Source organism: Cupriavidus sp. USMAHM13 (genome assembly GCF_001854285.1).
Taxonomy (GTDB): domain Bacteria; phylum Pseudomonadota; class Gammaproteobacteria; order Burkholderiales; family Burkholderiaceae; genus Cupriavidus; species Cupriavidus malaysiensis.
The window spans coordinates 3,047,052-3,277,737 of record NZ_CP017752.1 but is presented as its reverse complement, the minus strand read 5'-3'; the positions used below and the strand labels follow the sequence as shown (position 1 = coordinate 3,277,737).

At 70.5% G+C, this 230,686-nt stretch carries 183 protein-coding genes, 3 tRNA genes and 3 pseudogenes; 100 read left to right on the top strand and 89 right to left on the bottom strand.

Annotation, left to right across the window (positions count from 1 at the left end):
* Positions 1-34: 34 nt before the first annotated feature.
* The 5 genes and pseudogenes from BKK81_RS37150 to BKK81_RS36195 all read left to right on the top strand — a co-directional run bounded on the left by BKK81_RS37150 (position 35) and on the right by BKK81_RS36195 (position 1,039).
* Complete coding sequence (locus BKK81_RS37150) at positions 35-202, top strand: hypothetical protein (protein WP_442873409.1); 168 nt, start codon at positions 35-37, stop codon at positions 200-202.
* Entirely contained in the window at positions 199-372 is a 174-nt protein-coding gene (locus BKK81_RS37145) for a hypothetical protein (RefSeq protein WP_442873408.1), read from the top strand. Before BKK81_RS37150 ends, BKK81_RS37145 begins: the two co-directional genes overlap by 4 nt.
* Positions 314-439, top strand: a pseudogene (locus BKK81_RS35830) (Hsp70 family protein); the annotation flags it as partial. The gene BKK81_RS37145 and the pseudogene BKK81_RS35830, both read left to right, overlap by 59 nt.
* Positions 440-483: 44 nt before the next feature.
* Complete coding sequence (locus BKK81_RS34790) at positions 484-717, top strand: BON domain-containing protein (RefSeq protein WP_071071564.1); 234 nt, start codon at positions 484-486, stop codon at positions 715-717.
* 55 nt (positions 718-772) lie between these two features.
* Positions 773-1,039: a hypothetical protein gene (locus BKK81_RS36195; protein ID WP_197524014.1), complete on the top strand. Its 267-nt coding sequence runs from the start codon at positions 773-775 to the stop codon at positions 1,037-1,039.
* Here the strand turns inward: BKK81_RS36195 and fabF are convergent.
* Complete coding sequence (fabF, locus tag BKK81_RS32450; RefSeq protein WP_071021620.1) at positions 1,020-2,309, bottom strand: beta-ketoacyl-ACP synthase II; 1,290 nt, start codon at positions 2,307-2,309, stop codon at positions 1,020-1,022. The two genes, BKK81_RS36195 and fabF, sit on opposite strands and share 20 nt — an antisense overlap.
* 99 nt (positions 2,310-2,408) lie before the next feature.
* Between fabF and BKK81_RS32445 the strand changes: the two genes are divergently transcribed.
* Positions 2,409-3,044 carry a TetR/AcrR family transcriptional regulator gene (locus BKK81_RS32445; protein ID WP_071022849.1) on the top strand — a complete coding sequence of 212 codons (636 nt, stop codon included), beginning with the start codon at positions 2,409-2,411 and terminating at the stop codon, positions 3,042-3,044.
* Between the two features lie 9 nt (positions 3,045-3,053).
* Positions 3,054-3,210 (top strand): annotated as a pseudogene (locus tag BKK81_RS37140) (IS30 family transposase); the annotation flags it as partial.
* A 38-nt stretch (positions 3,211-3,248) separates the two neighbouring features.
* Here BKK81_RS37140 and BKK81_RS34775 read toward each other — a convergent pair.
* Together BKK81_RS34775 and BKK81_RS32440 are read right to left on the bottom strand one after the other, a co-directional pair.
* Positions 3,249-3,845 (bottom strand): lysophospholipid acyltransferase family protein, encoded by a 597-nt coding sequence (locus tag BKK81_RS34775; RefSeq protein ID WP_083384675.1) that lies wholly within the window; start codon positions 3,843-3,845, stop codon positions 3,249-3,251.
* A 384-nt stretch (positions 3,846-4,229) separates the two neighbouring features.
* The gene (locus tag BKK81_RS32440) at positions 4,230-4,856 is read right to left on the bottom strand and encodes an NADPH-dependent F420 reductase (RefSeq protein WP_071021618.1); all 627 of its coding nucleotides are present in this window, start codon (positions 4,854-4,856) and stop codon (positions 4,230-4,232) included.
* Between the two features lie 82 nt (positions 4,857-4,938).
* Between BKK81_RS32440 and BKK81_RS32435 the strand changes: the two genes are divergently transcribed.
* Positions 4,939-5,319, top strand: coding sequence for a winged helix-turn-helix transcriptional regulator (locus tag BKK81_RS32435; RefSeq protein WP_071021615.1), 381 nt, complete (start codon positions 4,939-4,941; stop codon positions 5,317-5,319).
* Positions 5,320-5,662: 343 nt separating this feature from the next.
* On the opposite strand, the gene yddG is transcribed toward BKK81_RS32435, so the two are convergent.
* The gene (yddG, locus tag BKK81_RS32430; RefSeq protein WP_071021613.1) at positions 5,663-6,595 is read right to left on the bottom strand and encodes an aromatic amino acid DMT transporter YddG; all 933 of its coding nucleotides are present in this window, start codon (positions 6,593-6,595) and stop codon (positions 5,663-5,665) included.
* 490 nt (positions 6,596-7,085) lie between these two features.
* Positions 7,086-7,889: an NUDIX hydrolase gene (locus tag BKK81_RS32425; RefSeq protein WP_231908160.1), complete on the bottom strand. Its 804-nt coding sequence runs from the start codon at positions 7,887-7,889 to the stop codon at positions 7,086-7,088.
* 227 nt (positions 7,890-8,116) lie between these two features.
* On the opposite strand from BKK81_RS32425, the gene BKK81_RS32420 reads away from it, so the two are divergent.
* From BKK81_RS32420 to BKK81_RS32360, 13 genes are all read left to right on the top strand, one after another.
* Positions 8,117-8,767, top strand: coding sequence for a TonB family protein (locus tag BKK81_RS32420; RefSeq protein ID WP_162287356.1), 651 nt, complete (start codon positions 8,117-8,119; stop codon positions 8,765-8,767).
* Entirely contained in the window at positions 8,760-9,263 is a 504-nt protein-coding gene (locus BKK81_RS32415; protein ID WP_071021610.1) for an RNA polymerase sigma factor, read from the top strand. Before BKK81_RS32420 ends, BKK81_RS32415 begins: the two co-directional genes overlap by 8 nt.
* Before the next feature lie 130 nt (positions 9,264-9,393).
* A complete protein-coding gene (locus tag BKK81_RS32410) occupies positions 9,394-10,389 on the top strand; it encodes a FecR family protein (protein ID WP_071021608.1) in 996 nt (331 codons plus the stop codon).
* A 221-nt stretch (positions 10,390-10,610) separates the two neighbouring features.
* Entirely contained in the window at positions 10,611-22,763 is a 12,153-nt protein-coding gene (locus tag BKK81_RS32405; protein WP_071021605.1) for a filamentous haemagglutinin family protein, read from the top strand.
* Between the two features lie 377 nt (positions 22,764-23,140).
* Positions 23,141-23,887: an RNA polymerase sigma factor gene (locus BKK81_RS32400; protein ID WP_071021602.1), complete on the top strand. Its 747-nt coding sequence runs from the start codon at positions 23,141-23,143 to the stop codon at positions 23,885-23,887.
* Positions 23,888-24,214: 327 nt separating this feature from the next.
* Positions 24,215-24,877, top strand: a complete 663-nt coding sequence (locus BKK81_RS32395; RefSeq protein ID WP_156811520.1) for an STN domain-containing protein — start codon at positions 24,215-24,217, stop codon at positions 24,875-24,877.
* Positions 24,874-25,386, top strand: coding sequence for an RNA polymerase sigma factor (locus tag BKK81_RS32390; protein ID WP_071021596.1), 513 nt, complete (start codon positions 24,874-24,876; stop codon positions 25,384-25,386). The genes BKK81_RS32395 and BKK81_RS32390 overlap by 4 nt, the downstream gene beginning before the upstream one ends.
* Before the next feature lie 155 nt (positions 25,387-25,541).
* On the top strand, positions 25,542-26,546 hold the full coding sequence (locus BKK81_RS32385) for a FecR family protein (RefSeq protein WP_071021594.1): 1,005 nt from the start codon (positions 25,542-25,544) through the stop codon (positions 26,544-26,546).
* Between the two features lie 154 nt (positions 26,547-26,700).
* Positions 26,701-39,081, top strand: a complete 12,381-nt coding sequence (locus tag BKK81_RS32380) for a filamentous hemagglutinin family protein (protein ID WP_071021591.1) — start codon at positions 26,701-26,703, stop codon at positions 39,079-39,081.
* Positions 39,082-39,237: 156 nt separating this feature from the next.
* Positions 39,238-40,029 (top strand): hypothetical protein, encoded by a 792-nt coding sequence (locus tag BKK81_RS32375; RefSeq protein WP_156811519.1) that lies wholly within the window; start codon positions 39,238-39,240, stop codon positions 40,027-40,029.
* Positions 40,026-40,532 carry an RNA polymerase sigma factor gene (locus BKK81_RS32370; RefSeq protein ID WP_071021589.1) on the top strand — a complete coding sequence of 169 codons (507 nt, stop codon included), beginning with the start codon at positions 40,026-40,028 and terminating at the stop codon, positions 40,530-40,532. Before BKK81_RS32375 ends, BKK81_RS32370 begins: the two co-directional genes overlap by 4 nt.
* A 105-nt stretch (positions 40,533-40,637) precedes the next feature.
* Positions 40,638-41,660 (top strand): FecR family protein, encoded by a 1,023-nt coding sequence (locus BKK81_RS32365; RefSeq protein ID WP_083384666.1) that lies wholly within the window; start codon positions 40,638-40,640, stop codon positions 41,658-41,660.
* Between the two features lie 373 nt (positions 41,661-42,033).
* The gene (locus BKK81_RS32360) at positions 42,034-54,285 is read left to right on the top strand and encodes a filamentous haemagglutinin family protein (RefSeq protein ID WP_197524013.1); all 12,252 of its coding nucleotides are present in this window, start codon (positions 42,034-42,036) and stop codon (positions 54,283-54,285) included.
* Positions 54,286-54,364: 79 nt separating this feature from the next.
* On the opposite strand, the gene BKK81_RS32355 is transcribed toward BKK81_RS32360, so the two are convergent.
* A complete protein-coding gene (locus BKK81_RS32355) occupies positions 54,365-54,814 on the bottom strand; it encodes a hypothetical protein (protein ID WP_231908159.1) in 450 nt (149 codons plus the stop codon).
* A gap of 202 nt (positions 54,815-55,016) precedes the next feature.
* Between BKK81_RS32355 and BKK81_RS32350 the strand changes: the two genes are divergently transcribed.
* From BKK81_RS32350 to BKK81_RS32295, 12 genes are all read left to right on the top strand, one after another.
* Positions 55,017-56,699 (top strand): ShlB/FhaC/HecB family hemolysin secretion/activation protein, encoded by a 1,683-nt coding sequence (locus BKK81_RS32350; protein WP_083384662.1) that lies wholly within the window; start codon positions 55,017-55,019, stop codon positions 56,697-56,699.
* 150 nt (positions 56,700-56,849) lie between these two features.
* Positions 56,850-58,631, top strand: a complete 1,782-nt coding sequence (locus BKK81_RS32345) for a DUF2341 domain-containing protein (protein WP_071021579.1) — start codon at positions 56,850-56,852, stop codon at positions 58,629-58,631.
* A gap of 12 nt (positions 58,632-58,643) precedes the next feature.
* Complete coding sequence (locus BKK81_RS32340; RefSeq protein ID WP_071021575.1) at positions 58,644-59,054, top strand: ExbD/TolR family protein; 411 nt, start codon at positions 58,644-58,646, stop codon at positions 59,052-59,054.
* A gap of 10 nt (positions 59,055-59,064) precedes the next feature.
* Positions 59,065-59,781 (top strand): energy transducer TonB, encoded by a 717-nt coding sequence (locus tag BKK81_RS32335; RefSeq protein WP_071021573.1) that lies wholly within the window; start codon positions 59,065-59,067, stop codon positions 59,779-59,781.
* A 134-nt stretch (positions 59,782-59,915) separates the two neighbouring features.
* Complete coding sequence (locus BKK81_RS32330; protein WP_231908158.1) at positions 59,916-61,670, top strand: putative porin; 1,755 nt, start codon at positions 59,916-59,918, stop codon at positions 61,668-61,670.
* A 10-nt stretch (positions 61,671-61,680) separates the two neighbouring features.
* On the top strand, positions 61,681-62,439 hold the full coding sequence (locus tag BKK81_RS32325) for a hypothetical protein (RefSeq protein ID WP_071021568.1): 759 nt from the start codon (positions 61,681-61,683) through the stop codon (positions 62,437-62,439).
* A 41-nt stretch (positions 62,440-62,480) separates the two neighbouring features.
* Positions 62,481-63,059 carry a YbjN domain-containing protein gene (locus tag BKK81_RS32320; protein WP_071021565.1) on the top strand — a complete coding sequence of 193 codons (579 nt, stop codon included), beginning with the start codon at positions 62,481-62,483 and terminating at the stop codon, positions 63,057-63,059.
* Positions 63,056-63,277, top strand: coding sequence for a hypothetical protein (locus BKK81_RS32315; RefSeq protein WP_071021563.1), 222 nt, complete (start codon positions 63,056-63,058; stop codon positions 63,275-63,277). Before BKK81_RS32320 ends, BKK81_RS32315 begins: the two co-directional genes overlap by 4 nt.
* Before the next feature lie 54 nt (positions 63,278-63,331).
* Positions 63,332-64,246 carry a peptidylprolyl isomerase gene (locus BKK81_RS32310; RefSeq protein WP_071021561.1) on the top strand — a complete coding sequence of 305 codons (915 nt, stop codon included), beginning with the start codon at positions 63,332-63,334 and terminating at the stop codon, positions 64,244-64,246.
* Between the two features lie 38 nt (positions 64,247-64,284).
* Positions 64,285-65,694, top strand: coding sequence for a Do family serine endopeptidase (locus BKK81_RS32305; RefSeq protein ID WP_442873420.1), 1,410 nt, complete (start codon positions 64,285-64,287; stop codon positions 65,692-65,694).
* 100 nt (positions 65,695-65,794) lie between these two features.
* Complete coding sequence (locus BKK81_RS32300) at positions 65,795-66,160, top strand: hypothetical protein (protein WP_071021556.1); 366 nt, start codon at positions 65,795-65,797, stop codon at positions 66,158-66,160.
* Positions 66,161-66,255: 95 nt separating this feature from the next.
* Positions 66,256-66,762, top strand: coding sequence for a hypothetical protein (locus BKK81_RS32295; RefSeq protein WP_071022834.1), 507 nt, complete (start codon positions 66,256-66,258; stop codon positions 66,760-66,762).
* Between the two features lie 101 nt (positions 66,763-66,863).
* Here the strand turns inward: BKK81_RS32295 and BKK81_RS32290 are convergent, their stop codons facing one another.
* Positions 66,864-67,757 (bottom strand): IclR family transcriptional regulator, encoded by an 894-nt coding sequence (locus tag BKK81_RS32290; RefSeq protein ID WP_083384659.1) that lies wholly within the window; start codon positions 67,755-67,757, stop codon positions 66,864-66,866.
* A 134-nt stretch (positions 67,758-67,891) separates the two neighbouring features.
* On the opposite strand from BKK81_RS32290, the gene BKK81_RS32285 reads away from it, so the two are divergent.
* The 4 genes from BKK81_RS32285 (at position 67,892) to BKK81_RS32270 (ending at position 72,234) form a co-directional block, all read left to right on the top strand.
* Complete coding sequence (locus tag BKK81_RS32285) at positions 67,892-68,704, top strand: enoyl-CoA hydratase/isomerase family protein (RefSeq protein WP_197524012.1); 813 nt, start codon at positions 67,892-67,894, stop codon at positions 68,702-68,704.
* Between the two features lie 12 nt (positions 68,705-68,716).
* The gene (locus BKK81_RS32280) at positions 68,717-69,955 is read left to right on the top strand and encodes a CaiB/BaiF CoA transferase family protein (protein ID WP_071021553.1); all 1,239 of its coding nucleotides are present in this window, start codon (positions 68,717-68,719) and stop codon (positions 69,953-69,955) included.
* Positions 69,952-71,118 (top strand): acyl-CoA dehydrogenase family protein, encoded by a 1,167-nt coding sequence (locus BKK81_RS32275; RefSeq protein ID WP_071021551.1) that lies wholly within the window; start codon positions 69,952-69,954, stop codon positions 71,116-71,118. Before BKK81_RS32280 ends, BKK81_RS32275 begins: the two co-directional genes overlap by 4 nt.
* 114 nt (positions 71,119-71,232) lie before the next feature.
* On the top strand, positions 71,233-72,234 hold the full coding sequence (locus BKK81_RS32270) for a tripartite tricarboxylate transporter substrate binding protein (protein WP_071021548.1): 1,002 nt from the start codon (positions 71,233-71,235) through the stop codon (positions 72,232-72,234).
* A gap of 117 nt (positions 72,235-72,351) precedes the next feature.
* Here BKK81_RS32270 and BKK81_RS32265 read toward each other — a convergent pair whose 3' ends face one another.
* Positions 72,352-72,981, bottom strand: coding sequence for a LysE family translocator (locus BKK81_RS32265; protein WP_071021545.1), 630 nt, complete (start codon positions 72,979-72,981; stop codon positions 72,352-72,354).
* A gap of 397 nt (positions 72,982-73,378) precedes the next feature.
* Between BKK81_RS32265 and BKK81_RS32260 the strand changes: the two genes are divergently transcribed.
* The 3 genes from BKK81_RS32260 to BKK81_RS32250 all read left to right on the top strand — a co-directional run bounded on the left by BKK81_RS32260 (position 73,379) and on the right by BKK81_RS32250 (position 76,861).
* Positions 73,379-74,563, top strand: coding sequence for a lipid-transfer protein (locus BKK81_RS32260; protein WP_197524083.1), 1,185 nt, complete (start codon positions 73,379-73,381; stop codon positions 74,561-74,563).
* A gap of 45 nt (positions 74,564-74,608) precedes the next feature.
* Positions 74,609-75,436: an SDR family NAD(P)-dependent oxidoreductase gene (locus tag BKK81_RS32255; protein ID WP_071021539.1), complete on the top strand. Its 828-nt coding sequence runs from the start codon at positions 74,609-74,611 to the stop codon at positions 75,434-75,436.
* A gap of 177 nt (positions 75,437-75,613) precedes the next feature.
* Positions 75,614-76,861 carry a CaiB/BaiF CoA transferase family protein gene (locus tag BKK81_RS32250; RefSeq protein WP_071021536.1) on the top strand — a complete coding sequence of 416 codons (1,248 nt, stop codon included), beginning with the start codon at positions 75,614-75,616 and terminating at the stop codon, positions 76,859-76,861.
* A gap of 74 nt (positions 76,862-76,935) precedes the next feature.
* Here BKK81_RS32250 and BKK81_RS32245 read toward each other — a convergent pair whose 3' ends face one another.
* The 3 genes from BKK81_RS32245 to BKK81_RS32235 are packed head-to-tail and all read right to left on the bottom strand — an operon-like array spanning position 76,936 to position 79,401.
* Positions 76,936-77,577: a flavin reductase family protein gene (locus BKK81_RS32245; protein WP_071021533.1), complete on the bottom strand. Its 642-nt coding sequence runs from the start codon at positions 77,575-77,577 to the stop codon at positions 76,936-76,938.
* A gap of 29 nt (positions 77,578-77,606) precedes the next feature.
* Positions 77,607-78,362, bottom strand: a complete 756-nt coding sequence (locus BKK81_RS32240; protein ID WP_231908157.1) for a GntR family transcriptional regulator — start codon at positions 78,360-78,362, stop codon at positions 77,607-77,609.
* 31 nt (positions 78,363-78,393) lie between these two features.
* Positions 78,394-79,401, bottom strand: coding sequence for a polysaccharide deacetylase family protein (locus BKK81_RS32235; RefSeq protein ID WP_071021531.1), 1,008 nt, complete (start codon positions 79,399-79,401; stop codon positions 78,394-78,396).
* Positions 79,402-79,731: 330 nt separating this feature from the next.
* Between BKK81_RS32235 and BKK81_RS32230 the strand changes: the two genes are divergently transcribed.
* Genes BKK81_RS32230 through BKK81_RS32215 form a run of 4 tightly spaced genes read left to right on the top strand, consistent with a single transcriptional unit; the run spans position 79,732 to position 86,063 of the window.
* Complete coding sequence (locus BKK81_RS32230) at positions 79,732-80,907, top strand: ABC transporter substrate-binding protein (protein WP_071021528.1); 1,176 nt, start codon at positions 79,732-79,734, stop codon at positions 80,905-80,907.
* 38 nt (positions 80,908-80,945) lie between these two features.
* Complete coding sequence (locus BKK81_RS32225; protein WP_071021525.1) at positions 80,946-81,824, top strand: branched-chain amino acid ABC transporter permease; 879 nt, start codon at positions 80,946-80,948, stop codon at positions 81,822-81,824.
* Positions 81,821-84,457: a branched-chain amino acid ABC transporter ATP-binding protein/permease gene (locus BKK81_RS32220; protein WP_231908156.1), complete on the top strand. Its 2,637-nt coding sequence runs from the start codon at positions 81,821-81,823 to the stop codon at positions 84,455-84,457. The genes BKK81_RS32225 and BKK81_RS32220 overlap by 4 nt, the downstream gene beginning before the upstream one ends.
* Positions 84,458-84,461: 4 nt before the next feature.
* Entirely contained in the window at positions 84,462-86,063 is a 1,602-nt protein-coding gene (locus BKK81_RS32215) for a gamma-glutamyltransferase family protein (protein ID WP_071021522.1), read from the top strand.
* Between the two features lie 48 nt (positions 86,064-86,111).
* Here the strand turns inward: BKK81_RS32215 and BKK81_RS32210 are convergent, their stop codons facing one another.
* The 8 genes from BKK81_RS32210 to pgaA all read right to left on the bottom strand — a co-directional run bounded on the left by BKK81_RS32210 (position 86,112) and on the right by pgaA (position 96,738).
* Positions 86,112-87,095: a Bug family tripartite tricarboxylate transporter substrate binding protein gene (locus tag BKK81_RS32210; protein ID WP_071021519.1), complete on the bottom strand. Its 984-nt coding sequence runs from the start codon at positions 87,093-87,095 to the stop codon at positions 86,112-86,114.
* Between the two features lie 171 nt (positions 87,096-87,266).
* Entirely contained in the window at positions 87,267-88,094 is an 828-nt protein-coding gene (locus BKK81_RS32205) for a GntR family transcriptional regulator (protein ID WP_071021517.1), read from the bottom strand.
* Complete coding sequence (locus tag BKK81_RS32200; protein WP_071021514.1) at positions 88,091-89,326, bottom strand: CaiB/BaiF CoA transferase family protein; 1,236 nt, start codon at positions 89,324-89,326, stop codon at positions 88,091-88,093. The genes BKK81_RS32205 and BKK81_RS32200 overlap by 4 nt, the downstream gene beginning before the upstream one ends.
* 212 nt (positions 89,327-89,538) lie before the next feature.
* A complete protein-coding gene (locus BKK81_RS32195) occupies positions 89,539-90,777 on the bottom strand; it encodes a hypothetical protein (protein ID WP_071021511.1) in 1,239 nt (412 codons plus the stop codon).
* Positions 90,778-90,847: 70 nt separating this feature from the next.
* Complete coding sequence (locus tag BKK81_RS32190; RefSeq protein ID WP_071021508.1) at positions 90,848-91,291, bottom strand: hypothetical protein; 444 nt, start codon at positions 91,289-91,291, stop codon at positions 90,848-90,850.
* A 14-nt stretch (positions 91,292-91,305) separates the two neighbouring features.
* Positions 91,306-92,622: a poly-beta-1,6-N-acetyl-D-glucosamine synthase gene (pgaC, locus tag BKK81_RS32185; protein ID WP_071021505.1), complete on the bottom strand. Its 1,317-nt coding sequence runs from the start codon at positions 92,620-92,622 to the stop codon at positions 91,306-91,308.
* Between the two features lie 36 nt (positions 92,623-92,658).
* On the bottom strand, positions 92,659-94,698 hold the full coding sequence (gene pgaB, locus BKK81_RS32180) for a poly-beta-1,6-N-acetyl-D-glucosamine N-deacetylase PgaB (RefSeq protein WP_071021502.1): 2,040 nt from the start codon (positions 94,696-94,698) through the stop codon (positions 92,659-92,661).
* An 18-nt stretch (positions 94,699-94,716) separates the two neighbouring features.
* Positions 94,717-96,738, bottom strand: coding sequence for a poly-beta-1,6 N-acetyl-D-glucosamine export porin PgaA (gene pgaA, locus BKK81_RS32175; RefSeq protein ID WP_231908155.1), 2,022 nt, complete (start codon positions 96,736-96,738; stop codon positions 94,717-94,719).
* Between the two features lie 929 nt (positions 96,739-97,667).
* Between pgaA and BKK81_RS32170 the strand changes: the two genes are divergently transcribed.
* The 8 genes from BKK81_RS32170 (at position 97,668) to BKK81_RS32135 (ending at position 107,108) form a co-directional block, all read left to right on the top strand.
* The gene (locus tag BKK81_RS32170) at positions 97,668-98,639 is read left to right on the top strand and encodes a MurR/RpiR family transcriptional regulator (RefSeq protein WP_071021497.1); all 972 of its coding nucleotides are present in this window, start codon (positions 97,668-97,670) and stop codon (positions 98,637-98,639) included.
* Positions 98,636-99,604, top strand: coding sequence for an isoaspartyl peptidase/L-asparaginase family protein (locus tag BKK81_RS32165; protein WP_071021494.1), 969 nt, complete (start codon positions 98,636-98,638; stop codon positions 99,602-99,604). Before BKK81_RS32170 ends, BKK81_RS32165 begins: the two co-directional genes overlap by 4 nt.
* Before the next feature lie 50 nt (positions 99,605-99,654).
* Complete coding sequence (locus tag BKK81_RS32160) at positions 99,655-101,547, top strand: dipeptide ABC transporter ATP-binding protein (protein WP_071021491.1); 1,893 nt, start codon at positions 99,655-99,657, stop codon at positions 101,545-101,547.
* A 61-nt stretch (positions 101,548-101,608) separates the two neighbouring features.
* Positions 101,609-103,162 (top strand): glutathione ABC transporter substrate-binding protein GsiB, encoded by a 1,554-nt coding sequence (gene gsiB / locus BKK81_RS32155; RefSeq protein ID WP_071021489.1) that lies wholly within the window; start codon positions 101,609-101,611, stop codon positions 103,160-103,162.
* Between the two features lie 187 nt (positions 103,163-103,349).
* Entirely contained in the window at positions 103,350-104,270 is a 921-nt protein-coding gene (gsiC, locus tag BKK81_RS32150) for a glutathione ABC transporter permease GsiC (protein ID WP_071021486.1), read from the top strand.
* A 12-nt stretch (positions 104,271-104,282) separates the two neighbouring features.
* Entirely contained in the window at positions 104,283-105,191 is a 909-nt protein-coding gene (gsiD, locus tag BKK81_RS32145; RefSeq protein ID WP_071021483.1) for a glutathione ABC transporter permease GsiD, read from the top strand.
* A 10-nt stretch (positions 105,192-105,201) separates the two neighbouring features.
* Positions 105,202-106,293 (top strand): DmpA family aminopeptidase, encoded by a 1,092-nt coding sequence (locus BKK81_RS32140; protein WP_071021481.1) that lies wholly within the window; start codon positions 105,202-105,204, stop codon positions 106,291-106,293.
* Positions 106,281-107,108: a M55 family metallopeptidase gene (locus BKK81_RS32135; protein ID WP_071021478.1), complete on the top strand. Its 828-nt coding sequence runs from the start codon at positions 106,281-106,283 to the stop codon at positions 107,106-107,108. Before BKK81_RS32140 ends, BKK81_RS32135 begins: the two co-directional genes overlap by 13 nt.
* 34 nt (positions 107,109-107,142) lie before the next feature.
* On the opposite strand, the gene BKK81_RS32130 is transcribed toward BKK81_RS32135, so the two are convergent.
* From BKK81_RS32130 to BKK81_RS32120, 3 genes are all read right to left on the bottom strand, one after another.
* Positions 107,143-108,069: a cytochrome c gene (locus tag BKK81_RS32130; protein WP_071021475.1), complete on the bottom strand. Its 927-nt coding sequence runs from the start codon at positions 108,067-108,069 to the stop codon at positions 107,143-107,145.
* Between the two features lie 120 nt (positions 108,070-108,189).
* Complete coding sequence (locus tag BKK81_RS32125; protein ID WP_071021474.1) at positions 108,190-108,885, bottom strand: type 1 glutamine amidotransferase domain-containing protein; 696 nt, start codon at positions 108,883-108,885, stop codon at positions 108,190-108,192.
* A 142-nt stretch (positions 108,886-109,027) separates the two neighbouring features.
* Positions 109,028-109,855 (bottom strand): AraC family transcriptional regulator, encoded by an 828-nt coding sequence (locus tag BKK81_RS32120; protein WP_071021472.1) that lies wholly within the window; start codon positions 109,853-109,855, stop codon positions 109,028-109,030.
* A 69-nt stretch (positions 109,856-109,924) separates the two neighbouring features.
* Between BKK81_RS32120 and BKK81_RS32115 the strand changes: the two genes are divergently transcribed.
* The 3 genes from BKK81_RS32115 to BKK81_RS32105 all read left to right on the top strand — a co-directional run bounded on the left by BKK81_RS32115 (position 109,925) and on the right by BKK81_RS32105 (position 113,248).
* Positions 109,925-110,845: a DMT family transporter gene (locus BKK81_RS32115; RefSeq protein ID WP_071021469.1), complete on the top strand. Its 921-nt coding sequence runs from the start codon at positions 109,925-109,927 to the stop codon at positions 110,843-110,845.
* A gap of 151 nt (positions 110,846-110,996) precedes the next feature.
* Positions 110,997-112,199, top strand: a complete 1,203-nt coding sequence (gene ampC / locus BKK81_RS32110) for a class C beta-lactamase (protein WP_071021465.1) — start codon at positions 110,997-110,999, stop codon at positions 112,197-112,199.
* Positions 112,200-112,330: 131 nt separating this feature from the next.
* Positions 112,331-113,248: a DMT family transporter gene (locus tag BKK81_RS32105; protein ID WP_071021462.1), complete on the top strand. Its 918-nt coding sequence runs from the start codon at positions 112,331-112,333 to the stop codon at positions 113,246-113,248.
* A gap of 9 nt (positions 113,249-113,257) precedes the next feature.
* Here the strand turns inward: BKK81_RS32105 and BKK81_RS32100 are convergent, their stop codons facing one another.
* Positions 113,258-114,358, bottom strand: coding sequence for an alpha/beta fold hydrolase (locus BKK81_RS32100; protein ID WP_071021460.1), 1,101 nt, complete (start codon positions 114,356-114,358; stop codon positions 113,258-113,260).
* A gap of 262 nt (positions 114,359-114,620) precedes the next feature.
* Between BKK81_RS32100 and BKK81_RS32095 the strand changes: the two genes are divergently transcribed.
* On the top strand, positions 114,621-114,965 hold the full coding sequence (locus BKK81_RS32095; RefSeq protein WP_071021457.1) for a hypothetical protein: 345 nt from the start codon (positions 114,621-114,623) through the stop codon (positions 114,963-114,965).
* A 117-nt stretch (positions 114,966-115,082) separates the two neighbouring features.
* Here the strand turns inward: BKK81_RS32095 and BKK81_RS32090 are convergent, their stop codons facing one another.
* The 3 genes from BKK81_RS32090 to hppD form a co-directional block, all read right to left on the bottom strand.
* Complete coding sequence (locus BKK81_RS32090; RefSeq protein ID WP_071021454.1) at positions 115,083-116,282, bottom strand: amino acid aminotransferase; 1,200 nt, start codon at positions 116,280-116,282, stop codon at positions 115,083-115,085.
* 188 nt (positions 116,283-116,470) lie between these two features.
* Positions 116,471-117,862, bottom strand: coding sequence for an amino acid permease (locus BKK81_RS32085; RefSeq protein WP_071021452.1), 1,392 nt, complete (start codon positions 117,860-117,862; stop codon positions 116,471-116,473).
* 205 nt (positions 117,863-118,067) lie between these two features.
* Entirely contained in the window at positions 118,068-119,147 is a 1,080-nt protein-coding gene (gene hppD / locus BKK81_RS32080; protein ID WP_071021449.1) for a 4-hydroxyphenylpyruvate dioxygenase, read from the bottom strand.
* 384 nt (positions 119,148-119,531) lie between these two features.
* On the opposite strand from hppD, the gene BKK81_RS32075 reads away from it, so the two are divergent.
* From BKK81_RS32075 to BKK81_RS36190, 3 genes are all read left to right on the top strand, one after another.
* The gene (locus BKK81_RS32075) at positions 119,532-120,005 is read left to right on the top strand and encodes an Lrp/AsnC family transcriptional regulator (protein ID WP_071021446.1); all 474 of its coding nucleotides are present in this window, start codon (positions 119,532-119,534) and stop codon (positions 120,003-120,005) included.
* A gap of 360 nt (positions 120,006-120,365) precedes the next feature.
* Entirely contained in the window at positions 120,366-120,785 is a 420-nt protein-coding gene (locus BKK81_RS32070; protein ID WP_071021441.1) for a hypothetical protein, read from the top strand.
* Positions 120,786-121,315: 530 nt separating this feature from the next.
* Positions 121,316-121,483, top strand: a complete 168-nt coding sequence (locus BKK81_RS36190; RefSeq protein ID WP_167366694.1) for a hypothetical protein — start codon at positions 121,316-121,318, stop codon at positions 121,481-121,483.
* Between the two features lie 238 nt (positions 121,484-121,721).
* On the opposite strand, the gene BKK81_RS32065 is transcribed toward BKK81_RS36190, so the two are convergent.
* The 6 genes from BKK81_RS32065 to BKK81_RS32040 form a co-directional block, all read right to left on the bottom strand.
* Complete coding sequence (locus tag BKK81_RS32065; RefSeq protein WP_071022821.1) at positions 121,722-122,930, bottom strand: globin domain-containing protein; 1,209 nt, start codon at positions 122,928-122,930, stop codon at positions 121,722-121,724.
* Between the two features lie 273 nt (positions 122,931-123,203).
* Positions 123,204-124,667, bottom strand: a complete 1,464-nt coding sequence (locus tag BKK81_RS32060) for a gamma-glutamyltransferase family protein (RefSeq protein ID WP_071021438.1) — start codon at positions 124,665-124,667, stop codon at positions 123,204-123,206.
* 34 nt (positions 124,668-124,701) lie between these two features.
* A complete protein-coding gene (locus tag BKK81_RS32055) occupies positions 124,702-125,004 on the bottom strand; it encodes a 2Fe-2S iron-sulfur cluster-binding protein (protein WP_071021435.1) in 303 nt (100 codons plus the stop codon).
* A gap of 36 nt (positions 125,005-125,040) precedes the next feature.
* A complete protein-coding gene (locus BKK81_RS32050; protein WP_071021431.1) occupies positions 125,041-125,334 on the bottom strand; it encodes a ferredoxin in 294 nt (97 codons plus the stop codon).
* A gap of 88 nt (positions 125,335-125,422) precedes the next feature.
* Positions 125,423-125,755: a 2Fe-2S iron-sulfur cluster-binding protein gene (locus tag BKK81_RS32045; protein WP_071021426.1), complete on the bottom strand. Its 333-nt coding sequence runs from the start codon at positions 125,753-125,755 to the stop codon at positions 125,423-125,425.
* A 73-nt stretch (positions 125,756-125,828) separates the two neighbouring features.
* Positions 125,829-127,364 (bottom strand): hypothetical protein, encoded by a 1,536-nt coding sequence (locus BKK81_RS32040; RefSeq protein ID WP_071021420.1) that lies wholly within the window; start codon positions 127,362-127,364, stop codon positions 125,829-125,831.
* Between the two features lie 278 nt (positions 127,365-127,642).
* On the opposite strand from BKK81_RS32040, the gene BKK81_RS32035 reads away from it, so the two are divergent.
* The 8 genes from BKK81_RS32035 to BKK81_RS32000 all read left to right on the top strand — a co-directional run bounded on the left by BKK81_RS32035 (position 127,643) and on the right by BKK81_RS32000 (position 135,225).
* On the top strand, positions 127,643-128,398 hold the full coding sequence (locus BKK81_RS32035) for a TSUP family transporter (protein ID WP_071021418.1): 756 nt from the start codon (positions 127,643-127,645) through the stop codon (positions 128,396-128,398).
* A gap of 126 nt (positions 128,399-128,524) precedes the next feature.
* The gene (locus BKK81_RS32030; RefSeq protein WP_071021415.1) at positions 128,525-129,448 is read left to right on the top strand and encodes an ornithine cyclodeaminase family protein; all 924 of its coding nucleotides are present in this window, start codon (positions 128,525-128,527) and stop codon (positions 129,446-129,448) included.
* A gap of 194 nt (positions 129,449-129,642) precedes the next feature.
* Positions 129,643-130,374 carry a TenA family transcriptional regulator gene (locus BKK81_RS32025; protein WP_071021413.1) on the top strand — a complete coding sequence of 244 codons (732 nt, stop codon included), beginning with the start codon at positions 129,643-129,645 and terminating at the stop codon, positions 130,372-130,374.
* A gap of 86 nt (positions 130,375-130,460) precedes the next feature.
* A complete protein-coding gene (locus BKK81_RS32020) occupies positions 130,461-131,921 on the top strand; it encodes an aldehyde dehydrogenase family protein (protein ID WP_071021411.1) in 1,461 nt (486 codons plus the stop codon).
* Positions 131,922-131,968: 47 nt separating this feature from the next.
* Positions 131,969-132,448 (top strand): GlcG/HbpS family heme-binding protein, encoded by a 480-nt coding sequence (locus BKK81_RS32015; RefSeq protein WP_071021408.1) that lies wholly within the window; start codon positions 131,969-131,971, stop codon positions 132,446-132,448.
* Positions 132,449-132,565: 117 nt separating this feature from the next.
* Positions 132,566-133,576 (top strand): 2Fe-2S iron-sulfur cluster-binding protein, encoded by a 1,011-nt coding sequence (locus BKK81_RS32010; protein ID WP_071021405.1) that lies wholly within the window; start codon positions 132,566-132,568, stop codon positions 133,574-133,576.
* Between the two features lie 94 nt (positions 133,577-133,670).
* Positions 133,671-134,387: a GntR family transcriptional regulator gene (locus tag BKK81_RS32005; protein ID WP_083384657.1), complete on the top strand. Its 717-nt coding sequence runs from the start codon at positions 133,671-133,673 to the stop codon at positions 134,385-134,387.
* A 118-nt stretch (positions 134,388-134,505) separates the two neighbouring features.
* Positions 134,506-135,225 carry a GntR family transcriptional regulator gene (locus BKK81_RS32000; protein WP_071021403.1) on the top strand — a complete coding sequence of 240 codons (720 nt, stop codon included), beginning with the start codon at positions 134,506-134,508 and terminating at the stop codon, positions 135,223-135,225.
* A gap of 75 nt (positions 135,226-135,300) precedes the next feature.
* Here the strand turns inward: BKK81_RS32000 and BKK81_RS31995 are convergent, their stop codons facing one another.
* Positions 135,301-135,924, bottom strand: coding sequence for a glutathione S-transferase family protein (locus tag BKK81_RS31995; RefSeq protein WP_071021400.1), 624 nt, complete (start codon positions 135,922-135,924; stop codon positions 135,301-135,303).
* Positions 135,925-136,322: 398 nt separating this feature from the next.
* Between BKK81_RS31995 and BKK81_RS31990 the strand changes: the two genes are divergently transcribed.
* The gene (locus BKK81_RS31990) at positions 136,323-136,502 is read left to right on the top strand and encodes a hypothetical protein (protein WP_071021398.1); all 180 of its coding nucleotides are present in this window, start codon (positions 136,323-136,325) and stop codon (positions 136,500-136,502) included.
* A gap of 189 nt (positions 136,503-136,691) precedes the next feature.
* Positions 136,692-138,500 (top strand): SulP family inorganic anion transporter, encoded by a 1,809-nt coding sequence (locus BKK81_RS31985; RefSeq protein WP_071021395.1) that lies wholly within the window; start codon positions 136,692-136,694, stop codon positions 138,498-138,500.
* A 22-nt stretch (positions 138,501-138,522) separates the two neighbouring features.
* Here the strand turns inward: BKK81_RS31985 and BKK81_RS31980 are convergent, their stop codons facing one another.
* The 3 genes from BKK81_RS31980 to BKK81_RS31970 all read right to left on the bottom strand — a co-directional run bounded on the left by BKK81_RS31980 (position 138,523) and on the right by BKK81_RS31970 (position 141,532).
* Positions 138,523-139,482: a tripartite tricarboxylate transporter substrate binding protein gene (locus BKK81_RS31980; protein ID WP_071021392.1), complete on the bottom strand. Its 960-nt coding sequence runs from the start codon at positions 139,480-139,482 to the stop codon at positions 138,523-138,525.
* A gap of 168 nt (positions 139,483-139,650) precedes the next feature.
* Positions 139,651-140,085, bottom strand: a complete 435-nt coding sequence (locus tag BKK81_RS31975; protein WP_197524010.1) for a VOC family protein — start codon at positions 140,083-140,085, stop codon at positions 139,651-139,653.
* A 133-nt stretch (positions 140,086-140,218) separates the two neighbouring features.
* Entirely contained in the window at positions 140,219-141,532 is a 1,314-nt protein-coding gene (locus tag BKK81_RS31970; RefSeq protein WP_071021389.1) for an MFS family transporter, read from the bottom strand.
* A 203-nt stretch (positions 141,533-141,735) separates the two neighbouring features.
* Between BKK81_RS31970 and BKK81_RS31965 the strand changes: the two genes are divergently transcribed.
* Positions 141,736-142,134 (top strand): DUF488 domain-containing protein, encoded by a 399-nt coding sequence (locus tag BKK81_RS31965; protein ID WP_071021387.1) that lies wholly within the window; start codon positions 141,736-141,738, stop codon positions 142,132-142,134.
* A 66-nt stretch (positions 142,135-142,200) separates the two neighbouring features.
* On the opposite strand, the gene BKK81_RS31960 is transcribed toward BKK81_RS31965, so the two are convergent.
* The 11 genes from BKK81_RS31960 to BKK81_RS31910 form a co-directional block, all read right to left on the bottom strand.
* Complete coding sequence (locus BKK81_RS31960; RefSeq protein ID WP_083384656.1) at positions 142,201-143,037, bottom strand: carbon-nitrogen hydrolase family protein; 837 nt, start codon at positions 143,035-143,037, stop codon at positions 142,201-142,203.
* Entirely contained in the window at positions 143,034-144,032 is a 999-nt protein-coding gene (locus BKK81_RS31955; RefSeq protein ID WP_197524009.1) for a serine hydrolase, read from the bottom strand. Before BKK81_RS31955 ends, BKK81_RS31960 begins: the two co-directional genes overlap by 4 nt.
* Before the next feature lie 14 nt (positions 144,033-144,046).
* A complete protein-coding gene (locus BKK81_RS31950; protein ID WP_071021384.1) occupies positions 144,047-145,492 on the bottom strand; it encodes a gluconate:proton symporter in 1,446 nt (481 codons plus the stop codon).
* A gap of 64 nt (positions 145,493-145,556) precedes the next feature.
* Entirely contained in the window at positions 145,557-146,531 is a 975-nt protein-coding gene (locus tag BKK81_RS31945) for a Bug family tripartite tricarboxylate transporter substrate binding protein (RefSeq protein WP_071021381.1), read from the bottom strand.
* A gap of 105 nt (positions 146,532-146,636) precedes the next feature.
* On the bottom strand, positions 146,637-148,070 hold the full coding sequence (locus BKK81_RS31940) for an N-acyl-D-amino-acid deacylase family protein (RefSeq protein ID WP_071021378.1): 1,434 nt from the start codon (positions 148,068-148,070) through the stop codon (positions 146,637-146,639).
* Positions 148,071-148,132: 62 nt separating this feature from the next.
* Positions 148,133-148,507, bottom strand: coding sequence for a RidA family protein (locus BKK81_RS31935; RefSeq protein ID WP_071021375.1), 375 nt, complete (start codon positions 148,505-148,507; stop codon positions 148,133-148,135).
* 73 nt (positions 148,508-148,580) lie between these two features.
* On the bottom strand, positions 148,581-149,834 hold the full coding sequence (locus BKK81_RS31930) for a D-amino acid dehydrogenase (RefSeq protein ID WP_071021373.1): 1,254 nt from the start codon (positions 149,832-149,834) through the stop codon (positions 148,581-148,583).
* A 139-nt stretch (positions 149,835-149,973) separates the two neighbouring features.
* On the bottom strand, positions 149,974-150,906 hold the full coding sequence (locus BKK81_RS31925) for a LysR family transcriptional regulator (protein ID WP_071021370.1): 933 nt from the start codon (positions 150,904-150,906) through the stop codon (positions 149,974-149,976).
* A gap of 100 nt (positions 150,907-151,006) precedes the next feature.
* Positions 151,007-152,326, bottom strand: a complete 1,320-nt coding sequence (gene fahA / locus BKK81_RS31920; RefSeq protein WP_083384813.1) for a fumarylacetoacetase — start codon at positions 152,324-152,326, stop codon at positions 151,007-151,009.
* A gap of 14 nt (positions 152,327-152,340) precedes the next feature.
* On the bottom strand, positions 152,341-153,171 hold the full coding sequence (locus BKK81_RS31915; RefSeq protein WP_071021364.1) for a cyclase family protein: 831 nt from the start codon (positions 153,169-153,171) through the stop codon (positions 152,341-152,343).
* A gap of 43 nt (positions 153,172-153,214) precedes the next feature.
* Positions 153,215-154,489 (bottom strand): MFS transporter, encoded by a 1,275-nt coding sequence (locus tag BKK81_RS31910; protein ID WP_071021362.1) that lies wholly within the window; start codon positions 154,487-154,489, stop codon positions 153,215-153,217.
* A gap of 182 nt (positions 154,490-154,671) precedes the next feature.
* Here BKK81_RS31910 and BKK81_RS31905 point away from each other — a divergent pair, with 182 nt between their 5' ends.
* Complete coding sequence (locus BKK81_RS31905; RefSeq protein ID WP_071021359.1) at positions 154,672-155,346, top strand: TetR/AcrR family transcriptional regulator; 675 nt, start codon at positions 154,672-154,674, stop codon at positions 155,344-155,346.
* A gap of 39 nt (positions 155,347-155,385) precedes the next feature.
* Here the strand turns inward: BKK81_RS31905 and BKK81_RS31900 are convergent, their stop codons facing one another.
* The gene (locus tag BKK81_RS31900) at positions 155,386-156,393 is read right to left on the bottom strand and encodes a PAS domain-containing protein (RefSeq protein ID WP_071021357.1); all 1,008 of its coding nucleotides are present in this window, start codon (positions 156,391-156,393) and stop codon (positions 155,386-155,388) included.
* Positions 156,390-157,307 (bottom strand): LysR substrate-binding domain-containing protein, encoded by a 918-nt coding sequence (locus BKK81_RS31895; RefSeq protein ID WP_071021355.1) that lies wholly within the window; start codon positions 157,305-157,307, stop codon positions 156,390-156,392. Before BKK81_RS31895 ends, BKK81_RS31900 begins: the two co-directional genes overlap by 4 nt.
* A 101-nt stretch (positions 157,308-157,408) precedes the next feature.
* Between BKK81_RS31895 and BKK81_RS31890 the strand changes: the two genes are divergently transcribed.
* The 6 genes from BKK81_RS31890 to BKK81_RS31865 all read left to right on the top strand — a co-directional run bounded on the left by BKK81_RS31890 (position 157,409) and on the right by BKK81_RS31865 (position 165,365).
* Complete coding sequence (locus BKK81_RS31890) at positions 157,409-158,482, top strand: tartrate dehydrogenase (RefSeq protein WP_071021353.1); 1,074 nt, start codon at positions 157,409-157,411, stop codon at positions 158,480-158,482.
* 294 nt (positions 158,483-158,776) lie between these two features.
* Positions 158,777-160,393: a BCCT family transporter gene (locus tag BKK81_RS31885; protein WP_269466463.1), complete on the top strand. Its 1,617-nt coding sequence runs from the start codon at positions 158,777-158,779 to the stop codon at positions 160,391-160,393.
* Between the two features lie 105 nt (positions 160,394-160,498).
* Entirely contained in the window at positions 160,499-161,620 is a 1,122-nt protein-coding gene (locus BKK81_RS31880; protein ID WP_071021347.1) for an aromatic ring-hydroxylating oxygenase subunit alpha, read from the top strand.
* 18 nt (positions 161,621-161,638) lie between these two features.
* Complete coding sequence (locus tag BKK81_RS31875; RefSeq protein ID WP_442873407.1) at positions 161,639-163,090, top strand: NAD-dependent succinate-semialdehyde dehydrogenase; 1,452 nt, start codon at positions 161,639-161,641, stop codon at positions 163,088-163,090.
* A 106-nt stretch (positions 163,091-163,196) separates the two neighbouring features.
* On the top strand, positions 163,197-164,174 hold the full coding sequence (locus tag BKK81_RS31870) for a PDR/VanB family oxidoreductase (protein WP_071021344.1): 978 nt from the start codon (positions 163,197-163,199) through the stop codon (positions 164,172-164,174).
* A gap of 114 nt (positions 164,175-164,288) precedes the next feature.
* On the top strand, positions 164,289-165,365 hold the full coding sequence (locus BKK81_RS31865) for a porin (protein ID WP_071021341.1): 1,077 nt from the start codon (positions 164,289-164,291) through the stop codon (positions 165,363-165,365).
* A 27-nt stretch (positions 165,366-165,392) separates the two neighbouring features.
* Here the strand turns inward: BKK81_RS31865 and BKK81_RS31860 are convergent, their stop codons facing one another.
* Entirely contained in the window at positions 165,393-166,361 is a 969-nt protein-coding gene (locus tag BKK81_RS31860; protein WP_071021338.1) for a LysR family transcriptional regulator, read from the bottom strand.
* A gap of 107 nt (positions 166,362-166,468) precedes the next feature.
* Here BKK81_RS31860 and BKK81_RS31855 point away from each other — a divergent pair, with 107 nt between their 5' ends.
* Entirely contained in the window at positions 166,469-167,986 is a 1,518-nt protein-coding gene (locus BKK81_RS31855) for a CoA-acylating methylmalonate-semialdehyde dehydrogenase (protein WP_071021335.1), read from the top strand.
* A gap of 126 nt (positions 167,987-168,112) precedes the next feature.
* On the opposite strand, the gene BKK81_RS31850 is transcribed toward BKK81_RS31855, so the two are convergent.
* Together BKK81_RS31850 and BKK81_RS31845 are read right to left on the bottom strand one after the other, a co-directional pair.
* Positions 168,113-168,694, bottom strand: a complete 582-nt coding sequence (locus BKK81_RS31850; RefSeq protein WP_071021333.1) for a class I SAM-dependent methyltransferase — start codon at positions 168,692-168,694, stop codon at positions 168,113-168,115.
* Positions 168,695-168,861: 167 nt separating this feature from the next.
* Positions 168,862-170,244 carry an NCS2 family permease gene (locus tag BKK81_RS31845; protein WP_071021330.1) on the bottom strand — a complete coding sequence of 461 codons (1,383 nt, stop codon included), beginning with the start codon at positions 170,242-170,244 and terminating at the stop codon, positions 168,862-168,864.
* Positions 170,245-170,676: 432 nt separating this feature from the next.
* Here BKK81_RS31845 and BKK81_RS35825 point away from each other — a divergent pair, with 432 nt between their 5' ends.
* Positions 170,677-170,847 carry a hypothetical protein gene (locus BKK81_RS35825; protein ID WP_156811516.1) on the top strand — a complete coding sequence of 57 codons (171 nt, stop codon included), beginning with the start codon at positions 170,677-170,679 and terminating at the stop codon, positions 170,845-170,847.
* 104 nt (positions 170,848-170,951) lie between these two features.
* Here BKK81_RS35825 and BKK81_RS31840 read toward each other — a convergent pair whose 3' ends face one another.
* Positions 170,952-171,848 (bottom strand): LysR family transcriptional regulator, encoded by an 897-nt coding sequence (locus BKK81_RS31840; protein WP_231908154.1) that lies wholly within the window; start codon positions 171,846-171,848, stop codon positions 170,952-170,954.
* A 251-nt stretch (positions 171,849-172,099) separates the two neighbouring features.
* Here BKK81_RS31840 and BKK81_RS31835 point away from each other — a divergent pair, with 251 nt between their 5' ends.
* Complete coding sequence (locus BKK81_RS31835) at positions 172,100-173,458, top strand: MFS transporter (RefSeq protein ID WP_197524008.1); 1,359 nt, start codon at positions 172,100-172,102, stop codon at positions 173,456-173,458.
* 34 nt (positions 173,459-173,492) lie between these two features.
* Here the strand turns inward: BKK81_RS31835 and BKK81_RS31830 are convergent, their stop codons facing one another.
* The gene (locus BKK81_RS31830; RefSeq protein ID WP_071021324.1) at positions 173,493-174,377 is read right to left on the bottom strand and encodes a LysR family transcriptional regulator; all 885 of its coding nucleotides are present in this window, start codon (positions 174,375-174,377) and stop codon (positions 173,493-173,495) included.
* Between the two features lie 202 nt (positions 174,378-174,579).
* Here BKK81_RS31830 and BKK81_RS31825 point away from each other — a divergent pair, with 202 nt between their 5' ends.
* Complete coding sequence (locus BKK81_RS31825) at positions 174,580-175,098, top strand: multidrug/biocide efflux PACE transporter (protein ID WP_071021323.1); 519 nt, start codon at positions 174,580-174,582, stop codon at positions 175,096-175,098.
* Positions 175,099-175,234: 136 nt separating this feature from the next.
* On the opposite strand, the gene BKK81_RS31820 is transcribed toward BKK81_RS31825, so the two are convergent.
* The 3 genes from BKK81_RS31820 to BKK81_RS35820 all read right to left on the bottom strand — a co-directional run bounded on the left by BKK81_RS31820 (position 175,235) and on the right by BKK81_RS35820 (position 177,229).
* Positions 175,235-175,828 carry an N-acetyltransferase gene (locus BKK81_RS31820; protein WP_071022797.1) on the bottom strand — a complete coding sequence of 198 codons (594 nt, stop codon included), beginning with the start codon at positions 175,826-175,828 and terminating at the stop codon, positions 175,235-175,237.
* Positions 175,829-175,953: 125 nt separating this feature from the next.
* Positions 175,954-176,817, bottom strand: a complete 864-nt coding sequence (locus BKK81_RS31815; protein ID WP_071021320.1) for a hypothetical protein — start codon at positions 176,815-176,817, stop codon at positions 175,954-175,956.
* 268 nt (positions 176,818-177,085) lie between these two features.
* Complete coding sequence (locus tag BKK81_RS35820; RefSeq protein ID WP_156811515.1) at positions 177,086-177,229, bottom strand: hypothetical protein; 144 nt, start codon at positions 177,227-177,229, stop codon at positions 177,086-177,088.
* 366 nt (positions 177,230-177,595) lie between these two features.
* On the opposite strand from BKK81_RS35820, the gene BKK81_RS31810 reads away from it, so the two are divergent.
* The 4 genes from BKK81_RS31810 to BKK81_RS31795 all read left to right on the top strand — a co-directional run bounded on the left by BKK81_RS31810 (position 177,596) and on the right by BKK81_RS31795 (position 182,439).
* The gene (locus BKK81_RS31810) at positions 177,596-178,759 is read left to right on the top strand and encodes a glycosyl hydrolase (protein WP_071021318.1); all 1,164 of its coding nucleotides are present in this window, start codon (positions 177,596-177,598) and stop codon (positions 178,757-178,759) included.
* A gap of 41 nt (positions 178,760-178,800) precedes the next feature.
* Positions 178,801-179,061 (top strand): MoaD/ThiS family protein, encoded by a 261-nt coding sequence (locus BKK81_RS31805; RefSeq protein ID WP_071021315.1) that lies wholly within the window; start codon positions 178,801-178,803, stop codon positions 179,059-179,061.
* Positions 179,062-179,250: 189 nt separating this feature from the next.
* Positions 179,251-180,219 carry a chemotaxis protein gene (locus BKK81_RS31800; RefSeq protein ID WP_071021312.1) on the top strand — a complete coding sequence of 323 codons (969 nt, stop codon included), beginning with the start codon at positions 179,251-179,253 and terminating at the stop codon, positions 180,217-180,219.
* 570 nt (positions 180,220-180,789) lie between these two features.
* Positions 180,790-182,439 (top strand): SulP family inorganic anion transporter, encoded by a 1,650-nt coding sequence (locus tag BKK81_RS31795; RefSeq protein ID WP_071021310.1) that lies wholly within the window; start codon positions 180,790-180,792, stop codon positions 182,437-182,439.
* A 54-nt stretch (positions 182,440-182,493) separates the two neighbouring features.
* On the opposite strand, the gene BKK81_RS31790 is transcribed toward BKK81_RS31795, so the two are convergent.
* From BKK81_RS31790 to BKK81_RS35815, 10 genes are all read right to left on the bottom strand, one after another.
* Positions 182,494-182,697: a CopG family transcriptional regulator gene (locus BKK81_RS31790; protein WP_071021308.1), complete on the bottom strand. Its 204-nt coding sequence runs from the start codon at positions 182,695-182,697 to the stop codon at positions 182,494-182,496.
* 871 nt (positions 182,698-183,568) lie between these two features.
* Positions 183,569-184,672: a dihydrolipoamide acetyltransferase family protein gene (locus BKK81_RS31785; RefSeq protein WP_071021305.1), complete on the bottom strand. Its 1,104-nt coding sequence runs from the start codon at positions 184,670-184,672 to the stop codon at positions 183,569-183,571.
* Between the two features lie 79 nt (positions 184,673-184,751).
* Positions 184,752-185,729 (bottom strand): alpha-ketoacid dehydrogenase subunit beta, encoded by a 978-nt coding sequence (locus tag BKK81_RS31780; RefSeq protein ID WP_071021303.1) that lies wholly within the window; start codon positions 185,727-185,729, stop codon positions 184,752-184,754.
* Positions 185,730-185,838: 109 nt separating this feature from the next.
* Positions 185,839-186,921, bottom strand: coding sequence for a pyruvate dehydrogenase (acetyl-transferring) E1 component subunit alpha (pdhA, locus tag BKK81_RS31775; RefSeq protein WP_071021300.1), 1,083 nt, complete (start codon positions 186,919-186,921; stop codon positions 185,839-185,841).
* Positions 186,922-187,184: 263 nt separating this feature from the next.
* Positions 187,185-187,259: transfer RNA gene (locus BKK81_RS31770), tRNA-Thr, on the bottom strand.
* A gap of 30 nt (positions 187,260-187,289) precedes the next feature.
* Positions 187,290-187,365: transfer RNA gene (locus BKK81_RS31765), tRNA-Gly, on the bottom strand.
* Between the two features lie 6 nt (positions 187,366-187,371).
* Positions 187,372-187,447, bottom strand: a tRNA-Asn gene (locus BKK81_RS31760).
* 168 nt (positions 187,448-187,615) lie between these two features.
* On the bottom strand, positions 187,616-187,963 hold the full coding sequence (locus BKK81_RS31755) for a hypothetical protein (RefSeq protein WP_156811514.1): 348 nt from the start codon (positions 187,961-187,963) through the stop codon (positions 187,616-187,618).
* Between the two features lie 38 nt (positions 187,964-188,001).
* Positions 188,002-188,523, bottom strand: a complete 522-nt coding sequence (locus BKK81_RS31750; protein ID WP_071021295.1) for a hypothetical protein — start codon at positions 188,521-188,523, stop codon at positions 188,002-188,004.
* Positions 188,524-188,687: 164 nt separating this feature from the next.
* Positions 188,688-188,831 (bottom strand): hypothetical protein, encoded by a 144-nt coding sequence (locus tag BKK81_RS35815; protein ID WP_156811513.1) that lies wholly within the window; start codon positions 188,829-188,831, stop codon positions 188,688-188,690.
* 181 nt (positions 188,832-189,012) lie between these two features.
* On the opposite strand from BKK81_RS35815, the gene BKK81_RS31745 reads away from it, so the two are divergent.
* Entirely contained in the window at positions 189,013-189,396 is a 384-nt protein-coding gene (locus BKK81_RS31745) for an antibiotic biosynthesis monooxygenase family protein (protein WP_071021292.1), read from the top strand.
* A gap of 356 nt (positions 189,397-189,752) precedes the next feature.
* Entirely contained in the window at positions 189,753-191,990 is a 2,238-nt protein-coding gene (locus tag BKK81_RS31740; RefSeq protein ID WP_071021290.1) for an NADP-dependent isocitrate dehydrogenase, read from the top strand.
* 166 nt (positions 191,991-192,156) lie between these two features.
* Here the strand turns inward: BKK81_RS31740 and BKK81_RS31735 are convergent, their stop codons facing one another.
* Both BKK81_RS31735 and BKK81_RS35810 read right to left on the bottom strand, forming a co-directional pair.
* A complete protein-coding gene (locus tag BKK81_RS31735; RefSeq protein WP_071021287.1) occupies positions 192,157-193,419 on the bottom strand; it encodes an MFS transporter in 1,263 nt (420 codons plus the stop codon).
* A pseudogene (locus BKK81_RS35810) lies at positions 193,416-193,586 on the bottom strand (serine hydrolase); the annotation flags it as partial. The gene BKK81_RS31735 and the pseudogene BKK81_RS35810, both read right to left, overlap by 4 nt.
* Positions 193,587-193,881: 295 nt before the next feature.
* Here BKK81_RS35810 and BKK81_RS31725 point away from each other — a divergent pair.
* Positions 193,882-194,886 carry a LysR family transcriptional regulator gene (locus BKK81_RS31725; protein WP_083384652.1) on the top strand — a complete coding sequence of 335 codons (1,005 nt, stop codon included), beginning with the start codon at positions 193,882-193,884 and terminating at the stop codon, positions 194,884-194,886.
* Here the strand turns inward: BKK81_RS31725 and fabV are convergent.
* Positions 194,852-196,042, bottom strand: a complete 1,191-nt coding sequence (fabV, locus tag BKK81_RS31720; RefSeq protein ID WP_071022796.1) for an enoyl-ACP reductase FabV — start codon at positions 196,040-196,042, stop codon at positions 194,852-194,854. The two genes, BKK81_RS31725 and fabV, sit on opposite strands and share 35 nt — an antisense overlap.
* A gap of 382 nt (positions 196,043-196,424) precedes the next feature.
* On the opposite strand from fabV, the gene BKK81_RS31715 reads away from it, so the two are divergent.
* Entirely contained in the window at positions 196,425-196,889 is a 465-nt protein-coding gene (locus BKK81_RS31715) for a NuoB/complex I 20 kDa subunit family protein (protein WP_071021283.1), read from the top strand.
* A 17-nt stretch (positions 196,890-196,906) separates the two neighbouring features.
* A complete protein-coding gene (locus BKK81_RS31710) occupies positions 196,907-197,734 on the top strand; it encodes a helix-turn-helix domain-containing protein (RefSeq protein ID WP_071021279.1) in 828 nt (275 codons plus the stop codon).
* Here the strand turns inward: BKK81_RS31710 and BKK81_RS31705 are convergent.
* Positions 197,698-198,690, bottom strand: coding sequence for a LysR family transcriptional regulator (locus BKK81_RS31705; protein WP_071021277.1), 993 nt, complete (start codon positions 198,688-198,690; stop codon positions 197,698-197,700). The genes BKK81_RS31710 and BKK81_RS31705 overlap by 37 nt on opposite strands.
* 218 nt (positions 198,691-198,908) lie before the next feature.
* Between BKK81_RS31705 and BKK81_RS31700 the strand changes: the two genes are divergently transcribed.
* From BKK81_RS31700 to BKK81_RS31690, 3 genes are all read left to right on the top strand, one after another.
* A complete protein-coding gene (locus tag BKK81_RS31700; protein WP_231908153.1) occupies positions 198,909-199,577 on the top strand; it encodes an HAD family hydrolase in 669 nt (222 codons plus the stop codon).
* Between the two features lie 94 nt (positions 199,578-199,671).
* Positions 199,672-200,817, top strand: a complete 1,146-nt coding sequence (locus BKK81_RS31695; RefSeq protein WP_071022790.1) for a DSD1 family PLP-dependent enzyme — start codon at positions 199,672-199,674, stop codon at positions 200,815-200,817.
* A complete protein-coding gene (locus tag BKK81_RS31690) occupies positions 200,807-201,217 on the top strand; it encodes a RidA family protein (RefSeq protein WP_071021274.1) in 411 nt (136 codons plus the stop codon). The genes BKK81_RS31695 and BKK81_RS31690 overlap by 11 nt, the downstream gene beginning before the upstream one ends.
* Before the next feature lie 86 nt (positions 201,218-201,303).
* Here the strand turns inward: BKK81_RS31690 and BKK81_RS31685 are convergent, their stop codons facing one another.
* Entirely contained in the window at positions 201,304-202,125 is an 822-nt protein-coding gene (locus tag BKK81_RS31685) for a MetQ/NlpA family ABC transporter substrate-binding protein (RefSeq protein ID WP_071021271.1), read from the bottom strand.
* A gap of 354 nt (positions 202,126-202,479) precedes the next feature.
* On the opposite strand from BKK81_RS31685, the gene BKK81_RS31680 reads away from it, so the two are divergent.
* Positions 202,480-203,262, top strand: coding sequence for an HAD-IIB family hydrolase (locus BKK81_RS31680; RefSeq protein WP_071022787.1), 783 nt, complete (start codon positions 202,480-202,482; stop codon positions 203,260-203,262).
* Between the two features lie 29 nt (positions 203,263-203,291).
* Here BKK81_RS31680 and BKK81_RS31675 read toward each other — a convergent pair whose 3' ends face one another.
* Together BKK81_RS31675 and BKK81_RS31670 are read right to left on the bottom strand one after the other, a co-directional pair.
* Entirely contained in the window at positions 203,292-204,566 is a 1,275-nt protein-coding gene (locus tag BKK81_RS31675) for an O-acetylhomoserine aminocarboxypropyltransferase/cysteine synthase family protein (RefSeq protein WP_071022784.1), read from the bottom strand.
* Between the two features lie 115 nt (positions 204,567-204,681).
* On the bottom strand, positions 204,682-205,749 hold the full coding sequence (locus BKK81_RS31670) for a sulfonate ABC transporter substrate-binding protein (protein ID WP_083384648.1): 1,068 nt from the start codon (positions 205,747-205,749) through the stop codon (positions 204,682-204,684).
* A 670-nt stretch (positions 205,750-206,419) separates the two neighbouring features.
* On the opposite strand from BKK81_RS31670, the gene BKK81_RS31665 reads away from it, so the two are divergent.
* A complete protein-coding gene (locus tag BKK81_RS31665; RefSeq protein WP_071021269.1) occupies positions 206,420-206,734 on the top strand; it encodes a hypothetical protein in 315 nt (104 codons plus the stop codon).
* A 140-nt stretch (positions 206,735-206,874) separates the two neighbouring features.
* Here BKK81_RS31665 and BKK81_RS31660 read toward each other — a convergent pair whose 3' ends face one another.
* The 6 genes from BKK81_RS31660 to BKK81_RS31635 form a co-directional block, all read right to left on the bottom strand.
* Positions 206,875-208,233 carry an LLM class flavin-dependent oxidoreductase gene (locus tag BKK81_RS31660; protein WP_071021266.1) on the bottom strand — a complete coding sequence of 453 codons (1,359 nt, stop codon included), beginning with the start codon at positions 208,231-208,233 and terminating at the stop codon, positions 206,875-206,877.
* 14 nt (positions 208,234-208,247) lie between these two features.
* Positions 208,248-209,255, bottom strand: a complete 1,008-nt coding sequence (locus BKK81_RS31655; RefSeq protein WP_071021263.1) for a TauD/TfdA dioxygenase family protein — start codon at positions 209,253-209,255, stop codon at positions 208,248-208,250.
* A gap of 109 nt (positions 209,256-209,364) precedes the next feature.
* Complete coding sequence (locus BKK81_RS31650; RefSeq protein ID WP_071021260.1) at positions 209,365-210,204, bottom strand: ABC transporter ATP-binding protein; 840 nt, start codon at positions 210,202-210,204, stop codon at positions 209,365-209,367.
* A 62-nt stretch (positions 210,205-210,266) separates the two neighbouring features.
* Complete coding sequence (locus tag BKK81_RS31645; RefSeq protein ID WP_083384646.1) at positions 210,267-211,106, bottom strand: ABC transporter permease; 840 nt, start codon at positions 211,104-211,106, stop codon at positions 210,267-210,269.
* Between the two features lie 23 nt (positions 211,107-211,129).
* Positions 211,130-212,032 carry an ABC transporter permease gene (locus BKK81_RS31640; protein WP_083384645.1) on the bottom strand — a complete coding sequence of 301 codons (903 nt, stop codon included), beginning with the start codon at positions 212,030-212,032 and terminating at the stop codon, positions 211,130-211,132.
* Between the two features lie 4 nt (positions 212,033-212,036).
* Positions 212,037-213,158 (bottom strand): ABC transporter substrate-binding protein, encoded by a 1,122-nt coding sequence (locus BKK81_RS31635; protein ID WP_071021257.1) that lies wholly within the window; start codon positions 213,156-213,158, stop codon positions 212,037-212,039.
* Positions 213,159-213,461: 303 nt separating this feature from the next.
* On the opposite strand from BKK81_RS31635, the gene BKK81_RS31630 reads away from it, so the two are divergent.
* Positions 213,462-214,943, top strand: a complete 1,482-nt coding sequence (locus tag BKK81_RS31630; RefSeq protein ID WP_071022774.1) for an amidase — start codon at positions 213,462-213,464, stop codon at positions 214,941-214,943.
* A gap of 4 nt (positions 214,944-214,947) precedes the next feature.
* On the opposite strand, the gene BKK81_RS31625 is transcribed toward BKK81_RS31630, so the two are convergent.
* From BKK81_RS31625 to BKK81_RS31615, 3 genes are all read right to left on the bottom strand, one after another.
* Positions 214,948-216,171, bottom strand: coding sequence for an MFS transporter (locus BKK81_RS31625; protein ID WP_071021255.1), 1,224 nt, complete (start codon positions 216,169-216,171; stop codon positions 214,948-214,950).
* A gap of 527 nt (positions 216,172-216,698) precedes the next feature.
* Entirely contained in the window at positions 216,699-217,571 is an 873-nt protein-coding gene (locus BKK81_RS31620; RefSeq protein WP_071021253.1) for a TauD/TfdA dioxygenase family protein, read from the bottom strand.
* A gap of 127 nt (positions 217,572-217,698) precedes the next feature.
* Positions 217,699-218,727 carry a Bug family tripartite tricarboxylate transporter substrate binding protein gene (locus tag BKK81_RS31615; protein WP_083384643.1) on the bottom strand — a complete coding sequence of 343 codons (1,029 nt, stop codon included), beginning with the start codon at positions 218,725-218,727 and terminating at the stop codon, positions 217,699-217,701.
* A 98-nt stretch (positions 218,728-218,825) separates the two neighbouring features.
* On the opposite strand from BKK81_RS31615, the gene BKK81_RS31610 reads away from it, so the two are divergent.
* Positions 218,826-219,473, top strand: coding sequence for an IclR family transcriptional regulator (locus BKK81_RS31610; protein WP_071021250.1), 648 nt, complete (start codon positions 218,826-218,828; stop codon positions 219,471-219,473).
* 325 nt (positions 219,474-219,798) lie between these two features.
* Entirely contained in the window at positions 219,799-221,142 is a 1,344-nt protein-coding gene (gdhA, locus tag BKK81_RS31605; RefSeq protein WP_071022768.1) for an NADP-specific glutamate dehydrogenase, read from the top strand.
* A 99-nt stretch (positions 221,143-221,241) separates the two neighbouring features.
* Here gdhA and fliD read toward each other — a convergent pair whose 3' ends face one another.
* Positions 221,242-222,708 carry a flagellar filament capping protein FliD gene (gene fliD, locus BKK81_RS31600; RefSeq protein WP_071021247.1) on the bottom strand — a complete coding sequence of 489 codons (1,467 nt, stop codon included), beginning with the start codon at positions 222,706-222,708 and terminating at the stop codon, positions 221,242-221,244.
* A 383-nt stretch (positions 222,709-223,091) separates the two neighbouring features.
* Positions 223,092-223,463, bottom strand: coding sequence for a hypothetical protein (locus tag BKK81_RS35805; protein ID WP_156811511.1), 372 nt, complete (start codon positions 223,461-223,463; stop codon positions 223,092-223,094).
* A gap of 168 nt (positions 223,464-223,631) precedes the next feature.
* Here BKK81_RS35805 and BKK81_RS31590 point away from each other — a divergent pair, with 168 nt between their 5' ends.
* Positions 223,632-224,360: a haloacid dehalogenase type II gene (locus BKK81_RS31590; protein WP_071021244.1), complete on the top strand. Its 729-nt coding sequence runs from the start codon at positions 223,632-223,634 to the stop codon at positions 224,358-224,360.
* 34 nt (positions 224,361-224,394) lie between these two features.
* Here BKK81_RS31590 and BKK81_RS31585 read toward each other — a convergent pair whose 3' ends face one another.
* The 3 genes from BKK81_RS31585 to BKK81_RS31575 are packed head-to-tail and all read right to left on the bottom strand — an operon-like array spanning position 224,395 to position 228,372.
* Positions 224,395-225,777, bottom strand: a complete 1,383-nt coding sequence (locus BKK81_RS31585) for an L-serine ammonia-lyase (protein ID WP_071021241.1) — start codon at positions 225,775-225,777, stop codon at positions 224,395-224,397.
* 20 nt (positions 225,778-225,797) lie between these two features.
* Positions 225,798-226,967, bottom strand: coding sequence for a M20 aminoacylase family protein (locus BKK81_RS31580; protein WP_071021239.1), 1,170 nt, complete (start codon positions 226,965-226,967; stop codon positions 225,798-225,800).
* 55 nt (positions 226,968-227,022) lie between these two features.
* Positions 227,023-228,372 (bottom strand): DUF3100 domain-containing protein, encoded by a 1,350-nt coding sequence (locus BKK81_RS31575; RefSeq protein ID WP_071021236.1) that lies wholly within the window; start codon positions 228,370-228,372, stop codon positions 227,023-227,025.
* A gap of 307 nt (positions 228,373-228,679) precedes the next feature.
* Here BKK81_RS31575 and BKK81_RS31570 point away from each other — a divergent pair, with 307 nt between their 5' ends.
* On the top strand, positions 228,680-229,621 hold the full coding sequence (locus tag BKK81_RS31570) for a LysR family transcriptional regulator (RefSeq protein WP_071022763.1): 942 nt from the start codon (positions 228,680-228,682) through the stop codon (positions 229,619-229,621).
* A 48-nt stretch (positions 229,622-229,669) separates the two neighbouring features.
* Here BKK81_RS31570 and BKK81_RS31565 read toward each other — a convergent pair whose 3' ends face one another.
* Positions 229,670-230,575: a MurR/RpiR family transcriptional regulator gene (locus BKK81_RS31565; RefSeq protein ID WP_071021233.1), complete on the bottom strand. Its 906-nt coding sequence runs from the start codon at positions 230,573-230,575 to the stop codon at positions 229,670-229,672.
* Between the last annotated feature and the right edge of the window lie 111 nt (positions 230,576-230,686).

Sequence of the window (230,686 nt, the reverse complement as noted above, 5' to 3'; positions counted from 1 at the left end):
GCACTGAAAGGGAGCGCGAGGCGTGCGGGCCGTGGTGAACGCAGCCAAGCTCACGGGAATTTCCGAGTTGGGAAGCAATGGTCGCTTGAGCATCATGAGTCAGGTCATCGGAATCGATCCGGGCACCACGAGGCCGTCGATCGTCGCCTGGATGGACGAGGGTGAGATCCTCGCCGGCGCGCCGCCAAGCGGCAGGCCGTGACGAATCCCGAGCACACGCTGTCTGCCGTCAGACGGCTGATCGGCCGCCGCCACGAGGACAAGGCAGTACAGAAGGACATCGGCCCGGCCCCTTCGCGATCTTCAAGGCTGGCAAGGCATGGTCAAAGCGCGCTTTGGGTGCGAGCCGCGCAAGCACGTCAATCCCGATGAGGCGGTGCCAGCGGGCGCTGCGATCCAGGGCGCGGTGCTCACCGGTGACCGCAAGGAACTGATGATTCGTTAGCCTGATGATTCGTTAGCCAAGACGGCGAGGAAACCGTGATGGAAACAGTAAAAAGACTGCTGAGTGACAGTGCGATTACCATAAAGGTAAGAGTTGAGCTGATTGCAGCGAAAGGTCTCGATTCCACTGGCATCAAAGTCAGCACCAACAATGGCGTGGTGCATCTTGGAGGCAAGGTGAAGAATGATAACGATCACCTGGCAGCACTTAAGGCGGCCGTATCGGTGACGGGGGTCGACACCGTGGAAGATGAGATGCAGGTTGGCGGGTAGCTGGCAGAACCGCGTCCGGCATCGATCCCCCCATTGTTGCAATATGCCGAGGCAGGTGGATTTCAGCTCAGTTCGTTTTACCCTTCGAGTTTTGACTGTCGGCGATCAATTGTGGCTTGGCTCAGCGATTGGCCTCCAGCGGCCGAATCCCGGGCAGGCCGTGCCTTGTTTAACGGAACGACTGGACGAACAGAAGCAGACGCCATCCCCGTTGACGTCAACCAGCGAAGACATGAGCAAGGCGGAAGCGGCCCGGGCCGAAGCCGCCGCCGAGGAGGATGTGGCGGCCCGCATCGCTGCCATCAAGCTCTCCAACGCTTGAAGACGACGCTGGCGTTCACGCCGCCGAAGCCGAAACCGTTGGCCATCGCGTGAACGATCGGCAGGTGCCGCGGCGCATCGCGCACGATGTCCAGGCCCTCGGCGAGTGCGTCCGGCTGTTCGAGGTTCAGCGTCATCGGGACGACCTGATCGCGCAAGGCCAGGGCGGTGAAGATCGCCGCTACGCCACCGGCCGCGCCCAGCAAGTGGCCCGTCGCCGACTTGGTGGAGGTGATGGCGAGCGGGACGTCGACGCCGAACAGGTCGCGCACCGCGGCCAATTCGCCCAGGTCGCCGACCGGCGTCGAGGTCGCGTGAGCGTTGAGATGCTGCAGGTCGGACGGAGTCAGGCCGGCCTGCGTCAGCGCCGTCTGCATCGAGCGTCGCGCGCCGCTGCCGTCTTCGGGGCCGGAGGTAATGTGAAACGCATCGGCGCTGGTGCCATATCCAATGAGTTCGACCAGGGGGGCGGCGCCGCGCGCAAGCGCGTGCTCGAGCGATTCGATCACCAGCATGCCGGCGCCTTCGCCCATCACGAAACCGTCGCGGGCCCGGTCGAAGGGTCGCGATGCGCGGGTGGGCGTGTCATTGAAGCCGGTGGACAAGGTCTTCGCTGCGGCGAAGGCGCCCAGGCTGACGCGATCGATTGCGGCCTCGGCGCCACCGCACACCGCGATGTCGGCCTCGCCGCAGCGGATCAGCCGCGCCGCGTCACCGATGGCCTGGATGCTCGCGGCACAAGCCGTCACCGGGGCACCAATCGGCCCCTTCAGGCCGTGCCGGATCGACACGTGGCCCGCGGCAAGGTTGACGAGGAACGAGGGGATCGTGAACGGCGACAGACGCTTCGGTCCGCGCGTCTCGGTCGTCCGCACCGCGCCCGCAATCGCCGGAAATCCACCGATGCCCGACGCGATGACCGTGGCGGTGCGCCGCTGGGACGCTTCGTCGGCCGGAGCCCATTGCGCCTGCGCGAGTGCCTCTTGCGCGGCGGCGAGCGCGAAGGCGATGAAGCGGTCGATCTTGCGCTGGTCCTTGGTCGACACGAAGCGGTCGATGTCGAAGCCGCCGCACCCGTCCTCGTGCACATCGGGCACCACACCGCCCACGCGGGCCGCGATGTCCGCCGTCATCGAATCCGGTAGCCGGCGCAAGCCCGACTGGCCGGCCAGCAGCCGCTGCCACGCCAGCTCGACTCCGCACCCCAGCGGCGAGACCATTCCCATCCCGGTGACGACGATTCGGCGGTTCGCAGTGGGCGTGATGTGCATGGTTTCTGTCCTGGTCGATCTATTGATGATGATCGACATCATACAGTATTGAGTATGATTGTCATCAAAACGCAATGCCATGCGCACGAAAGGATCTTCATGAAAGTCTCGAAAACGCAGGTGGCCGAGAACCGCCTGGCCATCCTGCAGGCCGCGGCCCGGCTGTACCGCGAGCGCGGTTTCACCGGCGTGGGGGTGGCCGACATCACACGCGAGGCCGGGCTCACCCACGGCGGGCTGTACCGGCACTTCGAATCGAAGGACGCACTGGCGGCCGAGGCCGCGGAATACGCGTTCGAGTGGAAACTCTCCGAGCTGGAGACACCGGATGCCGATGCGAACACCGACGTCGACGGGTTCCTTCGAACCGGCGTCGCGAATTACCTGTCGCCGCAGCATCGCGACAGCGTCGGCCAGGGCTGCCCGGTGGCCGCGCTCGCGGCAGACGCGGCACGCGAAACGGGTGCGATCGCAGACGCTTTCGCCCAAGGCATCGGGCGCTACATGACGCTATTCGCGCAGCGGAGGCCCGATGGCACCGAGGCTGCGCAGATCGAACCCGAGGACCGGGTTCGCGCAATTTCGATGCTGTCGACAATGGTGGGCGGATTGATCCTCGCCCGAGCCACCGCGCGGGGATTGCCCGAGCTATCGGACGAGATTCTCGCGACCTTGCGCGATCATCTTGCGGCCACATGGGACCTCGACAAATACAACCGCGATGGGTGCGACTAGCGCTGCGGATCCCGTTCGGCGGTGGGCACGCCGGTCGAGCGCAAGACGCGCTTCGTGGTGTCGTGTCGCATGGACGGCTGCACGGCCCAAGATGCCCTGGAGGGCTTCACACGGCAAATGAAGCAGCTGCGGGCCTCTGCGCGAGAGTCTGACCTGCGATCGCGGTGCCGGCGACCAGGAGATCGCCGGTCTTCTCGCCATCTGCTAGGCCAGGGCGCTCATGGCATTTTCGAGTTTCGCCGTCAGTGTCAACGCTGCCTCTTTATCGGTAGATGCGTCCAGGGGAGTTGAGATGGGAGCCCCGAATGTGACGCGAATCACCGGACGGCGAAATAAATGAATGAGCCGGATATGTTCCGGCCCTTCGTAATGCGCGGGAATAATTGTCGCCTTGGCATGCAAGGCGATAGTCGCAGCGCCGCGCTTTGCTTCGATTTGATCGCGGGTGCGCGTTCCCTTGGGAAATATGAGGACGCGTTTCCCCTGTTGTACGAGCGAGATAACTTGCTTGATGGCCGCAGTGGAAGGGCGGCCACGATCGATGGGAAACCCACCTCCGTTCCGGACAAACCAACCGATGACTGGATTGTCGAAGAGTTCCTTCTTGGCCATCTGATGCAAAGTAAACGGCAGGGCAGAATACCCGATCCATAGCGGATCTGCCCACCCGACGTGATTGCATACCACGATTTTCCCTTCCGGGCCGTACAAGTTTTCAACGCCACTCACCGTGACCCGACCAAAACGCGACAGCACTACTTTCAGCACACGGATAAACAAAGATGGATTAGAAACGGACACGCGGCAAGTCTCCTTATGCGTCTTACACCCGAATTAGGTTCGCGACAGTGATTTTGCACCATCGGAGTCTCGGGCGGAACGGGCTTGTCCGGTGGAGTCGACGCCTTGAGGCGCTGGCGGCGATCCGTGTCGCGCCGCGCCTTGCGTGTGGCCTTCCGGGCCGAGGTCACGATCTCGTGCATCGGCCCGATCATGCGGAGCAGTGCGGATTCGTCCCCTGTTCACGCCCTTGCGGCCGTAATGTCGCCAGTGCCTGCCGCTGCTCCCGCAGGGTGACGGCCGGGGCGGCAAGGTTCGGCAGGGGATTCCCAGGCAATGCTGTCCCTGCTGTTCCAGCACCCGGATACGGCTGAGGTTGCCCGCCGCCCGCCGCCCGCCGCCCGTTCAGCCGCGGACCCGGTGATACACGAAGCCGGCGTTCGTGCCACCGCCCCCGACCACGGCGATCTGGATATTGAGGTGTGCCATGGCCTCGAGATAGCGCGCATTGTGCAGGGCGCCGGTGATCAGCGGTGCGAACCCGGCGCTCGCCGCAAGCTCCGCCACGGTCGCGTTGGCCTGCGCGTCGTCCCCGGCGATGAACGCGGTCACGGCATGCCCGCCCCGATCGATGCGATCCGGCGTCATCACGTCGGCGAACACCGTGTTGAAGCACTTGACCAGACGGCTGTCCGGCAGCAGTCGATGGATTTCCCGTGCGGCGGAGCTGCCGGCGTCCAATGGGAGTGGCGACCAGTCGTCATTCAGCGCATTGGTCGGGTCCACCACGATCTTGCCCGCCAGCCGCCCGGCCAGCGGTGGCAATGCCGCGGCGCAGGCTTGATAGAGCATGGCGATGATGACGAGATCGCCATGCTCCGCAGCGTCTTCGAGCGCTGCCACGCGGTAGCTCGCGCCAGGGCGGGCCCTTGCTGCATCGCGCAGCCCGACCACCACCTCATGCCCGGCAGCCACCAGCAACTCGGCCAGGTTTCCCCCGAAGCTTCCACCACCCAGGAATGCGATTTTCACGGCTATATGCCTCACGGTTGATTAGGTGGCATCATTCTTCCGATTGTGGTTTCAATTTGCAATTAGGTACCTCAAGGTAACCATGTCGAAGAAGATCGAACTGCCCCCGGATGCGTTTCTCAAAGTCTGTCCGTCTCGCGCGGTGCTGTCGCGCATCGGGCAGAAGTGGACTGTATTGGCGATGGTCGCGTTGCAGGACGCACCGATGCGGTTCGGCGACATCCGGCGCCGCCTGGAGGGGGTCTCACAGAAGGTGCTGACCCAGACGCTGCGCGCGATGGAGCGTGATGGCCTGATCGAGCGTAACGTCTATGACGAACTGCCGCTGCGTGTCGAATACATGCTGACTCCACTCGCGCACACGCTTCTTCCGCTTGTCGTCGCGCTCAAGGCCTGGGCGGAGGATGCGCTGGAAACGATCGAAGCGAACAACCGCGCCTTCGATCTGGCGGGCCCTAAATAAGGGGCGTTGACCGTTCGCCCTCGGCCGCGGCGCTGTGGAGATACGCCATGGCAAGCAGCCGGTCGCGCGGCCGGGTGAATGCCTGGCGTCCAGGCGTAACCGTGGATCTGCGTGCCGCTACCGACTGGAGAAGCACGCTCCATGGGCAAGCTGTCAAAACGCTTTGCCTTGAAGGAGTGATACCTGGCAAAGTGGCATGCTAGTGTTCTCGTGTGACGGTCACCCAGGCAGACGCCGAACCCGCGCACAGGGCAGCCGTGCACAGGCAATGTGCAATGTGCGCGCCAGTCTCTCCGGTTTCCTATGAGTCGCTCTTTTGGGCTACGTGGCCCCGGGGAACCTGCTATGCCGTCGGACTGGAATCCGCCGCCGGAGACGCTCGCTCGCCTCGCCCACGCGTGGCCAGCCAGCAGAGGATGGAGCCTGCGCATACCATCGCCGCTCCCTTCCAGAACGCGAAGGAAAGCGGCGTATGCAGCAGCGCGGCGGCCAGGGCGGCCGAGAACACCGGGATGAAGTACGAGGCGCCGGCCAGCACCGTCACGTTGCCATGCAGGATGCCGACGTTCCAGGCGGCATAGCCGAAGCCCATCGCGCAGGCCGCCAGTACCAGGTGGATCATGCCGTTGGCGCTGAAACTCATCGGCGCGCCGTCCGTGAACAGGTACTTCGCCCACAGCGCCGATGCGGTCAGGATGAAGAACAGCGTGACGCCGTTCTTGCCCTGGGCGATGCGCGCCGTCACCGTGCAGTAGCCTGCCCAGATCACGGCGCCGGCAAACGCCAGGCCGTAACTCAGGGGGTTGTCGCGCACATTGCTCGTCATGCTCGCCAGGTCCAGCCCCTGGTCGCCGCCCAGCACCGAGGTGATGCCCAGGATGGCGATCAGGAAACCGGGCACGATCAGCCAGTTGGCCCGTTGCCGGTTGAACAGGATGGCTGCCAGCATCGTGAAGCTGGGCCACAGATAGTTGACCATGCCGACCTCGATGGCTTGCCTGCCGGTGTTGGCGTAGCCGATCGACAGCGACAGGCACAGTTCGTACGAGACGAACAGCAAGCTGCCCCAGAGGCGATAGGAGCGCGGCAGCGTGTCCAGCCGCACCGGACCCACCGAGAGCCAGAGCAGCACGGAAGCGACGGTGTAGATCAGGGCCGCACCGCCCGTGGCGCCGAAGCTCTCGCTGACGCCGCGGATCAGGCCGACGATCGAACTCCAGAGGAGCACCGCGACAAGCCCGATCAGCGTTGCCTGTTTTCTTTGCATGACTGCCATGAGGATGAAGCCGTTGATAGAAGCTGGAAGGCCATACTTTACCTGGCGGCTTTCGGCCGGCGCGCCTTCGCTCAGGATGGGTTTGATCCGTTGGATAAGCAGACCCTGGCCGGCAGCGGGCGGGGCTTGCCGCGTTTCGTTCCTGGCCTCGCACGTCTTCTCGGCAGATTTGGCGATGCAGCGAATCCAGCAATCAGGAAGGATACTAGTCCACTGAATCCCTGAAATCGGCCGGTGCCTGCCATGGCATGCGGGCTCATCGTGTCGTTGCAAAGACTCGCCATCGCCGTGCGATGGCTGCGCTTTGCGCCTGGCGCTGATTCCCGCATACCATGTCCTTCCCCTCCCATTTCCATGGCGGCCGCGGCGAGAGAACGGCGGGGCAGTTCGAGGCCCTCTTCCGCGGATTCAATGGCGAGGTCCGTCATTGGCAGATGGCGAATCGCTCGATCATGGAGGATGGTCCGGGCGGGTGGCGCCGGTCTTGCCGCTAGCCCTGGCCGGGCGGGGCGGCGGCGGAAGCCAGTGCCGCCAGCGACTTCAGGATGACCGCCGTGACCCCCCAGATGTCATACCGCTGATCCGCCCAGTACCAGGAGCCGGCGCGTTCTCCATCGAGGTACTGCCTGGGCAGCGTCGGATCCAGCAGCGTGGCGAACGGAAGCTCGAAAATCTCCTCGACTTCGGCAGGGGCCGCTTCCCAGCCGGCTGTAGCCGGCACGATGCCGATGACGGGAAAGATGGCGTGATGGCGCTTTCTTGTCTTGTGGATCGGCAGGCAGCCGACCAGCCGCACAGCGCCGGGTTCCAGGCGGATCTCCTCGAAGGCTTCGCGCAGGGCCGTGGCGCCGACATCGTCATCGCAGTCCGCCGGGCGTCCGCCGGGGAAACTCACGTGCGAGGAGTATTCGCTCAGATTCGACGAGCGCTTGGTCAGCAGGATCGTCGGCTCGTCCCGCGCCACGATCGCCACCAGGACGGCGGAGAATTTCCACTGCCCATCGTTGTCCGCAAGGTATCGCCGCGCGGCGGCCCAATCCAGCGAGGCAGGAATCCGCAGGCCTTCCACGCCGCGCACGATCGTTTCCAGGGCGGCCTGCCGCGGCCCGGCATCCGGGCGCATGGTGGCGGGTACGCCGTTGGTTTCCAAGACACTTCTGTCGATTCCCACGTCTTCCTCCTGCGAGCCCGTACCTGCAGGCTCAGAGTGACCTTGTGCCGGAACGCTCTCGAACCGGCGAGCATCGATAGCGATGGCGCCGGCTTCAGAGGTCTTCAGGATCCCCTGTAACAACACTGACACACAGCGTCACTACCCTACGCGCTGATTCCAATCCCCGCGCTATCCCCCCATTGCCGCCGTGCCAGGCGGGCATGGCGGGTCGTGCGCCCTTTGCCCCGGGTATGCCTGGAAACGTCGCCTCCGGCGCTCCACGGCCGACACTGCGATTGTGCATCGCCATGTTCAGCGCCTGCGTTTCCTCTTCTGCCATGTCAGCACCGCCGCCCGAGACCGGGCCGGTGGCAATCGGCAGCGCGTCGCCGTCGGACCTGCAGCGCTCGTACGAGATTGCCCCCCAGTCCTTGCTGTCCGCGCTGGAGCAGTATGGCGCGGCCAGCGGTGTGTCGTTGATCTATGACAGTGCCCTGGCGGCGGGACGGACCTCGCCGGGCGTCCATGGCGTGATGACCGCGCGGGCGGCGCTGCAGTCGCTGCTGGAAGGCAGCGGGCTTGCGCCACGCTACACCGGATCCGACACGCTGGTGCTGTTGCCGGTGCGGCCCGAAGCGGTGGCCGAGGCCGGCGCCACGGGGGCGGAGGCGGCATTGTCCCAGCGTCGTTACTACGGGCTTGTGCAGAGCCGGGTGCGCGATGCCTTCTGCGCGCAGCCGACCCTCGCGGAGGGCCGCTACCGCGTCGCCCTGCGCTTGTGGGTCGATGTATCCGGCACGATCGGGCGCGTCAGCCTGCTGGATTCGACCGGCGACAAGGCGCTGGACGGACTGGTGGAGCAGGCGCTGCGCGGCGCGCCGGTGGGCGAGCCGCTGCCTGCCGGGCTGGCACAGCCGTTCACGCTGGTGGTGATGCCGCGGGCGTCCGGCCAGAACTGGGGATGTCCGTTGCCTGCCGCGCCGGCATCCTCGCCCGCGGGCCGCCGGCACCATGGTTGATGGCGCCCGCACCTTGCTGCGCGACTACCTGGTCGAGCGCTACGGTCATTTGAAGCGCCTGCTGTCGCGGCGCCTGGGTTCCTCGGACCTGGCCGGCGACGCGCTGCAGGACACCTGGCTGCGGCTGGAGAACAGCGAGAACATCGAGGCGGTGCGCAATCCGGGCGCCTACCTGTACCGGATGGCTTTCCATTCCGCCATCGACAGGCAGCGTGCCGAGGAGCGCCGCCTCAGCGTCGGCGAGGTCGAGCTGATGCTCGACCTGGCGAGTCCCGAGCCCGGTCCGGCCGAGGTGGCGGAGGCGAACTCGGAGCTCGATGCACTGATCCGGGCGCTGGAGCAGATGCCCCAGCGCCGTCGCGATATCCTGCTGGCCGTGCGCCTGGACGGCATGCCGCAGCGCGAGGTGGCGGAGCGCTTCGGCATTTCCCTGCGGCTGGTGGAACTGGAGTTGAAGCGGGCACAGGAACATTGCGCGGAGCAACTCGGCAGATAGCCCCTGCCTGCGGCGAAAATTTCTTCCGATGGCTTGCGGTTCCGGGCGGCGGGAATCGTCATGGTGATAAGGCCGCCGCAATGGCGACCGGCCAGGCCCGGAGATGGCGGAACAGCGAATACTTGGATCGATGAAGGCAGCACCCGACACCTCGACGAATCAGGCGACACCCCGGCAGCCCACACCCCAGGCGCTGCGGCGTGACGCCCATGCCTGGGTGCGCCGTCTCGCGTCCGGCGAGGCCACCGTGGCGGATGCCCAGGCGCTCAAGCACTGGTGCGAGACCAGCGAGGCACATGCCACGGCGTTTGCCGAGGCGCGCCGGCTGTGGCGGGAACTGGGCCCGGCCGGCGAGGCCGTGCGCCGCCGGCAGGCCGGCGCCGCGCGCCGTGCGCCCAGGATCGGCCGCCGAGCCTTCCTCGGCGGCGCCATTGCCACCGCGGCCGGCGCCGCGGTGGCCGTGGTGGCGCCGGCCGGGCTGCTGAGCGCCTTCCCGTCCCTGGCCGCCGACCTCCATACCGCCACCGGCGAGCAGCGGCAGGTGGCACTGGCTCCCGGCGTGACCGTCGACCTCAACACACGCACCAGCGTGGCGCTGAGGCGGGCTGCCGGTGTCCTGCAGGGCGTGGACCTGCTGGGCGGCGAAATCGCCGTCGACAACACCCGCGGCGCCGCGCAGCCCTTCGTGGTGGCCGCGGGCGAGGGGCGGGCCATCGCCACGCGGGCAAGCTTCGAGGTGCGCGACCTGGGGCAGCACGTCTGCGTGACCTGCGTGTCCGGCAGGGTACGCGTCGAACTCGGCAGCCGCGGCCTGGGGCTGGTGGCGGGACAGCAGGTGACCTACGACAAGCGCGTCCTCGGGGCCCCCGTCCAGGCCGATGCGAACATCGCCTCGGCCTGGCGCAGCGGCGTGCTGGTCTTCCGCGACACGCCGCTGGCGGAGGTGGTGGACGAGATCAACCGCTACCGCGCGGGCCACGTGGTGGTGGTCGACGGCAAGCTGTCGCGCAGCCGCTTGAACGGACGTTTCCGCATCAACCAGCTCGAGGCGGTGTTCGCACAGATCCAGGAAGTCCTGGGTGCGAGCGTGACCCGGTTGCCTGGCGGCATCGTGCTGCTGGGCTGAGGCGGACCTCGGCAGCGCGGGAACCGTCTTCCGTTTTGTTTTCGCGTTGCGGGTTTTGCACATGGGCGGCGTCATAGAGGAAGAGGCCGCCGGCACATGTGCCGACGTTGCGGCCGCCGTCCGATTGCCAAGGCGAACCCCACATGCAACCGAGCCAGATCGTCCCGTCCCATTCCTCCAGGCCCGCGCTTGCGCGCCGACACCAACGCACTGAACGTGCCATGCGTGCCATGCGTGCATGGCAATGCAAGCCCCTGGTGCAGGCCGCCCTGTTGACCTTCGTGGCAAGCACGGCCCATGCGGCGGCTCCGGCCTTCAGCAGCGCGTGGTTCGCCGCCAAGGGCGCGGCGCAGAGCACGGCACAGCAGACCGGGCGCCTGCCCAACGGCATGCCGGTGTCGGCGCTGGCGAGCCCCACGGCGCAGCAGCAACAGGCCAATGCCGAGCTGCAGCGCTCGCTGGCCAACCTGGGCACGGCCGCGCAGGGCATCGCGGCGATGCAGGCCGCGCAGGCCAGCGCGCGCGCGGCGGCTGCGGCGGCCAACGCCACGGTGCCGGACGGGCTGGCCGAGGGCGGCCTGAAGATCGACACCAACAGCCTCACGCAGGGCTGGGTCAACGCCAATGCGCCGGCGCAGACGGTGGCCGACGGCAAGACCACGGTGGCGATCCAGCAGACCGCGGACCGCGCGGTGCTGAACTGGGAGACCTTCAACGTGGGGCGCAGCACCACGGTGGATTTCAAGCAGCAGGCGGACTGGGCGGTGCTGAACCGGGTCAACGACCCGCAGGCGCGGCCGAGCCAGATCCAGGGGCAGATCCGCGGCGACGGCACGGTGATGATCGTCAACCGCAACGGGGTGATCTTCAGCGGCACCAGCCAGGTGGACACGCGCAACCTGGTGGCGGCGGCGGCGCGCATCAGCGACGGGCAGTTCAGCAGCAACGGCATCTACGGGCTGAACGGCACCACGCCGAGCTTCACCGACGCGCTGGGCAAGGTGGAGGTGCAGGCCGGGGCGCGCATCGCCACGCGCGCGCCGGCCACGGTGACGCAGGGCGGGGGCTATGTGCTGCTGCTGGGCGGGGAGGTCGGCAACGCGGGCACGATCGCCACGCCGCGCGGGCAGGCGGCGCTGGCGGCGGGCGACAGCTTCGTGATCCGGCGCGGGGTGGGCACCGACGGCAACACCACGTCGACCACGCGCGGCAACGAGATCTCGCCGCAGTTCGTGGCCAGCGGTGGCACGGGAAGCGCGGGCAAGGTGGCCAACAGCGGGCTGATCCTGGCCCCGGAGGGTGACGTGACGCTGGCCGGGCGCGACGTGCAGCAGCTCGGGGTGGCGGTGGCGACCACCACGGTCAACACGCGCGGCACGGTGCATCTGCTGAACTCGGCGGCGGACACGCAGGGGCGGGTGACGCTGGGGCCGGGGGCGGTGACGGCGGTGCTGATCGACGACGACGGCAAGACCACGGCGCTGGACAGCCAGCGCGACGCGCTGATGCAGGACTCGGCGGCGCAGGACCTGCTGCGCGCGGGGGCGGCGTCGGGGCTGTTCGACAACCTGTCGAAGCTGTCGGACCGGCGCGACCAGTCGCGCGTGGAGATCGTCAGCGGGGGCGACGTGCTGTTCCAGGGCGACTCGCTGACGCTGGCCACGGGCGGGCAGATCGCGGTGAGCGCGACGGGGCGCAGCTTCGTGGCGAACCGGGCGCAGCTGGATGTGTCGGGGGCGGTGGGCGTGGCGCTGGCGATGGACACCAACAACGTCAAGATCAACGTGCAGGGCAACGAGCAGCGCGACGCGCCGGGCAACCGCGACAGCGGGAACCTGCTCAATGCGAACGTGTGGATCGACCGGCGCCGGCTGGTGTACGTGCCGGCGGGCGTGGGGGGCTACGCGACCGAGCGCTGGTACACGGGAGGCGGGCTGCTGGAGGTGGGCGGCTACCTGGGCAACCAGGGGCACCGCATCGGCGAGTGGGCGGCACAGGGCGGCACGGTGACGCTGGGCGGCAAGGAGGTGGTGACGCAGGCGGGCTCGTCGATCAACCTGTCGGGCGGCAGCCTGGACGTGCAGACGGGGTATCTGAAGCAGACCTGGTTCAAGGCGGCGGACGGGACGCTGACCAAGGCCGACAACGCGCCGGCGGGGGTGTTGTACACGGGGGTCTACACGGGCTTCGACGACGAGCACCCGCGCTGGGGCAAGACGGCGATGCAGTCGTACGCGAGCCCGCTGATCGCGCCGCAGCAGGTGCTGCAGAACGGCTACACGGTGGGGCGCGACGCGGGTCGGCTGCAGGTGAGCGCGCCGACGGCGGTGCTGGAAGGCGAGGTGGTGGCGCGGGTGTTCAACGGGGCGCAGCAGACGCAGGCGCGCGCGGCGGGCCTCGCCGACGGCTACAAGCAGGGGCAGTACGCGGTGGCGCAGGCGGGCGGGCTGGCGCTGGGGCAGTACACGGGGCCGGGGCGCACCGGGGTGTTCACCAGCGAGGTGAAGATCGGCACCGAGGTGGGGGTGACGCCGGGCATGGGTGCGGCGGATGCGCTCGACCCGCAGCGGCAGAACACGGTGTGGCTGGACGCGGGGATGCTGAACGGGTTCCAACTGGGCGTGCTGGACCTGGCCAGCGGCGGGCGCATCGTGGTGAGCCAGCCGCTGGTGCTGGCCGACGGCGGCCAGCTGAGCCTGGTGGCGCCCAAGGTCGACATCGATGCCAACCTGACGGCGCACGGCGGCACGGTGAACGTGTCGAACCTCTTCCAGCAGGCCGGATCGAAGTTCCCGGTCGCGCTGACGGCGGCCGACGGCTCCTCCGCGCTGACCTTGGCGCCGGGGGCAACGATCGATGCGCGCGGGGTGTGGGTCAACGCCCGCACCGATCCGGATGCGCTCACGGGCCTCGCCTATCTCAATGGTGGCAACGTCACCTTCGATTCGTCGGGCGACCTCATGCTGGGCGAAGGCAGCGTGATCGACGTGTCGTCCGGTGGCGCGGTCCTGGCCAGTGGCAAGACCGTGGGAGGCAAGGGCGGCAACGTCACCCTGGTCGCCGGGGACTCGATCAACCAGAGCGGCGACGGCACGCTGGCGATCAAGGGCGAGATCCGCGCCTACGGCGTCAACGGCGGCGGCACGCTGACCATCTCATCGCCGGACAGTGTGCTGATCGGCGACAACGCGATGCTGAGCGGCGGTGTGCTGGCCGCCGGCACGCCGGTTTCGACGCCGGTGAGGCTGAGCCAGCCGCTGACGATCCGGGCGGGGCAACCCCTGCCATTCACGCTGACGGAAACGTTCAGCACGCTCAAGCTGGATGTCCCTGCCCCCACCGTCATCTCCCTGGTGAACTGGCCCACTGTGCCGACCGCCGCGGACTGGGTCGTGCCTGACGGTGTGGACCTGTCTTCCAAGGGGAGCAATGGCCTGCTGGTCTACTACAATCCCGGCGACGTGATGCCGGCTGGGACGCTCATCGCCAACGGCCCCGACCACCTCCCGGCCGGGACCGTGATCCCCTCGAGCGTCTTCCCGAATGGCATTGCCATCAACCCCTACCATCTCGTCTATGGCGCGGGTTCGGTGCAGACCCGGGACATGACCTACCAGGCCGGTACCGTGATCCCGGTCGGCGTGGCCCTGGGCCAGACCGTGTCGGTGGTGCCGCTGCCCTCGCTCGGTGGCGCCTTCTTCCGTGCCGGCTTCTCCAGCTACGATATCAACGGCGGCCGCGGCGTGCTGATGACGGATGGCACCGCCATCGCACCGGCCATGCCCGTGTACCGCTTCACGTCCGACAGCGTCAAGGCACGCGCGGGCAGCGATCCGTCCGCGGCGATGTCCTTGTGGCTGCCGCCGCTGTTCGCGGAACAACCGCAGAGCGCGACACTGAGCCAGCGCGCGGGCGCCAGCCTGGTGCTGCGCTCGCTGGCCAAGTCCGCCAGCGGCGACCCCTCGGGCGGCGCCATCGTGATCGGCAGTAATGCCAGCATCGCCGTCGATGCGGGGCAGAGCATCCGGCTCGATGCCTTCGGCCAGGTGACGGTCGATGGCAGCCTGACGGCGCGCGGCGGCAGCATCAGCCTGGTCAATGAAACGGATGGCAGCACGGACCTGGCGCGCAACTTCGATGCGGCCGGGGTCAACCGCGGCGTGTCGGTGTGGATCGGCCCGCAAGGCCGGCTCGATGTCTCGGGCCAGGCCTACACGGCGGTGGATGCCCAGGGCCGCCGCTATGGCACGGTCACCGATGGCGGCACCATCAAGGTGAGCGGCGGCACCGCCTTTGTGGTGATCCGCCCTGGCGCCGAACTGAACGCGGATGGCAGCGCCGCGGCCGTCGATGCGTCGACCGTTGCGGGCCAGGCCGGTGCGGGCGCGATCACGCTGGCGGGCAACGGCGGCAACATCGCGCTGTCCTCGATGAGCGGCCTGGACCTGGGTGGGAACCTGCATGCCGCGGCGGGCGCAAAAGGGGCCGCCGGCGGGGAACTGTCCGTTGCGCTGGTCACGCCCGCCTTCCCTGATCCGCTGGCGCAGATCCCGTTCAGCGTGCTGGTGCCCAGCGTGATGACGGTGACGCAGGCGCGTCCGGCCGCGGCGGCCTTGTCCGGGCCGGGTGCCCCGGTGGCCGCGCTGCCGCTCGGGCAGGCGGCGGTGAGCGCGGACATGGTCAAGCAGGGCGGCTTCAGCGCCCTGTCCCTGTCCTCCGGCGACTACCTCGTCTTCTCCGGCGATGTCTCCCTCTCCCTGGACAAGAGTCTCAAGCTCAATGCCGGAGCGTTCACCTCCGGGCCGCGGGTTCCGGGCACCGATCCGGCGCTGACGCCAGGCAGCGGCGCCGTCCGCCTGGCGGCGCCCTACGTCATGCTCAGCGGTACGCCGGTGGTCGTGCGCGACGGCAGCCGCAGCGGCACCATCTATAACCCGGGGGCTGCTCCGTCGCCGACCACGGCGACCCTGGAGGTGGACGCGAACCAGATCGACGTCCAGGGCCTGGTGGTCTTCTCGGCCCGCAACAGCTACTTCGATCCCGCGCAGGATACCTATCTCAACTCGCCGGCGCCCGGCTTCCGCGTGGCGAAGCTGGTCAGCCAGGGCGACATCCGTTTCCTGCCCACCGCCGTCCAGAATGGCACGATGCTGGCATCGTCATGGGACCTGGACCTGGAAGCGGCGCAGGTCTATCCGGCCACCAATGCGGTCGCCAGCGTGATCGCCGGCCAGAACAACAACGGCTATGCCGGCACGCTGAGGATCGGCCGCACCACGGCCACGGTGCCGGACGCGCCGCTGTCGGTCTTCGGCCATCTCAGCCTGGTTGCCCCCGTCATCGAACAGGGAGGGATCGTCCGGGCTCCGTTCGGGGGTATCACGATCGGAGGGAATGCGTACTCGATCCTCGCGCAGACAGTCGACCTGCTGCCCGGCAGCGTGACGTCGGTATCGATGGCCGGCTTGACGATGCCCTACGGCGGGACGATCGATGGCGTCACATACAACTACAACGGCAGCGCGGTCCAGGCTTTGAACCTGTCCGGGCATAGCGCAATCGGCGTCCAGTCCGGCGTACAGCTGCAAGGCCAGACCGTGAACGTCCGCGACGGCGCGCTCATCGACCTGTCCGGCGGCGGCACGCTGACCGGCGCGGGCTTCGTCTCCGGGCGGGGCGGCTCGGTCGACATCCTCGGCACGCCGCTGGTCAATGCCAACCCGGCCAACCGCTTCAGCAAGGCGGGCGACAAGGTCTATGCCATCCTGCCCGGCTATGCCTCCGGCTACGCGCCGGTGGCGCCGGAGAACGGCGCCGGCGACCCGGCCATCGGCCAGCAGATCACCGTGGGCGCGGGCGTGCCGGGCCTGCCGGCGGGCACCTATACGCTGCTGCCGTCCAACTATGCACTGCTGCCCGGCGCCTACCGCGTCGAACTCGGCGCCACCGGCGCCAAGGTGGCGGGCGGCGCGACGGCCGTCGGCGGCGGCACCTATCTCACTTCCGGCGTCATGGGGATCGCGAACACCGGCATCCGCAGCCAGCTTCCCACCACCGTGCTGGTGACCCCGGGCACGGCAGTGCGCTCGTATTCCCACTACAAGGAACAGGGCTACGCCGACTTCCTGACGGCGCAGGCCGCGCTCTCCGGCGGCCTGCGTCCGCTGCTGCCCATCGATGGCAAGGTGCTGGACGTGCAGTTCAATGCGGCCGGCGACATGACGATGCCGTCGCCCACGCCGGCGCCGTCCGCGCTGAACTTCGGCGGAACGGTGCTGTTTTCCCCAGCGCAAGGCGGCATCAGCGGCCAGGTGTCGCTGCGCAATATCGGCGAGGTGTTCAACGAGGTCCCGACAGCGGGCTTTCCCGGCGTCTCGGTGAGTGCCGGCAGCATCAATGCCATCGGCGCGCCGCGCCTGACCGTCAACGCCTTCGTGGCACAGGCCAACGGCACGCTGCAGTTCGCCGCCAACAATGGCGCGGATCTCTTCGTCCGCGATGGCGTGACCCTCCAGGCGGGCGAGATGTTCCTGGTGGGCGGGAATATCGTGGTGGGCCGTGGCGTCACGCTGTCGACGATCGGCCGGGGCGCGGTGCCGTTCGACTCCGCTTCGACGGGATTGAACTACCTGGCGGACCCGGTGACGGTGCTCGCCCTGTCGAACGGGAACGTGAACCTGCTCAGTTCCGCCAACAGCAACGGCTCGATCACGGTCGGCGCCGGTTCGTCGCTGTACGCGGAGGGCACCCTGGCCTTTGCCACCAACGGGCAGTCGAGCCTCGATCCGAGCGCCCATTTCGGCGCGCGCAACATCTCGCTGGCCGTGGGCACGCTCAATGTGGGCGCCGCCAGCGCCGTCACGGCGGCGGGCGCGAGCGGAGGCCTGCTGATCGACCAGGCGCTGTTCAACACACTGCTGCACGGCGACCCGGACCATGGCGCGCCCGCGCTGCAGCGCTTCACCCTGAGCGCGGCCAATGCCATCAACACCTTCGGCAGCACCGGGCTGGATGCCACCGGTTCCGGCGTCGACCTGCAACTGGCGACGCCCGCGCTCTACGGCTATGGCAACGCCGGCGACCGCGCGACCTTCGCCGCGGACAGGATCGTCTGGAGCGTGGTGCCGGGCACCTCGCCGCCGGCCGTGGGCGCGGCCGGCCCGGGCACCGGCCTGGGCACGCTGGACCTGGTGGCCAGGGAGATCGACCTGGGCCAGTTTATGTCGCTGGACAACACCAAGGTCAGCCGCACGGTCTATGGCTTCGGCAACGTCAACCTGAAGGCCGGCGAGAAGATCGTGTCGGCCGGCAACGGTTCGCTCTTCGTCTACCAGGCGCCGAGCACGGATGCCAGCGCCGTGTTCGGCCAGAGCGGCACCGGCGGCAACCTGACGCTGGCGACGCCGCTGCTGACCGGCATGCAGAAGTCGATCATGGCCTATACGGCGGGCGGGGCGCTGAACGTGGTGGCGCCGCCGGGCCAGGCGCCGAGCCAGGCGGTCTCGACCGTGGCGGGCGCGGAGATCGACCTGGGCGGCGACAGCGTCGCCATCGGCAGCACCATCCTGCTGCCGAGCGGCAAGCTGGTGGTGAACGCTACCCACGATATCGCGCTGGACGCGGGCAGCCGCATCGACCTGAGCGGCCAGCCATCGACCATCCAGCGGGCCACGGTCTATGGCTTCGGCGGCACGGCCAGCTTGCGCAGCGCGCAGGGCGGCGTGGTGCAGGCCGGCGGCTCGGTGATCGACGTCTCGGCCACCCATGCCAACGCCGGCGAGATCACGATCGATGCCGGCAACGGGCAGGTCGCGCTCAACGGGACGCTGAACGGCGGCGCGACCGAGGGCCAGGCCAGCGGCGACTTCAGTGCGCGGGCGGGGACGTTCGCCGACTTTGCCGGCCTCAATGCCGCGCTGACCCGGGGCGGCTTCTTCGATGCGCGCAGCTTCACTGCCCGGCAGGGCGACCTGGTGGTGGGCGACGGCGTGAAGGCGCGCCAGGTGTCGATCGCGACGGACGGCGGGCAGCTGACCGTGAACGGCACCATCGATGCCTCGGGCGCGGCGCCCGGCACGATCCGGCTGTCGGCGGCCAAGGGGCTGACGCTGGCAGCGGGCGCGGTGCTCGATGCGCACGGCACGGTGCTGCAGGTGGACAGCTACGGGCAGCCGATCGAGGCGAAGAACCGCGGCCATGTCGAGCTCACCGCGGCCGGCGGCACCCTGTCGCTGCAGCCGGGCGCCACCATCGACCTGTCGACGCCGGATGGCGCGGCCCACGGCGATATCGTGCTGAATGCCCGGCGCACCGGTGAGACGTCAGGTGATATCGCCATCAACGCGAGCGGCCCGCTCGCCATCAAGGGCGCGAACAGCCTCGCGCTCAATGCCTTCTGGACCTATGACCTGCCCGGCGGCAGCGCCATTTCGCAGGCCACGCTCGACGGTTACGACGCCGCCAGCACGGACTTCATCCACGCCGCGCTCGGCAATGCCGCGCTCGCTTCGCGCATGGCGGGCCTGTCGGCCCTGGGCGCCGCCTTCCACCTGCGGCCGGGCGTCGAGATCGCCTCCAGCGGCGATCTTTCCACCTCGGGCGATATCGACCTGGCCAGGTATCGCTACGGAGCGGGCGCCGATCGCGACCCGGCATCGGCGACCTACGGCGCCGGCGAACCGATGGCCCTGGTGGTCCGCGCCGGCGGCAACCTGACCATCGGCGGCAGCCTCTCGGATGGATTCCAGGCCGGCGCATCCGTCGCGCCCACCTTTGCCGCCATCCTGCCGTCTGCCCTGTCCACCGATAAGGTTCACTTCGGCGCGCAGGGCCAGTTGCTGTGGCGCCTGGTACCCGGCAATATCGTGGCGGTGACCGAGCCTGGGGGATGGACCGTGCCCACGCTGGCCACCGGCGCAGCCCTGCCTATGCCTTTCCGGCCGCAGGCCGTCGACGGCACCACCTATGCTTCGGGAACCGTCATCCCGTATGGCACGCAATTGAAGCGCCTCAATATCGCGGTCGGCCTGGAGAACACGGTCACGGGCCTGTCGCTGCAGACGGATCCGGGCAGCCCCGCCGCAGCCGCGACCTCGGCGCGCGCGAGCATGCTGGCGCCCGGTTCGCTGTCGGCGTCGCTGCGCCTGGTCGCGGGCGCGGATATCGCCGCGGCCGACCAGCGCGCGCTGCAGGCGACGCAGGCGCTCGGCGGCGGCGGCAACCTCACGCTCAACGACCCGGCCTACAACGCCGACTTGGCGGGAACCTTCTTCAGCGTGCTGCGCACGGGCACCGGCAGCCTCGACCTGCTGGCCGGCGGCAGCTTCAGCGAAGCCACGCCTTACGGCGTCTACACCGCCGGCACGCAGTCGGCGCCGCTGAGGACGGCCGACGGCCGCAACCCTTACGATCTTGCCGCGAGCGTCAGCGGCGGCGCGTCCCAGGCGTGGTACCCCGAGCACGGCGGCGACCTGCTGCTGACGGCGCAACAGGACGTGACCGGCAATATCCAGATCGCGGACAACACGCTGCGCTTCGTCGACAGCAACCTGACCAGCAACTGGCTGTGGCGCCAGGGCGGCGGAGGGATCAGCCCTGATCCGGCCGCGTGGTGGATCAACTTCGGCGCCATGGCAAAGACCAATCCCAACGGTTCCGCCTTCGGGCTGATCGGCTTCCAGGGCATCGGGACCCTGGGCGGCGGCAACCTGACGGTGATCGCCGGACGCCATGCCGGGGTGACGGCGAACGGCGCCCCTTACAGTTCGACCGGTCTCGATCTCGCCGTCGCCTCCAGCGGCCGGGTCATGGCGGATGGCACCCTGCTGCAGACCGGCGGCGGCGACCTGACCGTCAAGGTCGGCGGCGTCCTCAATGGCCGCCAGGCCCAGGGTTCCAACGGCTATGCCTCGGACTATTTCGGCTCGGTGACCGCGCTGCGGGGCGACATCGCCATCGATGCCGGGGCGGTGGGCGTGATCGAGCAGAACACGAGCGGGTCGTACTGGACGTCGTACGATCCCCGCGTACTGGATGGCGCGACGCTCAAGCGCTCGATGCAGACCCCCGGTCCGACGGTCGTGCCGGGCGACGGCACCGTGACGGTGTCCACGCGCGGCGACCTGGTGCTGGGCGGCGCCGGCGATGCCGGGATGACGGCGCTCGCGGACAGCGCTGGCATGCTCTACACGGTGCCCGGCGCAAGCGGTGCTCCGGCCAAGATCGTCAAGGGCGCCAACGCGCAGTTCACCTTGTGGCGGCCTGCGACGGCGATCCGCCTGCTTGCCGCGGGCGGCGACGTCGCGCCCTTGAACGGCGCCGTGGCGGGCAGCAGCGGGCAGAACGGCAATGGCTTCTATCCCGGCAGCCTGTCCGTTGCCGCGCCCAATGGTGACATCCGGCTGCGCGAGGTGGACTCCGCGGGTGCCCTGCCAGGCGTCATCGAGCTGATTCCGTCGCCTATCGGCCAGCTGGAACTGCTCGCGGCAGGGTCGATCTATGGCTCGGGTTCTGTCGTGGCCATGTCGGGCGCCGACATGGCCAGCCTGGCGACCCCCGCGCGGCCGCTGTTCCAGACCACCTCGGGCGCGGGCGGCCTCAGCAATGCGGCCGTCGATGGCGCGGTGCGCGTGAACGCCTCCAACCCGATCGCCTTCGGCGAAGACAACCCCACGAGCAACCTGCATGCCCAGGATCCGCGCCCGGCCCTGGTCTATGCGGGCATCGATATCGATGACCTGCAGATCGGACAGGCGCCGGTACGGAGCCGGTCGCCCTCGAGCAATTTCACGCCGACACACCGTACGTGGTATGTCGCGGCCAAGCCGTTCGAGGTGCTCGCGGGCCGGGACATCGTGGGGACGGGCCCGGTGCCGAGCGTGTTCCTCAACGTGGGGGCGAACGACATCACCGTGATGCAGGCCGGCCGCGACATCTTCTATCAGTCGGTCAATGTGGTCGGCCCCGGCCTGCTGCAGGTCCAGGCCGGGCGCAACCTGTACCAGGGCTACTACGGCGCGCTGACCAGCGTGGGCGACGTGGTCAACGTGTCGAACAAGTCGGGCGGGGCCGGCATCACGGTGCTGGCCGGGGTCGGCGCGAACGGCCCCGACTACACGGGCTTCGCCAGGCTCTACTTCGATGCGGCGAACCAGCTGAACGCCGGCACGCCGCTGGCGGGCAGCGGCAAGGTGGCGCATGCCTACGACGGGGAGCTGCTGGCCTGGCTGCGGCAGCGCTTCGGCTACCAGGGCACGGCGGCTGATGCGCTGGCGTATTTCCTGGCGTTGCCCAAGGTGCAGCAGGGCGTCTTCGCGCGGCAGGTCTACTTCCAGGAGCTGCTGCTGGGCGGACGCGAGTACAACGACCCGGCGAGCACGCGCTACGGCAGCTACCTGCGCGGGCGCGAGGCCATCGCGACGCTGTTCCCGGCCATGGATGCGCGCGGCAAGGCGATCGCCTACCGGGGCGACATCACCATGTTCAGCAGCATCACGGGCTCCACCACCGTCAACGGGCAGACGGTGCCAGTCATCACCGACGCCGGCATCCACACCAACTTCGGCGGCGACATCCAACTGCTCAACCCGGGTGGCCAGACGCTGGTCGGCGTGGAGGGCGTGCCGGCGGGAGCCGGCGCCGGCCTGATCACGCAAGGCTCGGGCGACATCGCCCTGTATTCGAAGGGCAGCATCCTGCTGGGCCTGTCGCGTGTCATGACCACCTTCGGCGGCAGCATCCAGGGCTGGTCGTCGGATGGCGACATCAACGCCGGCCGGGGCTCCAAGACCACGGTGGTGTACACCCCGCCCAAGCGGGTCTACGACGCGCTGGGCAATGTCACGGTGTCGCCGAACGTGCCGTCCTCGGGCGCGGGCATCGCCACGCTGAGCCCGATCCCGGAGGTGCCGCCGGGCGACGTGGACCTGGTGGCGCCGCTGGGCACCATCGACGCGGGCGAGGCGGGCATCCGGGTCTCGGGCAACGTCAACTTCGCCGCGCTGCAGGTGGTGAACGCGGCCAATGTGCAGGTGCAGGGCAAGTCGACCGGCCTGCCGGTGGTGGCCAGCGTCAACGTGGGGGCGCTGAGCAATGCCAGCGCGGTGGCCTCGCAGGCGGCGGCCGCGGCGCAGGATGCGATGACGCGCGAGCGCGCCGCGCAGCGTCAGGGCCTGCCATCGATCTTCACTGTGCGCATGCTGGGCGGCGACGCGCAGCCGTCCGGCACCGGCGAGCCGGCGGCAGCGCAGCCCACGCGCCAGGACCGCGCCAGCTATGACCCCGCCAGTGCTTTCCAGATGATCGGCAACGGGGAGCTGAGCGAGCGCCAGAAGATGCAGTTGACGTCGGTGGAGCGGAAGAACCTGTCGCGCTGAGCGGCGCGGCGCGACACCCTTGCGCTTGCCGGAGCGGTCGTGCGTGCGGCCGCTCCGGCTGGCGCGCGCCCTGCCGCCGCGCGCGATCGTCCATCGACCTGTGGTGCGGGGAGGGGCACGGGGCGCGGGGCCGCTGCGCCGCGCGCCATGAAGGTTCCATGACACGGCAATCAGTTTGCGGGTTTCCTCCTCCCCAAACGTCTCTTCAGTGAGGACGGTCGAAACGCCGTGCGCGCCCGGGCCCATCTCGTAGGTGGGGCGTAGACGGGGACGTCGATGGGAGCGCCGATGGAGGCGTCGATGAGAGCTCGCGTATCGGAGCGGGGCAGGCGTTGGCCGGCTTCGCCCCGGCCCTGCTAGACGGAGGAAAACCTGTGATGGATATGAGCATCCCGCACTGCGTCCGGGCGCCCGAGCCACTCGAAGGCGCGCCCGGCGCGGTGGGTGGCGCGGCGACCGGCGCAGTGACCGGTGAAGAGGCCGCCGCCGTCGTGCTGCGCGAGATCCTGGTGACGAACTACGACCGGCTGCACCGGCGCCTGATGCGCCAGTTCGGCTGCCGCGACACGGCCAGCGACAGCCTGCAGGAAGCCTGGCTGCGGCTGGGGAGCGCCACCGTGTCGGATGCGGTGCGCTGCGCCGAGGCCTATGTGTACCGCGTCGCCTGCAACGTGGCCACGGACCAGCTGCGCGACCGCAATCTGTGGCCCTCCCTGGTGGATCCGGACCTGGTGTTCGAGCACCTGGCCGACCGCGGGCCGGGGCCGGACGCGGTGGCCGAGGCGCGTTCCGACCTGGCGGCGCTGGACCGGGCCCTGCAGCAGGTGCCGGGACGCCATCGGCGCGTCCTGGTGGGCCTGCGCCTGGAGGAGCTGACGCGCGAGGAGGTGGCGGCGCGCGATGGCATCTCGCTGCGCAACGTGGATACCGCGCTGCGCCAGGCACTGGACCACTGCGCGGCGCTGACCGGCCGGCGCGCCGTCGGCGGCGTCAGTGCGCCACGGCGTACCCTGGCACGGGCCGGGGGGGCGGGCAGTGTGCCCGCGCCGGCAGAGAAACCGGTGCGCCGGCACGCGCCCAAGGCGCGCTCGGAAGCGGTGCCGGCGCTCTGGAGCGGGCTGTGAAACACGCTCCGACGCGCGGGTCGAGCCGGACCGCCTCGGCCGCGAGGTAGCCCGGCGCCGCCGGGATCCGCGCCGAGCCCAGCGGAATGCCGTAGGGCCTGTCCGGGTGGGGGTACACCCTGTCACAACGCTGACATGTGACCGGGGCAGCATGGGCGCGACTTGTGCTCTCCGTTCCCGATGCGGTCCGATCCCGCATCGCGCGTGACCCGATGCATGGCCACAGCCCTCCTTCCACGACCGCGCCGCGTCCGCTATGGCGGCCGCTGCCTGTGCATCGGCTGGGTACTGGCGCTGCTCTGCCATCTGGCGTTGGCGGCGCAAGGCATGCTTGAGGCCGTGGCGCCGGAGACCGGCGCGACCTTGCGCTTCGACATCGGCCGCCTTCCCATGCGCCAGGCACTGGAGCAGTACCTGCGGACCAGCGGCCACTCGCTGCTCTACGACGATGCCATCACCGCCGGCAAGCAGGCCGGACCGCTGCGAGGCGAGTTCACGCCCGAGGCCGCCTTGCGCACGCTGCTGGCGGGAAGCGGCATCGTCGCCAGCAGCACGGCGCCGGCGGCGTGGGTCCTGCTCGATGGGCGTGCAGCGGCAGCGGCCACCGCAGGCACCGGGGCAGGGATGCCTGCCGCCGCGGAGAGCGGGGCGCAAGCGAGCGGGGCCACTGCCTACTACGCGGTCCTGCAGGTCCGCATCGGGCAGGCATTGTGCGGGGATCCCGTGACGATGCCGGGCAGCTATCGCCTGGCGCTGCGCCTCTGGATCGGCGCGGACCAGGCCATCGAGCGCGTGCTGCTGCATCCGAGCGGCAATGCCGTCCGGGATCAGCGTGTGCAGCGCCGGCTGCAGGGCCTGCAGATGCCCGTGCCGGTCCCGCCCGGGATGGTCCAGCCCATGACCCTGGTCATCCTGCCCAGGGCGCCCGCGCTGAGCGGCGATTGCGCGGCCGCCCGCCTCGCGCCGGCCGGCAGGGTGGAGGCCGCATGAACCAGCCCGCCGACCTGGTCCGCTTCCTGCTGGATCACTACGAACTCATCAAGCGCCGCGTCAGCTTCCGGGTGGGTTCGCGGGAACTGGCCGAGGAGGTGATGCAGGACACCTACCTGCGGCTCCAGGCGCGCGGCACGGCAGCCCCGGTGCGGGATCCTTCCGGCTTCCTGCTGCGCACCGCGCTCAACCTGGCCATCGACCGCATCCGCTCGGACCGCCGCCTGCTGACGGGGGAGGAAGTGGAGTACCTGATCGACCAGGAGGTGGCGGCCGTCGATCCGGCCGAGGAGGCGCTGGGGCGGATCGAGCTGGAAGCGCTGGCGCGCGCGCTGGACCGGCTGCCCGCGCTGCGCCGCGAGCTCTTCGTGGCGTCGCGCGTCGACGGCATACCGCAGAAGGAACTGGCCCGCCGCTACGGCATTTCGCTGCGCAAGGTGGAGCTGGAGATCCACCTCGCGCATGAGACACTGGCGCGGCAGATCGAGCGATACCCGGATCCGGCGTGAGGGCTCCCCAGGAAAACACCGATGCGGCTGCCGCCGCCCCGGGCCGTCTGATGAAGCAGGTGGCCGGCGTTTCCGCCTGTCCTGCCATGGCCGCCGCCATGGCGATGCGCGGGCGCCGCCGCGCAGGAAAGTAATGAAGACCGAATAGGGTGGGCATGCAAGCAGACAAGGCCGAGGACGACGCCGCCGCGCTCGATGCGCAGGCCAGGGCGTGGCTGCGCCGGCTCCGCAGCGGCGCCGCGACGGAGCGGGATGCGCGCGAGTTCAAGGCGTGGTGCGCACGCAGTCCGGCGCACCGGCGGACGCTGGCGCGTGCCGAGCAGGCGTGGCGGGCCATCGGGCAGGCGCAGGCCTGCTACGAGGAGATGTTCCCGGAGCGCCGCGGCCAGGCCGCGGCCCTGCTGCGGCGCCAGGCACCGGTGGAATCCCGGCGGCGCTTCCTGCGGGGCGCCGCCGTGGCCGGCGCCGCCGCCGCGCTGGCGGCCGTGACGCTGCGGCCGCCGCTGCATCTGTGGCCCTCGCTGCAGGACATGGCCGCCGACCACCGCACCGCGACGGGCGAGCAGGCACGCCTGGCCCTGGCCGGCAACCTCGAATTGCTGCTCAACACGCAGACCAGCATCGATATCGCGCGCGGTGCCGGCCCGGCCGGCGGTGACCGCATCCTGCTGATCGATGGGGAGGTCGCGCTGCGCCGCCAGCCGGGCGCCGGCCAGGTGGAGATCGTCGCCGGTGGCGGACGCATCGTGCCCGGCGATGGCGCCGTCGAGGTCCGCCGTGCCGGCACGCGCTACTGCGTGACCTGTACCGCCGGCGAGGCACGGCTGGCGCATGCCAGCGGCACGATGGCGCTGCGCCAGCGCGAGCGTGTCTGGTACGACCGGCAGGGTGTCGGGCCTGCCGGCGCGGTCGACCTCGAAGTCGCCAGCGCCTGGCAGCACGGCCAGCTGCTGTTCCGCGCCGTGCCCCTGCGCGAAGCGGTGGACGAGATCAATCGCTATCGCCGCGGCCGCGTGATGGTGTCGAACCAGGAACTGGCGTCGCGGCGGCTCAGCGGCCAGTTCCGCATCGCCGACCTGGATGAGGCGATCCGCCAGATCCAGCAGATCTATCATGCGCAGGTGACGCGATTGCCCGGAGGGTTCGTGATTCTGGGATGACGGCGCCTGCCGTGATCCGGAGTGCCGGGGTTGCCGGGGTTACAAAAAAGATTGCGGTTGGCCGCCGCTGGTCCGTCTTGTTCACATCGCCTGCTCGACCATCGCCGATGGCCGGCAGCACAAGACCGATCCGGACGTATCCAGGAACCCCGCCATGACGCCTCGCACGCTTCCTTCCCACGCCACGCCGCGCAGCCAAGCAGGCGCCCGGGCCATCGCCGCCGGGCCGTCGCCACGGCGTCCGGCGGTGCGTCCGATCGCACGTTCGATCGCGCTCCCGATCGCGCTCCCGATCGCGGTCCCGATCGCGCTCCCGAACGCGCTCCCGCTCGCACGGGCGGTGGCACTGGCGCTGGTGGCGGGCGGCGCGGCCGGCAGTGTCCACGCCCAGCAAGCGTTCAGCCAGGCATGGTTCGCGGCCAAGGGCGCCGTGCAAGGCAACGTGGCCGCCACGGGCCGGCTGCCCAACGGCATGCTGGCCGGCACGCCGGACGGGCCGCAGCAGCAGTCGCAGGCGGCGCGCCAGCAACTGCAGCGCTCCATCGACAACCTGAACCTGGCGGCGCAGGCCATCGCGGCCCAGCAGGCGATGCAGCAGGCCGCCCGCGATGCCGCGCAGGCCGCCGGCTCCCCGGTGCCGGATGGCCTGGCCGAAGGCGGCCTGAAGGTCGATACCAACAGCCTGACGCGCGGCTGGATCCACGCCAACGCGCCGGCGCAGACGGTGGCCGACGGCAAGACCACGGTCACCATCGAGCAGACCCAGGCCAAGGCCATCCTGAACTGGGAGACCTTCAACGTCGGCAAGAACACCACGGTGGACTTCAAGCAGCAGGCCGACTGGGCGGCGCTGAACCGCGTCAACGATCCGCAGGCGCGGCCGAGCCAGATCCAGGGCAGGATCCGGGGCGACGGCACCGTGCTGATCGTCAACCGCAACGGCATCCTCTTCGGCGGCGGCAGCCAGGTGGACACGCGCAACCTGGTCGCGGCCGCGGCGAAGATCAGCGATGGCCAGTTCACCGGCAATGGCCTGTATGGCGCCAACGGGACGCCGACCTTCACCGACGCGCTGGGCGCGGTGCAGGTGGAGCAGGGGAGCCGGATCACCACGCGCGAGCCGGATGCCGTGACCACCGGCGGCGGCTATGTGCTGCTGCTGGGCAAGACGGTGCACAACGCGGGCGAGATCACGGCGCGGAAGGGACAGGCCCTGCTGGCGGCCGGCGACAGCTTCGTTATCCGCAAGGGCGTCGGCACCGAGGGCAATACCGCTTCCACCACGCGCGGGAACGAGGTGGCGCCGCTGTTCGCGGCGGACAGCGGCGCGGGCGCGGTCGGCAACAGCGGCCTGATCCTGGCGCGCGAGGGGGACATCACGCTGGCCGGACGCGACGTGCGCCAGCAGGGCGTGGCCATCGCCACCACCACGGTCAACACGCGCGGCACCATCCACCTGCTGAACTCGGCCGCCGATGCCGCCGGGCGCGTGACCCTGGGCAACGGCGCCACCACGGCGGTCCTGGTCGAGGACGATGGCAGGACGACGGCACTCGATACCCAGCGCGATGCGCTCATCAAGGAGTCGCTGGCGCAGGACAGGATCCGCGCGCAGGCCGCCCAGGGAACCTTCGACAACTATGCGAGGCTTGCCGACCGGCGCGACCAGTCGCGCGTGGAGATCGTCGCCGGCGGCAGCATCGTGTTCGAGGGCGGCAGCCTGACGCTGGCCACCGGCGGGCAGATCGCGGCCAGCGCGGCCGGGCGCAGCTTCCTGGCCGACAAGGCGCAGCTGGACGTGTCCGGCGCGGTCGGCGTCAGCGTGGCCATGGAGGCCAACAATGTGCTGGTCAACGTGCAGGGCAACGAACTGCGCGACTCGCCGCTCAATCGCGACAGCGGCAAGCTGGCCAACAACAATGTGTGGATCGACCGGCGCAGGCTGGTCTATGTCCCCGCCGGCACGGGCAGCTACCAGAACGAGCGCTGGTACACGGCGGGCGGCCTGCTGGAGGTCGGCGGCTACCTGGGCAAGCAGGGCCACCGTATCGGCGAATGGGCCGCCCAGGGTGGCACGGTGACGCTGGGCGGCGCGGAAGTGGTGACGCAGCCGGGCTCCAGCGTGAACCTGGCCGGCGGGACGCTGGACGTCGCCACCGGCTATCTCCGCAATACCTGGCTCAAGGGCAGCGACGGGCGCCTGTACACGGTCGAGAATGCTCCCGCGGGCATGGTCTTCTCCGGCGTGTACAAGGGCTTCGAGACGGAACACGCGCGCTGGGGCAGCACGGCCAGCGAGGCCTTCTACAATCCGCTGATCGCGCCGCAGCAGCGCCTCGAGAACGGCTACAGCGCGGGGCGCGATGCGGGCAGCCTGATCGTCAGCGCGCCCACCGCCATCGTCGATGGGGATGTGATCGCGCTGGCGTTCGATGGCGCGCAGCAGACGCGGCGCCGCAATGCGTCCGCCGACGGCTACAAGCAGGCGCAGACCGCCGTGGCCCAGCGCGGCGGCCTGGTCTTCGGCAACTTCAACGCGCTGGGCCTGGCGGGCGGCCACGCGACCGACGTGCGGATCGCGGCCGGCCAGCAGGGGCCGGCGCTCGAACCCGGCGGGGCGATCGCCGCGGACCGCCTCAACACCACCTGGCTCGACGGGCAGCGCCTGTCCGGCTACGGGCTGGGGCGCCTGGAGATCAATACCAGCAAGCCGGCCGTGGTCGAGGCCGAGGTGAGGCTGGCCGACGGCGGCCGCTTCAGCCTGACGGCACCGCGCAGCGAGATCGGCGCCGCCATCGTCGCGCACAGCGGCGAGATCGTGCTCACCAACGTCTACCAGACCCAGGGCGGCTCCCTGGCCGGCAGCCAGGGCTCGATCACGCTGCGCAGCGGCGCGGTGCTCGATGCCAGCGGAACCTGGACCAATGCCGTCAAGGACCCGCGCAGGCTCGCCGGCCTGGCCTATATCGATGGCGGCTCGGTGACGCTGCGCAGCACGCAGGACGTCGTGCTGGAGGCGGGCTCCCTGCTCGATGTCTCGTCCGGCGCCGCGCTGCGCAGCGGCGGCTCGCTCGCCGGCGGCCGCGGCGGCAATGTGGCGCTGGTCGCGGACTACGCCATCCCGGGGGCCAGCGACGGCACCGGCACGGTCTCGCTTGGCGGCACCATCCGCGGCTACGGGGTGCTCGGCGGCGGCAAGCTGACCGTCGAGGGCGGGCCGGCGATCGTGCTCGGCGGCAGGCTGCTGGCCAAGGAGGGAGAACTGGGCGCAGGGGAGCGCGTCGGGGTCGACCTCGTGGCCGACGCCGCCTTCACCGTCAGGGCCGGCGAGATCCTGCCCGCCGACTACCACTACACCCGCACCGTCGCGCTCGCCGGCGAGCGCGTGGCCGGCGTGCCGGCCTTCTCCAGCGAGGCACCGGTCGTGCTCGGGGCCGACTGGACGCTGCCGCCGGCGCAGCACGTTGCCTACACGCTGATGGTGGACAGCGTGCCGATCGAGGTCACGCCTTTCACCCAGCTCACGCTGCGCGCGGGCCAACGCATCACCGGCATCGCCAATCCGGGCGAGTTCCCGCCCGGCTACGTCGTGCCGGCCGGTGTCTTCGCCGGCGGCATCCCGATCCAGCCGGCAGCGGCGGTGCTGCGCGCCGGCGACACTGCGGCGGCGGCGGTCACCTTCGATGCCGGCACGCACATCCTCGCCGGCATGAGCCTGGCCCGCCCGGTCAAGGTCAGGCCGCTGCAGCACCTCGATGCGGGCCTCACGGGGCTGGGCTTCTCCAGCTATGTGATCGACGGCCACCAGGGCCTGGCCGTCGCGGACGGCGCGCGCATCGCCGCGACGGTGCCGGTGCTGCGCCCTGGCGCGAACGCGCCCGAGCTGGCCACCGGCGCCGATGCGGCCATGGCCCTGGAGATATGGACACCGCCGCTTCATCGCGAGGATCCGCTCGCGGGCAGGCTGACCCAGCGGGCCGGCGCGGATCTCACGCTCGATGCCAACGCGGCGCGGACACGGCCCGGTGGCGGCGTATCCATCGGCACCGGCGCGGAGATCCTGGTGGACCCGGGCCATGCCATCGCGCTCCATGCGCTCGGCCCGATCCACGTGGACGGCAGGCTGGCCGCGCCGGGCGGCACCATCGACGTCATCCAGGTGAACACTGCCTCCAACGGCGGGGCGAGCGCCGATCCGCAGGGCGGCCGGCGCGTCATCGAGATCGGCGGGCATGCCGTGCTCGACGCGGCGGGGCGCGCCTTCACCGCACTCGACCAGGCGGGCCGGCGCTACGGCATCGCCCAGGACGGCGGCAGCATCACCATCGGCGCGCCGACGCTGCTGGAGAGTGCGGGCGGCGTCGCCCAGGCCGCCGACGCCTTCGTCGTGGTGCGGGCCGGCGCCCTGCTGGAGGCGAGCGGCGCCAGCACCACCATCGACCAGCGCCAGCCGGGCGGAACCGGCGGCGCCAGCGCGCCGCTGGCGCTGGCGGGCAACGGCGGCACCATCGCGCTCCATTCCTTCCAGGGGCTCTATCTCGACGGCACCCTGCGCGCGGCCGCCGGCGGCTCCGGCGCCCTGGGCGGTGCCTTGATCCTCACGCTGCAGACACCCCGCTACGGCGTGATCTCGAGCGACCCGAGCGTGCCGGACGAACTGCGCTATTTCCGCGAGCTGACGATCGGCCAGCGCGCGCAGCCGAGCGGCGCCGCCGACGGGCTGCGCGCCGGCCGCGCCCGCATCAGCGCGGAGCAGATCCAGGCGGGCGGCTTCGACAGCTTCACCGCCTACGCGGACCTCGTGCGCTTCGACGGCAGCGTCGACCTCGCGCTCGGGCGCGCGCTGACGCTCTACCACGGCGGGCTGCTGAGCGATGGCTCCGGCATGCACGTGCACCTCGCCGCGCCCTACGTGAACTTCCGCGCGGCGCCCTTCCTGTCGCTCGAAGGCGACCCGGTCTATCCGAAGGCCTATACGCCGACCATGACCGTGTCGGCGCTGCCGACCCGGGCCAGCTTTTCCGTCGATGCCGACCTGATCGACCTCGGCAAGCTCACCCTGCACGGCGTGGCCGGATCGATCCGCCTGGTTTCCGGCACCCGCGCCTACGATGCGCCCGGCTTCGATACCGCCGTGCTCACCAGCCGGGGCGACATCCGCCTGGGCGGCGGCGTGACCGGCACCCGCCTGCTGGAGCTCGATGCCGCCCAGCTCTACCCCTATGGCAGCGCCATCGGCCGCATCCCCAACTTCGCCGACTGGGCCACCATCAAGGCCACCGAACGCGTGCGCATCGGCCGTACCACCGACACCGTGCCGGAAATGCCCTATTCCCTGTTCGGCGGCGTGCGCATCTGGTCGCCGGCGATCGAGCAGGGCGGCATCCTGCGCGCGCCGATGGGGGCGATCCAGTTCGGCGAAGCCAGCAACGGCATCGGCAACAACTACGACCGCGCGGTGGTGGCCGATACCGTGACCCTGCTGCCAGGCAGCATCACCTCGGTCAGCGCCAGGCACCTGTCCATGCCCTACGGCGGCACGGTCGACGGCCTGGTCTTCAGCAACGACGGCAACCGCGTCACCCAGGCCGTGATCAGTGAAGCGCGGGTGGTGCTGTCGGGCCGCGCCAACGATGTCCAGGCGGGGGCGGTGATCGACCTGTCCGGCGGCGGCGACCTGCCGGGCTCGGCTTTCATCAGCGGGCGCGGCGGCTCGGTCGACGTGCTGGCGACCGCGCTCGCCGATGCGGGGCCGGGCCATGGCTACAGCCGTGCCGGCAGCCCGGTCTACGCGCTGGTCCCCGGGGCGCAGCCGTTCGCCGCGCCGGTGGGCGGCGGCGCGGGGGCACTGCCCGCGACCGGCCAGCAGGTCACGATCCCGGACGGGGTGCCCGGGCTGCCCGGCGGCACCTATACGCTGATGCCGGCGCGCTATGCGCTGATGCCCGGCGCGTACCGCGTCGAAGTGGGCGGCCATGTCGGCCCCGCGGCGCAGCGGACGGTTGACGCCGGCAATGGCAGCTGGATCGTGCAGGGCCGCCTGGGCGTGGCCGGCACCGGCCGCAGCGATGCGCTGGCGACGCAGCTCATCGTCACGCCCGGCAAGACGGTGCGGCGCTATGCCCAGTACGACGAGACCGGCCTGCAGGCCTTCCTGATGGCCGATGCGGCGCGTTCCGGCGCCGCGATCCCCTACCTGCTGCGGGACGCCAAGTCGCTCGAGGTCCGCTTCCCCGAACTGGGCAGCGCGCCCAGCGACAAGCCGGCCCTGACCTTCGCCGGCAGCGCCGATTTCACGCCCGCCGAAGGCGGCCAGGGCGGCACCTTCACCGCGCGCTTCGGCGAGCGCGCCACCAGCAAGATCGAGGTCGTCCATGCCGGCCAGGCCGGCACGGCGGGCTACCTGACCCTGGTCGACAGCACGCTCGACGGCATCGGCGCGGCGCGCCTGCTGATCGGCGGCTACGCCAGGTACGCCGGCGATTCCAGCATGGTGATCACGGCCGGTGCGCGCGAGCTGGTGGTGCGCCCGGGGGCCGTGCTGTCCGCGCCGGAAGTGATGCTGGTGGCGAGCCACGGCGGCATCACGGTCGAGGATGGCGCGGTGCTGAGCAGCATCGGCAAGGGACGTGCAACGCCCTACTCGGCCGGGGCGGGCTATATCACGGCCCTGGAAAACGACGACCTGTTCCAGACCAACCTGGTATCGGTGTCCAACGGGCTGCTGAACGTGTCGGTGACGGCCGGCAACGGCGCCGGGCCCGGCATCCGCATCGGCGCGGCGGAACTCTATGCCGAAGGCGCGCTGACGCTGGCGACCGGCGCGCGGGGCGCGCTGGTGCTGGATCCCGCTGCGCGCTATGGCGCCAGGTACCTGAACCTCGGGCTGGCCAACATCAATATCGGCGAGACCTCGGCGCTCGACGCGGCACGGGCCGCCGGCGTGCTGCCGGGCGGGCTCAGCCTCTCCCAAGCGGTGCTGGACGGCCTGCTCCAGGGCAACCGGGGCGCCGGCATCCCCAAGCTGGAAACGCTGATCCTCTCGGCCGGCCAGTCGATCAACTTCTTCGGCCCGGCGGGCATCGACACCATCGATCCCGTCACCGACAAGTCGAGCCTGGCGGAGCTGGTGTTCAACACGCCGGCGATCTATGGCTCGGGCGCGAGCGGCGATAAGGCTTCCGTCACCACGGGCACCCTGATCTGGAACGGGGTCCGGACCGGCGCGGGCAACGCCGGCGCCAGTGCCGCGGCTCCCGCGGTGGTGCCCGGAGGTGCGGGCACCGGCAGCGGCACGCTGACCATCGCGGCGGACCGCATCGAATTCGGCTATGTGCCGTTCAGCAAGCCCGACACGCAGCTGACCCTGGATCGCACCACGCTGGGCTTCGCCACGGTGAACCTGCTGGCGCAGGACCGCATCACCGCCAACCAGCGCAACACCTTGTCGGTCTACCAGTCGCGCGCGGCGGATGGAAGCTATCACGGTGGCGATCTCAATCTCGTCACCCCGCTGCTCACCGGGGAGGGTGCCTCGATCAACCGCATCCAGGCCGGCGGTGCGCTCGCGCTGGTGGCCCCGCAGGGCGCGGCGGCCCCGCATACCGATGTCACCGGCGCCGAGATCGGGCTGCAGGGCGGCAGTGTGCGGATCGCCGGCACCATCGCCCTGCCCAGCGGCAAGCTGACGCTCACGGCGGACCAGGACCTGATCCTGGCGGATGGCGCACGCATCGACCTGGCCGGGCGCGCGCTCAAGATGATCGACGTCACCAAGTACAGCTGGGGCGGCGACCTCGTCCTGGCCAGCGCGCACGGCGATATCCGGCAGCAGGCCGGGGCGGTCATCGACCTCTCCGCCGTCAACAACAGCGGCGGCAGCCTGTCGGCCAGCGCGCTCGATGCCGGCCAGGGCACCATCGAGCTGGCCGGAGCCATCCTCGGCCAGGTCAGCGGTGAACGCGACATGGGCGGAACGAGGATGCCCTATGCGGGCGCGGCGGTGGACCTGCGCGCCCAGAGCATCGCCGGTTTCGCCGCGCTCAACGAGATGCTGAACCGGGGCGGCGTGTTCGGCGGCCGCGACTTCCAGCTCAAGCGCGGCGACCTCGCGGTGGGCAGCGAGGTGAAGGCGAACCGCGTCGCGCTGTCGGTGGACGGCGGCAGCCTCGCTGTCAACGGACGCATCGATGCCAGCGGCGCGCAGGCGGGGACGATCCGGCTCAGCGCGCGCGACGGCCTGGTGCTCGGGGCCGGTGCGGTGCTGGACGCCCATGGCACCAGGCTGCGCGTCGACAGCCGTGGCCAGCCCATCGATGCGAGCAATCGCGCCACCGTCGAGCTCACCGCCAGCGGCGGGCGGCTGGCGCTCGCCCCGGGTGCCGCCATCGACGTGCGCTCGGCCGACGGGGTGGCGCGCGGCATGGTGACCTTCAATGCGCCGCGCCTGAGCGAGAGCGGCGGCGACATCGCTATCGACGTCGCCGGCCCGGTCGCCATCGACGGCGCCAGGAGCCTCGCGGTCAACGGCTTCTGGCGCTATACCGACGCGCCCGCCGGCACCCCGGGCAGCGACGGCAGGCCGGTGCAACGGATCACCCAGGCCTATCTCGATGCCATCCATGAGCGGAGCACGGTATTCGAGAACGCGGCGCTGGCCAACCCGGCCCTGCAGGCGCGCCTGGCCGGCCTGAAAGCCTACGGCGCGGCCTATCATCTGCGCCCCGGGGTCGAGATCGCCAGTGCCACGCCCGATGGCAACCTGCTGGTGGACGGCGACCTGGACCTGTCGGGCTATCGCTACGGCCCCACGGCGAATCCCGCCGTGCGCGGCTCGGGCGAGCCCGGGATGCTGGTGATCCGTGCGGGCGGCGACCTGGTCGTCAAGGGCAGTATCAACGACGGCTTCGCGCCGCCCCCGGCCACGCCGGACGACTATGGCTGGCGCATCGCGACGACCGTCAAGATCGGCGATCCGCTGCCGCAGGCCATCAACAGCTCCGATCCGTGGCAGTTCGAGAGCAGCTACCAGGTCCCCGCGGACTGCTGGGATTGCCTCGTCTTCACCACCGATGGCGGCGCGTATTTCAACGGCGACACCGTCCCGGCGGGTGCCAGCACGACGCTGCTGATGCTGCCGCAGGGGATTCCCAGCCCCTTTGCCTTCTCGTCGACCACGCCGCGGCCGGAGCCGGGCCGGGTGTGGGCGGTGTCGCCCATGCTGCCCGCCGGGTCGCAGTCCTGGTCGATGCGGCTGGCGGCCGGCGCGGATCTTCTCGCCGCCGACAGCCGCCGCACCGGCGCGGCCCGGAAGGGGGACCTGGTGCTCGACGACGAGCATTTCACCGGCATCGACCAGACCCTGAAGGCCATCAGCGTGGTGCGCACGGGCACCGGCGACCTGGATCTGCTGGCTGGCGGCAGCGTGGCCATGAAGTCGCTGTACGGTGTCTACACCGCCGGCACCCAATCCGCCCCGATCCTGGCCGCCGATGGGTCCAATCCCTACAACCAGCCGCGCGGCGTCCCGCGCGGCGCCTCCGGGGTGCTAGGCAGCGCCGGCGCGGCCTACGAGTCCCTGGTGAGCGGGGCGGGCAGCCCCTACCAGGCCTGGTATCCGGAGGCGGGCGGGAACCTCTACATCGCCGCGCAGGGCGATGTGACCGGCTACGGCGTGGCGGGCGCCAACACCTCCGCCATGCCCGGCAACTGGTTGTGGCGGCAGGGCGGGGCCGCCTATGGCCTGCCCACTGCCTGGTGGGTCAATTTCGGCACCTACGCGCTGCCGATCAACTCCGGCGACGTGGCCAGCAATGCGCCCCAGATGGTCGGCTTCACGGGCTTCGGCGCGCTGGGCGGCGGCAATGTCGCCATCCGCGCCGGCGGCGATGCCGGCATGATCGTCGATCCGGGTTCGTCGGTCGCCTACGCCAGCCAGGGCCTGACCATCGCGGTCGGCGGCAGCGGGCGGGTGGCGCCGGACGGACGCCTGGTGCAGACCGGCGGCGGTGACCTCGCGCTCAGTGTCGGCGGGGCGCTCAACCCGATGAGTTCCTACCGCAAGCCGAGCATCTTCACGGGCCGCGAAGGCGTGATCACCGCTGTGCGGGGCGCGATCGACGTGCAGGCCGGGTCGATCGGCCGGATCGACCTCGGCTATGGCGTGTGGAACTATGCCCTGCCGGGCGATCCCCGCGCCTTCTCCAGCAACGAACCGAACCAGGGGCTGCCCTTCGGCGGCCCCTACCTCACGCTCGGCGACGGCACCGCCACGCTGCGCTCGCGCGGCGACCTGGTGCTCAGCGGCGCCGACGACGCCGGCCGCACCCTGCAGCAGAACACGACCCCATACAGCCTGGTGGCCGATGGCGTGCGCACCGATTTCGCCGGTGGCGGCTATAGCTGGTTCTCCCTGTGGACCGGCCGCACGGCGGTGGACCTGTTCGCCGCAGGCGGCAACCTGACGCCGGTGCTGCTCGGCGAGCGGGCCAGGCGTGAGTATCCCGCCACGCTGCGCGCCACGGCCGCGCAGGGCAGCATCTACTACGGCGCCCCGCGCGACACCATCAACCCGGTCGTCACGTCGCTGATCCTGGCGCCTTCGGCGACCGGCGAGCTGGAACTGCTGGCGCGGGACTCGATCTATGCGCTGCGCTCGGCCGTCGACATGTCGGGCGCCGACCCGGCCGCGATCGCCACGCCGGCCAATCCCGCCTTCCTCGGCATGGGCCTGCAACTGCCGGTAGGCAACCTCAGCGCCGACAGCGAGAGCCGGGCGAGCCCGCTGGGCCTGTTCACCTTCGGCCCCAACACCGTGCAGGGCGACCTCCACGCCGGCGACGGCTCGCCGCAGCGTTTCTACGCGGTGGAGGGCGATATCATCGGCCTGCGCACCGGCGAACTGCTCGACCACACCAGCGGCGGCACCTCGGTGTCCCGCTACCAGCTCGACAAGTGGCATGTTGCCGCCAAGCCGGTGCGGATCATTGCCGGGCGCGACATCATCGGCTCAGGCGAGCCGGCCATGTTTCTCTCGCCGACCGGCCAGCCCGTCTTCCCGACCAGTGCCAGCTACGGTTCGCCGTCCCAGGGCAACCTGATCTACCACGCCAACGCGACCGACGTCTCCGTGGTGCGCGCGGGGCGCGACATCCAGCTGTCCAATTTCCAGGTCGCGGGACCCGGCACGCTCGATATCTCGGCGGGCCGCAATCTCTACCAGGCGGACAAGGCCTCCGTCACCTCGATCGGCCCGCTTGCCGGCGGCGACACACGGCCGGGCGCTTCGATCGCCCTCGCGGCAGGCGCCGGCGCCAACGGGCCGGACTATGGCGCCATCGCCAGGCGCTATCTCGATCCCGCCAACCTGGCCGATCCCGGCGCGCCCCTGGCCGACCAGCCGGGCAAGGTGGCCAAGACCTACCTGGGCGAACTCGGCGCCTGGCTGAAGGCGCGCTACGGCTACGACGCCGGCGGCGAACGGGCGCTGGCCTATTTCAACGGCCTGGCGCCCGAGCAGCAGGCGATCTTCCTGCGGCAGGTCTACTTCGACGAACTGAAGGCGGGCGGACGCGAATACAACGATCCCGCCAGCCGCCGCTACCAGAGCTACCTGCGTGGCCGCAATATGATCGCCACCTTGTTCCCCGACCAGGATGCCCGGGGCCAGGCCATCGAGCGCGCCGGCAGCATCACGCTGTTCGGCGGCTCCGGCGTCCGCACGGACTTCGGCGGCGGCATCGACATGCTGGCGCCGGGCGGACAGATCGTGGTGGGGGTGCAGGGCGAGGTGCCGCCCGCGAGCGCGGGGGTGATGACGCAGGGGAACGGCGACATCCGCCTGTTCAGCCGGGGCTCGATCCTGCTCGGCCTGTCGCGCATCATGACCACCTACGGCGGTGGCATCCTGGCCTGGTCGGCCGCGGGCGATATCAACGCCGGGCGCGGCAGCAAGACCACCGTGGTCTACACGCCGCCCAGGCGCGTCTACGATGACCTCGGCGACGTCAAGCTGTCCCCGCAGGTGCCGAGCACCGGCGCAGGCATCGCCACGCTGGCGCCTATCCCCGAGGTGCCGCCCGGCGATCTCGACCTGCTGGCGCCGCTGGGCACGATCGACGCGGGGGAGGCGGGCATCCGTTTCTCGGGCAGCGCCAACTTCGCCGCGCTGCAGATCGTCAATGCCGCCAACATCGTCGGCAACGGCAAGGCGACGGGCCTGCCGGTGATCGCCGCGGTCAATGTGTCGGCCTTGGCCAATGCCGGCGCGGTCGCCGGCAGCGCGGCCAGCGCCGCGCAGGACGCTGTGCAGCGCGAGCGCGCGGCGGCGCGCCAGGCCATGCCATCGGTCTTCACGGTGCGGATGCTGGGCACCGGCGGAGAAGCCCAGCCCGGCAGCGGGCAGGCAGATCCCCAGGCGGGCAAGCCCATGACCTATCGCCCCGGCAGCGCGGTCCAGGTGCTGGGCGATGCCCGCCTGGGCGAGGCCGCCCGCAGCCAGTTGACGGCGGCGGAGCGGCGCTCGCTCGGACTCTAGTCCGGGTCCGGACCCGGCCGGCGCGCGCCGCTGCCCCGCCTTGCCTCCGGGGAAGCGGCGCCTTGCCCGCCGTCCTGGTGCGCCGGTACCGCTGAAATGCTGCTGTCACAGCCGTGTCATGTCGCGTAAGTAACGTTCCCGGCGTTTCGCGAGGGTTTGTCCTTCCCGCTCTCGCGAGGCGTTGGCGATTTCCTTCTCGACATGACAGGCTGCTTGGCGTCGCTCCGTGTGCTTGCGCTGGCGGGTTGCTTGAGCGGCGTGGGCGGCTTGGGCGTTCCGGCGGCCGCGGCGCAGGAGCATGCGCCGTCCTCCGCGGGCGCCGATATCCCGGCGCCGGATGCGGCAACGCCGCCGCTTGCGTTCGACATCCCGGCACAGCCCCTGGCCGACGCGCTCCGGCAGTACGCCCTGCTGACCCGGCAACCGGCCTTGTTCCGCAGCGAGATCGTGGCGGGGCGGGTGTCGTCGCCGGTGCACGGGCCGTATCCGCCCGGCGAGGCACTGCAGCGGCTGCTGGAAGGGACCGGGCTGATCGCCGAGACGGTGGAAGGCAGTACGGGCAAGGCCTTCGTGCTGAAGGCGGCTGGCGCGGCTCCGGCCGGCGGCGGCGCTGGCCTGGGTAACTTGACCGGGTATCCGGGCTTGGTTCAGACGGGTGTCTGGGAGGCGTTGTGCAGCAATCCGCGTACTGCTCCGGGAACATACCGATCCTTGTTGCGCTTCCGGGTGGACGCGGGGGGTGCCTTGCGCGCCGTGCAACTGCTCGGCCCGAGCGGCGACGCGCGGCGCGACGCGGCGATCGTGGCCGCCTTGCAGCGCGTGCAGCTTGGTGCGCCGCCGCCCGCCGACCTGCCGCAGCCCGTGATCATGCTGATCTTGCCCCGCGCGGCCCGCGGACCCGATGCCGGGCCGCGCTGCGCGCCGGCTAGCGGGGCGCCGCCACCATGACCGAGGAAACCCGTCCGGTTCTCGCCGACTACCTGGCCAGGCACTACGGCAGCCTGAAGCGGCGCGTCACGCGCCTGCTGGGCAGCAGCGACCTGGCCGGCGATGCCCTGCACGATGCCTGGGTGCGCTTGAGCGCCGACCCGGCCGAAGCCTCGCCGGTGCGCAGTCCGGGCAGCTATGTGGTGCGGATGGCCGTCAATATCGCGGTGGACGCCCTGCGCCGGGGCAGCCGTTCCCTGCCGCTCGACGAGGTCGAGGCGCTGATCGAGCTCGCCGATCCGCTGCCGGGGCCGGCGCAGACCACCGAGGGACGCTCCGAACTGGCCGCCATGGCGAGGCTGCTGGAGCGCATGCCGCCACGCCGGCGCGAGGTGTTCCTGCTGGTCCACCTGGAGTGCCTGACGCAGGAAGAGGTGGCCAGGCGCCTCGGCTGCTCCAAGCGCACCGTCGAATACGAACTGAAATACGCCCATGACTATCTGGTGGCCCGCATGGAGCGGTGAGCAAAAAAGTTTGCGGAGTGCGCGGCGGCCAATCGTCTTAGCACTGCAAGGACCCGGCGACCGTGCCCGCTGCCGCGCGGCAGGCGCCCGCCAAAGCACTTCGGCATGGCCGATCCCCGTCACACGATGAAGACATCCGCCGACCACCGCACCGCCCCGACCGACACGCTGCGCCAGCAGGCCTGGGTCTGGCTGCGCCTGCTCAAATCCGGCGACGTCAAGCAGTGGGATGCGCAGCGCTTCCAGCACTGGCTCGACGCCAGCCCGGCGCACAAGGCGGCGTTCGCCGACGCCAGGCAGCGCTGGGAAGCCTTCCAGCCGGCCGCGGCGGAACTGCTGCGCAGCAGCCCCAAGGCGGCGCGCTTCCATGCGCAGGCCGCGCAGCGGACGCGATCGCAAGCCGGGCGGCGCGCCTTCCTCGGTGCCGCCGCGGCCGGGGCGGCGGCGGTCGCCGCGGTTGCCCTGGTGCATCCCCCCGGCGGGCTGTGGCCGCCGCTCGACGGCTGGGGAGCGGACTACCGCACGGCCACCGGCGAGCAGCGCTCCGTCACGCTGGCCGGCCGGGTCAACGTCATGCTGAACACCCAGACCCGGATCCGGCGCGAGGCCACGCGCGAGGGCGTGCCGAGCATCGCGCTGCTCGCGGGCGAGGCCGCCATCGACCTGCCGGCCGGCGGGCAGCGCTTCGGCGTCATCGCCGCCGGCGGCCAGAGCGTGGCCGATGGCGGGCGTTTCGAGGTCCGCCACCTGGACGGCAAGGTCTGCGTGACCTGCCTCGAAGGCAAGGTCCGGGTGGCGCATCCGGCCGGCGTGCGCGAGCTGCAGGCCAGCCAGCAGACCGTCTATGACGGCCGCTCGATTGCCGGCATCGCCAGCATCGATCCGCTCAACGTCTCGGCCTGGCGCAGCGGAGAACTGGTGTTCCGGCAGACCAAGCTGAGCCTGGTGCTGGCGGAGATCAACCGCTACCGGCCAGGGCGCGTCGTGCTGGTGAATGACGCGGTACGCGACATGCCGGTGAGCGGCAGCTTCTACATCGCCTCGCTGGACCGGGCCCTGGCCCAGCTGCAGCACAGCTTCGACCTGGAGGCCCGCGCGCTGCCGGGCGGCCTGCTCATCCTGAGCTGAACCTCCCTGCCGTGCATGAGCGCCGGATGATGCGTGACGCGCGTCGCCGGCTTCCTCGCGTCTTTGCGCCGCGTGGGTGTCACGCCCTCGCGCCGTCATGCCTTCATCCCCCATGCCTGCAGTCTGCCTGCAACACGCGTGCCGAAAAATACTTTGCGGACTGCCGTGGTCGTCAATCGTCTTAGCTCGTCAGAAAACTTGCGCAGCGACGGCGTGCGACGCCGCGATGCGCTGGACACCATGAGCGCGGCGGTCCCCCGGGCGGGGCCGCCGGGCCGGCATCGACGCAAAACCTAGGCGAGACCTCAAGATGAGCACACGCGGGCGCAAGTGCGCAGGAACGAAACCGGATCGGCTGGCACAGGACAGGCGCGTGCTGCGCAGGGCACCGATGGCCAGGGCCGCTGCGCTGATTCTCGCCAGCGGCGGCATCTGGAGCCCGGCGCAGGCGCAGCAGGCCTTCAGCAGCGCGTGGTTCGCCGCCAAGGGCGCGGCGCAGAGCACGGCACAGCAGACCGGGCGCCTGCCCAACGGCATGCCGGTGTCGGCGCTGGCGAGCCCCACGGCGCAGCAGCAGCAGGCCAGCGCCGAGCTGCAGCGCTCGCTGGCCAACCTGGGCACGGCCGCGCAGGGCATCGCGGCGATGCAGGCCGCGCAGGCCAGCGCGCGCGCGGCGGCTGCGGCGGCCAACGCCACGGTGCCGGACGGGCTGGCCGAGGGCGGCCTGAAGATCGACACCAACAGCCTCACGCAGGGCTGGGTCAACGCCAATGCGCCGGCGCAGACGGTGGCCGACGGCAAGACCACGGTGGCGATCCAGCAGACCGCGGACCGCGCGGTGCTGAACTGGGAGACCTTCAACGTGGGGCGCAGCACCACGGTGGATTTCAAGCAGCAGGCGGACTGGGCGGTGCTGAACCGGGTCAACGACCCGCAGGCGCGGCCGAGCCAGATCCAGGGGCAGATCCGCGGCGACGGCACGGTGATGATCGTCAACCGCAACGGGGTGATCTTCAGCGGCACCAGCCAGGTGGACACGCGCAACCTGGTGGCGGCGGCGGCGCGCATCAGCGACGGGCAGTTCAGCAGCAACGGCATCTACGGGCTGAACGGCACCACGCCGAGCTTCACCGACGCGCTGGGCAAGGTGGAGGTGCAGGCCGGGGCGCGCATCGCCACGCGCGCGCCGGCCACGGTGACGCAGGGCGGGGGCTATGTGCTGCTGCTGGGCGGGGAGGTCGGCAACGCGGGCACGATCGCCACGCCGCGCGGGCAGGCGGCGCTGGCGGCGGGCGACAGCTTCGTGATCCGGCGCGGGGTGGGCACCGACGGCAACACCACGTCGACCACGCGCGGCAACGAGATCTCGCCGCAGTTCGTGGCCAGCGGTGGCACGGGAAGCGCGGGCAAGGTGGCCAACAGCGGGCTGATCCTGGCCCCGGAGGGTGACGTGACGCTGGCCGGGCGCGACGTGCAGCAGCTCGGGGTGGCGGTGGCGACCACCACGGTCAACACGCGCGGCACGGTGCATCTGCTGAACTCGGCGGCGGACACGCAGGGGCGGGTGACGCTGGGGCCGGGGGCGGTGACGGCGGTGCTGATCGACGACGACGGCAAGACCACGGCGCTGGACAGCCAGCGCGACGCGCTGATGCAGGACTCGGCGGCGCAGGACCTGCTGCGCGCGGGGGCGGCGTCGGGGCTGTTCGACAACCTGTCGAAGCTGTCGGACCGGCGCGACCAGTCGCGCGTGGAGATCGTCAGCGGGGGCGACGTGCTGTTCCAGGGCGACTCGCTGACGCTGGCCACGGGCGGGCAGATCGCGGTGAGCGCGACGGGGCGCAGCTTCGTGGCGAACCGGGCGCAGCTGGATGTGTCGGGGGCGGTGGGCGTGGCGCTGGCGATGGACACCAACAACGTCAAGATCAACGTGCAGGGCAACGAGCAGCGCGACGCGCCGGGCAACCGCGACAGCGGGAACCTGCTCAATGCGAACGTGTGGATCGACCGGCGCCGGCTGGTGTACGTGCCGGCGGGCGTGGGGGGCTACGCGACCGAGCGCTGGTACACGGGAGGCGGGCTGCTGGAGGTGGGCGGCTACCTGGGCAACCAGGGGCACCGCATCGGCGAGTGGGCGGCACAGGGCGGCACGGTGACGCTGGGCGGCAAGGAGGTGGTGACGCAGGCGGGCTCGTCGATCAACCTGTCGGGCGGCAGCCTGGACGTGCAGACGGGGTATCTGAAGCAGACCTGGTTCAAGGCGGCGGACGGGACGCTGACCAAGGCCGACAACGCGCTGGCGGGGGTGTTGTACACGGGGGTCTACACGGGCTTCGACGACGAGCACCCGCGCTGGGGCAAGACGGCGACGCAGTCGTACGCGAGCCCGCTGATCGCGCCGCAGCAGGTGCTGCAGAACGGCTACACGGTGGGGCGCGACGCGGGTCGGCTGCAGGTGAGCGCGCCGACGGCGGTGCTGGAAGGCGAGGTGGTGGCGCGGGTGTTCAACGGGGCGCAGCAGACGCAGGCGCGCGCGGCGGGCCTCGCCGACGGCTACAAGCAGGGGCAGTACGCGGTGGCGCAGGCGGGCGGGCTGGCGCTGGGGCAGTACACGGGGCCGGGGCGCACCGGGGTGTTCACCAGTGAGGTGAAGATCGGCACCGAGGTGGGGGTGACGCCGGGCATGGGTGCGGCGGATGCGCTCGACCCGCAGCGGCAGAACACGGTGTGGCTGGACGCGGGGATGCTGAACGGGTTCCAACTGGGCGTGCTGGACCTGGCCAGCGGCGGGCGCATCGTGGTGAGCCAGCCGCTGGTGCTGGCCGACGGCGGCCAGCTGAGCCTGGTGGCGCCCAAGGTCGACATCGATGCCAACCTGACGGCGCACGGCGGCAGCGTGACGGTATCCAACGAATTCACGCGCGCCGGTGATCGCTATCCCGGCGCGCTGATGGCGGCCGATGGCACATCGAAACTGACGCTCGCGGCAGGCAGGACGATCGACGTGCGCGGAGTGTGGACCAATGCGCGCATCGATCCGGCCAGACTTGCCGGGCTTGCCTATGTCAATGGCGGCAGCGTTACGATCGACGGCTCGCAGGACGTGACCATCGCCGCCGGCAGCGTGATCGACGTGTCGTCCGGCGCGGCCATCCTGGCCAGCGGCAAGACCGTGGGCGGCAAGGGCGGCAACGTCACGCTGATCGCCGGCGACGTGTCCGGCGGCACCAGCGCCGTGACCGGTAATCTGGTGCTGGACGGTGCGATCCGCGCGGCCGGCGTCAGCGGCGGCGGCACGCTGACCTTGTCTTCGCCGAACAATGTGCTGGTCGGCGAAAACGCCTCGCTGGCCGGCGGCGTGCTGGCCGCCGGCACGCCGGCGCCGCTGCGCATGCAGCTCACGCAGCCGCTGACCATTGCCGCCGGGCAGCCCTTGCCCTTCACGCTGACGGAGGTGCACAACACGCTGCCGCTGGACGTTCCGGTTCCCGTCGACATCGCGGTATCGGGCGTGCCCGCCATCCCGACCGCGGCAGACTGGGTGGTCCCGAGCGGGATGAGCCCGTTGAATGCCAGGGATGGCAATGGCAACATGGTCTATTACTTTCCCGGCCAGCGGATCCCGGCGGGAACGCTCATCACCGGGGTGGCCGGCCTGGGCACGATCGCGGCCGGTACGGTGATTCCCTCCAGCGTCTTCCCGCAGGGCCTGCCGATCACCCCCTACAACCTTGTCTATGCCACCGGCTCGGTGCAGGCGCGGGACATGATCTACCAGGCCGGCACGGTGATTCCACCGGGCACGGCCCTGCCGCAGACGGTGTCGGTGGCGCCGGCCCCGGCGCTCAGCCCCGCGTTCTTCCGCGCGGGCTTCTCCAACTACGACATCAATGCCGGGCTGGGCATGCTGGTGGCGGGCTCCGCCATCGCGCCGGCGATGCCGGTGTACCGCATCACCGCCGACAGCCTCATGGCGCCCTCGGGCAGCGATCCGTCCGCGGCGATGTCCTTGTGGCTCCCGCCGCTCTATGCCGAGCATCCGCAGAGCGCCACGCTCACGCAGCGCGGGGGCGCCAGCCTGACGCTGCGTTCGCAGACCCGCAGCGCGAACGGCGTGCTGATAGGCGGCGGGTCGATCGTCATGCAGAAAGACGCCTCGATCACCGTCGATCCGGGGCAGGGCATCAAGATCGACGCCACCGGGCAGATCGATATCGAGGGCAGGCTGACGGCGCACGGCGGCAGCATCAGCCTGCTCAACGAAGCGGACGGCTCGCTCGACGCCCTGCGCAATTTCGATGCGGCCGGGGTCGGGCGCGGCGTGTCGGTGTGGGTCGGCCCGAGCGCCAGGCTCGATGTCTCGGGCCAGGCCTACGCAGCGGTGGATGCCCAGGGGCGCCGCTATGGCACGGCCATGGATGGCGGCACCATCAAGGTGAGCGGGGGCACCGCCTTCGTGGTGGTGCGCCCGGGCGCCGAGCTGGGCGCCGATGGCACCCGCGTCGTGGTCGATGCGGGCACGGTGGACACGCGCGCCGCGCCGGGCGGTGCCGTCACGCTGGCGAGCAATGGTGGCGCCATCTCGCTCGATTCGCTGAGCGGGATCTACCTGGACGGCACCTTGCACGCCGTCAGCGGCGGAGCCGGGGCGAGCGGCGGCAGCCTGTCGATCGCGCTGCTTACGCCCTATTTCTCCAACCTGGGCGGCGTGCTGCCGGCCAACGTCCTGGTGCCGAGCACCATGAGCGTGGTGCAGGCACAGCCCGCGCCGTCGCTGCCCGCGGATCTCGCCGCGGGCACCAATGCCGCCGCGCTGGCCCTCGGCCGCGCCACCGTCAGCGCGGACGCGGTCAAGGCCGGCGGCTTCGACGCGCTGGCGCTGAGGTCCGGCGACTACATGCAGTTCTCGGGGGATGTCTCGCTGGCGCTCGGCAAGAGCGTGTCGCTGACGGCGGGCGCGTTCACCTCGGGGCCGGTGCTGGCGGCGCCACCCGATGCCTCCACGCCGCCGGCAAGGGGCAGCGTGCGCATTGCCGCGCCCTATGTCCTGCTCAGCGGGGTGCCGGTCATCGTGCCGGACGGCAACAGCAGCGGCACGATCGGCAACCCGCTCGCCGCGGCGGCTCCGACCGTCGCCACCTTCGAAGTCGATGCGAAGCAGATCGATATCCAGGGGCTGCTGGCCTTCTCGGCCGACATCGCCCACTACGATAGTTCGATCTTCGGCTTCGTCCACACGCCGTCGCCCGGCTTCCGCACCACCCGGCTGGCCAGCCAGGGCGACATCCGCTTCCTGCCCACCACCGTCGACCAGGGCACCACGCTGGCCAGCGCCTGGGACATCGACCTGCAGGCCGCCCAGGTGTACCCGGCCACCAATGCGAGGGCCACCGTCATCGCGGGGCAGGGCAATACAAGCAATGCGGGCAATGCGGGCGATGGCGGCTACGTGGCGAAGCTGACGATCGGGCGCACCACGCCGGACGTCCCGGACGCTCCCTTGTCCGTGTTCGGCAGCCTCACTTTGCTGGCGCCGATCATCGAGCAGGGCGGCATCGTGCGCGCTCCCTTCGGCGCCATCACGCTGGGCAACCACTTCCCGGCGACGCAGCGGGTGGACCTGCTGCCCGGCAGCCTGACCTCGGTCTCGATGGCAGGCCTGGCCATCCCCTATGGCGGCACCGTCGACGGCGTGACCTACAGCTACGGCGGCACCAGCGTGCGGCCCCTGGACCTCACCGGTTTCAGCGGCAACACCACCTTGCGCTCCGGGGCCGGGATCACGCTGGACGCGCAGGCCGTCAACGTGCAGGGCGGGGCGACGCTGGACCTCTCCGGCGGCGGCACCCTGGCCGGCGCGGGCTTCGTCTCGGGCCGCGGCGGCTCGGTCAACATCCTTACCACGCCGCTGGTCAATGCCAACCCGGCCACGCCGCTGAGCAAGGCGAGCGACAAGGTCTACGCCATCCTGCCGGGCTATGCTTCCGGCTACGCGCCGGCGGCGCCGGAGAACGGCGCCGGCGACCCGGCCATCGGCCAGCAGATCACCGTGGGCGCGGGCGTGCCCGGCCTGCCGGCGGGCACCTACACGCTGCTGCCCTCCAACTACGCGCTGCTGCCCGGCGCCTACCGGGTGGAGCTCGGCGCGGGCAGCGGCAAGCCGCCCGGCGGCGTTGCCGCGATCGGCAACGGCACCTATGCCACCGCGGTCCAGAGCGGTATCGCCAACACCGGCTTCCGCAGTGCCTTGCCGCTGACGGCGCTGATCACGCCGGGCTCGGCGGTGCGCCGCTACGCGCAGTACAACGAGCAAGGCTACGCCGATTTCTTCACCGCCAGCGCGGCGCAGTTCGGCGGCCTGCGCCCGCTGCTGCCGGGCGACGGCAAAGTCCTGCAGATCAGGTTCGAGCAGCCGATCTCGCAACCGGGCATGGCGGCGCTGAGCTTCGCGGGGACGGCGCGGCTGCAGGGCGACGCAGGCGGGATCGACGGTTCTGTGGCCCTGGCGAACGTGGGCGAGATCGTCGCGGACGCCGCCACGCCGGGCTTCAACGGCGTCTCGGTGCGTGCCGCCGACCTGAATGCGATCGCGTCCCCGCGACTGCTGGTCAACGGTACGGTGGGCGTGGTCAACGGCACGCTGATGTTCCAGGGCGGGCAGGACCTTGCCATCCGCGACGGCGTCACCCTCCAGGGCGGCGAACTGGTGCTGGTCGGCGGCAATATCGGCGTCGGCAACAACGTGACCCTGAGCACCATCGGCCAGGGCCGGGCGCCGTTCGACTCGGCCTCCACCGGCATGGGCTACTCCACCGGCTACGGTACCTCGGTGCTGGCGCTGTCCAACGGCCGGCTGGACTTTCTCGGTTCGCAGGGCACCGGCGCCATCACCATCGGCGCCGGGTCGCAGCTGTACTCGGAGGGCACGCTGGCGTTCGCCACCAACGGCGGGGTCAATATGGACGCGGGCGCCCGCTTCGGTTCGCGCAATATCGCGCTGGCCATGAACACCGTCAACGTCGGCAGCAGCGCCGACATCGCCGCGGCGGGCGCCCCGGCCGGCCTGCAGTTCGACCAGGCGCTGTTCAACCGGCTGGTCAGCGGCGATCTGCCGCGGGGCGTGCCCGCGCTGCAGACGATCACGCTGGGCGCGTCCAGCGCGATCAACGTGTTCGGCAGCGCCGGCCTGGACGCCACCGGCACCGGCATCAACCTGGTGCTGAACACGCCCGCGCTCTACGGCTGGGGCGGGGCCGGCGACCATGCCACCATCGCGGCCGGCAGGATCACGTGGAACAGCATCGCCGGCGCCACGCCGCCGGCGCTCGCGGCCGGTGGCCCGGGCACGGGCCTGGGCACGCTGGACCTGGTGGCCAGGGAGATCGACCTGGGCCAGTTCCTGTCGCTGGACAACGCCAAGGTCAGCCGCACGGTCTATGGCTTCGGCAACGTCAACCTGAAGGCCAGCGAGAAGATCGTGTCGGCCGGCAACGGTTCGCTCTTCGTCTACCAGGCACCGAGCACGGACGCCGGCGCCGTGTTCGGCCAGAGCGGCAGCGGCGGCAACCTGACGCTGGCGACGCCGCTGCTGACCGGCATGCAGAAGTCGATCATGGCCTATACGGCGGGCGGGGCGCTGAACGTGGTGGCGCCGCCGGGCCAGGCGCCGAGCCAGGCGGTCTCGACCGTGGCGGGCGCGGAGATCGACCTGGGCGGCGACAGCGTCGCCATCGGCAGCACCATCCTGCTGCCGAGCGGCAAGCTGGTGGTGAACGCTACCCACGATATCGCGCTGGACGCGGGCAGCCGCATCGACCTGAGCGGCCAGCCATCGACCATCCAGCGGGCCACGGTCTATGGCTTCGGCGGCACGGCCAGTTTCCACAGCGCGCAGGGCGGCGTGGTGCAGGCCGGCGGCTCGCTGATCGACGTCTCGGCCACCCATGCCAACGCCGGCGAGATCACGATCGATGCCGGCAACGGGCAGGTCGCGCTCAACGGGACGCTGAACGGCGGCGCGACCGAGGGCCAGGCCAGCGGCGACTTCAATGCGCGGGCCGGGACGTTCGCCGACTTTGCCGGCCTCAATGCCGCGCTGACCCGGGGCGGCTTCTTCGATGCGCGCAGCTTCACCGCCAGGCAGGGCGACCTGGTGGTCGGCGACGGCGTGAAGGCGCACCAGGTGTCGATCGCGACGGACGGCGGGCAGTTGACCGTGAACGGCACCATCGACGCATCGGGGGCGGCCCCCGGCACGATCCGGCTGTCGGCCGGCAAGGGGCTGACGCTGGCAGCGGGCGCGGTGCTCGACGCGCACGGCACCGTGCTGCAGATGGACAGCTACGGCCAGCCGATCGAGGCGAAGAACCGCGGGCATGTCGAACTCACCGCCGCCGGCGGCACCCTGTTGCTGCAGCCGGGCGCCATCATCGACCTGTCCACCCCGGATGGCGTGGCCTATGGCGATATCGTGCTGAACGCGCAGCGCGTCGGCGCGACCGTGGCCAGCGCGACCGGCGCGGGGGCTCCGGCCAATGCGACCGGCAACGATGTCGCCATCTCGGCCGCCGGACCGCTCACCATCCGCGGTGCGCGCAGCATCCTGCTGAACGGCTTCGCCACCTATGCGAACGCGCCGGCCGATCCGGGCGATGCCAACGGCCAGGTCATCACGCAGGGCTGGCTCGATCTGGTCGATCGGGACAGCCAGCTCTTCATGGCCGGTGCGCTTGCCAATGCCGCCCTGCAGGGCCGCCTGGCGGGGCTGTCCGCCTATGGCAGCGCCCTGCACCTGCGCCCGGGCGTGGAGCTGGTGAGCGCCACCCCGCAGGGCAACCTGACGGTATCCGGCGATATCGACCTGGCCGGCTATCGCTATGGGCCCGGCGCCGACCGCGATGCCACGTCCGCCGCCTATGGCGCGGGTGAGCCGCTGGCCCTGGTGATCCGCGCCGGCGGCAACCTTGCGGTCAAGGGCAGCATTTCCGACGGCTTCCGGGCGGTCACGGGCAAGCCGGCGATCTATGACGGTATCCTGGATATCACCAACAGTGCCGAGTTCTCCCTCCAGGATGGCTACTGGGGCACGCCGGGGGCCAGCTACGTCGCGTCGAAGGACGTCTACCTGATGACGAGCTGGACGGTGCCGAACGACGACTTCTACAACTACCTCGGCGGCCTCATCGGCACGGATGGAACCATCTACTACGTCGGCGACACGATTCCCGCCGGCACCAGGCTGTCCGCCTCGGACGGCCTGCTGTTCGAGGCCGGGATCCCGCTGCCGGGTGTCGCCACCACGCTGGTCAGCAATGGCATGCCGGGCGCGCCGGCCGCGTCGGCCGCGGCGACCATGCTGGCGGCCGGTACGTCATCCGCGTCGCTGCGCCTGGTTGCCGGCGCCGACCTGGCCGGCGCGGACCAGCGCGCCTTGCAGACCGTGCGCGCGCTCAACGGCGGCGGCAATCTGACCCTCAACGATCCGAGCTACAACGCGTCCCTGAACGGCACCTTCTTCAGCGTGCTGCGCACCGGCACCGGCAATCTCGAATTGCTGGCCGGCGGCAGCTTCAGCGAGGCCACGCCCTACGGCGTCTACACCGCCGGCACGCAAGCGGCGCCGATCCTGGCAGCGGATGGCAGCAATCCCTACGACATCATCGCCATGCGGGGCGCCGGCCTGCACGCCTGGTACCCGGAGCATGGCGGCGACCTGCTGCTCATGGCCCAGCAGGACGTCACGGGCCGCGTGCAGATCGCCGACAACAATTCCCGCTATGTCGATTCGGACCTGAGCGGCAATTGGCTGCGGCGCCAGGGCGGCGGCGCGTCCGCCGATCCCACCGCGTGGTGGATCAACTTCGGTTCCCTGACGCAGACCGCCAGCTGGAAGGTGGATAGCTCGATGACCGGCTTCCAGGGGATCGGCACCCTGGGCGGCGGCAACCTGACCGTGATTGCGGGCCGCAATGCCGGCCTGACCGGCGGCGGCTCGACCGCGCTCGATCTCGCGGTGGCCTCGACCGGCCGCGTACTGGCCGACGGCACCGTGGTCGCCACCGGCGGCGGCGATCTCACGCTGAAGATCGGCGGCGGACTCAACGCGGTGTTGCCGAATACCTCCGTCCTGCCGCCCGACTACTATGGCGCGATCACGAACCTGCGCGGCGACATCAATGTGAATGCCGGCTCCATCGGTGCGCTGACGGTCGTGCAAGGCGGCTCCTTGTTCACGTCGTTCGATCCGCGCGCGGTCGAAGCCAACGTCTTCGAGCGCTCGACGAAGACGCCCGGCCCCACCTTGACGCCGGGCGACGGCGTCGTCAATGTCTCCGCGCGCGGAGACCTGGCGATCGCCGGCGCCGCCGATGCCGGCATGGGCAACGCGGTCGACCAGGCCGGCATTCCCTATCTGCTGCGCAATGCGGACGGCAGCACGGCCCTGGTTCCGACTGGCGGCTTCTCCGCCTTCACCCTCTGGACGCCGGCATCGGCGATCCGGCTGTATTCCGCCGGTGGCGATGTGGCACCGTTGCAGGGCGGGGTCTTCGGCAACAGCCTGTCGAACAGCAACGGCTTCTATCCTGGCACGCTGATCGTCGCGGCTGCCAACGGCGACATCCGTTTCGCCGAGCCCTTGGCGGGCCTCACGTATCCGGTGCTCGAACTGGTGCCGTCGCCGCGCGGCCAGCTCGAGCTGCTGGCGGCGGGCTCCATCTACGGGTCCAGCCAGGTGGTGGCCATGTCCGGCGCCGGCATGAGCACGCTGGCGACGCCCTTGCGCCCGATCTTCGAAACGTCGGTCAATGGCGGCGGCACGAACAATGCCAGTCCGACCTCGGCCTATCTCGGCTTTACGCGCAGCAGTCCGATCGCGTTCGGCCCGGACACGCCGCTGGGAAATCTCCATGCGGGGGATGACCTGCCGGCGCTCGTCTATGCCGGCAAGGATATCGTCGACCTGACGCTCGGGCAGGTACAGAACCCGCCGCCGGGGTTCGGCCCCGGTTCCTTCCAGCCGTTCCCCACCACCTGGTACGCCGCCGCCAAGCCGTTCCAGGTCATCGCCGGCCGCGATATCGTCGGCACGGGTACCACGGCGAGTACCTTCTTGAACCTGGATGCGGGCGACATCACGCTGATCCAGGCCGGCCGCGATATCTTCCGCCAGTCGGTGACGATCGCCGGGCCGGGCCTGCTGCAGGTCCAGGCCGGGCGCAACCTGTACCAGGGCTATGACGGCTCGCTGACGAGCGCGGGCGACGTGGTCAACGTGTCGAACAAGTCGGGCGGGGCCGGTATCACGGTGCTGGCCGGCGTCGGCGCGAACGGCCCCGACTACGCCGGCTTCGCCCGGCTGTACTTCGATGCGGCGAACCAGCTGAACGCCGGCACGCCGCTGGCGGGCAGCGGCAAGGTGGCGCACACCTACGACACAGAGCTGCTGGCCTGGCTGCGGCAGCGTTTCGGCTACCAGGGCACGGCCGCCGCCGCGCTGGCCTATTTCCTGGCGCTGCCCGGCGAGCAGCAGGGTGTCTTCGCGCGGCAGGTCTATTTCCAGGAGCTGCTGCTGGGCGGGCGCGAGTACAACGATCCGGCGAGTTCGCGCTACGGCAGCTACCTGCGCGGGCGCGAGGCGATCGCGACGCTGTTCCCGGGCGCCGACGCGCAGGGCAGGGCGATCGCCTACCAGGGCGACATCACCATGTTCAGCAGCATCACGGGCTCCAAGACGGTGAATGGCCAGGCGGTACCCGTGACGACGGACGCCGGCATCCACACCAACTTCGGCGGCGGCATCCAGATGCTCAATCCGGGCGGCAAGACCCTGGTCGGCGTGGAAGGCGTGCCGGCAGGGACCGGCGCCGGCCTGATCACGCAAGGCTCGGGCGACATCGCCCTGTACTCGAAGGGCAGCATCCTGCTGGGCCTGTCGCGTGTCATGACCACCTTCGGCGGCAGCATCCAGGGCTGGTCGTCGGACGGCGACATCAACGCCGGCCGGGGGGCCAAGACGACCGTGCTGTACACCCCGCCCAAGCGCGTCTACGACGCGCTGGGCAATGTCACGGTGTCGCCGAACGTGCCGTCCTCGGGCGCGGGCATCGCCACGCTGAGCCCGATCCCGGAGGTGCCGCCGGGCGACGTGGACCTGGTGGCGCCGCTGGGCACCATCGACGCGGGCGAGGCGGGCATCCGGGTCTCGGGCAACGTCAACTTTGCCGCGCTGCAGGTGGTGAACGCGGCCAATGTGCAGGTGCAGGGCAAGTCGACCGGCCTGCCGGTGGTGGCCAGCGTCAACGTGGGGGCGCTGAGCAATGCCAGCGCGGTGGCTTCCCAGGCGGCGGCCGCGGCGCAGGATGCGATGACGCGCGAGCGTGCCGCGCAGCGCCAGGGCCTGCCGTCGATCTTCACCGTGCGCATGCTGGGCGGCGACGTATCGCCGGCCGCAGACGGCGAGCGCAGGCCGGCAGCGGGGCTGCAGTCCGGCATGCCCTATCGCTACGACCCGTCGAGCCCCGTGCAGATCGTCGGTCTCGGCGGCAAGGTCGACCCCCGGCTGTGGGCGCGCCTCAGCGACGACGAGCGCCGCCGCCTGCAGCAGGCGGCCGAGCCGGCGCACTGAGGCCGCCAGCGTCATGGTCCCGGCGAAAAGCGCCGGGAGGGGCGCCGGGAGGGGCGCCGGGAGGGGCGCAGGGCGGGGCTCAGGATCCGGGCCGGATCAGCGGGGACGGCGGCGGTGAAGCGGCGGGGCGCTGCGGCGTGACCGAGGTGCCGAAGGTATTGCCCATGCGCTGGGATGTGGCCGACCAGTTGAACACGCCGAGCTGATTGCCCGGCCGCTGGGCGATGGCTTCCGACTCCGGTTGCCGCGGCGGCCTGGCGCCCGCCGCCGAGGCGGCGGGCTTGAGCTTGTCGGTCAGGCAGTCGTAGGACGGCGAGCGCATGCCGTTGACCTCCACCTCCACGCAGCCGGCCGCGTGCCCTGCCACCTCTTCCCGTGTTTCCAACTCCCTGGCGGCGGGCGCGGATGCCGCGCCGGCCGCCAGGGCGGATCCCGCCAGCGCCGCGCCGATGGCGCAATGCCGCCAGCCCTTCCCCGTTCGCTTGATCATCGCGTCCTCCATGGTCATGTCGATGCCGGCTTCCAGCATAGGCCAGGCGCCGTGTTCCTGCAGCGAGCATGAAATCTTCGTGACAAACGCTAGGCAGTGCGACGCCAGCCCGTCTAGATGGCTGTGCACGACGTCGGCACGGTTGCGGGCCGGCGTTGCGGGAAGCGGCTTCTCCAGTGGATCCCGGTGGCCCCACGGCGGCAGTGCAACGGCAATCGAACCAACAGATCAGAGTCACACAATGCGTGTCATCAGGACGAATCGGCCCTGGCTCCACTGGGCGGCCATGTGCGCGGCGACGATGGGGGCGGCCGGCCACGGCGTGGCGTCTGCGCAGGACGATGCCGCCGCCGCGGCCCCGCGCGCGGCGGCGGTGGCCGGCGCGGAGGCGGAAGCGGAGGCGGGCAAGGCGGCAGCAGGCGCCGCCGCGGAACGGAAGGTCAATATCAACGAGTACATCGTGCGCGGCAATACCGCCCTCGACGTGCGCACCATCGAGAAGGCCGTCACGCCCTACCTGGGGCCGAACCGCTCGCTCAAGGACATCGAGGCAGCCCGCGACGCCTTGCTGGCCGCCTACCAGGCGAAGGGCTACCAATCGGTCTATGTCGACCTGCCGGAGCAGCAGGTCAGCGGCGGCGTGGTCTACCTGCAGGTCAGCGAGACGCGCGTGGGGCGCGTGCGGGTGGTCGGCGCCGAGTACCACTCGCCGCGCGAGGTGCGCGAGCAGGTGCCGTCGCTGGCGGAGGGCAAGGTGCCGGATTTCAACACGGCGCAGGCCGAACTTTCGGCATTGAACCGCACCGGCGATCAGCAGGTCGTTCCCCTCGTCAAGCAGGGGGCCGTGCCCGGCACCATGGACGTCGACCTGAAGGTGCAGGACAGCAATCCGTGGCGGGCCAGCCTCGGCCTGAACAACGACCGCAGCGCCGATACCAAGCCGCTGCGGATGACGGCCACGCTCGGCTACGACAACCTCTGGCAGCTCGGCCACCGGGCCTCGGTCAGCTTCTTCGGCGCGCCGCAGGACCTGAGCCAGACCAAGGTGTGGTCCGCCTCCTATGTCGCGCCGCTCAAGGGCACCCAGTGGTCGCTGGAAGCGAACGCCTACAAGTCGGACAGCAACGTGGCGACCACCGGCGGCACCACGGTGCTCGGCAAGGGCCATGCCTTCGGCGTCAAGGGCAGTTACACGGTGCCGGACACCGGGGCCTGGTGGCATGCGTTCAGCCTGGGGGGCGACTTCAAGGACAACACCGAAGTGACGCGGCTCGGCAGCGCGGGCGACACCGTGCCGCTCAAGTACGCGCCGATCACGCTGGGCTACAGCGGCTTCTACCAGGGCGAGCGCGGACAGTACGCGCTGAACGCGGCCATCGTCACCGGCACGCAGAGCTTCTTCGGCTATGGCAGCAACGAGCACCAGTTCGATGCCAAGCGTTACAAGGCGACGCCGAGCTTCACGCTGGTCAAGGCGGACACCAACGGCACCTACACCTTCCAGGGCAATTCGCAGCTCGCCTGGCGCGTGGCCGGCCAGCTCACCGACTCCCCGTTGATCTCGAGCGAGCAGATCGCCGGCGGCGGCATGAACTCGGTGCGCGGCTACCTGTCCGCCGAGGCGACCGGCGACTATGGCGTGGTCGGGTCGATCGAGTGGCGCGCGCCGCCGATCCCGCTGCTGACGCCGTACGTGGAGGACTGGCGTGTCTACAGCTTCGTCGACGCCGCCCGCCTGGGGCTGCGCGATCCGCTGCCGGAGCAGAAGGCGCGCTTCTCGCTGGCCTCGTTCGGCATCGGCACCTCGTTCCGGCTGGCCACGCATGTGTACGGACGGTTCGATGCCGCCTATCCGCTCAAGGACGGACCGCGCACGCCGCGCCATCGTCCGCACCTGAACTTCAGCGTGACAGCGACCTACTGAGCGCCGCGGCGACGCGGCCCGAAAAAACGATCACCGCAAACGATCACCGCAAACGATCACCGCAAACGATCACCGAAATCGATCCATCAACGACTTGACCGCCCGGTGGGTTCCGCAAGGCACCGGGAGCACCCACGGAGAAACACTGAAATGCGACGCATCCTTCCGTTCCTGCTCGCGCTGCTGGGCGCGATGATGCCCGCGCTGGCGCACGCCTGGTGGCAGCCAGACTGGGCTTACCGCAAACCGATCACGATCGACGCCGGCCCCCAGGGCGGCAATATCGCTGCCGATCCCGGCCGCATGTCGGTGCTGCTGCGGCTGCACACCGGCAACTTCAGCTTCGAAGGCGTCAACGAGACCGGCGCCGACCTGCGCTTCGTGGCCGCCGACGACAAGACCGTGCTGAACCACCAGGTCGAGCAGTTCGACCCGATGCTGGGCATCGCGCTGGTGTGGGTGGACGTGCCGGCGGTCTCCGCCAGCGGCAAGCAGCAGATCTGGATGTACTACGGCAACCGCAAGGCGCCGGCCGCCGGCAACGGGCAGCGCGTGTTCGATCCGGACTACACCGCCGTCTACCACTTCGGCGAAGCCAATGTGCCGGCGCGCGATACCACCGCCTACGGCAACCACAGCCAGAGTGCGGTCGTCACGCTCGACGGCGCCATCATCGGCAAGGGCGCGCAGGCCGGCGCCGCACCGGTGATCCTGCCGGCCTCGCCGTCCCTGGCCGTCGCCGCCGGCGGCAGCTTCACGTTCTCGGCCTGGGTGCGTCCGGAGAAGCTCGGTCCGCAGGAGGCCATCTACGTGCGCCGCGACGGTGCCGGCGAACTGGTGGTCGGCATCGACCAGGGCGTGCCCTTCGTGCGCGTCAACGGCCAGACCAGCCAGCCGGGACAGCCGGTGCAGGCAGGCCAGTGGTCGCATCTGGCCGTGAGCGCGGACGGCAAGGCCGTGACGCTGTATGTCGGCGGCCGGCCGGCCGCGACGCTGGCCGCCGCGCTGCCGGCGCTGAAGACGCCGGCCTCCATCGGTGCCGATGTCGAGGGCGCGAACGGCGCGGGCGGCGCGCTGGCACGCTTTGCCGGTGCGATCGACGAAGTCCGCGTGTCCAAGGTCGCGCGGCCGGCGGCCCTGCTGCTGGCGGACGCGGTGTCGCAGGGCGCGGAGTCGCGCCTGACGGCGTTCGGCCCCGACGAGCAGCAGGCGGGCAAGAGCCACTTCGGCTTCATCATCGCGGCGATGCCGATCGATGCCTGGGTCGTGGTCTGCCTGCTGGGGGTGATGATGGCGCTGTCGTGGCTGATCATGATCACCAAGAGCCGCAGCTACAGCAGCAACGCACGCGCCAACGCGGCCTTCATGGACCATTTCCGCGAAACCGCCGGCGCGCCGCTGGACCGCCTGGCCGAGAGCGGCCGCGTGCCGGAAGACGTGCGCGCGCAGTCTTCGCTGTGGCGCCTGTACGAGGTGGCGGTCGACGAGATGCATCGGCGCCACCAGCTGGGCTATGACATGAACGCCGTCTCGGATGCCACCATCAGCGCCATCCGCGCGTCGATGGACGGCGCGATGGTGCGCGAGGTCGAGCGCATGGGCGCGCGCATGAACTGGCTGTCGACCACCATCGAGGGCGCTCCCTACGTCGGCCTGTTCGGCACCGTGATCGGCATCATGCTGGTGTTCGTGGTGGCGGCGATGGCCGGCGCCGTCGACATCAACTCCGTGGCGCCGGGCATGGCGGCCGCGCTGCTGTGTACCGCCGCCGGCCTCGGCGTCGCGATCCCGGCGCTGTTCGGCTACAACTGGCTGGCCTCCCGCTCGGAGGGGATCGCCGCCGACATGGCGGTCTTCGTCGACGAGTTCACCACGCGCCTGGCGGAAGAGCAGGGCGAAGGCCGCCGCGTGCCTCATCTGCAGCGGGCCTGACGGGGGCGGACCATGGCATACGCAAGACGATTCGGCACCAAGAAGCGGGCCAGCGGCATCAACATCACGCCCTTCGTCGACGTGCTGCTCGTGGTGCTGGTCATCTTCATCCTGACCAGCAACGCCAGCATTCCCGGCATCAAGGTGGACCTGCCCAAGGCGAGTTCGTCGGTGGCGCTGGAGAAGCCGAAGACCAAGGCGATCACGGTGGACAACTCCGGGCAGGTGTTCCTCGACGCCTATCCGGTGTCGCTGCCGGAACTGGAAGATCGCCTGCGCACCGAAAAGGCGCTGACGCCGGACTTCCCCGTCATCGTGCGCGGCGACGCCGCGGTGCAGTACGCCAAGGTCGTCGAGGTGCTCGACCTGCTGCGCCGCATCGACCTGAACCAGGTCGGCCTGGTGACCGGCAAGCCGGCGTGAGGAGCGCAGCGTGAAACTTCGCGATTCCACAGTCCGGCCCGCCGGCGGCCCGGCCGGCGCGGCGCTCGCGCTGCTGCGCCGGCGCAGCGGCGCGGTGGCCGGCGTGCTCGTGGCCGCCGGTGTCGCCGCGCTGGTCTGGCACCTGCTCACGGATACCGCCAGCGTGCGCCGTGAGGTGGCCGCGACGCCGATGCTGATGCTGCCCCCGCCACCGCCGCCGCCGCCGGAGCCCGAGAAGCTGCCCGAGCCCCAGCCGGAGAAGATCAAGCCGGAAGTCGTCGAGCCGAAGCCGGTGGAGCCCGTGGAAGCGCCGAAGGACGATGCGCCGCCCAGCCCCAGCAAGGATCTCGGCGACGCGGTCACCATCAATGGCGATGCGCAGGCCGGCACGGATGCCTTCGGCATCGGCGCCGGCGGTGGCGGCGGCATGACGGGCGGCGGCGGCGGGCTCGGCAGCCGCTCGTACAGCGCCTGGCTGTCCGGCGCGATGCAGCAGGCCTTCGCGCGCGACGCGCGCACCCGCCAGCTCGCCTTCGACGATGTGCGCATCGACCTCTGGCTCGATGCCGACGGGCGCGCGGTGCGCGTGCAACTGGCGCGCGGCACCGGCAACAAGTCGATCGACGATGCCGTGCTCGCCATGCTGCATGACTTCCGCGCGGAGGAGCGGCCACCGGCATCGCTGCGCTACCCGCTTTCCATGGCCATCCGGGGGCGGCGGCCGTGAACGACAAGACTGGCAAGACCGCAGCCGTCCTTCCTTCTCAAGCAACGCACAGACAAAAAATGAACGCAATCGCAATGCAAGCTCCCCGGGAGGAGCAAGCTCGGAGGGCCGCCGCGGCGGCGTCGCCGAGATCGGTGCCGCGCCGGTCGGTGCTGGCCGCCACGCTGGCAGCCTCACTGTTCGTGACGGCCGGCGCCGCCCACGCCGAGGCACCCAGGGAGAGCGCCATGGTCAAGCTGATCCGCGGCCTGATCAGCAGCGGCGCGCTTGACAAGGCAACCGGCGAAGCGCTGCTGGCGCAGGCCCAGACCGAGGCATTCGCCGCGCAGCAGGCCTCGCAGCAAGCGGCACAGCAGGCAACCCAGCAGGCAACCCAGCAGGCGGCCGCCACGCCGCCGGCCGGCGCGGCGCGCGTCGAGGCGGGCGATGTGCGCGTGCCCTATATTCCGCAGACGGTGCGCGACGAGATCCGCGACGAGGTCAAGGGCGAGGTGATGGCCCAGGCCAAGGCGGAAGGCTGGGCGGCGCCGAACGAGCTGCCGGAGTGGACCAAGCGCATCCATATCGAAGGCGATATGCGCCTGCGCAACGAGTCGCGCTTCTACTCGAGCAACAACAACAACATCCAGATCGACTTCGCCGCGATCAACAAGAGCAGCAACGGCGTCGACGTCAACCCGAACACCAGCGTCGCGCTGCCGCCGCTGCTCAATACGCGCGAGAACCGCACCAACCAGTGGCGTGCGCGGGCCCGCTTCGGCATCTTCGCCGACGTCTCCGACAGCATCAAGGCCGGCGTGCGCGTGGCCGCCAGCAACGACAACAGCCCGGTGTCGACCAACACCACGCTCGGGGGCGGCCTGGCGAAGAAGGACATCTGGCTCGACCAGGCGTGGGTGTCCTACCAGGCGACCGACTGGATGAACGTGATCGGCGGGCGCTTCGCGCCGCCCTTCGTCACCACCGACATGCTGTTCTCGCCGGACCTGAATCTCGACGGAATCGCCGCGCGCTTCGACAAGGACCTGCCGATCAACCGCGACATCAACCTGTTCGGCTCGATCGGCTTCATTCCGCTGGAGTACTCCAACGACAATGCGCCGTCGAACAGCCAGGACAAGATGCACAGCGAGTACAAGTGGCTGCTCGGCGCCCAGGTCGGCGCCAACTGGAAGATCGACAGTGCCAACCGCCTGCGCGGCGCGCTCGCCTACTACGACTTCCACAATATCAACGGCCGCCTGTCGAGCCCGTGCGTGCTCTACGCGGGCGCGACGAGCTGCGATTCCGACTGGTCGAGGCCGGCCTTCATGCAGAAGGGCAATACGCTCATGCTGCTGCGCAATATCTCGCTGAATCCGCTCGATCCGGCCAACACGGCGCAGCCGCAGTTCGTCGGCTATGCCTCGAAGTTCCAGCTGTTCGATGTCAACCTGCGCTGGGACACGCGTGTCGCCGGCGTCTACGGCCTGCGCTTCGACGCCAACTTCATCCGCAACCTGGCCTACAACGAAAACGCGATGTTCACGCGCGCCAACGGCGGCATCGTCAACAACTTCGGCGCCGGCGATGCGACGCGCGCCAGCTTCAAGAGCGGCCCCAACGCCTACATGCTGCAGGCCACCTTCGGCAAGCCGTCGCCGGCCGCGCGCGGCGACTGGAACGTCATGTTCGGCTACAAGCGCATCGAGCCGGATGCCGTGCCGGACGCGTTCAACGATTCGACCTTCCATGGCGGCGGCACCAATGCGCGGGGCTACTACCTCGGCGGCTCGTACGCGCTGGACAAGAACGCATGGGTGACCGGACGCTGGATCTCGACCAAGGAGGTCTTCGGTCCGCCGCTGTCGATCGATACGCTGCAGTTCGAATTCAATGCCCGCTTCTGAGGAGGGCGTCATGACCAATCCGTCCCCGCGTGCATGGGGCATGTCCGCCGCCGTGATGATGGCCGCCGCGCTCTGGGCCGGCAACGGGCTGGCCCAGCCTGCCCAGTCGGCCCAACCGGCCCAGAGCATGGAGGAACGCCTGCGGGCACAGCTGCGCAACACCACCGCGCAGCTGCAGCAGGCGCAGAACGAACTTGCGGCCTTGAAGGCGGGGCAGTCCGGCCCGGCCGGCGCATCGGCCGGCAAGGACTCGCCGGACGCGCTGCGCAAGGCGCTCGAGGCCGCGCAGGCCCAGCTCGCGACCGAGAAGCAGGCGCGTGAGCGCCTGGAGCAGGGTTCGCGCGCGTCGCAGTCGCAGGCCCAGGCCATCGCCGACAAGGCCAATGCCCAGATCGCGCAGTACCGCAATGCCTATGAGGAGCTGCTGAAGCTGGCGCGCAACGCGGAGGCCGAGCGCAAGCGGCTGGGCGAGGAGAGCGGCGCGCAACGCAGCGCGCTGGCGCTGTGCGAGGCGAAGAACGCCAAGCTCTATGCCGTCGGGCAGGAGATCCTCGACGCCTACGAGAACGTCGGCATCGGCACGGTGATCGCCTCGCGGCAGCCGTTCGCCGCCAAGGCGCGCGTGAAGTACGAGCAGATCGCGCAGGAGTACGGCGACAAGCTCTACGAGGGCAAGTTCGACCCGCGCGCCGCCGCCGCGGCGGCGCCGGCGAGCGCCCCCGCTGCGGACCCTGCTGCGGCACCGGCGGAACAGGCCGCCCGGCAGTGATGCGATGACGAACCGCTTACCGAACCACAGGAGTTACCAGCATGAATGACCTGAACCAGGACCTGTCCGCGGAAGGCGCCGCCAGCGGGACCCATGACAAGGCCGCCGAGGCCTCGGGCGCGATCCATCGCTTCGTCACGGCGGAGCAGGTGGCCGATGCCATCCGCGCCGCCGGCTGCGCGGTGACGCTGCTGCAGGAGGACGGCGTCACGCGGCTGCACAGCGCCAGCCACGGCATCGGCTACCAGGTCCATTGGGGCAATACGCTCGGGCCGGACCAGTACCTCGATTTCACGCTCAGCTGCCCGCTGCGCGTGCAGGGCGGCCCGCTGCCGGACGGCCTGGTCGATGAATGGCATCGCACGCGCAGGCTGGCCCGCCTGGCCACGCACGGCGATTTCCTCGTGCTCGAGATGGATGTGGTGGTCACCGGCGGCGTCCACCTGGACTACCTGTCGGTCGCCATCCGGCTGTGGATCCAGATGATGGGCCAGTTCTTCCTGCATCTGCGCAACTTCCGTGCGGACGGCGCGGGCAGCGCAGGCGGCGCGGAGGGCGTGCTGCCGGAGAACGCCGCCCTGGAACCCGCGCCAGCAGGAGCCGAGCCGGTCTTGCAATGAGCGGCTTCGTGCAGGGCGTCCTGACGCTGGCCAGGCAGGCCGAGCACTCGCGCCGTGCGGAGTCCGCGCGCCAGCGGCAGCGGGCTGCGCTGGTGCGCCTGATCGCCGAAGTCTCGATCGAGTTCGGCATCTCGGCCGAGGAGATCGTGCAGGCGCGCCGCGCCGTGCGCATGCGCACGGCGGGCACCGCGCCGCCGGTGCCCGGCCCGATGCCCTGAGGCGCCGCCGGGCCGCCGCCATGCGGGCGGCACAGTCTTGCAGTGGAGTCAGTCATGATGAAGAGAACGAATCGGATCGCGCCGGCACTCGGCGCATGGTTGCTAGGGGCGGCATGCCTGGTAGCGGGCGCCGCGCACGCGCAGGACGAGGTGGTGGCCAGGGGCGCGGGCGCTGCGGTGACGCGGGCCGAGCTGGCCGGGCTGTCGCGCTCGCTGAGCCCGGAAGGCCGCGCGCGCCTGCTCGCGGATGCGGCGGCGCGGGACCAGGTCGTGCGCACGCTGCTGGCGCAGAAGGCGGTGTTGGCCGAGGCGAAGGCCAAGGGCTGGGACAAGCAGCCGCTGGTGCAGGCGGCGATCGAGCAGGCGCAGCGCGAGGTCCTGCTGCAGAGCTACCTGGCGGCGCTCAGCGAGCCGGCTGCGGATTATCCGCCGGAGCCGGAGATCCAGGCCGCCTACGAGCGCAACCGTGCCACCTTCATGGCACCGCGTGCCTTGCACCTGGCCCAGCTCTATGTCGCGCTGCCGCCCGGTGCCGACGCGGCCGCCGTCGATGGCGCGCAGAAGAAGTCCGCCGACCTGGCGCGGCGGGCGCAGGCGCGCGGCGCCGACTTCGAGGCCCTGGCGAAGATGTATTCCGAAGACAAGGCCAGCGCGGCGCGCGGCGGAGACCTGGGATTCGTGCCGGAGACCATGATCCAGCCGGCGGTGCTGGCAGCGGCGAACGCGCTCAAGCGCGGCGAAGTGTCGGCGCCGGTACGCACGCCGACAGGCTTCCACGTGCTGAAGCTGGTCGAGGTCCGCGAGGCGGCCCTGCGGCCGCTCGACGAGGTCAGGGCGCAGATCCGGGCCGCGCTGCGCGAGCAGCGCGCGCAGCAGAATGTGCAGGCCTACCTGGCGAAGCTGGCGGCGGCAGATGCGGTCTCGATCGACGACGAAGCACTGAAGAAGGCGCTGGTGCCGAGCCAATGACGGCAGGCCCGGGTGAACGCGCGGGAGCGGGCACGATGATGCGGCGAAGGAAGAGGGACGGCGGGCCGGCAGGCGGCGCCGCAGCGCTGGCGGCGGCCTGGGCGACGGCGCTGGCCCTGGCCGCGGCGGGCGGCTTCGCGCCCGCGGCCGCCCATGAAGTGGCGCCCGCCTTGCCGAACTTTGCCGCGCTGGCCAGGCGCTACGGCCCCGCCGTGGTGAATATCGGCGTCACGCGTGAAGTGGCGCAGGTGGGCATCCAGCTGCCCCCCGGCATCGAACCCGGCCATCCGCTGGCCCCGTTCCTGGCGCGCCGCGTCATCGGCAACCGCGAGGAGGTCAGCCTGGGCTCGGGCTTCATCGTCAGCGCCGACGGCTACATCCTGACCAACCGCCACGTGGTCGGCGACGCCGATGCGGTGACGGTCAAGCTGACCGACAAGCGCGAGTTCAAGGCCAAGGTCGTCGGCGGCGACGCGCTGTCGGACGTGGCGCTGCTGAAGATCGATGCGGACCACCTGCCGGTGGTGGTGGCGGGCAGCGCCGGCAGCACCGAGGTCGGCGACTGGGTGATGGCGATCGGTTCGCCTTACGGCTTCGCCAACTCGGTCACGAGCGGCATCGTCAGCGCCAAGGCGCGTTCGTTGCCCGGCGAGTCCGGCATCCCCTTCCTGCAGACCGATGTGCCGATCAACCCGGGCAGTTCGGGCGGGCCGCTGTTCGACCTGGACGGCCGCGTGATCGCCATCAATTCGGCGATCTACTCGAGGACGGGAGGCTACCAGGGCCTGTCGTTCGCGATACCGATCGACGTGGCCATGGACGTCAAGGCACAGCTGCTCGGCACCGGCAAGGTCAGCCGCGGCCAACTGGGCGTGACGGTGCAGGAGGTGACGCAGGCCCTGGCGCGCTCCTTCGGGCTGGCGAAGCCGGACGGGGCATTGATCAGCGCGGTGCAGGCGGGTGGCCCGGCCGCGGCGGCCGGCCTGCAGGCCGGCGACGTGGTGCTGGCGGTCGACGGCGCGTCCGTGCGCGATGCCGCCGACCTGCTGGCGACCGTGGCCAGGATCCGGCCCGGCCGCCAGGTCGATCTGCAGGTCTGGCGCGGAGGCGCTGCCAGCCAGGTGAAGGCCGTCGTGGGAGCCCTGGAAAGCCCGGCCGCCAGCGCGCCGGGCGCGCCGACGCCGCAGTGGCTGGGCATGACACTGCGGCCGCTGACGCCGCGCGAGCAGCAGCGCGTCGGCGTCGACCACGGGCTGCTGATCCAGCAGGTCAGCGGGCGCGCCGCGCGCGACGGGATCGCGCCGGGCGACATCGTGCTGTCGCTCAACGCGCGCCCGGTGGCGACGCTGGAGCAGTTCGCCGAACAACTGCGGCAGGCGGGTGGCAACGCCGCCCTGCTGATCCAGCGCGGCCGGACGCGGCTGTACCTGCCGCTCGACCTGGGCTGAGCGGGGATGCCGGCCGCCGGCACGGCGCTTCCGTGCGGTATATTCCGTCCTTCGACAACACGTTCAAGCAAGCGCAAGAGCAAGCGCAAGATCAAGCGGCATGGCCAAGAAATCGATTCGCGTCGCGCATGTGGCGATACCCGGTGACCTGAGCGTCCTGAAGCTGAAGGGGCATCTGAAAACCGCGCTGGCCGAGGCGGCGGAGGGGTCCGGCGACCAGGAAATCCTGCTGGTCAAGGTGCTGGTGCCACGGGCATTGGGCCTGAAGGCCGGGGAAAAGCTGTTCGACAAGGTCCTGCAAGGGATTGTCGACAAGGATGCGCGCGTGTATCGGGTATCGGTCGAGTTCATCGACGGCGAAGTGACGCCGGAGAGGATTTCGGAAAGCCTGGCACGGGCGCAGAAGGAAATCGACGCCTACGGGCACCTGCTGCAGGAATCGGCGGACGACCAGCCACCCGGCTGATGCCCCGGCGGCGAGATCCCGCTGCCCGGTAGCCGCTGCCCGGTGCGGTATCCTAGCGGGTTTCCCGACCGCTACCTGGCAGATTGATGCCCCTGATGCACCATTCCGACGACTCTTCCGCAGCGGAGGAGGTCTCCGCAATCCACCAGCCCCGGCTTTGGCAGGACAAAGGCTGGACCGCCCGCGTCATCAAGAACGAGGATGGCGACGGATGGGCGGTCGAGATGATCCAGGACGGCAGCGCCGAGCCGGCGCTGGTCGGCCCCTGGACCATGGGGCGCAACAAGGTCGACCCGAAGCCGCTGGATGCGGCGGCCTTCCAGACGCTGGTCAAGACCGCCAGCGAGGTCATCCGGCGCCATGAGCAGCAATTGCATGCCCGCCTCAACAAGCAGTGCCAGATCGAGACCGAGGCGGGAAGCGTGAGCGTCAGGCTCGCCGTCACGCCCGATGAGTACGAGCCCTTCGGCACGCTGACCGCCGTCGATTCCTTCGGCGAGGTGATCGCGAGCGTCAAGGTGCCCGCCGATTTCCGCCTGACGCGCGAGAGTGCCGGCCGCTGGGCCGACAGCGGCTTCGGCAAGATCGGCCGGCACGGCTGAAGGCAGGTCGATGCCCTGGGGGCGGATCGGGCCGGCGATGCCGTGATGCCGGGCAGCAGTCCTCGGTCCCCCGACCCTCGATCTACCGGTCCCGCGATTTCTCAAGCGCCCGCCGAGCCGCATGCGGACTGGATCTTCCCGATCAGGCCGAGCAGCAGCGTCGCATACCGAGACACCGCGCGCTTGCCACCGGGCTTGGGCGGAAAGCTGATGTTGAGCCCGTACCACAGCTGGTCAGGGCCGCGGAACGCCGCGCCGACGGCGGTGAGGTGTCCGGGCTGGTAGTCGGCCGTGCAGTATCCGAGCGACTGTGCCTGGGCGATCCCGCGGCCCAGCTCCCGCTCGACCGCCGGCCAGGCGTCGCCGGCCTTCTCGGCGATGCGCTCCAGGATCGCGCCGCGCACCGCCGGCGGCGCGGCGGCCAGCCACGCCATGCCGATCGACGTCTGCTCGATCGGCACCCTCGTGCCGGGCTCGACGCGGCGGGTGCGCGACACGCTGTCGACGCTGTGGCGCACCGCGGCCAGGTACACCATCGCGGTCTGGTCGGGCACGGCCAGGCCCACGTTGACCTTCTCGGCGTCGGCGATCTCGCGCATCAGCGGCAGCGCGATGGCCGGCACCACGGTGGCGTGGTGGAAGGCATCGGCCAGGCTGACGACCACGACCGCCAGGCGGTAGGCGCGCTCCGTGGTGTCGTAGAGCAGGAAGCCGCCGTCCACCAGGGAGCGCGTCAGCCGGCTGACCGTCGGCCGCGGCAGGCCCGTGCGCGCCGCCAGCTCCGCATTGCTCAGGCTCGATGATCCCACCCGGAACGCGCGCAGCAGGCGCAGGCCACGCTCCAGCGACTGGCTGCCGTCGGTCTGCCGCGTAAAGCTGCCGGTGCGCTGTGTCAGCGCGCGGCTGGAGGGCGCGACCGCGGCGGCTTCCGCCGCCGTGGCGGGGCGGGGAGCAGGGGAAGGGGCAGCAAGGGTCCGGCGGCGCGGGGCAGGCATGGGGAGACGGTTCGGCGTGGTGCGATGCGGGATGCGTGGGTCGTGAGTAATTTCGGTATTCGAAATTGCAGTGTAGCGCAGTGACACGTAGCGGCGAATACTGTGCGCGTCCTTGTTCCCCGGAGCGCTACGCCATGGCCTTGGCATCTTCCCCCGATCTCAGCGTGACACGCGACCAGCATGTCGCGCGCATCGAGCTTTCCCGTCCCCCCCACAACTTCGTCGACGCCGATCTCATGCGCCGGCTTGCCGAGGCACTGTTCTGTCTCGACGAAGACGAGAGCTGCCGCGCCATCGTGCTGGCGTCGGGCGTGGGCACCTTCTGCGCCGGCGCGGACTTCAGCGGCACGGCACAGGCCGGCGCTTCGGGCGCTTCGGGCGCTTCGAGTGCTTCGGATGTCTCACGCGATCCGTCGGCGTTCTACGAACAGGCCATGAAGCTCTACCGCAGCCGCAAGCCGATCGTGGCGGCGGTCGAAGGCGCCGCCATCGGCGCGGGCCTCGGCCTGGCGCTGCTGGCCGATTTCCGCGTCACCTGCCGCGCGGCGCGCTTCAGCGCCAACTTCAACCGGCTCGGCTTCCATCCCGGCTTCGGCATGAGCGTGACGCTGCCGCGCCTGGTCGGCGAGCAGCAGGCGGCGCTGTTGTTCTATACGGGCCGCCGCATCGATGGCGCGGAAGCGGTGCGCATCGGCCTCGCCGATGCCTTGGTCGACCAGGGCGAGGTCCTGTCCCGCGCGACCGCGCTGGCACACGAAATCGCGGCGTCCGCCCCGCTCGCCGTCGAGAGCACGCGCGAGACCTTGCGGCTCGGGCTGGCCGAGCGCGTCGTCGCGGCGAACCGGCGCGAGCTGGAGATCCAGCGCGTGCAGTTCGCCACCGCCGATTTCCGCGAGGGCGTGGCGGCCATGGCGGAGCGCCGTGCACCGCTGTTCCAGCGCCGTTGAGGGAGCCACCGCATGCAAACGAAGAATGCGGCCTGCGCCGGACCGCTCGACGGCATCCGCGTGCTGGACCTGACCTCGGTGGTGCTCGGCCCCCTGGCCACGCAGGCCCTGGCCGACCTCGGTGCCGACGTCATCAAGATCGAAGGGCCCGAGGGCGATCTCATGCGCGCCAATGGCGTGTCGCGCAGCGAGGGCATGAGCTCGATCTATCTCGCGCTCAACCGCAACAAGCGCTCGGTGGTGCTCGACCTCAAGCGCGAGGCGGGCGCGGCAGCCCTGCGGCGCCTGATCGAGGGGGCCGACGTGCTGGTCCACAATATGCGCGTCGCCGCCATCGAGCGGCTGGGCTTCGGCTATGCCGCAGTGGCAGCGATCAACCCGCGCATCGTGTACTGCGTCGCCACCGGCTTCGGGCAGGACGGCCCGCACCGCGACAAGCCGGCCTTCGACGACATCATCCAGGCGGCCTGCGGGCTGGTGGCGCTGGGCTCGTCGGGCGGCCGCCCGGAGTACGTGCCGAGCCTGATCGCCGACAAGACCACCGGCATCGTGCTGGCCAATGCCGTGCTGGCCGCGCTGCTGCACCGGGAGCGGCACGGCCAGGGCCAGTCGGTGGAGGTGCCGATGCTCGAAACGATGGCCAGCTTCGTGATGGCCGAGCACCTGGCCGGCCTGACCTTCGATCCGGCTGCCGGGCCCGCCGGATACGCGCGCCTGCTGCAGGGCGGCCGGCGGCCCGTGCAGACCGCCGACGGGTGGCTCTGCGCGCTGCCCTACACCGGGCGCCACTGGAAGGCATTCTTCCATGCGGTGGGGCGCGACGACCTGGCCGAGGCCTACCGCATCGACAGCCGCGCGCAGCGCAATGCCCATATCCGCGACCTGTACCGCCACCTGGGCGAGATCACGCCCACGCGCACCACGTCGGCCTGGATGGCGTTGTTCGAGTCGCTCGACATCCCGGCCACGCCGATCTACGCGCCGGACGACCTGCCCGCGCATCCGCACCTGCAGGCGGTGGGACTGTTCGAGAAGACGACCCATCCCACCGAGGGGCCCTTGCGCGAAATGCGCCCCACGGCGCGCTTCTCGGCCACGCCGCTGGCGCTGCGCCGCCACGCGCCCACGCTGGGCGAGCATACCGAAGAGGTCCTCCGCGAAGCGGGGCTGGAGCCGGGCGAGATCGCCCGGCTCGCCGGCACGCGGGGGACGGTCCGGGACGATACCGACGAGAGAGGAGAACGTTCGTGAATTTCGCACTTGCAGAAGAGCACCAGATGCTGAAGGACCTTGTCGCACGTTTCGTGCGCGAGGAACTGATCCCGCTGGAGGCCGGCGCGCTGGCCCGGGAGGCGGAGAGCGGCCAGCTGACGCTGCTGCAGCACGACCAGGACAGGCTCGACCGGCTGTCGCGCGAGCTGGGTCTGTGGGGCCTCGATGCACCGGCCGAACTGGGCGGCGCGGACCTGCCGGTGGTGGCGATGGTCGGGGTCAACGAGGAGCTTGGCAAGACCATCACGCCGTACGACCTGCCGCCCGATTCGCCCAACCTGCGCATGCTGCTGCGGAGCGCGAACGCCGGGCAGCGCGCGCGCTACCTGGAGCCCTATGCGCGCGGCGAAACGGTGTCGGCCATCGCCATTTCCGAACCGGGCGCGGGCGGCGACCCGGCCATGATGAGCACGCGCGCGGAGCGGGACGGCGACGACTGGGTGCTCAATGGCCGCAAGATCTGGATCAGCCGCGCCGCGCGCGCCGACTGGACCATCGTCATGGCGGTCACCGACAAGGCGCGCGGTGCGCGCGGCGGCATCTCCGCCTTCCTGGTCGATCGCGGCACGCCGGGATTCAAGGTGGAACGCCGTATCGCGATGATCGGTGGTGCCTCCACCTATGAGGTGGTGCTGGAGGATTGCCGCCTGCCGTCCGCGCAGCTGCTCGGCGTGGAAGGACAGGGCTTCGGGCCGATGCAGGCGCGGCTGTCCAGCCGGCGCGTCCAGATGGCGGCCTGGTGCATCGGGCGGGCGCAGCGCGCGCTCGACATGATGTGCGAGTACGCGCTGCAGCGCCGCACCTTCGGCGCGCCCCTGGCGGAACGGCAGGCCATCCAGTGGTGGGTGGCGGACGCCGCCACGCGCATCCACGCCTGCCGCCTGATGACCTACGAGGCCGCGGCGCGCATCGACGGCGGCGACGAAGCGCGCACCCAGGTCTCGATGATCAAGGTGTTCGCCACCGAGATGGCATGGGATGTGATCGACCGCGCGATGCAGACGTTCGGCGCCATGGGCATGACCAAGGAGATGCCGCTGCAGCAGATGGCCAACGAAACGCGCCTGATGCGCATCTATGAAGGCCCGTCCGAAGTGCACCGCTGGGTGATCGCCCGCGACCTGCTCGGGCTCAAGCGCTGACGGCTGCGGCCGGGAGCTGCCTCGCCGGAGGACGGAGCGGCAGGCGGGGCACAGCGCCGCAGGCAAGGCATAGGCAGGACATCAGCAGGACATAAGCAAGACACAGGAGACAAGATGAGCACCATCGACAACGCATCGCGCCGCCGCTTCGTCATCGCGGCCGGCATCACCTGCGCGGCCGGCTTCGCCGGGCTGCCCGCCCCGGCGGCGGCGCAGGCCCCGGCATTCCCCAGCCGTCCCATCCGCTTCATCGTGCCGTTTCCGTCGGGCAGCGGCACCGATATGACGGCACGCGTCTTCGCCAAGAAGATCGGCGAGCTGAGCGGGCAGGGCGTGGTGGTCGAGAACAAGCCCGGCGGCAACGGCTTCATCGGCGTGCAGACGCTGCTCGGCGCTCCCGCCGACGGCTACACGGTATTCATCGGCAGCAACTCGACGCTGTCCACCAATGCCGCCACCTTCCGCAAGCTGCCCTACGATCCGCTCACCGATTTCACGCCGATCACGCTGCTGTCGCGCGGCCCGTGCCTGATCATCGTGCCGGCGAACTCGCCCTACCACTCGCTCAAGGAGCTGGTGGACGACGCGCACAAGCGGCCCGGCGCGCTCAACTACGGCACCGGGTCGGTGTCGTACACCCTGTACAGCGAATGGCTCAACGAGCAGAGCCATATGAAGACCACCGGCGTGCCGTACAAGGGGGCGGGAGATGCCATCAACGGCGTCATGGCAGCGAGCGTCGATTTCGCCGTGGTGGATGCCAGTGGCGCGATCGAGCTGGTCAAGGCGGGCCGGCTGCGCGCGCTGGCCTACACCGCGCCGCAACGCTCGCCGCTGCTGCCCGAGGTGCCGAGCGCCCCCGAAGCGGGGATCCCCGATTTTCTCGCCTACAACTGGGTCGCCGCGGCGGTCTCCGCCAGGACGCCGCCGGCCGTCGCGCAACGGCTGGGAGAGCTGTTCGCGCAAGCGGGCGCCAGCGCGGAGGTCAAGGCCTACTACCAGCGCCAGTCGACCTCGCTGATCCTGTCCACCCCGGCGGAACTGCGGGAGTACCAGAAGACGGAGATCGCGCGCTGGAAGCGCCTGGCATCGATTGCGAAGATCGAACTGCAGTAACGGCGCACCGGCTTGAGCGCGGATGCCCGGGGGCCGCCAGCTGCGGCCCGCCGGGCGCCGGCGCAGGGGAAGGGAGCCGCAGGCGCCATGCGCGTGCGGCTTGCCCTTGGCGCTTCCTCAGTTGCGGCGCTCGAAGGCCAGCTTCAGCCCGAGCCCGATCATCACCACGCCGCTGGTGCGGTGCAGGCCGGTCAGGAAGCGCGGATTGCGCCGGATCCAGTTCGACAGCAGTCCGGCGGACAAGGCCACCGGCCCCTTGACCAGGAAGGTCAGGCACGCGAAGACGAGGCCCAGCACGAAGACGCCGAGGGTCGGATGGGCGGCGTCCGCATGCACGAACTGCGGCAGGAAGGCCAGGTAGAAGATCGCCACCTTGGGGTTGGAAAGATTGGACATCGCGCCTTGCGCGAAGGTGCGCAGCGGCGAGTGCGCGCGACCGGCATCCGCCGTCACTTCCAGGGTGCCGGACGATCGCAGCAGCCCGATGCCGAGATAGAGCAGGTAGGCGGCGCCGACCAGCTTGAGCGCGGTGAACAGCCATTCGGACGCCTGCAGGATGGCGCCCAGGCCCAGCGTGGCGAGAATGGTGTGGCCGATGAGGCCGACGCTGACGCCGGCTGCCGTGACGAGGCCGGCCCGCGTGCCGCGCGCCAGCGTGCGCGACATCACCAGCACCATGTCCTGGCCCGGCGTGGCGATCACCAGCAGAGAGGTGAGGATGAAGACAGACCACGACACTTCCATCATGAAGATCCCTTGTTGAGCGGTCAGCCGGCGAGCGGCTGGCGCCGCCCGTTGCGGGCCGGCGCGGTTGCTTTGGACGACGCATTATGCGCGCTCGGTGCGGATTGCGCTGAGGTGCGCCACGGGGCACCCCGGCGCGGGGGGCAGGCTGCGGCGTCGTTCGGACAGCGGAGGGGGCGTCGATGGCGGGCGACCGCGGCGCGGCGCGGCGGGCAGCACCGGCGGCGCCCCGGCCTGATTGTTTCTGCCAATGTTTTTGTCCCAATCGGCGATTGGCGACGCCGCGCCCCCGGCGCACACTGCATCGCGTGGGCCGGCCGGCCGGCGCGGTGCCGGAGGCGGCCCGACGCGGCACGGTCCCGTCGCCGGCCGCCAGCACAGGAGACCCTCGATGACCCAGATGAAACGCGCCGTCCACGTCGTCGGCGTCGGCATGATTCCCTTCACCAAGCCGGGTGCCTGCGATCCCTACCACGTCATGGGCGCGCGGGCGGCGCGGCTGGCGCTGGAGGACGCGGGCGTCGACTACCAGCATGTGCAGCAGGCCTATGTCGGCTATGTCTACGGCGACTCCACCGCCGGACAAGCCGCCATCTACGGCGTCGGGCTGACCGGCATTCCCGTCTTCAACCTCAACAACAACTGTTCCAGCGGCTCCAGCGCGCTGTTCCTGGCGCGCCAGGCGGTGGAGAGCGGCCTGGTGGAGTGCGCGATCGCGCTCGGCTTCGAGCAGATGGTGCCGGGCGCGCTCAAGGGCGCCTACGACGACCGGCCCTCGCCGATGGCGCGCTTCGTCGACACCATGACCGCGCAGCAGGGCTACCAGCCGGACGCGCCGCGCGCGGCGCAGTTCTTCGGCGGCGCGGGGCAGGACTACATCGAGCAGTACGGCATCCGTGCCGACACCTTCGGCCGCATCTCGGTCAAGGCGCGCCAGCACGCGGCGCGCAATCCGCTGGCGGTGTTCCGCCAGACGCTGACGCTGGAGGAGGTGATGGCCTCGCCCACGGTGTTCGGCCCGCTGACGCGCTACCAGTGCTGCCCGCCGACCTGCGGCGCGGCCGCCGCCATCGTCTGCTCGGAGCCGTTCGCGCGCAAGCACGGCCTGGACCGTCGCGTGGTGATCGCGGCCCAGGCCATGACCACCGATACGCCGAGCACCTTCGACAGCGGCGACATGCGCAAGGTGGTGGGCTACGACATGACGGCCGCGGCCGCGCGCCAGGTCTACGAGGCCGCCGGCGTGGGACCGGAGGATCTCGACGTGGTGGAGCTGCACGACTGCTTCAGCGCCAACGAGCTGATCACCTACGAGGCGCTCGGCCTGACGCCGGAAGGCACGGCGGAGAAGTTCATCGTCGACGGCGACAACACCTACGGCGGCCGCGTGGTGACCAATCCCTCGGGCGGGCTGCTGTCCAAGGGGCATCCGCTCGGCGCCACCGGCCTGGCGCAATGCGCCGAACTGGTGTGGCAGCTGCGCGGCCAGGCCGACCAGCGCCAGGTGGCGGGCGCGCGCAACGCGCTGCAGCACAACCTCGGCCTGGGCGGCGCCTGCGTGGTCACGCTGTACCAGGCAGCGTGAGGGCGGCGTGATGATCGACACAGACGACAAGGACAGGAGGCAACGATGACTCGCAAACTCGAAGGCAAGGTGGCGCTGGTTTCCGGCTCCGGACGCGGCATCGGCCGCGAGATCGCTCTCAAGCTCGCCAGCGAAGGCGCGCGCGTGGTGATCAACGACCTCGACGCGGCGCCCGCGGAACAGACCGTCGCCGACATCCGCGCGGCCGGCGGCGAGGCGGTGGCCTGCGTCGGCAGCGTGACCGAGGCCGGCTTCGCCGACCGCTTCGTCAAGCAGGCGCTGGACAGCTTCGGCGGGCTCGACATCATCGTCAACAATGCCGGCTACACGTGGGACAACGTGGTGCAGAAGATGAGCGACGAGCAGTGGGAAGCCATGCTCTCGGTGCACCTGACCGCGCCGTTCCGCATCCTGCGCGCCGCCTCCGGCTTCATCCGCGAGGCCGCCAAGCGCGAGGCCGAGGCTGGCCGGCCGGTGTTCCGCAAGGTCGTGAACATCTCCTCCACCTCGGGCGTGTACGGCAACGCGGGGCAGGCCAACTACGCCGCCGCCAAGGCCGGCATCAACGGCCTGACCCGGGCCATGGCCAAGGAATGGGGGCGCTACAAGGTCAATGTCAACAGCGTCGCCTTCGGCCTGATCATGACGCGCCTGACCGAGGCCGCGGCCGACGCCGATGCCAGCATCGACATCGCCGGCCAGCAGATCAAGGTGGGCGTCAACCCGCAGGTGCTCAAGAATGCCGAGGCGCTGATCCCGCTGGGGCGCGGGGGCACGCCGGAGGAGGCGGCCGGCGCGGTCTACATGTTCTGCATCCCGGAGTCCAACTACGTCAGCGGCCAGGTGCTGGTCTGCGGCGGCGGCCGCCCGTGAGCACGGCGGCGACCTGCCGCCGGGTCACACCGGCAGCTGGTCGCGCCTGGTGGAATTGCTCTTCTGCCATGCAGAACGAAAAACGGCATCCGGCCTTCCGCGCTGCGCTGTCTCGGCTAGACTACCGCCTGCACAGCGGGGACACACCTGCCTCGCAAAGCACTACGGAGACAAGCAGTGACGAACCAAGAGCAATCCCAGGATCTCGACTTCCCGCTGGAAGGCGTGCGTGTACTCGACCTGTCGCGCGTGTTCGCGGGGCCGCTGTGCGGCCAGGTGCTGGCCGACTTCGGCGCCGAGGTGATCAAGGTCGAGCACCCTGGCCGCGGCGACGATACGCGTGACTGGGGCATGCGCATCGGCAAGACCGAGACCACCTACTACAACAGCATGAACCGCAACAAGCGGTCGATCACGCTGGACCTGCAGAGCCCGGAAGGCGTGCAGATCGTCTATGACCTGCTGCCGCAGTTCGACGTGGTGATCCACAACTTCAAGACCGGCGGCGCCGAGAAGCTGGGCCTGGGCTATGCGCAGCTCAAGGCGATCAAGCCGGAGCTGATCTACTGCGCGGTGTCGGGCTACGACAGCAGCGGCCCGGAGGCCAAGCGGCCGGGCTACGACCTGGTCATCCAGGGCGAGGCCGGCCTGATGGCGCTGAACGGCGAGGCCAGCCAGCCGCCGCTGAAGTTCGGCGTGGCGGTGGTGGACCTGATGACCGGCATGTACGCCGCGCAGGCCGTGCTGGCGGCGCTGTTCCGCCGCGAGCGCACCGGCAAGGGCCGCCTGATCGAGATGGCGCTGTACGACTGCGGCGTCATGGTGACCGGCTATTACGGCCTCGATGCCATGCTGCTGGGCCGCGATCCGGCGCGCTATGGCAATGCCCACCCGTCCATCGTGCCCTACGGCATGTTCGATGCCGCGGACGGTCCGCTGATCATCGCGGTGGGCAACAACAGCCAGTTCGAGAAATTCTGCCGCCAGGTGGTCGAGCGCCCCGACATCGTCGAGGACCCGCGCTATGCCACCAACGTGGAGCGGGCCCGGAACCGTGAGACGCTGACACCGCTGATCACCGGCGTGATCCGCGGCTTCGCCCGCGACGTGCTGCTGGAGCGCATGTCGGCCTGCGGCATCCCCTGCGGCAAGGTGGCGGGGCTGCACGAGGCGCTGACCAGCGAGCGCACCCGCCGCGGCGGCCTGCTGCGCGAGATGCCGCATCCGGTGGCGGGCAGCACGCATGTGTTCGCGCCGCCGTACCGGCTGGACGGCCAGCGCCTGCCGATCCGCAGCGCGCCGCCGACGCTGGGCGAGGGCACGCGCGCGGTGCTGCAGCAACTGCTGTCGCTGAGCGACGCGCAATTGCAGGACCTGCAGGCGCGCGGCGTGCTGACGCTGCCGGAGGGCCAGGCGGGCGCCTGAGGGCCCGCTTGCGGACCGCCTTGGCGTCGGTCCGTGCGTCGGTCCGTGCGTCGGTCCATGCGGCGCCGCGCGCCCTACATCTCATCGATCGCTGTCGACAGGCTGGCCACGCCGGCGTCCGCATCCCGCTCCAGCGAGAAGCGGTCGCGCGTGGTCACGTAGAAGCTGGCGCCGAAGCGACCGACCGGGAAGTAGTCCTGCAGGCGCACGCGCCAGCGCTCGGTGTCGATCAGGCCGTCGCGCGCATGCAGGTGCAGCACGCGCCCGATGAAGATCTGCCGGCTGGCGGTCTCCAGCGTTTCCCACAGCGTGCATTCGAAGGCCACCGGCGCCTCGGCGATGCGCGGCGGCGCCACTTGCGCGCAGGGGGCCGGCGTCAGTCCCGCGCGCGCCAGCTCGCTGACGTGCGGCGGCAGCCGCTCGCCGCACTGGTGCATCTTGTTCGCCATCGCTTCGTCGCTCAGGTGCACGACGAATTCGCCGCTGCGCACGATATTGGCCGCCGTGTCCTTGAGCGAGCCGTCGGCCAGGCGATTGACGCTGATCATGACGATCGGCGGCTCCTCCCCCAGCATGTTGAACATGGAGAAGGGCGCGGCATTGGCCGTGCCGTCGGCGCCGAGCGTGGTGACCAGCGCGATCGGGCGCGGCACGATCAGGCTCGCCATCAGCTTGTAGCGCTGGTACTCGGTCAGGGTGCTGAAATCGATTTCCATGGGGTTTCCCGTGCGTGGCCGGCACGTGCCTACTGCTTGCCCTGCTGCGGCAGGCCCAGCATCTGGGCCAGGCTCTTCTCGCCCTTCATGCGCGAGGTTTCGATCCGCTGCTCGAGTTCGAGCAGGTGGGCCTCCATGCGTGCCACCGCGCCGGCAGCGTCACCAGCTTCGATGGCGGCGACGATGGCGGCATGCTCATCATGTTCGCAGGGGGCGTGCCCGGGCGGCTCGTAGAGGCCGACGATCAGCGAGCAGCGCGAGACCAGTTCGGTCAGATAGCGCTGCAGCACCGGGTTGCGCGCCAGCGCGGCGATGCGCAGGTGGAAGCCGCTGGCCAGCCGCGCCCAGGAAGGCTGGTCGAAGCGGTGCATGGCGTCGTGTTCCTCGTCGAGCTGCCGGCGCAGCTCGCGCAGGTCGTCCGCGTTCACGCGCGACACGGCCAATTCCACCAGCACCCGTTCCATGGCGCGGCGGGCTTCGAAGATCTGGCGGGTTTCCTCGGGCGTCGGCTCGGCGATCACCGCGCCCTTGTTGGGGCGCAGCGCCACGATGCCGTCGTGGGCGAGCTTTTCCAGCACGCGCCGCACCACGGCGCGGCCGACGCCGAACAACTGGCACAGCTCCGGCTCCGGCAGCTTGGTGCCGGGCACCAGGCGGTGATTGAGGACGCCGTCGAAAATGGTCTGGTAGATGCGCGCGTCGGCGTCGCGCGCCTCCGTTTCCGCTTGTTCGGCGGCGGGCGCCTGCTGTGCGGCGCGGGTCTTCTTCACGGGGGAGGAGGGCATGGGAGCGAGCGGGCAATCGATGGCCATGATGTTAGCGTGACGCGGCCAGGGCAGTGAACGGTGCGCCCGCGTCCTGCGCCGGCGGCTGGGCCTCCATGGCGGCGCAGATGGCGCCGGGCGTGGTCATCCAGATGTCGCCGCGGTCGCGGTGCGCGGCGATGTGCGCCAGTGCGCGGCGCAGGTGGCGCAGGCGGTAAGGCTGGCCGACCAGGTAGGGATGCAGCGCGATGCCCATCACCAGCGGCTGCGGATGGCGGGCATGGCCGGCCTGCGCCAGCATCTCGTCGAAGTGGTCGATGATCATGTCGGCGAAGGCCGCGCCGTCGAGTTGGCGCGCCACGATCATGGGGATGTCGTTGAGTTCCTGTGGGTAGGGAATGGCCCACAGCGGACCGCCGCGGGTCTGCATCGGCACCGGCCGGTCGTCGTGGCACCAGTTCAGCGTGTAGCGGTAGCCGCATTCGGCCAACAGGTCCGGTGTGGCCATCGTCTCCGAGATCCAGGGCGACAGCCAGCCTGCCGGGGCCTGCCCGCTGTGCGCGCGGATGCGCTCACGGCAGTGGCGCAGCAGCGCGCGCTCGCCGGCTTCGTCGAGTTCGCTCTGGCGGCAGGCATTGGTATGGCCATGGCCGATCAGTTCATCGCCGCGCGCCAGGCAGGCATCGAGCACCTCGGGGCAGTGATCGTACAGCGCGGTGTTCAGCAGCACGCCGGCCGGCATGGCGAACTGGTCGAACAGCTCCAGGCAGCGCCACACGCCGACCCGGTTGCCGTATTCGCGCCAGCTGTAGTTGAGCACGTCCGGCTGGGGCGACACGGGGCCCAGGCTGGCACCCAGGCCCTCGCCGAAGGCGAAGTGCTCGATATTGAAGCCCAGGTAGACCGCCAGGCGGGCGCCGCCAGGCCAGCGGAAGGCATCGGCGTCTGTGATCGGGCGGTAGGGAAAGCGGCCGTGGCTGCGCAGCGGGCCGAACTGCGGTGCGGGTGCGGGTGCGGCATGTGGTCGTGGTGTCGCCGGCGGACTCGGATGGTGCGTCATGGACGTTTGCCTTTCTTCCTTTCTTCGCTTGCAGGGTGTCGGGGTCCGGCGGGGTGGGCGGAACCATTGCGGGGAACGCCTGCCCCGACTTGCGGCGCCGCGCACCGCGCTCGTGCAAGAGCCTGGCCGCGCATCGCAATCCGGAACGATGTCGGATCGTTCGCAAAAAGCAGGCCAGATCGTCTGCATATAGCCGTAGAGATCGTCATCTGATCAGTTTCCGTTTCGCGTGCAGATTGGCATGGCTCTTGCAATCGATGGGCCTGTACCAGGGCGGCGCCTGCCGTCCTGCCGCATCCACTCATCGTGCAGACGCCTCCGGAGAACCCCATGCCCCGTCCCCAACGCCGTGCCCTCTTGCTTGCCGCCGCCGCGGCCTGTGTGCTGCCTGCCTTGCGGGCGCAGGCGGCCGAGCCGATCAAGATCGGCCTGATCACCGCGCTGTCCGGCCAGTCCGCCCGTGCCGGCGAGGCGCTGACGCGCGGCATGACGGTCGCCATCGACGAGATCAACGCCAAGGGCGGCCTGCTCGGCGGCCGCAGGCTCGAACTGGTGCGGCGCGACGACGAGGGCAATCCCGCCAAGGGCGTGCTGGCTGCGCGCGAGCTGATCTACAAGGAGAAGGTCGCGGTGCTGTTCGGTGGCCTCGACACGCCGGTGTCGATGGCGATCGTGCCGATCGCCAACCAGGAGAAGGTGCCCTTCATGGGCCCGTGGGCCGCCGGTACCGCGATCACCCGCAACGGCGCCAATCCCAACTATGCCTTCCGTGTCTCGGCGGTCGACGAGGTGGTCGACAAGGCCATGCTGCAGTACGCACAGAAGGCTTTCGGCGCGAGCCGGCCAGGCCTGATCCTGGTCAACAACCCGTGGGGCGAGTCGAACGAGAAGGGCATCGTGGCAGCGCTGGCGGCCAAGGGCGCCAAGCCCGCCGGGGTGGAGAAGTTCGAGGCCAGCGATGTCGACGTGGTGCCGCAGCTCGGCCGGCTCAAGGCCGCCGGCGCCGATGTGCTGTTGCTGGTGGGCAACGTGGGCCCGTCGGCGCAGGTGGTGAAATCGCTCGACCGCATGGGCTGGAAGGTGCCGGTGGTCTCGCACTGGGGCCCGGCGGGCGGCCGCTTCACCGAGCTGGCCGGCCCCAATGCCAGGAACGTGCACTTCGTGCAGACCTACAGCTTCTTCGGGCCGCAGACCCCGGTCAGCACGCGCGTGGTGGCCGAGCTGAAGGCCAGGTACGGTGACATCAAGGGCCCGGACGACATCACGCCTGCCGTGGGCGTGGCCAACGCCTATGACGCGACCCGGCTGGCGGCACTGGCCATCGCCCGCGCCGGCAGCACGCAGGGCGATGCGGTGCGCGAGGGCTTCTACAAGATCGACCGCTACGAAGGCCTGATCAAGACCTATGTGAAGCCCTTCACGCCGCAGGCCCACGACGCGCTGTCGGAGAACGACTACGTATGGGCGCAGTTCATCGACAACCGTATCGTGCCGGTGGGCAGGTAAGGCAGGCCGGCCGCTTCCGGCAGCGACGAGGTTTCTCCATGCTTTGGATTTCCGCCCTGATCAGCGGGCTCGGCCTGGGCAGCATGTACGGGCTGATGGCGCTGGGCTTCCATCTCACCCACGCGGTGTCCGCCACCGTCAACTTCGCCCAGGGCAGCTCGATGATGCTGGGGGCGGTGCTGACCTACACCTTCGCGCAGACGCTCGGCTGGCCGATGCCGCTGGCCATGCTGCTGGCCCTGGCGCTGTGCGCGCTGTACGGGCTGGCGGTCGAGTTCCTGGCGGTGCGGCCGTTCGCCAGCCGCGGCTCCGATGCCTGGCTGATGGCCACGGTGGCACTGGGCATCGTGCTCGACAACGTGGTGCTGCTGGCCTTCGGCAGCGAGCCGCGCAGCCTGCCGTCCCCGCTGGCCACGCAATCGCTGCAGCTCGGCGCCACCGGCGTCGGCGTCTATCCGCTGCAGCTGGTGATCCCCGTGGTGGGGCTGGCGCTGGCCGGGCTGCTGCACTGGGCGCTGCGCCGTTCGCGCTGGGGCGTCGCCATGCTGGCGGTGGTGCAGAACCGCGACGCCGCGCGCTTGATGGCCATCCCCATCCGGCGCATCGTGGCCGGCGCCTTCGCGCTGTCGACGCTGCTGGCGGGCGTGGCCGGCGTGCTGATCGCGCCGCTGTTCAACGTGCAGGCCGACATGGGCACGGTGTTCGGCCTCAAGGCTTTCGCCGTGGCCATCCTGGGCGGCCTGTCGAGCGCCTGGGGCGTGATGGCGGCCGGCCTGCTGTTCGGCCTGGCCGAGGCGCTGGTGACCGCCTGGCTCGGCTCCAGCTACACCCAGATCATCACCTTCGCGCTGGTGATCGCGCTGCTGGCGCTGCGGCCGGACGGCCTGTTCGGGCGTGCGGAGGTGCGCAAGGTATGAGCGATCCGATGCTGTCTTCCCCTTCGTCTCCCTCGTCTCCCTCGTCTCCGCCTTCCGCCGCGGTGCCGCCGGTGGCATCGTCTGCCGCCAGGCGCGGCGCGCCGCTGCTCGGCCTGGGGTCTGCGGCGCAGGTGGCGGCCGTGGTGGCCCTGCTGCTGGCCGCCGCGGCGCTGGCGTTGTCGCTGAACGGCTACTTCGTCTTCGTGATCGCCGGGGTGGCCTTGCTGGCGATCTGCGGCGTGGGCCTGAACCTGCTGCTCGGCCTGAGCGGGCAGGTGTCGTTCGGCCACGTCGGCTTCTATGCGATCGGGGCCTACACCGTGGCCATCCTGACCGGCCAGGCGGGCTGGAGCTTCTGGGCGGCATGGCCGGCCGCCGCGCTGCTGGCGGGCGCGCTCGGTGCCTTGCTGGCCTTGCCGGCGCTGCGCGTCAAGGGGCCGGGCCTGGCCATGGTGACCATCGCCTTCGGCTTCATCGTCGAGCACGGCGCGGTCGAGTGGCGCGCGCTGACGGGCGGCCAGAACGGCCTGATGGGCATCGCCCAGCCGGCGCTGCCGGGCCTCGGCGGCGGCGAACGCAGCGTGGCGCTGCTCGCGCTGCTGGTGCTGGGCCTGGCGCTCGCCGCCTATGCCCGCATCGCGCGCGGAAGCTGGGGCGCGGCCATGCGGGCGGTGCGCGACAGCGAGACCGCGGCGGCCTCGATCGGCATCGATGCGCTGGTGGTCAAGACAGTCGCCTTCGCCGTCTCGGCGGCGCTGGCGGGCCTGGCCGGCGGGTTGTACGCGCCGCTGCAGGGCATGGTCACGCCGGGCATGTTCTCCTTCCTGCAATCGATCCTGTTCGTGCTGGTGGTGATGATCGGCGGCGCCGGCACGGTGGCCGGGCCGGTGGTCGGCGCCCTGGTGGTGGGCCTGCTGCCGGAACTGCTGTCCAGCCTGGAGAATCTGCGCCTGCTGTGCTTCGGCCTGCTGCTGCTGGTGGTGCTGTGGGTGGCGCCGGTGGGTGTGGCCGGTCTCGCCGGCGTCCTGCTGGGGCGGCTGCGGCGGCGCCCGAAGGCCTGGCCCGGAGGCGGCCGCGCCGATGCCGCCGCCAGCCGCCTGCCCGTACGGCCACCGACCGAGCGCGCGGGGCTGGCGGCGCGGGGATTGTCGATGGTGTTCGGCGGCGTGCGCGCGGTGGATGCGCTGTCGTTCGAACTGCCGCCCGGCCGGGTGACCAGCCTGATCGGCCCCAACGGCGCCGGCAAGTCGACCGTGCTGAACATGCTCTCCGGCTACTACCGCCCGAGCGCTGGCCAGCGCTGGCTGGGCGAACGCGCGCTGCCGGCGCGCGGTGCCTGCCACAGCGCGCGCCATGGTATCGCGCGGACCTACCAGACCACGCAGCTGTTCGCCGGCATGAGCGCCGCCGACAACGTGGCCATCGCGCTGGCCGGCGGCCGCCTGGGCAGCCTGCTCGGGGTCACTGGCTTCACCTCGGCGGTGGTGCGCGAGCGGGCCCGCGGGCTGCTGCTGGCCTGCGGCTACACCGGCGACCCCGACGTGCGCGCGGCCGACCTGCCCCACGTCGACCGCCGCCTGGTGGAGATCGCGCGGGCGCTGGCCACGCGCCCGGCCGTGCTGCTGCTCGACGAGCCGGCCGCGGGCCTGTCGCGCGAGGACAAGGTGGCGCTCGGCCGCCTGCTGCGCGCGATCGCCGGCAGCGGCGTAGCGGTCGGGCTGGTCGAGCACGATATGTCGCTGGTGATGGACGTATCCGACGGCATCGTGGTGATCGACGCCGGCCAGCGCCTGGCCGTGGGCACGCCGCTGGACGTGCGCGCCGATCCGGTGGTACGCCGCGCCTACCTGGGCGATACCGGCGGCGTGCCGGCGCGCGCGCGGCGTGCCGGCACGGGCGAGGGTGCGCCGCCGCGCGAGGCGCTCGGCGTCAGCGCGCTGCGTACCGGCTATGGCGCCGCGCCGGTGCTGCACGAGGTGGACCTGCAGGTGCGCGAGGGCGAGATGGTGGCGCTGCTCGGCGCCAACGGTGCCGGCAAGTCGACGCTGATGCGCGCGCTGGCCGGCCTGCACCGCCCGGTGGCGGGCGGCATCACGTTCGACGGCACGGACCTGGCGCGGCTGGACGCCGCGCGCGTGGCGGCGCTGGGCGTCGTCCTGGTGCCGGAGGGACGGCAAGTGTTCCCGGAACTGTCCGTGCTCGACAACCTGCGCCTGGGTGCCTTTCCCTCGGGGCGCCTGCCGCGCGCCGAGACGATGCGGCGCGTGGAAGCGATGTTCGCCCGCTTTCCGCGTCTGCGCGAGCGCCAGCACCAGCGCGCCGGGTTGCTGTCGGGCGGCGAGCAGCAGATGCTGGCGGTCGCGCGCGGCCTGATGTCGCGGCCCAAGGTGCTGCTGCTGGACGAGCCCTCGCTGGGCCTGGCGCCGAAGATCATCGAGGAGCTGTTCGCCTCGCTGGATCACCTGCGCGAATCGGCCATCACCATCCTGCTGGTGGACCAGATGGCCGCGCTGGCGCTGTCGCTGGCCGACCGCGCCTATGTGCTGGAGGAGGGGCGGGTGGTGGCCAGCGGCCCGGCCGGGCAGTTGGCGAGCGACCCGTCGCTGGCGCAGGCCTATCTCGGCGGAGCGTGACACCATGGCATGCCTGTCTCCTGCCAACTCCGCGCTGGCCGAGTCCTCGGCCGGCATGGTCACCAGCCCGCACGCGCTGGCCAGCGAGGCCGGGCTCGAGGTGCTGCGCGCCGGCGGCAATGCCATCGAGGCCGCCATCGCCATCGGCGCCACGCTCGCGGTCACCTATCCGCATTTCACCGGACTGGGCGGCGATGCCTTCTGGCTCTTGAGCGACGGAGCCGGCCAGGTGCGCGGCCTGTCGGGCATCGGCCAGGCGGCCGCGGCGCTGCCGGCCTTCGATGGCGCGATTCCCCAGCGCGGCGGTGCCGCCGCCTTGACCAGCGCCGCCACCGTCGACACCTGGGCCCGGGCCTACGCCGTGGCCGGCGAATGGGGCGGCCGCCTGGGCTGGAGCGAGCTGTTCCGGCGCGCCATCGACTATGCGCACGAAGGTTTTGCGCTGACGCCCTCGCAGCACTTCTGGCAGTCCTTCCGCCGCCAGGAACTGGCCGGCTGGGCGGGCTTTGCCGACACCTTCCTGCCGCATGGCAGCCTGCCGGCGGTCGGCAGCCGCCTGCGCCAGCCGGCGCTCGGGCGCAGCCTGGAGCGCATCGCCACCCATGGCGCGCGCGAGTTCTACGAGGGTGAACTGGCCGCGCGCATTGTCGCCGGCCTGCGCGCCGCCGGCTCGCCCCTGACGCGGGCCGACCTCGCCGCCACCGCGGCGCGCGAGGCCGCGCCGCTGCGCGTTTCCTACCGCGGCGGCGAACTGCTCAGCCTGCCGCCGCCGACGCAGGGCGTGACCACGCTGCAGATCCTCGGTGTGCTGGAGCGCTTCGACGTGGCCGCGCTCGCCGAAGGCAGTGCCGACTACTACCACCTGCTGGTGGAGGCGGTGAAGGAGGCCTTCATCGAGCGCAACCGCTATGTCGCCGATCCCGACTTCGCCGAGGTGCCGGTGGCGGACATGCTGAGCCCGGCGCGGCTTGATGCCATGGCACGCCGCATCGACCCGCAGCGCGCGTTGTCTTGGCCGCATGTCTACCAGCATGGAGATACCGTCTACCTGGCGGCGGTCGATCGCCAGGGCCGCTGCGCCAGCGTGCTGCAGACCATCTACTTCGACTGGGGCAGCGGGGTGGTGGCGGGCGATACCGGCATCCTGTGGCACAACCGCGGCGCGGCCTTCCACACCGATCCGGCGCACCACAACGCGATCGGCCCGGGTAAGCGGCCCTTCCATACCTTGAATCCAGGCATGTACCTGCGCGAGGGCCGGCCGCGCCTGCTGTACGGCACGCAGGGCGCCGATGGCCAGCCGCAGACCCTTGCGGCCGTGCTGACGCGCCTGATCGACTACGGCATGGATCCGCTGAGCGCGCTGGCGCGGCCCCGTTTCCTGCTCGGGCGCACCTTTTCCGATGCGCGCGACAGCCTCAAGCTGGAGGCCGACGCTGGCGCGCAGGTGATGGCGGAACTGGCGGCGCGGGGCCACGAGATCAGCGAGATCCCGGCGCAGAGCCCGCTGGCCGGGCACCCGGGCGTGATCGCCATCGATGCCGACGGGCGGCATTGCCGCGGCGCCCACGACCCGCGCAGCGACGGGGTGGCGATGGGCCTGTAGCGCTGGCCCGCCGGACCCGCCGGGGCGGCTTCGTTCAGCGAGCCTGGCTCACTCGGGCTCGATGCCGGCAGCCTGGATCACCCGCGCCCACTTGAGCGTCTCGCTGCGCACGAAGGCTGCCAGTTCGTCCGGCGTGGACGGCACGGCCTCGCCGCCGGTGCGGCCGAAATGCTCGATCGTGGCCGGGGCCGCCAGTGCCTGGCGGATCAGCGCGTTCATGCGCGCCACCAGGGCCGGGGGCGTGGACGCGGGAAAGAAGGCGGCCACCCAGGCGGTCATCTCATAGCCGGGCAGGCCGCTTTCGGCCATGGTCGGCACCTCGGGGAAGAGCGGATGGCGCCGGGCGGTGGTGACGGCGACGGCGCGCAGCTTGCCGCCCTGGATCAGGGGCCGGGCCGGCGAGATGTCGGAGACCATGAAGTCGACCTGGCGCCCCATCAGGTCGGTCAGGGCCTGGGGCACGCCCTTGTAGGGAATGTGCTCGGCCGGCGCACCGCTCATCATCTTGTAGAGTTCGCCGGCGATGCGGGTCGAGGAACTGCCGCTGGCGAAGGTCAGCTTGCCCGCCCGCGCCTTGGCGAGCGCGCTCAGGTCAGCCACCGTGCGCACCGGGCTGTCGGCCGGCACCACCAGCACCAGCCCGCTGCGGGCGATCAGCGAGACCGGCGCGAAGTCCTTGACGGGATCGTAGGGCAGCGTGCGGAACAGCGAGGCATTGGCCGCATGCGTGGTATTGGTGGTGATGAACAGGGTGTAGCCGTCCGCGGGCGAGGCGGCGGCCGCCTTGGCGGCGATGATGCCGCTGGCGCCGGGACGGTTGTCGACCACCACCGGCTGGCCGGTCTGCGCCGTCAGGCTCTGCGCGACATAGCGCGCGCTGTCGTCGGTGCCGCTGCCCGGCGGGAACGGCACCAGCACGCGCAGGGGCCGCTCCGGATAGCCGGCCGCGCGCGCCGGCCGTGGCGCCGCCGCCGCCGCGGCCAGCAGCGGCAGCAGGGCGAGAAAGCGGCGCCGTTCGATTCGCTCGTTCATCTTGTCTCCTCTTCTCTTCTCGTGCCTTCGCGGCATCTTGGCGGGGAGGCGGCACGTGCTGGCTCGCGCCAGGGGGCGTCGTCTCCCGGTCGTGCCGGCGCTTGCCGGCGATCGGCTGGCGGCTGGCCGCCAGCGGCTGATCGATAACGGCCAGCGGCCAGCGGCCAGCGGCTAGCCGCGGCTCGCCGGGATCGCCAGCGCCGGATAGTGCTCGGTCAGCCTGGCCGGCAGCTCCATGTCGAGCACGAAGCGGTCGCCGCGGTACCAGAAGAAGCCGGCCATCAGGATGTCGCCGTCGATGTCGCGCGCGGTGCGCACCATCCTGGCCACGGGGGCGCCGAAGCCATAGCCGAGCTCGCGCACCAGCACGTGGTCGGCGGGCTCGACCGTCAGGGTCTGGTGCATCACGGCCAGGCGCTCGCCGGCGACGCGGCGCAGCAGGTGCACCAGCTTGTGCCGCTTCTCGCTGCCGCGCGGGAAGTGGGCGAACACCGGGGCGGCGATGTACATCTCGATCAGGCAGAACGGCGCGCCATCATGGATATGCAGCTTGCGCACCATCACATAGCGCTCCAGCGGCCTGCCGTGCCGGCCCAGCTCGGGTGGCAGGCTGGCGTCCTTGCGCTTGTCGAGCACGCGGATCTGGAAGCCGGCGCCATCGGCGCCATCGGCGGATTCGTCGTTGATGGCCGAGCGCAGCCGCGCATCCGGCCCCGGCGGTCCTTGCAGGACGTGGGTGCCGAGTCCGCGCCGGCTGCTCACCAGGCCCTCCTCGGCGAGCAGCGCGAAGGCCTGGCGCACCGTCACCTTGGCGATGCCGTAGGCCTGCGCCAGCGCCTCCACGGTGGGCAGGCGCGCGCCGACCGGGTATTCGCCGGCGACGATCTTGTGGCGCAGCACGCTGGCGAGCTGGCGATAGCGCGTGACGCCGCCGCTGCCGCCATCGTCGGCAAAGGCCCGGCCGCGCGCGGCCGGGGCGGCGGTGCGTGCGGACTTCACGCTTGCGCGGCGCCGTCGCGCGAGATGCCTGCCGCCACCAGCGCGTCGATGGCGGCGTCGTCGTAGCCGGCCTCGCGCAGGATCTCGCGGCTATGCTCGCCCAGGGACGGCGCATGGCGGCGCCGCAGCGGCGGCGTGCCATGCCATTCGCTGGGCACCGCCATCTCGCGGATGCGGCCCACGGCGGGGTGTTCGGTCTCGCGGAAGAAGCCGATGTCGTCCAGGTGCGGATCGTCGAGCAGCGACTCGAAGGTGTGCATGGGGAACACCGGGATGTCGGCTTCTTCCAGCAGCGTGCGCCATTCCTCCGTGGTGCGCTTGGCCATCTCGTCGCTGACCAGCGCGTACAGCTCGGTGATGTGGGCGGTGCGCGTGGTGATGCTGGCGAAGCGTGGGTCGCTGTCGTAGAGTTCCGGCCGGCCGATCACCTTGAGGAAGGTGCGCCAGTGGTGGTCGTGGTAGATCAGGCAGCAGACATGGCCGTCCAGCGTGCGGTAGGGGCGGCGTTCCGGCGACAGCAGGCGTGGATAGCCGAAGCCGCCCTGGGGCGGCACGAAGGTTTCGCCGTACAGGTGGTCGCCCATCACGTAGGGCACCATGGTCTCGAACATCGGCACGTCGACGCGCTGGCCTTTGCCGGTGCGGGCCTGCGCGTACAGAGCGGCGCTGATCACGCCGAAGGCATAGAGTCCCACCGAGCGGTCGGCGATGGTGATCGGCAGGTAGCGCGGCAGGCCGCCGGTGCCCGCCGCGACCGCCTGCGGCAGGCCGGTGGCGGCCTGGATCAGGTCGTCGAAGGCGGCCTGGGGCGCGTAGCGGCCGCGCTGCGAGAAGCCGAACATGCCGACATAGACCAGGCGCGGGTTGAGCTGCGCCAGCGTGTCGTAGCCCAGGCCCAGGCGCTCCATGGCCTGGGGGCGCACGTTGTAGGCCAGCACGTCCGCCTCCGTGGCCAGCCGCAGCAGCGCCTCGCGCCCGGCCGGGGCCTTCAGGTCCAGCACGATGCTGCGCTTGTTGCGGTTCAGGCCGAGGAAGAGCGGGCCGAGCTTGCGGTCGCCGCAGGGGCCGATGGCGCGCGTGCTGTCGCCGCCGGGCGGTTCCACCTTGATCACGTCGGCACCCAGGTCGGCCAGCATCTGCGTGGCCGACGGGCCCATGAACACCGAGGTGATGTCCACCACCTTGACGCCGGCCAGCGGGCCGGCGTTCTCCTCCTGTCGTGCTTGCTCCATGGCTTGCGCGCTCCTCGGGGCCGTGCGCCCGAACAGGCTGCCGGCCGGTCTTCGTTCTTTAGTTCTATGTTTGGAACTATAGGAGAAAAGCCGGTGTCGCTCAATGCGTGGATGCGCCGCAGTGCAGCAGTGCAGCAGTGCAGCAGCGCCGCAGCGCCGCAGCGGGTGCGGCGGGTGTCATGGGCGCCGGCGCGGCCGCCGGAGCGCTCCGGTCAGCGGCACAGGTCGGCCGGCGTCGGCGGCGTGGCGCGGGCGAGGTCGAAGTCGGCCTCCTGCAGCCCGCTCGGCGTCAGCGCCACCCAGTGCAGCACCGAGGGCGAGCGCACCAGCCCCAGGCTGCCCTGGTAGGTCCAGGGGATCGGCGAGGGCTGGCTGCCGCGCAGCGTGATGCGGTCGGCGGACAGCGCCAGGTGCAGCAGGCGGCCGTCCTGCGACGGCGTATAGGCGGCTTCGCCGGCCACGGCGATGCCGGCCTCGCGCACGCTGGCCGGCATGCAATCCAGCGTGGCGCGCACCTGGCCGTCGTCGTCGAGCAGGCGCGCGAAGCCGGTGCCGGCATCGCTGGTGCCGACCACCAGGAAGCGCTCGAGCGCGGGCACGTAGGCCACGCCGTAGGTGTAGTACTTCAGGCGGTCGCTCAGCACCTGCGCGGCGGACAGGGTGCCATCGGCCGGGCGGAACAGCGCGGCCTTCAGGCGGGCATGGGTCTCGCCGGGGATGTACTGCTGCCAGACCAGCAGGGCGGCATCGCGCGAGCCTGCCAGCAGCGGCCACCACTCGCGCTGCCGGCGGGCCACGTCGTCGCTGCGCAGCAGTCGCCCCTTGCCGTCGTAGGTCTTGAGGTAGACGCCGTTGCCGGTGCCCAGGTCGTCGACACCGCCGCCGTCCACCCAGTCGTCGGCATAGAACACCACGAAGCGGTTGCCCACCGCCGCCACGTGGCCGGAGTGTCCGCCGGCCCGGACGTCGATCGATCTTGCCTGCTGCGGCCGCAGGTCACGGGTGTAGAGACGGTAGCGCTGGCTGACGGTATTGACGGTGTCCGAGCCGTCCTCGAAGGTCAGCATGATGCGGCCGGCGGCATTCTGCGCCACCGACACAGGTTCCTGCGCTTCCTTCTGCGCCACCAGCAGGCGGGGTTTGCCGAGCACGGGCCGGGCCGGCGACCAGGCCGCGACGTAGATGTCGTGGGTCCAGTTGCGGTTGCGGTCGGGGCCGCGCGGCGGCAGTCCGGCACTGCTGAAGAAGACATAGGTGAGGCCGCCGGGGCCGGCCGCGGCGCCGATGCCGTGCATATAGGCACGCAGGTCGACGCCGGGGCGCGCGCCGGCGGGCAGGGCGGCCTCGGTGGCCGGAATGGCGCCGCCCTGGGCCGCAGTCGCCCACGACAGCGCCGCGGCGAGGGCCAGCGCCGCATGCCATGGCGCCATCGCGCCGATCGTGCCGCGCATGGTGGTTTCCGCAGTCGAGCCCGGCCGGATGGCCCCGGTCCGCCCGCGCGGACCGGGTCGCCTGCGCTGCTCAGGCCAGTTCCTGCTGCAGCGGCGCGACGCGCGAGATCAGCCCGTCCTGGTCGTGGTAGGCGACCAGGCGGCGCCCGGCGCCCACCGCCAGCACGACGTCCTTGGCCAGGTCCAGTGACGGTGTGGCGGCCGCGCGCGGCGTATGGTGGGCGCCCGGCCGGTGTTCGCCGGCCAGGCGCGCGAGCGCCCACAGGCTCAGTGCCAGCGCCATGGCGGCCACGGCCAGCAGTTGCGGCACGAATTCGCGCCACGTCACCGGGCTGCCGCCGCCGGACAGGACGCAGCGGTAGATGTAATACGCGGCCGCCAGCCAGGCGCCGGCGACGATCGCAGGGCGCGCCAGCCGGAACCAGAGGTAGCGCCGCAGCGCCTTGCCGCGCCCAAGGTACTGCAGGTAGGCCTGCAGCCCGGCGCCGGATGTGTCGATGATCGGCTCGTTCATGTCGGGGTTCCTCCTCAAGTGTGCTCTTCAAGCTGCGTGGCATGCGGCGATGCCGGCGCGGGAGACGTTGGCTGCGAGGGCGCGCCCTCGCGGATGCCGCGGTCCGGGCTGACCCACCGCGCCCGCGAGCCGCGCTGGTGCAGCAGCACGCTGGGCAGGGCGATCACCGAAGCGACCATGCCGATGGTCCAGAACGCGACCGGATACCAGATCGTGTTGAGGAAGTAGCGCAGCAGCCGGGTGTCGTAGTGGCGATCGATGAGGCAGCCGACCACGATCTGCGCGCAGCAGGTCAGGAAGAGAGCGATGCCGGCGCCGCGCGGCACGTTGGCGAAGTGCCAGGCCGGCGGCAGGTCGAACAGCGCGTTGGCGAGCGTCATCACCAGCGTGAACAGCATGCAGTAGGCCCACAGCACGCTGGCGGCATATTCGAGGAAGATCGGCCACATCATCGTCGCGCGCTTGCGGAGGATGGGGACGGCGTACTTCTGCAGCACCTGGATGCCGCCCTTGGCCCAGCGCAGGCGCTGCCGGAACAGGCCCTTGAAGGTCTCGGGCATCAGGATCCAGCTCAGCGCATGCGGCTCGAAATGGATGCGCCAGCCACTGACCTGGAGCTTCCAGCTGATGTCGATGTCCTCGGTCAGCATGTCCGGGCTCCAGTAGCCGACGCTGCGCAGCGCGCTCTTGCGGAACATGCAGATCACGCCGGACACGGTCAGCAGGCGCCCGTACATCTCCTGTGTGCGCTTGATCAGGCCGACGATGGAGGAGAACTCGCCGACCTGCATGCGCCCGAGCAGCGAGGTGCGCGTACGGATGCGCGGGTTGCCGGTGACGCCGGCGACGTCGGGGTCGCGCAGGAAGTGGCGCAGCATCCAGCCGATGGTCTCGCGGTCGAGCAGGGAATCGCCGTCGATGCACAGCAGGTACTCGGCATCGGTCAGCATGGCCGCCGTGGTCAGGCCGATCGCCTTGCCTTCGTTGTGGCTCTGGTGGATCACCAGCAGCTGCGGATACTGGTCGGTCAGTTCGTTGAGGATCTCGCCGGTGGCGTCGCTGCTGCCGTCGTTGACGGCGATGATGTTGTAGTTCGGGTAGCGCAGCTGGGCCAGGCTGGCCATCACTTCGCGCACGTTGTCGGCCTCGTTGTAGCAGGGCACGATCACCGAGACCTTGGGGCAGTCGGGCAGCGCGTCGGCGCGGGCCTTGCCGCGCTCCTTGTGCTCGACCAGGAAGTAGTGCAGCAGTCCGCCCATCATCCAGAGGTAGGACATCAGCAATGGATAGTAGAAGACGAAGTTCGAGATCACGCTTGCTACGTTCTTCATGGTTTTCCCCGCCTGTAGCCTTGCCCTGCGCCGCCGCTATACCTTCATGCCGGTACGCGGCCGCACCAGGTTCTGCATCGACATGACATCGCGCAGCACCGCCAGGTCCGGCTGGTCGGCCATGAACTGGTCGGGGCTGTAGCCGAGATGCCTGGCGCCGGCCGCGCGCAGGCGCTGCATCTGTGCGCGCAGCGCGCTGCTGGCGATCGGTGTGCCGGTGCGGCCGTCCAGCGCCTGCAGCGAAAAGATGGTCTTGCGCAGCGCGAGCGGATGGGCCGCCACCGCGCGCGCCAGGCCGTCCAGCCACGCCGTCGACGGGGGCGCGCCGGAGTCCTCGCTGGCCGGCAGCTTGACGAAGTCGTAGGCGGCGGCGAAGGCATCTAGGTCCTGCGCCAGCCGTGCGACGCCGTCCGGCTCCAGCACGGCGTCGGCGCGGAGGGTGCGCACGGTCAGCACGCTGCCGCCCTGGTAGTCGGTGACGATGGCGGCGAGATCCCGGGTGAGGTCGCCCAGGTGGCGCAGCTTGCCTTCCGACCAGCGCCGCCGCAGCTCGGGATCGGCGCGGATCGCCGCCACGCTGGGCGGCAGGCCCCAGTCGGCGTAGGCGGCCAGCGCCGCGTCGCCGGCATCCTCGGACTCGCCGAGACAGGCGTCGGCGCCGAACACGATGCCGTTGAAGCTGGTGTAGCGCGCCAGGTCGTAGTAGATATCGCGGATGGTGGCTCGCGCCCGGGCGTCGAAGGGGCTCAGGCGCGGCATGCCGCGCGCGGTGGCCGGCGTGCCGTCGGCCCCGGGTGCCGCGGTGACCAGGCGCGCGGCGGCCGCATGGCCGGCCGGCAGCCGGAACGCCAGCAGCGGCAGCGCCGCGTAGACCTGCACCCCGGTGCGCGTGATCAGTTGCCAGGCCGTGCGCGAGAACAGGTCGGCGCGCATCGGCAGGTGGCGGTTGGGGAAGTACAGCGCGCGGGCGCTGCCGCTGCCGTCCGGATCGTGGTAGGCCTTGAGGAAGACCGACTTGGGCTCGAGCGCCTTGATACGGTCCAGCAGGTGCGACAGGCGGGCCTCCTGGCGTGCGGGATCGGCATCGTAGACATCGTCCAGCGCCACGTCGACCACCCGCTCGATCGGATGGCTGTCGCCGCGATAGGCCGACTGCCGGCGGAACTGCGCCAGCATGACGCCCGCGTCCCAGTCGTAGGAGACCAGCTGGCGGCGGATCCTGGTGAGCGGCACGTCGGGCGTGTTGGGGCCCTCGTCGAGCGTGAAGTGGACACACATGCCGAGCTGGCGCGAGGCGCCGATCAGGGCGGAGTTGTAGGTGCCGTAGGGCCATACCATCGCGCGCGGCGCGACGCCGGTGTTGGCCTGGATCAGGTCCGAGCAGCGCTGCAGGTCGGCGGTGGTGCGGCGCTGGTACTCGTCGTCGTTCTCGTAGCGCCCGAGCTCGGGGAAGTAGAGATGGGCGCTGGCTGCCGGCAGTTCGTTGCCCTGCGGGTTGGCCACTGCGCCGTGGTGCATGTCGTGCGTATGCGAGGCGATCTCGACCAGCCCGGAGTCGGCCATCTCGCGCAGGTGTTCCCAGCGCATGAAATAGCCCGGCGCCATGAGCGACTTGTAGCCGATGCGCACCGGCTGCCCGCGCGGCGTGTCGGTCCAGCGCGATACCACCGCGATCAGGGCCGGGTAGCCGTACTGCTTGAGCAGCGGGAAGGCCTTGGTGTACTGGCTGGCGTAGGCATCGTCGAAGCTCAGCAGCACGGCGCGGGGCGGCAGCGGCGCGCCGCCGTTGCGCGCGGCGATGATCTGCTCGACGCTGACGGGGCGGAAGTCGTTGGCCCGGATCCAGGCGAAGATGTTGTTGAGCATGGCGGTGCTGATGGCGCAGGTGTCGGCCACCGTCGCCACATCGGCGCGCAGGTCGTCGCGGATGTCGTGGATGGCAAGCACGCGGAAGGTCAGGCCGTCATCGGCATCCTGCTGCGGCAGCAGCGACAGGGCTAAGCCGGCGTGGGCGGCCTGGCTCACCGACAGCGCGCCGGCAAGGCCAAGGAAGGAGCGGCGATCGAGCTTGTGCATGATGGCTTGGCGGCTGGCTCAGAGTGGCACGTTGAGGGTGAGGTAGATCAGCTTGCTGGTCTCGCGCGCGGCGTCGTAGCGGCGGCTGCCGATGCCGATGCCGTAGGTCAGCGAGGCCTTGCGCCCGAGCTGCCAGTAGTGCTCCAGGCGGGCCTCCCACAGCATGCTGTCGCCGAAGCCGTCCTGGTGGTAGCCGCCCGCGCTCACGTAGACGCGCTGGCTGAAGGACCTGTCGGCGTAGCGCCAGGGCGTCCACTGGTACATCGAGCGCACCTGGGCGATGTAGTCGCGGCGCGGGTTGAAGTAGGCGGTGCCGGCGAGCGTGTTGCTGTCGGTGCCGACGTCGAGCCAGAGCGAGACCTGGTGGCGCGGCGTATTGAGCAGGCGCTGGTAGACGGTGCCGAGCCATTGCTGGTTCAGGTTGGTGTCGCTGTAGCGCGAGAGGGCGTAGGACAGGTTGAAGTAGCGCCGGTCGTCCTGCGAATAGCGCGCGCTGGCGGTGCCGGTGCGCCCGGTGACGCCGGCCTGGTAGGCCTTCCAGGGCAGGTCGTTGGCGTCCGAATCGAAGCCCAGGCTGAAGCGCCAATGGTCGTCGGGCTGGTAGGCCAGCGTGCCGGTGCCGCCGGTGCGCCCCTCGCCGCCGGTGGACTGGTGCACTTCGGCGCTGGCTTCCCAGCCGTCGCGCCGGTAGTCGACGCCCGCGCCGTTGCGCACGCGGCTGACGCTGTTGCCGTTGCCGGTGTCGGCGCGCCCCGAGAACTGGTGCGCGAACACGCGCCAGTACAGCGCGAGCGGCGACGAGTACAGGTGCGTATCGATGGCCCAGGCCTGGTCGGCCAGCGCCGCGTTGCCGCGCTCGCCGCCCGCCTCGATGATCAGCTGGGGCCGTTCGTAGATGCGGTAGTCGCGCTCGAACAGCCGCACCGCGTTGTTGTCGGGGAAGCCGGCGCCGAAGGTGGTGGCAACGGTGCGCGCCTGCTCGAACTGGTAGCGCTGCAGTGAGGTTTCGCCGATGCCGGCGAGGCTGGCGATGTCCTCGGGGTGGTCGTTGTGGACCTGCTGGTAGAGCTCCTGCGCGCCGTGCGGCCGCTCCTGCACCAGCGCGCCATCGGCGCGGGCCGTCAGCAGGGTCGGGTCGAACGGCGCATCCCTGCGCAGCGCGTCGAGCGCGCGCACGCCCTCGTCGACGTGGTTGGTGTACAGCAGGTACTGCGCCTGCAGCTTCATGACGGTGCCGTAGTCCGGATTGGTCTTGTCGATATCCACCGACAGCGCGTCCTGCGCAGGGGTGGTGCGCAGCATGCTGGTCACCAGCGCATGCGCGGTCTCGTAGCGGCCCTGGTCGAGGTAGGCGAAGAACAGGCTTTCCTGCACGCTGACGCGGGTCAGGGCGTAGGGCTCGGTGGTTTCGGCGATGGGTTCGCGCGGCGATTGCAGGGCCAGCTCGTAGGCGTGCGCCGCGAGGTCGGGCTTGTCCTGGTAGGCATAGGCGTCGCCGGCGGCGACGTAGGCGGCGGCCGGCAGCGGCTCGCCGGCTGGCGGCGCGATCTGCTCGTACAGCGCGCTGGCCTCGGCCATGCGCCCGCGCACCGCCAGGGCGGTGAGGCGGTCGGCCTGGGCCGTGCGCCGCAAGGCCTGGTAGGACTCGTCGGGCGGGATGCGCTCGAGCAGCGCGTCGGCGCCGGCCAGTGCGTGGTCGGCGGCCGCCAGCCGGTCGGGGGCGTTGGAGGCGCCGGCCTGTTGCCGCGCCCAGCGGATCTCCTGCGCGACGACCAGGTGCTCGAGCTGCAGCAGGTCGGCGCGCGAGAACACCTCGGGCCGCGCCGTGGCCTGCTCCAGTGCCAGTTGCGGCGAGCCGTCCTCGGCCAGGGCGAAGAGGCGCTGGCGCAGGGCCTGCGGCGACTCGGGCGGGCTGGCGGGCGCTGCCTGGGAGGGCCGCGCCGCTGGCGCCGCGCGCTCGGCGCCGGCGGCCTGGGCTCCGCCATGATCACGCGCGAACAGGGCTAGCAGCACCGCCGTCGTCTTGAGCGTGCTCCGCAAGCGCCTGCGATTCGGCTGGGATGATTTCACGGTGACCCCCCCCCGGAGTGGTCGGTAGAAGAGCCGCAGCTCGTCTCCCTGGGGCGTCTTTGCCGGCCATGCACCACATGGTCTTTTCTCGGGCAACGGGACTTCGCCGGCGAGCGCGATCGCCGTCGCATGGCGCCGGAAGAACGGTGCCATGCCGCCGTGCCATTCTCGGTAACCCGAAACGCAAAGAACGCGACCTGACTTGGCGGCCATCCGGCAGAGCGCCGGCCGGCCGCGCACTTTCCCCATCCAAGGACCGGCGTGCCGCCGCGGTACAAGGCGCTGCGGCGGCACGGACGGCCGTCCTGCTTCGATTCAAAGTGCCCTGGGTCGCCGGGGCGCGCTTTTTTGCCGCGTCGTCTCCCGGGTTTCCAAAAGCGGGCTTGTGCCATGGAATCTTGGTCGATCCGGGCGGGTAGCGGCAGTGGCCAGAGGATCTAGGGCGCGCGGGGGAGATTTGGATGAGGACTCATCCTTCTAGCTGGCTTGTGCGGCACAAGGCGCGTGGCAGCTTGCTGCCACGCGGCGGCTCCTGCACCGATGGTTCGCCGCTGGCGGTTCGGCATCTCATCCCACCTTCGGCCACGTTGCGGCCGCGCGGCATCCACGTCCCGCCCGCCTTGCAGGCGCGCGCTCCCGCCTCCCGCCGCCCCGCCGCCGCCCGGAACTGCGCCGGCCGGCGCGAACGGCCCGTTCTTCGTCCTCCCCGTCCGCCAGGCACGCTCTCAGGGATTTCCCTCGGTGGGGTCTTCCTCACTATCGCTGGCCCGGTCTTTGCGTGTAAATTCATTTACATTGAATCAGCTCGCAAGAAATCCCATTTTCATGCACACCTGCCCCATCTTCGCGCAGGGTCGCCGCGGCGGCCGTGGCGCTGCACCAGGCCGAGGCATCCGCCAATGACCCAGGCCAGCCAGACCATCGCCGAGCGCATCGCCCGCAGCCTGCCGGCGTTGACGCCTGCCCACCAGCGCATGGCCCACTACGTGCTGGACAATCCGTTCCGCGCGGCGACCATGCGCATCGACGAACTCGCCGCCGCGGTGCAGGTTTCGGTGGCGACGGCCAACCGCTTCGCCCATGCGCTCGGCTTCGAGGGCTATCCGCAGTTCCGCGCGGAGCTGGTGCGCGGCTTCGAGGCCACGCTGGCGCCGGTGGAGCGCCTGCGCGACGAGCTGGAGCGCCCGGCCACCGCGGCCGAGGCGATGGCGGCATCGCTCGACGATGCCGCCCGCAACCTCGAGGCCACGCGCCGCGGCCTCGATGCGGACGCCTGCGAGCGCGCGGTGGAGGCGATCCTGGCGGCGCACCGCGTCTACATCATCGGCTTCGGCGCCAGCGGCTTCCTGGCGGGGCTGCTGCAGCACGGACTCGAACTGCACTGCCGCACGGTGTCGTCGGTGTCGACCGCCGCCGGTGCCTCGCATGCCGCGCGCCAGTTGTTCAAGCTCGAAGCGGGCGACCTGGTGATCGGCATCGCCTTCCCGCGCTACGTTTCGGATACCGTGCTGCTGGCCGAGCGGATCAAGGCGCGCGGTGTCAGGCTGCTGGCGCTGACCGACGGGCCGCTCTCGCCGCTGGCGCCATTGGCCGATATCGCGCTCTATGCCAGCGCCGGCAGCCGCCTGTCGGCCAATGCCGATGCCGTCGTGACCGCGCTGATCGAAGCACTGTGCGATGCGGTGGCGCACCGCTCGGCGCATTCGGTGCAGCGCGCCGCCGAGATGACCGAATTCCTGCTGCCCTGGCTGCACGGTACGCCGGCCTTGCGCACTCCCGAGGCGCCGCGCGTGGCCGAGGCCCGGCGCGAGGCGCCGGACGTGCCGCCGCGCCGCCCCGTCAACAACGCCAGATCCCGCAAATCGTCATGAAGCAAGCAGTCATCGCCATTCACGGCGGCGCCGGCACCATCACGCGGGCCGCCATGGACGCCGCCCGCGAACGCGAGTACAGCGCCGCGCTGGAGCACGTGCTGCAGGCCGGCCAGCGCATCCTGGCCGGCGGCGGCAGCGCGCTCGATGCCGTCACCGAGGCCGTGCGCCTGCTGGAGGAGTGCCCGCTCTTCAATGCCGGCAAGGGCGCCGTGCTGACCCGTGCCGGCACCTATGAGCTGGATGCCGCCGTGATGGACGGCGCCACGCTGCGCGCCGGCGCGGTGGCCTGCGTGCAGCGCCTGCGCAATCCGGTCCTGGCGGCGCGCGCGGTACTCGAGCACAGCGAGCACGTGCTGTTCGCCGGCGAGGGCGCCGAGGCCTTCGCCGCGGCCCAGGGCCTGGAGTGCGTGCCGCCCGGGTTCTACTACACCGCGGCGCGCACCGAGCAGTGGCAGCGCGCGCGCGCCGCGGCCGGCATGCTGCTGGACCACGATGCCGCCACGCTGGTGGCGCAGGAGCAGGCCGGGGCCGAGCCGATCGACCCGGACAGCAAGTTCGGCACCGTCGGCGCGGTCGCCTGCGACCGGCACGGCAACCTGGCGGCGGCGACTTCCACCGGGGGCGTGACCAACAAGCTGGTGGGACGCGTCGGCGACAGCCCGCTGATCGGCGCCGGCTGCTATGCCGACGACGTCGCCGCGGTGTCCTGCACCGGCACCGGCGAGATGTTCATCCGCGCCGTGGCCGCGCACGACGTGGTGGCGCAGATGCGCTACGCGGGCCTGTCGCTGCAGGAGGCGGCGCGGCGCGTGGTGATGGAGAAGCTGCCCGCCATCCGGGGGCGCGGCGGCCTGATCGCCGTGGACCGCGCGGGCAACGTCGCGCTGCCGTTCAACACCGAAGGGATGTACCGCGGCAGCGCGCGCGTGGACGGGCCCGTCGAGGTATCGATCTATGGCTGAGGCCGTGCCGTTCCGGCCGCCGCGCCAGCCGCATTGCAAGGAGAGCCGCCGTGGCTAGCCATTCCACTCCATCCCAACTGGTGCTGCCGCCGCAGCGGGTCGTCTCGGTGGACGACCTGACGGTGCGCTTCGTCACCTCGGAGCGTACCGTCGAGGCGGTGCGCAACCTGTCCTTCCACGTCGACCGCGGCGAGACGCTGGCGGTGGTCGGCGAGTCCGGCTCCGGCAAATCGGTGACCTCGCTGGCGCTGATGCGCCTGGTCGAGCATGGCGGCGGCACCATCGCCGGCGGCAGCATGGCGCTGCGCCGGCGCGGCGGCGAGGTGATCGACCTGGCGCGGGCCGGCGCCGCGACCTTGCGCGGCGTGCGCGGCGCCGACGTGGCGATGATCTTCCAGGAGCCGATGACTTCGCTGAACCCGGTGTTCCCGGTCGGCGAGCAGGTGGCGGAATCGATCCGGCTGCACCAGGGCAAGAGCCGCGCCGCGGCGCGCGCCGAAGCGCTGCGCATGCTGGAGCTGGTGCGCATCCCGGAAGCGCGCCGCGTGCTCGACCGCTTCCCCCACCAGTTGTCCGGCGGCATGCGCCAGCGCGTGATGATCGCCATGGCGCTGTCGTGCAAGCCGGCGCTGCTGATCGCCGACGAGCCGACCACCGCGCTCGACGTCACCATCCAGGCCGAGATCCTGCAGCTGATCCGCAGCCTGCAGGCCGAGATGCAGATGGGCGTGGTCTTCATCACCCACGATATGGGCGTGGTGGCCGAGGTGGCAGACCGCGTGCTGGTGATGTACCGCGGCGAGAAGGTGGAAGAGGGCAGTGCCGGCGAGGTGTTCCGCGCGCCGGCCCATCCCTACACGCGCGCGCTGCTGTCGGCCGTGCCGAAGTTGGGCGCGATGGCGGGCAAGGACCTGCCGGCGCGCTTTCCGCTGGTGCAGTCCGGCGCCGAGGCGCAGCCGGTGGACGAAGCGCCGCAGGACACGGTGCCGGCCGATGCCGCGCCCATCCTGCGCGTGCGCGACCTGGTGACGCGCTTCGACGTGCCCGGCGGCCTGTTCGGCCGCGTGCAGCGCCGCGTGCACGCGGTGGAGCAGGTCAGCTTCGACCTCTACCCGGGCGAGACGCTGGCGCTGGTGGGCGAGTCGGGCTGCGGCAAGTCCACCACGGGGCGCTCGCTGCTGCGGCTGGTGGCGTCGCAGCGCGGCACCATCGAGTTCGCCGGGCAGAACATCGGCCAGTTGCAGGGCGCGGCGCTGCAGAGCCTGCGCCGCAATATCCAGTTCATCTTCCAGGATCCGTTCGCCTCGCTCGACCCGCGCGTGCCGGTCGGCTACTCGATCATGGAGCCGCTGCTGGTGCACAAGGCGGCCAGCGGCAAGGAGGCCGAGCAGCGCGTGGCCTGGCTGCTGGAGAAGGTGGGCCTGACGCCGGCGCACGCGGCGCGCTATCCGCACGAGTTCTCGGGCGGCCAGCGCCAGCGCATCTGCATCGCGCGCGCGCTGGCGCTCAACCCGAAGGTGGTGATCGCCGACGAGTCGGTGTCGGCGCTCGATGTCTCGATCCAGGCGCAGATCGTCAACCTGATGCTGGACCTGCAGCGCGAGTTCGGCGTGGCCTTCCTCTTCATCTCGCACGACATGGCGGTGGTGGAGCGCGTCAGCCACCGCGTGGCGGTGATGTACCTGGGGCAGATCGTCGAGATCGGCCCGCGCCGGGCCATCTTCGAGAACCCGCAGCACCCGTACACGAAGAAGCTGATGTCGGCGGTGCCGATCGCCGACCCGGCGCGCCGCCACCTCAAGCGCGAGCCGCTGTCGGACGAGATTCCCAGCCCGATCCGCGCCATCGGCGACGAGCCGGAGGTGAGGCCGCTGGTGCATGTCGGCGGCAGCGGCGCGCACGCGCACTTCGTGGCGCGGCACGCCGTCGGCGGCCTGTATTGAAGCGGGTTGAAGCGGATCGTCCCGATCCACCCGCACCCAAGTTTTTCAAGGAGCAATGCTCATGAACCTGCGCAGATTCACTCCCGGCCTCGCTGCCGGCGCCTTCGCCGCCACCGCCCTCGGCCTGCCGGCGACGCCCGCCTTCGCCGCCAAGGACGCGGTGATGGCGGTCTATTCCACCTTCACCACGCTCGACCCCTACGACGCCAATGACACGCTGTCGCAGGCCGCCTGCAAGTCCTTCTACCAGGGCCTGTTCGGCTTCGACAAGGACATGAAGCTGGTCAACGTGCTGGCCGAGAGCTACGACGTCAGCAAGGACGGCCTGGTCTATACCATCAAGCTGCGCAAGGGCGTCAAGTTCCACGACGGCACCGCCTTCGACGCCGCAGCGGTCAAGGCCAACCTGGACCGCGTCACCGACCCGGCCAACAAGCTCAAGCGCTATACGCTGTTCAACCGCGTGGCCAAGACCGAGGTGGTCGACGCCGGCACCGTGCGCGTGACGCTGAAGGAGCCGTTCTCGCCCTTCATCAACGTGCTGGCCCACCCCTCGGCGGTGATGATCTCGCCCGCCGCGCTGAAGAAGTACGGCAAGGAGATCGCCTTCCACCCGGTCGGCACCGGCCCCTTCGAGTTCGTCGAGTGGAAACAGCCCGACTTCCTCAAGGGCCGGAAGTTCGCCGGCTACTGGAAGACCGGCTATCCGAAGATCGATTCCATCACCTGGCGTCCGGTGGTCGACAACAACACGCGCTCGGCCATCATGCAGACCGGCGAGGCGGACTTCGCCTTCAGCATTCCCTTCGAGCAGGCCGCGGTGCTCAAGGCCAGTCCCAAGGTCGACCTGATCGACGCGCCCTCGATCATCCAGCGCTACGTCACCTTCAACACCATGGTCAAGCCGTTCAACGACCCGAAGGTGCGCCAGGCGATCAACTACGCCATCAACAAGGAAGCGCTGGCCAAGGTGGCCTTCAACGGCTACGCGGTGCCGTCGGTGGGCGTGGTGCCGCCGGGCGTGGACTATGCCGAGAAGCTGGGTCCGTGGCCGTATGACCCGGCCAAGGCGCGCGAGCTGCTCAAGGAGGCCGGCTATCCGAACGGCTTCGAGACCACGCTGTGGTCGGCCTACAACCACACCACCGCGCAGAAGGTGATCCAGTTCGTGCAGCAGCAGCTGCAGCAGGTCGGCATCAAGGCCCAGGTGCAGGCGCTGGAAGCCGGCCAGCGCGTGGAGCGGGTCGAGAGCGTGCAGAAGCCGGAAGAGGCGGGCGTGCGCATGTACTACGTCGGCTGGTCGTCGTCGACCGGCGAGTCGGACTGGGCCCTGCGTCCGCTGCTGGCCTCGGAGTCGATGCCGCCCAAGCTGCTGAATACCGCCTACTACAAGAACGACCACGTCGACGCCGACATCGCCGGCGCGCTGCGCACCACCGACCGCGGCGAGAAGGCGCGCCTGTACAAGGACGCGCAGGAGCGCATCTGGAAGGATGCACCGTGGGCCTTCCTGGTGACCGAGAAGGTGCTGTTCGCGCGCGCCAAGCGCCTGAGCGGTGCCTACGTGATGCCCGACGGTTCGTTCAACTTCGACGACATCGACATCAAGCAGTAAGGACGTCGCGCGCGTACCCCGGCCGGGTACGCGCGGTGTCCCGCAGGACACGGCGGGCGCGGCGCATGCCGCCACGCTCCGCCGCGTCGAGCAGTCGGCCGCGAGCGGCCGCCCGTCCGGGTTGCGGGGTCATGGACGGGCGGCCGGCGGTCCCATTCCGTTGTTGTTGGTGCGTTGTTGGTGCGTCATGCTGAACTACTTTCTCAAACGATTCCTGGGCGTCATCCCCACCCTGCTGATCGTGGCGGTGCTGGTGTTCCTGTTCGTCCACCTGCTGCCCGGGGATCCCGCGCGGCTCGCCGCCGGCCCCGAGGCCGATGTGGGCACGGTGGAACTGGTGCGCAAGGACCTGGGGCTGGACCGGCCGCTGCCCGAGCAGTTCGTGCGCTTCTTCTCGAACGCGGTGCGCGGTGAGTTCGGCACCTCGCTGCGCACCAAGCGCCCGGTCAGCGAGGAGATCGGCGACCGCTTCCTGCCGACGCTCTACCTGACCCTGGCCTCGATGGCCTGGGCCGTGGTGTTCGGCATGGTGATCGGCGTCTGCTCCGCGGTCTGGCGCAACCGCTGGCCGGACCGGCTCGGCATGACGCTGGCCGTGTCCGGCATCTCCTTCCCGGCCTTCGCCCTGGGCATGCTGCTGATGGAGGTGTTCTCGGTCCAGCTCGGCTGGCTGCCCTCGATCGGCGCCGACAGCTGGAAGCACTACATCCTGCCCTCGCTGACGCTGGGCGCGGCGGTCGCCGCCGTGATGGCGCGCTTCACGCGGGCCTCCTTCGTCGAGGTGCTGCACGAGGACTTCGTGCGCACCGCGCGCGCCAAGGGCGTGCGCGAGAGCGTGGTGGTGGCCAAGCACGCCCTGCGCAACGCCATGATTCCCGTGGTCACCATGATGGGCCTGCAGTTCGGCTTCCTGCTGGGCGGCTCCATCGTGGTCGAGAAGGTGTTCAACTGGCCCGGCCTCGGCCGCTTGCTGGTGGACGCCGTCGAAATGCGCGACTACCCCGTGATCCAGGCCGAGGTGCTGCTGTTCTCGCTGGAATTCATCCTGATCAACCTGGTGGTGGACATCCTCTACACGGTGATCAATCCCGCCATCCGCTACAAGTAAGAGGAGGCCGGCATGACTGAGCTTTCCACGCCCGCCGCCGGCAACGGTGCCGGCACCGCCACGCCCGAGGGCGTGCGCACGCCCTGGTCGGAGTTCTGGCGCAAGTTCCGCAAGCAGCATCTGGCGCTGGGCGCCGGCGTGTTCGTGCTGCTGCTGGTGCTGGTGGCCATCCTGGCACCGCACATCGTGCCCTACGATCCGGAGAATTTCTTCGACTACGACGCGCTCAATGCCGGCCCCTCGGCCGCGCACTGGATGGGCGTCGACTCGCTCGGCCGCGACATCTTCAGCCGCATCCTGGCCGGCACCCGCATCTCGCTCGCCGCCGGCTTCCTGTCGGTCATCATCGGCGCGGTGATCGGGACCGCCTTCGGCCTGCTGGCGGGTTACTACGAGGGTTGGTGGGACCGCATCGTGATGCGCATCTCCGACGTGCTGTTCGCCTTCCCGGGCATCCTGCTGGCGATCGGCGTGGTGGCCATCCTCGGCAACGGCATGGTCAACGTGATCTTCGCCGTGGCCATCTTCAGCATCCCCGCCTTCGCCCGCCTGGTGCGCGGCAATACGCTGATGCTCAAGCGGCTCACCTACGTGGAGGCGGCGCGCAGCATCGGCGCTTCCGACTGGACCATCCTGGTGCGCCACATCCTGCCGGGCACGGTGTCGTCCATCGTGGTCTACTTCTCGATGCGCATCGGCACCTCGATCATCACGGCGGCCAGCCTGTCCTTCCTCGGCCTCGGCGCGCAGCCGCCCACGCCGGAGTGGGGCGCGATGCTCAACGAGGCGCGCGCCGACATGGTCACGGCGCCGCACGTGGCGATCTTCCCCAGCCTGGCGATCTTCCTGACGGTGCTGGCCTTCAACCTGCTCGGCGACGGCCTGCGCGACGCGCTGGACCCGAAGATCGACCGCCGCTGAGGTGACCCGCATGGTTTTTCCCCGCTGTGCTGTGCCTCATATCGGCGACCTGCCGGCCGGGCCGCGCGACGCCATCACCGACGTGGCAGGCGTGGCGGTGGGCCACGCCACGCTGGCCGAAGGCGCCTGCCAGACCGGCGTGACGGTGGTGCTGCCGCACGGCGGCAATCTCTACACCGACAAGGTGCCGGCCGCCGCGAGCGTGCTCAACGGCTTCGGCAAGAGCGTCGGCCTGGTGCAGGTGGAGGAGCTCGGCGTGCTGGAAACGCCGATCGCGCTGACCAATACCTTCAGCGTCAGCGTGGTGTCGCAGGCGCAGATCCGCGCCGCCATCGCCGCCAGTCCCGAGATCGGGCGCGCGTGGCCCACGCTCAATCCGCTCGTGTTCGAGTGCAACGACGGCTACCTGAACGATATCCAGGCGATGGCGCTGCAGGCCTCGCACTACGATGCCGCGCTGGCCGCGGCAGGGACCGGCTTCGCCCAGGGCGCGGTCGGCGCCGGGCGCGGCATGTCGGCCTTCGGCGTCAAGGGCGGCATCGGCAGCGCCTCGCGGCTGGCGGCAGGCCACGTGGTCGGCGCGCTGGTGCTGGCGAACTTCGGCACGCCGGACGCGCTGACGGTGGCGGGCCGGCGCCTGGGCCGTCAACTGATGGGCGCGCTGGCCTCGGCGCAGGCCCTGGCGGGCGCGGAAGCCGCGGCGGAGCCGGAGCCGGAGAAGGGCTCGATCATCATGCTCATCGCCACCGACGCGCCGCTGGATGCGCGCCAGCTGCGCCGCCTGTCGCTGCGCGCCGGTGCCGGGCTGGCGCGCACCGGTTCCGTGTTCGGCCACGGCTCCGGCGACATCGCGCTGGCCTTTTCCACCGCCTACACCGTGCCGCACCTGGCCGCGGCGCCGATGCCCGCGCTGCCGATGCTGCACGAGACGCGGCTCGATCCCCTGTTCCGCGCCGCCGCCGACTGTGTCGAGCAGGCCATCGTCCACGCACTGTGGCGGGCGCAAGGCGTGAGCGGCCGCGACGGGCATCGCCGCCAGGCGCTGTGCGAACTGCTGCCGGGCCTGGCGAGCGAAGCGTGGGAGTCCGCATGCGCATCCTGATCTCGACCGATATCGAGGGCGTGGCCGGCGTGTTCCACGCCGAGCAGACCCGCGCCGGCAATGGCGAGTACGAGCGCGCCCGCGCCTGGATGACGGGCGAGGCCAATGCCGCGGTGCAGGGCGCCTTCGCCGGCGGCGCCACGGAAGTCCTCGTCAACGACTCGCATGGCGGCTTCCGCAACCTGCTGCCCGACCAGCTCGACCCGCGCGCGCGGCTGGTGCTGGGCAAGCCGCGCTACCTCGGCATGATGGCCGGGGTGGAGCAGGGCTGCGATGGCGTCTTCCTGGTGGGTTACCACGGGCGCGCGCAGGGCCGCGGGGTGCTGGCGCACACCATCAACAGCGGCGCCTTCGCGCGCGTCTGGCTCGATGGGCTGGAACTCGGCGAGGCGGGGCTCTACGGCGCGCTGGCCGGCGAGTTCGGCGTGCCGGTGCTGATGGCCAGCGGCGACGACGTGTTCATCGAGGAGACGCGCAGGCTGATGCCGTGGGTGCGCTATGTCGAGACCAAGCGTGCCGGCGGCTTCGCCAGCGGTACCTCGCTGGCGCCGGGCGCGGCGCGCGCGGCGATCGCCGGCGCCGCCGAGACGGCCGTGCGCGCCGCCATCGAGGCGGCCGGCGCGGGGCGCCTGATCCTGGCCACGCCGCTGCGTTGCCGGCTGCAGACGCAGACACCGGGCCATGCCGACCTGTTCTGCCAGTGGCCGGCGCTGGAGCGCCTCGATGGCGACCTGCTGGAGTTCGCCGCCGGCTCGGTCCAGGATGCGGTGCGCATGCTCAACTGCCTGTCGGCGATGTCTTTCATGCTGCGCTAGCGCCTGGGTTCCCGGGCGGCGCGGCCGCGATGCTTCAGTTGGCCGGGGCCGCCGCCTCGGCCTTGCGGCCCGCCATGTGGTGCAGGTAGGCCAGCAGGTCCTGCAGGTCGGCATCGGGCAGGGTCTTCTCGTCGATCGCGGACATGCGCGAGTTCGGCCACCAGCGCAGCGCCTGCGGATTGCGGATCAGGCGGGCCAGCTTGTCGTCGCCCAGGTACTCGACCGGGTTGTAGGGCACGTTGAGGTCGGGGCCGAGGTTGGCGTCGCCGGCGCGGTTGAGCGAGTGGCAGGAGAAGCAGACGCGCTGGAAGGTGGCGAAGCCACGCATTACCGGGCCGTCGGCAGGCAGCCCGGGCGCCGGGCGGATGGCGGCGAAGCGTTCCGCCGGCGCCGCGGCGAGATCGATGCGCACGATGGCGTAGGTCCACAGGCTCTCGTTGACCTGCGCGGCCGCCTGCGGCGTCGGCGTGGTCCAGACCAGCCGGAACGGGCCGATGTCATGTCCCTTGAGCCTGGGCCAGGGCGCGGCGGGATCTTCCACCGCCAGCCAGGCGCGCGGTTCGCCGGCGCCGTCGGCCAGCAGCAGGCGCATCGGCAGGTGCGAGACGTAGCCGTCGCTGGCGGCGGTGGTCGCGCTGGCATCGGGCGCGACCGGCAGGCCCTCCAGCAGCGCGGCCAGCGGGATGGCGCGCACGGTCATGCGGCGCTTCAGGTTGTCGTCGTCGACCGTGATGCTGGCCAGGCGGCGGTCGCGCAGCAGTTCCCGCCGCGTCCAGCTGCGCCGCTGCGTGTCGGCGACGATGGTCAAGGTTGCGGTGGCGGCACTCTGTGCCTTGTGCGCTTGGTGTGCTTCGTGCGCTTTGCCCGCTTTGCCCGCTTTGCCCGCGGCGCCGGCGGGGCTGCCCAGCAGGGCCAGGGCGCAGCCGAGCAGGCCGAGCGTTCTCGTGATCCAGGCGTTCATGCCTTGTCTTCCTCCGGATGTCATGATGCGCGCCGCGGGCCGCCCCCCAGGTGGAGGCGGAGGCCCAGCGGCGCCGGCGCGTGCAGCATAGTGCCCGGCCGGCCTTCCTGCAAGCAGGGCTCAGGCGGCGAGTCCGAGCGCCTGCAGGACTTCGCGCGCCACCCGTTCCGACGACTGCGGGTTCTGGCCGGTGATCAGGTTCCCGTCGCGCACGGCGAAGGGATGCCAGTTCGGCGCGCATTCGAAGCGCCCGCCCAGTTCGCGCAGGCGGGACTCCAGCAGGAAGGGCACCACCTCCTGCAGCCCGACCTCGATCTCTTCCGCGTTGGTGAACGCGTTCACGGTCCGGTCCGCGACCAGGGGCCGTCCGTCGGCGCGGCGCGCGCTGACCAGGCCGGCGGCGCCGTGGCAGACCGAGGAGATGATCTTGCCGGACGCCTCGGCCTGCTCGACCAGGCGCTTGACCCCGGCATCGCCGGGCAGGTCCCACATGGTGCCGTGGCCGCCGGGGAAGAACACCGCGTCGAAGCCGGCCATGTCCAGGTCGGCGGTCTTGCTGGTGGCGGCGACGCGGGCCCGCAGGTCAGGGTCGGCCAGGAAGCGCGCGACCGCGGCCTCGTTGCGGCCCTCGGGCTGGATGCTGCCCGGGTCGATCGGCGCCGGGCCGCCGGCAGGGGAGGCCAGCTCGATGGCGACGCCGGCATCGACGAGCGCGTACCAGGGCGTGGCCAGTTCTTCGGCCCACAGGCCGGTCGGCTTGTCGTATGCGCCCATGCGGTGGTTCGAGGTGACGATCATCAAGATGCGCTGGCTCATGGCTGGCTCCTGGCGGCAATGTCGGCAATGTCGGAATTGCAGGGAATGGCGGAGGCGGCGCGCGGGCAGGGTGCCGCGGCGCGTGGCTTGCACCCACTATAGTGCGGTACCAGCGGGCCAGGGCCGCGCCGGCGCGGCGGCGTCAGCGGTAGAAGGCGGACGGGGCGACGCCGAAGTGCCGCTTGAACATGGCGGCGAAAGCGCTCTGGCTGGCGTAGCCGTGGTCGAGCGCTACATTGACGATCTTCTCGCCGTGCGCGAGCTGCTCCAGCGCCAGGAACAGCCGCGCCTGCTGGCGCCAGCGGCCGAAGGTCATGCCGGTCTCGCGCTGGAACAGGCGGTGCAGCGTCTTCTCGGCCACGCCCAGGGTGCGCGCGCATTGCGCCACGGTGTGGGGTGCGTCGGGGCTGCGCAGCACCGCCTCGCACACGGCACGCAGGCCGGCATGCCGCGGCCAGGCGAGGTAGAGCGGCAGGCGCGGGATCGCCGCCAGCTCGGCCAGCAGCAGCTTCATCAGCAGTTCGTGCCGGCTGCCCGGCGCATAGTCGAGCGGGATCTCGACAGCGGCGAGGATCAGTTCGCGCAGCAGGGAATGCACTTCCACCACGCAGCTGCGCTCCGGCAGGTGCTCGACCGTGCCGGGCTCGACGAAGACCGTGCGCATCTTGACGTTGCCGCTCATGCGCACCGTATGGTCGACATCCGCATCCAGCCATACCGCGCGCGTGGGCGGCACCACCCAGCGCCCCGCCTGCGCCTCGATCAGCATCACGCCCTCGACCGCGTAGAGGAGCTGCGCGCGGCGATGGCGGTGCAGCGCCACCAGCGCGCCATGCGGGTAGTCGGCAGCCAGCGCGGCCACCGGCATCGGCGTGTCCTCGTGGCGGGCGTGGACGTCTTGCGGGGGCAGCGGAATCATCGAGGAGGGGGCGCGGGACAAGGGTGACCGTTTTGCGATAGCTTGAGTCATTCTAGCGGGAGACGGTCTCTTCCGGGCGTCGGCATCATCGCATCTCACTGCTGCCAGGAGCCCGATTCCATGCCCGACCTTTCCCTTCTCTTTCCCTTCTTCGCCATCCTGCTGTGGGCAGGCAACGTCATGGTGTCGAAGCTGTCCGCCCATGCCATCGACCCGCAGGCCATCACCTTCTGGCGCCTGGTGCTGGCCGTGGCGCTGATGTCGCTGTTCGTGCTGAAGCCGGCCTGGCGCAACCGCGCCGCCATCGCGCCGCAGCTGCCCAGGCTGGCCTTCCTCGGCTTCCTGGCCATGGTGCTGTTCCAGTGCCTGTCGTATGAGGCGGCCAAGACCACCACCGCGACCAATATGGCGATCATGACCTCGCTGGTGCCGCTGCTGACCATGCTGCTGTCGGTGTGGCTGCTGGGCGAGGCGCCGACCCTCGGCATGGCGGGCGGCGGCGTGCTGTCCTTCGGCGGGCTGGTCTACCTGATCAGCGCCGGCGAGCCCGCCACGCTGCTGGCCGGCGGCGCCCACGCCGGCGACCTGCTGATGCTGGCGGCCGCGCTGGCCTATGCCCTCTACGGCGTGCTGCTGCGGCGCTGGCAGAGCGGGCTGCCGGCCTGGCAGTCGACCTATCTGCAGGCGCTTGCCGCGCTGCTGCTGATGGCGCTGCTGGTGCTGCGCCTGCCTGCCCAGGCCGTGCTGCCGACGCGCGCCAGCCTGCCGCTGATCGCCTATGCCGGCACCCTCGCTTCGGTGGTGCTGCCGTTCCTGTGGATGCAGGGCGTGCGCTACCTGGGCCCGAACCGTTGCAGCATGTTCATGAACCTGCTGCCGGTGGCCACCGCGGCGATCGCCGTCGGCTGGTTCGGCGAGCGCCTGCACGGCTACCACCTGCTGGGGGGCGGCGCCGCGCTGGCCGGCGTGGTGCTGGCGCAGACGGTGCGGCGCGGCTGGCCGGCCGCACGTGCCGACCTGCGCGAGACGGCCGGCGGCTGAGGGCGGGGCGCGGCGGTTGCGCCGCTGAGGTTCCTGCGCCGCTTATGCCTGGTTACGCCGGTTACGCCGCGCGCGGCTGCGCCGTCCCCTGCCTTGCGCTAGGCTGTGCGCCATTGCCTGGAACGCGCCGGGTGCTGATGGAGAACAAGCGATGAAGAGATGGACTGCGGCCACGCTGGCCGCCTGCCTGGTGGCGGTGGGTACGGCGGCCGGCACGGCGGCGCAGGCGGAGCCCGCTCCCGGCGCGGTGCCTGCCACCGTGCGCCAGGTGGTGGACGATGCGGTGCTGCCGGTCATGCGCGAGTACGGTATCCCGGGCATGGCCGTCGGTGTGGCGCAGGCGGGCCAATCCCATCTTTTCTACTACGGCGTCGCCTCGCGCGAGAGCGGAGTGCCGGTCTCCTCGCGCACCTTGTTCGAACTGGGTTCGGTCAGCAAGACGCTGACGGCGACGCTGGCCGAGTACGCACAGCAGCAAGGCCGGCTGTCGCTGTCCGACCCGGTCGAGCGCTACCTGCCGGCGCTGCGGGGCAGCGCCTTCGGCAGCCTGCGGCTGGTGCATCTCGGCACGCACACGCCGGGCGGGCTGCCGCTGCAGGTGCCGGACGGCATCGGCAGCGACGCGCAGTGGCTGGACTACCTGAAGCGCTGGCAGCCGGAGCACGCGCCCGGTACCTGGCGCACCTACGGCAACCCGGGCATCGGCACGCTGGGCATGGCCGTGGCCAAGGCGCTGGGCGAGGACTTCTCCAGCGCGATGCAGGCGCGGCTGCTGCCGGCGCTGGGCCTGTCCGATACCTTCCTGGAGGTGCCGCCGGCCAGGATGGCGGACTATGCCCAGGGCTATACCCTGGACGGCCGGCCGATCCGCATGGCCCCGGGCCTGCTTGCCGCGCCAGCCTATGGCGCGCGCGCCACGGCCGGCGACATGCTGCGCTTCGTGCAGGCCAACCTGGGCACGGTGCCGCTGGACGGCCCGCTGCAGCAGGCCGTCACGCTCACGCGCACCGCTTACTACCAGGTGGGCGCGATGACGCAGGACCTGGTCTGGGAGCAGTACCCCTGCCCGGTGGCGGAAGCGACGCTGCAGCAGGGCAACGATCCCGCCAACGCCCTGCGCGGCACGCCGGTGCGCGAGCTGGTGCCGCCGCGCGCGCCGGCGCAGGACGTGCTGGTGAACAAGACCGGCTCCACCAATGGCTTCGGCAACTATGTGGCGTTCGTGCCGGGGCAGCGCCTCGGGGTGGTGGTGCTGGCCAACCGCAATACGCCGAGCGCCGCGCGGGTCGGGCTGGCCTATCGCATCCTGTCGCGGCTGGGCGGCGCGGCGGGATGCCTGCGGCCGTCGCCCTGAGCGCAAGGGCGCGCGCAGGGGCGCGGCGCCGCCAAGGCATGCGATCATAGCGCGGTGCGGCGCCCGCGTGCCGCGTCACCGCGGGGTCGCCATCCGACCTGCCACCTGACCTGCTACCCGACCTGCCCCGCATGACCCATCGCCGCGCGCTCGCCTGTGTCCACCTGGTTGCCTTGTTATTCGGCCTGGTCGGCGTGCTGGGCGAGCTGATCCACGCCAGCGCGGTGGCGATCACCATGGGGCGGGCCGCCTTTGCCGCCGCGGTGCTGGCACTGGCCGCGCGCCTGCGCGGGAAAGCGGTGTCCGGCGCGCTCACGCTGCCGCGCGCCGGCGCGCTGGCGTTCTCCGGCTGCCTGATGGCCGCCCACTGGGTGACCTTCTTCGTCGCGGTGAAGGTCGGCGGCATCGCCATTGCCACGCTCGGCTTCGCCAGCTTCCCGGCCTTCATCACCTTGCTGGAGAGTCTGTTGTTCCGCGAGCGCGTCGGCGCGGCGGAGTGGCTGCTGCTGGGCCTGGTCACGGCCGGGCTGGTGCTGGTGACTCCCTCGCTCGACCTGGCCGACAGCGGCACCGCCGGGCTGGCCTGGGGCGTGGCATCCGGCCTGGCGTTCGCCCTGCTGGCGCTGGCCAACCGGCGCGCGGCCGCCGGTATGGATCCGCTGCAGGTGGCATGCGGGCAGAACCTGGTGGTGGCACTGGTCACGCTGCCCTTCGCCGCGCGGGAGCTGCCCGCGCTGCCGGCTGCCTCATGGTTCTGGCTGGCCGTGCTGGGCGTGTTCTGCACCGGGCTGGCGCACTCCCTGTTCGTGACCGCCCTGGGCTGGCTGAAGGCGCGCACGGTCGGCATGGTGGTCGCGCTCGAGCCGGTCTATGCCATCGCCTTCGCCTGGGCCTGTTTCGGGCAGCAGCCCGATGCGCGCACGCTGCTCGGCGCGGCGGTGATCGTCGCCGCCATCGTGGCGGCGGGCCTGCGCGCGCCGGCGCCGGCACGGCCCCGGCACGCTGCTGCGGAAGGGGTGTCCGGCCACGAGTCAGGGCATTCTCAATGATTCAGTGGACTAGCGGTCCGCCTCGTACCAGGGCATCGATTCGATCGCGCGGACCACTTCGCCTTGGTATTCGTCGAAGAAGTTCGCATGGCTGGCATGCGGGAGCCAAAGGACGCGGCTGCCCGGCAGCGCTGCGGCCAGGCGCCCGGCGTCGATGCGGCGTGCCTGGCGGAAGATGCCCAGCATGGTCTGTGCGTCGGCCAGCGTGGCGGCGTCGGTGGTAGCGGACAGCCAGGGGAACATATCGGGGATCGCGCCCGGCTCGGCAGCGACGATGAGGGCTGGCGAAGCGACCGCGCGGTAGTCGGGAGAGAAGGCGTGGCCTTGGTCGGCCATGGCTGCGGCGACCGGGGCGGGAGTGTTCGGGCGCACGCTGCCGTCGGGCAACAGCGTGAGCGAGTCGCGCAGCTGCGCTTCGGCGGCGGCGGACCACAGCTTCGACACGCGCCTGGCGAAGGCGGTGGCCGCCGCCAGCGAGGCCTGGTCCGCCGGACCAGGCTCGGGCTCCTCCAGCGCCGGATTGTCCGGCGGCGGTTCGCCGTGCCAGGGGACCGGCCGCGTGTAGTCGTAGCTCGTGTCGAGATAGACCAGGCCGCGCACGCGGTGCGGATAGCGGCCGGCGAACAGTGTCAACTCATTGCCTGCGATGGAGTGGCCGCACAGCACGATCTCGTCGACGCGCAGCGTGCGCAGGACCGCGTCGAGATCCGCCACCAAGGTCGCGGGATCATAGCCGCCGCCGGCAGCGGGCAGCGGCTTGTCGGAGCGGCCGTAGCCGCGCCGGCTGATCGCCAGTACCCGTGCCCGCCGCGCCAGCGCGGCGGCCAGGCCGTTGAAGCCCTGCGCATTGCCGCCCAGACCGGCCAGCAGTACGACGGTACGTCCGGGCCGGCTGGGGTTCCAGTCGCGCACATGCAGCGCCACGCCGGGGGCCACGGTGACCTGGCGGTCGCTTACGGCTGCCGCCGCAGGCTGGTCTTCGCCGCCGCCGCCGCCGCCGCCGCCGCCGCCGCAGGCGGAGAGCGATGCGAGGAGCCAGGCGGCGGGCAGGGTGGCCAGGGTCTGCAGCGAGCGCCGGCGCAGCGGGGCCGGCGGCGGGTAAGGCATCATGGTCCGATCTCCAGAGGGGGAAGCCGACGGCAGTCTAGGAGACGGGCGGGACGCGGTCTGTGAGCAGATGAAGGAATTCTGTGCGCAACTGTGCGGCGGAGAGGTGAGGCGAGGTGAGGCGAGGTGAGGCGAACGGCGGCGCGGACAGATTCGCACAATTGCACACAACTTCGTCCTACCGCGCCGGCGGCGGCCTGCCTATCATGCCGCCATCGCAAGACAATGCACCGTATTGGTATTCATATCCAGGAGGACAGAGACCATGCATCCCAGCAACCGGGTTGCCACCATGAGCGCCATGTTGATGATGAAACTGCTGGCGGTCGCGCTGACGTTCGCGCTGGCCACGGCATCGGGCGCAGCGTTCGCGCTGCAGCCGCCGCTGGGCGCCGCCAGCGACCACGATGCCGCGCTGGTGTGCGCGGCGGGCGACGAGGCCATGGCGGCGGAGGCGGCCGCTGGCACCGGCGGCCGCACTCTGCGGGTCGGTGTCTCGGACAGCGAAACCCGGCTGGTGCTGCCGTGGTTCATCGAAGATCTGCTGGGCGCGATCCGGCGCGGCGATGCGCCGCAGGACTATCTGCGCGGCGCCTGGCGCGGCCTGTGAGGCAGGCGGCCAGTCCCTTTGCGGGATAGGGCGGAATCGGGGAGATGGAGACGGCGGGGCCGCGCGGCCCCGCCGGTGCCGGTGCGCATGCCCTGGGCATGGCACCGTGCCGTGGCCTCAGGCCTTGGCGAGCACCTCGCCGATGGCCTTGGCGACCACCGACACATTGCGCTGGTTCAGGCCCGCCACGCACATGCGGCCCGAGCGCAGCACATAGACGCCGTACTCTTCGCGCAGGCGGTCGACCTGCTCGGCGCTCAGGCCGGTGTAGGTGAACATGCCGCGCTGCTTGACGTAGCGCGTCAGCGCTTCGCCGCTCACGTGGCCGACCAGGCTGTCATGGATGGCCTGGCGCATGCGCGCGATGCGCTCGCACATGGCGGCCAGTTCGGCCTGCCACTGGGCGCGCAGCGCCGGCGTGGTCAGCACCTTGTTGACGATGCGCGCGCCGTGCGTGGGCGGGTTGCTGTAGTTGGCGCGCACCGCGCCGGTCAGCTGGCCGAGCACGCGGCCAGCCTCGTCGGCGTTCTGGCACACCACGCTCAGGCCGCCGCAGCGCTCGCCGTACAGCGAGAAGTTCTTCGAGAAGGAGTTGGCCACCAGGAAGGACAGGCCCTCGCGTTCCATCTCGCGGATGGCGAAGGCATCGTCGTCCAGGCCGGCACCGAAGCCCTGGTAGGCCATGTCGACGAAGGCCAGCAGGCCGCGTTCCTTCAGTACCGCGATGACCTGGCGCCATTGTTCCTGGTCGAGGTCCACGCCGGTCGGGTTGTGGCAGCAGGCGTGCAGCAGCACGACGTCGCCCTTGGGCACCTGGCGCAGCGCGGCCAGCATGGCGTCGAACTTCAGGCCGCCGGTGGCGTCGTCGTAGTAGGGATAGCTCTGCACCGTGAAGCCGGCGCGCTCGAACACCACGCGGTGGTTCTCCCAGCTCGGGTCGCTGATCCAGACCTGGGCCTTGGGGAAGTAGCGCTTGAGGAAGTCGGCGCCCACGCGCAGCGCGCCCGAGCCGCCCAGCGTCTGCAGCGTGGCGATGCGGCCCTTGGCGCGCGCCTCGGACTGTTCGCCGAACACCAGGGCCTGCACGGCGTCGCGGTAGCCGGCCAGGCCGGCCATCGGCAGGTAGGGGCGCGGGCCGATCTCGGCCAGCAGCGCGGATTCGGCTTCGCGCACGGCCTGCATCACCGGCAGCTTGCCTTCGTCGTCGAAGTAGATGCCGATGCTCAGGTTGACCTTCTCGGTGCGCGGGTCGTGCTGGAAGCTCTCGTTCAGCGAGAGGATGGGGTCGCCCGGAAAGGCCTCGATGTGTTCGAACATGGGAGTTCCTGCGTGCTTGGGTTTGGGTTGAAGCTTTGAGGTGGTGCGGCTGGCGGTCCGGCGGTTGCGGACGGGCCAAAAGAGAGAGCATGCCACAGATGGCCGGCCGGGTCAGCCCGCGGCCGTGACCGTGGCCGCAGCGGTGGCCGGCCGCAGCCGGGCCGACAGGGGCCCGGCTGCGTCACGGCTTATTGCGCGGTGATGCCGCGGCCCAGCGCGGCGCCGTCGGGCTGGCGCTTCTGGCGGAAGCGGTAGCTGATCGCCAGCACGCCCAGCCAGACCGGGATCAGGTAGACCGAGATGCGCAGGTCGGGAGTCAGGTACATCACCACCAGGATGCCGCCCAGGAAGGCCAGGCACAGGTAGTTGGTGAACGGATAGCCCAGGCTGCGGAACAGGGTCTGCTGGCCGGCGCGGCGCTTATCGTGGCGGAACTTGAGGTGGATGATGCTGATCATCGCCCAGTTGATCAGCAGCGCCGACACCACCAGGCCCATCAGCAGCTCGAAAGCCTTGCCCGGCATGAAGTAGTTGATCACCACGCACAGCGCCGTGGCCAGGGCCGAGACGCCCAGCGCCGCCAGCGGGATGCCGCGCCGATTGACCTTCAGCAGCGCCTGCGGTGCGTTGCCCTGCTTGGCCAGGCCGTACAGCATGCGGCTGTTGCAGTAGACGCCGCTGTTGTAGACCGACAGCGCTGCCGTCAGCACCACCAGGTTCAGCACGTGCGCGACGATGTCGGCGTTGAGCGCGTGGAAGATCAGCACGAAGGGGCTGCCGCCGGTGACCACCTTTTCCCACGGGTAGAGCGAGAGCAGCACGCCCAGCGCGCCCACGTAGAAGATCAGGATGCGGTAGATGACCTGGTTGGTGGCCTTGGGGATGGTGGTCTGCGGCGAGTCGGCCTCGGCCGCGGTGATGCCGACCAGTTCCAGGCCGCCGAACGAGAACATGATCACGGCCATGGCCATCACCAGGCCGGACAGGCCGTTGGGGAAGAAGCCGCCGTGCTGCCACAGGTTGGTGACGCTGGCCTGCGGGCCGGCCGCGCCGGACACCAGCAGGTAGCCGCCGAAGCCGATCATGCCGATGATGGCCGCCACCTTGATGATCGAGAACCAGAACTCCATCTCGCCGAAGGACTTCACGCTCGACAGGTTGATGGCATTGATGACCAGGAAGAAGGCCAGCGCCGAGATCCAGGTCGGCACGTGCGGGAACCAGTACTGCACGTAGATGCCCACGGCCGACAGCTCGGCCATGCTGACCAGGATGTACAGCACCCAGTAGTTCCAGCCGGAGATGAAGCCGGCGAAGTGGCCGCAGTACTTGTCGGCGAAGTAGCTGAAGGAGCCGGCCACCGGTTCGTCCACCACCATCTCGCCGAGCTGGCGCATGATGAAGAAGGCCACGATGCCTGCCAGGGCATAGCCGAGCAGCACGGACGGTCCGGCCATCTTGATGGTCTGGGCGATGCCCAGGAACAGGCCGGTGCCGATGGCGCCGCCCAGCGCGATCAGCTGGATATGGCGGTTTTTCAGGCCGCGCTTGAGCGTGCCGCTCTCATTGTCGGGATTCATGTCTTTCCTCTACCCATTCTTATGGAATGCGGATGGGCGCCTCTTGTTGGTCATCGATCTCTTTGATCGCGGGCGCTTGCTTGGGGGGGGGCGCCGGCGGCGTGCAGCAGGCTGCGCTGCCGCCGGCAGGGGACAGCGGCCCGGCCGGCCTTGTGGGCCGGCGGGCTGCCGGGCCGCCGCGTGCTGCGCCGGCCTGGTCGGTTGCTCAGACCTTCAGGGTGCCGCGCTCGATCTGGTCGCGCTCCAGCGATTCGAACAGGGCCTTGAAGTTGCCTTCGCCGAAGCCGTCGCGGTAGTCGCCCTGGCGCTCGATGAACTCGAAGAACACCGGGCCGAGCAGGGTCTTGGAGAAGATCTGCAGCAGCAGGCGCGGCTTGCCGCCTTCGGTGGTGCCGTCCAGCAGGATGCCGCGCGCCTGCAGCTGGTCGACCGGCTGGCCGTGGCCCGGCAGGCGTTTCTCCAGGCCCTGGTAGTAGAAATCGTTGGGAGCCGTCATCAGCGGCACGCCGGCCAGTTGCAGCTTGTCGATGACGTCGACCAGGTTTTCCGTCAGCAGGGCGATGTGCTGGATGCCCTCGCCGTTGAAGGCCATCAGGAATTCCTCGATCTGGCCGCTGCCCTTGGCCGATTCCTCGTTCAGCGGGATGCGGATCTTGCCGTCGGGCGCGGTCATGGCCTTGGAGGTCAGGCCGGTGTACTCGCCCGAGATGTCGAAGTAGCGGATCTCGCGGAAGTTGAACAGCTTCTCGTAGAAGCCGGCCCAATAGGCCATGCGGCCGCGGTAGACGTTATGCGTCAGGTGGTCGATCAGCTTCAGGCCGTGACCTGCCGGGTGGCGGTCCACGCCTTCGACGAACTCGAAGTCGATGTCATAGATCGACTTGCCTTCCTCGAAGCGGTCGATCAGGTACAGCGGCGCGCCGCCGATGCCCTTGATGGCGGGCAGGCGCAGTTCCATCGGGCCGGTGGCGATCTCGACCGGCTGGGCGCCGAGTTCCAGCGCGCGGGCGTAGGCCTTGTGCGAGTCCTTCACGCGGAAGGCCATGCCGCAGGCGCTGGGACCATGCTCGGCGGCAAAATAGGCGGCCTGGCTCTTGGGCTCGCGGTTGATGATGAAGTTGATGTCGCCCTGGCGGTACAGCAGCACGTCCTTGGAGCGGTGGCGTGCCACCAGGCTGAAGCCCATCTGCTCGAACAGCGGTTCCAGCACATTGGGGGTGGGCGAGGCGAATTCGACAAATTCGAAGCCCATCAATTGCATCGGGTTCTCAAACAGATCGGCCATGGCGGTTGCTCAGCGAAGTGGGAGGGGGAATCCGCGTCCGTCGGCGCGCGCGGGCGCGCCCAGGTGGCGGCAAAACGGGGTCGGAGTCCCGAGGCGCAGGCCGCGCAAGCGGGCAAGACGGGCTGCTGTACTGTCAGGTAGGGACATGCACGATCTCGGGGGCAGAGAAATAATATTGCAGGCGTGCCGCATGCCGTATCGCTTGCGCCACGCCGCGCCCGTCGGTGCCAGCGCAGGGAAATCGAGGCCGATTCCCGTGCCGCGCACTGCAGGCATGACGGGCAGTGTATATTCCGACGTGGAAAATAGGATTTCGTAAGCCACACAGGGAAACCCTAGATTGCGACACGAAATTGCATCGAGACAGACTTCAAGGAGATGAAATTGCAGATTACCGAGCTGGACCGCATCGACCGCCGCTTGCTGGGCGTCCTGCAGGAGCACGGCCGGGCCTCCAACCTCGAGCTGGCCGAGGCCATCCGCCTGTCGCCGGCGCAGACCTTGCGGCGCCACCGGCGCCTCGAGGAGTCCGGCATCATCAAGCGCTATGAAACCCGGCTGGACTCGGCCGCGCTGGGCTTCGGCGTGGTCGCCTTCATCCATGTGACGATGGAGCGGGGCCATATCCGCGACCTCTCCAAGTTCAAGGGGCTGGTGGCCGAGCTGGCGCAGATCCAGGAGTGCTTTTCGGTCACCGGGGACATCGATTACGTGCTGAAAGTGGTGGCGCGCGACCTCAAGTCGCTGTCGGACTTCCTGCTCGATACGCTGATGCGCATTCCCGGCGTCAGCGGCGTCAAGTCAAGCGTATGCCTGGATGAGATCAAGTGCACGAGCGCGATGCCGCTCGAAAGCTGAAGCGGGACCGGTGCTCCGGCGGCCGCTGCCGCTGCGCCGGGGCACCTGGATGATGTGGCGGCAGCAGCTTGCGGGCCGCGGGGTGCGGCAGATGCCTCGGAAGAATGCTGGCGAGCCATAAGAAATTTCTTGACTATCTATCTACCAGTAGATACCATTCGTGCATGGATCGCGACGTATCCCTGGCAACGGAAAGAGCGGGGCGACGCGGCGGGATCCAGCGCGACATCGGGCATGTCCCGTTTTTTTTGGATCGGTCGTCTATCTAGTCATAGATACCTGATCGACCCGGGCCCGCACCCAGGTGCCGCGCCGCAGACAAGCGATCCCGCCGGGATCCCGAATTCGAAGGAGAAGATCATGCGCACCAAGACCCTGAACCTGAATGCCGCCGCCAAGTTCCTGCTGGCCGCCGCCGTGCTGAGCGCGGCCGCCGCCGCCGGCCAGGCACACGCCGCCGGTCCCCGGGACAGCGGTGTGAGCGGTGACCGCTATGGTTATGTGTTCCGCGCCGACGGCAGCCGCAGCGTCTACACCGATGGTGCCAAGCGCGGCCGTTTCGATCCCTACACCGACGGCGCCAAGGTCGGCAAGGCCGATCCCTATACGGATGGTTCGCGCGTCGGCAAGAAGGGGCCCTATGTGGATGGTTTCGGCACCCTGGCCGGCCTCGACCGCAGCGGGGTGTCGTCCCAACCCGCGCACGGCCGCTTCGATCCGTACACGGATGGCGCCAAGGCCGGCAAGTTCGACCCCTACACCGACGGCGCGCTTGCCTGACCCGGTTTTTCGCGCCGGCGGCCCTGCATCGCCGCCAGCGCCGCTTTCCTGCTCCTGATGCACGGGGATGTCCTCCTCTCCCATCCCCGCTGACTGGCCGGCATTCATGCCGGCCTTTTTTCGTTCCCCGCTTTCCCTCTCTTCGCTGCCCCCTCATCACGCCAGGTGCCGTCACAGCCGCACCAGCACGCGGGACGATATTCACGGTGCAGGGCAATAATCATCCTGGCGATTGCCTCGCCAACCCTTCTAATACCTGGCCCGGCGCTTATCTCGCGCCGCAATAAAAATCATGGGGATTCGCTGCGCCGCGGTGGGAGCCCGCCTGCGGTCGCACCGCCGTCGCCCGGCATTCCCGGCAAGGGCTTGATCGAAAAGGAGAATCGTCAAGACGCGGTGCCATGTGACGGGCACCGCGCGATGGAGTTCGCGTGCGCCGGATGTGCATTAGGGAAAACTCCCTGTGACATATTGTCGCGCGAGCGCCTAAATTGAATCATCACTATAAGAAAACCACAGAGGAGGCAGGTATGCAAAGCTACGACGGTCTCGTATTCGTCACCGCCATCCTGCTGGTGTGTCTCTATGTTTTCCTGGGCGCCCAGACACAAAGCCGTATGTTGACGTTCGCGTCGCCAGCCATCGTCGGCATCCTGGTCCTGGTGTACGCGATCCTGCCAGGCCGGGTGGTCGGCTGAGCGCGGTCGGTCGTACGCGGCTGAGCGGCTGAGCCGCTCGGTCGATCGGCCGCAGGAGTGCTTCCGAGGCGGTATGGCGCGCGCCGCGGCGCGCCGTTGATTTGTTTCGCCCGCTGCCCGCCGTCCCGTGGCCGGGCGGCGGCGCGAGGCATTCCTTCTGTTTCCGTTTCCGTTTCGCCCGGATCCGTACCGGCGCGCCCAACCGCGCCGGCGGCGGCGTTCTACCGTTTCCCCTGTCTCAGAGGATATGGTCCAGCAGGTCGGGGCCGAACACCTCGCGGTGGATGCGCGACGGTGTCACGCCGCGTGCCAGCAGGGCGGCGCGCTGGGCCTGCATGAAGGGCAGCGGGCCGCACAGGTAGAAGTCGGCCTCGGCGTCGTGGCGCGCATCGAGGAAGGTGTCCACCGCCATGCGGCCGGCGGCGGCAGGGCGCTCGGCCAGCGTGGCGTCTTCGCCCGACTCGAGGAAGAAGCGCAGTTCGAGCTTGCCGAGCCGTGCGCCGGCCCGCTCGATATCGCCGAGGTGGGCCACCTGCGCGGCGTTGCGCGCGGCGTGGGCGAACACGATGTCGCGCTGCGGCGCGCATGCGGCCAGGTGGTTCAGCGCGGAGATCATCGGCGTGATGCCCACGCCGGCCGACAGCAGCACCACCGGCGCGCTGCCCCGGGCCGGCACGGTGAAGTCGCCGTAGGGCTGGCTGGCCAGCAGCACGTCGCCGACGGCCGCATGGTCATGCAGCCAGTTGGAGACGGTGCCCTGCGGGCGGCCGGCGTCGCCGGTCTCGCGCTTGACCGAGATGCGCCAGCGGCCGCCGTTGGGCGCGTCCGACAGGCTGTACTGGCGCTGCTGGCAGACGCCGGGCGACAGCTCCACCTGCACCGAGATGTACTGGCCCGGCTCGAAGGCGGCGAGCGCGCTGCCGTCGGCGGCGGCCAGGGTGAACGAGACGATGCCTTCGGCCTGCGCTTCGCGGGCGACGATGCGCACCGGCTGGCGGTGGTCGGGGCCGGACTGCGCGCGCTCGTACAGGCGCGCTTCGGCGGCGATCAGTTCGCCCGCCAGCAGCCAGTAGGCCTCGTCCCAGGCCGCCACCAGCTCCGGCGTCGCGGCCGCGCCGAGCACCTCGCCGATCGCGCCCAGCAGGTGGCGGCCGACGATGGGGTAGTGGGCGGGCTTGATGCCGACGGCCGCATGCTTGTGCGCGATGCGGGTAAGGACCGGCGCCAGGGCCGCATGGTTGTCGTAGTTGGCGGCATAGGCGAACACCGCCGATGCCAGGGATTGCTGCTGCGCGCCGCTGGCCTGGTTGCCCAGGTTGAACAGGTTGGTCAGCTCGGGGCGGTCCGCGAACATATTGCGGTAGAAGGTCTGGGTGATGGCGAGGCCATGTTCCTTCAGCACGGGGACGCTGGCATCGATCAGGGGACGGGCTTGGGCGGAGAGCATGATTGAATTGATGTATTCGAAATGCAACAAAAATGGCGAACGACCGGCATGGAGGCCGTGGCGTGTCGCGCGGATGAGGTGATGGCGGTCACGCTGGATCCGATTCTATGAAAGATGCATTTTTGATGCAATAAATAACCCGCCGCAGCGCGGGATCCGCGGTGCGACGGATTGCCGCGCCCGTGGCCCGGGGCGGGTGAGGCGCCGGGCAGGCCACCGCGGCGGACATGCCGGCCGCGCCCCGGCGGCCGCACTGGCCGGCGCGGAGCAGGCTCAGGCGCCCAGCGCGATGCCGTCCTTGCGCTTGTCGGAGGCGCCCAGCAGGCTGCCGTCGGCGGCGCGCAGCACCGCCTGGGCGCCGCCGAAGTCGCTGCGGCCGCCCAGTTCGCCGGCGCCGACCGGATCGGTATAGCCGGCTGCCCGCAGCGCGCGGGTGACGGCCTCGGGCATGCCGTGCTCGATGGCCAGCGCCGTGGCGGACTCCAGGCGCCAGCGCGGCGCGTCGAGGGCGGCCTGCAGCGGCTGCTGCCAGGCCGCCAGCCGCACCAGCAGCTGCAACTGGCCTTGCGGCTGCATCAGCCCGCCGACCACGCCGAAACCGGCATGGAAGCGGCCGTCGCGCCTGGCCGCGCCGGGCACCACCGTGTGGTAAGGGCGCTTGCGCGGGGCGGCACTGTTGATGTGGCCGGGGCCGGCGAAGCCGAAACCGCGGTTCTGCAGCACGAAGCCGCAGTCCGGCACCGCGATGCCGGAGCCGAAGCGCTTGAAGATGCTGCTCATCAGCGTGATGGCGAGGCCGTCGGCGTCGACCACGACGGTGCAGACGGTATTGCCGGCCGGGTCGGCCACGGTCTGGCTGGCATGGCGCATGGCCTCGCCCATGGCGCGCACGGTCTGCAGCACGGCGCCGGGATCGTCGGCGGCGAGCGCCTGCGGTTCCAGCGCATCGAGCGCGTGCAGGATGGCGACGCCATGCGTGTTGGGCGGGCATTCGAACACTTCCAGGCCACGGAAGCGCGTCGACACCGGCGCGCGGAAGTCGCCGCGATGCTCGGCGAAGTCGCCGGCCGCGAGCACCCCGCCGAGCGCCTGGCAGGCCTGCGCCGCCGCGCGTGCCGGCTCGCCGAGGTAGAAGGCGTCGGGCCCGTCGCTGGCGATGGCCTGCAGCGTGCGCGCCAGCCCGGGATTGGCGAAGCGCTCTCCGGCGGCGGGCGGACGGCCCGCGCGGTAGAGCGCGGCGCAAACCGGGTCGGCATGGAGCACGCGGTCGAACAGCGCCCATTCGCGCGCCGCCACCGGGGCCACGGCGAAACCGTCGCGCGCCAGCGCGATGGCCGGGGCCAGCAGCCGCGGCCAGGGCAGCCGCCCATGGCGTTGGTGCAGGTCGTGCCAGCCGCGCACCACGCCGGGCGTGGTGCAGGAGTAAGGGTGGCGCTCCGGGATGCGCTGCCCGGGCAGGGCATCCAGCAGGGCCGGATCGAGGGCCGCCGGCGCGCGTCCGGTGCCGTTGTAGCTGCTGACCTCGCCATCCGGCGCGACCACCATGGCCAGCACGTCGCCGCCGATGCTGGTGGCCATCGGTTCGACCACGCCGAGGATGGCGTCGGCGGCCAGCGCGGCGTCGACCGCGCTGCCGCCCTCGCGCAGGCACTGCAGCGCGGCCTGCGCCGCCAGCGGGTGGCCGCTCGCGACCATGCAGCGTTGGGCGCGCACGCCTTCGGCTTGCGGATTGCTCATGCGATGCTCCCTGGTCTCGGATGGGGCGGCCGCGTCAGCGCGACACTGTCTCGACGACCTTCCACGACACGCCGATGTCGCCGTTGACGAAGGTCTGGCAGGCCATGCGATAGCCGGCGGCCAGTTCTTCGGCGCTGAGGTGCTTGTGTTCCTTCGGCTTGACCGTGTCGGTGTGCTCGAGGCCCTGTTCGATCCTGCACTTGCAGGTGCCGCACAGGCCGCCGCCGCACTTGAAGGGAATGCCGCCTTTCTCGCGCAGCGAGACGCGCAGCAGATTGCTGTTGGGCGGAGCGGTGACGACCTTGTTGTCGTTGCTCAGGAAGGTGATCTGGATCATCGTTCAGTCCGTATCGGATGGGGGCGGCGGCGGGGCTCAGGCCTGCGCCAGTTGCAGGTCCATGCTGCCGAAGCTGGCCAGGCGGCGCAGCGCGTCGCGCGCGGCCTCGAGCGTGTCGAATCGCTCGAGAAACTTGGTCGGCACGTGGTTGACGAGCGCGGGCGGCGTTTCCTCGACCACGCGGATCTTCGTTTCGCGCAGCAGCTCGGCGATGACGAAATGCGTGGTGCGGCGGCCATAGAAGAGGTAGTCGTAGCTTTCCACCGGCACCACGCCGTCGACGGGCTCGGTGCGGAATTGGCCGGGTTTGCTGGTCAGGATCACATACATGGTCGGGTGTGCAGGCTAGGCGGGGAGGGGCGGCGGGGCGCCCCGGCCGGGCTGGTGAAGAATGGTTGGCGCGGCGGCTCGCGCCGCCTCAGGCGGCGGCCGCGGCGGCAGGCGCGGCGGCATTGGCCTCGTCGTCCTGGGCCAGTTCGATGTCGTGCGAGATCCAGAGCTGGCAGGCCAGGCGGTAGCCCTGTTCGAGCCGCTCGCCGAGCTGCTTCTTCTCCTTCCAGTTGGGGGCGGGCAGGTGTTCGCCGCCGGCGATCACGCGGCACGCGCACTTGGAGCACTTGCCCATGCCGCACTCGTAGCGCAGGTTGGGGTAGGGAAACTGCTTGATGCCGGCGCGCACCACCAGGTTGGTGTTGTCCTTGACCTCGTCGGCGAAGACCTGGCCGTGCTTGTGAAAGAGAACCTTGGGCATGACGTCTGCTCTGTTTGCTGCGGGATGGCTGGGGATGTCCGGGGAGGCGGGCGATGCGCCGGATCGGGGCGGTTCAGGACCAGATCAGCATGGCCGCCGCGGTGGAGCAGGCCAGGCCGATCAGCACCGGGATCAGCAGGGCGCGCACGGCCTCCAGCACCGGCACGCGGGCGAAGCCGGCCACGGCGATCAGCGAGGACCAGGCGACCAGCGTGCCGCCGCCGGTCCAGACCGCGCCCATCTGGCCGACCGCCGCCAGCGTGGCGGGATCGAAGCCGACCACCGGGCCCAGCGCGCCGGCCAGGGTGCCGGTCAGCGGCAGGCCGGCGAAGCCGGAGCCGTCGATGCCGGTGATCATGCCGACCAGCAGCACGCCGAAGGCGACCAGCACGTGGTTGTCGGGAATCATGTGCTGGTAGGCCTGGATCAGTTCGAACAGCAGGCTGGGCGCCTTGCCCGGCGGCAGGCCGAGGATCTGCGCGGCGGTCTCGCCGGCGCCGACGAAGAAGAAGCCCGCGATCGGCAGCACCGAACCCATGGCCTTGAAGGCGAACACGAAGCCGTCGGTGATGTGCTCGGGGCAGACGTCCAGCATCCTGCGCGGGCCTTCGGCGGCGAGCGTGGCCAGCATCATCAGCACCGCCGCCACGCCGCCCACCAGCGCGGCTGCCTCGCCGCCCTTGAGATCGGCAATGTCGGAGCCGAGCTTGGGCATCACCATGATGGCGACCACGCAGAGGAAGGCCAGCGGCGTCACCAGCGCGAAGCACTTCGACCACTTGATGCGGCGGCGCTCCACCATCGACAGGCTGGCCGCGATGTTCTGCTCGGTCACCAGCGGTTCCTCGTGGCTGGTGCCGCGCGCCAGCTCGGCCTTGTCGAAAGTGCCGCCGCCGTCCACCGGCTGGGCCCCGCCCGCGCGTGCCTGCCAGCGGTCGAGCAGCAAGCCGCTGGCGGGCACGATGTGCTTGCGCATCGACAGGTAGGCCAGGCTCAGGGCGATGGCGCCGGTGATGATCGACAGCGTCAGCGCGCGGTCGGCCACCACGGCGGCGCTGACCGCCGCGCCGGCGGCCTTGGCGCTGATGCCGGGCGCCACGCCGATCACATAGTCGGACGACAGCGCCATGCCCTGGCCGGCGATGGCGATGGCCATGGCACCCGCCAGCGGCGGCAGCCCGGCGGCGATCGCGGCCGGCAGCAGGATGGCCGACACCAGCGGCACCGCCGGGGTCGGCCAGAAGAACAGCGAGATCACGTAGGTGATGGCGGCCAGGATGAAGAAGGCAGAGTGTCCGTTCTTCATCACCACGCGGAAGGGCTCGACCATGCGGATGTCCGAGCGCAGCGTCTTCAGCGCGTTGAGCAGCGCCGTCATGAAGGCGATCACCAGGAAGATGTTGAACAGCTCCTTGGCGGCCACCAGGCTGGCCGAGAAGATTCCGCCCAGCGCCTGGATCGGGCTGCCGGTCAGGGCGAAGATGACCAGAAAGGTGCCGGTGATGGCGGGTACCACCACGTTGGCGCGCAGGATCATGGTCAGGACGATGACCGCGACTCCTAGTAGGTAGATCCAGTGCGCGGCACCGATCACGACATCTTGTTGCATGGCGATTCCCCTGGGGCTGAGGTATGTGATGTGAGGGCGGCTCGTTTGCCGTTTTCGTATACTATATTCCGATTCGCACTCAAACAAGCGAAATCTGATCCGGATTTCTACGTACCCATTTTTGGTGCGGTTTGACGGGAAGCCGCGCATTTATTGGGAATGCGGGCGCCAATCTGGGGCCGGCCGGGCATCGCCGGCTTCCCTTGGCTTGTGATCTTTCGCTTCTTTTGTGTAGACTGTATACCAAATTAAGCGAGCCGAGCCGGCCACACGCAGCAATGCACAGCACCTTCCCTTACCTGCCTGCGGGCCTGTCCGCCCTGGACTACGCGCTGATGGGCGCCCTGATCTTCGCCGGCGCCTGCCTGCAGGGCATCGGCGGCATCGGCTTCGCCATGCTGTCGGCGCCGCTCGGGGCCTTGTTCTTCCCGCAACTGGTGCCGGGGCCGCTGCTGGCGCTGGGCGGCTGCGTGTCGCTGCTGTCGGCGCTGCGCGAATTCCGTGCCATCGCCTGGCCGCTGGCGGGCGCGGCCCTGTGCGGGCGCGCCGGTGGCGGCCTGCTGGCGGTGGCGGTGATCAGCAGCCTGCGCCCGGAGCCGCTCGCCGTGCTGTTCTCGGTGTCCATCCTGCTGGCCGTGGCGATGAGCCTGCTGGGCTGGCGCGTGGCCGCCTCGACCGCCTCGCTGGCGGTGGCCGGCGCCGCTTCCGGCTTCATGGGCACCATCACTTCGGCCGGGGCGCCGCCTTTTGCCATCGTGATGCAGCACGTGGCGCCCGAGCGCATGCGCGCCACCATCGGCTGCATCCTGTGCGGCGGGGCCGCGCTGTCGCTGGCCATGCTGTCGGTGGCGGGGCGCTTCGGCGCGGCCGAGGTGCAACTCGGCGTGGCGCTGTCGCCCTTCCTGCTGGCCGGTTTCGCCCTGTCCAACCGCCTCAGGGGGCGGTGGTCGGCGCTGGCGGTGCGGCGCCTGCTGCTCGCGCTGTGCGCGGCGGGCGCCCTGGGCGTGCTGGGCAAGCTGGCCTGGCCGGGCTGAGCCCCGCCCGGCGCGGCGCGGCGCCGGCCTGTGCCGCAGCCCCTTCCCCGGCGCAATCTTCCCGTTTCCTTTTCGTGTTCGAACCCCAGCGCCAGGCGCCCCCGCCGGCCAAGTACCGGAGTTGCCATGCAGCATATTTCAGATGAGATGATCGACCGCCACGTCAGCGGAGCCGAAGCGCAGCAGGTGATGCTGGAGGCCTTCCGCAGTTTCGCCGACGGCCGCGCGGCCATGCAGGAACGGATCCGTACGGAAGCCGGCGGCGTCAAGCTGTCGACGCTCGGCGCGGTCATTCCCGAGCGCGGCGTGGCCGGCGCCAAGGTCTATACGACCATCGCCGGCCAGTTTTCCTTCGTCATCCTGATCTTCTCGAGCGAGGACGGCCGCCCGCTGGCCTCCTTCGATGCCGGCGCCATCACGCGCCTGCGCACCGCTGCCTGCTCGGTGGTCGCCGCGCGCCACCTGGCGCGGTCGGACGCCGCCACGCTGGCCTTGTTCGGCGCCGGCACGCAGGGCATTGCCCATGCCCGGCAGCTCAGCGCGGCCCTGCCGCTCGAACGCATCCTCGTCAACGATCCCCACGCCGACGCCGGCCTGCCGGCGCGGCTGTCCGACTGGTGCGGCATTCCGGTCGAACTGGCCGAGGCGGAGGAGGCCGCGGCCCGGGCCGACATCGTGGTGACCGCCTCGCGCTCCACCACGCCGCTGTTCCCGGGCGCTTCGCTCAAGCCGGGCGCCTTCGTGGCCGCGATCGGTTCCAGCCTGCCGCATACGCGCGAGCTGGACGACGAGGCCCTGCGCCGCGCGGCGGCGGTGGTGGTGGAGTGGCGCCCGCAGTCCACGCGCGAGGCCGGCGACATCGTGCTGGCCGGCCCCGGCGTGCTGCCGGCCGACAAGGTGGTCGAACTGGGCGACGTGCTGCTGGGCAAGGTGCGCCCGCGGCGCGGCGACGCCGACATCGTGGTCTACAAGTCCGTCGGCGTGGGCCTGGAAGACATCGCCCTGGCGGGTTTTGCCTGGGAAAAGATCCGCGCGGCGGGCCACGCCTGACCGTGCCTGCCCGTCGCCGCGCCGCGGCGGCGTTCTCCGTGGGCGACAGAAGCCATGCAAGCGATGGAAACGCAGAAAACGCTTGCAGCGCCCTGATGAATGTATATAGTATACCAAAAACAGCGACGCGATCCCGAGCGGAGCTGACCCGTCCCAAAGCCACCTGAAGCCAAGCCAAGACAAGGAGCCCCGACATGGCTGAACTGATGAACCGCGAAGCATTCCGTACCGCCCTGGAAGAAGCGATCAAGGGCAAGAGCGCCAACAAGGCCCCGTTCAGCGTGGCCTGGGCGAGCGGCAAGCTGAGCCGCGCGCACCTGGCGCGCTGGGCCGAGAACCACTATCACTACGTCGGCCCCTTCGCGGACTACCTGGGCTACATCTACGCCCGCACGCCCGACCGCTACACCGAGGCCAAGGACTTCCTGCTGGCCAATATGTATGAAGAGGAGATCGGCGGCGACCGCCACACCGACCTGCTGATCCGCTTCGCCGAGGCCTGCGGCACCACGCGCGAGCGCGTGGTCGATCCTGACAATATGTCGCCCACCACGCGCGGCCTGCAGTCGTGGTGCTACGCCGTGGCCATGCGCGAAGACCCGATCGTGGCCGTGGCCGGCCTGGTGGTCGGGCTGGAGTCGCAGGTGCCGTCGATCTATCGCAAGCAGACGCCGACGCTGCGCGACAAGTACCAGTTCACCGACGAAGAGGTCGAGTTCTTCGACCTGCATATCGTCTCCGACGAGATCCACGGCGAGCGCGGCTACCAGATCGTGCTGGAGCATGCCAACACGCCGGAACTGCAGCAGCGCTGCCTGAAGATCTGCGAGATCGGCGCACAGATGCGCCTGCTGTACACCACGGCGCTCTATCACGACTACGTCGCCAAGGACCTGTCGATGGCCGAGCTGGCGATGGCCGCCTGAGTGTCGCGCGGCGCGGCTCTGCCCGCCATGCACGGCGCCCCGCCCGGTGCGGGGCGCCGATCCCATCGATTTCCAGGGTTTGCATCATGACTGTCGGACAGCAAGACGAGTTCTTCAACCACATCGACGGCGAATGGACCAGGAGCCGTTCCGGCCGGACCTTCGACAACGTCAATCCGGCTGACGTCGCGGACATCGTCGGCCGCTTCCAGGCCTCCTGCGCCGAGGACGCCCAGGCCGCCGTGGCCGCCGCCGCGGCCGCCTTCGATGCCTGGCGCCGCACGCCGGTGAGCAAGCGGGCCGCGATCCTGAACCGCGCCGCCGATCACCTCGAGGCCAATGCCGCCGGCATCGCCGAGGAACTGACGCGCGAGGAAGGCAAGGCGCTCTCGCTGAGCAAGGACGAGGTCCTGCGCTCGGCGCAGACCCTGCGCTTCTATGCGGTGGAAGGGCAGACCTTCACCGGCGAGACCTATCCGAACGACGATCCCGAGATGGTGGTCTACAGCCAGCGCGAGCCGCTCGGCGTGGTCACCGTGATCGCGCCGTGGAACTTCCCGGTGTCGATTCCCGCGCGCAAGATCGCGCCGGCGCTGATCGCCGGCAACACCGTGGTGTTCAAGCCGTCCTCGGATGCGCCGCTGTCCGGCTACCGCCTGGCCGAAGCGCTGGTCCAGGCCGGGCTGCCCAAGGGCGTGCTCAACTTCGTCACCGGCAGCGCCGCCGAGATCGGACCCGGCATCACCGAGCACCCGGCGGTGCGTGCGATCTCCTTCACCGGTTCGACCCGCGCGGGCGAACAGATCCACCGCGCCGTGCCGCTGACCACGCGCACGCAGATGGAACTGGGCGGCAAGAACCCGCTGATCGTGATGGAGGATGCCGACCTCGACAAGGCGGTCGACCTGACCATCAAGGGCGGCTTCTCGCTCAGCGGCCAGGCCTGTACCGGCACCAGCCGCGTGCTGGTGGCGGCGGCCGTCAAGGCGCAGTACACGCAGAAGCTGCTGGCGCGCGTGCAGGCCCTCAAGATCGGCAGCGGCATGACGCCGGGCATGGACCTCGGCCCGCTGGCCACGCGCAGGCAACTCGAGACCGTGCTGTCCTACATCGAGATCGGCAAGGCCGAGGCCACGCTGCTGTGCGGCGGCGAGCGGCTCACCGGCCCCGGCTTCGACCAGGGTTACTACGTGTCGCCAGCGGTCTTCACCGACGTGACGCAGTCGATGCGCATCGCCCGCGAAGAGATCTTCGGGCCGGTGATCGCCATCATCGAGTTCAACGGCTACGCCGATGCCATCGCCAAGGCCAACGACACGGAATACGGGCTGTCCGCGGCGATCGTGACGGCCGATCCGCGCTACATCCACCACTTCGCCACCGACATCGAGGCCGGCACCGTGAAGATCAACCGCACCACCACCGGCAACCTGGTGAACGCGCCCTTCGGCGGCCTCAAGCGCTCCAGTACCTCGACCTTCCGCGAGTCGGGGCGCACCGGGCTCGAGTTCTACACCCAGGTCAAGACGGTCTACCGCGGCTGCTGACCGGCACGCCGCCGGCAGCACGCATCCCAAGCATCAGGAGAATCGCAGTGAAGAAAGCCATCAAGCTGGAACTGAAGGAAGCGCGCCACATGGTGGCCGCGGCCATCGCCAGGTCGGAACAGATCGGCGTGCTCGAATCGATCTGCGTGGTCGACGAGGGCGGCTATCCGCTGGCGCTGGAGCGCATGGACGGCGCCCGCATCACCGGCCCGCAGATCGCCTGGAACAAGGCGTTCACCGCCGCCGGCCACAAGCGCTCCACGCACCTGTTCAACCAGGCGCCCAACGGCCCGGCCCTGCCGGGCAACGAGGCCTTCGGCATCCAGTGGAGCTTCGAAGGCAAGTTCGCCGTCTTCGTCGGCGGCTTCCCCATCGTGGTCAACGATGAAGTGGTCGGCGGCATCGGCCTGAGCGGCGGCAATGGCGAGCAGGACACGCAGGCCGGCCTGGCCGCCCTGCAGGCGCTGCAGGAACTGCTGGCGCCGCAGGATCTCAAGGTGCTGGTGCAGGCCGACATCAAGCGCTAGTCCGCTGGTCCGCTGGTCCGCCAGTCCATCACCCACCTGCCGCGCCGGGCATCGCCGGCGCGGTGCATCGCCCGCATCTGCCTGAACTGAACCGGCAGGAAACCGCCCGAGTCCATCATGTCCTACCGCATCCAGATCCTGGAGACGCACGAGTCGTTTGTCGTCGAACCCGGCGAAACCCTGCTGCAGGGCGCCACGCGCGCCGGCGTCTGTCTGCCCCATGACTGCCAGCTCGGCGGTTGCGGCACCTGCCGCATCAAGCTGGTCGAAGGCACCGTGGCCTACGAGGAGTTGCCGATGGGGCTGGCGCCGGACGAAGAGGCGGCCGGCTACGCGCTGGCCTGCCAGGCCCTGCCGCAGGGCGACGCCGTCATCAGCACCGCGCGCGACGACGAGGCCTGCGCCGCGCCGGTGGCGCATCACGCGCTGGTGCGCGAAGCCCGCCCGCTTTCGCGCGATGTGCACTACCTGAAGCTGGAGGTGCCCGAGGCGGGCCTGCTCGACTACCGGCCCGGCCAGTACCTGAAGATCCTCACCGGCGACGGCCGCACGCGCAGCTTCTCGATGGCCTCGGTGCCCAGCGCCGGCGTGGTCGACCTGCACGTGCGCCGCATTCCCGGCGGGACCTTCACCGACGGCGCCCTCCAGCAGCTGCGCCCGGGCGATGCGCTGCAGGTGGAGCTGCCGCACGGCGCCTTCTTCTACCGGGCCAAGGACTACCGGCCGCTGCTGATGGTGGCGACGGGCACCGGGCTGGCACCGATCAAGAGCATCCTCGAGGCGCTGATGGACGACGGCGACTGTCCGCCGGTCTCGCTCTACTGGGGCGCGCGCGAGCCGTCCGACCTGTACCTGCACGATGAGATCCGCGGCTGGGGCGAGCGCCTCTATGATTTCCGCTACGTACCCGTGCTGTCGCGCGCGCGGGACGACTGGCAGGGCCGGCGCGGCTACGTGCAGTCGGCCGTGCTGGAAGACCTCGGCGAACTGTCGGGCGAGCTCTCCGAGTACGCCATCTACCTGTGCGGCTCGCCCGAGATGATCCGCGATGCGCGCGCGGCCTTCGTCGCCCGCGGCGCCAGTCCGGACCATATCTACGCGGACAGCTTCACCTTCCAGCGCGGCTGAGCCTGCGCCGGCGCCCCGCGCGGGGCGCCGCTTCGCATTCCAGCTACCGGCCGGCGGATTCCTGACCTTCGAATCACCACGACACGAGGCAGCCATGCCATCTCGCGGCGAGGCAAGCATCGCAACCGGCCTGGACGCGCAGCCGGACGACGATGCCGGATTGCGCACCATTCCCCTCTTCGCGCAGGTGGCGGAACTGCTGCGCCGGCGCATCGTCGCCGGCATCTACACCCAGGGCACGCGGCTGGTGGAAGGGCGGCTGTCGGCGGAGCTGGGCGTGTCGCGCGTGCCGGTGCGCGAGGCGCTGCACGCGCTGGCCACCGAGGGGCTGGTCGAGCTGTCGCCGCGCCGCAGTGCTTCGGTGACGCGCGTGCCCGATGCCATCGGCCGCGAACTGGTCGAGGTGCGCGCCACGCTGGAGGGCCTCAATGCGCGCCTGGCGGCCCAGCGCCGCGACCCGGCGCTGGGCGCCCGGCTCGAGGCGGTGCAGCGCGAAGGACGCCTGGCCGCCGCCGACGGCAGTACCGAAGCGCTGCTGCGGCTCAATGCCAGCTTCCACGAACTGCTGGCCTCCACCGCCGCCAACAGCGTGCTGCGCGAGATGGTGCGCTCGCTGCGCGAGCGCACCTTCCTGATGTTCGCGCCGGTCGACGCGGCGCGCGCGCGCCAGAACTGGGAAGAGCACGCGCGCATCCTGCAGGCGGTGATCGACGGCGACGCCGACCTGGCGGCGCTGCTGGCCAGCCGCCATGTCTACAGTGCCCATGCCGCCATGTCGCGGCGCGGCGCCGGCGCGGGCGGGGCGGGGTGATGTCTTGACATCTCTGGTATACAATACCGGCAAATGTCTCCCAACCTGCCGAGCCGCGCCGCCGCGTGGCGGTTGGCGGGTGGCGGCGGAGCATCCTGCCAACCCCGGTCATTCCTTCATGTCAGAAAAGCGCGCCAATGCCCAGTCCGGGCCTGTTTCCGAGCCTGCGGTCGTGAGTCTCGGGGCGAGCCATTCGCCGCTGTTCGCGCTCGTCACCGACAAGCTGCGCGAGCGGATCCTCAACGGGCAGTACGAGCCGGGCGAGCGCTTGGTGGAGAACAAGCTGTCTTCCGAACTCGGCGTGTCGCGCATTCCGGTGCGCGAGGCGCTGCGTTCGCTGGCGACCGAGGGGCTGGTGGTGATCGAGCCGCGCCGCGGCGCTTCGGTGGCCAAGCTGTCGCCGGACGTGGCGCGCGAGATGGTGGAAGTGCGCGCCACGCTGGAAGGCCTCAATGCCAAGCTGGCGGCGCAGCGGCGCGATCCTGCGCTGCTGGCCGAACTGGAGCAGGTGCTGCGCGACGGCGCCGAAGCCGCCGCCCAGGGCCGCGGCGACCAGTTGCTGGCGCTCAACTCGCGCTTCCACGAAGTGCTGGGCACCATCGCCGCCAACAGCGTGCTGCAGGAAATGATGCGCTCGCTGCGCGAGCGCACCGCCGCGCTGTTCGCGCCGGCCAACCTGGTGCGCGCCCGCCAGAACTGGGATGAGCACGCGCAGATCCTGCAGGCCGTGATCGCCGGCGACGCCGACCTGGCGGCCCTGCTGGCCGCGCGGCATGTCTACAGCGCCGCCAAGGCGGCAGAACTGTCCGTCGGCGATACCACTACGCGCGCTGCCTGAGCGGCGCGTGCGCCGCGCAGGTCTTGCGCAACGTGCCTGGACGCCATCAGCGCGCGCCGATGGCGTTGATCGCGCTCAGCGCGCCGGCTGTTCGCGCAGGGCGAAGGCCCGGCGCGCGGCCGGGCGCGCCAGGCAGCGCCGGTGCCAGTCCCAGGCTGCCGCATACCGCTCGCCGCCAAGCTCCGCGAAGCGGTGCAGCACCGCCGCCAGGTTCAGGTCGGCCACACTGAATTCCTTGCCCAGCAGGTAGTCCCGTTGCGCCAGCTGCGCCTCCAGCACCGCGAAGCGCCGGGCGAGCGCCTGCAGGGCCTCGTCCGCCAGCTCGGGCCGGCGCCGCTCGGGCGGCAGCATGCGGCTGTGCTGGGTCCATTGCGTGGTCAGCGGCTCGACCGAGGTCGCCGCCCACAAGGTCCACTGCAGCGCCAGCGATTGCGCATCGGCATCCGCCGGCCACAGGCCGGCCGCGGCGTGCTTGCGCGCCAGGTGCAGCGTGATGGCCAGCGATTCGAACAGCACCAGGCCGTCATCCTCGATGGTCGGCACCAGTCCGTTGGGATTCAGCTTCAGGTAGGGCGCCGCCTTGACCTCCGGCGAGGCGTAGTGCAGCGGGATGTTCTCGTAGGCCAGGCCGAGTTCCTCTGCCGCCCACAGCGGGCGGATCGCGCGGGAGGCCGGGATGCCGTAGATTTTCAGGGTCATGTCGCGTCGGGTAGCGGTTGCGGATAGGCGGCGGCGCCAGTCCAGGGGCCGTTCGCTGCAGAACTGTATACCTTATGCGATCTGATGGGAATCCGCGGGGCAGGAGACAGGAGGGCGGAGATCGAAGGCGGGCCATGCGGCGCAGCACGGCGGCCAGGCACCAAGGCCGGCTCCTGGCCGCAGGGTACGCGCCTAGCGCGCCTTTCTGGCCTTTCCTGGCCTTTATAAGCCGTTAAGGCGCCGTGGTGGGCCTCCTGGCTTCAACTCAATCGATGCGTGCCGCCCCCAGGCCGGTGCTGTCTTGCGCACCCTGGCGGGGCACGGGCATGCCCGGATTTGGCGCAATGCACAAAAATATGTATACTGTGAACAATAAAGAAACGCCATAGGGAAAAACCATGCACCAAGTCGATGCCAAGTACCTGCGTACGCCCGTCGGCCAGCAACTCCTCGAACACTATGCCGGCCGCGATGCGGTGCGCCATGCCACGCCGCTGCTGCCGCTGCGCCTGGCCGACGTGACCGGTTTCGCACGCGCCCTGTTCGGCCGCCGCAACGCAGGCCACCGTCCCTGCTGATTCCGTTCCTGCGGATTCCGGCGCTGCCGGACGGATTGGCTCGGAAAAATCCTGGCCATCAGCGGGCGCCGGCGGGCAGGCGGCGGCGCCCGCGGGGACTACAATGCACGCTTGTGCCGCGCCATGCGCAGCGGGCCTGACGGCCCCGGGCGCGATGGCGGGCTTAACCTGCAAGCGTAGCCCGTGCCCATGAATCCCGCGCTCTACCGGCTGATGCCGGGCCTGGAAGAGCTGGCGAAGTACCCGCGGCAGCATCTGCGTGCCGACCTCTCCGCGGGCCTGTCGGTGGCCGCCGTCTCGCTGCCGGTCAGCGTGGCCTATGCCCAGCTGGCCGGCCTCAGTCCGGCCGCCGGCCTGTACAGCTCGGTGCTGCCGATGGTGGCCTATGCGCTGTTCGGCTCGTCGCGCCAGCTGATCGTCGGTCCCGACGCCGCCACCTCGGCGATGATCGCCGCCACCCTGATGCCGCTGGCCGTGGCCGGCAGCGAGGACTACCAGGCGCTGGCGGTCTCGCTGACCCTGCTCACCGGCATCTTCTGCATGGTGGCCAGCCGCTTCCGCTTCGGCTTCCTCGCCGATTTCCTCTCCGTTCCCATCCTGACCGGCCTGCTCAACGGCGTGGCCGTCAGCATCGTCATCAGCCAGTTCGGCAAGGTGACCGGCCTGGCACTGGCCGGCCGCGATGCCATCAGCCAGATCCTCTCGCTGGCCGCCCAGGCCGGCCAGGTGCACCTGCCGACCTTCTTCGTGGCGGTCGGCACCGCCGCGCTTTACCTGACCGTCAAGGCCTTCTGGCCGCGCGGCCCGGCGGCGCTGAGCGCGCTGGTGGCCGCCGTCGCCGGCAGCCTGATGTTCCGCGCCAAGGCGCTCGGTGTCGCCATGGTCGGGGCCCTGCCGTCAGGGCTGCCCGGCTGGGTCGCGCCGTCGCTGCCGCACGAGATGCTCGGCACATTGGTGCCGGCTGCCGCCGGCCTCGCGCTGATCTCCTTCAGCAGCGGCATGCTGACCAGCCGCAGTTTCGCCGTGCGCAACGGCTACCGCGTCGATGCCAACCGCGAGTTCCTCGCCATCGGCGTGGCCGACGTGGTCAGCGCGCTGAGCCAGGGTTTCGCCATCAGCGGCTCCAGCTCGCGCACGGTCGTCAACGAAGGGGCGGGCGGGCGCACGCGCCTGGTCTCGGTGGTGGCGGCCGCGGCCATGCTGCTGGTGCTGCTGGTGCTCGGCGATGTGCTGGCGCTGGTGCCGGTGGCCGCGCTGGGCGCGATCCTGGTGGCCTCCGCGCTCGGCCTGATCGACCTGGGCGGGCTGATGGCGCTGCGCCGCTTCAGCCGGGCCGAGCACGCCATCGCGCTGGTCACCCTGGCCGGCGTGGTGCTGTTCGGCGTGATGTCCGGCATCCTGGTGGCGGTGACCCTTGCCCTGCTGCGCTTCCTGGTGCAGATGGCGCGGCCGTCGGACCAGCTGTTCGGCATCATTCCCGGGCACGAAGGACTCTATGAACTGGCGCACTACCCGGAAGCGCAGGCCGTGCCCGGCCTGCTGATCTACCGCTTCGAGTCGCCGCTGACCTTCTTCAACGCCGACTATTTCAGCGTGCGCGTGGCGGCGCTGGTGGAGGCCCAGGTGCCGCGCTGGGTGGTGATCGATGCGGTCTCGATCGCTTCGCTGGACCTGACCGGCGCGCTCGCGATCCGCGACCTGCAGGAAGCGCTGGCCAAGCGCGGCATCCAGCTCGTCATCGCCGGCCGCACCGCCCAGCTGCTGGCGTGGCTGGACCGGCGCGGCATCGCGCCGGAAAGCACCGGCATCCTCTACTACCCGAACCGGCTGGCGGCACTGGCCGCCTTCGAGGCGAGCGCGGCGGCCGCGCAGGCCGCCGCTGGTGATGGCGGCGGCTCCAGCACTGTTGTCGCAGCGCCGGGCGACGGCGCCGACGATGCGCATGGCGCTGCGCCGGCGCGGGACCGGGAAGGCCCGACGCCGGGTACGGCCGCCTGAGCAGGGCGCGGCCCGCCCAGGCTCAGTCCGCCGACGCGCCCGAGCGCCGCACCACCGGCCCCCACTTGCGGATCTCGCTGGCGACGAAGCGGCCGGTCTCGTCGGGGCTCATGGGCATCGGCTCGGAGCCGCGCTCGACGATGAATCGCTTCAGTTCGGGACTCTGCAGGGCCTTGACGGTCTCGGCATTGAGCTGGCCGAGGATGGCCGCCGGCACGCCCTTGGGGGCCATCAGCACGGCCCAGCCCACCGCGTCGAATTCCGGCCAGCCCTGCTCGCGCACCGTCGGCACGTTCGGCAGCTGCGGCACGCGCCGCGACGAGGTCACGGCCAGCGGCACGGCCTTCTGCGACTGGATCAGCGGCAGCGCGGCCGTGACCGAATCCACCATCAGCGGGATCTGGTTGCCGAGGAAGTCAGATTGCGCCGGGCCGCTGCCCTTGTAGGGAATGTGGACCATGAAGATGCCGGCCTGCGCCTTCAGCAGCTCGGCCGAGAGGTGCTGGGTGCCGCCGATGCCGGCGCTGGCATAGCTGTACTTGCCCGGCGCCGCCTTGGCCTTGGCCACCATGTCGCGCAGCGAGGTGATGCCCGAGGCCGGCGTGGCCAGGAATACCAGCGGCACCGAGAACACGCCCGAGACCGGGGCGAAATCGTGCTGGGGATCGTAGGCGAGCTTCTTGTACAGCGTCTGGTTGATGGCCATGGCGCTGCCCGCCATCACCAGCGTATAGCCGTCCGGCGCGGCGCGCGCCGCCAGTTCCATGCCGAGGTTGCTGCCCGCGCCGGCGCGGTTGTCGACCACCACCGACTGGCCGAGCTGCTTGCCCAGCCGCTCGGCCAGCGCGCGCGCGAAGATGTCGGTGGCCTGTCCCGGCGGGAACGGCACGATCAGCTTGATGGGGTGGTCGGGATAGGCGGCGTGCGCTTGCGCGGCTGCACTCAGCAGCAGCGCCGCGCACAGGCGGGCGGCAGGTTTCAATGCGGTCTCCTCGGGGGTGGCGTCGCCGCCGGACTGGACTGCCGGCGGCGCGGTCGCTCGATCGATGCGGCGCGCCTTCGCACTCGCGGTGGCGCGTTGGTCGGGGCGGGCGACTCCGCTATTGTACTGAAACTAAGACATGACTGTGCCGGCACCGCAGGGAGCCGTTCAGGGCTCGCCGCTGCCGCCGCTGCCGAATGCAGGGGCATCGCGCAGGGCCGGATCGGCGTCGCTGTCGATCTCCACCAGCAGTCCGCCGGGGAGGCGCACGAACACCTGCGTATCGCCGCGCTCGGGCACGCGGCGTACTTCCGGCGCGTAGCCCAGCGCGCGCAGCCGCGCGATCAGCGCCGCCGGCGCTTCGTCGGTGCGGAAGGCGATATGGCCGAGCGTGGCAATGCCGGCGCGCGGGTCCTCGCTCTCCACCACGTGCACGAAGGCGTCGTCGCCACGGTAGAGCCACTCGCCGGGGAAGGGGAAGGGCGGGCGCCAGCCGGGCGCGAAACCCAGCGCCTCGGAGAAGAAGCGCCGCGTCTGCGCGCTGTCGTGGCTGATCAGGTTGAGATGGTCGAACACGACCTTGGGGCTGGCTTCGGATGGCATGGCGGCTCCGGGGATGCGTAGTGGTACACGGGCATCGTGCGCGCGCCGTGCGCGCGCATCAAGCCGCCGCGGTTTGCAGGAGTTTCAAGCGCCGTTTGACATGGCGCGCGCTGACGGCCCCGCCGGGCGCGCCTCAGAGCTCGTGGTGCAGGTAGGCGGCCTGGCGCGGCAGGCGCAGCGCCACCAGGAAGGCGACCACCATCATCACGGTGACGTACCAGAAGAACGCGGTCTCGTGGCCGATTGTCTTGAGCCCCAGCGCGACATACTCGGCCGAGCCGCCGAAGATGGCGTTGGCGATCGCATAGGCCAGTCCCACGCCCAGCGCGCGCACCTCGGGCGGGAACATCTCCGCCTTCACGATGCCGCTGATCGAGGTATAGAAACTGACGATGGCCAGCGCCACGCTGATCACGATGAAGGCCAGGAAGGGATTGTGCACCTGCTGCAGCCAGGTCAGGATCGGCACGGTGAAGATGGCGCCCAGCGCGCCGAACAGCAGCATGTTGGCGCGCCGGCCGATATGGTCCGACAGCGAGCCGAACAGCGGCTGCATGCACATGTAGAAGAACAGGCAGGCGGTCATCACATAGCTGGCGGACTTGATGGTCATGCCGGCCGAGTTGACCAGGTACTTCTGCATATAGGTGGTGAAGGTGTAGAAGATCAGCGAGCCGCCGGCGGTGAAGCCGAGCACGGTGAGGAAGGCCGCCGTGTGGTTGCGCAGCAGGCTCGCCAGCGATCCCGCCTCGCGGCTCTCGCGCGTGGCCGCGGTGGTGGTCTCGTGCAGCGAGCGGCGCAGGAACAAGGCCACCACCGCCGTGGCCGCGCCGACCGCGAAGGGAATGCGCCAGCCCCAGTCCTTCAGCTCGGCCTCGTCGAGGAACTGCTGCAGGATCACCACCACCAGCACCGCCAGCAGCTGGCCGCCGATCAGCGTGACGTACTGGAAGGAGGAGAAGAAGCCGCGCCGGCCGCGCAGGGCCACCTCGCTCATATAGGTGGCGGTGGTGCCGTACTCGCCGCCGACCGAGAGGCCCTGGATCAGGCGCGCGACCAGCAGCAGCGCGGGCGCCATCACGCCGATGCTGGCGTAGGTGGGCAGGCAGGCGATCAGCAGCGAGCCGCCGCACATCATCGTCACCGAGATCACCATCGCGATCTTGCGGCCGTGGCGGTCGGCGATGCGGCCGAACATCCAGCCGCCGATCGGCCGCATCAGGAAGCCGGCGGCAAACACCCCGGCCGAGTTGAGCAACTGGACGGTGGGATCGTCCTTGGGGAAGAAGGCGTGCGCGAAGTAGATCGCGCAGAAGGCGTAGACGTAGAAGTCGAACCACTCGACGAGATTGCCCGACGAGGCCGCCACGATGGCGAAGACACGTTTGCGCACTTCCTCGGCGCTGTAGTGGCCGGGGGCGCTGGTCTGGCTGTCCGCGATGGTCATGTCGGTCGCGCTGCAATGTCTTGCCGTCGCACGCCACGGCGAGAGGCCGGTTGGCGCTGGTTCCAGTCGATTATAGGAGGCGTTCGGCGCGATGGCGCAGGCATAGCGTGCGCCGCACGGCATAATCTGCGGGCGGTGCGCGCAACGGGTGGAACGGATGTTGCGCCGCGCCATCCGATCGACAGGGACAGGAGGAGCAAGACATGGCAATCCGCATCGTACGGCTGGGCACGCCGCGCGCGCCCGGCGAGGGCCTGCGCATCGGCACGGTCCGGCGCCCGCCGCGCGGCGTGCCCAAGACCGAGTTCGCGGCGCAGGACTGGTACGACGTATGGTTCCCGAACCTGGCGCCCAGCGCGGAGCTGATGAAGCAGGCGCTGGAAGCCCAGCGCAACCACGACGAGAAGGGCTGGGCCGGCTTCGTCAGGCAGTTCCGCGCCGAGATGGCGCAGCCGGGACCCACGCACGACCTCGATCTGCTGGCCGCGCTGTCGCATCGCAGCGATGTCGCCATCGGCTGCTATTGCGAGGACGAGGCCCATTGCCACCGCTCGGTGCTGCGTGTGCTGCTGGCCGGGCGCGGGGCGGCGCTGGTGGACTGAGCCGGCGCGGGCGGTGCCGTCCCTCGCCGCGCGCAGCGGGGCCGGCGTCGCTTGGCTTCGGCGGCTTCAGCCGCGCTCGGGCAGGCCGCCGAAGTACAGGTCGGTGCGGCGGTGATCCCAGGCCGGCAGCGCGCCGCGCAGGCGCGCCACGCGGGCAGGGTCCAGTTCGGCCGTGATGTGGCCGGTGGTGTCGGGCATGCAGGCCAGCACCGTGCCCCAGGGGTCGATGATCATGCTGCGGCCCAGGCAGGGCAGGCCCGGCCCCGGTCCGCCGATCTGCGCGGCGGCGATCACATAGCACTGGTTCTCGATGGCACGGGCGCGCAGCAGCGTCTCCCAGTGGTCGCGGCCGGTGTGCACGTTGAAGGCGGCCGGCACCAGCAGCACATCGGCGCCGCGCGCGCGCAGCGTGCGGTAGAGCTCGCCGAAGCGCAGGTCGTAGCAGATGCTGAGGCCCAGCGTCAGGCCTTCCGCGGCCACCATCTGCAGGCTGTCGCCCGGCGCGAAGTCGGCCGATTCGCGGTAGGGCAGGCCGTCGACCACGGCATCGTAGAGATGGACCTTGCGGTAGCGCGCGGCCAGGCTGCCGTCCGGCGCGAAGGTCAGGCCGCTGTTGCCGAGACGTGCTTCGCCCGGCAGGCGTTCATGCATCGAGCCGAGGTGGATCCAGCAGCCGGTGCGCCGCGCCAGCGCCGCGATGCGCTCGGAGACCGGGCCCGGCACCGTGCTGGCCGCGGCCTGCAGGGCGGCGGAATCGCCACGCACGTCGCTGTATTCGGGGGTCACGATCAACCTGGCGCCATCGGCGGCGGCGGCCAGGATCCCCTGTTCCAGCGCGGCCAGGTTGGCTTGGCGATCCTGCCGGCTGTCGAGCTGGAGCGCGGCTACCTTGATACCCATCATCTTCCCCCCTGGCCTGCGTTGTCTGCGTTGCCCGTGTCGCAGGGATCGCAGGGATCGCCCTCCGGCTCTGCCTCCAGCGCCAGCGCGACCGCGCGCGCCACGCCGGCGAGCAGGGCGGCGCCGTCGCCGCCCTGCAGTTCGCGGGCGGTGCGCGGGTCGGTGAAGCCGTCGGCCAGCACCGCCAGCACGACGCTCTGGTCGCCCACCGTCAGGATGCCGGCATCGTGGCGCAGGCCGGGCAATTGCCCGGTCTTGTTGGCCAGCCGCGCCGCCGCCGGCAGCGCGGCGCCGAAGTGGGCGCGCTCGCGCTGGTCGGCCAGCAGCGCGAGCCCGAAGGCACGCAGCGGCGCCGGCAGCGTGTCGCCGCGCAGCAGCCAGCCCAGCGCCGCGGCCGTGTCGCCGGCGCTGGTGAAGTTGTCGCGGCCGGCCGCGCGCGCGGCGGCATCCATCATGCGGCGCTGCAGCCGCGTCTGCGCCAGTCCGGCCCGTTCGCACCAGCCGTTCACGGCGTCGAAGCCGAGCAGGGTGATCAGCGCATTGGTGGCGACGTTGTCGCTCAGCACGATCATCAGCCGTGCCAGCTCGGCCAGCGTCAGCTGCCGCACGCTCGGCAGCTGCGCCAGGATGCCGGTGCCGCCGACCCGCTCGATGCCCGCCAGGGACATCTCCTGCGCCAGGCACAGGCGGTCCTGGCCGACCTGTTCGAGCATGGCCAGCAGGATGGGCACCTTGACCAGGCTGGCCGAGGGCATGGCGCAGGACGCCGCGCGCTCCAGCACGATCGAACCGTCGCGCAGGCGCAGGCTCAGCGCCACGCGCGCCGGCGTGGCGGCCAGCAGCGGGGCCAGGCCGGCCTCCACGCGCGCGCGCAGCATGGCGCGCCCGGGCAGGCGCGCGCCGAGCGGGAAAGCGTCGCCGTCCACGTTGTCCACGTCGTTCACGTCGTTCACGTCATTCACACCCTTCACCTCGTTCGCATCGATGGCATCGATCATCGCCGCTCCTCCGTTCAGACCAGCAGGAAGAACAGCCCGGAGAACATGGCCAGGTTGACCACGATCACCGCCCAGCCGTTGTAGAGCATGTACTTGAGCTGGGTCGAGCGCGCCAGGCCCATCTGGCCGAACATGTCCGAGGTGGGGAAGGGGCCGAACCAGTCGATCTGCGAGCTGCCCAGGATCACCGCCGTGGTGGCCGCGGGGCCGACACCGGCCGCCGCCAGCAGCGGGCCGAAGATCTTGGCGGTGAAAGTCATCTGCGCCACCGCCGCGCCGGGGATGTGGCCGATCACGTTGAACCACAGGATGATCACGCACAGCATGGCGCCGCCGATGCCGGCCAGGTGCGGGCTGGCGAGGTCGAGCAGCGCATGGTAGGCGTTGAGCTTGTCGACCAGCACCAGCACCGGGTTGAACAGCCAGAACAGGAAGAAGATCCAGATCAGCTTGCCGGCGCCGGCATACATGGCCTGCAGGATGGCGCGCGGGCCCATGCCGCCGGCCAGGCCGGTGGTGGCGGCCAGGGAGACCATGACGATGATGGCGAAGGCGAAGCCGGCCTTGGCGACCACGCCGGCGGCGGCCAGGCCGACGATGGTCAGGCAGAAGGCCCAGGCGGCGCGCACGGCCTGGCGCGGCGGCTCGGCGGACAGGTCGAAGGCGGCGCGGCTGCCGTCGGCGGCTTCCTCGTACTGGTGCTGCGCCTCGGTCATCTTCTGGATGCGGCCGGACATGAACCAGCCGCTGGCCAGCGTGGCGGCGGCCATCGGCAGGCCGGCCACCATCAGGTACTCGGGGTAGCTCAGGCCGGTCAGGCCCAGTACCGTGACCACGTTGGGCGTGAACGGTCCCAGCACCAGGCCGGCCGAGCCCGCGGTCTGGAACAGCGCGGCGACCGCCGGCGGCGACAGGCGCACCGCGGCCGCGATCGGGATCACCACCGCGGCGATGATGGCGTTGCCGCCCGCCAGCGTGCCCAGCGCGCCGCAGATCAGCGTCGACGTCACCATGATGCCCAGGCGCACGCGCACCTGGTTGGACAGGCCGATGCGGCGCACGATGGCGCGCACCAGCTGCTCGGCGGCGCCGGTGCGCGCGGCCACCTCGCCCACGCCGGCCCCCAGCACGATGATCAGGCCCACCACCGCGATGAAGGAGCCCAGCGAATCCGCCAGCAGCTTGCCCATCGCCACCGGCGTGGTGCCGGTCATGATCGCACCCAGCACGATGGCGGCAATGGTGGACAGCACGATGTCCACCCCCAGCAGCGCGATGATGGCGAAGACGAGCACGGGGGCCAGTCCCCACAGGCTGGTCTCGCCGGGCATGGCGAAGTGGGCGTAGAGGGCGATGGCCAGCCCGGCGAGGAACACGGCGATGGCCGCGTTGCGCTTGCCTGGCTGGAGTCCGGGGGAAGCCGCGCTGGCGGGCGCGGCCGGGCTTGCTGCGGATGTCATTGGGGGCTCCTGCTTGCTGTGGTGTTACCTGGGGGGGCCGGATAGGGCTGCGGCGGCCCGCGTCTTATTGCGGCGCGATGCCGGCCTTGCGGATCACGCTGCCCCAGCGCTCGTATTCCTGGCGGATCTGGCGCGCGAAGGCGTCCGGCCCGGAGGCGACCGGGAAGGCGCCGGCATCGACCAGGCGCTGGCGCGTGGCAGGATCGTCGAGCGCGGCCTGGAAGGCGTCCGCCAGCCGCGCGCGCACCTCGGCCGGCAGCCTGGCCGGGGCCACCACGCCGTACCAGGCGCTGACGTCGTAGTCCTTGAAGCCCTGCTCGGCGAAGGTCGGCACCTCGGGCAGCTTGTCGTTGCGCTGGGTGCCGGTGATGGCCAGCGCGCGCAGCTTGCCGGCCTTGATGAAGGGCAGCGAGGAGGGGAAGTTGTCGAAGATCACCTTGACGTTGCCGCCGATGGCGTCGTTCAGCGCCGGCGCCGAGCCCTTGTAGGGCACGCTGATCATGCTGGCTTCGCTGAGCTGCAGGAACCAGGCCATGCCCAGGTCGTTGATGCCGCCCGCGCCGGCGTTGGCGTAGCTTTCCTTGCCGGGGTGCGCCTTCACGTAGGCGACGAACTCCTTCAGATTGTGCGCCGGAAAGCCCGGATGCACGCTGAGGATGTTGGGGCTGCTGACCAGGTTGCGCACCGGCGTGAAGTCCTTGACCGGGTCATAGGGCGGCCGCGCCAGCAGGTGCGGCGCGGTGCCATGGGTGCTGACCGTGGCCAGTCCCAGCATGTAGCCGTCGGGCCTGGCCCGTGCCACCGCGGTCATGCCGATGGTGCCGGCCGCGCCCACGCGGTTGTCGACCACGATCTGCTGGCCGAGGATCTCCGACGCCTTGCTGGCGACGATGCGGCCGACCACGTCGGTGGGGCCGCCGGCGGAGAAGGGGATCACCAGCGTGATGGGCCGCTCGGGATAGGCGGCGTGGGCCAGGGCGGCGGCGCCCAGCGCCAGGGCGCCCAGCGCGGGTGTCAGCAGGAAGTGTCGGCGTTTCAAGGCGGTCTCCTCTCGTATCTCGAATCTCTAATTTCGTGTTTCGTATCGCGCAGGGGGCGTGCAGGGGGCGTGCAGGGTGTCCCGGCGGCCCGCCGTGCGCACTGTTCAGTGGTGCAGGAATTGCCCAGCGGCGGCGCCGCTCGCGCCCTCGGGCCCCCACACCTGCAGGCCGTTGACGTAGACGGCGTCGATGCCGGCCGAGGGCTCGCAGGGCTGGTCGTAGTCGGCCCGGTCGATCACGCGCCCGGGATCGAACAGCACCAGGTCGGCGGCATAGCCGGCCTGCAGCACGCCGCGTCCGGGCAGGCCGAACACCGCCGCCGGCAGCGAGGTCATGCGGCGCACCGCGTCCTCCAGCGTCAGCAGGCCCAGCTCGCGCGCGTAGTGGCCGAGCACGCGCGGGAAGCTGCCCCACAGGCGCGGATGCGGGTAGGGGCCGGGAATGCCGTCCGAACCGATCATGGTGCGCGGGTGCGACAGCACGCGGCGCAGGTCGGCCTCGTCCATCTGGAAGTAGATCGCGGTGGCCGGGCCGAGCCGGGCGGCGGCGTCCTCCAGCGACACGCCCCAGTCGGCGGCGATCGCCGACAGGTCGCGCCGCGCCTGTTCCGGATGGGGCTGCGAACTGGTCACGATGATGCGCTCGGCCTCGCCGACGAACTCGGGCAGCAGCACCGTCGAGCTGGCGGTGTACGGGTAGACGTCGAGCGCCACGTCCTGCGTGGCCAGCGCCTTGTCGATCAGCCCCAGCGTGACCGTGGTCTTGCCGAAGTTGCGGCGGCCGATGCATTTGTGGTGCGAGATCACCACCGGGATGGCCGCCTCGCGGCCGATCTCCAGCGTCTCGCCCACGGCCTCGACGACCTGGTCGCGCTCGCTGCGCATATGGGTGGTGTAGAGCGCGCCCGGGTGGCGCGCCGTCACGCGCGCCAGCGCCACCACCTCGGCGGTGGGCGCGGCGCGGCTGGCCGGGTAGCTGAGCCCGGTGCTGAGCCCCAGGCCGCCATCGCGCAGGGCCTGGTCCAGCGCCGCCGCCATGGCCTCGATCTCGGCGCCGGTGGCCGCGCGCGCGGTGTCGTCCATGGCGCCGGCGCGCAGGGTGCTGTGGCCCACCAGCAGTCCCACGTTGACGCTGGGTGGCGCCGCTTCCAGCGCGCGCCGGTAGTCGGCCACGGTGGGGAAGCGGTAGTCGGCGGCTTCGCCCAGCAGCATCAGCGGCGGCGGCAGGCCGTGGCGCGGCACCAGCGGCGCGATGCTGATGCCGCAGTTGCCGGCGATCACGCTGGTGACGCCCTGGCTGGTCTTGGCCGCCATGGCCGGATCGGCCAGCAGCGCGCTGTCGTCGTGCGTGTGCACGTCGATGAAGCCCGGCGCCAGCACGCGGCCGCCGGCGTCGATGGTGCGCGCGGCCTGCCAGCCGGCGCAGTCGCCGACGGCGGCGATGCGCCCCGCGCTGACGGCGAGCGCGCCGGCGCGGCGCGCGGCGCCGGTGCCGTCGATCAGGGTGGCATGGGTGAACAGCAGGTCGCAGGTTGGCATGGGGGAGGCTCTCCGGGAGGGGGCGGCGTGGGGGCCGGCGGTGGTGCGTGGGCGCTGGTCCTTCAGCCTGGCGCGGCGTAGGCCAGGATCTCGACCAGCATCTCCGGGCGGCCGAAGCCCGCGGTGACGATGGCGGCCCGGTTGGGGTAGGGGGCCGGGATCATTTCCGCATAGACGCGGTTGAAGACGGCGAGGTCGGCCCGGTCGGTGACGTAGACGACGACCTGGGTGAGGTCGGCAAGGGTACCACCGGCCGCTTCCAGGGTCTGCTGCAGGTTGCGCAGCGTCTGGCGCGCCTGCGCCTCGATGCCGCCGGCCACCACGGCGCCGTCGGCGCCGAGCGGGATCTGCGTGGTGAACAGGATGCCGTTGCCCAGCACGGCCCATTCCACGGGGGCGGGCGAGCGGGGCAAGGCGGTGTCGATGATCTGTTTCATGATGGGTTTGCTGGCGGGTTTCTGGTGTGCTTGCCCGGGGCTGGTATGGGACCGCGATGAGGGGCGGAGCGCGTCAGCGCCCGAGCGCGAAGGCGGACAGGTCCAGCGCGGCCGGCCGCCCGGCCATGGCATCGGCCAGCAGGGTGGCGCTGCCGCAGGCCAGCGTGAAACCCAGCGCGCCGTGGCCGGTGTTCAGCCACAGGTTGCCGTAGGGCGTGGCGCCGACCAGGGGTTTGCTGTCCGGCGTGGCCGGACGGCCGCCGCACCAGGTGGCGGCGGCGTCGAAGTCCGCGCCGCCGGGGAAGGTCTCGCGCGCCTGCTGCGTCAGCAGGGCGATGCGGCGCTGGTCGGCACGCGCATGGCGGCCCACCAGGTCGACCATGCCGGCCACGCGCAGTTGCCCGCCCAGGCGGGCATAGACCACCTTGTAATGCAGGTCCGTCACGCTGAGGGCGGGCGGCAGGTGGCGCGCCGGGTCGACCGGCGCGGTGAGGCTGTAGCCGGTGAGCGGATACATCGGCAGGCGCAGGCCCAGCGGCGCCAGCAGCGACACGCTGCGCATGCCGGCGCAGACCACGAAGGCGTCGGCCTCGATGTCGCCCGCGCTGGTCTGCGCGGCCACCACGCGGCGGCCTTCGCGGCGCAGCCCGTCCACGCGCACGCCGCAGCGTATGCGCGCGCCGAAGCGGCGTGCGGCCGCGTCGGCCAGGCCGACGGTGAAGGCATGGCAGTCGCCGGCTTCCTCGCTCGGTGTGTGGATGCCGCCCGCGAGCTTGTCGCGCAGGGCGGCCAGCGCGGGCTCCAGCGCCACGCAGGCGGCGCTGTCGAGCGCTTGCTGATGGCTGCCCAGGGTGGCCTGGTAGGCCAGTTGCCGGCGCGCGGCGGCGAAGGCCTCGGGATCGCGGTAGACCACCAGCTTGCCATTGCGCTGGTAGTCGAAGGCGAGCGCCTCGCGCTCGACCAGCTCGTGCACGCGGGCGCGGCTCAGCTGGCCCAGGCCGAGCAGTTCGGCTGTGACGCGCCTGGCTACGCTGCCGCGGCAGGCGCGCAGGAAGGCCAGGCACCAGCGCCATTGCTGCCAGTCCAGGCGGGGCACGAAGCGCAGCGCGGAATCCGGGTCGAGCAGCCAGCCGGGCAGCTTGGGCAGCACGGACGGATCGGCCAGCGGCGCCACGTAGCTGTAGCTGAGCTGGGCGCCGTTGGCGAGGCTGGTCTCCAGCCCCAGCCCGTCGCGCGCCTCGAGCAAGGTGACGGTATGCCCCTCGCGCGCCAGGAAATAGGCGCTGGCGACGCCGACCACGCCGCCGCCCAGAACGCATACCCGCATGTCTTGCCTCCCGCCTCTAGATACCAGTGCCAATCCCATTCCGATGCAGCGGCCGCCGGGGCGGCCACGCAGGACGACAGTGTTGACGAGGCGGCGCCGCGATTCAAATGACGATTAGCGCATACCCTATAACCTGAGGTTATGCAGTCGGCGCGGACGCCGCGCCGGCACCGTCGCCCGGCGCCTCGCCGAAACGGGTCCGCAGCACGTCCAGCAGGGTTTCCAGCGCGTGCGACGAGGCGGCCCCGTCCGGATAGATGGCCGCCACTCCTACCGACAGCGGCGGCGCCAGCGGCCGGATCAGCAGTTCCTCCTTGCTGGCGCGCAGCGCGAACTGGGCCGTGAACTGGTCGACCAGGGCGTAGCCCACGCCGCACTCGGCCAGGGCCGCGGCCACGTAGTAGGTGCGTGCCTCCACCATCGGCGTGCGCTCCTCCAGCCCCAGGTCGTGGCAGGCCTGCGCGATCAGGCCGCCGAGCGGGTCGCTGTTGCCGATGCCGATCCAGTGCTGGTCGTCGAGCCCGGCCAGCGCCACCGGCCCCTGTGCCGGCGCGCTGGCCGGCGGCCCCAGGTAGACCACCGCCGCCCGGCCCAGCTCGGCGGCGTGCACGCCCGCGCGGGCCGGCGGATCGAATACCACGGCGATGTCCAGTTCGCGCGACAGCACCAGCGCCAGCAGTTCGTCACCGTGGCGGGTCTGCACTTCCAGCGACACGCCGGGGCAGCGCTGGCGGAACTCGCGCACCGCCTGCGGGATCAGGCTCAGCCCCAGGCTGGGCAGGCAGCCGATGCGCAGGTGTCCCTCCGGATGCCGCTTCAGGTTGCGCGCCAGCCGCCGCACGTTCTCCAGGTTGGCGAACAGGTGCGCCGTCTCGGCGTGCAGCAGTTCCGCCTCGCGCGTGGGCAGCAGGCGGCCGTGGGCGCGCGTGAACAGCTTGAAGCCGAGGTCGCGCTCGGCGTGGGCCAGCACCTTGCTGGCGGCGGGCTGGGAGATGAAGAGGAGCTCGGCGGCACGGCTCAGCGAGCCGGTGCGCATCACGGCATGGAAGATCTCGAGGTGGCGGAGGCGCATGGCGCGGCGGGGAGGGCGGTCGGTCTGGCCGCAGTGTAGCGGATGGCGGCCGCGGCGCCGGAGGTTCCCCTCCGGTCGGAGCGGAGGGGGCGCCGTGCTGTCAGGCCGCCGGTGGCGCCACCACGGTGCCGTGGCAGGTGCCGAAGCCGATGCGCGCGAAGCCGGGGCGTTCGCACCAGCCGCGCAAGACGACGGTGTCGCCGTCCTCCAGGAAGCCGCGCCGCTCGCCGTCGCCGATCTCGACCGGCTGCGTGCCCGACACGGTCAGCTCGATCAGCGCGCCGGCCTCGCCGGCGGTGGGACCGGAGATGGTGCCGCTGCCAAGCAGGTCGCCGGGCTGCAGGTTGCAGCCGCCCATGGTGTGGTGCGCGATCATCTGCCCGAGCGTCCAGTACTGGTGGCGGAAGCTGGTGCGGGTCAGCGCATGCGGCTGGCCGCCGCGTGCGCGCTGGCGCGCGCTCTGGATCGACACTTCGAGCTGGATGTCGAAGGCGCCGGCGCGGGCGTTGTCTTCGGAGCGCAGGTAGTCGAGCGGCTGCGGTCGCTGCGGCGCGCGCGACCAGCCGGTACGGTAGGGCAGCAGGGCTTCCAGCGTGACCAGCCAGGGCGAGACCGTGGTGGCGAAGTTCTTGGCCAGGAAGGGGCCGAGCGGCTGCATCTCCCAGGCCTGGATGTCGCGTGCCGACCAGTCGTTGAGCAGGCACAGGCCGAACAGGTGCTGCTGGGCGTTCGCCAGCGGGATCGGCGTGCCGCGCGCGTTGCCGGTGCCGATCACCGCGCCCAGTTCCAGCTCGTAGTCGAGCCGGCGGCACGGCTCGTGGACGGGGGCGGCGCCCGGCCTGGCGCGGGTCTGCCCGAGCGGCCGGAACACCTGCTGGCCGCTGACGCCGATCGACGAGACCCGGCCGTGGTAAGCGATCGGCAGCCAGTCGAAGTTGGCGCTGACCTCCAGGCCCAGCTGGCGGCTGCAGTTCACCGCGTGGTCGAGCGAAGTATAGAAATCCGTGTAGTCGCCGATGCGCACCGGCACCGCATACTCGGCCTGCGCCTGCGGCACCAGCGCCGCACGCATGGCCTGCACGGCCTGTTCGCGGGCGCTGCCGGCCAGCAGCAGGGCGAACAGTTCGTGGCGCAGTGCCTGCCAGGCGGCGGGGCCCAGCTCCAGCAGGGCATTGAGCGTGGTCCCGGCCGCGGCGGCGGCAGCCTCGGCGGCGCGGTCGCGCAGGCAGCCTGCCTGCAGCAGGGCGGCAAGGTCGACGATGCGGTCGCCGATGCCGACGCCGCCGCGCCAGGCTTCAGCGCTGTTGCCGCGCCGGAACACGCAGAACGGCAGGTTCTGCAGCGGGAAGTCGGTATCGCTCGCATTGGCCTCGTCCAGCCAGCTGCGGCGGGAGGCGTCGTGGGTGTGGTTCAGTTCCATGTTCATGCCTGTCGTCATGCCTGTCGTGGCGCGCTCAACCCGCCCGCCGCGTTCAGCGCGTCGTCGAAGATGGCGACGGCGCGCGTCCAGCCCGCCGAGGCGCCGCGGATCTTGTGCGGGAAGCAGGAGATGTAGAAGCCGTGCGGCGGCAGCGCCTCGAGGTTGTGCAGCTTCTCCAGGTGGCAGTAGCCGATATTGCGCCCCGCCTTGTGGCCTTCCCAGATCAGCGCGGCATCGTGGGACTGCGCGTACTTCTTCGCCGTGTGCACGAAGGGCGCGTCCCAGCTCCAGGCATCGGTGCCGGTCAGGCGCACGCCGCGCTCCAGCAGGTACATGGTGGCTTCCAGTCCCATGCCGCAACCGGCCGCGACGTAGTCGGGATGCCCGTAGCGCTGCCCCGCGCGGGTGTTGACCACGACGATCTCCAGCGGCGCCAGCACGTGGCCGATGCGGGCCAGCTCGGCCTCGACGTCGGCGGCGGTGACCACGTAGCCGTCGTCGAAGGCGCGGAAATCCAGCTTGACGCCCGGCTGGAAGCACCACTCCAGCGGCACCTCGTCGATGGTGGTCGAGCGCTCGCGTTCGCCGAGCGCCTCGTTCATGGTGCTGTGGAAGTGATACGGCGCGTCGAGGTGGGTGCCGTTGTGGGTGCTGAGCTGGATCTGCTCGATGGCCCAGCCTTCGCCGTCGGGCAGGTCGGCCGGCCGCAGCCCGGGAAAGAAGGACGCTACCTGCTCGGCGGTGGAGCGGTGCGACAGGTATTCGATCCGGGGGCCGAAGCCCGGGGGATCGGAGACGACATCGTTTTCCAGGTAGATCGACAGGTCGACGAAGCGGCGGGTCATGGGCGGTGCTCCTTGGCGATGGCGGGAGAGGGTGTCGGGTGGATCAGGAATCGAGCGAGGCATCGGCCGGTGCGCCGGCAGCGCTGCGGGGGCGGGAACCCGCGCCGGCGGCATCGCGCGGCAGCAGGGCCACCACGGCGGCGGCCAGCAGGAACAGCGCGCCGCACAGCGCGATGCTGTTGGCGAAGCCGAGCACGCCGGCCACCGAGCCCAGCGTCAGCGGCGCGAAGGCCGAGATGCCGCGGCCGACGTTGAAGCAGAAGCCGGCCCCGGTGGCGCGCAGCCGGGTCGGGAACAGCTCGGCGAAATAGGCGCCGACCAGGCCGGCGAAGGCCATGAAGAAGGCGAACACCGGGCCGAGCAGCAGCAGCGCGCCGTGGCCGGTGGTCATCGCATACAGGGGCAGCGTGAGACCGGTGCCGAGCAGCGACACGATGATGGCGCGCTGCTTGCCGATGCGGTCGGCCAGCAGCCCGAAGGCGTTGTAGCCGAGGAACATGCCGAGATTGAGGACCGCCACGAAGCCGGCCATGGTGGCCACGTCCAGGCCGCGCTCCTTGACCAGGAAGGTGGGCAGCCAGGTGGTCGCGCCCCAGTAGGCGGCAAGGGCCAGCGCCGAGGTGGCGGTGCCGAGCACGGTGATGCGGCGCAAGGCCGGGTCGAACAGCTCGGCGAGGCTGGCGCCGGCCGGGCCGCCCGCGGCGGACGCCGTGGTGGATACCCTCATGCGGCGCTGCGCCAGCCAGACCTCCGATTCCGGCACGCGCAGCCAGACATAGGCGATGGCGATGGCTACTGCGGCGCCGCAGGCGAAGAACAGCACGCGCCAGCCGTGCGCCGGCAGCAGCCAGGCCGAGGCGGCCGCGGCCACGCTGGCCCCGACCGAGAAGGAACTGAGCACGAAAGCCGTGGCGCGCCCGCGCTGGTGTGCCGGCCAGGTCTCGTTGACATGGGCGGCGGCGGTGCTCCAGACCCCGCCGAGCCCCAGCCCGGAGAAGAAGCGCAGCACCAGGATCTGGCGCCAGTCGGTGGCGCCGGCGATGGCCATGGTCAGCACGCCGAAGCTCGCCAGCGACAGCAGCAGGGCGGTGCGGCGGCCCAGCGTGTCGGCCAGCCGCCCCATCACCACGCTGCTCAGGCCGATGCCCAGCAGCGTGGCCGTGACCAGCAGGCCGGCCTGGGCCTGCGTGATCTGCAGCGAGGCCGTGATGGCCGGCATGGCGATGGTCAGGATGATGATGTCGACCGCGTCGAACAGGTAGCTGAGGAAGCAGCCGATCAACACGCGCCACTTCAGGGATGCCGGGGTGGGGGCCACGATCTCTCCTCGTCAGGTCCGGCTGTGTGCCGGCGCATTCGGTGCACGCACTGTACGATCGTACAGTCAGTTTATGTACTAGGGTTAACCGGGGGAGGAAGGAAGCGGAGGGGGCGGGAGCGGAGCCGGCCGCGGCGGCGGCATCGTTCGCTACAATCGGGACTTCTTTTCGCGGAGACAGCATGCAAGGCAAGAAAGCGCCAAGGGCGGCAGCCGGGCCGGGCGCGGTGCCGGCACCGCCGGAGGCAAGCAAGCGGGAGCGGGTGCTGGACGCCGCCGAGCGGCTGTTCGCCGAAGGCGGCTTCGACGGCGTATCGATGCGCGATATCGCTGCCGCGGCCGAAGTCGGGCTGCCGCTGATCGTCTATCACTTCGAGACCAAGGCCAAGCTGTACCGGGCGCTGTTCGAGCGCCGCAAGACCGTGCTGGAAGCGCGCCTGGCCGCCTTGCACGCGCCTGTAGCGGAAGGGGAGGACCCGCTCGAACACATCGTGCGGGCCTTCGTGGAACCGGTGATGCGGATCCAGGACAGCGCGCCCGGCATCGCCTACGCCAAGCTGGTCGCGCGCGAAGCCTCGGATCCGCGTGAGTCCGAGCGCGGCATCGTGACCGACTACTTCGACCCGTTCGCCAAGGAGTTCGTGCGCGCGATCCGCAAGGTCCTGCCCGGCCATCCTGCCGGCTACGCCCACTGGGCCTACCTGTTCTCCGTCGGCGCGCTGGTCACGAGCGTGTTCGACAGCCGCATCGAGCGCATCTCCGCCGGCAAGGTCAAGGCGGGCGACCTGCGGCGCAAGACCGCCTACCTGGTCACCTTCATCATGGCGGGCATCCGCGCCGGGGCGCGGCAGGACTGAGCGGATTCCCCGGCCCCCGGGGAGGGCGGCAGCGCCGCTTCAGGCGGGGCGGATGGCGACGGCGAAGTACCCGCTGGCGTGATCGCCGGTGGTGTCGCTGTCCGCGTTCCGTACCAGGGTGGCACGGACGCCGACGGCCAGCGCGGTGCCGTCGGGTGCGAGCAATTCGGCCTGGAAATCGGCCTGGGGCCTGCCGCGCAGCATGCGCCGCAGCCGCCCGCCGCCATCGGCGAAGGCACTTGCCAGTCCGGCGCCCAGCAGCGCCTCGCGGTCCGTGCCCAGCATGGCCGCCAGGGCGAGGTTGGCTGACTCGCAGCGCAGGCCGGTGTCCAGGATCGCCATGCCTTCCGCCGCCAGGTCGAACATCACCTGGAAACGCTGCTGCTGGTCGCGCAGGGACTGCTCGGTCAGCTTGCGCGCGGTGTTGTCCATGCTGATGCCGACGATCTTGACGATGCGGCCGTCGAATTCGCGCATCGGCGTGGCGCGCGAGGAGATCCAGCGGATGCTGCCGTCCGGCTGGATCAGCCGGAAGTCGAACTCGTGCGCATGCCCGGTACGCAGCGACTCCTCGTAGGCCGCGTTCATCATGGCGATGTCGTCGGCATGCACGTGCTTCCAGAAGCTGGCGTTGCTGTCGATATGCCAGCCGTAGACCGACTCGACATTGGCGGAGTAGGCCACGTCGTCGGTGACCAGGTTCCATTCCCAGGTGACGATGCGCGCGCCCTCCTGGGCCAGCTTCATGCGGGCCTCGCTTTCCATGATCTCGGCGGTATAGCGGCGCCGCACGTCCGTCATCGGCAGTGTCACGGCGCCGGCGTCGTCGAGTTCGCGCCGGGCCTGCTCGCCATAGCGCAGCCAGATCCAGTTGACGCCGAGGAAGGCAGCGAGCTTGCGCAGCTTCTCGTAGTCGATCTCGCCCCCCTTGGTCCACTTGTGCACCGCCGGCCGCGAGACCTGCAGCGCCGTCGCCACGGCCTGCAAGGTCAGTTTCTTGTGTTCGAGGAGTTCCTTCAGGCGGAAAGCAAAGCTGTTCTCAGTCATGGCCCGGCATTCTGGATCGAGGCCTCGTGCAGATGCCTCTCGAAGAACTCGACGCAGGCACGCAGCCGCGCCGAGCCCGAAAGCCGAGAAGGATACACCGCCCAGATATCGGCATCCTGGCGGTAGTCCGGCAGGACCTGCTCGAGGGTGCCGGCGGCCAGGCTGGCGCGCACGTCCCACAGCGAGCGCAGCATGATGCCCCGGCCGCCCAGGGCCCAGCCGTGCACGATCTCGCCATGGTTGGAGGACAGCGTGCCGCGCACTTTGACGTTGCGCTGGCCGTCCGGTCCGCCCAGGCGCCAGACGCCGAAGGGATGGTCACGCTCCTTGGTCACCAGGCAGTTGTGCGTGGACAGGTCTTCCAGCGTCCGCGGCCGGCCGTGGACGGCCAGGTAGGCCGGCGCCGCGCACAACACGCGCCAGTTGCGCGCCAGCCGGCGCGCGATCAGGTGCGGGGCGATCTCGTTGCCGATGCGGATGTCCAGGTCGATGCCCTCGGCGATCAGGTCGACCAGCTTGTCGAAGACGTCGAAGCGGATCTCCAGGCCGGGATGGGCCGCGCTCAGGCTGGACAGCAGGGGCGCCACATGGCGGCGGCCGAAGCCCACGCTGCTGCCGATGCGCACCAGGCCGCGCGGCGTGCCGCCGGCGGCGGAGACATCGTCGAGCAGTTGTCCGACTTCGTCGAGCATGCGCAGCGCCCAGCGCCGCACGCGTTCGCCGTTCTCGGTGAGCGAGACCTGCCGGGTGCTGCGGTGCAGGAGCTTCGCCCCCATCACCTGTTCCAGCAGCTTGATGCGCTTGCTGACATAGGCCGGCGAGCTGCCCAGCTCCTGCGCGGCGGCGATGAAGCTGGCGCGCTGCGCCACCAGCAGGAACACGCGCAGGTCGTCGAGCGGCGGGAGATTGTTCACGATTCGTACTCCTGGTATCCACGCAAAGGCGGCTGTGCCGCGAGCGGTTTGTTGGCAAGCTTGCTGTGTTCCTTGCACAGAGACAGAGAGCACAAGCCAACATGACCACACCATTCCGCATTGCCGCCATCGCCGGCGATGGCATCGGCAACGAGGTGCTGCCCGAGGGGCTGCGCGTCGTCGAGGCCGCCGCGCGCAAGTTCGACCTGCCCATCGAGGTCCGTCACTTCGGCTGGGCCAACTGCGACTACTACCTGCGCCACGGCCGCATGATGCCGGACGACTGGAAGGCCCAACTCGACGGCTTCGACGCCATCTACTTCGGCGCCGTAGGCTGGCCGGAGAAGGTGCCCGACCACGTCTCGCTGTGGGGCTCGCTGCTCAAGTTCCGCCGCGAGTTCGACCAGTATGTCAACCTGCGCCCGGTGCGCCTGCTGCCGGGCGTGCCCTGCCCGCTGGCGGGAAAGCAGCCGGGCGATATCGACTTCCTGGTGGTGCGCGAGAACACCGAGGGTGAGTACAGCGCGGTGGGCGGGCGCATGTACGAGGGCACCGAGCGTGAAGTGGTGATGCAGCAGTCGGTGTTCAGCCGCCACGGCACCGACCGCATCCTGCGCTATGCCTTCGAACTGGCACGCGCGCGCCCGCGCCGCAGGCTGACCTCGGCCACCAAGTCGAACGGCATCGCTGTCAGCATGCCCTGGTGGGACGAGCGGACCGCCGCGGTCGGCGCGCACTACCCTGAGGTGGCCTGGGACAGCCAGCACATCGACATCCTGTGCGCGCGCTTCGTGCTGCAGCCGGAGCGCTTCGACGTGGTGGTCGCTTCCAACCTGTTCGGCGACCTGCTGTCGGACCTGGGCCCGGCCTGTACCGGCACCATCGGGCTGGCGGCTTCGGCCAACCTGAACCCGGAACGGCGTTTCCCCTCGCTGTTCGAGCCGGTGCACGGATCGGCTCCGGACATCTACGGCAAGCGCATCGCCAACCCGATCGGCATGATCTGGTCGGGTGCCATGATGCTCGACTTCCTTGGCGGTGCGCCGGGCCGCCAGGCGCACGATGCCATCCTTGCCGCCATCGAGACCGTGCTGCGCGAGGGGCCGCTGACGCCAGATGCCGGCGGCCGCGCCGGCACCAGCGACGTCGGCAAGGCGATCGCCGAGGCGCTCTGACGCCATAGCCTCATCACGGCGAGCCGGAGGTGCCGCACGCCAACGGGCGTGCGGCATCGACGGATCACCACGTCTGCCACCAACACAGGGAATACCCCATCGGTACTTGTGCATGCCGGGAAAAGTGCTTACATTAGCTTCGTAAACCAAAGGTTACGGTAAACCAATGGTTTACAAAAAGCAAGGAAAGCATCGACAGAAGCAGAAAGCCGCGATTCCGTCCCACCCGCGGCCACCGGCAGGCAAGCCCGCTACAGAACACTCGTGCGCCAAGACGCACCGGAGGAGATCCACTTGAAAACATCCATGCCCCGCCGCGACGGGTTCCTGACCGCCTGCACGCTCGCCGCCGTGCTGGTCACCGTCGTCGCCACGACCTACTGGCCCGCGCAAGCGGCCGCCACCGCTGCCGTGCTGTTCGACTGGTCCACGCGTTCCTTCGGCTCGCTGGTCCAGGTCTTCGTGTTCGGCTGCGTGATCGCCTGTATCGCGCTGGCCTTCAGCAAGTACGGCAACATCCGCCTCGGCGAAGGCAAGCCCGAGTACTCCACGCTGTCGTGGGTGTTCATGTTCATCTGTGCCGGCATGGGCTCGTCGACCATGTACTGGGGCGTGATGGAATGGGTCTACTACTACCAGTCGCCCGGCCTCAACCTGCCCAAGGGATCGCGCGAGGCGCTGGAATACAGCATCAGCTATTCATTCTTCCACTGGGGCCTGAGCGCCTGGGCGGTGTACGCGCTGCCGTCGCTGGCCATGGCCTATCACTTCCATGTGCGCAAGAACAAGGGCCTGAACCTCGCCGCCGTCGTCGAGGCCGTCACCGGCTTCCGCGCCACCGGCGCGGTGGGCCGCCTGGTCGACCTGATCTTCCTGCTGACCATGTTCGGTGCGCTCACGGTGTCGATCGCCCTGACGGCGTCGACCTTCACCCGCGGCCTGTCCGGCCTGTTCGGCCTGCCGGACACCTTCACCATGCAGCTGATCGTCATCGTCGGCGTGTCGGTGCTGTTCTCGATGAGTTCCTACATCGGCATCGATGGCGGCATGCAGCGCCTCAGCCACATGGTGTGCTGGGGGGCGCTGCTGCTGGCCGCGGTGGTGTTCGCCATCGGCCCGACGCTGTTCACCGGCAACAACATCGTCAACGGCCTCGGCCTGATGCTGCAGAACTACGTGCACATGAGCCTGTTCACCGATCCCACCGGCGACGGCGCCTTCAGCCGCGGCTGGACGGTGTTCTACTGGCTCTGGTGGGTGTCCTATTCGCCCGGCGTGGCGATGTTCGTGGCACGTGTGTCGAAGGGGCGCAAGATCAAGGAGGTCATCTATGCGCTGCTGCTCGGCGGCAGCGTGGGCTGCTGGTTCTTCTTCGGTGCGCTGGAAAGCTACAGCATGCACCAGTTCCTCACGGGAACCATCGACGTGCCCGCCATCCTGAAGCAGTTCGGCGGCGAGACCGCGGTCGAGATGCTGCTGTCGGCGCTGCCGGCCGGCAAGCTGTTCCTCGCCGTCTACCTGGCCATCATGATCGTCTTCCTCGCCGCCCACGTCGATGCAGTGGCCTATGCGGTGGCCGCCACCACGACCCGCAATCTCGCCGAAGGGCAGGACCCGGCGCCGGGCAGCCGCGTGTTCTGGTGCGTGATGCTGACCCTGGTGCCGCTGGCCATGCTGTTCACCAAGGCCTCGCTGGAAACCATGAAGACCGCGGTGGTGCTGACGGCCATCCCCTTCCTGGCCATCCTGGCCGTCAAGCTGTTCGGCCTGTTCCGCTGGCTGCTGCAGGACTATGCCGATGTGCCGGCGCACCTGATCGAGAGCGTGCCCCCGCTGGAGTCCGCCGCCACGGCCGATGGCCGCGAGCCGGCCGGCGCGGGCGAACGGCAGACCGCCATCGCCAACGGATGAGTGCTGGCATCCGCGCCGCACCTGCAAGCGACGCTGCCCGCCCAGGCATTTTTTTTACGCAAGAAAGTTAAACAATATTTAACGGTTAACCCGAGGAGTGAACTGATGAAGCCGATCGAACAGTTGCCCGAGAATTTCTGCGCGGACGAGGAGAACGCGTGGACCCTGCCGGCCTCGTACTACACCCAGCCGTCGGTCTTCGCCTACGAGAAGGAGAAGATCTTCGCCGACAGCTGGATCTGCGTGGCCCATCGCAGCGAGCTGGCCGAGCCCAACGACTTTGTGACGCGCGAGATCATCGGCGAGAGCATCGTCGTCCTGCGCGACCGCGAGGGCGTGCTGCGCGCCTTCTACAACGTCTGCCCGCACCGCGGCCACCAACTGCTGTCGGGCAGCGGCCGCGCGCGCAACGTGATCACCTGCCCGTACCACGCCTGGACCTTCAAGCTCGACGGCGAACTGGCGCTGGCCCGCAATTGCGACAACGTGCCCAACTTCGACAAGAGCAAGGCCAGCCTGGTGCCGGTCAAGGTGGAGGAGTACGCCGGCTTCGTCTTCATCAACATGAACCCGGAGGCCGGCACCGTCGAGGCGCAGCTGCCCGGCCTGGAGGCCCGCCTGCGCGCCGCCTGCCCGGTGGTCGACCGCCTGCACCTGGGTGCCCGCTTTGTCACGGAGACGCCGGCCAACTGGAAGAGCATCGTCGACAACTACATGGAGTGCTACCACTGCGGCCCGGCGCACCCGGGCTTCTCCGATTCGGTGCAGGTGGACAAGTACACCCATACCCTGCACGGCAACTGGACGCTGCAGTTCGGCCTGGCCAAGTCGTCGGAGAAGTCGTTCAAGCTCGACGACTCGATCAAGGACCCCAGCTTCAGCGGTTTCTGGGCGTGGCCGTGCACCATGTTCAACGTGCCGCCGGGCGGCGACTTCATGACCGTGATCTACGAGTTTCCGGCCAGCGCGGAAGTCACGCTGCAGCACTACGAGATCTACTTCCTCAACAAGGAGCTGACCGAGGCCCAGCAGAAGCTGGTCGAGTGGTACCGCGACGTGTTCCGCCCCGAGGACCTGCGCCTGGTGGAAAGCGTGCAGCGCGGCCTCAAGTCGCGCGGCTATCGCGGCCAGGGCCGGATCATGGTCGACCGGCAGCGCAGCGGCATCAGCGAGCACGGCATCGTGCATTTCCACCGCAAGGTGGCCAAGGAATACGAGGCGGGCTGAGCGGTGGCGAGGGAGAGCATGATGCAACTCAATGACAAAGCCCTGTTCCGCCAGCAGGCGATGCTGGGTGGCGAGTGGACCGATGCCGCGGACGGTGCCACCGTGGCGGTGCACGATCCGGCCTCGGGGGCGCTGCTCGGCACGGTGCCCGGCATGGGCGCGGGCGACGCCGTGGCGGCCATCGAAGCCGCCCACGCCGCGCTGCCGGGCTGGAAGGGGCGCACCGCCAGGGAACGGGCGGCCGTGCTGCGCCGCTGGTTCGAACTGATCCTGCAGCACGAGGAAGACCTGGCGCTCATCATGACGCGCGAGCAGGGCAAGCCCTTGCACGAGGCGCGCGGGGAAGTGCGCTATGCCGCCTCCTTCGTCGAGTGGTTCGGCGAGGAGGCCAAGCGTCTCTACGGCGAGGTGATCCCGTCGCCGGCGGCCGACAAGCGGCTGGTGGTGGTGCGCGAGCCGATCGGCGTGTGCGCCGCCATCACGCCGTGGAACTTCCCCGCCGCGATGATCGCGCGCAAGGCCGCGCCGGCACTTGCCGCCGGCTGCACGATGGTGGTCAAGCCAGCCAACGAGACACCCTTCAGCGCGCTGGCGCTGGCCGAGCTGGCGCTGCGCGCAGGCGTGCCGGCCGGCGTGCTGAATGTCATCACCGGGGACGCCGTCGCCATCGGCAGCCAGCTGAGCGGCCATGCCCATGTGCGCAAGCTCTCCTTCACCGGCTCCACGCCGGTCGGGCGGCTGCTGATGCAGCAATGCGCGGGCACGGTGAAGAAGGTTTCGCTCGAACTGGGCGGCAATGCGCCCTTCATCGTCTTCGAGGATGCGGACGTCGACGCGGCGGTCGAAGGCGCGTTGCAGGCCAAGTACCGCAACGCGGGCCAGACCTGTGTCTGCGTGAACCGCTTCTACGTGCACGACACCGTCTATGACCGCTTCGTCGACCGCTTCGTGGCCAAGGTGGCGGCGTTGCGTGTCGGCAGCGGCCTGGAGCCGGACAGCGAGATCGGACCCCTGATCAGCGGGCGCGCGGTCGGCAAGGTGAGCGAACTGGTGGCGGACGCAGTGGCCAAAGGCGCCACCGTGGCGCTGGGCGGCGGCCTGCACGCCGCCGGCGGGCAGTTCTTCCAGCCGACCGTGCTCACCGGGGTCAGCCCCGGCATGCGCGTGCTGGACGAGGAGATCTTCGGGCCGGTCGCGGCGATCGTGCGTTTCCATGCGGAGAGCGAAGTCGTGCGCATGGCCAACGACACGATCTACGGCCTTGCCGCCTACTTCTACAGCCGCGACATCGAGCGCGTGTGGCGCGTGGCGGAACGACTGGAGTACGGCATGGTGGGCATCAACACCGGCCTGATCTCCAACGAGGTCGCGCCCTTCGGCGGCATCAAGCAGTCCGGCCTGGGGCGCGAGGGTTCGCGCCATGGCATCGAGGACTACCTGGAGATGAAGTACCTCTGCATGGCGCTGTAAAGCGTCGGAAGGCGTCGGAAGGCGCCGTAAAGCGCCGCACAGCGCCGGAAGCCGCTGCGCGGCGGCTCGGGCGGCAAGAGATCAAGACAGGCAGAAAGGCGGCAATATGGCCAATTCTTATCAGACCCTCCAGGTCCGGGTGGCGCGCATCGAGCGCGCCACTCCCCTGATCAAGCGATTCACCCTGGCGGCGGCGGACGGCGGGCCGCTGCCGCCGTTCACCGGCGGCAGCCACGTCATCGTGCAGATGCAGGACGGCGCGCGCCGCTACAGCAACGCCTACTCGCTGATGGGATCCCCCGACGAGCTGGGCCACTACCAGATCGGCGTGCGCCGCGAAGAGGCGTCCAAGGGCGGTTCGGCCTTCCTCCATGACAAGGTGGCGGAAGGCGACGGCCTCGCCATCACCACGCCGAACAACCTGTTCGCGCTGAGCGCGCAGGCCAGCCACCACGTGCTGGTCGCCGGCGGCATCGGCATCACGCCGTTCCTGTCGCAGATGCATGAGTTGCGCAAGCGTGGCGCGTCGCACGAGCTGCACTATGCCTATCGCGCCGAAGAGCACGGGGCGTTCCGCGACGAGATCGTCGCGCAGTCGCGGCAGGCCGGCGCGGGCACGGCCCGCTTCTACGTCGACAGCCTGGGCCAGAAGCTGGACCTGGACGGCCTGGCGCGCGGCCTGCAGGCCGGGGCGCACATCTATGTGTGCGGACCGGCGCCGCTGATCGATGCGGTGCGCGCGGCGGCGCAGGCAGCCGGCATTGCGCCGGAACGCGTGCACTGGGAGCAGTTCGCGGCGCCGCCGCAGGCGGGCGACGCCTTCTCGGTGGTGCTGGCGCGCTCGGGGCGGACCGTGGAGGTGGCGCCGGGAGAATCGATCCTCAAGGCGATCGAGCGCGACAACGCCGCCGAGGTGGAGTGCCTGTGCCGCGAGGGCGTCTGCGGTACCTGCGAGACCCGCATTCTCGACGGCGAGGCCGAGCATTTCGACCAGTACCTGAGCGAGGCGGAAAAGCGCGCGCAGCGGAGCCTGATGATCTGCGTGTCGCGGGCCAAGGGCCAGCGGATCGTGCTCGACCTGTAAGGCCGGCGAGCCGGGCCATCGCGCCGGCGGGGCAGGACCCAAGAACCAGAAGAGACAGCCGGCGCCCCATGGCATGCGAGCCCGCGGGCCGCCGGCATCCGGAGGAGATCACCGATGAAACACAGAGCCAGCCTGTGGCTGCTGGCGGGCACGCTGCTGCCTGCCGCCGCGCAAGCGGAGCCCGGCGTCACACTGTACGGCGTCATCAGCACCGCCGTGCGCTATACCTCGAACCTCGACGGCAGGCACGACAACCAGGCCGAACTGGTGTCCAGCGGCATCGGCGGCAGCCGCTGGGGCCTGAAGGGGACGGAAGAACTGGGCGGCGGCAACCAGGCCGTCTTCCTGCTGGAGAACGGCTTCGGCACCGACGATGGCAGGACCGCCTACAACGCCCTGTTCGGGCGCCAGGCCTATGCCGGGCTGACGGGCACCTGGGGCAGCCTGACCTTCGGCCGGCAGTACAACGCGCTGAACAATATCGGCTGGGCCTTCAACCCGCTCGACCAGAGCTGGGGCAACTTCTGGTCGGACCCGCTCTATACCGGCGGCGACATCTTCTTCCAGGACTACCGCATCAACCATAGCGTGGTCTACAAGCACACGCTGGGGCCGGTGTCGGTCCAGCTCGACTACGGCCTGGGCGGACAGCCCGGCAGCCTGGCGCGCGGCAGCACCTTCGGTGGCGGGCTGATGTTCCAGCAGGGAGCGCTGTCGGTCGGCGTCGCCTACGACCAGCGCCGCGTGGCGGGCGGCGGCAACACGCTGCACAACTACTCGGCCGGCGCCTCCTATGTGCTGGGCAAGGCCACCTTCTACGCCGGGCACATGGGGCGGCGGGAAGCCGCCGGCGACGCCCGCTTCGGCATCGGCTTCGTCGGCGTGGGCTACCAGCTCACTCCGGCGCTCCATGTATCCGGTGCGTACTACCACTACCGGCAGCGCGGCGACGTCACCACGCAGTTCCAGGCCACGCCGGTGTGGCTGGGCGGCGGCCGGGCCGACAGCGTCGCCGCGGTGCTCGACTACGCGTTGTCGAAGCGCACCAGCCTGTTCCTGGAGGCCGACGCCACGCGCGCGCGTGGCGGGGCGGTCGGGCGCGAGACCGAGTACTGGGGCGGTCAGCCGCTGTCGGGGGTGGACAGCACCACGCGGGTCGGCGTGATGGCCGGCATCCGGCACCTGTTCTGAGCACCGCAGCCGGCGGGGACGGGTGCTTCAGGCTTCCCGCCGCACCCGCGCGGCCGGGGCGAAGCCCCCCTGCAAGGCCGTCCGCAGCCATTCGACGAACACCGACACCGCCCGCGGCACATGTGCCGCGTACGGCCGGATGGCGAAGATCTGGTCCGGGAAGGCGCCGACCGGCAGCCATTCGTCCAGCACCTCGACCAGCTTGTTGCCCTGCAGCGCCGACTGCGCGGTGAAGTCCGGCACCAGGGCGATGCCGAGGCCGGCCAGCGCGGCGTCGCGCAGTGCTTCGCTGTTGGTGGCGCAGAAGGGCCCGGAGACCGGCACGGTGACGCGCGGCCTGGCCTGGCCCGCGCCGGGCCGGGCCTCGACGAAATGCCAGGCCGGGATTTCGCGCGTGCGCGGGTAGTACAGGCAGTCGTGGCCGGCCAGGTCCGCCGGGGTGGCGGGATGGCCGCGCCGGCGCAGGTAGGCCCGGCTCGCCACCAGCACGTTGCGGGTGGGGCACAGCGCCCAGGCCACATGGGTGTCGGGCGGCGCCATGGTGTGGCGGATGGCGAGGTCAAAGCCCTCCAGCGCCAGCGCGCGCAGCTTGTCCGACAGTTCCAGTTCGAGCCGGATGTCCGGATAGCGCTCGAAGAAGCCGGCCAGGCGCGGCACCAGCTGCTGGCGCGAGAAGGCGACCGGCGCGGTGACGCGCAGCACGCCGCGCGGCTCGCCGGCGGTGTCGCGCACGCCGGCGAAGCTGCGCGCGATCTGCTCGAACGGCGCGCCGACCTCCTCGACCAGCCGCTGTCCCGCGTCGGTGAGCCGCACGCTGCGCGTGGTGCGCTGCACCAGCGGTACGCCGGCGGCGCGCTCCAGGTCGGCGATGCGCTGGCTGACGGCGCCTTTGGTGACGTTCAGGTAGGCCGCGGCGGCGGTATAGCTGCCTTGCTGTGCCAGCACCGTGAGCCAGTGGAGATGGCCCCAGATCTCTTCTTTGTTCTTGGCTTTCACGATGAATTGTTTAGAAAAATAAACAAGCAGTTTGCCACGGCGGGGCTTGGCGCGTGCGCGGAGGATTCTTAGACTGGATGCAGAGACAGTCCATCGGAGCACAAACCATGTCCAGCATCCAGCACGCCATCGAACACTATATCGGCGGCCGCCGCACCGCCGGCGCCTCGGGCCGCAGCCAGGAAGTGACCAATCCCGCCAGCGGGCAGGTGACCGGCCATGTCGCGCTGGCCGGCGTAGCCGAAGTGAATGCCGCCGTCGCCGCCGCGGCCGCGGCGTTCCCGGCCTGGGCCGGCACGCCGCCGATCCGCCGCGCGCGCGTGCTGTTCCGCTTCCTCGAACTGCTGAACCGCGACAAGGACGCGCTGGCCCACGCCATCACCGCCGAGCACGGCAAGGTGTTCACCGACGCCCAGGGCGAAGTCGCGCGCGGCATCGACATCGTCGAGTTCGCCTGCGGCGTGCCGCAACTGCTGAAGGGCGACTACACCGCCCAGGTCTCCACCGGCATGGACAACTGGACGCTGCGCCAGCCGCTGGGCGTGGTGGCCGGCATCACGCCGTTCAACTTCCCGGTGATGGTGCCGATGTGGATGTTCCCGGTGGCGCTGGCCACCGGCAATACCTTCGTGCTGAAGCCGAGCCCGACCGATCCCGGCCCGTCGCTGATGATCGCCGACCTGCTCAAGGAAGCCGGCCTGCCCGACGGCGTCTTCAACGTCGTGCAGGGCGACAAGGTGGCGGTCGACGCGCTGGTCGAGCACCCCGACGTGCGCGCGCTCAGCTTCGTCGGCTCCACCCCGATCGCCAGCTATATCTACGAGACCGGCGCGCACCACGGCAAGCGCGTGCAGGCGCTGGGCGGTGCCAAGAACCATATGGTGGTGATGCCGGACGCCGACATCGAACAGGCCGTCGACGCGCTGATCGGCGCGGCCTACGGCTCGGCCGGCGAGCGCTGCATGGCGATCAGCGTGGCCGTGCTGGTCGGCGATGTCGCCGAGCGGCTGATGCCGCGCCTGGTGGAGCGCGCCCGCTCGCTCAAGGTGCTGGACGGCGAGAACCTCGCCGCCGAGATGGGGCCGATCGTGACGCGCGCGGCGCATGCGCGCATCACCGGCTACATCGAGCGCGGCGTGGCCGAGGGAGCCAAGCTGCTGGTCGATGGCCGCGACTTCGACCCCGCCTCGGCCGGACCGGGCTGCGCCGGGGGCTTCTGGATGGGCGGCACGCTGTTCGACCACGTCACGCCCGAGATGACCATCTACAAGGAAGAGATCTTCGGGCCGGTGCTGTCCTGCGTGCGGGTCAAGGACATGGCCGAGGCCGTGCGCCTGATCAATGCCCATGAGTTCGGCAACGGCGTGAGCTGCTTCACCCGCGACGGCAATGCGGCGCGCGAATTCGGCCAGCAGATCGAGGTCGGCATGGTCGGCATCAACGTGCCCATCCCGGTGCCGATGGCCTGGCACGGCTTCGGCGGCTGGAAGCGCTCGCTGTTCGGCGACATGCATGCCTACGGCGAGGAGGGCGTGCGTTTCTACACCAAGCAGAAGTCGATCATGCAGCGCTGGCCGGAGAGCATCGAGAAGGGCGCCGAGTTCGTCATGCCGACGGCGAAGTAAGCGCAGCACGCCTGCATGCGCTGCCGCGCGCCGCGCGGCAGCGCCGCCGCCCGGTGCGGGCCCGGTCCCGCCGGGCGCGGCATCCGGCGTGCCGCGTCACCGAATCCCGGACGCAGGACGCAGGACCTAGACCCTCTCCACCACCACCTCCCACAGGGCCTTGCTGCGGACGTACTTGCGCGTGCGCTGGTGCGTCATGGACACGCGTTGCCACTGGCCGTCGAACAGGCGGCAGACCGCCTCCTCGTCGAAGAAGCGCTTCGGCTGCCCATCGACCGAGTAGTAGTTCTCTTCGATCCGCACCCCCTGGCCGGCGCCGAAATTGTGGTCCTCGGTGGAATTCAGGCGGCATAGCAACCATCCGCCAGGCCTCATGGCGTCCCGGATGCGCTGGACGATCGACACGGTCTCGTCCCAGGGGAAGTAGTGCAGGGACAGGCTGGCGATGACCGCGCCGAGCTCGCTTGCCTGCGGCGGAAACGGCGCGCGGATGTCGCGGCACTCGATCTGTGCCGACGGTACGCGCAGCCGGGCCGCGGCGACGGCTGCCCGCGACAGGTCGAAGGCGATCACGCGCAGGCCGGCGTCCGCCAGCACGGCGGTGTCGTCGCCATGGCCGCAGCCGATCTCGAGCACGGGCGAGGTGGTGCTGCGGGCGGAGATCGCCGGCAGCCAGGGATGCAGCCAGGGATCGGAAAAGGAAGGCATGTTGCGGACCCGGACAGGGGAAGTGGTCGATCGCGCATTGTGCCACCACCGCACGCCACCACCGCGGCGCTCGCCGGGCGAAAAAAACCGGGCCGACAGGCCCGGTGCGGTAAGCCAGCGCCGAAGCGGCTGGAGGAGACATCGTTCCTTATCGCGGGCGGGCGGCCTCAGATCGCCCAGCCGCCGGCGTAGAAGGCGGCCAGCACCACGGCGATGGCCACTGTGCCGACGTTCAGCTTGCGCCATTCGCCGGCGACGATGCGGCCCACCACCAGGGTGCAGAAGCCGAGCATGATGCCGGTGACGATATTGCAGGTCAGCACGATGAAGACGGCGCACACCAGCCCGGCGAGGGCGTCGACGGTGTCTTCCATGTGCAGGCGGCTGACGCTGGAGAGCATCAGCAGGCCGACGTACATCAGCGCCGGCGCGGTGGCGTAGGAGGGCACCAGGCCCGCCAGCGGCGAGAAGAACATCACGGCGAGGAAGAGCAGGCCGACCACCACCGCGGCCAGGCCGGTCTTGGCGCCGGCGGCCACGCCGACCGTCGATTCGATGTAGGCCGCCGCCGGGGCGCCGCCGAAGAAGGCGGAGAAGATGGAGCTGACGGAGTCGGCGGTCAGCGCGCGGCCGCCGTTGCGGATGTGGCCGCTGGCATCGAGCTGGCCGGCCTGCCCGGCTACCGCGCGGATGGTGCCGGTAGCGTCGAACACGGCGGTCATCACCAGCGCGAACACGCTCGGCAGCACGGCGGCGGAGAGCGCGCCGCGCACATCCATGGCGCCGATCAGCGAGGCGTGGCCGGGGGCGCTCAGCGAGGGCAGGGCGAACACGCCGGTGAACTTCACCGCGGGGTCGAAGGCCAGGCCCAGCGCCGAGATGCCGACGATCACCAGCAGGATGCCGCCGGGCACGCGGCGGCGCTCCAGGCCGAAGATGGCGGCCAGGCCCAGCACCGACATCACCACCGGGAAGGCGGTGATCTTGCCCAGCGTGACCGGCAGGCCGGCGCCGCTGTTCTTGACCACCAGGCCGACGTCGTTGGAGGCGATCAGCAGCAGGAACAGGCCGATGCCGATGCCGGCGCCGTGCGCCACGCCGGCCGGCAGGTTGCGCAGGATCCAGGAGCGCACGCCGGTGACGGAGATGGCGGTGAACACCACGCCCATCAGGAAGACCGCGCCGAGCGCCACGCTGGGCGTCAGCTTCTGGCCGAGCACCAGGCCGAAGGCGACGAAGGCGGTCAGCGAGATGGCGCAGCCGATGGCGATCGGCAGGCGTGCCCACATGCCCATCAGCAGCGAGCCGAAGGCCGTGGTCAGGCAGACCGCCACGAACACTGCGCTGGTGTCGAAGCCGGCCTTGCCGAGCATGCCGGGAACGACGAAGACGGCGTAGACCATCGCCATGAAGGTGGTGATGCCGGCCACCACTTCCTGGCGCGTATTGCTGCCGCGCGCGCTGATCTCGAAGTAGCGGTCGAGCTTGCGCTGCGGCGGCGCCGACGCGGCATCGAGTTCCGTCGGCGACGGAATGGATTGGTCCATCATGATTGGCTGTCTCCTAGCGGGGCGCCGGGCGCCGCCAACGGCGGTCGTGGCCGGCCTGGTCTTTTGTGGTGTCGGATGCTGGCCCGCCTGCGCCGGTCTGCGCGGCATGCAAGTTCGGGCGAGGCTCAAGGCTAGGGGAGTTGCCCGCGAAATTCATAAGCGGGTCGGAATGCACGGTATGCCGGCGTGGAAATACCGGAATGCCTGGCCATTGCGACGCTGCCCGGCCGCGTGGCTGCCGGCGGCGGGGCCAGTATCACGGTGTGTGAATCTTCGCAATCCGATCTATCCCAGGTTCCGATGTGCCGGATTCGGTATACTCGGGAAAACCCTTATGCGGGGCCGGCGGCTGTGATGGTGCCGGACCCCGGCACGGAATGCGGGCGCTTCGCCACCAGCGCACCCCGCCGTGGAACCCACCAGGAGAAACCGATGCAGATCTACCTCGAAACGCACTTGCGCAAGACCCCCGCCGCCGCGCGCACCAGCGCCGCCCGTCCCACCCGTCCGCTGCTGGCGCGCCTGCAAGCCTTCCTCGATGCCGGCTGGCAGCGCAATCTGCACCATGCGCAGGCGCTGGCGCGCGTGTACGCCAACCGCTGAAACCAGCCGCTGAACCCAGCCGCAGAAATCAGCCGCTGAAGCAGGCTGCTGAAGCCAGCCGCTCACTCAGTACTCCAGTTGCATCCGGCACGCGCTGCGCGCGCTCAGCGCTTGAAGGCGCCGGCCAGCGCCTCGATCACCGCGCGCACGCGCGCCACGCGGCGCAGGTCCGGGTGCAGCACCAGCCAGATGTCGACCCAGTCGCGGCGATCGGGAAAGATCCGCACCAGTCCGCTGTCGCGCTCGGCCAGGAAGGCCGACAGCAGCGCGATGCCCATGCCGCGCAGCGCGGCGGAACGCAGCGCCATCTGCGAGTTCGATTGCAGCGCCACGTGCGCGCCGCGCAGGCTTTCGCCGCCGAGCTCCTGCCAGTGGCGCGGCACCGTATCGCGCGGGAACATCAGCAGGTCGTGCCCCGACAGGCCCGCGCCGCGCCGGGGCTTGCCGCGCCGTGCCAGGTAGTCCGGCGCGGCGTAGAGCCCCATCTCCACCACGCCCAGCTTCTTGATGATGACGTTGCCCGCCTGCGGGCGCAGGCCGCGCACGGCGAGGTCGGCCTCGCGCGCCGCCACGTCGACCAGCTCGGTCGCGGTCAGCAGGGTGTACTCCAGCTCGGGGTGGCGGCGCTGCAGCGCCGCCAGCGCCGGCAGCACGAAGCCCTCGGCCAGGGTGTCGGTGGTGGCGATGCGCACCGGGCCGGCGAGCAGGCGGTCGGCCAGCGCCGACTTGCGTCCGATCGCTTCGGCCGCGCTTTCCATCTGCTCCGCATCCGCCAGCATCATCTCGCCGGCCTGGCTCAGCACGTAGCCTTGCGGCGTGCGCAGGAACAGGGTGGCGCCCAGTTCCTCTTCGAAGGCGGCCAGGCGCCGGCCCACGGTGGCCTGGTCGACCTCCAGGCTGGCGGCGGCGCCGCGCAGCGAGCCGCTGCGGGCGATGGCGAGGAAGTAGCGGGTGTTGTCCCAGTTCATATCGGCGGCGGCGCGCCGCAGACGGGTGTCCATGGCCGCTGCGGTGCTCTCGGATGAATGCAGAAATGCATCATAGCACTGCGAAAGTGCTGCTTTATTGCATGGGTTGGGATCCTTAGCATGGCGGGGTCTTCCTTGCTGCCAGGCCGATCCTACCGACGGCCGCCGACTCCATGCCTGATTCCTTCCGTTCCCGCGCTTGCCTGCCGGCCTGCGCCGGCACCACCCTTTCTCCCGCGTCTCCTGCGTCCCCGCCGCCTTTGCGCGAGGCGCCCGGATCGGCCGTGGCGCCGCGCGGCACCGCCACGCTGTGGGTGCTGTCCGCCGGCATGTTCATGGCCATCCTCGACACCAATATCGTCAACGTGGCGATGCCCGCGATGCGCGCCGGCCTGGGCGCGAGCCTTTCGGAACTGGCCTGGATCATCGACGTGTACAACCTCAGCTTCGCCGGCCTGATGCTGAGCGCCGGGCTGCTGGCCGACCGCCTCGGCGCGCGCCGGGTCTTCCTCGGCGGCCTGGCGCTGTTCCTGCTCGCGTCGGCGCTGTGCGGCCTGGCGCCCACCGTCGCGGCGCTGGTCGGCGCGCGCGCGCTGCAGGGAGCCGGCGCGGCCTTGTTCCTGCCGAGTTCGCTGGCCCTGCTGCGCGCGGCTTACCCCGACGCCGCGGCGCGGGCGCGCGCGGTCGGCGTATTCGGCGGGCTGGTGGCGACCGCGGCGGCGGCCGGGCCGGTGCTGGGCGGTATCGTGCTGGCGCCGCTGGGCTGGCGTGGCGCCTTCCTGGTCAACCTGCCGGCCGGGCTGCTGGCCCTGCTGGCCGGCCCGCGCGTGCTGGCGGCGCTGCCGGCGCGGCCCGGGCGCGGCGCCGACCGGGCCGGCCAGTTGCTGGGGATGGCCGCCCTGGGCGCGGCCAGTTTCGCACTGATCGAGGGGCCGGCGCGCGGCTGGCTGTCGCCGGCGGTCGGCCTCGCCGCGCTGGCGGCGCTGGTGTCCGCCCTGGCTTTCGTGCAGGTCGAGCGGCGCGGCGCGGCGCCGATGATTCCCGCGCGCCTGTTCGCCGATCCCGCGCTGGGCGGTGCCAACTGGGTCGGCTTCGTGATCGGCGCGGCCTACTTCGGCTGCCTGTTCCTGCTCAGCCTCTACCTGCAGCAGGGCCTGTGCATGACGCCGCTGCACACGGGACTGTCGCTGCTGCCGCTGGCGCTGTGCCTGACCGCCGGCAACGTCATCGCCGGCCGCCTGCTGCCGCGCCTGGGCGCGCGGCGCCAGATCGCTGCCGGCTTGGCGCTGGCCGCGCTGGGCTACCTGCTGTGCGCGCTGGCCACCCTGCATGGCGGCCTGGCTGCCTTGCTGGCGGCAATGCTGCCGCTGGCGGCCGGCACGGCCCTGGCGATCGCGCCGATGACGGCCACCGTGCTGGAGCGGGCGCCGTCCGACCTGGCCGGTACCGCCTCGGCGGTGCTCAATGCCACGCGGCAGGTGGGCGCGCTGGCGGGTACCGCCGGCGCGGCGGCGATCCTGGCCATCGCCATCGGGGCGGGTGGCGATGCCGGTGCGGCGATGCGGCTGGGCGCCTGCGCCGCGGCCCTGCTGAGCGTGGCGGGAATCGCCGGGGCCTTGCGCATCGGGGCGCGGCCGCACTGAGCGAGGGCGCGCCGCCCCAGGAGCGGGTGGAGGTTCAGGGCGCCAGCATGCGTTCCAGCACCCAGGAGCCGGCCGGGCCCAGCGGACGCTCGCGCGACCATACCGCGTCCACCGGCATGCGGCGCGGCCAGCCGCGTGCGTGCAGTTCGAGCAGGCGCCCGCGCGCAAAATGCTCGACCATGCGGCGCGGCAGCTCGGTCCAGCCGAAGCCGGCCAGCGCCATCTCCATCAGCATCAGGTAGCTCGGCGCCGACCACCAGCGCCGGCCCGCGACCAGCCCGGTCTCGAGCGGAGCGCCGCGCGGCGCCACATAGGTGTGCAGGCGCAGTTCGCGCGCCTCGTGCAGCGCGGCGAGCGGCACCTCGCCATCGCCATAGGCGGCGAAGGGATGCTGCAGGCCGACGTAGAGGCCGATCTCCGCCTGCTCGGCCACCGTCGCCGCGCCGATGTCGGGCGGGTAGCTGCTGCGTGCCGCCATCAGGCCGAGCTGGGCGCGGCCCTGCTGGATCAGGTCGATCACATCGTCGTGCTCGGCGTTCTGGCATTCGAGTTCGAGCGTGGGAAAGCGCCGCTCCAGCTCGGCCAGCGTTTCCTCGTAGCGGCTGGACTGGTAGGTGTCGGACACCACCAGCGTCAGCCGCGCTTCCTCGCCACCGGCCAGGCGGGCGGCGAGCTGGTCGATCGCTTCGCTGGCTTCCAGTACCCGCAGCACCTCCGGCAGCAGCGCGCGCGCCGCATCGGTGAGCCGGGGCTGGCGCGCGGTGCGGTCGAACAGTTGCACGCCCAGGTCGATCTCCAGGTTGGCGATGGCCTCGCTGATGGTCGACTGCCGCTTGCCGAGCTTGCGCGCGGCGGCGGAGAACGAACCCAGGGAGGCGGCCTCGGCGAAGGCGAGCAGGGCTTCAGGCGAATGGCGCATCGGGGGGATTGCTCTATATATCGGAAAAACCGATATTAACAAACTATGTTGAAACGGAAAATCCGATCAAAATGGCGACATCGCTGATTTCAAGGAGTTGCCTATGACGGCGCAAGTGACGTATCCACAGCAGTATCCGAAGCAATCTGAGCAATCTGAGCAATCGAAGCAATCGAAGTCTTCGAACCACGCGGCGCATGGGATGCAGCAGGCGCAGCCGAAGCATCGCGCGTCGCCGTCCCGGCCGCGGCCGGACACCCCCAAGACGCTGGCCGAACGCCTGGCGCACGCGCTGAGCTTCGAGCTGACGGCCATCGTCCTGTGCGCGCCGGTCGTGAGCTGGGTGCTGGGCCTGTCGCTGGTCCACGTCGGCGCGCTGACCGCGCTGGTGTCGCTGATCGCCATGGCCTGGAACGTGGCCTTCAACGCGGTGTTCGAGCGCATCGAACGGCGCTTCGGACTGGTGCGCAACGTGGTCGTGCGGATCGTCCATGCGATTGCCTTCGAACTGGGCCTGATCGCGCTGGTGCTGCCGCTGGCGTCCTGGTGGCTGGAGATCAGCCTGCTCGATGCCTTGTTGCTGGACCTCGGCATCCTGCTGTTCTTCCTGCCGTACACCTTCTTCTTCAACCTGGTGTACGACCGCCTGCGTGCCCGCCGCATCGAGCGGAAGGCGCGGAAGGCGCGGAAGGCATGGAAGGCAGGGGAAGCGCGGACCTGACCATGCCCGGGCCCCATGCCGCATCCCGGCCAGCGCGATCGTTCCGATCGCTCCGAGCCTTCCGATCGTTCCATTTCGACCCGAAGCCGGCCTTGCGCCGGCTTCGTCGTTTCCGGCGCAGGCGTTGCCGCGCCGGCTAGCGCATGCCGGTGGCGCCGGCCAGCGTATCCAGCGTCCAGCCCCGCCCCAGCAGGATCATGCGCGTGTGCAGGTCGTCCAGCACCGCCGGCGTGACGGCCGGCCCCAGGTAGCGCAGCGCCTTGTCGCGCAACTCGACGTAGCCGAGCGGGTAGTGCGCGGCCAGCCGCATCCACAGGGCATGCGCGGCGGCCGACTGGCGCGCGCCGGTGATCAGGCACAGGCCGCCGTCGAGGGCCCAGCGGTAGATCGCCGAGGCCAGGCCGCGCCGCTGGTAGTCCAGCGCGTATTTCGAGTGCGGCGCGCGCAGGTGGCGGTCGGCGCGGCGGTCCACCTCGACCAGCCGGTTGAACACCGTGTAGCCGGCCAGCCGCCCGCGCGCCACGTCCTCGACGTAGACGTAGTACTCGCCATCGGCCTCGCGGTAGCGCAGGCGCAGCCCGGGCACGCCGCAGGCCAGCGACGGCATGCCGTGCAGGGCGCCATCGGGCCGGCACAGGCGGTCGTGCACGGCGTCGATGTCGCGCTCGGTCTCCGCCGGGCCGTGGCTGACGTCGATGCGCAACTCGAGCGGGCGCGGCGGCGGCTGCATGGCGGCTTGCGCGCCGCGCGCGGGCGTGCGCCGGGCTGTCAGCAGCCGCTCGCCCCAGGGCGGCCAGGGCGGCCAGGACGGTGACGGCAAGGCGAAGGGCAGGGCACAGGCGGGCAGGGCGAGGCTCATGGCGCCTCCCAGTGGCCGCTGAGCAGGGCGGCGGGACGGGCGCTGGCGCGCACGCGCGCGCTGTGCGGCCAGTCTTCCAGCCGCACGCTGAGCCCGGCATGCACGCCGTAGCCGGCGCCGGGCAGGATCTCGCCCGTGGCCTCGATGCCCTCGCCCGCGCGGATGGCGCCGTGGGCGCGGATATCGCCGCCGGCCTTGATGCCCCAGCCGGCCTCCAGGTGCAGACCGGCTTCGATGTCCGCGCCGGATTCGATGCCGCAGGCGACGCGCACCAGGTCCTCCGCGTACAGGCTGCCGCCGGTGCGCAACCCCTTGCCGCAGTGCAGGGCGCCGCGCGCGTGCAGGTCCGCGCCGACCAGCAGGCCCGAGCCGGCGGAGAGCCTGTCGCCGCAGTGCAGGGCGCCGCGCACGCGCAGGATGCCCGCGCATTGCAGCGTGCCGGCGACGTCGGCGCTCCAGCCGGCGCGCACGTCGGCGCCAGCCTGCAGGATGCCGCCGCAATGGATGGCACCGTCGGTCTCGATGGCGTCTCCCGCCTGGATGGCCTCGCCGGCGCGCAGGCCGGCCCCGGCCCGGATGGCGCCGCCGGCGCGCAGGACCGTGTCGACATGCACGTCGCCGCGCACGATGAGCGAGCCGGCGAAGACCAGCGCCTGCGCGGCGATGGCATCGGCTTCGAGCACGGTGTCGGTCGGGCCGAATTGATCGAGCAGCCAGCAGGCGTCGCTCACGCGGTGCTGCCGCACCAGGGTGTCCAGCAGGTCTTGATAGTCGGTGCCGCCGTCGCGGTTGCGCAGGTACCAGCGATAGCCGTCGGCGCAGGGGCGCTTGGCCTTGACGAAGTTCTGGCTGATTTCCATGAATCTCGATGTGCATGCGCCGGCCCGCCTGCACGCGTGGCGGACCGGTGCCGGCCGCCGCGGAAGTCCGCGCGGCCGCCTGTGGGCATGGCGGCCGCCTCGGGGCAGCCGCCGCTCGGGTGCGGGTGGCAGGACGCGCCGCGCGCGGCCGATGGCCGGCACGGGCGGGCGGCCGCTGCGGCTTGGCGCCGCGGCCGGGCCCTGGTACCCGGAGGGAGCGGCCGTGCGGGGCGGCGTGCCGGCCTGGGCCGGTGCCGTCCCGCACGGCTCAGGAAAGCACGGCGAGGAGGAAATGCCGGCCGGCGCGGGCAGGCGTGCGGTGCCCGCGGCCCGCGGCGCGGCCGCCCGCGCAGGCGCGCACGCCCGGCAGCGGCTGCCGGGTCGGGGCGGTGCGGTACGGGTGGGCGCGCATGGCCGGTTTCTTGGTATCCGAGGAGGGGAGGTCAACCTGCCGGCGGCCGCGCGATGCGCGAGGCATGGCGTGGCGGGCGGCAGGGCGAATTACGCTGTATGCCATAGCCGGCGGCGCTTGTCCACCGAGAAGTGATGTGTTGGACGGTTTCTCAAGGGGGCGCGGCACCGGGCCGCGGAGGATGGGGCAGGGGATATCCTAGAATCGGAAAGGTCGGCATCGTGAGCGCGTCCCCCGACCGCGTACCCATGCCGGCGCCGGTGCCGCGCCTGTGCCGTCCTGATGCCACCCTCACGCGCCCGCTGGCGCGTCATGCATGCCGCCCAGGCGGCACGTGCCGACCGGCCCCGCAAGGAGACAAAGTCCATGGCTTCATCCATTGCCGGCAGTGCCGCGCCGCATGACGGGAAGACGACCCTCCTCGTGGCGACGCGCAAGGGCGCCTGGCTGTACCGCGCGGATGCCGCGCGGCAACAGTGGGTGCCCGACGGGCCGCACTTCCTGGGCCATATCGTGCATCACCTGGTGCTCGACCCGCGCGACCGCCGCACCCTGCTGGCCGCCGCCCGCACCGGCCATCTCGGACCCACCGTATTCCGTTCCACCGACGGCGGCCGCCACTGGCGCGAGGCCACGCGGCCACCGGCCTTTGCCCGGGCCGAAGCCGGGCAGGAGGCGCGCGTGGTCGACCATGTGTTCTGGCTGGCACCGGGCCACGCGGACGAGACGGGCACCTGGTATGCAGGCACCTCGCCCCAGGGCCTGTTCCGCAGCGAGGACGGCGGCGACACCTGGGCGCCGGTGTCCGGCTTCAACGACCATCCGATGCGGCCGGCCTGGACCGGGGGCGCGCAGGACGGCACGCCGGACGGGCCCAAGCTGCACTCCATCCTGGTCGATCCGCGCGATGCGCGGCATCTCTATATCGGCATGTCCAGCGGCGGCGTGTTCGAGAGCACGGATGGCGGCGCCGGCTGGGCGCCGCTGAACGCGGGCTGCGCGGCGGACTTCCTGCCGCCGCCCCCGCCCGAATTCGGCCACGATCCGCATCGCGTGCTGCTGCACCCGGCCGCGCCCGACATCCTGTACCAGCAGAACCACTGCGGCATCTACCGCATGGACCGGCGCGAGGGGATCTGGCGGCGCATCGGCGAGGCCATGCCGGCGGAGGTGGGCGACATCGGCCTGCCCATCGTGGCGCATCCGCGCGATGCCGACACGGTCTGGGTGTTTCCCATGGACGGTACCGACGTATGGCCGCGTGTCAGCCCGCAGGGCCGCCCGGCTGCCTACGTCACGCGCGATGCCGGCCGCAGCTGGCAGCGCCAGGACCGCGGCCTGCCGGCACAGCAGGCCTGGTTCACGGTGAAGCGGCAGGCCATGGCGACCGATGCCTGCGATCCGGTCGGCCTCTACGTCGGCACCACCGGGGGCGAGATCTGGGCCAGCGCCGACGAGGGCGGCAACTGGTCCTGCCTGGCGCAGCACCTGCCCGAGATCTACGCGCTGGAGACGGCGGTCTTCGCCTGAGGTGGCGGCATCGGCATCGGCAACGTCATCGTGGAGGCAGCATGAAGGTGATGATCTGTTCCGTCCTGCATTCCTACACCGGCGGGCAGCCGGTGGTGGAGGCGGCCGGCACGAGCGTGGCGGCGCTGCTGGACGACCTCGAGCGGCGCTATCCGGGCATGCGTTTCCGCATCGTCGACGAGCAGGGCGGGCTGCGCCCCTATATGCGCGTTTTCGTCAACCGCAGCCAGGCCATGCGGCTGGACGCGCCGCTCGGCGAGTCGGACGAAGTGCACATCCTGCAGGCACTGGCCGGCGGCTGAGCCGGCCCCGCTAAACCTTGGCGGGAATCTGCCGTTAGCCGCCCTGAGTCCACTGGATCACCGGAGCCGGCCGGCGCCTGCCGCGCCTGCGCGCTGCTTGCCGCAAGGCATGCGCTTCGCCCGTGCTGTCGCGCCGGTGGACCGCAGTGTCGAGGATGTGCCGAACAACACCAGGTAGCGGAGCCAAGCATGAGCAGCAGCAGCGCGATGAGAGAGGTCGACGAACGGACCAATCTGACCAACAATAACCAGTTCGAGTTATTGCTGTTCCGTCTCGGCGATTCGAACCACTCCGGCCAGTCCGAATGGTTCGGCATCAATGTGTTCAAGGTGCGGGAGATCCTGGTCATGCCCACCGTGACCACGGTGGTGGGCGCTGCGCCGGCGGTGCTCGGCATGGCCGATATCCGCGGCCAGGTGATCCCCGTGATCGACCTGCCCAAGCTGGTCGGCTGCACCCCGCGCAGCGGGCTGAACATCCTGCTGGTGACCGAGTATGCGCGTTCCACCCAGGGCTTCGCGGTGGAGGCGGTCGAGGAGATCGTGCGCCTCGAATGGAGCCAGGTGGTGTCGGCCGAGACCAGCGTCAAGGGCGACCTGGTGACCAGCATCGCCAAGCTCGACGCCGAGTCCGACAATCCGCGCCTGGTCCAGGTGCTGGACGTGGAGCAGATCCTGCGCGACGTGCTGCCGACGCGCCAGCCCGACGTCGATCCCGCCACCGTGGGGCCCAGGCTTTCGCTGCGTCCCGGTGCCCGCATCCTCGCCGCCGACGATTCCGCCTTCGCGCGCAGCCTGATCGAACAGGGCCTGCAGGCCATGGGCGTGCAGGTGGTGATGACCAAGACCGGCCAGGAAGCCTGGGACGTGCTGGGCGAGATCGCCGACCAGGCCGCCGGCAGCGGCAAGTCGGTGCAGGACGAGATCGCGCTGGTGCTGACCGATCTCGAGATGCCCGAGATGGATGGCTTCACGCTCACGCGCAAGATCAAGGGCGATGCCCGCCTGAAGTCGCTGCCGGTGGTGATCCACTCCTCGCTGTCGGGCGAGGCCAGCGAGGAACACGTGCGCAAGGTCGGGGCCGACGCCTACGTCTCCAAGTTCCTGGCCAAGGATCTCGCCGAGACCATCCGCGGCGTGCTGGCGCGCCACGCCTGAGGCCTCGCTGCCGGACGGGCTCGCGGGCGCGGCCCCGATCGCGCTTCCGCCCCGCCGCGCCTTCCCTCTCTTCTTCGCTGCCGCGCCCGGCGCGGCGCGCTTGCCCGCGGCTCTGCCACGCAGCCGCCGGGCGCGCCATCGCTGCGGCGATCGACCCTGCCGGGCGCGAGGCGCCCGACGCGCGCGTAGCTTGCCTGCCTGCGTCCTGTCGGCCAGTCCATCGGACCGGGACTGCGGACAGGGAGCGCGGATACGGACGATGCCCGCGCCGCGTGCCTGCCACCGTGTTCCCTTCCACTGGCCTGCGACCTGCCCGGCAGGGCTTGACTGCACGAAGCATTCCTGCCTTCCCCGCCTCAAGCATGTGTTTGCCTATTATTTGTGCAGTCCAGCTTTTTTGAGTACTGGCGCGGCTTTGCGGGAGGCAGGTGGCTTGGATATCCACCGTTCCTGTGGATACCTTGGATAAGTCCGTCAGCGTTCCCGCGCATGTGGCCGGCCGCCTTGCTCCTGGTTCGAAGCGCATCCTATTATCATGAAATGTGATGCGATACGAATGGAGCGTGCGCCATGACGGCATTGCGGGAAGCCTGGCGCGCCGGCCTGTTCCGGCGCGGGAACTGGTTGCCGAACATCGTCTCCGGGCTGATCGTCGGCGTCGTCGCGCTGCCGCTGGCGATGGCCTTCGCCATCGCTTCCGGCGCCAGGCCTGCGCAGGGCCTCTACACGGCCATCATCGCCGGCCTGCTGGTGTCGGCCTGCGGCGGCAGCCGCGTGCAGATCGCCGGCCCGACCGGCGCCTTCATCGTGATCCTGTCGGGCATCACGGCGCGCCACGGCATCGAGGGACTGCAGATCGCCACGCTGATGGCCGGCATCATGCTGCTGGCCATGGGGCTGGCCCGGCTGGGCGTGGTCATCAAGTACATCCCGGCGCCGGTGATCGTCGGCTTCACCACCGGCATCGCGGTCATCATCTGGGTGGGCCAGTGGCGCGACTTCTTCGGCCTGCCGGCGGTGCCGGGCGAGCATTTCCATGACAAGGTCTGGCACCTGCTGCAGGTCCTGCCGCAGTGGCATCCCGCCACCACCGGCATCGCACTGCTCAGCCTGGCCCTGGTGGTGGCCACGCCGCACATCGCCCCGCTGCGGCGCGTGCCCGGCCCCCTGGTGGCGCTGGTGGTGGCGACCGCCTTGCAGGCCGCGTTCGGCTTCGATGGCGTGGCTACCATCGGCAGCGCCTTCGGTGGTATCTCCCGTGGCCTGCCGGCCTTCGCGCTGCCGGAGGTCACGCCTGCGCGCGTGGTGGAGCTGATCGGGCCGGCCTTCACCATCGCCATGCTGGGGGCGATCGAATCGCTGCTGTCGGCGGTGGTGGCGGACGGCATGGCCGGTACGCGGCACGATTCCAACCAGGAACTGATCGGGCAGGGCATCGCCAATATCGTCGCGCCGCTGTTCGGCGGCTTCGCCGCCACCGGCGCCATCGCGCGCACCGCCACCAATATCCGCAATGGCGGCAACAGTCCGCTGGCCGGCATCACGCACGCGGTGGTGCTGATGCTGGTGCTCGTGCTGCTGGCACCGCTGGCGGCCAGCGTGCCGCTGGCCGCGCTCGCCGCCATCCTCTTCGTGGTGGCCTACAACATGAGCGAAGTGCGGCACTTCGCCGCCATGGTGGTGCGCGCGCCGCGCGCCGACGTCGCCATCCTGCTGATCACCTTCGTGCTGACCGTCTTCGCCGACCTCGTGGTGGCGGTCAATATCGGCGTGATCCTGGCGATGATGCAGTTCCTGCGGCGCATGGCCGCCTCGGTCGAGATCGCGCGGCAGGACCATGGCGCGCTCGGCAGGGAACTGGGCGCGGTGCCGGCGCTGCCGCCGGGCACGCTGGTATACGCCATCGAGGGCCCGTTCTTCTTCGGCGCGGTCGAGAACTTCGAGCGTGCCCTGGTGCAGACGCACACCGATCCGCGCTGCCTGGTGATCCGCCTGCGCCGCGTACCCTTCATGGACATCACCGGACTGCAGACGCTGATCGAGGTGGTCGGCAAGCTGCGGCGGCGCGGCGTGGCGGTGGTGCTGTGCGAAGCCAATGCGCGGGTGCGTGGCAAGCTGGCGCGCGCGGGGGTGATGTCCGCGCTGGGCGAGGGCAATTACGTGGACAGCCTGGAAGCGGCGCTGGAACGTTGCCGGGTGTTGCGCGCCGCAGCGGCCTGAGTGCCGCGCCGCGCCGCGGCACCCAGGCCGTGCACGGCGCCCGGCGGCGGACGTTCAGCCGGCGCGCTTGCGCCCGGTGGAGGCGGCGGGGGCGCGGGCCTTGGTGGCGTACTCGACGCCGTGGTGCTGCAGATAGTCGCGGATCAGCTGGCGCACGACCTGCGACGGTGTCAGGTCCTGGGACGCACACAGCGTCTCGAAGGCCTTTTTCTTGACCGGGTCGATCAGCACGGTCAGGCGGGCGGTCTTGGATTCCATGAGGGGCTCGGCGCGCTGTGATGTTAATCAAATTATCATTATATACACAAGGAACACGGGCGGCGGCTGGACTTCGGCGCGGGTCTGTGGCATAAGGGACCACACCCCGTTCGCCATGCTGCGCAGCGGTCATGGCCCGCGCCAAAGGCGCCGAGGCCAGGCCGGCGGGGCACATGATCGACCACCTGTCTCGACCACCTGTCGCGCCGGCGCATGCCGGCGGACCAGCGCCAAGACACGAAGGATATACACGGATCGCGCATGACGATGCCTGACGCCTCCTCCCGCCACGTTTCCCGCCGCCGGCACCTGCCGTGCGGGTGGGCGTGCGCGGTCGCGGCGTCGCATCGCGCGGCGACGGTCCGCCGCGCTGCCGTGGCCGTTCCGACCGTCCCCGGCGCCGGCATGGCACGTCCTGCCCATGCCGCGCGCCTTGCCTCCGTGGCCCGCCACGGCTCCCCGGCCGTGCTTCTCCCCGCCGTGCGGGGAGTCCGCGGGCCGGTTTCCCCGGCCTGATTCTCCCGCACGGCAGCCTGTCTGGAGGCGGCATCCTGCCGCCCTTTCCAACATGCAACCGGGAGAATCCGAGATGCCAGCCATCTATCACAAGACGCTCTACGCGATCGGCACGGTCGCGGCCCTCTATCTGCTGATCAACCTTTGAGCCATGCGGCCGGGACGGGGCCAGGCGGCGGCGCGCCCGCGTCCCGGCCGTGCATGCCAAGCGCTGCCGGCAAGGAGATTGCCATGTTCTACAAGCTGATGCTGATCCTGGTGCTGTTCATGGTGGCCATCGCGGCGCTGTCGCAGGCGTTCCAGCAGATGCCGGGCTGATCCGGCGCGGGCGGCCGCGGGCCGCCCGCCGTCGGCTTCAATCCGGCAGGGCCAGGTCGGCGATCACCGCGGCGAGAAAGCGCGCGGCTTCGCCGCCGGTGACGACCCGGTGGTCGAAGGTCAGGCTCAGCGGCAGCAGGCGATGGATGGCGACGGCCCCCGCGGCCGCGACCACGGCATCATGCATGCGGCCCGCGCCGAGGATGGCGACCGTGGGCGGCACCACGATGGGTGCGGCGTACTTGCCGCCGATCATGCCGAAGTTCGACAGCGTGATCGTGTTTCCACGCATTTCTTCCGGCGCGATGGTGCGCGCGCGGATGTCGGCGCGCATGCGTTCCAGCCCCTGGCGCAGGTCGGCGGCATCGCGTCGTCCCGCGTCGCGCAGCACCGGCACGAAGAGGCCCTCGGGCAGGTCGGCGGCGATGCCGACATCGATCTTCTGCAGCACGTGGCGGCGCCCGCTGCCGCCTTCGTACCAGGCATTGAGGCCGGGTTCGGCACGGCAGCCCGCCACCAGCGCGCGCACCAGGCGCATGGTCGCGTCGGTGCCCGGCGGCCACGCCTGGATGTCGGCGTCGTCCATCACCGTGGCGGCGGCCACCTCGCTCTGCGCGCGCGCCATGTTCTGCGCCATGGCGCGGCGCACCCCGCGCAGCACTTCGGCCGGGCCGGTCTCGGCCAGGGCCTTGGCCACGCGCTCGACGTCGGCGGCCGTGATGACTCCCTCCGCGCCCGAAGGCGTGACCATGGCCAGGTCGACCGACAGCTTGCGCGCCAGCGCCCGCACCGCCGGCGCGGCCCGCACCGCGCCGGCGCCGCCGCCGGCCAGCGGCGCCGGGGCTTCCGCCACCACCTGGCTGCCGACCGCGACGGTGCCGACCACGGTGCCGGCATCGTCCTCGCCTGCGCCTTCGAAGCCTGCCAGCGGCGCGCCCAGGTGGACGATGTCGCCCGGCGCGGCGTACTGCCTGGCCAGGCGCCCGGCGAAGGGCGAGGGGATCTCGACGATGGCCTTGGCGGTTTCCACCGACAACAGCGGCTGGTCGGCCGCGACTGTCTCGCCTTCGGCGACGTGCCAGGCGACGATTTCCGCTTCCTGCAGGCCTTCGCCGAGATCGGGCAGCTTGAAGATACGCATCGCATTGCTCCTTGCGGTCATCGCCTGCGCGGCGCGGCGCGGGCGCGAACCATCGTTTGCCGGCCCGCGGCGGGGTCGATCACGCCGCCATCGCGCGGCGCGCCGCATCGACGATGCGGGCCACGCTCGGCATGTAGAGCGCCTCCTGCCGCGCCAGCGGCACCACGGTGTCGTAGCCGGTCACGCGCAGCACCGGCGCGGCCAGCGAGTAGAGGCCGGCATCGGCCAGGCCGGCGGCGATCTCCGCGCCGAAGCCGGCCGTGCGCGGCGCCTCGTGCACGATCACGCAGCGGCCGGTGCGTGCCACCGACGCCAGGATGGTGTCGAGATCGAGCGGCTTGAGCGTGGCCACATCGATGACCGCGGCCGAGATGCCTTCCTGTTCGAGCTGGCCGGCCGCGGCCAGCGTCTCCTGCAGCATCGCGCCCCAGCTCACCAGTGTCAGGTCGCTGCCGTCGCGCAGGGTGAAGCAGGCATCCAGCGGCAGCGCCTGGCCATCGTCGGCGATCTCCTGGCGGAACAGGCGGTACAGGCGGGTCGGCTCGAGGAAGATCACCGGGTCGGGGTCGCGGATGGCGGCCAGCAGCAGGCCGTAGGCGCGTGCCGGCGAGGAGGGGATCACCACGCGGATGCCCGGCATGTGGGCGAACATGGCCTCGGGACTTTCGGAATGGTGCTCGGGCGCGTGGATGCCGGCGCCGAACGGGGAGCGCAGCACCATCGGACAGCTCAGGCGCCCGCGGCTGCGATGGCGCAGGCGGCCCGCGTGGTTGATGATGTGGTCGATCGCCGGATAGATGAAGCCGGTGAACTGGATCTCCGCCACCGGCTTCAGCCCCATGGCCGCCATGCCGACCGCGGCGCCGGCGATGCCGGATTCCGCCAGCGGGGTGTCGATCACGCGCTGCGCGCCGAAGCGGGCCTGCAGGCCCACGGTGGCGCGGAACACGCCGCCGTTGACCCCGATGTCCTCACCCAGCAGCACGACGCTCGGGTCGCGTGCCAGTTCGTGGGCCAGGGCCTGGTTGACGGCTTCTACCAGATGGATCTCGGCCATGGTGTGCTTGCCTCGCTAAGGTTGGCGCCGTTTCCGCTTGCTGGCGTCGTTTGCCCGGTGCCTTGCATGCCGTGCGCTCATCGGCGGTACGGGAAGTCCGGCGTCCGCCTCAAGGCGGCGTGTCCGTGCCCGCGAAACGCTGCGCCATGGCGAGCTGGCCGGCCAGCGCCGCCGGCAGCGTGGCGTAGAGATGCTCGAACATGGCCGCCGGCGCGGGCATGGGCGTGGCCAGGTAGGCTTCGACCGCCTGCGCCACCTGCTGCGCGCAGTCCTTGATGAGCGCTTCTTCACGCGCCGCATCCCACGCGCCGAGGCTGGCCAGATAGTTGCGCAGGCGCAGCACCGGTTCCTGTGCCCAGTGCGCTTTCACGCTGGCTTCGTCGCGGTAGCGGCTGGCGTCGTCGGCGGTGGTGTGGTCGCCCAGCCGGTAGGTGATGGCCTCGATCAGCGAGGGGCCATCGCCCGCGCGCGCGCGTTCCAGCGCTTGCGCGGCGGCCTGGCGCACGGCGACGATGTCGTTGCCGTCGACCTGGCGGCCGGGCACGCCGGCGGCGATGGCCTTCTGCGCCAGCGTCTGCGCCGCCGTCTGCGCCGCGCGCGGCATCGAGATGGCCCATTGATTGTTGCTGACCACCAGCACCATCGGCACGCGCCAGGCGCCGGCCAGGTTCATGCCCTCGTAGAAATCGCCCTTGGAGGTGCCGCCGTCGCCGAGCAGGCAGACCGCGGCGCGCGCCTCGCCGCGCAGGCGGAAGGCGTAGGCCGCGCCTGCGGCGTGGCACACCTGGGTGGCGATCGGCACGTTGTTGGGAAAGTCGTGGGGCGCCGCGGCGAAATGGCTGCCGCGCTCGTCGCCGCCCCAGTACAGCAGGCTCTCCGTCATGGTGACGCCGCGCACGAATTGCGCGGCATGGTCGCGGTAGGAGGGCACCAGCACGTCCTCGGGCCGCATCGCGCTGGCCACGCCGACCCCGATCGCTTCCTGGCCGATGGCCGAGGCGAAGGTGCCGATCTTGCCGGTACGCTGCAGGGCGATGGCCTTCAGGTCGAACTGCCGCGCCAGCACCATCGCGCGGTAGAGCGGCAGCAGCGCCGCGGGGTCGCGCGCGAAGGCGGGAAGATCCTGCTTGGGTTCACCGCGTGCATCGAGGTACTGCGTGTAGCCGATCTCAAAGCTTGCCACCGTGCCCATGCCGAGCCCCCTGTCGCATTGCCGCTTGCGCACCGCAGCACCAGCCACGCCGCCACGGCGGAGCGGTGCGATGCTGTTTCGAGTGTAGGGCAAGCGTGGAAAAGCGTCGTGGTGCGCGCGCGGCCAATGTACGGCAGGGCGCCATGCCATCGGTGCGCCTGGGCGAAGCGGAGACCGTGCGCGTGCGGACGCGGCGGCGTGACAGCGATGGCGGGTGGGTTTGCCGGATACCGGCGAGGAGGGGGATGCAGAAGGGGGGGGGGTGGTGCCCATGGGCAGGATCGAACTGCCGACCTCTCCCTTACCAAGGGAGTGCTCTACCACTGAGCCACATGGGCATCTGCCGTGAAGGCAATGCAAAAAAACTCTGGAGCGGGAGACGAGTCTCGAACTCGCGACCTCAACCTTGGCAAGGTTGCGCTCTACCAACTGAGCTACTCCCGCTTGGAGTGGCTCCCCGACCTGGGCTCGAACCAGGGACCTACGGATTAACAGTCCGGCGCTCTACCGACTGAGCTATCGGGGATTTGTTCCGCTGTCTCAGCGTTTGCTGCTGCAGCGGAGGCCGGATTGTACAACAGGTTTTTCGCGCGTGGGAAGCCCCCTGATCGAACTTCTTGAAAATCGCGATTGAGGCGCTTGTCGCGCAGCGGCGCACATGATGTGCGTGATGGATGCGCGCGCAGGAACCATGTCACCAGCGTGCGCGATGGATGTGCGCTGTATGTGCCGAGGTGTGCGGCGGCCGGTGCGCCGATGGTGGCGATGGTGGCGATGGCTGCCATCGCCGCATCGCCTGGCGCCGTTCCGTGAAGGCGATGCGCAGCGCGAGCGCGCCCGGCACGGTGCCCATCACGTAGCGCTGCACCAGCAGACAGCGCTCGCTGCGCGAGCGGCGGGTCGTGATGCCGGCGGCGTCGAGCACCAGCATCAGGTTGACGCTGCCGCTGACGCTGATCTGCACGGCGCCGCGCTGCAGGGTCTGCAGCAGGAGCGAGCCCTTTGCCGGATGCGGGCCGCCGCGCGCCCGGCGCGGTGTCACGGCCAACGCCACTACTGCGACTACTGCGACTACTGCCACTACTTGCTGTGGTCGCGACTGTCGCCGCCGATGGCGTCGACGATGATCATGGTGCGGTCGAGCATGCCGCGATCGTCGAAGTAGGCGCTGAAATGCGCCGGCTGGTAGCCGCTGACGTACATGCGGTAGGACCAGGCCTCGCGCTTCATCAGCGGGTAGTACTGGATCGGCTCGCGCGGCATGCCGAAGCGCTCGGCCACATCATGCTTGGTCCACAGGCCCGGGCGCGCCTGGTAGATCTCCTGTTCCGTCAGCATCTGGCGGAAGCCGGCCAGCCTGCCGGCAGCGTCGAAGTCGGCCGCATAGACCTCGTAGCCGAGCGGCTGCTTGGAGTAGATCCAGCGCGTCTTGCCGTCGGCCAGCTGGTAGGTCTCGGTCGGCGCGCCGAAGGTGTCGCGCACGGAACTTTGCGGGCTGCCGATCATCTTCTCGGCGGTCTGCACGGGTTGCAGCGTGGCGCAGGCGCTCACAGCGGCGGTGGCCAGGGCCGCGGCGATCCAGGGCGCAAAACGAAAGGGCATGACGATCCTCCAGCATCGGCCGGATCCGGCGCACGGTCCGGCCGTGCGTTCAGCATAGTCCACCTGCGGGACGGCGCGGCTGCTCCGACAAGTGTGCGCGTTCCCACCAGCCATAACGCGCTCGGAGGGCGCTTTATTCCGCACGGGCAGGTCGGCGGGGCGCATCAGGTGGAAGTCGGCGCCGGAATCGCCAGCGCCCGGCGGATGGAGGCGGGCAGCAGCGCGAGCGAGGAGGCGGCGGCGCCCGCCTGCAGCGAGCGGCGCAGGAAGGGGCGCAGGAAGCGGCGGCGTTGATCGTCGTGTGTCATGGCGGTGGGCGTGGTCGGGCGGCCGTTGGCCTCGCGTGGCGCGCCGCTGGCGAGGTGGGCCGATGATAAGCGACAGGCGCTTGTCCCGCCCGCGGCGGGCTGCGGTATGTCCCGCCCGCGGCAGGCTGCGGTAGGATCGCGGCTCCGACCGTTGTTCTGCTGTCCTCACCGCGAGACCGCCATGTCCTTCCCCGCCGAGACTCCCGTTCCTCCCTATTACGCCGTGATCTTCACCAGCACCCGCACGCCGGGCGACGAGGGCTACGGCGCCATGGCCGACCACATGGAGCAGCTGGCCGCGACCATGCCGGGCTTCCTCGGCGTGGAGTCGGTGCGCGATGCCGGCAGCGCCGGCGCGCCCGGCATCACGGTGGCCTACTGGGCCTCGCTGGAGGCCATCGCGGGCTGGAAGGCCCACGGCGAGCACCAGCTGGCGCAGCGGCTGGGGCGCGAGCGCTGGTACGAGGACTACCGCGTGCGGGTGTGCAAGGTCGAGCGCGAATACGGTTTCTCGCGTGCCGCAGACGCGGGCGCTCCTGCCGGCGAGGCCGTCCGGGCTCGCTGAGGCGCGGCGCCGGCCTGGTGCCGTGCCCCAACCTTTGCGCGCCTTGCCGGGCCGCGGCTGCTTCATGTTGCGGTGCGGCATCGAAAGGCTTCGCGCGAGGATGTATGCAGTTGCGTGCGGATGGGCACGCGTTAGGTCCTGCTGGTGCCAGGAAGGCCCGTTTCCGGCGCCCGGGTCCAAGGCCTGCGCAGAGGCCCAGTTGATGCACCATTTCTGTGCATTCGTATTGCGACTGCAATGAATGCAGTAGTTTTCAGGCATTTGAAAGCAAAATCAGGCAAAATCCCGGATTTACTTGTCCGACTGCGATCCAGCCGGCGGGGCTTTTCCCTTAGATCCAGACCTTGAGGTAAGCAATGAGTGACCAGCAACCGACCATCATTTACACGCTGACCGACGAAGCACCCTTGCTGGCGACCAGTGCCTTCCTGCCGATCATCCGCACCTTCACGGCACCGGCCGGCATCAACGTCGCCACCAGCGACATCTCGCTGGCCGGCCGTATCCTGGGCGAGTTCCCCGAACTCCTGACCGAAGAGCAGCGCGTCCCCGACAACCTGGCCGAACTCGGCCGCATGACCCTGCTGCCGGACACCAACATCATCAAGCTGCCGAACATCAGCGCATCGGTGGCCCAGCTGAAGGCCGCGGTCAAGGAACTGCAGGGCAAGGGCTACCAGCTGCCGGACGTGCCGGACGAGCCCAAGAACGACGAAGAGAAGGCACTCAAGGCGCGCTACTCGAAGTGCCTGGGCTCGGCGGTGAACCCGGTCCTGCGCGAAGGCAACTCCGACCGCCGCGCGCCGGCGGCGGTGAAGAACTACGCCAAGAAGCATCCGCATTCGATGGGCGAGTGGAAGCAATGGTCGCGCACCCATGTCTCGCACATGGAGCACGGTGACTTCTACCATGGCGAGAAGTCGCTGACGCTGGACCGCGCGCGCGATGTCAAGATGGAGCTGGTCACCAAGAGCGGCAAGGCCATCGTGCTCAAGCCGAAGGTCGCCTTGCTGAACGGCGAGATCATCGACTCGATGTTCATGAGCAAGAAGGCGCTGTGCGAGTTCTACGAGCAGCAGCTCGAGGACTGCCGCCAGGCCGGCATCCTGTTCTCGCTGCACGTCAAGGCGACCATGATGAAGGTCTCGCACCCGATCGTGTTCGGCCACTGCGTCAAGATCTACTACAAGGAAGCCTTCGAGAAGCACGGCAAGCTGTTCGACGAGCTGGGCATCAACGTCAACAACGGCATGGTCGATCTCTACGAGAAGATCAAGACCCTGCCGGAGTCCAAGCACGAAGAGATCATCCGCGACCTGCACGCCTGCCAGGAGCACCGCCCGGCGCTGGCCATGGTCGATTCGGCCAAGGGCATCACCAACTTCCACTCGCCCAACGACGTGATCGTGGATGCCTCCATGCCCGCGATGATCCGCCAGGGCGGCAAGATGTGGGGCGCCGACGGCAAGCCCTATGACTGCAAGGCCGTGATGCCCGAGTCGACCTTCGCCCGCATCTACCAGGAGATGATCAGCTTCTGCAAGTGGCACGGCAACTTCGACCCGCGCACGATGGGCACGGTGCCGAACGTCGGCCTGATGGCGCAGAAGGCCGAGGAGTACGGTTCGCACGACAAGACCTTCGAGATCCCCGAAGACGGCGTCGCCAACATCACCGACCTGGCCACCGGCGAAGTGCTGCTGTCGCAGAACGTCGAGGCGGGTGACATCTGGCGCATGTGCCAGGTCAAGGACGCGCCGATCCGCGACTGGGTCAAGCTGGCCGTCACGCGCGCGCGCAACTCGGGCATGCCGGCGGTGTTCTGGCTCGACTCGTACCGTCCGCATGAGAACGAGCTGATCAAGAAGGTCGAAGCCTACCTGAAGGACCACGACACCAGCGGCCTGGATATCCAGATCATGTCGCAGGTGCGCGCGATGCGCTACACGCTGGAACGCGTGGCACGCGGCCTGGACACCATCTCGGTGACCGGCAACATCCTGCGCGACTACCTGACCGACCTGTTCCCGATCATGGAACTGGGCACCAGCGCCAAGATGCTGTCGATCGTGCCGCTGATGGCCGGTGGCGGCATGTACGAAACCGGCGCCGGCGGTTCGGCGCCCAAGCACGTGCAGCAGCTGGTCGAGGAGAACCACCTGCGCTGGGATTCGCTGGGCGAGTTCCTGGCCCTGGCGGTGTCGCTGGAAGAGCTGGGCATCAAGAACGACAACGCCCGCGCCAAGATCCTGGCCAAGACCCTGGACGAAGCCACCGGCAAGCTGCTGGACCTCAACAAGTCGCCGTCGCGCCGCACCGGTGAGCTGGACAACCGTGGCAGCCAGTTCTACCTGGCCATGTACTGGGCCCAGGCACTGGCCGCGCAGACCGAGGACGCCGAGCTGGCGGCCAAGTTCGCCGAGCTGGCCAAGACGCTGACCGCCAACGAGAAGACCATCGTCGGCGAGCTGTCCGACGTGCAGGGCAAGCCGGCGGACATCGGCGGCTACTACATGCCCGATGCCGCCAAGCTGGAAGGCGTGATGCGCCCCAGCAAGACACTGAACAACGCGCTGGCGGCCGTTTCGGCCTGAGGCAGCGTGCCGGCGGCCCGTCCCCCAAGCCGGGGCGGGCCGTCCACGTGACGCGTTTCGAGCGGAACGCCGCAGCCCGATGGGCTGCGGCGTTTTTTTCGGGCGGCGCTGGACCTCGTTCGGCCGGCCTTGCCGGCCCCGGCCGGACCGCGGCGGCGGCCTGCCGTCAGGCAGGATGGCGGCCGTCGGTGGCATCGGCGGCAGGCTGCTGCCGGCGCCGGTACGCGCCCAGCCCCAGCACGACGCTGGCCAGCGCGCAGGCGGCAAACAGCCAGCCGCTCCAGATGGCGCCGTCCATGCCGGCGGCGGCGATCATCCGGCCTCCTGCCGCCGCGCCCAGCACCACGCCCAGGTTGGCGGCCGAGATGAACAGGCTGGTGGCGAACTCCGGCGCCTCGGGCGCGGCCGCGGCCATCCAGGTCTGGCTGACCACCAGTCCGCTGGTATGCGCGGCGCCCCACAGCAGGCATAGCGGCACCATGATGGCGGCGTGCGGCGAGCCGAAGCCGTGCAGCGCCGCATAGGCGAGCGCCAGCAGGACGGGGTGCAGCAGCACGGTAAGGTTGCGGCGGCGCTCCAGCCAGCGGCCGGCCACCAGGTTGCCGAGCACGCCGCCGGCGCCGAACACCAGCAGCAGCATGCCGATGGCCTCGCCGCCCAGCCCGGTCGCGCGGGCCAGGTATTCCGCCGCATAGCTGTACACGGAGAACATGGCGGCGAACAGGCTCACCGTGGTCGCGCTGGCGAGCCACAGGCCGGGCTTGCGCAGGATGCGCAGCGGCGCCGGTGCGCGCGCCGCCGGTGCCGCCTGGGGAGACGGCGAGGATGGCGAGGACGGCGACGGCGGAGCGGGCGCGGCGGACGGCAGGGCGCGCCAGATGCCGGCGGCGGCCACCAGGTTCACCACGGCGCAGCACAGGAACGAGGCTTCGTAGGAAAAGCGCGCGGCCACCCAGGTGGTCAGCGGCACGCCGAGCACCAGGCCCATGCTGGTGCCGACGAAGGCCATCGCGGTGGCATGCGCCGCGCGTGCCGGCGGGTAGAGCGAGATGGCGGCGGCGAAGGCGACGGCGAAGAAGACCGGGTGCAGCAGTGCGGCCGGCACGCGCAGCGCCATCAGGCTGCCCAGGTCCGGCGCCCAGGCCGATAGCGCGCTGCACAGGCTGAAGGCCAGCAGCGCGCCGGCCAGCACGCGGCGCCGGTCGAAGCGCGACAGCCACAGCACCATGGCCGGCCCCAGCACCGCGACCAGCGCGGCAAAGACGCCTACCAGCGCGCCTGCCTGCGCCACCGTGACGCCATAACGCGCCATGATCGCCGGCAGGATACCGACCACGCCGAACTCGACGGTATAGAGGCCGAACAGGCCGAGGGCGATGAAGAAGAGCGGGCGCCCGGGTGCCGGTGGCGTGTTCAGGTGCGAACTCATGCCCGTACCTCCGCGGTGGCATCGACGGCATCGCGCAGGTCCGTGGCGAAGCGTCCCGACCTGCCCTCGTACAGGGCGCTGGTCAAGGCCGCCACGCTCAGGCCGCGCGCGCGGTCGACGAACCACGGATGGCCATCGGCGCCGCCCCAGCGCCAGCTGCCCGCTGCGCCGATGCGCGCGGACAGGTCGCGGCCCGCCGCCGCGATGGGGGCGGAGGCGGGCCGGGAGGGCGGGGCGGTGGCAATGGAGAGAGAGTCGGGGCGGTGCGGCATCGGCGTTTCCTTGTGTCGGTTCACGATGCCGCCACGATAGAAAGCCGGTGACTAAAGAAAAAGTCGGGTAGAGTTCCTGGCTCTGCGGACAAAAGTGTCCGCAATCGGTGTCAATCAACTGGCGTGATCAATGTCGATCGATGCTGCAGGCGGCCGTCCGGTGCGGCCTCGCAGCCGGCAAGGCGGGAGCATGGACGAGCGCAGCGACAACCTCAAGGACAGCCTGGGCGGCTTCGCGGTCTTCGTGCAGGTGGCCGAGGCGCGCAGCTTCGTGGTGGCGGGCAGGCAGCTGGGCGTGTCGGCCTCGGCGGTGGGCAAGAGCGTGGCGCGCCTGGAGGAGAAGCTGGGGGTGCGGCTGTTCCATCGCAGCACGCGCAGCATCACGCTGACGGCCGAAGGCGCGCTCTTCCTGGGGCGCTGCCGCCGCATCCTGGCGGAGATCGAGGCGGCCGAGCTGGAACTGTCGCATGCCACCGCCGCGCCGCGCGGGCGCCTGCGCGTGAGCCTGCCGCTGGTCAGTTCGCTGATGCTGCCGGTACTGGCCGGCTTCATGCGGGAGTACCCCGAAGTCCAGCTCGACCTGGACTTCACCGACCGCATGGTGGATGTGATCGAGGAGGGTTTCGATGCCGTGGTGCGCACCGGCGAGCCGGCCGATTCGCGGCTGGCGGCGCGCACCCTGGGCAGCTTCCGGCAACTGCTGGTGGCCTCGCCCGCCTACCTGCGCGAGCACGGCGAACCCAGGCACCCGCAGGACCTGCTGCGGCACCGCTGCCTGCAATACCGCTTTCCCAATTCCGGCAAGCTGGAGATCTGGCCGTGGCGGCCGGGTGTGCCCGCGCACGAGCTGCAGCTGCCCGCCACCATGATCTGCAACAACATCGAGACGCGGCTGTGCTTCGCGCTCCAGGGCCTGGGCATCGCCTCCCTGCCGGAGTTCGCCATGCGCGAGCCGCTCGCCGACGGCCGCCTGCGCACCGTGCTGGACGAATATGTGGCCGGCAGCGGCACCTTCCGCGTGCTGTGGCCGGCCAGCCGCCAGCCGGCGCCCAAGCTGCGCGCCTTCATCGACTTCCTGAGCGCGCATGTGTTTCCCGCGGCGCCGCCGCCAGCGCCGGCCACGCCGCGGCGGCGGGCCGGGGGCAGGGCGCGGGCGCGCCTCAGGCCAGGTGCGGGATCGCCACCTCGGGATTGACGTCGGCCTCGTAGTCCACGCCGGCCATGGCGAAGCCGAACAGGCGCAGGAACTCGGTCTTGTAGCCGGCGAAATCGGTCAGCGTATACAGGTTGTCGTCGCGCACCGCGTTCCACAGTTGCTGCACCTGCGCCTGCACGTCGGCGGCCAGCTCCTTGTCATCGGCGCGCAGGCGGCCCTCCTCGTCCAGCAGCGGCTGGCTGCCGTACAGGCTGTCCTTGAGCAGGCGGTAGACCTGCTCGATGCAGCCTTCGTGCGTGCCCTTTTCCTTCATCACCTTGAACAGCAGCGACAGGTAGAGCGGCATCATGGGGATGGCCGAGCTGGCCTGCGTGACCACCGCCTTGAGCACTGCCACGCGCGCGTCGCCGCCGCGCGGGGCTAGGCGGGCGCGGATGCCGAGCACCTTCTGGTCGAGGTCCTTCTTGGCCGCGCCGATGGAGCCGTTCCAGTAGATGTCGTGGGTGATCTGCTCGCCCAGGTAGGTGAAGGCCGTGGTCTTGGCGCCGTCGGCCAGCACGCCGGCCTCGTCGAGCGCGTCGATCCACATCTGCCAGTCCTCGCCACCCATGACCGCCACGGTGTCGTCGATTTCCTGCTGGGTGGCCGGCTCCAGCACGGTCTCCTTGACCACCTCCTTGTCGGTGTCGATGCCGCGCAGGGTGACGGACTTGCCCACCGGCTTGAGGGTGGAGCTGTAGACGGTGCCGGTCTTCGGATGGGTGCGGCGCGGCGACGCCAGGCTGTAGACCACCAGGTCGACCTGGCCGAGATCGCGGCGGATCAGCTCGATGGTCTGCTGCTTGATCTCGTCGGAGAAGGCGTCACCGTTGATGCTCTTGGCATAGCGGCCCTCGGCGGTGGCGAACTTGTCGAAGGCGGCGGTGTTGTACCAGCCGGCCGTGCCGGGCTTGCCCGCGCTGCCGGCGCGCTCGAAGAACACGCCGAGCGTGTCGGCGCCGCAGCCGAAGGCCGCCGTGATGCGCGCGGCCAGGCCGTAGCCGGTCGATGCGCCGATCACCAGGACCTTCTTCGGGCCGCCGGCGATGGGGCCGCTCGCCTTGACGTAGGCGATCTGTTCCTGCACGTTGGCCTCGCAGCCGACGGGGTGGGTGCTCACGCAGATGAAGCCGCGTACGCGGGGTTTGATGATCATGGAAGCCTCGCTAGTCGCTTGTTGGGTGCTGCGCCAGCGGCATGCCGGCGAAAAAACCCGTGCATTGTAAAGGAGGCCGGCCATGGCGCCGTTGCCGGGGCCAGGCGAGGCCGCGCGCAGCCCCGGCTCGCCCGTGGCGCGCATGTCGCTTCGATACAAGCCGGCGGCGGCCGCACCCGCTACCGTATCGCCATGACCGCGCCTGGTCCGCCGGGCCGGATTCCCCGCATTCCTCTCACGCATAGCCATGGCCGATCCTGCTGCTTCTTCCTCCGCCTCTCCCTCCGCTTCTCCTGCCGCTTCCCCTGCCGCTTCCCCTGCCGCTTCCCCTGCCGCTTCCCCTGCTGCTTCCTCGCCCTTTTCCCTCGAACGCGATGGCTTCGTGCTGACCCGCCTCGACGGCGTGCTCGCCGCAGCGCAGCGCAACAGCTTGTGGTACCTGTCCTTCGGGCTGGCCTGCTGCGCGGTCGAGATGATGCATGCCGCCAGCGCCCGCTATGATATGGACCGCTTCGGCATGATTCCGCGTGCCTCGCCGCGCCACTGCGACCTGATGATCGTGGCGGGCACACTGACCAACAAGATGGCGCCGGCCATGCGCAAGGTCTATGACCAGATGGCCGAGCCGCGCTATGTGCTTTCGATGGGATCCTGCGCCAATGGTGGCGGCTACTATCACTACAGCTATTCGGTGGTGCGCGGATGCGACCGCATCGTCCCGGTCGACGTCTACGTGCCGGGCTGCCCGCCGACGGCGGAGGCCTTGCTCTATGGACTGCTGCAACTGCAACGCAAGGTGGGCCGGCGGGCGGCTGGCGGCGCGCCCGCGGCGCTGGCGCGCCGCTGAGTGCCGGGACGGGCGGCATGGCTGAGGCCGATCGCCTGCTGGCACCCCGGTCCGCGCTGCGCGGCCTGGTGAGCGGCATCTTCACGGAGGCCGGGCGCCACGGCCCGATGCTGTTCCCGGCCACGCCGAGCCCGTCGCTGACCGTCTTCCTCTGCGGCGCCTCGATCCACGAGGACGGCCGGGCCTTCGCGCACAGCTTGCTGGCCGGCCCGCAGGGGCGGGCGCGCTGGGCGAGCATGCTGCCGGGCACCGCCTTCGTCACCGCCCTGTTCCGTCCGGGGGCGCTGCCGCGCGTGCTGGTGCCGGGCGGCCTGCCAGAGATGGACGAGGCGGGCGAACTGGCCGCCTTCCTGCCGCAGGCCGAAGCGGATGCGCTGGTGCAGGCGGTGCGGCGGCACGGCACCATGGCCGGCGCGGTGGCGGCGCTGGAGGATTGGCTGCTGGCGCGCACGGCACGCCCGCCACGCCGGCGCGGCGGCGACCTGTGGCTGCCGCCCGCGGCCATCGCCATGCCGATCGCCGCGGTGGCGGCCGGCACGGGCCGCAGCCCGCGCCAGGCGGAACGCCTGTTCCGCCAGACCTTCGGCGCCTCCCAGCGGGAACTGCGTGCCTTGCTGCGTTATGGCCGCATGCTCGGGGGTCTGCTCGCCGGCACGGCGACGCACGGCCTGGGTGCGGCGGCGCTGGATTGCGGGTACTACGACCAGGCACAGATGGCGCGCGACATGCGCCGCTTCGCCGGGCTCTCGGCGCGCGAGGTGGCGGCCGCCGCGCGCGGCGGCGGCGGGCCGGCGTTGTCGATGTTCCGCTACGGCGAAGGGGAGCGCCGCCTGCTGCTGGGCTGAGCGCGCCGCGGCGCGGCCTGGCCGGGCCGGACGGCGGTCGCTGCCTCGAAGAAGGCCAGCAGCGCGCGCACGCGCGCGGTGCGGCCACGCCGGCCCGGCACCAGCAGCATCACCGGGGCGCTGTCGAACTGCCAGCCGGGCAGCACGCGCACCAGGGTGCCGGCCGCGATCGCTTCGCTCACATCCCATTCCGATCGCAGCACCAGTCCCAGTCCGGCCTCCGCCCAGGCGCGCGCGACCGCGCCGTCGTTGGTGGTGTAGGCGGGCGCGATGCGTAACGCCTGGCGTGGTGCGGCGCGCGTGCGCCTGGCCGCGGCCGCCGCCTTCCCATCCGGTGGCGCCAGCCGGTAGTGCCAGAGCGTGTTGTCCTCGTCGTTCTCGCGGATGCAGATGCAGGCGTGCGCCAGCAGGTCGCGCGGCTCGGCCGGCGTGCCGTGCGCGCGCAGGTAGGCCGGGCTCGCGCACAGCCAGCGTTCGTTCGCTGCCAGCGTGCGCGCGATCCAGGAGGAATCGCGCACCTTGCCGACGTGGATCACCGCGTCGGAGTCGTGGCGGTCCGGCCAGGGCGTCTCGCGCAGGTCGAGCTGCAGGCGCAGGCCCGGATGCTGGCGCGCGAACTGCGCCAGCAGCGGCGCCACATGCCGCCGCCCGTAGCCGAACGGCGCGGCGATGCGCAGCGTGCCGGTCAGGCGCTGGTCTTCGCGCTGGAACGATTCCGGCAGCGCCTCGAGCTGCGCCAGCAGCGCGGCGCCTTGCTCGGCGAAGCGCTCGCCTTCCGGCGTGAGGCTCAGGCGGCGCGCGGTCCGGGTCGCCAGCGTCAGCCCCAGGGTGGCCTCCAGCTTGCGCAGCCGGATCGACAACGCCGGCGGCGTCACATTGAGCGCGCGCGCCGCGGCGCTGAGCGATGGCGCTTGCGCCAGGGCCTCGACCAGGCGCAGGTCCTCGATCTGGATCATTAAGCTGGGTTTAACGATTGATGTTCCTGCATTTAACCACGCAACGGCGGGAGCTTCCTACACTGTGGTCCGTCCGCGGCGCACCGCCAGCGCGGCGCTGCGAGGTCGAGTGGCGGCGCGCCCGGGCATTGCGGCGGGCCCTGCCGGGACGACCGCAGCCACAAGCAAGACCACAGCCATCACCATAGCCATCACCACAGCCCCAGGAGCACGACCGCATGGACACCATGGCAACTCTCGCTCAACCGCAGGCGCCGGCGTGGCCGCGCGCCGTCCTGTTCGACCTGCTCACGGCCCTGCTCGACTCCTGGACCGTGTGGAATGCCGCCGCCGGTTCCGTGGCGCAGGGCAGGGCGTGGCGCGCGGCCTACCTGCGCCGCACCTATGGCTGCGGCGCCTATGTGGGCTATGAGCAGCTCGTGCGCGAAGCCGCCGCCGAGGTCGGCCTGCCCGCTGCGGCGCCGCTGGCGCTGGAAGCCGCCTGGGACACGCTGACGCCGTGGGATGGCGCGCGTGAACTGCTGCAGGCCCTGCGCCCGCACTGCCGGCTGGCGGTCGTCACCAACTGCTCGGAGCGCCTGGGGCAGCGTGCCGCCACGCGCCTCGGCATCGACTGGGACACGGTCGTCACCTCGGAGACGGCCGGCTTCTACAAGCCCGACCCGCGTCCCTACCGGCTCGCGCTGCAGCGTCTCGGCGTGGTGGCGCACCAGGCGGCCTTCGTCGCCGGCTCCGGCTACGACCTGTTCGGCACCGCCGCCGTCGGCCTGCGCACCTTCTGGCACAACCGCGTCGGCCTGGCCCTGCCGGAGGGCGCGCCCGCGCCCGCGGCGCAGGCGGCCACGCTGGCGCCGGCGCTGGCCTGGCTGCGCGGCGGGCAGGACTGATCGTCCCGCCACCTGATTGCCGCCGAGGCATCGCCCCGGCACCCGCCACACGATTCCCGTCATTCCCATCACCAACATGGTCAACACAGACGATATGGACCCGCTCCCGGCCTCGCTGGCCCAGGCCGAGACACCCGCCGCGGTGATCGACCTGGACCGCATGCAGCACAACATCTCCCGCATGCAGCAGCGCATGGACGCGCTGGGCGTGGCCTTCCGGCCCCACGCCAAGACCAGCAAGTGCATCCCCGTGGTGCAGGCGCAGATCGCCGCCGGCGCGCGCGGCATCACGGTCTCGACGCTGAAGGAGGCCGAGCACTTCTTCGCCGCGGGCATTGCCGACATCCTCTACGCGGTCGGCATGGTGCCCGGCAAGCTGGCGCAGGCGCTGGCGCTGCGGCGCCAGGGCTGCGACCTGAAGATCCTGTGCGACAGCGTGGCCTCGGCGGAGGCCATCGTGGCCTGCGGCGCGGCGCATGGCGAGGCTTTCGAGGTGTGGATCGAGATCGACTCGGACGGCCACCGCTCCGGCATCCGCGCCGACGAGCCCGCGCTGCTGCAGGTGGCGCGCGTGCTGCACGAGGGCGGCGCGCGCCTGGGCGGCGTGATGACGCACGCCGGCTCCAGCTACGACCTCGATACGCCGGCGGCGCTGGCGGCCATGGCCGAGCAGGAGCGCGCCGCCTGCGTGCTGGCTGCGCAGCGGCTGCGCGCGGCCGGGCTGCCGTGCCCGGTGGTCAGCGTCGGCTCCACGCCGACGGCCTTGTCGGCAAGTCAGCTCGACGGCGTGACCGAGGTGCGCGCGGGGGTCTATGTCTTCTTCGATCTCGTCATGCGCAATATCGGCGTCTGCCGCGAGCAGGACATCGCGCTGAGCGTGCTGACCACGGTGATCGGCCACCAGCCGGAGAAGGGCTGGGCCATCGTCGACGCCGGCTGGATGGCGATGAGCCGCGACCGCGGCACGCAGAAGCAGAAGCAGGACTTCGGCTATGGCCAGGTGTGCGACGCCGCCGGCCAGGTGCTGGAAGGCTATACGCTGGTCGGGGCGAACCAGGAGCACGGCATCCTGGCGCGCGCCGGCGAGCCCGACCGCGACATCGCCGCGCGCTTCCCGCTCGGCACGGTACTGCGCATCCTGCCCAACCATGCCTGCGCCACCGGGGCGCAGTTCCCCACCTACCGCGCCTGCCGCGCGGACGGCACCACCGAACGCTGGGAGCGCGTCCATGGCTGGTGAGCACGACTCCAAGACTCCGCAGCCGTCGCTGCCGCCGCCTGGCGGCCACTACAGCCACGCGGTACGCGCCAACGGCTTCGTCTTCGTCTCGGGGCAGCTGCCGATCACGCCGGACGGGTGCAAACTGGGCGATGCCCCGTTCGAGGTCCAGGCGCGCCAGGTGCTGGCCAATGTGGCGGCGGCCCTGCGGCAGGCCGGCAGCGACGTCGGCCTGCTGGTGCAGGTGCGCGTCTATCTCGACGATGTCGCCAACTGGTCGGCGTTCAATGCGATCTATGCGGATTGGGCTGGCGCGGCAAGGCCGGCGCGCGCCGTGGTGCCGACCGGCCCGCTGCACTTCGGCCTCAAGGTCGAGGTGGAAGCGGTGGCCTTGGCCGGGCCGGAGCCGGGCGCGAGCTGAGGGGAGTGGCGGCGATTGCCGCGGATGACCGCGGCAGATGAAAAAAGCCCGCGCCGGAGCGCGGGCTTTCTTCCCATCCTGGCCGCTCAGCGCTGGTACGCGGGCGGCAGGAAGCCGGCGAAGCGCTGTTGCGTCACGGTCTTGAACTCGGCCGATTGGTACGCCGCGCGGATGTCCTTGACGTAGGGCTTGTTCAGGTCGGCCGTACGCACCGCCACCAGGTTCATGTAGTAGTCGGGGATCTTTTCCAGCGACAGGGCCTCGGTCAGCTTGAGGCCGGAGGCCAGTGCGAAGTTGCCGTTGACGAAGGCGTAGTCGACGTCATCGAGCGAGCGCGGCAACTGCGCCGCTTCGAGCTGGATCAGCTTGAGCTTGTGCGGGTTGCCTTCGATGTCACGCTCGCTGGCGCGGATCGGATCGGTGCCGGCCTTCAGCGTGATCCAGCCGAACTGCTGCAGCATGGCGATCGCACGCGCCAGGTTGGTCGGGTCGTTGGGCAGCGACACGCTGGCGCCGCTCTTCACCTCGCCCAGCGACTTGTGCTTGCGGCTGTAGATGCCGATCGGCGCGGTCGGTACCTGGACCACGTCGGAGAGCTGCAGCTTGCGGTCGGCGGAGAACTTCTTCAGGTAAGCCACGTGCTGGAAGGCATTGGCGTCGATGGCGCTGTCGGCCAGCGCCAGGTTCGGCTGCACGTAGTCGCTGAACTCGACGATGGTGACCTTGTAGCCCTGCTTTTCCAGGATGGGCTTGATGCCGTAGCGGATCTGGTCCGAGTACGGGCCGGCGGTGGCGCCGAAGCGGATTTCCTTCTTGTCCGGGTCGGCCGCGCCCGCCGTGTGCATGATGCCCAGTGCGCCGATTGCCAGTGCCGCGGCCACGAGCCGTTTTGCGATGCCGGATGCCATATGCTGCTGCTCCCCTGAATGTTCTGTCTGGTTGTTGGACGGCGGCGGGTGCCGCTCGGGTCGGGCCATTGTAGGGGCGCCCCGGTGCACGGGAAACGAGTAATTCATCATGCCCATATGCCGTGGGTGCATAAGGGCGGGACGGCATACCCTTATGGCGAATCGATGGTTGGCCGGCGCCTGCCGGGCCCGTATGATGAAACCGTCTCCTCCTCGCCATCCAGGCTGGGATTGCGGCCCGCCGGGCGGATGCCTCGAGCGGGCCTTTTCTTTGGCGTCCGCTTTTCCGCCGCGAACGGCCGGGGCTCCGGCGTCCCTGCCGATGCCGTCCCTGACCGAATGCATGCCACGACCATGAACCCGCTTGAAGATGCCGCGCCCGGCGCGCTGGCCGCAGTGCGCTATGTGCTGACCGACATGGACGACACCCTGACCTTCCACGGCCGGCTTGCCGCCGCCACCTACGGCGCGCTGGAGCGCCTGCAGGCAGCAGGCATCCGCGTGATTCCCGTCACCGCCGCGCCGGCAGGGTGGTGCGACCAGATGGCGCGCATGTGGCCGGTCGATGCCGTGATCGGCGAGAACGGCGGGCTGTGCTTCGCGCGCGGGCCGGACGGCGACCTGGTGCGCCACTACTGGCTGGAGGCGGCGCAGCGGCAGGCCGCCGACGCGGCCCTGGACAGCGTGCGCCGGCGCGCGCTGGCGGCGCTGCCGCAGGCACGCGTGGCGAGCGACCAGCCGTTCCGCCAGACCGGGCTGGCCTTTGCCAGGCCTGCCGACGCGGACCAGGTAGCGCGCCTGCGTGGCTTCTTCGCCGAGGCGGGGGCCGACTCGACCGTCAATTCGCTGTGGGTGCTGGGCTGGCTGGGAGGGTATGACAAGCTGGCCATGGCGCGGCGCAGCCTCGGCCTGCTGTACGGCGTCGACCTGGATGCGGTGCGCGCCCAGGTGATGTATGTCGGCGATTCGACCAACGATGCGCCGATGTTCTCGTTCTTCGCACACACCGTGGGCGTGAGCACGGTGGTGGACTATCTCGACACGCTGCCGGTGCCCCCGCGCTGGATCACGCGGGGTCCGGGCGGCGCCGGCTTCGTCGAGGCCGCCGAGGCGGTGCTGCGCGACGCGGCGCGCTAGCGCTGCCCCGGGGCCCGGCGCCGCGTGCCTCAGGCCGCTGCCAGGGCGCGCTCGAGGTCCTCGATCAGGTCGTCGATATGCTCGATGCCGATCGACAGGCGCACCATGTCCTCGCTGACGCCGGCCGCCTTCAGCTCGGCGGCGTCGAGCTGGCGGTGCGTGGTCGAGGCAGGGTGGGTGGCCAGCGACTTGGCGTCGCCGATGTTGACCAGGCGCGTGAACAGTTGCAGCGCGTCGAGGAAGCGCGCGCCCGCCTCGCGGCCGCCTTCCTTCAGGCCGAAGGACAGGATGCCCGGGCCGCGACCGCCCAGGTAGCGCTGTACCAGCGCGTGGTCCGGGTGCTCGGGCAGGCCGGCGAAGTTGACCCAGCCCACCTTGGCGTTGCCCTGCAGGTGGCGCGCCACCGCCAGCGCGTTCTCGGTGATGCGGTCCAGGCGCAGCGCCAGCGTCTCGATGCCTTGCAGGATCAGGAAAGCGTTGAAGGGCGACAGCGCCGCGCCGGTATTGCGCAGCGGCACCACCCGCGCGCGGCCGATGTAGGCGGCCGCGCCCAGCGCCTCGGTGTAGACCACGCCGTGGTAGGACACATCGGGCTCGTTCAGGCGCTTGAAGCGCTCCTTGTGCTCGGCCCAGGGGAACTTGCCGCTGTCGACGATGGCGCCGCCCACGCTGTTGCCGTGGCCGCCCAGGTACTTGGTCAGCGAGTGCACGACGATGTCGGCGCCATGCTCGAAGGGGCGGCACAGGTAGGGCGAGGGCACCGTGTTGTCGACGATCAGCGGCACGCCGTGCGCGTGGGCGACCTCGGCGATGGCCGCGATGTCGACCACGTTGCCGAGCGGGTTGCCCACCGACTCGACGAAGATGGCCTTGGTGCGCGCGTCGATGCGCTCGGCGAAGGCGGCCGGATCGCGGCCGTCGACGAAGCGCGTCTCGATGCCGGACTGCGGCAGCGTGTGGGCCAGCAGGTTGTAGGTGCCGCCGTAGAGCTGGCTGGCCGACAGGATGTTGTCGCCGGCTTCCGCGATGGTCTGGATCGCGTAGGTGATGGCGGCCATGCCCGAGGCCAGCGCCAGCGCGCCGACGCCGCCCTCGAGCGCCGCCAGGCGCTGTTCGAGCACGTCGTTGGTCGGGTTCATGATGCGGCTGTAGATATTGCCCGGCACCTTCAGGTCGAACAGGTCGGCGCCATGCTGCGCGCTGTCGAAGGCATAGGCGACGGTCTGGTAGATCGGCACGGCGACGGCGCGCGTGGTCGGGTCGGGGGAGTAGCCGCCGTGGACGGCAAGGGTTTCGAGTCTCATGATGTCGTTATGGGTGAAAGTCAGAAAAAAGGCACGGCGCTGCGCATGGTAGCAGCGCCGCCGCCCGGGCGGCACCCCGCCGTGGCGCGGGCCGCCGCCGTCGTTCCGTCCCGATCTACTGGCGGGCGACCGGGACGTTGTGGACGATGGGGAAACTGGCCTGCCACACGTTGTCGCTGACGCGGATGGTGGACGGGATCAGCTTCTGCTGGTGGAACAGGTCGGCCACCTGTTGCTGCACCAGCACGACCTCGGCCGTGATCGGCGTCACTCCGTAGGGCACGCGCTTGAGCCAGGCCTCGACCACCGGCGCTTCCAGGCCCAGGCTGGGCGCCAGCAGCGCCGCCGTCTCGCCCGGGTGCGCCACCACCCACTGGCCGCTTTCGCGCAACTGCGCCAGGATGGCGTTGACCACGCGCGGCTCGCGTTCGGTGAAGGCGCGCGCCGCCTCGTAGAAGTTGTAGGGCGAGGGCACGCCTTCGTAGTCGGCCAGCGTGCGCACCTTGAGCGCGCGCTGCGCCAGCGCGTAGTACGGGTCCCATACCACCCAGGCATCCACCGCGCCGCTCTCGAAGGCCGCGCGCGCATCGGCCGGCGGCAGGTAGACCGGCTGGATATCCTGCAGCGACAGGCCGTTCTTCTTCAGCAGCTGCACCAGCAGGTAGTTCGAGCTGGAGCCCTTCTGCAGCGCCACGCGCTTGCCCTTGAGCTCGGCCACCGAACGGATCGGCGAACTGGCCGGCACGAACAGCGCTTCATTGCTCTTGCCGCCCGGCTCCGCGCCCACATAGACGAAACTGGCCTTGGCCGCCTGCGCGAACACCGCCGGCGGGGCGCCGGTGTAGCCGAAGTCGATGCTGCCGGCGTTGAGGGTCTCCAGCAACTGCGGTCCGGCGGGGAATTCCTTCCACTCCACCTTGTAATGCAGCGGTGCCAGTTTCTGCTCCAGCGTGCCCTGCGCCTTCAGCACCGCCAGCAGGCCGGCCTTCTGGAAACCGATGCGCACGGTCTGCTCGGCTGCCTGCGCCACGCCGGTGGCCGCGGTGCTGGCGGCGAAGGCCAGCAGGGCCAGCGCGGCCGGGCGCAGCAGGGCGCGCAGCCAGCGGCCGGCGCGGCGGTCCCGCCTGCCGTCGGGGTGGGCCGGCGCGGTGATCGTGTGCGAAGGGGATAGCGGCAAATGCATCGATTTCTCCAATTCCTGTGGCTCTGGATGGCTATGGTTGCGAAATCACGTCCGCGAGGGAAGGAAGCTTGTCGCATTTGCTTAGAACCGGTGCGCCAGGCGGGGCGCCGGTGGGGGAGGGGGCGGTGCGAGTGCGAGGCGCGTGTCCCCGCGCAGGCGGCGACGCGCCTGCCCGTCGGATCCGCATGGCCTGTTGCGCATCACATCGCCTTCGCGCCATGCCATGCGGGCCGGCGGAGCGCTGAATTCCGCGTGCCGGCGCCCTTAGCTGAGGTCGCGCCGGGGCGGTCGGTCAGATCGACGGGGTCACGCAGCCGAACGCCGCCTTGGTGGAGGCGGTCTCTGCAGCCGCGCCGTCGATGCTGGAGCTGGCCGGCGATCTGACCCGGGAGGTCAGTGCGTTCCGGCTCGGGCTGCCGCCGGCCGGCCGGGTTCTTGCGGTGGCCGCCCCAGGGTGGCATCGGGGTGATGCCGACCGGCACGTGGCCCCGGCCGCGCCAAGCGTCTGAATCTATATTCAAAAAAACTGAATATTAAATCCGGATTTCATCCGCAACGCCTTCGATGGCCAGCCCTATAGTTACGTCAACGGGCAGCAATCAACCAAGAAGACGCGGCCCGGCGAGATTCAAATCCTTTAATGATTTGCTGACTGCCTCGGAGAGAAATCATGGCCTCGAACACCACCCTGAAGATTGCATCCGCCCTCCTGCTGTCGCTGGCCGCGCTCGGCGCGGCCCGGGCCGACACGGTGCCCGCCGACAAGTACGGCTACGTCTACCGCCAGGCCGCCTCGGCCGACACCTATGGCTACGGCCTGCGCGGCAAGGTGTCCGGCGACGACTACGGCTATACCTTCCGCAGCCACGACGTCTTCACCGATGGCGCCCGCAAGGTGGCCGGGCTGGACCGCAGCAGTGTGTCGTCCGAGCCGGCGCGTAGCTTCGATCCCTACCAGGAGGGCGCCCGCGCGCGCACGGCCTGAGCGGCCTGAGTGTCCCGGCGCCGCCGCTGGCGGGAATCCGACAAGAACAGCGACAGCGCGCAAGGCCTGGCCTTGCGCGCTGTTCTGTTTGCCCTTGCTTGCCCTTGTTTGCCCGCTTCCCATTTCCCTTCCCGGCGGCGTCAGGCGGCGGCCCGCCGCCGCACCGCCGGATGCACCGGCCGCGCCAGTCCCAGGTGCTCGCGCAGGGTGCGGCCCTCGTACTCCTGGCGGAACAGCCCGCGCCGGCGCAGTTCCGGCAGCACCAGGTCGATGAAGTCGTCGAGGCCGCCCGGCAGCCACGGCGGCATGATGTTGAAGCCGTCGGCGGCGCCGCCTTCGAACCAGGCCTGGAGCTGGTCGGCGATCGAGGCCGGGGTGCCGTGGATGGACCAATGCCCGCGCGCGGTGGCCACGCGCAGGTAGAGCTGGCGGATGGTCAGGCCTTCGCGCCGCGCCAGTCCGGTCACCAGCTGGAAGCGGCTCTTGGCGCCGTTGGGCTCGGGCAGGTCGTCGGGCAGCGGGCCGTCGAGCGGGTAGCCGGACAGGTCCACGCCGCCCAGGCTCTGCGATAGCAGCGCCAGGCCGACGCTGGGGTGGATCAGTGCCTGCAGCGCTTCGAACTTCTCCTGCGCCTCGGCTTCGCTGCGTCCCACCACCGGGAACACGCCGGGCAGGATCTTGAGCTGGTCGGGCGTGCGCCCGTAGCGCGCCAGGCGCGCCTTCAGGCCGCTGTAGAAGGCCTGGGCGTCCGCCAGCGACTGCTGCGCGGTGAAGATGACCTCGGCGGTGCGCGCGGCCAGTTCCTGGCCGGCTTCGGACGAGCCGGCCTGCACCACCACCGGATGGCCCTGCGGCGGCCGCGCCACGTTGAGCGGGCCGCGCACCTGGAAATGCGCGCCGCGGTGCTCCAGCGCGTGCAGCTTGCCGCTGTCGAAATGCAGGCCGCTGTCCTTGTCGTACAGCAGCGCATCGTCCTCCCAGCTATCCCACAGGCCGTTCACCACGTCGACGAATTCCTCGGCGCGGGCATAGCGGTCCGCATGTTCCGGGTGGTGCTCGAGGTTGAAGTTGCGCGCTTCGGCGTCGGACCAGGAGGTGACGACGTTCCAGCCGGCGCGCCCGCCGCTGAGGTGGTCGAGCGAGGCGAACTTGCGCGCCACGTGGAAGGGCTCGTTGTAAGTGGTCGACACGGTGGCCACCAGGCCGATGCGTTCGGTCACCGCGGCCAGCGCCGACAGCAGCGTGAGCGGCTCGAAGGTGGCCGCGCGCGCGGTGCGCGGCAGCGTGGCATCGCTCATGCCGCGGATGGCCACGCCGTCGGCGAGGAACACGGCATCGAACCTGGCGGCCTCCGCGCGCCGGGCCAGGCGCGCGTAGTGGGCGAAGTTCTGGCCGGCATCGGCCTGGGCGCCGGGATGGCGCCAGCCGGCGACGTGGTGGCCGGTGGCCTGCAGGAAGGCGCCGAGATGCAGCTGGCGCGGGGCGCGGGGCTGGGACATCGCCGGCATCTCCCTCAGGCGGCGCGCGCCGCGTGGTCCGTGCCGTGCGCGCTGTTGGCGCTGTCGCCCTCCGCACCGGCCTGCGACGGCACCGGCTTGAGCGCCACGCTGCGGCGCCCGTCGACGCTGACCGACACGTCCCCGGCGATGGTCACGCGCCGCACCACGCGCAGCGCGTCGCCGTAGTCGTTGATGGCGTAGTGCTGGGTGGCGCGGTTGTCCCAGATGGCGACGTCGCCCTCGCGCCAGCGCCAGCGCACCGTGTTTTCCAGCCGGTGCACATGGCCTTGCAGCACGGCGATCAGGTGTGCCGAGTCGACCGAGGTGTAGCCCAGCAGCTTCTTGACGAAGTGGCCCAGCACCAGGGTGCGCTCGCCGGTCTCGGGGTGCACGCGTACCACCGGATGCTCGGTCTCGTACAGGGTCGAGGTGAAGACCTCGCGGTAGCGGCGCAGGCCCTCGTCGTTGTGCACCAGGGTGCGGCTGGCGGCGTAGTCGTAGTCGTTGGTGTGCAGGGCCCACAGCTTGTCGGCCAGCTGCCGCAGGGGCTCGGGCAGGTCGAGGTAGGCGGCCGCGGTATTGGCCCAGACGGTGTCGCCGCCGGCGGCGGGGATGGTCACGCCGCGCAGCACCGACACTTGCGGGTAGGCCACGTCGAAGGTCACGTCGGTGTGCCAGGAGTTGGCGCGGCCGCCGTGGCGCGAGTCGAGTTCGAGCAGGAACTGCGTGCCGTCGCGGACCGGCACGGTGGGGTGGGCCACGGGGGCGCCGAAGCGCTTGCCGAAGGCTTCCTGGCTGGCGTCGTCGAGGTGCTGCTGGTCGCGGAAGAACAGCACCTTGTGACGCAGCAGCGCGGCGCGGATGGCGGCGAAGGTGCCGGCATCGAGATCGGCGCCCAGGCGCACGCCGCGGATCTCGGCGCCGATGCGCCCGGCGACCGGGTGCAGGTCGAGCGCCGGCAGGTCGGCGGATGCGGTGCCGGGGGCGGCTTGTGCTGTTTGTGCGGCTTGTGCTTGGGTCATGACGGGTCTCCGGGTGGGGAAAGGGCGCTGGGTGCGACCGGGCCGAGGGTTCGTGCCCGGTCGTCGTGGCGGGACTGGCGGCGGCGCCGGCGCACGGCGGGCGGCCGCCTCAGATGGCGAAGCGGATGGAAGGCGGCAGCCGGTCCGAAGACTGCGCCGGCTCGGGCAGCACCGGCGCTTCCGCCAGTTCGGCCAGGCGCCCCGTGAATTCGCGCAGCACGTTGTCCTTGACGGTGGCGAAGGGCAGGGCGGCACGGTCGCGCGGATGGGCCAGGCCGACCGGCACGATGCGGCGCACACGTCCGGGGCGCGGCTCCATCACCACCACGCGGTCGCCCAGGAAGACGGCTTCCTCGACGTCATGGGTGACCAGGATCATGGTGATGCCTTCGGCCTGCCAGATGCGGTGCAGTTCCTGCTGCAGGTAGGCGCGGGTCAGCGCATCGAGCGCGCCGAAGGGCTCGTCCAGCAGCAGGATCTCCGGGCGCGTCACCAGCGCGCGGGCGATCGCCACGCGCTGCGACATGCCGCCCGAGAGCTGGTGCGGGTAGGCGCTCTCGAAGCCGGCCAGCCCGACCAGCTCGATGTGCTCCTGCACGTTGCGGCGCTTGTCGGCGTCGCTGCCCGGCGTATTGAGCAGGGCCAGGCGGATGTTCTGCTCGACCGTGAGCCAGGGAAACAGGCGATGCTCCTGGAACACGATGCCGCGCTGCAGGCTGGTGCCGACCACGCGCCGGCCATCGAGCAGGATCTCGCCCTGGTAGTCCTCCTCCAGGCCCACCACCAGGCGCAGCAGCGTCGACTTGCCGCAGCCGCTGGCGCCGACGATGCTGACGAACTCGCCCGGCGAGATGGTCAGGTGGATGTCTTCCAGCACGGGCAGGGCTTCGCCCTTGACCTGGTATTGCTTGCGCAGGTGCTGGATGCTGAGGGTGCCGGCGTGGCCCATGGATTCTCCTTGTCAGTTTGGCTGGCGTCTGGTTGGCGGCAGGCTGGCGGCAGGCGGCGCGGTCAGAAGCCGGCCACCGAGCGCCCGCGCCAGGCCAGCAGGCGGTGCTCGATGCGGCCGGCGATCCAGTTCAGCGTGAAGCCGACCAGCCCGACCACGATCACCCCGAACAGCACCAGGTCCATCCAGAAGTTCTCGCGTCCGTCGATCATGGTGTTGCCGATGCCCTTGCCGGCCACCAGCAGGTATTCCGCGCCCAGCGTGGCGAGCCAGGCGTAGATCAGGCCCAGGTGGATGCCGGCGAAGATCGACGGCGAGGCCGCCGGCAGCACCACGCGCCACAGCAGCTGGCGCCGCGAGAACTTGAGCACACGCGCGACTTCGATCAGGTCGGCCGGCACGCCGCGGATGCCTTCGAAGGTATTGAGGACCACCGGGAAGAAGGCGGCCAGCGACAGGAATACCACCTTGGCGGTGTCGCCCAGGCCGAACCAGACCGAGATCAGCGGGATCCAGGCGAACAGCGAGATCTGCTTGACGGTATGGAAGGTCGGCCCGACCAGTTGCTCGAACAGGCGCGACAGGCCGAGCGCGGTACCGAACAGCAGGCCCAGGCTGGCGCCCAGCGCGAAGCCCGCCAGGTCGCGCCACAGGCTGGCCGCCAGGGCGGTGAACAGCGCACCGCTGCGCGCCTGGGCCACGGCGGTGTCCCAGACCTTGGCGGGCGATACCAGCAGCGGCGATTGCGACCAGCCGAAACGGAAGGCGGCCCACCACAGTGCCAGCAGCACGATCGGCAGTACCCAGCCGCGCAGGGCCGGCGGCAGCGCGGGCAGCCGGCCGCCGCCCCGGGTGCCCGGGGCGTTCCGGGCGTCGTCGCGCGAGACGATGGAATCGGACATCGGTGTCTCTCCTCGGATCGGTGTCAGAAGCCGGGCTTGCGCCAGCGCAGCACCGCGCGCTCGGCCAGCGCCAGCACCTTGTCGAGCGCGTAGCCCACGGCGCCCACCACCACCACGGCGGCGATCACCATGTCGAGCTGGAACAGCTGGCGGCCGTACACGATCATGTAGCCCAGCCCTTCCGAGGAGGCCAGCAGCTCCACTACCACCAGGGCCAGCCAGGCGTGCGTGAGGCCGTAGCGGATGCCGTTCCAGATCGGAGCCGCGGCGGCGGGAAAGACCACGCGCCACAGCAGTTGCCAGCGCGTGAAGCGCAGCACGCGCGCCACCTCGATGTAGCGCGTCGGCACGCTCTCGATGCCCTTGTAGGTGTTCATGGCGATCGGCACCAGCGCGGCCTTCGCGATCAGGATGATCTTGAGCGCTTCGTCGATGCCCACCAGCAGCATCAGCAGCGGCAGCCAGCCCAGCACCGGCACCTGGCTGAAGGCCTTGAAGGTGGGGTACACATAGTCGCGCAAACGCGGCGACAGGCCCATGGCGGCGCCCAGCGCGAGGCCGCCGATCAGGCCGACGGCGAAGCCGCCGGCCACGCGCAGCGCGCTGACCGCCAGGTTGGCCTGCAGCTCGCCGCTGTCATAGAGATCGGCCAGCGTGTGCGCCACCGACTCCGGCGTGGGCAGGACCTGCGGCGGGATCCACTCGTAGCGCGCGGCCAGGTACCAGAACGCCAGCAGCGCGAGCGGCACCGGCCACGCCAGCAGCCAGCCGGCGGCATACCGGCGCGCGGCGGGCAGCAGGCGGCGCAGGCCGCGCGCCTCGCGCGCAGTCAGCACGGGGTGCGCATCGTCGCCAGCCTGCAGCGCTGCGGATTTCGGCGCCGCAGGGGCTGCGGGTGCCGTCAGGGACAGGATCTCGGCGGCCATGGCGTCAGGCTCCGAGGATCTTGCCGTTGGGCTGGTAGACCGGCCAGTAGGTCTGCAGGCCGAGGTCGTTCAGCGCGGCCTTCAGGTAGCGCGTGTCGATCCACTGGTCGACGTCGATGCGCGCGCGGCTCAGGCGGAAGCGGTAGGCCTGCTCGGCGGCGTCCTTGTAGCGGCTGACCAGGAAGGGGTCGAAATTGGGATTGAGGCGGACCCGCAGCGGCTCGCCGTCGAAGTCTTCCTTCCAGTGGTCGTAGGGCGTGCCGGCGCGCGCCCAGGTGCGCAGCACATCTTCGCGGTGGCCCTCGTCCGAGGCCCAGCGGGCGGCTTCCACGGCGTTCTTGACCAGTTGCCGGGTGGCCTCGGGGTACTGGTCGGCGAAGGCCTCGGCCACCAGCACATGGCTCTGCCGCGTATAGATGGGCGACTGGTTCTTGCTCGAGTAGAGGATGCGCACCGCGCCCTTGTCGCGCAGGCGCAGGATGTCCATGGCGCCGATGGCGGCGTCGATGTCGCGCGTGGTCAGCGCGGCCAGGTAGCCGGCGGTATCGAGATTGAGCAGGCGCAGGTCCTTGTCGGTGAGGCCGTTGGCCTCCAGCAGGCGCAGCGCCGGCAGATGCATATTGGTGCCCTTGAACAGCGAGACGCGCTTGCCGCGCAGGTCGGACACGGTCTTCAGCGGCGAATCGGGCGGCACGCCGATATAGATGTTGGCGCGCACGCCGGTGGCCAGCACCAGGCGGGTCTTGAGCCCGGCGGCGCGCGCCACGATGGCCGGCAGGTCGCCCTGCAAGGCGAAGTCGAGCTGGCGGTTGGTCAGTGCCTCGTTGACGGCCGGGCCGGCGCCCTTGAAGAAATACCACTCCACACGCGTGCCGCTGGGCTTGAAGGCCTCCTCCAGCCAGCCGCGCGCATGCGCGATCGACAGCGAACTGCCGGCAAAGGTGGGCGGCTGGCCGGTGGCGGGCTGCGCCACGCCGATGCGGATCACCTCAGGGCGGGCGCCGCCGCTGGCGGCGAAGGCACTCAGGGGCGACAGCGCCGGCCAGGCGGGCAGCGCGGCGGCCAGGCCGGACAGGCCCAGGCGCTTGAGCAGGGTGCGGCGGGAGAGGGGGCGCGGCGCGGACATCGGGGGCGTTTCCTCTTGGGAGATAAAGGGACGGCTCCCAAGATACGCGGCGCCCCGGGGCGTGCAGAACGAATGTTTTTGCGCTTGCTTATCGCGCGTGTGCATATCGCGCGAGTGCAGATGCCGGCGGCGTCGCTGGAAAGCGCGCAAACCGTACAGATGGCCGCAGGGGCGGCCGTACAGGCAGCTGCGGCCCGTGCCGGAAGGCACCCTTTGCCGCGACCGCGGCCCGGGCTCACCCGCATTGCCCTGGACGGCATGCTCGGCCAAACTGGGCAATCTCCTCCCAGCATGGATGCCAGCATGACTGCCAAGACAGCCGCTTCCGTCGCCCCGGTCGCCGTTCCCGAACTCTGCCGCCTGCCCGCGCGTGCGCTGGCGCAGCGCATCCGCGCGCGCGAGCTGTCCTCGCGCGAGGTGGTGACGGCCTTCCTCGACCACATCGCGGCGCTGAACCCGCGCTTCAATGCCATCGTCTCGATGCGCCCGCCGGAGCAGGTGCTGGCCGAGGCCGATGCGGCCGACGCCGCGGTGGCGCGCGGCGAGCCGGTGGGCGCGCTGCACGGCCTGCCGCAGGCCATCAAGGACCTGGCGCCGACCCGCGGGCTGCGCTCCACCTCCGGCTCGCCGCTGTTCGCCGAGCACGTGCCGCAGGCCGACGCCATCGTGGCGGCGCGCATGCGCGCCGCCGGCGCCATCTTCATCGGCAAGACCAATGTGCCGGAGTTCGGGCTTGGCTCGCATACCTTCAATCCCGTGTTCGGCGCCACCGGCAATGCCTGGGATCCGTCGCGCAGCGCCGGCGGCTCCAGCGGCGGCGCGGCGGTGGCGCTGGCGCTGCGCATGCTGCCGGTGGTGGACGGCAGCGACATGGGCGGCTCGCTGCGCAATCCCGCCGCCTACAACAATGTGCTGGGACTGCGTCCCTCGCAAGGGCGCGTGCCGCACTGGCCGCGCGTGGATGCCTTCATGAGCCAGCTCGCCACCGAAGGGCCGATGGCGCGCAGCGCCGATGACCTGGCCCTGCTGCTGTCGGTGCAGTCGGGCTATGACGCGCGCGTGCCGCTGTCGCTGGACGGCGCCGTGCCCGACTGGCACGACCGGCTCGACGCCGACCTGTCCGGCGCGCGCATCGCCTGGCTGGGCGACCTGGGCGGCCACCTGGCCTGCGAGCCCGGCGTCCTGGCCCTGTGCGAGGCGACGCTGGCGCGGCTCGGCGAGGCCGGCATCCGCACCGAGGCGATCGCGCCCGCCTTCGACTGGGAGCGCGTGTGGCGCGCCTTCGTGGTGATGCGCCAGCTCAGCCTGGGCGCCAGCCTCGGCGGCGCCTATGCCGACCCGGTGCAGCGCGCCGGCATGAAGCCCGAGCTGCAGTGGGAACTGGAGGGCTTCCAGCGGCTCAGCGGTGCCGATGTGGCGCGCGCCGCGGTGGATCGCACCGCCTGGTACGACCTGGCGCTGCAACTGCTGGAGACGCACCGCTTCGTGGCGCTGCCGAGCGCGCAGGTCTTCCCCTTCGCCATCGAGGAGCGCTGGCCGGCCCGCATCGGCGCGCGCGAGATGGACAGCTACCACCGCTGGATGGAAGTGGTGACGCCTGGCACGCTGTCCGGCTGCCCCGTCATCAGCCTGCCGGCGGGGTGGAATGCGCAGGGCCTGCCGATGGGCGTGCAGATCATCGGCAGGCCGCGCGACGAACTGTCGCTGCTGCAGCTCGCGCATTGCCACGAGCGCATCACCGGCCTGCTGCAGGCGGAGCCGCCGGCGCTGGCGCCGGCCGGCTAGCCTGTCATGGGGTGGAGCGGGCAGCCAGGACGACGCCGGCGGCCGACAGCAGGGCCGAGACGCCTGCCAGAACGATCGACGAGGTGTAGCTCCGGTACAGGTCGAACAGCAGGCCGGCGACGCTGCCTCCGGCCACGGCCGCGATGCCTACGGCGATGTACAGCGCGCCGAGGATGGCGCCCAGGTTGCCGGTACCGAACCACGTGCTGGCGACTGCCGGATACAGCGCAATGCAACCGCCATTGGCCGCACCGAAAAGGAGAGCGAAGGCGGCGAGCGCAAGGAAGCCCTGCGCCGAGCTCCACAGGCCGCACAGGACGGCCAGGCTCAGCGTCACGAGCACCAGGAAGCGTTGTGGTCCCATCCGGTCGCCGATCCGGCCCAGCACCAGGCGGCCGCCGATGTTGCCCACCCCGATCAGGCCGATCAGCAGGTTGGCCTGCGTGACATCCAGGCCCTGTTGTTGCGCATAGGGATTGATGTGGACGAGCGCGAGGAACAGCCCGATCGATCCGAAGAAGATGGCCGAGAAGAGCCACCAGAACCGTGCCTGGCGCGCTGCCTGGCGCAGCGTGACGCCCGTGCCTGCCGGCGCCGCTTCCCTGGAGACGGCCGCGTCGGGGCGGATGCCGTCGGGATGTTGTCCCAGTTCCTCCGGTCTTCCGCGCAGACTGGCGGCCGCGGCAAGGCCAAGCAGGGCGATGGCGCCGGCATAGACCTGCATGGTGCTTTGCCAGGACAGGTGCTGCATCAGCGCGCCGGCGGCCATCGGGCCCATGAGGGTGCCCAGGCCGGTCCCGGCCAGCGCCAGGCCGGAGGCCGAGCTGCGGTGGACGATGAACCAGCGCTGGATGGTCGAGACCGCCGGCACATAGACCAGGCCGACGCCCAGCCCCACCAGGATGCAGAACGCGGCGAGGAACAGCGTGAGCGAAGACGAGAGCAGGCTGCTGGCCAGGAAGCCCAGTGAGAGCAGCAGGATGCCGGCGCTGGTCACGGTGCGCACCGGGATGCGGTCGCTCCATGCGCCCGAGAACACTCCGATCACGTAATAGATCAACGCCGTCAACGAGAAGATCGACGCCGTGGAGAAGCGGCCCGCATCGAAGTTCGTCTGCAGGACGGTGAAGAATGCGCCGAAGGAATAGGCTGCGCCGAAGATCAGCGCCAGCAGGAGATGAACCGCTCCTACCATGTACCAACCGCGGAACTGCTGCGTGTTCTCCATCAAGGTCTCCTCGTCCTCTGTGCCGCGATTCCGGATGCGGCCGAATGCCCTGCGGCCACGTCCGCGTTGACGGGCGGCTTCACCGGAGTGCCCGTGGCGTGGAGGGTTCGGCCATGCTTTAGATATCCGCCCTACCTATACCTGTATATACAGATTCGGGTGACGAGTTTGATGCAATTCGGGCCATTGCGTCAACCAGCAGGCAAGCTTTGATCCGCAGCGTTCAGGGCAGGTGGTTCTGCGGCAAGCGCCAAGAAAGCGGCAAGGCCGCGGAGACAAGCCATGGGTCCGTTCATGAGCCGGTACGGCGAGGGGGCCGCGGGCGCGCGGCCAAGGCACCCCGTGCCTTCTTCCGCCTGTCTGCCTGCCGTCGAGGCCCGCTGCGCCTGCGCCAGGCCGGCCGTCAACTCGGCGCAGAGGCCGGGCAAGCGCTCCGGCAAGGAGCGGCTCCTCGGCAGTCTGCATGGCGAGCCGTCCCAGTCGCCATGGCGGGCCGGCTGGCGCGGCAGGTCGCTGCAGCCTACTGCTCAGGCTACGCCGACCGGCCGCGTGCCGGCGATAGTGGTGCGGTGCAGCTCGCGGTCGAAGCCGTCGTAGTCGTTCATCGCCAGGTGCTGGGTACAGCGGTTGTCCCATACGGCCAGCGCGCCCGGCGTCCAGCGGAAGCGGCAGGTGAACTCGGGGCGGGCGGCGTGCTGGTGGAGGTACTGCAGCAGCGGCGCGCTTTCTTCCTCGCTCATGCCATCGAAGCGCAGGGTGTAGGTGCTGTTGACGTAGAGTGCCTTGCGGCCGGTGGCCGGGTGCACGCGCACCACCGGGTGCACGGCTTCGCGCATGGCACGCTCGTCGGTGCGCACGTCCATCTTGTGGGCGGGGTCGCCGTTGTTGACCACGGCGCCGTTGGCGCCATAGGAGCGCACCGGGCTGTGCACGGCATGCAGGCCTTCCAGCACGCTCTTGAGCGTGTCCGACAACGCGTCGTAGGCACGGTACATATTGGTCCACATGGTGTCGCCGCCGTAGGGCGGGATCACGCGCGCGTACAGGGCGGAGCCGAGCGGCGGGATCTCTGCGTAGCTCATGTCCGAATGCCACAGGCCGCCGAAATTGCGCTTGGTCTTTTCCTCCCGGCCTTTCATCACCGGCAGGATCTCCGGGTGGCCGGGCAGCGCGCGCACAAAGGGCACTTCGAGCAGCGGCCCGAAGCGCGCGCTGAAGGCCTTGTGCTGGGCGGGTGTGAGCTGCTGGTCGCGGAAGAAGATGACCAGGTGCTCATGCAGCGCAGCCTCGATCTCGGCGAAGACCGCATCGGGCAGCGGCGCGGCCAGGTCGACGCCGCGGATCTCGGCGCCGATGGTGCCGGCAATGGGTTGGATGTCCAGGGTCTGGGTTTGCGACATGGGAGTCTCCTCTTCGGGGTAGGGGGCGTGCCGGATGGGCGGGGTGGAATCGGGGAGGCCGTGCGGTGCCACCGCACGGCGTCCGTTGCAGGGGAGGGCCTGGTGAGCGGTGCACACTGCGCGGTGCTCACTGCACGGTGATATGGGCGCTGCGCACGAGCTGGCCCCACTTGCGCGATTCGCTGTCGATGTAGCGGGCGAACTCCTGCGGGCCGGCACCGGACACGATGCCGCCCATCTCGTCGAGCTGGCGGCGCACCTCGGGCTGTTTCAGGATGGCCTGCAGCGCCTTGTCGAGCCTGGCTACGATCGGCCTGGGCGTGGCGGCGGGGACCAGCACGCCGAACCAGCCGGCGATCTCGTAGCCGCGCAGCCCGGACTCGGCCATGGTCGGCACCTCGGGCAACTGCGGCGAGCGCTGCGCGCTGGTGATGGCGAGCGCGCGCAGCTTGCCCGTCTTCACCAGCTGCAGCGCCGAAGGCATGTTGTCGAACATCATCGGCACATGGCCTGCCATGGTGTCGTTCAGGCCGGGCGCGCTGCCCTTGTAGGGCACGTGCGTCAACGCCACGCCCGCCATCGACGCGAACAGTTCGCCGGCCAGGTGGAGCGAGGTGCCGGCCCCCGGCGTGGCGAACCCCAGCGGCGCGGGCTGGCGCTTCGCATAGGCCAGCAGGTCCTTGACCGAATGCACTGGCAGCGCCGGGTTGACCACCAGCAGGTTGGGCACGGCCATCAGCATGGTGACCGGGGCGAGGTCCTTGACCGGGTCGTAGGGCAGGTCGCGGTACAGCGACGGGTTGATCGCGAGCGGGCCGATATTGCCCATCACCAGCGTATAGCCGTCGGCCGGCTGCTTGGCTGCGAAGTCGGTGCCCAGGTTGCCGCCGGCCCCTGCCTTGTTCTCGATCACCACCGGCTGGCCGAGCTGTTCGCCCAGCTTCTGTCCGACCACGCGCGCCAGCATGTCGGTGGAGCCGCCGGGCGGGTAGGGCACGATCCAGCGGATCGGCCGGCTCGGCCACTGGTCCGCGGCGTGCACGGCGGCGAACGGTGCCAGCGTCGCCAGCAGGGTGAGTGCGAGGCCGAGCGCGTGGCGCAGGCGGGAAGGGCGCGTGCCGGCACATGCCGGGGCGCGGGTCTGGGGGGCCGTCATCTTGTTTGTCTCCGGAATTGGGGTCGCGGTACTTGCCACGCCCTCGTCCTTGGTTTAGTATGTTCACTAGATGAACTAGATGTGCTCATAGTGAACGAATGAAGAGTAATCGATCGATCCAGCGCTGTCTAGCGATCCTGCAGGCCTTCCGCCACAACGGGAGGCCGACGCTCGCCGAGCTGTCGCGTGCGGTCGACCTGCCGCACCCCACCGTGCTGCGCTTCCTGCTGACGCTGGAGGAGGACGGCTACGTGGCGCGTGAAGACAGCCGCTGGCGCCTGACCACGCGCATCTTCGAGATCGGCTTCGCCGCGCTGGAGAGCCTGGGTGTGACCGAGGCCGTGCAGGAGGTGCTGCAGCGCCTCGCCGATGCGTATTCAGGTACTTCCAACCTCGGTGAGGCGGGTGCCGACGGCGTGATCATCGTCGGCCGTGCGATGGCGCCGGCGGAACGGCGCCGGCTGGTGGTGATGAACCTGCGCGTGGGCAGCGTGCTGCCGCCGGCCAGCGCGCTGGCCATGGCGCTGGCACTGCCGGTGGGGCAATGGAGCGAGCTGGCCTATCCGGAAAGCAACCAGATGTCGGTGTCGGTGCCGCTGCCGGCCGGCGGCTCGCGCCGGCTGTCGCTCGGCATCTCCACCGCGACGGCAGAGGCGCCGCCGGAGCGCATCGTGGCCGAGATCGTGCCGGCGCTGCAGCGGGCGGCGGCCGACGTCAGCCGCATGATCGGCCTGGCGCCGGTCTGAGTGTGCATCGGCGCGTCGGCGTGCCGGCCTTGGAGGGCCGAGCGGCGCCACCGGCGGCTATCGCCCATTCTCCCGCGCGGATCCGCTGTTTCGCTCCTTCCTTCTATTTCGCTCCGCACCGAAGTAGTGCTAATCTTCGCCCTTGCCTCAGACATTCATCCACGATCTTGAATGTCTGGACATTGGCTGGCCGGGACACGACCCCGCGCGGCCTGCCGCAGGTGTGCCGGGTTGCCTTCCCGGAGCGCGTTGCGGTGTCAACAGTGGCACGCCGTCCGCACAGGCGTCGATGGCGCGCCTCCTGCCAAGCACAAGCGAGACATCCGTGGCTTCACTCACCCTTGACACCTTCCTGGCCGGCGTCGCCCGGCGCGACCCCCATCAGCCCGAATTCCTGCAGGCCGTGAAAGAGGTGATGCTCACCCTCTGGCCCTTCGTGCAGCGTCATCCCCGTTATGCCGAGCTGGCCCTGCTGGAGCGCCTGGTCGAGCCGGAGCGGGTGATCCAGTTCCGCGTGGCCTGGACCGACGACCAGGGCCGCGTGCAGGTCAACCGCGGCTTCCGCGTCCAGCACAGTTCGGCCATCGGCCCCTACAAGGGCGGCATGCGCTTCCATCCCACCGTCAACCTGTCGGTGCTGAAGTTCCTCGGCTTCGAGCAGACCTTCAAGAACGCGCTCACCACGCTGCCCATGGGCGGCGGCAAGGGCGGCTCGGACTTCGATCCCAAGGGCAAGTCCGACGGCGAGGTGATGCGCTTCTGCCAGGCGCTGATGAGCGAGCTGCACCGCCACCTGGGCGCCGATACCGATATCCCCGCAGGCGATATCGGCGTGGGCGGCCGCGAGGTCGGCTTCATGGCCGGCATGATGAAGAAACTGTCCAACCAGTCCGCCTGCGTCTTCACCGGCAAGGGCCTGGCGTTCGGCGGCAGCCTGATGCGTCCCGAGGCCACCGGCTACGGCACGGTCTACTTCGCGCAGGAGATGCTGCACCGGCGCGGCCGCGATTTCGACGGCCTGCGCGTGCTGATCTCCGGCTCCGGCAACGTGGCGCAGTACGCCGCGCAGAAGGCGATGGAGCTGGGTGCGAAGGTACTGACCGTGTCGGATTCCGGCGGCGTGCTGCACTATCCCGAGGGCATGCGTGCCGGCCAGCTCGAGGAGCTGATGGCCTTCAAGAACGAAGAGCGCGGCCGCCTGAGCGACTTCGCCGCGCGCCACGGACTGCGCTTCGAGGCGGAGCGCACGCCCTGGCACGTGCCGGCCGACGTGGCGCTGCCGTGCGCGACGCAGAACGAGTTGAACGGCGCCGACGCCGAGCGCCTGCTGGCCAACGGCGTGTTCTGCGTGGCCGAGGGCGCGAACATGCCGTCCACGCTGGAGGCGGTCGACCGTTTCCTGGAGGCGCGCATCCTCTATGCACCGGGCAAGGCCAGCAACGCCGGCGGCGTGGCCACCTCCGGGCTGGAGATGTCGCAGAACGCGATGCGGCTGTCCTGGCACCATGCCGAGGTCGACGAGAAGCTGCACGCGATCATGAAGGATATCCACCAGAACTGCATCCACCACGGCCAGAAGGACGGCGGCTACATCAACTACGTCGAGGGCGCCAATATCGCCGGCTTCGTCAAGGTGGCCGACGCCATGCTGGCGCAAGGCGTGATCTGACGCCGGGCGGCGCGCGGCCGGCCCGCGCGCGCCAAGGTAAGAAGGGGCGCCCGCGGGCGCCCCTTCTTCGTTGCCGGCCGCGATCGACGGCCGTCCCGCTCAGTTCTTGTTGTTATTGGTGTTGTTGATGGCGTTGAACTGCTGCGTCAGGTAGCTGCTGGTCTGGTTCATCCGCTGCACCACCAGGTCCAGCTTGGCGAACTGCGCGCGATAGCGCTCCATGTTGGCATTGATGTTGTCCTGCGTCTTGGTGTAGTCCTTCTGCAGGTCCTTCAGCGACTTGTCGAGGCCGTCGGTGGCGAGCTTGAGCGCGCCCTTGTCGCCGTTGAGGTCGTCGATCGCCGTGCTGATCTGCTTGGCATAGCCATCGGCCTTGCCCTCGCCGACGAACAGGCGCGTGACGCCGCTGACATTGTCCTTGAGCGCCTTGCTCAGCTTGGTGTCGTCGATGGCGAGCGAGCCGTCCTTCTGGAACGAGAGGCCGATCTGTGCCAGGTTGCTGATGCCGCCCGCAGCGCTGCCCGCCGAGGCGTTGAGGATGTTGCGCAGCTTGGTCTGGATGCCGCGCAGCACGCCGTCGCCGGTCAGCACCGAACCCGTCTTGGTGGTGCTGTCGACGGCAGTCAGCTTGCCTGCCATGTTGTGCAGGTTGTTGAAGGCGCTGACGAAGGCCTGCACGGCCGACTTGACGTTGTCGAGGTCGCGCGTGACGCTCAGGCTGGTGGTACCCACCTTGTTGAGCGTCAGCGTCACGCCCTGCGCGGCGTCGGCGACGGTGTTGCTGGCGCTGGTGACCGCCATGCCGTTGATGGTCAGGTTGGCGTTGGTGCCGCGCACGGTTTCCCTGACCCCGCTGGGCTGGTTGGCCTGCTCCGGATCGTAGCCGAGCAGGCCCTGCAGTTCGGGCGAGCTGGCGCTGATGCGCATGGTCGTCGCCGCCCCCGTCTTGTCCGAGGTCAGCACGATGCGGTAGGGCGTGTTGCTGCCGTCGTTGGCGATGCTGGCGGTGACGCCGATGCCGGCCTTGTTGATGGCGTCGCGGATGCCCTGCAGCGTGTTGTTGCTGCTGTCGATGGTGACTTTCTTGGTGGCGTCCGCGGTGGCGCTGAAGGCGGGATTGACGTAGGTGCCGTAGGTCGGCGAAGCAGGGTCCTCGTCGTAGCCGCTGACCGAGCCGAAGTCGAACACCAGGGTGCCGGTGCCGATGGCCCGGGTCTGGCTGGCCTGGCCGGCGGCGACCAGCGACTGGGCCTGGGCCAGGCTCTTGACGTTCACGGTGTAGCTGCCCGGCGTCGCATTGGATGCGGTGGCCGCGCCCAGGATCTCCGTCGAGCCGACCGAGGCCTTGGTCACGCTGAAGGTGGCCGTGTCCGCCAGCTTCTTGGCGGACGCCTGGAAGGCGGCCAGCATGCTTTTGACGTTGCCGTAGGCCGATACCTTGGCCTGGTAGGCGGCCTGCTTGTTCTTCAACAGATCGAGCGGCTTGCTTTCCGCCGCGGACAGCTTGGTGAGCAGCGTGTTCAGGTCGAGACCCGACCCGACGCCCAGAGAGGTGATGGATGCCATCGGCGTTACCCTTCGAATTTTGAGTTCTTCACTGTGTAGCCGGCACGCCAGGACCGGACGCCGTGCGGCAATGGCGGCACGCCGGTGACTGGCACCGGCGGCCGGCTTGCGCGTTCATTGGCGGAGCCCGGCCTTCCCCCGTTGCGAGCGCCCGGACCGATCGCGGTGCCGGCTCCAGGCCGGCCGCCGCGCGGGCGCTTCCTTCCCGCCAGGCGGGGGAATGTATGACATGCGGAGAGACTTCATCTGTCTCCATCCTGCATTATCGGACGGGGCCTGGCGATCTTTAGCGGAGAAATGAGGGGGATTCCGGTGCCATGGCGGGCGACCGGGGCGATTCAGAAGGGGGGCGGGGATCGGCGGCGGTCCTGGTGGCGGGAGCCTCAGGGCGCGCGCCGGTCTGCGCGCAGCCGTGCCGCCCGCTGGTTCCATTGCGAGAACAGCGTGTCCAGGCAGGCCACCGTGGTACAGGCATCGCGCCGCGCGAGGAAGGCGTCGATCTCCGCCTGGCGGATCGCGCCGGCCTGCAGCAGGCGCTGCTGCTGGGCGCGGATTCGGCCATTGCCCATGGCCAGCAGCGCGTGCTCGCAGATCAGCCGCGCGGCCGGCGTGCCGGGTGCCGCGCAGTCCGGCTCGGCGGCGCGCGCCGTGCCCGGGCTGGCGAGGGCCGCGAGGGTGGCGAGGGTGGCGAGGGTGGCGAGGGTGGCGAGGGTGGCGAGGCCCGGGGCGGCGCTCAGGCGGGGCAGAAGTGGCATCGGATCGGCATCGAAAGTCCCCGGCGGCGACGCCGCGAAGGTCCGGAGCGAGAGCATACACGTCCGGGCCGCGCCGGCGCGTTTCGCCGCGCACGGGTATGATCCGCGCAAGCCTGCGGGCATCGCGGCCCGCATCGGACCCTCTTCCACCACAACAGGAGAACAAGCATGGCAGGCGATCTCAGCCAGACGGTGCGCGCACTGGTGTTCGATGTGTTCGGCACGGTCGTCGACTGGCGGACCTGCGTGGCCCGCGAGGCCGCGCCCTTCCTCGCGCGGCACGGACTCGCGGTGGAGCCGGAGGCCTTCGCCGACGCCTGGCGGCGCGAATATGTGCCGGCGATGGCCGAGGTGCGCAGCGGCCGGCGCGGTTTCGTGCGGCTCGATGTGCTGCACCGGGAGAACCTGGTGCGTGCGCTGGCCGGCCTCGGCGCCGACGTGGCGCGCATCCCGGGCGCGGAGCTCGATGCGCTCAACCTGGCCTGGCACCGCCTCGACCCGTGGCCGGACAGCCGCGAGGGCCTGCAACGGCTCAAGCAGCGCTTCATCATCGCGCCGCTGTCGAACGGCAACATCCGCCTGATGGTGGACATCGCCAAACGCGCCGGCCTGCCCTGGGACGCCATCCTCGGCGCCGAGGTGGTGCGCGACTACAAGCCTTCGCCGGCGGTCTACCTGCAGACCGCGGAGATCCTGGGACTGGCGCCGGCCGAACTGTGCCTGGTCGCCGCGCACAACGGCGATCTCGCCGCGGCACGCGCCTGCGGCCTGTCCACGGCCTTCGTGGCGCGTCCGCGCGAGCATGGCCCGGCCCAGTCCACCGACCTGGCCGCCGAGCAGGACTGGGATGTGGTCGCGGCGGACTTCGGCGAGCTGGCGCAGCGCTTCGGTTGCTGAGCGCGCCGCGCCGGGAGCGCGCGGGCGCCCGCCGTCAGCACTCGACCACGTTGACGGCCAGGCCGCCGAGCGAGGTTTCCTTGTAGATGGCCTTCATGTCCTCGCCGGTCTGCTTCATGGTACGGATCACGGTGTCGAGCGAGACGTAGTGGCTGCCGTCGCCGCGCAGCGCCATGCGCGCCGCGTTGATTGCCTTGACCGCGCCCATGGCGTTGCGCTCGACGCAGGGGATCTGCACCATGCCGCCGACCGGGTCGCAGGTCAGGCCCAGGTTGTGTTCCATGCCGATCTCGGCGGCATTCTCCACCTGCTGCGGCGTGCCGCCCTGGGCGGCCGCCAGCCCCGCGGCCGCCATCGAGCAGGCCACGCCGACCTCGCCCTGGCAGCCGACCTCGGCCCCGGAGATGGACGCATTGGTCTTGTAGAGGATGCCGATGGCCGCGGCGGTCAGCAGGAAGTCCACCATGCCTTCCTCGTCGGCCCCCGGCACGAAGCGCATGTAGTAGTGCAGGACCGCCGGCACGATGCCGGCCGCGCCGTTGGTCGGCGCCGTGACCACGCGCCCGCCGGCGGCGTTCTCCTCGTTGACCGCCATGGCCCAGGCATTGACCCAGTCGAGCGCCGCCATCGGATCGGCGCCGGCGGCGCCGCCCTGCGCCAGCGCGCGGTAGAGCTCGGGGGCGCGGCGCCGCATGCGCAGCGCGCCGGGCAGGGTCTGCGGTGCCGCGCCGCGCAGGCCGAGGCCGCGCTGCACGCATGCCTGCATGACCTGCCAGATCTCCCGCAGCCCTTCGCGCACCTTGGCCGCCGGCTGCCAGGCGCATTCGCGCGCCAGCATCAGGGCGGCGATGCTGCGGCGGCGTGCCAGCGCCAGCGCGATCAGCTCATCGCCGCTGTGGAACACGCAGGGCGGCACGGGCCGCGCGTCGGCACCGCCTGGCGCGGCGCCCTGCTCGATGACGAAGCCGCCGCCGACCGAGTAGTACTCGGCCTCGCGCAGTGCCGTGCCGCCGGCGTCGAAGGCGGCCAGGCGCATCGCGTTGGGGTGGGCGGGCAGCACGCGCTCGCCGCGGAAGGCGAGGTCGCGGCGGACGTCGAAGGCAATCCGGTGCGTGCCGAGCAGGGGCAGGCTGCCGTCGTGGCGCACCGCCGCCACGCGCGTGGCCACGGCGTCGGGATCGACCGTCTCCGGCGCCTCGCCCATCAGGCCGAGCAGCACGCCGGTATCGGTGGCGTGCCCGCGCCCGGTCGCGCCCAGCGAGCCGTACAGGTCCACCTGCAGCCGCGCCACCGCGGGCAGCAGGTCCTGCGCGTGCAAGGCGCGCGCGAACAGCAGGGCGGCGCGCATCGGTCCCACCGTGTGCGAGCTGGACGGGCCGATGCCGATCTTGAAGATGTCGAAGACGGACAGGAACATGGCTCGAGGAGGATCCGGCTTCAGGCCAGCGGCAGCTGCCGCTCGACCAGCCTGGCCCAGTAGGCGGCGCCCAGCGGCAGGATGCGGTCGTTGAAGTCGTAGTAGGGGTTGTGCAACGGCGGATCGTCGGGCCCTTCGCCGGCGCCGATGCCGATATACGCGCCAGGGCGCTGCTCCAGCATGAAGGCGAAGTCCTCCGAGCCCATGGCCGGCTTGACGTCGGTCTTGACGTTGCCGGTACCGACCAGGCTGGCCGCCGCGCCGACCGCCGCCGCGGTCTCCTCCGGCGTGTTGACCACGCCCGGGTAGCCGGGGCGGAAATCCAGCGCGATGCGTGCGCCGTGCGTCAGCGCCACGCCGGTGCAGATCTGCTGCATGGCCTGCTGGGTGCGCTCGCGCACGGCCGGGTCGAGCGAGCGCGTGGTGCCGCGCAGCACCACGGATTCGGGAATCACGTTCCAGGTGTCGCCGCCGTGGATCTGCGTGATGCTGACCACCACCGCGTCGTTGGCGTCGGTGCGGCGGCTGGCGATGGTCTGCAGCGCCATCACCAGCTGGGCCGAGACCACCACGGGGTCGATGCCGTGGTGCGGCTGGGCGCCGTGCGAGCCCTTGCCGGTGATGGTGATCTCGAAGTTGTCGAGGAAGGCGGTCATGGTGCCGGGGCGGATGGCGAACTTGCCGCGCGGCAGCTGGGGGAAGTTGTGCATGCCGTAGACGGCGTCGGCGGGGAACTTGTCGAACAGGCCCTCCTGCACCATCACGCGGCCGCCGCCCTCGTTCTCCTCGGCGGGCTGGAAGACGAAGTGCACGGTGCCGCGGAAAGGCTTGTGGCGCGCCAGGTGGGCGGCCGCGCCGAGCAGCATGGCGGTGTGGCCGTCGTGCCCGCAGGCGTGCATCTTGCCGGCGCAGGTGGAGGCGTGCGCAGCGCTGCCGAGCTCCTGCATATTGAGCGCGTCGAGGTCGGCGCGCAGCGCGATGCTGGGGCCCTCGCCGTGGCGCAGGGTGCCGACCACGCCGGTGGTGGCCAGGCCGCGGTGGACCTCGATCCCCATCAGTTCGAGCGCATGCGCCACGATATTGGCGGTGCGGTGCTCCTCGAAGGCGGTTTCGGGCGAGGCGTGGATGTCGCGCCGCCAGTCCACCATGCTCTGGCGGATGTCGTCGGCGATGTCAGGGTCGCGGTACATGGCTGCTCGGGCTCCTGGAAGTCTTGGTGTGTTGAAGTCTTGACGTCGATGCGGGTCAGTGGAAGCACTCGGCGATCAGCGTCGCGCCGAGGAAGGTGCCGGCGGTGGCGGTCAGCGAGACCACCACGATGCGCCAGCCGAGCTGGCGGAAGATGGGCAGGTCCTTGGCCACGGAGAAGCCGGCCAGCGCCAGCACGGGCGTGGTGAAGGTCATGAAGTTGAGCTTGTCGGCCAGCGCGACGAGCGCATCGGAGAAGGGGAACAGGCCCGGCACGCCGGCCAGCGTGGCGGCGATGGACAGCATCAGCAGCAGCGGCAGGCGCGGCAGCAGGCGCTTGGCAAGGTGGCACGCCGCCACCAGCGCGACGACGGCCAGCACGCCTTCCAGCGAGACCAGCACCGGCACCTGGTAGGAGAGGCGGTTGCCGACCAGCACACCTGCGCCGACCACTGCCCAGCCGAGCATGGTATCGGCGCCGGACAGGCCGTGCGCGGGCAGCACGGCGGCGCCCAGGCTGGCGCTGCCGGTGGCGGCCTGGCGCGGCGAGAGGCGGCCCAGCACCGGTTCGAGCTTGCCGTACAGCCAGGAGCACAGCGGCAGCGACAGGAACAGCGTGAAATAGAAGCCGGCCACCGAGGTCAGCAGGTTGGAGGCGGCGGCGATGGCGGTGATGTCGGCCGCGTGCTCGGCGGGGTGCTGGGCCAGGATGGCGCCCACGGCGGCCGCCATCAGGCTGCCCGAACCGACGCCCGCGCCCATGGCCAGCGAGCGCGGGTCGAACACGTGCAGGCTGCTGAGGAAGCCGGCCAGGATGGCGATGAAGAGCGCGCCCAGCACCGTGCCGGTGATGTACTCCGCCAGCACGCCGCGGCCTTCGGGCGAATCCATGCCGTACTTCTCGCTGATGATGGCGATATTGCCCTCGCGCCCCACCGAGAAGGTGGCGCCGACCGCCTCCCGCTTGAGGCCGAGCAGCAGCGCGAGCGGCAGGCCCAGGGCCAGGGTGCCGAGTGCATGGCCGAACTCCTGGAACAGCAGGGCCCAGCCCGCCGCCCTGACCTTGGGCAGCGCCACGCCGACGGTGAGGCCGAGCTTGACCACGAACAGCAGCAGCCCCGCATTGAGCAGGCCGGTGGCCAGCGCCTGCAGGCCGGGGCCGACCGACAGCGGGCGCGGCAGGCGCCGGCTGGCGATGCCGAGGGCGGCGGCCATCAGCAGCGACCACATCATCGGCATCAGCACCACGCGGCCGGGACCGAGCTTGAACTGGAGCGGGCCGATGGCTTCGGCCAGCGCCACCACCGCGAGGGTGACGGCGAACAGGCGGAACTTGGCGAAGGCGGTGACGGCGCCGAGGCCGGGCGCGGACGGCGCGGCGGCGCCGGGGGACAGGGAGTGGGTCATGGCATGTCTCGCTAAGGGGCCCGGCGGGCCGCGGCGGGCGGACTCACGGTCATCGCGGTCCGTGAGCGGACCGCCAGCCGGCGGGCAGTGCACAAGTATTCCGAGCCACGGGCGTTTCATCAATGATCGGGATATGGGAAACTTGTTGCATTCAATGCAACACTCGCGCAGCCGGCGCGACCGGCCCGCGGCACGTGCCGTGCCCGCCGCGCCGGCCGCGCTCGAGAAGACCGCATGACCGCATGACCGCATGACCGCATGACCGCATGACCGGAAGACCCGAAGACGGAGACTTGCCATGACGCTGATGGACGATCGGCTCGACACGCGCCGCGTGCGCTACTTCATGCAGGTGCTGGAGAGCGGTTCGGTGCGCGGCGCGGCCGAGGTGCTGGACATGGATCCGTCGGCGGTGAGCCGGGCCATCGGCGTGCTGGAGAAGGAGTGCGGCACGCGCCTGCTGGAGCGCCATGGGCGCGGCGTGATGGCCACCGAGGCCGGCCACCTGCTGGCGGCCTATGCGCGCAGCCAGCAGGGGCAGCAACAGCAACTGCTGGCCGAGATGGACAGCATCGAGAAGGTGGCGCGCGGGCATATCGACATCGTCGCCGGCGAGGGCTTCGTCGAGTGGATGATGCACCATAGCCTGCGCACTTTCATGCAGGCCCATCCCGGCATCACCGTGGACCTCGACGTGGCCAGCACCGACGACATCGTGCGCCGCATCGTCGACGGCACCGCCCACATCGGCATGGTGTTCCAGCCGCCGCACGATGCGCGGCTGCGCGCTCACCATGTCTATGCCCAGCCGATCGAAGCCCAGGTGCTGGCCTCCCACCCGCTGGCGCGGCAGCGCGGCCCGCTGCGGCTGCAGGATCTGTTGCCCTATGCGGGGGCCACGCTGCACCGCACCTTCGGCGTGCGCCAGCATATCGAGGCCGCCGAGATCAGCGAAGGCGTGCGCCTGCCGTCGATGCTGACCACCTCCTCGTTCAGCGCGCTCGGGCACTTCGTCATGGGCGGGCTTGGCTACGCGCTGTGCACGCGCATCGCGCAATGGTCGTCCTATGGCGACGAGCGGCTGGTGTCGCTGCCGATGGGCAACCCGCTGCTGTCGCAGGGGCAGGTCCAGGTGGTGTCGCGCCAGGGCCGGGCGCTGACGCCGGCCGCGGCCAGCCTGCTGCGGCAGATCGTGGCCGACATGCCAAGGTGGCTGCGGCGGGATGCCGGCCGGTGTTCCGACGCTTGAAGCCCTGATTCAGGACACCGGGCGCCGGTGCGACCGGCGGGTTTCCACTCAGCCTTTGCGCGTGCTTTCGACCAGGTCCGAGGCGAAGGCTTCCCACAGCGCGTCGCGGCGCTGCAGCGCATCGATGGTGGCGGGTTTGCGCAGCTGCACCACCGCCGACACCAGCGCATTGCAGAGAAAGAACGCCGCCGTGTAGGAATCGAAGGGCGAGGCATTGGCGGTGCGCACCAGCAGGTGGTGGTCCGCCAGCGGCACCAGCGGCGCGGCCGGACTGTCGCACAGGGCGACGACGCGGGCGCCCTGTGCGCGGAAGACGCGCGCGATGCTGACCGGAGCGCGCGAATAGCGCCGGATGCTGAAGGCGAGCAGCACGTCGTCCGGCTTGAGCCAGAGCACGCCGTCGGTCGGCGTGACCGCACCGGCGCCGAGCTCGTGCACGTCGGGCCGGCACATGTTCAGGTGCAGCGCCAGCCAGGCGCTGACCGGCGCGCTGTTCTTCTGCGCCAGCACGAAGATGCGGCCCTTGGCCGTGGCGAGCAGGTGCGCGATGGCCTCGAAGGCCGCAAGATCCAGCGATTCATGGGTGGCGGCGAGATTGTGCTGGTCGTGGCGCAGGGCATCGTCCAGGCAGTCGCGCAGCGTGCGCTTGGCGCCGATGGCGGCGGGCGCGCGCAGGCCGGCGGTGGGCAGCGCCGCCGTCACGCTGGCGCGCGCTTCGCGCTGCGCGTCGGCATAGCTGGCGTAGCCCAGCTTGGCGAACAGCCTGACCACGGTCGAGGCGCTGGTGCCGTGCTGCGCGGCCAGCGCGGTGGCCGATTCCAGCAGCACATGCGGATAGCCCTGGCCCAGCGCGGCCGCCAGTTCGCGTTCCCGCGCCGTCAGCGTGGCCGCCTCGCGGGCCAGTCGGTCCAGCAGGGTGGCGTCGTCCGGCGTGGCCGGCTTGGAGGATTTCATCGGCTTGACATGTTTGCAATACGTATTGCATGATCGTATCACGTTTGCAATGGTCGAATCATCGACGGGACCCGCCGTCCGGAGCACAAGCCGCATGCAAGAGAACGAAGA

Excerpts from the sequence above, each read along its gene's own strand:
- BKK81_RS31780 (WP_071021303.1), bottom strand. The coding sequence starts at position 185,729 with ATGGCCGAGATCCATCTGGTAGAAGCCGTCAACCAGGCCCTGGCCCAC.
- BKK81_RS32315 (WP_071021563.1), top strand. The coding sequence starts at position 63,056 with ATGAGCGGCTTCGTGCAGGGCGTCCTGACGCTGGCCAGGCAGGCCGAG.
- BKK81_RS32260 (WP_197524083.1), top strand. The coding sequence starts at position 73,379 with ATGAAACGCGCCGTCCACGTCGTCGGCGTCGGCATGATTCCCTTCACC.
- BKK81_RS31565 (WP_071021233.1), bottom strand. The coding sequence starts at position 230,575 with ATGAAATCCTCCAAGCCGGCCACGCCGGACGACGCCACCCTGCTGGAC.
- BKK81_RS31570 (WP_071022763.1), top strand. The coding sequence starts at position 228,680 with ATGGACGATCGGCTCGACACGCGCCGCGTGCGCTACTTCATGCAGGTG.
- BKK81_RS32055 (WP_071021435.1), bottom strand. The coding sequence starts at position 125,004 with ATGATCCAGATCACCTTCCTGAGCAACGACAACAAGGTCGTCACCGCT.
- BKK81_RS32445 (WP_071022849.1), top strand. The coding sequence starts at position 2,409 with ATGAAAGTCTCGAAAACGCAGGTGGCCGAGAACCGCCTGGCCATCCTG.
- BKK81_RS32210 (WP_071021519.1), bottom strand. The coding sequence starts at position 87,095 with ATGAACGAGCGAATCGAACGGCGCCGCTTTCTCGCCCTGCTGCCGCTG.
- BKK81_RS32365 (WP_083384666.1), top strand. The coding sequence starts at position 40,638 with ATGGCCGATCCCCGTCACACGATGAAGACATCCGCCGACCACCGCACC.
- BKK81_RS31855 (WP_071021335.1), top strand. The coding sequence starts at position 166,469 with ATGTCCAGCATCCAGCACGCCATCGAACACTATATCGGCGGCCGCCGC.
- BKK81_RS32325 (WP_071021568.1), top strand. The coding sequence starts at position 61,681 with ATGACCAATCCGTCCCCGCGTGCATGGGGCATGTCCGCCGCCGTGATG.
- fabF (WP_071021620.1), bottom strand. The coding sequence starts at position 2,309 with ATGCACATCACGCCCACTGCGAACCGCCGAATCGTCGTCACCGGGATG.
- BKK81_RS32165 (WP_071021494.1), top strand. The coding sequence starts at position 98,636 with ATGAAGCAAGCAGTCATCGCCATTCACGGCGGCGCCGGCACCATCACG.
- BKK81_RS31630 (WP_071022774.1), top strand. The coding sequence starts at position 213,462 with ATGACTGCCAAGACAGCCGCTTCCGTCGCCCCGGTCGCCGTTCCCGAA.
- BKK81_RS32005 (WP_083384657.1), top strand. The coding sequence starts at position 133,671 with ATGCCATCTCGCGGCGAGGCAAGCATCGCAACCGGCCTGGACGCGCAG.
- BKK81_RS31690 (WP_071021274.1), top strand. The coding sequence starts at position 200,807 with ATGGCTGGTGAGCACGACTCCAAGACTCCGCAGCCGTCGCTGCCGCCG.
- BKK81_RS31640 (WP_083384645.1), bottom strand. The coding sequence starts at position 212,032 with ATGGCCGCCGAGATCCTGTCCCTGACGGCACCCGCAGCCCCTGCGGCG.
- BKK81_RS31850 (WP_071021333.1), bottom strand. The coding sequence starts at position 168,694 with ATGCCTTCCTTTTCCGATCCCTGGCTGCATCCCTGGCTGCCGGCGATC.
- gsiD (WP_071021483.1), top strand. The coding sequence starts at position 104,283 with ATGACTGAGCTTTCCACGCCCGCCGCCGGCAACGGTGCCGGCACCGCC.
- BKK81_RS31710 (WP_071021279.1), top strand. The coding sequence starts at position 196,907 with ATGGCTGAGGCCGATCGCCTGCTGGCACCCCGGTCCGCGCTGCGCGGC.
- BKK81_RS31585 (WP_071021241.1), bottom strand. The coding sequence starts at position 225,777 with ATGTTCCTGTCCGTCTTCGACATCTTCAAGATCGGCATCGGCCCGTCC.
- BKK81_RS31800 (WP_071021312.1), top strand. The coding sequence starts at position 179,251 with ATGAGCAGCAGCAGCGCGATGAGAGAGGTCGACGAACGGACCAATCTG.
- BKK81_RS32345 (WP_071021579.1), top strand. The coding sequence starts at position 56,850 with ATGCGACGCATCCTTCCGTTCCTGCTCGCGCTGCTGGGCGCGATGATG.
- BKK81_RS32400 (WP_071021602.1), top strand. The coding sequence starts at position 23,141 with ATGGATATGAGCATCCCGCACTGCGTCCGGGCGCCCGAGCCACTCGAA.
- BKK81_RS32085 (WP_071021452.1), bottom strand. The coding sequence starts at position 117,862 with ATGAATCCCGACAATGAGAGCGGCACGCTCAAGCGCGGCCTGAAAAAC.
- BKK81_RS32225 (WP_071021525.1), top strand. The coding sequence starts at position 80,946 with ATGCTTTGGATTTCCGCCCTGATCAGCGGGCTCGGCCTGGGCAGCATG.
- BKK81_RS32100 (WP_071021460.1), bottom strand. The coding sequence starts at position 114,358 with ATGATGCCTTACCCGCCGCCGGCCCCGCTGCGCCGGCGCTCGCTGCAG.
- BKK81_RS31670 (WP_083384648.1), bottom strand. The coding sequence starts at position 205,749 with ATGCATTTGCCGCTATCCCCTTCGCACACGATCACCGCGCCGGCCCAC.
- BKK81_RS31825 (WP_071021323.1), top strand. The coding sequence starts at position 174,580 with ATGCAGCAGGCGCAGCCGAAGCATCGCGCGTCGCCGTCCCGGCCGCGG.
- BKK81_RS31950 (WP_071021384.1), bottom strand. The coding sequence starts at position 145,492 with ATGACATCCGCAGCAAGCCCGGCCGCGCCCGCCAGCGCGGCTTCCCCC.
- BKK81_RS32125 (WP_071021474.1), bottom strand. The coding sequence starts at position 108,885 with ATGAGCCAGCGCATCTTGATGATCGTCACCTCGAACCACCGCATGGGC.
- BKK81_RS31935 (WP_071021375.1), bottom strand. The coding sequence starts at position 148,507 with ATGAAACAGATCATCGACACCGCCTTGCCCCGCTCGCCCGCCCCCGTG.
- BKK81_RS31930 (WP_071021373.1), bottom strand. The coding sequence starts at position 149,834 with ATGCGGGTATGCGTTCTGGGCGGCGGCGTGGTCGGCGTCGCCAGCGCC.
- fabV (WP_071022796.1), bottom strand. The coding sequence starts at position 196,042 with ATGATCATCAAACCCCGCGTACGCGGCTTCATCTGCGTGAGCACCCAC.
- BKK81_RS31890 (WP_071021353.1), top strand. The coding sequence starts at position 157,409 with ATGACCACACCATTCCGCATTGCCGCCATCGCCGGCGATGGCATCGGC.
- BKK81_RS31915 (WP_071021364.1), bottom strand. The coding sequence starts at position 153,171 with ATGACCCGCCGCTTCGTCGACCTGTCGATCTACCTGGAAAACGATGTC.
- fahA (WP_083384813.1), bottom strand. The coding sequence starts at position 152,326 with ATGGAACTGAACCACACCCACGACGCCTCCCGCCGCAGCTGGCTGGAC.
- BKK81_RS31580 (WP_071021239.1), bottom strand. The coding sequence starts at position 226,967 with ATGTACCGCGACCCTGACATCGCCGACGACATCCGCCAGAGCATGGTG.
- gsiB (WP_071021489.1), top strand. The coding sequence starts at position 101,609 with ATGAACCTGCGCAGATTCACTCCCGGCCTCGCTGCCGGCGCCTTCGCC.
- BKK81_RS31620 (WP_071021253.1), bottom strand. The coding sequence starts at position 217,571 with ATGTCGCAAACCCAGACCCTGGACATCCAACCCATTGCCGGCACCATC.
- BKK81_RS31955 (WP_197524009.1), bottom strand. The coding sequence starts at position 144,032 with ATGATCGATGCCATCGATGCGAACGAGGTGAAGGGTGTGAATGACGTG.
- BKK81_RS32340 (WP_071021575.1), top strand. The coding sequence starts at position 58,644 with ATGGCATACGCAAGACGATTCGGCACCAAGAAGCGGGCCAGCGGCATC.
- BKK81_RS32030 (WP_071021415.1), top strand. The coding sequence starts at position 128,525 with ATGCAGCATATTTCAGATGAGATGATCGACCGCCACGTCAGCGGAGCC.
- BKK81_RS32385 (WP_071021594.1), top strand. The coding sequence starts at position 25,542 with ATGCAAGCAGACAAGGCCGAGGACGACGCCGCCGCGCTCGATGCGCAG.
- BKK81_RS35805 (WP_156811511.1), bottom strand. The coding sequence starts at position 223,463 with ATGCCACTTCTGCCCCGCCTGAGCGCCGCCCCGGGCCTCGCCACCCTC.
- BKK81_RS32280 (WP_071021553.1), top strand. The coding sequence starts at position 68,717 with ATGCAAACGAAGAATGCGGCCTGCGCCGGACCGCTCGACGGCATCCGC.
- BKK81_RS32390 (WP_071021596.1), top strand. The coding sequence starts at position 24,874 with ATGAACCAGCCCGCCGACCTGGTCCGCTTCCTGCTGGATCACTACGAA.
- BKK81_RS31965 (WP_071021387.1), top strand. The coding sequence starts at position 141,736 with ATGGCAATCCGCATCGTACGGCTGGGCACGCCGCGCGCGCCCGGCGAG.
- BKK81_RS31880 (WP_071021347.1), top strand. The coding sequence starts at position 160,499 with ATGAAGCCGATCGAACAGTTGCCCGAGAATTTCTGCGCGGACGAGGAG.
- BKK81_RS32235 (WP_071021531.1), bottom strand. The coding sequence starts at position 79,401 with ATGACGCACCATCCGAGTCCGCCGGCGACACCACGACCACATGCCGCA.
- BKK81_RS31735 (WP_071021287.1), bottom strand. The coding sequence starts at position 193,419 with ATGAGTTCGCACCTGAACACGCCACCGGCACCCGGGCGCCCGCTCTTC.
- ampC (WP_071021465.1), top strand. The coding sequence starts at position 110,997 with ATGAAGAGATGGACTGCGGCCACGCTGGCCGCCTGCCTGGTGGCGGTG.
- BKK81_RS31790 (WP_071021308.1), bottom strand. The coding sequence starts at position 182,697 with ATGGAATCCAAGACCGCCCGCCTGACCGTGCTGATCGACCCGGTCAAG.
- BKK81_RS31575 (WP_071021236.1), bottom strand. The coding sequence starts at position 228,372 with ATGACCCACTCCCTGTCCCCCGGCGCCGCCGCGCCGTCCGCGCCCGGC.
- BKK81_RS32410 (WP_071021608.1), top strand. The coding sequence starts at position 9,394 with ATGAAGGCAGCACCCGACACCTCGACGAATCAGGCGACACCCCGGCAG.
- BKK81_RS32350 (WP_083384662.1), top strand. The coding sequence starts at position 55,017 with ATGCGTGTCATCAGGACGAATCGGCCCTGGCTCCACTGGGCGGCCATG.
- BKK81_RS31675 (WP_071022784.1), bottom strand. The coding sequence starts at position 204,566 with ATGAGACTCGAAACCCTTGCCGTCCACGGCGGCTACTCCCCCGACCCG.
- BKK81_RS32255 (WP_071021539.1), top strand. The coding sequence starts at position 74,609 with ATGACTCGCAAACTCGAAGGCAAGGTGGCGCTGGTTTCCGGCTCCGGA.
- BKK81_RS32195 (WP_071021511.1), bottom strand. The coding sequence starts at position 90,777 with ATGCGCGGCACGATCGGCGCGATGGCGCCATGGCATGCGGCGCTGGCC.
- BKK81_RS31985 (WP_071021395.1), top strand. The coding sequence starts at position 136,692 with ATGAATCCCGCGCTCTACCGGCTGATGCCGGGCCTGGAAGAGCTGGCG.
- BKK81_RS32230 (WP_071021528.1), top strand. The coding sequence starts at position 79,732 with ATGCCCCGTCCCCAACGCCGTGCCCTCTTGCTTGCCGCCGCCGCGGCC.
- BKK81_RS31840 (WP_231908154.1), bottom strand. The coding sequence starts at position 171,848 with ATGGACACCCGTCTGCGGCGCGCCGCCGCCGATATGAACTGGGACAAC.
- BKK81_RS32090 (WP_071021454.1), bottom strand. The coding sequence starts at position 116,282 with ATGTTCGAACACATCGAGGCCTTTCCGGGCGACCCCATCCTCTCGCTG.
- BKK81_RS32115 (WP_071021469.1), top strand. The coding sequence starts at position 109,925 with ATGCCCGACCTTTCCCTTCTCTTTCCCTTCTTCGCCATCCTGCTGTGG.
- BKK81_RS32405 (WP_071021605.1), top strand. The coding sequence starts at position 10,611 with ATGCGTGCCATGCGTGCATGGCAATGCAAGCCCCTGGTGCAGGCCGCC.
- BKK81_RS31870 (WP_071021344.1), top strand. The coding sequence starts at position 163,197 with ATGGCCAATTCTTATCAGACCCTCCAGGTCCGGGTGGCGCGCATCGAG.
- BKK81_RS31875 (WP_442873407.1), top strand. The coding sequence starts at position 161,639 with ATGATGCAACTCAATGACAAAGCCCTGTTCCGCCAGCAGGCGATGCTG.
- BKK81_RS32290 (WP_083384659.1), bottom strand. The coding sequence starts at position 67,757 with ATGCCTGCCCCGCGCCGCCGGACCCTTGCTGCCCCTTCCCCTGCTCCC.
- BKK81_RS32380 (WP_071021591.1), top strand. The coding sequence starts at position 26,701 with ATGACGCCTCGCACGCTTCCTTCCCACGCCACGCCGCGCAGCCAAGCA.
- BKK81_RS32050 (WP_071021431.1), bottom strand. The coding sequence starts at position 125,334 with ATGTATGTGATCCTGACCAGCAAACCCGGCCAATTCCGCACCGAGCCC.
- BKK81_RS31975 (WP_197524010.1), bottom strand. The coding sequence starts at position 140,085 with ATGCCATCCGAAGCCAGCCCCAAGGTCGTGTTCGACCATCTCAACCTG.
- pdhA (WP_071021300.1), bottom strand. The coding sequence starts at position 186,921 with ATGGGCACGGTGGCAAGCTTTGAGATCGGCTACACGCAGTACCTCGAT.
- BKK81_RS31815 (WP_071021320.1), bottom strand. The coding sequence starts at position 176,817 with ATGGAAATCAGCCAGAACTTCGTCAAGGCCAAGCGCCCCTGCGCCGAC.
- BKK81_RS31665 (WP_071021269.1), top strand. The coding sequence starts at position 206,420 with ATGGCCTCGAACACCACCCTGAAGATTGCATCCGCCCTCCTGCTGTCG.
- BKK81_RS31745 (WP_071021292.1), top strand. The coding sequence starts at position 189,013 with ATGTCCTTCCCCGCCGAGACTCCCGTTCCTCCCTATTACGCCGTGATC.
- BKK81_RS31830 (WP_071021324.1), bottom strand. The coding sequence starts at position 174,377 with ATGCGCCATTCGCCTGAAGCCCTGCTCGCCTTCGCCGAGGCCGCCTCC.
- BKK81_RS31810 (WP_071021318.1), top strand. The coding sequence starts at position 177,596 with ATGGCTTCATCCATTGCCGGCAGTGCCGCGCCGCATGACGGGAAGACG.
- BKK81_RS32415 (WP_071021610.1), top strand. The coding sequence starts at position 8,760 with ATGGTTGATGGCGCCCGCACCTTGCTGCGCGACTACCTGGTCGAGCGC.
- BKK81_RS31820 (WP_071022797.1), bottom strand. The coding sequence starts at position 175,828 with ATGCAGCCGCCGCCGCGCCCGCTCGAGTTGCGCATCGACGTCAGCCAC.
- BKK81_RS31615 (WP_083384643.1), bottom strand. The coding sequence starts at position 218,727 with ATGACGGCCCCCCAGACCCGCGCCCCGGCATGTGCCGGCACGCGCCCT.
- BKK81_RS31655 (WP_071021263.1), bottom strand. The coding sequence starts at position 209,255 with ATGACCCAAGCACAAGCCGCACAAACAGCACAAGCCGCCCCCGGCACC.
- BKK81_RS31795 (WP_071021310.1), top strand. The coding sequence starts at position 180,790 with ATGACGGCATTGCGGGAAGCCTGGCGCGCCGGCCTGTTCCGGCGCGGG.
- gsiC (WP_071021486.1), top strand. The coding sequence starts at position 103,350 with ATGCTGAACTACTTTCTCAAACGATTCCTGGGCGTCATCCCCACCCTG.
- BKK81_RS32140 (WP_071021481.1), top strand. The coding sequence starts at position 105,202 with ATGGTTTTTCCCCGCTGTGCTGTGCCTCATATCGGCGACCTGCCGGCC.
- BKK81_RS31995 (WP_071021400.1), bottom strand. The coding sequence starts at position 135,924 with ATGACCCTGAAAATCTACGGCATCCCGGCCTCCCGCGCGATCCGCCCG.
- BKK81_RS32215 (WP_071021522.1), top strand. The coding sequence starts at position 84,462 with ATGGCATGCCTGTCTCCTGCCAACTCCGCGCTGGCCGAGTCCTCGGCC.
- BKK81_RS34790 (WP_071071564.1), top strand. The coding sequence starts at position 484 with ATGGAAACAGTAAAAAGACTGCTGAGTGACAGTGCGATTACCATAAAG.
- BKK81_RS32435 (WP_071021615.1), top strand. The coding sequence starts at position 4,939 with ATGTCGAAGAAGATCGAACTGCCCCCGGATGCGTTTCTCAAAGTCTGT.
- hppD (WP_071021449.1), bottom strand. The coding sequence starts at position 119,147 with ATGGCCGATCTGTTTGAGAACCCGATGCAATTGATGGGCTTCGAATTT.
- BKK81_RS32300 (WP_071021556.1), top strand. The coding sequence starts at position 65,795 with ATGGCCAAGAAATCGATTCGCGTCGCGCATGTGGCGATACCCGGTGAC.
- BKK81_RS32305 (WP_442873420.1), top strand. The coding sequence starts at position 64,285 with ATGCGGCGAAGGAAGAGGGACGGCGGGCCGGCAGGCGGCGCCGCAGCG.
- BKK81_RS32170 (WP_071021497.1), top strand. The coding sequence starts at position 97,668 with ATGACCCAGGCCAGCCAGACCATCGCCGAGCGCATCGCCCGCAGCCTG.
- BKK81_RS31865 (WP_071021341.1), top strand. The coding sequence starts at position 164,289 with ATGAAACACAGAGCCAGCCTGTGGCTGCTGGCGGGCACGCTGCTGCCT.
- BKK81_RS32285 (WP_197524012.1), top strand. The coding sequence starts at position 67,892 with ATGGCCTTGGCATCTTCCCCCGATCTCAGCGTGACACGCGACCAGCAT.
- BKK81_RS32265 (WP_071021545.1), bottom strand. The coding sequence starts at position 72,981 with ATGATGGAAGTGTCGTGGTCTGTCTTCATCCTCACCTCTCTGCTGGTG.
- BKK81_RS32190 (WP_071021508.1), bottom strand. The coding sequence starts at position 91,291 with ATGAACGAGCCGATCATCGACACATCCGGCGCCGGGCTGCAGGCCTAC.
- BKK81_RS31625 (WP_071021255.1), bottom strand. The coding sequence starts at position 216,171 with ATGGAGAACACGCAGCAGTTCCGCGGTTGGTACATGGTAGGAGCGGTT.
- BKK81_RS31785 (WP_071021305.1), bottom strand. The coding sequence starts at position 184,672 with ATGCGTATCTTCAAGCTGCCCGATCTCGGCGAAGGCCTGCAGGAAGCG.
- BKK81_RS32120 (WP_071021472.1), bottom strand. The coding sequence starts at position 109,855 with ATGACTCAAGCTATCGCAAAACGGTCACCCTTGTCCCGCGCCCCCTCC.
- BKK81_RS32095 (WP_071021457.1), top strand. The coding sequence starts at position 114,621 with ATGCATCCCAGCAACCGGGTTGCCACCATGAGCGCCATGTTGATGATG.
- BKK81_RS36190 (WP_167366694.1), top strand. The coding sequence starts at position 121,316 with ATGCAAAGCTACGACGGTCTCGTATTCGTCACCGCCATCCTGCTGGTG.
- BKK81_RS32135 (WP_071021478.1), top strand. The coding sequence starts at position 106,281 with ATGCGCATCCTGATCTCGACCGATATCGAGGGCGTGGCCGGCGTGTTC.
- BKK81_RS32220 (WP_231908156.1), top strand. The coding sequence starts at position 81,821 with ATGAGCGATCCGATGCTGTCTTCCCCTTCGTCTCCCTCGTCTCCCTCG.
- BKK81_RS31845 (WP_071021330.1), bottom strand. The coding sequence starts at position 170,244 with ATGATGGACCAATCCATTCCGTCGCCGACGGAACTCGATGCCGCGTCG.
- BKK81_RS32245 (WP_071021533.1), bottom strand. The coding sequence starts at position 77,577 with ATGGAAATCGATTTCAGCACCCTGACCGAGTACCAGCGCTACAAGCTG.
- BKK81_RS31750 (WP_071021295.1), bottom strand. The coding sequence starts at position 188,523 with ATGCCCTTTCGTTTTGCGCCCTGGATCGCCGCGGCCCTGGCCACCGCC.
- BKK81_RS32370 (WP_071021589.1), top strand. The coding sequence starts at position 40,026 with ATGACCGAGGAAACCCGTCCGGTTCTCGCCGACTACCTGGCCAGGCAC.
- BKK81_RS31695 (WP_071022790.1), top strand. The coding sequence starts at position 199,672 with ATGGACCCGCTCCCGGCCTCGCTGGCCCAGGCCGAGACACCCGCCGCG.
- yddG (WP_071021613.1), bottom strand. The coding sequence starts at position 6,595 with ATGGCAGTCATGCAAAGAAAACAGGCAACGCTGATCGGGCTTGTCGCG.
- BKK81_RS32065 (WP_071022821.1), bottom strand. The coding sequence starts at position 122,930 with ATGCTCTCCGCCCAAGCCCGTCCCCTGATCGATGCCAGCGTCCCCGTG.
- BKK81_RS31705 (WP_071021277.1), bottom strand. The coding sequence starts at position 198,690 with ATGATCCAGATCGAGGACCTGCGCCTGGTCGAGGCCCTGGCGCAAGCG.
- BKK81_RS32020 (WP_071021411.1), top strand. The coding sequence starts at position 130,461 with ATGACTGTCGGACAGCAAGACGAGTTCTTCAACCACATCGACGGCGAA.
- BKK81_RS31900 (WP_071021357.1), bottom strand. The coding sequence starts at position 156,393 with ATGACTGAGAACAGCTTTGCTTTCCGCCTGAAGGAACTCCTCGAACAC.
- BKK81_RS32105 (WP_071021462.1), top strand. The coding sequence starts at position 112,331 with ATGACCCATCGCCGCGCGCTCGCCTGTGTCCACCTGGTTGCCTTGTTA.
- BKK81_RS32000 (WP_071021403.1), top strand. The coding sequence starts at position 134,506 with ATGTCAGAAAAGCGCGCCAATGCCCAGTCCGGGCCTGTTTCCGAGCCT.
- BKK81_RS31805 (WP_071021315.1), top strand. The coding sequence starts at position 178,801 with ATGAAGGTGATGATCTGTTCCGTCCTGCATTCCTACACCGGCGGGCAG.
- BKK81_RS32040 (WP_071021420.1), bottom strand. The coding sequence starts at position 127,364 with ATGCAACAAGATGTCGTGATCGGTGCCGCGCACTGGATCTACCTACTA.
- BKK81_RS32070 (WP_071021441.1), top strand. The coding sequence starts at position 120,366 with ATGCGCACCAAGACCCTGAACCTGAATGCCGCCGCCAAGTTCCTGCTG.
- BKK81_RS32035 (WP_071021418.1), top strand. The coding sequence starts at position 127,643 with ATGCACAGCACCTTCCCTTACCTGCCTGCGGGCCTGTCCGCCCTGGAC.
- BKK81_RS31990 (WP_071021398.1), top strand. The coding sequence starts at position 136,323 with ATGCACCAAGTCGATGCCAAGTACCTGCGTACGCCCGTCGGCCAGCAA.
- BKK81_RS31970 (WP_071021389.1), bottom strand. The coding sequence starts at position 141,532 with ATGACCATCGCGGACAGCCAGACCAGCGCCCCCGGCCACTACAGCGCC.
- BKK81_RS31660 (WP_071021266.1), bottom strand. The coding sequence starts at position 208,233 with ATGTCCCAGCCCCGCGCCCCGCGCCAGCTGCATCTCGGCGCCTTCCTG.
- BKK81_RS31960 (WP_083384656.1), bottom strand. The coding sequence starts at position 143,037 with ATGATGGGTATCAAGGTAGCCGCGCTCCAGCTCGACAGCCGGCAGGAT.
- pgaC (WP_071021505.1), bottom strand. The coding sequence starts at position 92,622 with ATGAAGAACGTAGCAAGCGTGATCTCGAACTTCGTCTTCTACTATCCA.
- BKK81_RS31685 (WP_071021271.1), bottom strand. The coding sequence starts at position 202,125 with ATGGCATCCGGCATCGCAAAACGGCTCGTGGCCGCGGCACTGGCAATC.
- BKK81_RS32010 (WP_071021405.1), top strand. The coding sequence starts at position 132,566 with ATGTCCTACCGCATCCAGATCCTGGAGACGCACGAGTCGTTTGTCGTC.
- BKK81_RS31645 (WP_083384646.1), bottom strand. The coding sequence starts at position 211,106 with ATGTCCGATTCCATCGTCTCGCGCGACGACGCCCGGAACGCCCCGGGC.
- BKK81_RS31905 (WP_071021359.1), top strand. The coding sequence starts at position 154,672 with ATGCAAGGCAAGAAAGCGCCAAGGGCGGCAGCCGGGCCGGGCGCGGTG.
- BKK81_RS32240 (WP_231908157.1), bottom strand. The coding sequence starts at position 78,362 with ATGCCCTCCTCCCCCGTGAAGAAGACCCGCGCCGCACAGCAGGCGCCC.
- BKK81_RS31700 (WP_231908153.1), top strand. The coding sequence starts at position 198,909 with ATGGACACCATGGCAACTCTCGCTCAACCGCAGGCGCCGGCGTGGCCG.
- BKK81_RS32200 (WP_071021514.1), bottom strand. The coding sequence starts at position 89,326 with ATGGAGCAAGCACGACAGGAGGAGAACGCCGGCCCGCTGGCCGGCGTC.
- BKK81_RS35815 (WP_156811513.1), bottom strand. The coding sequence starts at position 188,831 with ATGACACACGACGATCAACGCCGCCGCTTCCTGCGCCCCTTCCTGCGC.
- BKK81_RS31740 (WP_071021290.1), top strand. The coding sequence starts at position 189,753 with ATGAGTGACCAGCAACCGACCATCATTTACACGCTGACCGACGAAGCA.
- BKK81_RS32025 (WP_071021413.1), top strand. The coding sequence starts at position 129,643 with ATGGCTGAACTGATGAACCGCGAAGCATTCCGTACCGCCCTGGAAGAA.
- fliD (WP_071021247.1), bottom strand. The coding sequence starts at position 222,708 with ATGGCATCCATCACCTCTCTGGGCGTCGGGTCGGGTCTCGACCTGAAC.
- BKK81_RS32355 (WP_231908159.1), bottom strand. The coding sequence starts at position 54,814 with ATGCTGGAAGCCGGCATCGACATGACCATGGAGGACGCGATGATCAAG.
- BKK81_RS32295 (WP_071022834.1), top strand. The coding sequence starts at position 66,256 with ATGCACCATTCCGACGACTCTTCCGCAGCGGAGGAGGTCTCCGCAATC.
- BKK81_RS31590 (WP_071021244.1), top strand. The coding sequence starts at position 223,632 with ATGGCAGGCGATCTCAGCCAGACGGTGCGCGCACTGGTGTTCGATGTG.
- BKK81_RS31940 (WP_071021378.1), bottom strand. The coding sequence starts at position 148,070 with ATGCCAACCTGCGACCTGCTGTTCACCCATGCCACCCTGATCGACGGC.
- BKK81_RS31680 (WP_071022787.1), top strand. The coding sequence starts at position 202,480 with ATGAACCCGCTTGAAGATGCCGCGCCCGGCGCGCTGGCCGCAGTGCGC.
- BKK81_RS32320 (WP_071021565.1), top strand. The coding sequence starts at position 62,481 with ATGAATGACCTGAACCAGGACCTGTCCGCGGAAGGCGCCGCCAGCGGG.
- BKK81_RS31650 (WP_071021260.1), bottom strand. The coding sequence starts at position 210,204 with ATGGGCCACGCCGGCACCCTCAGCATCCAGCACCTGCGCAAGCAATAC.
- BKK81_RS31925 (WP_071021370.1), bottom strand. The coding sequence starts at position 150,906 with ATGCGCCTCCGCCACCTCGAGATCTTCCATGCCGTGATGCGCACCGGC.
- BKK81_RS31635 (WP_071021257.1), bottom strand. The coding sequence starts at position 213,158 with ATGTCCGCGCCGCGCCCCCTCTCCCGCCGCACCCTGCTCAAGCGCCTG.
- BKK81_RS32045 (WP_071021426.1), bottom strand. The coding sequence starts at position 125,755 with ATGCCCAAGGTTCTCTTTCACAAGCACGGCCAGGTCTTCGCCGACGAG.
- BKK81_RS32130 (WP_071021475.1), bottom strand. The coding sequence starts at position 108,069 with ATGAACGCCTGGATCACGAGAACGCTCGGCCTGCTCGGCTGCGCCCTG.
- pgaB (WP_071021502.1), bottom strand. The coding sequence starts at position 94,698 with ATGCACAAGCTCGATCGCCGCTCCTTCCTTGGCCTTGCCGGCGCGCTG.
- BKK81_RS35825 (WP_156811516.1), top strand. The coding sequence starts at position 170,677 with ATGCAGATCTACCTCGAAACGCACTTGCGCAAGACCCCCGCCGCCGCG.
- BKK81_RS32270 (WP_071021548.1), top strand. The coding sequence starts at position 71,233 with ATGAGCACCATCGACAACGCATCGCGCCGCCGCTTCGTCATCGCGGCC.
- BKK81_RS31610 (WP_071021250.1), top strand. The coding sequence starts at position 218,826 with ATGAAGAGTAATCGATCGATCCAGCGCTGTCTAGCGATCCTGCAGGCC.
- BKK81_RS32310 (WP_071021561.1), top strand. The coding sequence starts at position 63,332 with ATGATGAAGAGAACGAATCGGATCGCGCCGGCACTCGGCGCATGGTTG.
- BKK81_RS31725 (WP_083384652.1), top strand. The coding sequence starts at position 193,882 with ATGGACGAGCGCAGCGACAACCTCAAGGACAGCCTGGGCGGCTTCGCG.
- BKK81_RS32395 (WP_156811520.1), top strand. The coding sequence starts at position 24,215 with ATGCTTGAGGCCGTGGCGCCGGAGACCGGCGCGACCTTGCGCTTCGAC.
- BKK81_RS32060 (WP_071021438.1), bottom strand. The coding sequence starts at position 124,667 with ATGAGCAATCCGCAAGCCGAAGGCGTGCGCGCCCAACGCTGCATGGTC.
- BKK81_RS35820 (WP_156811515.1), bottom strand. The coding sequence starts at position 177,229 with ATGCGCGCCCACCCGTACCGCACCGCCCCGACCCGGCAGCCGCTGCCG.